Genomic DNA, 224,724 nt, shown 5'->3' with positions numbered 1-224,724 from the left:
GCGGTGGCGTCATAGGTTTGGCGATTGCACTTCGGCTTCGCGCCGACGGACGCGAGGTTGTCGTGATCGAACCGAACGAACCCGGCAGTGGCGCATCTTACGGCAACGCAGGGACCATCGCGGACTATGCGGTAATACCCGTCGGGACGCCGGCGGTTCTGAGGAATTTGCCTTCCCTGCTGCTCAGCGCGCGCAGTCCGTTGTCTATCCGTGCTTCCGCCTTGCCGACCCTGTTCCCTTGGCTGGCGCGGTTCGCATACGAATCCCTGCCGCACCGATTCAGGGAAAACACCTGCCGGATCGCCGAACTCGTATCGGACGCATCGGCGGCTTGGGAGGAGTTCGCAGCGGAAATAGGGGCATCGGACCTGCTCTCCGCGAAGGGTTGTCTCTATCTCTACGAAACGCCCAAGGCCTTCAAGGCAGCCGCTAGCGACATCGATCTGCGCCGCCTCTATGGCGTTGGTCAGGAGCTGCTTTCGGCCGACGAAGTGCATCGGCTCGAACCTCGGCTACCGCCCTTCCAAGGCGGCGGCCTGTTTTTTCCGGACGCGCTCAATCTCAGTGATCCGGGCGAAGCGATGCATCGGCTGACCACAACAGTCCGGCGGGCAGGTGTGCAATTCGTCAAGGCCTCTGCACAAACGATCGCCCGGGAAGCGAATGGGATCCGGATCATCGCAGGCCCCTTCGACATCCGCGCCCGGACCGCTGTCATCTCCGCCGGTGCCCACTCGCAAAGGCTCGCCGCCCAGATCAGTGATCCGGTCAGACTCGACACCGAACGCGGCTATCACATCGAATTTGACATGACCCGCCCGCCGATTGAACGGCCGGTCTGCCCTACAGCGCTCGGCTTCTATCTTTGCCCGATGCGAGGCCGGTTGCGCGTTGCAGGCCTTGTAGAACTCGGCGGATTGGGGGTTCCCGCCAATCAGCGGTTGGTGGCGGCGCTGGTGGAGAATTCGCGTCGGGTTTTTCCAGACCTGGGGGAGCCGAGCCGCACATGGCTAGGCTTCCGGCCTTCGATGCCCAGTTCTGTGCCCGTTATCAGGCCATCGAGAGGCGGGCGGGATGTGATCCTTGCCTTCGGCCATGGACACATAGGGCTGACGCTCGCGCCGCGCACCGCGCGACTGGTAAGCGCGATCCTTGATGCCTAGTCGCAGATCGACCATCTCAGACCTGGCGGTGGCGAACTGTTCGAGTCTCGAACTTAATGCCTGAGAATCTTGCTGAGAAAAGCGCGGCTGCGCTCGGTCTTCGGCTGCGAGAAAAACTCCTCCGGCGTGCCGCTTTCGACGATCGCGCCGGCGTCCATGAACACCACGCGTTGCGCTACCTTGCGGGCAAAGCCCATTTCGTGCGTCACCACCATCATGGTCATGCCTTCCTCGGCCACTGCCACCATGACGTCGAGCACTTCGGAAATCATCTCGGGGTCGAGGGCGGAGGTCGGCTCGTCGAACAGCATGATTTTCGGCCGCATGCCGAGGCAGCGCGCGATGGCCACGCGCTGCTGCTGGCCACCGGAGAGCTGTGAGGGATAGGCGTTGACCTTGTCGGCGAGACCGACCTTGGCCAGCAAGTCGCGCCCGGCCTGCTCGGCCTCGGCTCGCGGGATCTTGCGCACATGGAGCGGCGCCAGCGTCACGTTTTCTAGCGCGGTCTTGTGCGGGTAGAGGTTGAACGACTGGAAGACGAAGCCGATCTCGGTGCGCAGCTGCGTCATGTTGGTGGCGGGGTCGCCGAGGCGCTGGCCATCGACGATGAGGTCGCCATCCTTGATCGCCTCCAGGCCGTTGATACAGCGGATCAGCGTGCTCTTGCCCGAGCCGCTCGGGCCGCAGACGACGACCACTTCGCGCGGTTCGACGCTGAGCGTGATGTCCTTCAGCACATTGAGCGAGCCGAACCATTTGTTGACGCCGCGAAAGTCGATCATGCCCGTTTTGGCCTGGCTTGGCGTGCTCATATTCGTGCGCCCTTTGGGGTTCGATGTCACAGCTGCACCTCGCCATGCGCCGCGCCCATGCGGCGCTCCAGCCGGCGGGCGAGCATGATCAGCGGGTAGCAGACGATGAAATAGCCGACGCCGACCAGGAAGAAGACCAGCAGGCCGTTGGGCACACGCTGCACCACCAGCCAGCCGACGCGGGTGAGGTCGGTCAATCCGATCGCGGAGACGACGGAAGAATCCTTGATCAAGAGCACATATTGCCCGACCAGCGGCGGCAGCACGATGCGCATCGCTTGCGGCAGCACCACCTGGCGCATGCGTTGCCAGCGCGACAGGCCCGATGCCAGCGCTGCCTCGACCTGGCCGGTCGGCACCGAGCGGATACCGGCGGCGACGATCTCGCAGATGAAGCAGGCGGCGAGGTTGGTGAGCGCGATGATGCCGGCGGTGAAGGCATCGAGCTCGATGCCGAACTCCGGCAGGATGAAGAAGATCAGGAAGATCTGAACCAGGAACGGTGTGCCGCGGATCAGGTCGACCCAGGCGCCGATCACGCTCGAGATCAGCCGGTTGCCACCGGTGCGCAAGATGCCGAGGCCGAAGCCGAGAGCCGTGCCCAGCACCAGGCTGATCAGCGACAGCATCACGGTCATGCCGAGGCCGCGCAGCGCCAGGGGATAGCTGCCGGCGAGGCTTTGCAGCTGCTGCCAGATCATGTGCTGCTCCTTGCCGGCTGCAAGCCGAGCCAGCGACTGGACAGCCCCGCCAGTCCTTTGAGGCAATAGTAGAGCAGCAGATAAAAGGCGGCGATGGTGATGAACCCTTCCGCCGGCATGAAGCGGTCGGACGCCAGCAACTGGCCGGCGCGCGTCAGTTCGGAAACCGAGATCAGCGACAGAAGCGCGGAATCCTTGACCAGCACGATCGCCTGGCCGAGCAGCGGCGGGATCGTCACCTTGAAGGCTTGCGGCAGGATGACCAGGCGCATGCGCTGGACATAGGTCATGCCCGAGGCGACGCCGGCTTCGACCTGGCCGCGCGGGATCGACAGGATGCCGGCGCGAATGATCTCGGCGACATAGGCGCCGCTGTTCAGCGACAAAGCGATGATGCCGACGACGAGCTCGGGCAGGACGAAGCCGAGACGCGGCAGGCCGAAATAGAGGAAGTAGAGCTGCGCCAGCAACGGCGTGGCCCGCACGGCATCGATATAGGCCTTGGCCGGAATGCGAAACAGCTGGCCGCGCTGCAGGTTCATGGCGGCGAGCACGATGCCGACGGCGAGCGCGCCGGCAAAGGACAGCGCCGACAGCCACACGGTCGTGATCAGACCCTGCCCGAACAGCGGCAGATATTCGACGATGGTGCGGAAGCTGAAGTTTTCGAGCATGGGCGCACGGGGGTGAAGAGGGAGGGCGATTAGCGAATAGCGAATAGCGAATAGGGAAGTAGGGAGCAGCACAAAGCATAGCCGGAACGGCCATTCCCTATTCGCTACTCCCTATTCGCTACTCGCTAATTCCTCAGTGGTCCTTCTTCCAGGCGTCGGAATTCACCCAGTAGTCGAGGTTCTTCTGCAGGCGGCCGTCGATGGTGACTTGGTTGAGGAACAGGTTCATCCAAATCAACAGGTCCGGCTCGTCATAACGGGTGGCGAAGGCGAGCGGCTCCTTCGACAACAGGTCCGGCATGATGGTAAAGGTGCCGGCGGGATAAGCGGTCGACTGGCCCGTGACCGCCGAGACGTCGTTGACGCCGCAATCGGCCTGGCCGTTGTTGACCGCGTCGAGCAGCAGCGGACCGCCGCCCTTGTAGCTCTTGATGTCGGCATCGGGGAAAGCGTTCTTGGCTTCCTTTTCGCCGGTGGCGCCCAATAGCACTGCGATCTTGGTGCCCTTGGCCTTGCAGTCCTCGGTGGTCTTGAACTTGCTGTCGGCTTTGGTGAAGACGGTGCTGCCCGTGTACATGTAGGGCGTGGTGAAGGCGACCTTCATGCCGCGCGCCAGCGTCGGCGTCATGTCGGCGACCAGCAGATCGGCCTTGCCGGAAAGTAGCGCCGGGATCAGCCCGTCCCAGTCATAGTCGAGGAAGGTGATCTTGACGCCCATTTCCTTGGCCATCAGCTCGGCGAGTTCGACCGAACTGCCCGTGCGTTCGCCATTGGCGCCGACCAGCGAGAAGGGCGGCCCTTGCGTCTGCACCGCGACGCGCAGTTCACCGCGCTTGGTGATCTCGTCGAGCGTTCCGGCACTGGCAGCAGCGGTAAAGCCCGCAAGCGCAAGTCCGGCGATGAAAAGTCTGGCAATCTTCATGTGGCATTCCTCCCTGTTGTATCTGTTGTTTTGCCCGCGGATTCCCGTGGGCTCCTTTTTGAGCGGCAGCGCCGTTTGCCGGCGGCAGCCACCGTTCGAAAATTCTTAGTCCCAGACCACCGTTTCGGTCACCTTGATGCCGCGCCTGGCCAGTTCGTCGAAGAAGGGTTCGTCGGGCACATGCAGCAGCGGGTTCAGAAGGCCAGTCGTGGTGATCTCGCGCCGCGCCAGCATCTGCGCCACGATGCTGGCGGGATAGCCGACGCCAAGGCTCATGCCGAACAGGCCGGAGGCCAGGTCGCGTTCGATGATCAGGTCCGATGTAACCGTCTTTCGGCGACCGCCCTCGAGGCCGGAAAAGACATTGCGCATCACGCAAAGGTCTTTCTCGTCGGCGCCATACTGCAATTGCGGGCCGAGCAGCCGGCCGAGAAACTCGCGCGGGCTGGCGCTTGTGCCGGGCACCTTGTCTTCGGAGAGGAAGCCTAGTTCCTTCAGCGGCGCCCAGAACGCCGACCATCCCGGCCAGCGCAGCGTGTAGCGGCCCGAACGCCACAAGCCCTTGGCAGCAGAAAGCATCTCGACATAGTGCAGCGCGTCGCCATTGGGGAAAGCTTCCAGCCGGCCGAGGCCCGCAACCTCGATCTCGTGGATGAAGCGGTTGTCGTGCTGCTGGCCCGCCGGCACTTCGACGCGCTTGCCATCCTCGATCATCACGCTGTCGCGATTCTGGCTGACCAGAACCATGTCAAAATTCCAGCTCACCTTGTAGCAAAGCGGCTTGGCCATAGCCTTCGGCTCGGGGATGCCGCCGCAATAGGAATCGATCGAGGAGATCGAAGAGAACTGTTTTGCGGCGCGCGCGTAAAGCACGAGGTCGATGCCGGGGTCGAGCCCGCATTCGGTCATGATCGAAACGCCAGCCTGTTCAGCCTCTGGCGCGAGATCGGCAATGGCCTTGCCGTAATTGGTGGTGACCAGCGGCGTGCGTGTTGCGATCGCGGCCTGCACCGCCTCGCGCATCAGCGGCTGCGGCAACAGATCGATGACGGCGTCGACATCGGCCAGCACAGTGGCGAGCGCCGGGCCGACGGCTCCTTCAGGCACGACGAAACGCACGCGAGAAAGGTCGGTCAGGCCGGCAAGCCGGGCAGGGCCGTCAGATGCGGTATCGACGCAGACGATTTCCTCGACACCGGCGCCAGCGACGAGATCGGCGATGGCCGCCCGGCCCTGCAGGCCGAGGCCGCCGAGAACAGCGATCTTCATGCCGGCTCCTTGCGCGTCGGTGTTTCTTCCGACCAGCAGCCTTCGGGCAGGCTGACCCATTTGTTGCAGGAGGCCATGACGACGAAGGTCTCGCTGCGCACCACTTCGCCGGGAATGCCGGCACCAGGGATCAGCTCGCTGGTGATGCGGTAGAGGTCGGCGACATCGCCGGCGACGGTCACGTCGACAATGATGTCGAAGCGCCCGGTGACCACCGAGGCCGAGTTGACGAAAGGCAGTTCGGCAATGCGCTGCGCGAGTTCCCGGGCGCGGCCACGTCCCTGCGCGTTGATGCCGACAATGGCCGAGATCAGCTCCGGACGCTCGGTCAAATTGAGCAGTCCGACGATCTTCAAAAGGTTGCGGTCAAGCAGATTGCGCAGCCTCGTGCGCACCGTCGGCACCGAGATCGCCATCGTCTCGGCGAGCCGGTTGATGCCGGGCTGGGCATCCTGCGACAACAGCTTGACCAGCCGTCGATCGGTTTGATCGAGATGCTCACGCAAAGGGCAAGGCTTTCATAAAGGAGAAAAATAGAAGATAATTTCTTTCTGATATGAAAATAGCCTATGAGAAATTTTTAATAACAGCAAGTGCGAAATTATCGCTCGCTGTTGTGCCAGCTTCGGGAAGATGGCAATCTCCCCCGAGGGCGAGATCACCTATCATCGACGCATGCGTCAGCCGCTACGCCGATCGGCTGGCCCGAAAGATCGCCACAGCAGCCGCCGTCAGCGCCGCATTGCCGGAAGCCACCGTGCCATCCGGCAGCTCCTTGCCGTCCTCCAGCCCGACGCGAGTAGACCAGTTGCGCTCCGCCGCACGGCGCACGAACGGCCAGACCGTGGCGTCGGCGCCATGCAACAGGACGGCGCGCCGGATGCCGGCACGCTTCAGCACCTTTTCGATGCCGTCCGAAACGGCAAAGGCCTCGTCCAGCGTCTGCTCGGAAATCTCGATCAGGATGCGCAGAACGCGCCCGCCATGGTCGAGGCTGACCAGCCGTTCGGCGTCGGCGATCGAAGCCAGGCCCGCCTCGATGCCGATGCCGCGCTGGCGCAGGCTCTCCATCACGATGGGCGCCGCCGCCTCGCTGAGATTGACCGAGGCATAGTCCGGCAATTCGCGCCATCCGGCGATGGCGACCAGCGTGCTGACATCGTCGTTCTCGATCCAGGCGCCGGTGGAAACGCCGATCAGCGTGCCGGGGCATGCGCGGCGCAGCGCTGCGATCGTCGGGTCCATCGCTGCCGGCGAAAGGCTCTCTTGCCTGTCGCTGCCGCGGGCATGGACATGCAGCTCCGCCGCACCGGCTGCGACAGAGGTCGCCCCGTCGCGCGCCATGGCGTTGGCGTCGAGCGGCAGCGTGGTATGAAAATCGGCGGGGCGCGCGCCGTTGATGCAGGCCTGGACGATCATGGTCGTGGTGATCCTGTTGCGGATGGGACGAGCCTAGCAAAGGGCTGCCAAAATCGGTACCGGGGCCGTGAAGGCTCCTGACAGGCGGGGGCCATGCGGCCTGAATCAGATTGGCAGGATGCGCCGCCATCGCCTTGTTCGAAAAGTCTTCCGCAGAGCTTACTCTTCCTCGGTCCAGATCAGCCGCAGCAGGCGCAGCAGCGTTGCGCGCTCTTTTTTTGTTAGCCGCTGCAGGAACCGGTCCTCGTGCCGGCGCACCTTGAGCCGCCATGCCGGCATGGCCGCTTTGGCTGCCTTGGTCAAAGCGAGCACCTGCACACGCCTGTCCTGCGCATGGTCGTCGCGCTCCACCAGCCCGCGCTCCTCGAGTTCGGCAAGCAGCGGCGCCATGTTGGCGCTTTTCATGCCGAGCAGGCGACAGAGCTCGGCGGCGCTGATGCCGGGCCGTTCGTCGATCAGCGCCAGCATGCCGTAGGTTACCGGGCGCAGCGCCGCATCGACAAACTCGACGGCGAAATCATTGAGCGCCAGGGCCGAAGCGCGCCGCAGATTGTAGCCGATCTGCGCGTCGAGCCTGTCTTCGGGCGCGACCCTGGTCATCTTGCGGGAACCGGTGCGATTTGCAGTCTCGATCATGCTGCAATCGATCGCCGCGATCAAAACCCTTGTCAAGCAAAAAAGACTATGCAACATAGCGATCATAAAAGCTATGTAGCATAGCGATTAATGCAAGGAGGAGCACGGCTCTTCGCTTGCCATGCAAGACCGCAAGCCGGAGGAGAGTTTCCATGACCGAAGAGACCGTAGCCTTCGACATCGAGGACGGCATCGCCTGGGTGCGCTTCAACCGGCCTGAAAAGCGCAATTGCATGAACCCGGCGCTCAACCGGCGCATGATGGAAGTGCTCGACCAACTGGAATACCGCGACGATGTCGGCGTGCTGGTGTTGTCGGGCGAGGGCAATGCCTGGTCGGCGGGGATGGACCTCAAGGAGTATTTTCGCGAGACCGAGGCCAAGGGGCTGAGCGCCGTCCGCAAGGCCCAAGGCGAAGCCTATGGCTGGTGGCGGCGGCTGCGCTGGTATCGCAAGCCGACCATCGCGATGGTCAATGGCTGGTGCTTTGGCGGCGGCTACGGCCCGCTGTTTGCCTGCGACCTCGCTTTCGCGGCAGACGAGGCCCAGTTTGCGCTGTCGGAGATCAATTGGGGCATCCTGCCCGGCGGCGGCGCCACCAAGGTGGTGGTCGACCTGCTGTCGATGCGCGACGCCATGTATCATGCGCTGACCGGCGAACTCATCGATGGCAGGAAGGCGGCGGCCTGGAAGCTGGTCAACGAAAGCCTGCCTCTGGAAAAGTTGAAGGCGCGCGTCACCGAAGTGGCGAATATTTTGCTGAAGAAAAACCCGGTCGCGTTGAAGGCGACCAAGGACGCCATCCGCCGCGTTGCCGAGATGACCTACGACAATGCCGAGGACTATCTGGTGCGCGCACAGGAAGCGGCCAATTCCTACGACAATGACGGCCGCAAGGAAGGCATCCGCCAGTTCATCGACGAAAAGAGCTACAAGCCCGGCCTCGGCGCCTACGACAAGGCAAGGTGACCAGCCAACATCCAATCGGGGAGGGAGATGTAGATGCCGGCCTGGACGACGCCCGATCCCGTGGCCTTGCATGCCGCAACGCAGCCCGAGCGCCTCGCTTGCGTCGACCTCGCTTCCGGGCGGCGTTGGACCTATCGCGGTCTCGACGAGGCCATCCAACGTGCCGTCGCCGTGCTCCAGAACGGCTACGGTATCAAGCCGGGTCAGCGCATCGCCACCGTCGCCCGCAACAGCGCCGATCTCCTCATCCTGCAGCAGGCCGCCATGCGCCTCGGCGCCGTCTTCGTGCCGGTCAACTGGCGCCTCACCGCAGCCGAGCAACAGGCGATCCTTGCCGATTGCGATCCCGCACTGCTTTTGCACGATGCCGCGTTTGATACCGCGCCGCTCAAGGGGTGCATGACGGTCGAGGTCGCTGATTTCACGGCGGCGGTGGACGTGCAGGCGCCGGCGCCGCGCCGGCCTTTGCCGCCGGCCGATCAGCCGTCGATCATCCTCTACACCTCGGGCACGTCGGGTCGCCCCAAGGGCGTCATCATCACCGAGGCCAACGCCTTTGCCACCGCGGTCAATTTCGGCGTGCTGGGGCGGGTCGGCAATTCAAGCATCTTCCTTTGCGACGCGCCGATGTTCCATGTCATCGGCCTCATCACCAGCCTGCGCCCGCCCTTGCTGCAAGGCGGCACCGTGCTGATCTCGTCCGGCTTCGAGGCCGGTCTCACCAACCGCCGCCTGGCCGACCCGGACCTCGGCGTCACCCACTATTTCTGCGTCCCGCAGATGGCCAGAATGCTGCGCAACGATGCCGCGTTCGCGCCGGCGAACTGGATCACGCTCACCGCCATCTTCACCGGCGGCGCCCCAAATCCTGCCGCCGACATTCTCTGGTGGCTGGAGCAGGGCGTGCGCATGGTCGACGGCTTCGGCATGACCGAGGCCGGCACGGTGCTCGGCATGCCGGTCGAGGCCGGCCAGATCGCGCGCAAGGCAGGCTCCGCCGGCCTGCCGGCGCCGTCGCTGTCCTTGCGCATCGTCGACGAAGATGGCCACGACGCCGCAGCCGGCGAGGCGGGCGAGATCTGGCTCAGTGGCCCCAACGTCACGCCGGGCTACTGGAACCGGCCGGACGAGACCGCGCAGGCCTTCACATCCGATGGCTGGTTCCGCACCGGCGACATTGCGCGCCGCGACGAAGACGGCTTTGTCACCCTCGTCGACCGCCGCAAGGACATGTTCATTTCGGGTGGCGAGAACGTCTATCCGGCCGAAGTCGAAATGGCGCTGCTCGATCATACCGACATTGCAGAAGCGGCTGTCATTGGCATCGCGGACGAGCGCTGGGGCGAGGTCGGCCGCGCTTTCGTGGTGCTGAAGGCGGGCTGCGTCCTCGATCCGGCGGTACTCGCCACCCACTGCGTGGCCCGCATCGCCCGATACAAGATACCGAAGGAATTTGTGCTCACCGAGGTGCTGCCGCGCACCGCCTCCGGCAAGATCCAGAAACACATTTTGCGCGGCTGGCGGTGAGCTGGAGCATCACCGCCATCCTTCATTGCGCCCGCGCTTTGGCGACGTCGGCCGGCGTGATGGCGGATTGCTTGCCGCCGAAATGCGCCAGCACGTAATTGCCGAGCGCCGCGATCTCGACATCCGAATAGGCGTTGGCGAAGGCCGGCATCGCCTGCTTGCCCAGCGGCGTCGTCATATGCGCGCCCTTCAGGATGACCTGAATGAGGTTGGTGCCATCGGGATCATTGACCGTGCGGCTGCCGCGCAGGGCCGCATAGGGTGTCTGCAGCCCTTCGCCGTTCCATCCGTGACAGCTGGCACAGGCGCCCTGGAACAGCTTGAGGCCGAGCCCGCCTTGCGCCACGGAATCCGCAGAGGGAGCATAGGCGATGGACGTCGTCAGCGTTGCCGGCGGCTCCGCTTCGACGATCGCCTTGTCGCTGCTGACTTGCGGCGGCACGGTTTTTACATAGGCGACGATCGCCTTGACGTCTTCCGGCGTCAAATGGCGCAGGCTATAGTCGACGGCTTCGCCCATGCTGCCGGTGGCTGAGCCGCGCCCTTCCGCATGACCCTTGGACAGGTAGTCGATGAGCTGCTCGTCGCTCCAGCTGCCGATGCCGGTCGTCTTGTCCGGACTGATATTGTAGGCCTTCCAGCCCTGCAGTTCGGCGCCGGCGAATTTCTTGCCGTTGTCGAGCCCATAGAGCAGGTTGCGCGGCGTGTGGCATTCGCCGCAATGCGCCATGGCCTCGACCAGATAGGCACCGCGGTTCCATTCCGCGGTCTGCTTTTCGTCCTGCGGCAGCGGACCGTTGGGGATGAACAGCAGGTTCCAGAACCGCAGGACATAACGCTGGTTGAACGGGAAGCCGAGATCGTTCTTCGGCGCCTCGGCGTGCACCGGCGGCAGGCTGAACAGATAGGCCTTGATCGCCAGCGCATCTTCCGTGGTCATCCGCGCATAAGCGGCATAGGAAAAGGCGGGGTAGAGATTGCGGCCTTGCTTGTCGATGCCTTGATGCAAGGCGCGCACGAACTCCGCGTCGCTCCAGTCGCCGATGCCGGTTTCCTTGTCGGCGGTGATGTTGGGGGAGTAGACGGTGCCGAACGGCAGCTTGAAGGCAAGGCCGCCGGCATAGGGCTGGCCGCCTGATGTCGTGTGACAGGCAATGCAATCGCCGGCCCGCGTCAGATATTCACCGCGGTCGATCAGCGCCTGGCCCGACGGCAGCTTTGCCGCCGCCACCGAGACGTCCGGCAGCGGCGCCGGCTTGAACAGGAAGATCGCAATGCCGACGGCGATGACGGCCACGACAGCGAGGAGGATGCGGACCAATCTTTTCATGGCTTGGTCCTCACAGCACTTCGGCTTCGGTTTCGGCGCCGATCCCGGAACTCTCCTCGCTGTTCGCCAGCACCGCCAGCAACGGCGCTGCCAGCGGCGGCACCATCGATACGCTGGTCTTGTCGGCGCCGTCGCTCTTCAGCTGGTTGCGGTCGATGGGCAGGCTGCGCAGGCGTTTTCCCGTTGCGGCAAAGATCGCGTTGGCAAGGGCAGGGCCGGCCGAAACCGTTGCCGTCTCGCCGATGCCGCCGGGCGATTCCAGGCTCTTGACGTGATAGACCTCGATCTTCGGCGCCTCATTGTTGCGCAGGATGCGGTAGTCGTGGAAATTGCTCTGGTCGACGCGGCCATTGCTGAAGGTGATGCCGCTGTAGAGCGCCGCCGACAGGCCGAAGATCAACCCGCCTTCGATCTGCGCTTCGACCGTGTTGGGATTGATGGCGATGCCGCAATCGACGGCGACCACCGCGCGCTGCAGCGTGATCTCGCCGGCTGGTGAGACCGAGATTTCCAGCACCGCGGCCATGAAGCTGCCGAAGGCATCGTGCAGGGAAATGCCGCGGCCGCTTCCCGCTGGAAGCGGCGAGCCCCAGCCGGATTTCTCGGCCGCAAGCTCGAGCACACCCGCTGCTCGCGGCTGGTTTTTGGTCAGCGCCCGGCGATACTCCACCGGATCCCTGCCCACTGCATGGGCGAGTTCGTCCATAAAACTTTCGACCACGAAGACATTGTGCGTGGCCCCGACCCCGCGCCACCAGGTGATCGGCACCGGCGGATCCTCGCGCACCCAGTCGACCTGGATGACGGGCAGATCATAGGGCGGCTTGGCGGCGCCCTCGACGGCATCGTCGTCAAGCTTGTCCTGCGGCCAGCCTCCCGGAATGTAGTTGCCGAGCACCGAGCCGCCGGCGACATGGTCGATCCACACAGCCGGCAGGCCGTCGGCACCGAGACCGGCCGAGATGCGATCGTAGTAGGTGGGCCGGTAGAGGTCGTGCTGGATGTCTTCTTCACGCGTCCAGATGACCTTGACCGGGTAGCTCACCTGTTTGGCGATCGCCGCCGCCTGGCCGACATATTCAGCGACAAGCCGGCGGCCGAAACCGCCGCCGATCAGATGATTGTGCACAATGACCTTGTCGAGCGGAAAGCCCGTGACCTGTGCCGCCCAGCCTTGCGCCTGGGTGGGCACCTGGGTGCCGAGCCAGATCTCGCATTCATCGGCGCGCACATGCACGACGCAGTTGATCGGCTCCATCGGCGCATGCGCCAGGAACGGCAATTCATAGCTTGCCTCGACCGTGTTGACGGCAGCTTTCAGCGCCCCGGCGATATCGCCTTCCTGGCGCGCCATGATCGGCGTCTTCTGCTGGGACGCAGCCTTCAGCGTGGCCATCATATCGGCGCTTGAAAGCTTGGCGTTGGCGCCTTCGTTCCAGGTGATGCTAAGCGCCTCGAGACCCTTCTTGGCGGCCCAGAAATGATCGCCGATCACCGCGACCGCATTGTCCAGCTTCACGATATCGCGCACGCCGGGAACGGCGCGCGCCGCGGTCTCGTCGACATCGCCGAGCTTGCCGCCAATCACCGGACAGGCGGCGACCGTCGCCACCTTCATGTCGGGCACGCGCACATCGATGCCGTAGATCACTGCGCCATTGACCTTGCCTGCCGTGTCGACCCGGCGCAGCGACTTGCCGATCAGTTCGAAATCCTTGGGATCCTTGAGCTTGACGTCGCTCGGCACCGGTTGCTTGCCGGCTGCGTCGGCGAGCGCGCCATAGGCCAGCTGCCGGCCTGTCGGCTGATGCGTGACCACGCCTAGCTTGGCGCTGCATTCCGAAACCGGAACCGACCATTGCGCGGCGGCTGCCGCAACCAGCATTGTGCGGGCTGCAGCACCTGCCTTGCGCAGCGATTCCCAGGTTGCCCGCATCGAGGTGGAGCCGCCGGTTGCCTGGCCGCCAAGGGCGGCGGTGGTGTAAAGCTTGTCGTTGGGCGGCGCGTCGACAACCTTTACCTGGTCGAGGCCGACTTCGAGTTCCTCGGCAATCAGCGTGGCTTCGCCGGTGTGCGTGCCTTGTCCCATCTCGATGTTGGGCAGGATGAAGGTGATCTTGCCGTCGCTGTCGATGCGGATGAAGGCATCGGGTGAAAAGGCGGCGGTGACGTCGCCCTCGACGGGCTCGGCCGCGGCAAAACCTGGCCTGATGCCGGCGCCCAGCATCGTGAAGCCGAGCAGAAGACCGCTGCCTTGCAGGAAGGCGCGACGCGAGGTGGCCTTTTGGGTGGAGGAGGACGGCTTGCTCATGGCTGGCTATCTCCCTCAGGCCTTCGCGGCCTGTTTTATGGCCGCTCTTATTCGCGTGTAGGTGCCGCACCGGCAAATATTGCCGGACATCGCCGCATCGATATCGCTGTCGCTCGGGTCGGGGTTGCGATCCAGCAACGCCGTGGCCGACATGATCTGGCCGGACTGGCAATAGCCGCACTGGATCACTTCGAGGTCGAGCCAGGCCTGCTGCACTTTCTTGCCCGATTGCGTCGCACCGATCGCCTCCACGGTGGTGACATGGCGCGCGCCGACCGAGGCAACCGGCAACACACAGGATCGCACCGGTTGTCCGTCAAGCTGCACCGTGCAGGCGCCGCACTGGGCTATGCCGCAACCGAACTTCGTGCCGGTCAGGCCGATGACATCGCGCAGCACCCACAACAACGGCATATCGTCCGGCACGTCGACACTGCGATCCTCGCCGTTTACAGTGAGCGCAATCATGGGCAACTCCTCGGTTATCCGCATCCCCGTGGATGATGCAGTAGGCACAAGTTCGCCGGTCGTGTCTAATCAAATGGTAGTTGTTTTCGGCAACGCAATGGGTGTGCGAACCGCACTCGCCTGCGCGCCATGGTGCCCCTGATCTTTGCCGGACTGCCGGCTGAAAGGATTTTGCGATGACTGAGTTGAAGGTCAGGACCCGCGTCACCGGCGCGACGGCAACGTTGCAACCTGGCGGCCTGCCGGCCATCACAACGCCGACCGGCGGCGTGGTCGATGTCGTCACCAGCGTCAGCGCGCCGGGCTTCAATCCGCTCGACCTGCTCTATGCCTCGCTTGCCGCCTGCATGGTGCTGAGCGCCCGCATCGCCGCCAGCCGTCTCGGGGTTGCCGCCGAGCTTGGCGAAGTACGCGCCGAGGTCAGCGGCGAGAAGGCCAAGGACGAACCGTCGCGCGTCGAAAAGATCAACATCAGGCTCGATATTGCAGGCGATCTCGACGCGGCGACGAAGCAGCGGATCGTCGAGGACGCCGAGGCGATCTGCACGGTGTCCAACACGCTGCGCAGCGCGCCGGAACTGCACACGACGCCTGGGTGAGCGCAGAACGCCTCGCGCTGCCACCAACCAAGGACGATCCCATGGCCATGATCCCGCCGATCGACTACGACACGGCTTCGCCCGACATCCGCGCCGAGCACGACAGGGAGCTTGGCCTGCGCGGGCGCATGACCAACATGAAGCGCATATTGCTGCATTCGCCTGCGGCGCACCGCATCTATGCCGAATGGTTCACCCTGCGCGATCTGCTGAAGCCCACACTCGACGACCGCGCCATCTGGCTGTTGTCGCTGGCGATCGCTGAGATATGCCGCGCCGAGATTCCGGTCACCTTCTTCCGCCGCGCGCTGATCGATAGCGGCCTTGATCCCGAGGCGGTCGAGCCCAGCGCCGACGATGCGTTGCTGATCGATTTTGGGAAGGCAGTCGCCGCCGATGCCAATGCCGTTCCCGATGATATCTGGGCAGTGCTGAAGGCCCGCTACAACGACACGCTGCTGGTCAACCTCGTCGCCTTCGCCGGCATCATGGTGGCGACCTGCGTGTTCACCAACGCGGTGAGGGTCGATCTGGACCCGGAGTTGGAGGGCTATCGCCGCAAGGGGTGAAGCTGCCAATCTCCCCCCTCGTGGGGGAGATGCCCGGTAGGGCAGAGGGGGGCGCGAAGGATCGCAAACTTCTGGTGCTTGCCCAAGGTACGATCACTATTGGCTGACAGGTCGGCGGGACAGCGCCCCCCCTCTGGCCTGCCGGCCATGTCCCCCACGAGGGGGGAGATCAGCAGCTTCGCCATCCCCGCAGGAATCGGGTGGCTCACGTCCGCCGTTCGCCCCACTTTGACCGCAGGCAAAGGAGGCATCCATGACCATCCATTCGATAGGCGCCAAACGTGCAACCCACTCGGCCGAAGCGCGCGTCGCAGCGCAAGACTGGAGTGCACTGGTCGGCGAACTAAATAGCCATGGCAGCGCCGTCATGCCGGCACTGCTTTCACCCGAGGAGTGCGCCGAGATCGCCTCGCTCTATCCGCATGAGGAGCATTTCCGCAGCCATGTGGTGATGGCGCGCCATGGCTTCGGCAAGGGCGAGTACCGCTATTTCCGCTACCCGTTGCCCGACCTGATCGGCGCCTTGCGCACCGCGCTCTATCCGCGTCTTGCTGCGGTCGCCAACGACTGGAACGAGCGCATGGGCGCAGCACAGAGCTACCCCGATGACCACGCCGCCTTCCTCGAACGCTGCCATGACCAGGGCCAGACCCGGCCGACGCCGCTTCTCCTCCAGTATGGCCCCGGCGACTTCAACTGCCTGCACCAGGATCTCTATGGCGATCTCGCTTTCCCGCTGCAGGTGGCGATCCTGTTGTCGCAGCCCGGTGAGGATTTCACCGGCGGCGAATTCGTGCTGACTGAACAGCGCCCGCGCATGCAGAGCCGCGCCGAAGTGGTGCCGCTGACCCAGGGCGACGCGGTGATCTTTGCCGTGCACAACCGTCCGGTACAAGGCACCAGGGGCAATTACCGGGTCAATCTACGCCACGGCGTCAGCCGCCTGCGCTCCGGGATGCGGCACACGGTGGGCATCATTTTTCACGATGCGCGTTGAAGAAGACACCTGCCGGCTCGCCAAGTGTCCATCGCTCCGATATGCTCGGCAGCTACGTCCTTGTGTCAGCGTCGTCGTAGGGCCATCACGTAGTCTAGAAATTGCGCCCGATGTTGGCTTGGCGAAGAGCTATCGTCGGCAAAAATTGACTGTAGATGGAGGAGGTCTTCGAGGTCTTCATCGCGGCGCCTCGCCTCTTTCAGCATGATGTTGAGGATTGTCTTCATCTTCGCGGGTGAATAGTCGCTCAATGCAAGCAAGAATAGGTCTCCCACGTTGACCATGCGGGCTAAAACCAGGGCAGATGACGGAAGCTCATCGGTTCCAGCCCGCATAGACACGGCTTGTTTCAGTGCCATTGGTGCAATCGAACTCGCCTGCCTCGCTTTTGAAAGACTCGTACCAAGCCACTCGCGAAACGCACGCTGGCCTGGCGATAGCACGCTCGTACGCGCAAATGCGGGAATAACGAGAAGCTCGACGTCGTTAGGATTGCCCACAGCGATGACCTGCTCGAGGTAGTCGCAAAAGCCGGAGATTTTTGCCTGCTCAAGAGTAGGTTCGTATGACATCCATTCAACGAGGATACGCTGCTCAGTGCTGAGCTTCTCGCGTGGTGCGAAGAACGTGGACACCAAAGGCACAATATCGTTGAGCGAGACCCACGAGTCGTCGGATTTCCAAGAGGTCGCAAGGTCGGAGACAAATGCGGACGCCCAGTCCCGCTGCTTGGCGATAGCCAAAGCGTCGGAAATGTTGGTCAAGCCGGCGCGGATGCCGGCGATGAGCGTTGCCCGGTGGAGCCATGTCGACCCGACGACCCGTTCGAACAAACGCTCCAGCACATCGCGGGAAAACAGGTTGGTCGGCACCGCGGCGAGGTATATTTCCTGCAGTTCGCGCTCATCCAGCCGGTCGAGCAGCCGCAAAAGGCCCTCCCGAATACGTGCACGGATCGTTTCGCCCGCTTCGGCCTTTTGCAGCAGCGTCATCCAGGCCTTGCGCAGAAAGACGGGCGAGATGCCGGACGACCCTTCGTAGGCTTCCTCCAACTGCTCGGCCACCAATACCGGTTCATCCTCGCAAAAGGCTTCCAGGAGAGAGTCACCGCCCTGCCGCTCGGTAAGGATGACCTCCTTGAAGATGCGGTCGACGCCGATGCGTTCGCGGTGAGCGAACACCATGCACAACGCGAAGCTGCCGACGGTTGCTTCGGAAGAGGCTTTGGGCTTGCCGTTATCAGAAAGCGGGGTCGTATCGGCAAGCAAACCTATCAAGAGTCCAACGCCGTCGATCGTGTCCTCTCGGACAAGATCGGCGACGAGGCGCGTCAGCCCGAGTTCGGTTCTGGCAATTCCCTCGGTATTCGAGCGATGCAATTTGCTGTAGACGTCCTTCTCGCGCCAGCCATAGCCATCCTCCTCGAGGATCGCAGCTCTCAAAAGAGTCCGAAGTACAGGCACGGGCAGTGCGCCTGGCAGATCAGTTTCCGCAACAATTGCGTCCTGAACCAAGTCGGCGTTGATAAGTGCTCGCACAGCCAATGCCTTGGCCGGCTCCATCTCCGGCCTTTTTTCCAATCTCAGTACGATGCGGAACGACCGAAGCGGATCGTAAGATCCCTCCTTGCCAGTCGCAATCTGCTCGGCAGCATTCACGGCGGCTGCCGCGTTCCTGTCGAGCAGAAGCTCGATTGCTAGGGTGACGACATTCGGGGGTGCTTCAAGCCATCGCGCCACGTCGCCTGTCGCCAGATTAAGCGCGTGCAGGAAATCGCTCACCTCGTCGAAGATGATGCGATAGCCCGCTTCGACTGTTTCGAGGATGTTTGCGTCGCACAGCGCTTTGACAACCGCTTTTTCCGGAAGCTCATCATGATTGAAGCCCAGAACGCCGGAAGGTTGGTTGGCGGCAGCGGCGGCGAGCTTGATGAGCTGTGCACGAACGCCGTCCGGATGATGGCCCTCAAGATCGCCCATTGCTCTATCGAGGAGCTCCTTGAGATAGCTCGAAAGAACGATGCTGCGGTGTTGCATGTTCGAATCGCGCGTCGCCAAGCGAAACATCAAAGGCTGCCGGCCTATCGAACGGGTCAGGTTGCGCGGCAAGCCATAGGCCACCGCGGCCTGCGTGGCCTCGTCTGTGGTGAACTCGCCTAGGCGGAACCAGCCAGGGCTATCTTGAGGGTTTGCCGGGCTTGCCTTGAACAGCTTCGCTATAACAATTCCCTTGTCCTCGATACGGTCAAAAAGCTCGCGCCGAGTCGTGAAAATCAGTCGCCATCCAGCCCGCTCGATCGAGCCTAGAAGGTCCGGCAGCCATTCGTCCGAAATGCGCCGTGGCTCCAGCGGCACTTCGTTGAGGCCGTCGAGCAGCAAAAGTGGTCTTGGCTCCCCATAGTTGGCCATCGCTTGCAAGCTGCACCCCGTAGGCAACCGGACGCTCCCCGCCAGCATGCCGTCCAGAACCTGCATCGGGAACTGGTCGGTGGGGAAATCAGCGCCGCGAACCAGCCAGGTCGGGCGTTGCGACGGTTGCTCGGCCAGTTTCGCCAAGAGTGTCGTTTTGCCTTGGCCAGCGGCTGAGATGATCGGGAAGGCCAGCGTTTCCGATCGAAGGAAATTGACGAGTGCCTGATCGAACCCTTCGCGCGCGACGACATGGCTCGATGCCACGAAGATGCCGCGGTCGCGAAGCCGTTGCAGCGTCGTTTCCGTGGCCGATCGCAGCAACAGGCTTGCCGCCACCCGATTGGGTGAATCCCCAAACCGACCTATCGTCGCTTCGTTGCGACGCAGCAGACTTCGCAACGCTTCCGATTCGGTTGCTTGCGCCAGTGGACTGACAAAGCCGCCAATATTACCTCTTTCAGTGGAACCGACAGCAAGCAGGCCGACGACCGCGCCGCGGACTGAGTCCCAGACCGGCGACCCGCTCATGCCACTGAGCACCTGGAAGCCCGTCACCAGGCCGCCTGTAATGGCGTAGGTTCGATCGCCGTGCCGGTAGCCGACCATCATGTCGCCGGTCACGGTCCCCGTCAGCGGCGCGCCTTCGTGGAACGCCTGGCCTTCGGCCAATTGGGCACGCGTCTGGAAAGGGCCGCCGGTGGCAGCCGACAGAACCGGAACAGCGGCGGGAAGATATATGCCTTCGCTGAGACGGACCAGCGCCAGGTCGCAGCCGGCAAGCACCTCATCGGCTTGTGTGAGCCATTCAATCTGCGCCCGCAGCCCGCCCCGGCCCACCGCAACGAGTTTGCTGGCCGTCGCCGCGACGTGATGGCAGGTGAGCATGGTGCCGTCGCCGTCAACGAGCACCGCAGTGCCAGCCAGCTTGCCGTCTGCGGTCTCCAGGCGGAACGTCGCCTCCTGAAGAACATCCGCGCTCATGATCGCTTCAGCTTGGCGTCAAGGACAGCTTCAGGCTGAGCGACGCTTCCCCTGATGATCCGACGATGATGAAATCGCCCTTGGCCGTCACCTTGAGGCCGAGCGTTATTTCGGCTGCGCCGACCTTGCGACCCTTGAAGACGTCGGCGAAGGCGTCGGCCAGGGCTCCAATCATGCCGATTGCCGCCTTGAACGGCCTCTGCGCCACATGCGCCACATCCACTGCGCCCGCGGCTTTGAGAGGGCTGCCCGTGTCCGAGACTTCCGCCTGAACGTCAAAGCCATCCAATTGAAAAACGACAGTATCCGCCATTGCAATTCCCCTTCGTGATTGCCCGTGCGGGATGGAGTATTGCCTATAATACTTGAGCAGGCGAGCCATTTCGCAAAATTCGCAATCAACGTTGCTTCCTTTGAGGATGCGTGCGTTTCGCGCGTTGGTGCCTATCGTAACGTCCTTTTGTTATCGTCGGTGCATCTGCGGCGTTTGCGCTCTTCCCACGCGACCCTCATTCGCGTATGGCCCCGGGCAAATCCCTCAATTTCGCATCAGCATCCCGGAAACCGCATGATCCGTCTTGAAAGCATCGGCAAGCAGAACGGCCGCCAAATCGTCTTCATCGAGGCCTCGGCGGCCTTGCAGAAGGGCGAGAAGGTCGGCCTTGTCGGGCCGAACGGCGCCGGCAAGACAACCTTGTTTCGCATGATCAATGGTGAGGAGCAGCCCGATGAGGGCCAGGTCCAGGTCGATCGTGGCGTCACCATCGGCTATTTCAGCCAGGATGTCGGCGACATGGCGGGCCACAGTGCTGTGGCTGAAGTGATGAACGGTGCCGGGCCGGTCAGCGACGTGGCGGCCGAAATGGCCGAACTCGAGGCGGCCATGGCCGATCCCGACCAGGCCGACCGGATGGACGAGATCATCGAACAATATGGCGAGGCGCAGCACCGTTTCGAGGAACTCGACGGCTATGCGCTCGACGGCCGCGCCCGCGAGGTGCTCGACGGCCTCGGCTTTTCGCAGGAGATGATGGACGGCGATGTCGGCAAGCTCTCGGGCGGCTGGAAGATGCGCGTGGCGCTCGCCCGCATCCTGTTGATGCGGCCCGACGTCATGCTGCTCGACGAGCCGTCCAACCATCTCGATCTCGAAAGCCTGATCTGGCTGGAGCAGTTTTTGAAGGGGTATGAGGGCGCGCTGCTGATGACCTCGCACGACCGCGAGTTTATGAACCGCATCGTCAACAAGGTGGTCGAGATCGACGCCGGGTCGCTCACCGCCTATTCCGGCAATTACGAATTCTATCAGCAGCAGCGAGCGATCGCCGACAAGCAGCAGCAGGCGCAGTTCGAGCGCCAGCAGGCGATGCTGGCCAAGGAGATCGCCTTCATCGAGCGCTTCAAGGCCCGCGCTTCCCATGCCGCACAGGTGCAGAGCCGGGTGAAGAAGCTGGACAAGATCGACCGCGTCGAGCCGCCCAAGCGCCGGCAGATCGTGAATTTCGAGTTCCAGCCGGCGCCGCGCTGCGGCGAGGATGTCGTCACGCTGAAGAACGTCCACAAGGGTTATGGCAGCCGCTCGATCTATGAGGGGCTCGACTTCCAGGTCCGCCGCCGCGAGCGTTGGTGCATCATGGGCGTCAACGGCGCCGGCAAGTCGACGCTGCTGAAGCTGGTCGCCGGCGCTTCCGACCCAGATGCCGGCACGGTCGCGCGGGGGCCGAGTGTGAAAATGGGCTATTTCGCCCAGCATGCCATGGAAGTGCTGGAAGGCGAGCGCACCGTGTTCCAGACGCTGGAGGACGCGTTTCCGCAGGCCGGCCAGGCGCCGCTTCGGGCACTCGCCGGCTGCTTCGGCTTTTCCGGCGACGAGATCGAGAAGAAATGCCGCGTGCTGTCGGGCGGCGAAAAGGCGCGGCTGGTGATGGCGCTGATGCTGTTCGATCCGCCCAATCTTTTGGTGCTGGACGAGCCGACCAACCATCTCGACATCGCCACCAAGGAGATGCTGATCACGGCGCTGTCCCAGTACGAAGGCACCATGCTGTTCGTCTCGCACGACCGCCATTTCCTGGCCGCACTCTCCAACCGCGTGCTGGAACTGACGCCCGAAGGCATCCACACCTATGGCGGCGGCTATACCGAATATGTCGAGCGCACGGGGCAGGAAGCGCCGGGGCTGCGCGGGTAACCCACGCGTTCCTCGTCACTTGATCGGATACCTTGGGTCAGCGCGCCTAAAGCAATTTCAGCTCTGGCGAGAAGCTGCATTCCGAGGCCAGGACTGCACCGCCTAGGGTTGCTCCTCACACGCGGCAAGTGCTTTGGCGACGCCGGCAACGAGATGCTCAACATCACTTGCATGTTCATACGCAATCCCGGTTTGCGCAAACTGCATCGGCGAAAAGTCAGGCGCTATCCGCTTGACCTCTGCCATAATGCGCTGAGCTTCCTTCAGTTCGCCGAGTTGCGCGTGGCACCCCGCCAGCCTTGTCAGTCGCCAGGGGGACTTCGAGGGGACCTTGGACATGCTGACAAGCGCGGCCTTGTAATCTCCAGCTGAGTATAGCGCGATGGAGCGATCATAGTGGTACCAATCAGGATGGATCGGGTTGATCCGTATCGCACTGTCAATTGCCGCGAGTGCTTCAAGAGGCCTGCCTCTCATCGAGAGCAGGAACCCCATTTGCACAATCGTATCGGCGTCATAGGGATTGAGGTCGCGCGCGCGCTGAAGGTGATGTTCAGCCGCTTCGAACTGACGGGCAGAGATCAAAGCCTGGGCGAGCACGCGATGGCAGCGCGGCTCTTCCGGCGCCAAGGTCACCGCACACTCCGCGCGATCGATCAGCGAACCAAGCAATGCAGGGGATGCCTCGGCATAGCCACCGATAATGAGATCGGCGAGCGCGATGTAGGAGTGCGCCAAGGCATAGGTCGGGTCCTTTTCGACCGCAGCCTGGAAAAGATCGCGCGCAGCCTCATTGTCATCATCGCTATAACCGCGCAGCCGGGCCAGTCCACGTAGGAGAAGCTCGTATGCGGCCAGGCTGCCCGGAGGCTTCGGGGTTGCCTGCTTGACGCCTGCGTCGTCAAGCCGAGTGACCAGCCGGTTCACCACACGGCTGGCGATTTCTTCCTGCATGTCGAAAATCTCGCCGCCGGACGCGGAAAAGGTATCGCTCCAGAGGACGCCGCCCGTCGAGGCAGTAATGAGACTGACGGTGACCCGCATGCCGTCTGCGCGAGTCGTTGCCCTGCCGCGGATCAGATAGGTTGCGCCAAGGCTGTCGCCAACGGCACGCCAATCGGAAGCGGAATCCGAGACAAATGCAAATCCGGAATTGCGTGCCAGCGCGACGACCCTTCCGAAGCGAGCCAACGCATTGACAATGTCCTCGGCGAAACCGTCGATCAAAGGGGTGTCTTCCGGCGCACCTTCATTGCTGAAACGCAGTACCGCAACGCTCGGTTGTCCGGGGCGCTCTTGCTTTGGCGCATCGAGAAGAGAGAGGACGTAGCCGCGTTTGGCGATCGTACGGATGATGGTTTGGCTTTCGTCCTGCAGCGCCTTTCGCAACTCCCTGACTGCTTGCGTCAGCGAGTCCTCGGTCACGAAGACATCAGGCCACACCGCTGACATCAGTTCCGACTTGGTCGCGACGCGTCCAACATTCCTGCTGAGATAGGTCAACAGATCAAACGCCTTGGAGCGGAGAGCAACAGCTTTCCCGTCGCGGAGAAGCTGCCCGCGCGCAAGATCAAGCTCGCAACTGCCAAGTGCCAGTACGTGCCCTGCGTTTTCCTGCGACATTGAATGCCGATCTGACCAACTTGACCAAACGCTGCCCTATTGGGGTCTTGATCGGCTTAGACGTCAAGGGATCAGGAGAATTTGACCCGCCTTCACCTTGGTTGAAAGTCATGCGCCTCTCCATGGTCATGATCTCCAGCATCTCGAAAATTGTTCCCGGCATGGGCGCACAAGGCGACGCAGCCATGACGGTGGATGCATATTCCAGGAGTTCCTGCCGGGCGGCTTGGCGCGTGTTCTCATTCGGTGACATATTCGACCTCATCCGGTTCGTCCTTGAGAACAGTGAAGCCAAAGGACTGGCGCGTACCGGAAGATTTCTGAAATTCTGCTGAATCTTTCTGTCGATCCATATGTCGAGCGGATCGGCAGGAATCGCCGTGTTTGCGGAGTTGAGGATGCGGTCGCGATAGATGCGCCGCCACCCCTGGTGCTGACCGCCCCGGCCGCGTCGATCAGTCGAGCCCGGCGACGCGCAGCCCCTCGATATAGCGTGCCCGATCCTTTTCGTGGACGATGGGGTGGTATTTCTCGACCCAGTCCACGGACACGGTTGGATGCAGGCGCCGCGCCTGCGACAGAGCATGGGCGGCGGTGGCAAGATCGCCCGCCATGCCGGCCGGGGCTGCGCAGCTGGAGCAATTCCAGGAAACGGTTCTGCGCCCGCAATTGCGTCAAGCAGGGTTTGTCAGCTCGCCGCCAGCCATTTGCGTGACTGGGCGAATGTCTTGAAGGCTTTTGCGTCCATCGGGTAGCCGAACAGGAAGCCTTGCAGGATATCGCAGCCAAGCTCTTTCAGGATCTGCGCGTGCTCCATCGTCTCAACGCCCTCGGCGATCACTTCGATACCGAGCGACTTGCCGATGTCGATGATGGACGACACCAGCTGCCGCTGCGCGGTTGAGCTGGTGATGGGTGTGACCAGTTGGCGATCGATCTTGAGGCGACGCGGCCGCAACTTCAAGAGCGAGACGATCGAGGCATGCCCGGTACCGAAATCGTCGATCTCGATGTCGATGCCGAGCCCCTTGATGTGTTCGATGTTCCAGCTGACCAGTTCGTCGTTTTCGTCGAGGAAAATCGACTCCACCAGTTCGAACGACACGGTTCCTTGCCTGATGGGAAGCTTTCGCAAACCCTTGATCAGGTCCCTGTCTTCCAGGCGCCTGGCGGAAACGTTGACCGACACGCGCGGGATGTTGAGGTGGCTGTGCGACCAATGCTCGAAACTATCAAGCGCCTGCTCCAGGACAGTGCGGTCGATAAGCGCCACGACATTGAGTTCTTCAGCCACCTTGATGTAGGCGTCGGGGGTCAGCATGCCGCGTTGTGGATGATCCCAACGCGACAGCGCCTCGACGCCGACGATCTCCAGCGTCTTGGCGTCGAACTGCGGCTGGTAGTAAACGACGAACTCGTTGCGCTCGAGACCGCCCAGAATTTCGTCGGCGGTTTGCTTGCTCCGCACGATCTCGCTCTGCAGCTCTTCGTTGAAAAACTCGTAACGGTTGCGGCCACGGCCTTTCGCCCGATACAGCGCGAGATCGGCATTGACGAGCAGCTGCTTGGCATCGACGCCGCTGTTGGCCGCAATGCCGATGCTTACGCCGAACCGGCACTGGTGACCCAGATAGTCGATCGGCTGGCGCATCGCATCGATGATGTGGTCGGCAAGCGCGGCAAGCTCCTTGTCGTCGCGTCCATGGCTTAACACGAAAAACTCGTCGCCGCCGATGCGCGCAACGAAATCGGCCGGACCGACGCTGGCCTTGATGACTTTCGAAGCATGCACCAGCAATGCATCGCCCGCCGCATGGCCGAGCGTGTCGTTGATCTCCTTGAAGCGATCAAGGTCGAGATGCAGCAATGCTGCGCGGCCCTCGGCTTCGCGGTTTTCGGCAAGCATCTCGTCCAGATACCGACGGTTGGGCAGACCGGTCAGCGAATCGTGCAGCGCGACATGCTCGATGCGGGCCTTGGCCATGTTCAGTTCGGCATTTTTCGATTCGGAAAGGCGACGTTCGCGCACGAGATTCTCATTGAGCAGCACGTCCCAGGTCACGTCCCATTCAGCGCCGATCATTTTTGATCCGCCGTTGATGTCCTGGAAGAAACTGGCGCGTGTGCGGACATGGCGAATGGTGCCGTCCGGTCGCAGGAGCCGATATTGCGAAGAGTAGGGGCCTTGTGTCGCAGCAGCCGAATCGAAGTCCGCTTTCGCCCGCTCGAAGTCTTCAGGGTGGATCGACAGCGCCCAGTCGTTATAGCCGCGGGTCTTTCCGTCGGCGGGTTTGCCATAGATTTCGTTGATGCGGTCGTCCCATACGAGCTCGTTGCTGACGATGTCGTGCTCCCACACGCCTATCCCTGAGGCTTCCAATGCCAGCTCCAGCCGCCGGGACAGGCGCCTCAACTCGGCGTCATTTTTCTGTCGCTCACCGAAAAGACGTCCTGCCACGAGGATCGGCAGCACCACCAGCGCGCCGGCGAGCGCCATGAGCGTCCGCAGCAGCGACTCATTTTTCGGAGCGGTCGGCCAGCCGCCCTTCGGTATGGCCGAAATTTGCCAGGAGCCAGAAGGCAGTTGCACCTCTGCCGTCACCGGATTGCTGGCCACGACATTGTCGCCGCCGAAGAACAGTTCGCCACCGCCCCCAAGTGCATCCTTGCCGATGAGTGCGACATCGATATCGAGCTCAGGGTCGGTCAGTCCGCTCGCGCTGTAGAGCCGATCGATATCGATCACGGCCGAGACAATCCCCCAAAACCGGTCGCCGCCACCCGCCGTCGGCACGAAGACCGGGATACGGCCGATGAAACCTCGCCCGCCTTGCGCCAATTTGACCGGCCCGGCGAGCACCAGCGCGCGCTGGTCACGGGCTCGAAGCGCAGCCATGCGTTGCGCCTCGGTCTTGCGGTAGTCCAGCCCGATGGCTTTTTCGTTGCCTTCCAGCGGGTATATCAGCGTGATGACGAGGTCGGGCGCGCCGGCAATATCGCGCAGTTGCGATTTTTGCTCGAACAAATTGCGGGCGAGCGCCGCAAATCTCTGCTGGCCCATATAGGGCTCGGTAACGACCGCTGAAACGAGACCCTGAACCAGCTGGAGATTGCCGGTTATGTTGCCTTCGAGCTTGGCGCGTATGATGTTGACCTTGGCCAGGACGTCAGCGCGCGCCAGCTGATCGGAGACCTCCCTGTTCCTCTGGTCGGCAACTAGGGCACAGACGAGAAGCACAACAAAGGCAATCGCCGCCGGCAAGTTGGCGGAAGAAAAAATGGCCCGTTTCAACCGGCCGGGATTGGATGTCTCTCCTGCCAATTCGATCCGAATACCTTTCCAGGGCAGTAGTCCGTCGATCCACCATAGTAGCTAAAGTTTAAATTTGAACTTCAAGACGGCCACCGAGAATAAACGTTGAGATCTTGGTTGTCAGCATAGGGGGCGAAAGCTGAATGCCATGCGACGAAAACAAGGGTCTAGAGCGGTTCCCTGTGCAACTCGGAACCTTCGCATCCGAAATCGCAAAAAGCCGCCTGATCTTGCCGCGCAAGCCCCGTCCGGGAGCCTTACTTTCCAGCCATCTGATCGGCCAGCGCCTGCGCCTGGGCGAGCAGCGCGGGGAACGCCGGGTCTCCAGGCAGATGCTGGCCCATGCAGGCGCGATAGTCGCTATCGCCTTTGTCCCAGGCGGCGTTGGAGGACTCGAACGCTTTTTCGTCCTTGAGGTCCGAAGCCTGGTAGGCCTCCTGGAATTTCTGCGCGGCGGCATCCGCAGCAGCCCAGACGGCGTCGCAGGCGGGGATCTTGGGAACGGCAGGGGCCGCCGGCGCCGCCGTGATCATGACGCTGTTGCCTTTGACGAGCGCAACGATGACTTCCTGCTCGTAGATCGGCCCGACGTCCTGCGTCCAGCCGCCGAGCCGTGCGAAGGCAATGTCGGCGCCTTCAGGCTTCTTCAGCGGGAAGTCGAGCGTCCCCTCAAAGGCGGCGTCGCTGTTTATCGCCTGCGTATAGAAAGCATCGAGCTTCAGCGTCTCATCGATGCTGGCGGGCAGTTTGAAACTCTCGTCGGTCTCGTCGGTTTTGGCCTGGAGCCAGCGCTCCAGCAGCCCTCGCGTCGTTGCCATCAGGCTGGGGCCGTCGTCGCCTTTGGTGTATCGCAAGCCGTCGAGCATGCCGTAGCCGATGTCGGAGTCGCTGAGGCTTTCGATATTGATCGTGCCGGTTGCCGGAAAATCCTTGACCGCCAGCGGGCCGATGATGCCGGCAAGACGTTGTTGCAGGTCGGCCAGCGCCTTCTCGTTCTGGGCGTCGATCGTTTCGGTTGCCGTGTTCGCGTCGTTCAGCGCCGCGATGGCCGCAATCGCCTTGTCACGCGCGGCGATATAGTCATCCTCCGGCGAGGCCGCGAAAGCCACGCTGCTCGCCAGCGCGAACAGAAATGTCCAGACCAGCCGCATGACCCAGTTCCCCCCTCTTTGACGATCGACAGGCTGGAGAACCTCCGGGGACTTCGCGGCTATTGCGTGGCGGAAAGCCACCGAGAAGCGGTTTTCGACGCTTGAAGATCGGGGCTTCAGCCTGCCTTGCGCTTCTCCACCTCCGCCTTCCGCAGCAGGAAGCGCTGGATCTTGCCGCTCGGCGTCTTCGGTAGTTCGGTGACGAACTCGACCTCGCGCGGGTAGGCGTGCGCCGAGAGCCGCTTCTTGACGTGCTGGGCAAGTTCTTCGGCGAGCTCCGGGTCGCCCTTGTAGGCCGGCGCCAGCACCACGAAGGCCTTGACGATCTCGGTGCGCTGCGGATCGGGCACGCCGACCACCGCCGCCTCGTTGACCGCCGGATGCTCGATCAGCGCGCTTTCAACGTCGAACGGGCCGATGCGGTAGCCGGCCGAGGTGATGACGTCGTCGGCGCGGCCGATGAAGGACACCGAGCCGTCCGGTTCGTACTCCACCGTGTCGCCGGTGCGGTAATAGCCGCCCGTGATGGCCGGCGTCTGCGCCTGGTGATAGCCATCGAACCAGCGCAGCGGCGACTTCGCGATGTCGACTGCAAGGATGCCGGGCTGGTTGGGGCCGAGCTCGTTGCCGGCCTCGTCGAGCACCGCCATGCGGTAGCCGGGCATGGCGAAGCCGGCCGAGCCCGCGCGCACGACATGCGCCAGGCCGTGATGGTTGTTGACCATCATGCCGTTCTCGGTCTGGCCGTAATGGTCGTTGATCGGGGCGGCGAGATTTGCGTCGAACCAGCGGATCACTTCCGGATTGAGCGGCTCGCCGGCGCTGCTCACCACGCGCAGTCTGCCCTTTACACGAGCGGCCGCATCAGGCCCTTCCGCCATAAGCAGGCGATAGGCGGTGGGCGAGCCGGCGAGGCTGGTGACGCCGAGCCGCTCTATGATGTCGTAGGTGCTTTTGGCGTTGAAGGCGCCTTCATAGAAGGTGGTGGCGATGCCGAGCTGCAACGGACCGGTGATGGCGTAATAGAGGCCGTAAGCCCAGCCGGGATCGGCGATGTTCCAGAAGATGTCGTCGGCTCGCAATCCGATCGCCTCGCGCATATAGGCGCCGAAGGCGAGCAGGGCGCGGAGCGGCACCGGTACGCCCTTGGGCAGGCCTGTCGTGCCTGACGTCGACATCATCATGAACAGGTCGTCGCCCTTGCGCATCACCGGTTCGCAGCCGGGCGAGGCTGCGGCAAGCGCGGCGCGGAAATCGATGTCGCCTTCCGGCAGCGCCTCGCCGGCGCCAAGAATGGTTGCAATCGGCGCGCGCGTCTCGACCTCGTTGAGCTTGCCGCGATTGGCCGGGTTGGTAACCACGATCTTGGCGCCGCTATAGCCGAGACGGTGCTCGATGGCCTTCGGGCCGAAGGCGGTGAACAGCGGCTGGTAGACCGCGCCGATGCGCCATGTGCCGAGGATCAGCGCCACCAGTTCGGGGATGCGCGGCAGCATCCCGGCGACGACATCGCCGGCACCGACGCCTGCGGCCTTGAGCACATTGGCGGCGCGCCCTGACATGTCGGCGAGATCGTCGAAACTGAATTGGCGAAGGTCGCCGCCGGCCGAGATGGCGCGCAGCGCCAGCCGGTTTTGTCCGGTGTAGCGGCCGCAGCATTCGACATAGGCATTGATGCCGGTCCCGGGGTCGCCGTGCAGCCTGGCGATCTCATCTTCGATGCGGAATTGCGCGAAGGCGTCGTCGTAACGCGGCAGATCGGCCGGCGTCTCGGTCATGGCAGTCCTCCCTTGCCGCCGCTCCATCTCCCCATGGTGCAGCCGGCGGCAGAATGCCTCAAATCGATGCTCTGGTCGATTGCGGCGAAAGTCGATGGGGCGGGAACGCGACGCAGAACAAGTCTGCGACAACCACCGCCCATTGACCTCGCCGGCCATACGCTTGATAGCTCCGCCCAAATTGCTGCCCCGAGACCTCCGATGACCACAGACACCAATCTCAAAGCCGCCAATGCCGACACCGCCTGGCAAGACGACGTCCGCGCCGGCGTCCGCCACGTCCGCGATCTCGCCTCGCTGCCGCTGTCACCCGCCGAGCGAGCGGCCGCGCAGGAAGCAGCCGCGCGGCACAAGGTCCGTGCCCCCAAAGCCTATCTCGACCTGATCGACTGGAACGATCCCGCCGATCCGATCCGCGCTCAAATCGTTCCGTCGCCGGATGAGCTGGTGGAAACGGAAGGCGAGCTTGACGATCCGATCGCCGACCATCATTTCAGCCCCGTGCAGCGACTGACGCACCGCCATGCCGACCGCGTGCTGTTATTCCCGACCTACCAATGCGCGGTCTATTGCCGCTTCTGCTTCCGCAAGGAGTCCCTGACGTCGATCGGCCGCGGCTACACGCGAGAGGCTCTGGAAGAGGCTTTTGCCTACATCGAAGCTCACACCGAAATCCGCGAAGTGATCCTGACCGGCGGCGATCCGCTGTCGCTGCCGGACAAGGCGCTGGCCGAAATCCGCACCCGTATCGAGACGATCGCGCATGTCAGACTGTTGCGCATCCACACGCGCGTGCCTGTCGTACTGCCCTCCCGCATCACGATGGGGCTGGTTAGCGCCTTGCAGGGCCGGCTGATGGTCACAATCGTCACCCATTTCAACCACGCGCGGGAGATCACGTCGGACACCGAACAGGCCTGCCGCACCTTGCGTCAGGCCGGCTTCGTGCTGCTCAACCAGAGCGTCCTGCTCAAGGGCGTCAATGACACGGTCGAGGTGCTGGAGGAACTCTGCCGCGAGCTGATGTACCGGCTCGGCGTCAAACCCTATTACCTGCACCATGGCGACCTCGCGCGCGGCATGGCGCATCGGCGCACCACCATTGCCCAGGGACAGGCACTGGCCGGCGCGCTGCGCGCCCGCCTGTCGGGTATCTGCAATCCGGTCTATGTGCTGGACCTGCCGGAAGGCGGCGGCAAGGTGCCGCTTGGGCCGTGTCATATCGAGGGGCGGGAAGGGGGCAACTGGCGCATTCGCGGGCTGGACGACGAGGTGAGGGCCTATCGCGACGTGGTGGAGTAGGCACGGCGCAGCGCCGGTTTCGCCAATGACCGCTGGCAGCCTACTGTGGGTCATGATGATTGGCGGTCGTGACATGCTTGGAGCATCCGTATATTGACATAAAGATATCCTTATGTGAGGGTTGTCGCCCTAAGGATAAAAAATGTCGCAGAATTCTGCATCGCTGGACGCGTTGTTCGGCCCCGTCGCGGCAAAGCCCGACGGTTCCGAAGTGCTTGCGGCGCTCACCGCGGCGGCGCGCGAGCGCATTCTGATCCTCGACGGCGCCATGGGCACGCAGATCCAGGGCCTGGGTTTCGACGAAGAGCATTTTCGTGGCGAGGCCTTCGCCGGCTGCGCCTGCCACCAGCAAGGCAACAACGACCTCCTGATCCTGACCCAGCCAAAGGCGATCGAGGAAATCCACTATCAATACGCCATAGCCGGCGCCGACATCCTCGAAACCAACACCTTCTCCTCGACCTCCATCGCCCAGGCCGATTACGGCATGGAGGATGCGGTCTATGCGCTGAATCGGGACGGCGCGCGGCTGGTGCGGCGCGCCGCCATTCGCGCCGAACAGGAAGACGGCAAGCGCCGTTTCGTCGCCGGAGCGCTCGGACCGACCAATCGCACCGCCTCGATGTCGCCCGACGTCAACAATCCCGGCTATCGCGCCGTCACCTTCGACGATCTGCGCCTGGCCTACGGCGAGCAGCTGCGCGGCCTGATCGATGGCGGCGCCGACATCATTCTGATCGAAACCATCTTCGACACGCTCAACGCCAAGGCGGCGATCTTCGCCTGCAACGAGATTTTTCTCGAGAAGGGCGTGCATCTGCCGGTGATGATTTCCGGCACCATCACCGATCTCTCCGGCCGCACTTTGTCGGGTCAGACGCCGACCGCCTTCTGGCATTCGGTGCGTCATGCCAGCCCCTTCACCATCGGCCTCAACTGCGCGCTCGGCGCCAACGCCATGCGCGCCCACCTGGCCGAGATATCGGGCGCCGCCGATACCTTCGTCTGCGCCTATCCGAATGCCGGCCTGCCCAATGAATTCGGCCGCTATGACGAGAGCCCCGAATTCATGGCCGCGCAGATCGAGGATTTTGCGCGGGAAGGGCTGGTCAATGTTGTCGGCGGCTGCTGCGGCTCGACGCCGGATCATATCCGGGCCATCGCCGAAGCGGTGAAAAAATATCCGCCGCGCGCCATCCCCGAGATCGAGCGCAAGATGCGCCTGTCCGGGCTGGAGCCGTTCACGCTGACCGACGAGATTCCCTTCGTCAATGTCGGCGAACGCACCAACGTCACCGGCTCCGCCAAGTTCCGAAAACTGATCACGGCGGGCGACTATGTTCCCGCGCTCGACGTGGCGCGCGATCAGGTCGCCAATGGCGCGCAGATCATCGACATCAACATGGATGAAGGCCTGATCGATTCGAAAAAGGCGATGGTCGAGTATCTCAACCTGATCGCCGCCGAGCCGGACATTGCCCGTGTCCCGGTGATGGTCGACTCCTCGAAATGGGAGATCATTGAGGCCGGGCTGAAATGCGTGCAAGGCAAGCCGCTGGTCAACTCCATCTCGATGAAGGAAGGCGAGGAAGCGTTCCTGCATCATGCCAGGCTGGTGCGCGCCTATGGCGCGGCTGTCGTCGTCATGGCCTTCGACGAAGCCGGCCAAGCCGACACGAAGGCGCGCAAGGTGGAGATCTGCACCCGCGCCTACAAACTGCTTACCGAACAGGCCGGCTTCCCGCCCGAAGATATCGTCTTCGACCCCAATGTCTTCGCGGTCGCCACCGGCATCGAGGAGCACGACAATTACGGCGTCGACTTCATCGAAGCCGCCGGCGAGATCACCGGCACCTTGCCGCATGTCCATATCTCGGGCGGCGTGTCGAACCTGTCCTTCTCGTTCAGGGGCAACGAGCCGGTGCGCGAGGCCATGCACGCGGTGTTCCTCTACCACGCCATCCAGCGCGGCATGGACATGGGCATCGTCAATGCCGGCCAGCTCGCCGTCTACGACACGATCGAGCCGGAGCTGCGCGAGGCCTGCGAGGATGTCGTGCTCAACCGCCCGCCCAGGGCCGGCGGCACGGCCACCGAGCGCATGCTGGAGATCGCCGAGCGCTTCAAGGGCACGGCCGGCAAGGAAGGCAAGGAGCGCGATCTCGCCTGGCGCGAGCTGCCGGTTGAGCAGCGGATTTCGCATGCGCTGGTCAACGGCATCACCGAATTCATCGACGCCGATACTGAGGAAGCGCGGCTGGCTGCGGAGCGTCCGCTGCATGTCATCGAAGGCCCATTGATGGCCGGCATGAATGTCGTCGGCGACCTGTTCGGCGCGGGAAAAATGTTCCTGCCGCAAGTGGTGAAATCGGCGCGGGTGATGAAGCAGGCCGTCGCAGGATTGTTGCCACACATGGAGGCCGAAAAACTGGCCAACGCCGCCAATGGCATTGACAACGGCGAGCGCCAGACCGCCGGAAAGATCCTGATGGCGACGGTGAAGGGCGATGTCCACGATATCGGCAAGAACATCGTCGGCGTCGTGCTGGCCTGCAACAATTACGAGATCATCGATCTCGGCGTCATGGTGCCGGCGGCAAAGATCCTGCAGACGGCGCGCGAGCAAAAGGTCGACATCATCGGCCTGTCCGGCCTGATCACGCCGTCGCTCGACGAGATGGTGCACATGGCCGCCGAGATGGAGCGCGAGGGTTTCGACATTCCGCTGCTGATTGGCGGCGCCACCACCAGCCGCGTGCACACGGCGGTGAAAATCCACCCGCGCTACGCCAAGGGGCAGACAATCTATGTCACCGACGCCAGCCGCGCCGTCGGTGTGGTCTCGGCGCTGCTGTCCAACGACGGCAAGGCCGATTATGTCGACACGGTGCGGGCCGAGTACAAGAAGGTCGCCGACGCGCATGCCCGCTCGGAAGCCGACAAGCAGCGGCTGCCGCTGGCCAGAGCGAGGGCCAATGCGCACAAGATCGACTGGTCGACGTACCAGCCACCGAAGCCGTCCTTCACCGGCGTGAAAGTGTTCGAGAACTGGGACCTGACGGAGCTAGCGCGCTACATCGACTGGACGCCGTTCTTCCAGACCTGGGAGCTGAAGGGGCGTTATCCCAAGATCCTCGAGGACGAGGCGCAAGGACCGGCCGCGCGCCAGCTGTTCGAGGATGCGCAGGCGATGCTGAAAAAAATCATCGACGAGAAATGGTTCGCGCCGCGCGGCGTTATCGGCTTCTGGCCGGCCAATGCCGTCGGTGACGACATCAGGCTGTTCACGGATGAGGGGCGTTCACAGGAGCTGGCGACCTTCTTCACGCTGCGCCAGCAACTGACCAAGCGCGACGGCAAGGCCAATGTCGCGCTGTCGGATTTCGTGGCACCGGCCGACATCGGCAAGCCCGATTACATCGGCGGCTTCATCGTCACCGCAGGGATCGAGGAAGTGGCGATCGCCGAGCGCTTCGAGCGCGCCAATGACGACTATTCCTCGATCATGGTCAAGGCGCTGGCCGATCGTTTCGCCGAAGCTTTTGCCGAGCGCATGCACGAGAAGGTGCGCACGGACTTCTGGGGCTATGCCGCCGATGAGAAGCTGGCGCCGGATGAGTTGATCGGCGAACCCTATCGCGGCATCCGCCCCGCACCCGGCTATCCCGCGCAGCCCGACCATACCGAAAAGGCGACTTTGTTCCGGTTGCTTGATGGCGAGGGTAATGCCGGCGTCAGCCTGACGGAGAGCTACGCGATGTGGCCGGGCTCGTCGGTCTCCGGCATCTATCTCGCACATCCCGAAAGCTATTATTTCGGTGTTGCCAAGGTCGAACGCGACCAGGTCGAGGACTATGCGCGCCGCAAGGACATGCCGCTGGCCGACGTCGAGCGCTGGCTCGGCCCGATCCTCAACTATGTCCCTCAGCACTATGCCGAGGCGGCGGAATAGCGCTTACGCTCCGGCGGCTTGACGAAACCAACTGCCGGGACGCACAAGGATGACCACCGGATCGATCCGGAGAAGGTGTGATGGAAAACATTCGACCCATTAAAACCGAGGCCGAGTACGAGTGGGCGATTGCCGAGATCACCAAGTATTTTGAGAACGAGCTCGAGGTGGGCTCTGCCGACGGTGACCGCTTCGACGTTCTCGCAACCCTGATCGAGGCCTATGAGGACAAGCACTATCCAATTGAAGCGCGTAAGCGCGTCTGATCTGGCCCGACGTCTGCTCGACCGCTCCCCCTGATTTCTGCCCTTCCAAAAAAATCTCACCACACCTGGGAATAAAGCGCGGCCCGTCCGGGTCTTGTTATCAGCGGGGCCATTCCGGCCCGCGACCCAAAGAAACGAAACAAGGATCTTCGGACATGACCAAGCTCGCTTTCAGCGTGGCAGCGATGCTGCTTGCCTCGAGCGCTGCCTTTGCCGGCAGCGACCATTTCGGCAACAACACCAACCAGCCTGCCGTCGACACCAATGCGACGGCCTCAATTCCCTACACAGCGCAGCAGGACGGCGTCGACACCAAGGTGACGACCGGGCCGAAGCAGGGCTCGGTGCAGGACATCATTGACCAGCATAACCGCGACGGCATCTGGGGCCGCTGAGTTCACGGGCGCCGGCGCCGGATCCGGCGGCGCCCGCCTCATCAGGACGGAGAGCCAGCGCTCATCGTCATCTCTTCCGCGACTTCAGACACCACTCACAAGAGGAAATCACCATGTTCAGCATGACACGTCGCACACTGCTTGGAACCACGCTCGCCGCGACCGCCTTCGGCCTCGCAGGTAAGCTTGAATTCAGTCGCCCGGCCTTCGCCGAAACGCCGGTCGAGCCATCGGTCGGCTTCTACAAATACAAGGTCGGCGATATCGAGGTCACCGCCATCTATGACGGCATTTGGCGCAAGCCCCACGATCCGGCCTTCATCAAGGATGTCTCGGTCGACGACACCAAGGCGGCGCTCGCCAAGGCTGGGCTGACCACCGAATTCATGCCCATCCCGCTCACCGTCGTCGTGCTCAAGATGAACGGCAAGCTCATCATGATGGATGCCGGCTCGGGCGTCGGCCAGTGGCAGACCAACGCCACACATCTACCGGCCAACATGGCAGCCGCGGGCATCGACTACAAGGCGATCGACACCATCATGATCTCGCATTTCCACCCCGACCATGTCTGGGGCCTGATGGAGAAGGGCACCAACGCGCCGGTGTTCCCCAATGCCGAGCTGATCGTCAACGCCACCGAATACAACTGGTGGACCGACCCGAGCCGGCTGGCCAAGCTGCCCGAGGGCCGCAAGCCGGCGGGCAAGCGCATCGCCGAGAATTTCCCGAAATGGAAGAACTGGAAGCTGGTCAATGACGGCGCCGAGGTCGTGCCCGGCATCCAGATCATTGCCGCGCCCGGCCACACGCCGGGACATTCGGTCTACCTCGCCAACTCCGGCAAGGAACAGCTGATGATCTCGGCCGACACCATGTATGTGCCGGCCCTTCTGGCGCCGCATCCGGAGTGGCAGGGCAGCTACGATCAGGACGGGCCGACGGCGATCGCCACGCGCCACAAGATCATCGACCGGGTGATCGCCGACAACATCCGCATTTCCGGTTCGCACTTCCCGTTCCCAGGCACCGGCGTCTTCGTCAAGGACGGCAATGCCTACGGTTTCACGCCTGTTCAGATTTGAGCGCGAGCTCCCAGCCAAGCGAGAAAGACAATGAAACAATCTTATCTGGGCAAGCATGCCCTGTTCGGCCTGCTCGGCGCCATTGCCGTGCTGACCGTGGTTCCCGTGGCCACCATCATGCCGGCCTATGCTGTCGACGACATCGAAGGCGCTGACGCGCCCGACCTCACCGCCGTCCAGGCCAAGATCGCGGTCAAGGACTACAAGGGCGCGCTGGCCGATTTGCGTGATCTCGCGCAGGATAACCAGCAGGCCGACGTCTACAATCTGCTCGGCTTCACGCTGCGCAAAACCGGCGATTTCACCACCGCGCTGACCTACTACAACAAGGCGCTGGAGCTGAAACCCGACCACAAGGCCGCCCGCGAATATCTGGGCGAGCTCTATGTCGAGACCGGCGACATGGCCAAGGCCAACGAGCAGCTGGCCTCGCTGCAAAAGCTGTGCCCCGCCGGCTGCGAGGAACTCGAAGACCTGCAGAAGGCCATCGACACCAAGGTTACGCAGTAAAGCCAGACGCCATTTTCCTCTCCCTCCGCGGAGCGGGGGGAGAGGTGGCTCGGCGAAGCCGAGACGGAGTGGGGGGCCTCGGCGCCGACCCCAACCCCAACCCAACACACTTTGGGCGCCCGTAGCCGGCGTCCAAAAGCCGGAGTCGGCACGCTTCCCTCAGGCCGGCTCCGGCGCCTCGGACATCACCCACTTCCAGCTCAGTTCCTGCGCGCCCAACCGCGCGCGCGGCGCCTGCCTGCACCCAAAATCCGGAGCCAGACCATGCTACTCACCGACCAAACCGCGAAGCTGCACACGCTCGCCAAGAAATACCACCTCAAGGACACAACCCTGCTGGCCGGCCGCCTGCTCTTATCCGTGCTCTTCCTGCACGAAGGACTGACGCTGGCCACCCATTTCGACGCCGCCGCCAAGGCGATGGCAGCGCAAGGCATCGGCCTGCCGCTGTTCGTCGCCACGCTCGCGCTGCAGCTGGGCGCCGGGCTCTCCATAGCCTCCGGCTTGTTCACCCGCCTCGGCGCCATTGGCCTTGGCCTGTTCTGCCTGGCGACGGCCACTCTGTTCCACACCAACCTCGCCAGCCAGAACGAACTGCTGCATTTCGAAAAGGATCTGGCCATATCAGGCGGTATGTTCGTGTTGGCAATCGCCGGCGCCGGTGCCTTCTCGCTGGACTGGTTGGTGGCTTGCTATCTGCAGCAGCGCCAGCATGACAGGGAGATGGTCAAGGCGCTGCTGGCGGTGGAGAACCAGTTTTCGGTGGATGTGCGGTTGCCGGTTTGAGGCAGTGCCAGCCGAGGCGGAGGGGTGGAACCATCCTCCGCCGTCGCGGCGCCAACCCCTGGTGCCGGCCACGATCTTCGCGACGCCGGCAAAATCACCTACCAGGTGAGCTGCAAGCCTGCATTTCCGCCAACGCTGTGACCAGAGAATGCGACGCCGGCCGTTCCTGTCAGCCGGCCACCGCCGCCCGCAAAAAGACCCTCGCCAAGAACTGCTGCACCCGTGAGGCCCATCGCATTAGACATGCCGGCGTTACCCCAGTTGACGCGCACGCCAAAATGCTCGCCGGCGACCAGGTCAGGGCTGGTCAACGCCGCGGCGATCGAGGAATTTTCGAAGGCGCGGGCGACACGGTTGTCGATGTCTTCGAGGCTCTGCGCCAGCGCGGTCTTGGACGTCACCACGCCGTCCTCGGTTTGCTTCTTGGTCACCCCAGTGTCGGCGTTAATGCAGGTATCCGTACCAGGGCTGTAGTAGTATTGCGCGCCGTATGACGAACAGACTTTCACGTATTCGACTGGCTGTGCTGCGGCGCCGGGCGTTACGGCGCCAACCGTTCCCGACAGTACCGCAAGCAAAATATAATGATTGATCCTGAACATGTAACTTCTCCCCGCTGGCAAGTGTTAGCAAACCCTTAACGCACTGGCGCATGGACAAGCTTTGCCTGTCAACGTGAAGTGATCCGGATTCTGCGCGGTTCTCCGAAATCCGGAGCCTGTTGCTCCCGCGCAACAAAACGAGATGGCTGTAACAAGGCATTCCCCTTAACCAACGGGCGTTTCCGCCGGCCGCTGTCCTGGTAACGCTGTTTCACATGGTGGCCGCATTGCTGGCGGCCGAGAATGACATGCGGGTGACGCTGCCGGTTTGAGGGCTGGGGCGGGTGCTGTCACGCCCTACGGCGCCCCCCTCTGTCCTGCCGGACATCTCCCCCACAAGGAGGGAGATCGGCCGTGGCCGCTGCTTTCGCCAATCTCCAACGTCACAGGATTGGCGAGGCGCCGAAGCCGCTAATCTCCCCACAAGTGGGGGAGATGCCCGGCAGGGCAGAGGGGGGCGCCGTAGAGCGCCAGCCTCGCGCCACTCGCTCCCCCGATCACGCAATTTTTTTGGATCAATCTCATCATCGCGGCGTTCTTCCCTGACACCAAGGAGGAACGACGATGGGTGACGAACGGCACGAGAAGATCCAAAAGCGCGCCTACCAGATCTGGCAGCGCGAAGGCGGCGGCGATCCCGAGCATCACTGGCATCGGGCCGAGGCCGAGATCGACCGCGAGGCGGCGCTGCCGCTGACGGCCGACGACGCGTTGCCGCGCGAGATCGCCAGCGCCGACGTGCTGACGGTCGAGGAACTCGCCGTACGCACCGGCATATCGGGCGACGCGGCGCAGGACCTGATCGACAAGCTTGGCACCGACCGCGCGGCGGTTGAGCAGGCGGCGAGGGGGATCAAGGGGAAGAGGCGGGGAAAGGCCTAATCGGGGGGCTACTACGATCCTTTAGAGAGCCTTGTTGATACTTATCTACTTTGGAAGTCGCGACATAGGCCGTCATTCTCTGACAGCTTTGCGCCGCATGTCGGTCATTGAGCAGACCATCGCCGGATCCCAAAGCGGTCATAGTCGGCGATCACGTTGGAGGTCGTGATTGCCGCCATGTCCGGACATTGAGGTTAGCCAGAGCTGGCCGGCTTTCTCCACCGCGCGGCGCGTGTTATCCGGCGAGTTCAAGCAGCTTCTGATAGCGCGGATGGCTGCGGATTGGGTCGAAATAGGAATCATGCTTGAACCAGATTTTTGCGTCGATGTCGCCTTCCCGAAACAATATCTCCAGTATATCGATGGCTCGGTCTGAATCGCCGAGCACCGAGTAGACAACTGCGGCGTTGTATCGGGCGCTATTGTCCTCCGGATCAATCGCCAAGGCACGCGCCACCCATTCTTTCGCCCGATCGGCTTCGCCAAGCGCCGCAAGTGCGCACGCGCCTAGTTGGATGGGATCGGAACTTTCCGGATGCAGCTGCAACGCTTCCTCCGCTCTTTTCAATCCGAGCCGCGCATAATTTTCCACTTCGTCGTAGCGTCCGAGGGAACGCAAGACAGCAGTGAGAAGCATCGGCGAACGGTAATCGTCCGGCTCGATCTCCAGGGCCCGAACGAAATGCCGCGCGGCAAGGTCAAAAGCGCCTTTGGTATGGCAAAACTCGCCGTAAAAGAGATTTGCCTCATAGCTGTTGGGGTCCAGCGAGAGCGCCTTCTCGAAGGCGGAAATCGCCTCGCCTGAGCGGCCGGCAATGTTCAAAGCCATGCCGCGGGCCGCATGCCCCTCCGCCAGATCGGGATCGATCGACAGCGCCTTGCCGGCGGTTGCGAGAATTGTGTCGACCGAGATCACGACCCCCTGCGTAAATTTCAGGTAGTACTCGCAATAAGCCATGCCGGCGTAAGCGCGCGCATAGAGTGGATCCAGTTCCAACGCCCTGGTGAACAACATGCGCCCCAACGTCAGAGACGACCTTGTCCTCAAGCTGAGTAGCTGACGCCCCCTCAGATAGTCGGTATAGGCGTGGACGTTTGTGGTCGGCGTCCGGGCGATCGCCGTCTTTTCCTCCGGCAGCAATCTGACCTTGAGCTGGTCGACGATCATGTGGGTGATCTCGTCCTGGACGGCGAAGATGTCGGTCAAGTCGCGGTCGTAGCGGGCGGCCCACAAATGGCCGCCGCTGGTGCCGTCAATGAGCTGGCCGGTGATGCGCACCCGCTGGCCCGCCTTGCGTACACTGCCTTCGAGCAGGAACTTCACGCCAAGCTCGATGGCGGCCTGCTGCATCTTCACCGCCTTGCCCTTGTAAACGAACGACGAGTTCCGGCTCACCACGAACAAGCCTGAAATCTGGGACAAGTCGGTAATGATATCTTCGGTGATGCCGTCCGAGAAATATTCCTGCTCCGGATCGCCGCTTATGTTGGCGAAGGGCAGGACAGCGATTGATGGCCTGTCCGAAACGGCGGGCCTTGCCGCAGCCTGCGTCACGATCCCGGGTTGGGGTAGCGGTGAGCGGAGATAAACGTCGAAGACGCGCACAGGCCGCTCGATGTTCTTGAGCGTACGTTCGCCTGTGTCCTCAAAGGTGAGATCGAGCCGGTTGCCGACATTGTCGCGAACCGCCGCTGACACAGAGACGCCGCCTGGCTTGGCGATACCCTCGATGCGCGCTGCGATGTTGACCCCGTCGCCATAGATGTCGTTGTCATCGGCGATGATGTCGCCCAGATTGATCCCGATGCGAAATTCGATCCGACGGTCCTCCGGGACATCGGCGTTGCGCACGCGCATCTCGCGCTGGATTTTTGAGGCGCATTCGACCGCGTTCACCACGCTCGGGAATTCGACCAGCATGCCATCGCCAGTGAGCTTAACGATGCGCCCCTGGTGCTCGGCGATCTTGCTATCGACCAATTCGCTGCGATGCGCTTTCAATGCCGCCAGCGTGCCGACTTCGTTGGCGCCCATAAGGCGGCTGTATCCCACGACGTCTGCCGCCAGAATCGCCGCAAGCCGACGCTCAACCTGCTGCACGCCCATCCCGGATCTCCTGTCTGCGACAGTTCTACTCGCCCTAGCGAATATTATCTAACACCAACGGGGCAGCTTGTTCTCCTCGACACTGAACGGCAGGTTTGGGTCAAACGATGTCGATGCACTCAAAGAGCCTCAAGGGTCCGCTTCCGACACTCCGAGACCGACAGCTGCCCGTCCGCTTCCGGCCCCTATCAAGACGTACAAGGTGTCGCCGGTTGGCGTCCGGAACTGGCGTCTAGCCAGCCATCCAATTTCATACGAGCTGCTAAGCAGTTATTCAGCTCATTAACCTTTCATTAACCATGCCCGGCCTAGCGTTTACCTCTCAGTAAGGAATCGCCCGCCGTGACCTTTGCCGCTCCCCTCGAGGCCAAATCCATTCGCTTTCGCGCCCGCTCCTTCGTCGCTTTCACGCTGACGCCGGAGGCGCCTTTGGATGTGTGGCTGGAGAGCCTGGATCGCTGGGTCGGCAACTCGCCGGGCTATTTTGCCGGGCGCCCGGTGGTGCTCGATCTGAACACGCTGAAGCCCGATGTCGTCGCCATCGAGGCGCTGGTCGGCGTGCTCGGCCAGCGCGGCATTCGCGTCTATGCCATCGAGCTCGATGGCGGCGCCGAGCTTGGCGCGCATCTGCCGCCGGTGCTGGTCGGCGCCAAGGAGGCGACCACCGACGGGCTGCTGCAGCCGAGCCGCAAGACGGGCAGGGCAGAGGATGCTACTGCGTCAGGCGACAAACCTGCCGCTGATCTCAAGGTAGCACGTGATTTGAAGGCCGATTTGAAGCCGGGTGATGTGAAGTCGGCTGGCGATGCCAAGCCGCTGCCTCAGGACGCCAAGTCCGGCGCACCGGACGCCGGAACCTTGATGATCCGCTCGCCGATCCGTTCGGGGCAGCTCATCTTCCATCCGCATGGCGATGTCATCGTTCTGGGCTCCGTCGCCTCCGGCTCCGAGATCGTCGCCACCGGCTCGATCCATGTCTACGGCACCCTGCGCGGCCGCGCTTCGGCAGGTGCGCAGGGCAACACCGCCGCCCGCGTCTTCTGTCGCCGCAACGAGGCCGAACTTCTGTCGGTCGATGGCTGGTATTGCACCGCCGAGGAGATGGACCCGTCAGTTCGGGGCAAGCCTGTGCAGGCATTTCTCGACAACGGCATGCTGCGCATCGCCCCTTTCAGCTAATGCGCCGGGCGCTGCTCGCGCCCGGCCAACGACATAACGAACAACAACGGAGGCTTTATTGATGGGCAAGGTAGTGGTGGTCACCTCGGGCAAGGGGGGCGTCGGCAAGACGACCTCGACCGCGGCTCTGGGGGCGGCGGTCGCCAAGACCGGCAAGAAGGTGGCGCTGGTCGATTTCGACGTTGGCCTGCGCAACCTCGACCTGATCATGGGCGCCGAGCGGCGCGTGGTGTTCGACCTCGTCAACGTCATCCAGGGTTCGGCAAAGCTGTCGCAGGCGCTCATCCGCGACAAGCGGGTCGAGACGCTGTTCCTGCTGCCGGCCTCGCAGACGCGCGACAAGGATGCGCTGACCGAGGAGGGCGTCGCCGAAGTCATCGGCAAGCTGCGCTCGGTGTTCGACTATGTCTTCTGCGACAGCCCGGCCGGCATCGAGCGCGGCGCCCAGCTTGCCATGCGCTTTGCCGATGAGGCGGTCATCGTCACCAATCCGGAAGTGTCGTCGGTGCGCGATTCCGACCGCATCATCGGCCTGCTCGACGCCCGCACTCTGCGCGCCGAACAGGGCGAGCAGATCGCCAAGCATGTGCTGGTCACGCGCTATGATGCGGCGCGCGCCGCACGCGGCGAAATGCTGTCGATCGACGACGTGCTGGAAATCCTGTCGACGCCGCTGCTCGGCATCATTCCGGAAAGCCAGGATGTGCTGCGCGCCTCCAACCTCGGTTCGCCGGTGACGCTGTCGGACCCACTGAACGCCGCCGCCAAGGCTTACATCGACGCCGCACGGCGGCTCGAGGGAGAGCAGCTTCCGGTCATTGTGCCCTTCGAGCGCAAGGGTTTTCTCGACCGTCTGCTGGGAAGGAGGGCGGCATGAGCCTGCTCGACATCTTCAAGCGGCGCTCCAGCGCGCCGGTGGCGCGCGAACGGCTGCAAGTGCTGCTCGCCTATGAGCGCCGCAACCGCAGCCAGCCTGACCTCGTCTCCATCCTGCGCGAGGAGATCATGGCGGTCATCGCCAAGCATGTGCAGATCGACCAGGATTATCTCCAGGTCTCGATGGACCGCGGCGAGACCATGTCGACGCTGGAGATCGACATCCAGATCCCCAACAAGAGCCCGATGCCGCTGGCGATGGCGGGGTGACTTTCACCCTCCCCCTTGTGGGGAGGGTCGATCCGCAAAGCGGATCGGGGTGGGGGTCGGCGCGACCTCCGCTAGTCTTGGGATCCTCTCCCCCATTTCATGGGGCGAGGAAACATCCTGCTTGGCCGGCGCCACGCACCCCCACCCGGACCTGCGGTCCGACCTCCCCACAAGGGGGAGGTAGGGTGTTTGCGCTCTCCCCAAAAAACATTCAACCAAACAGTTGACTATCCAAAAGCGTGCCTCTATATTCAACTACATGGTTGAATTAGAGACACCCCAGATGGACCAGGTTTTTCACGCCCTTAGCGACACCACGCGCCGGCATATGCTTCACAGCCTCGCCGGCGGCGAGCGCACGGTGAGCCAGCTGGCCGAACCCTTTGCCATGTCGCTGGCCGCAGCCTCCAAGCACATCAAGGCGCTGGAGCATGCCGGGCTGATCCGTCGCGAAGTGCGCGGTCGCACCCATGTCTGCCGCCTCGAGGCCCGCCCTCTGGCCACCGCCTATCAGTGGCTCAGCCAATACGCGCGTTTCTGGAACAGCCGCCTCGATGTCCTCGAACAGCTTTTGCGCGAGGAGCGCAAAACGTCGACAACGCAGTCAACGCCGGCACCGGCAAATCCAGCCAAGCCGGAACCGTCCAAGCCATCACCCCAGCCAGAATCACCCAGGCCAACACCATCCGAAGGAGACGACCAATGAACCAGATGACCAGCTTCGACGGCTACGCCCAGCTGATCCAGCCGGCCACCCTGAGGATCGAACGGCTGTTGCCGGGAACCAGGGAGCGCGTCTGGGAATATCTGACGCAAAGCGACCTGCGTCGCCAGTGGCTGGCGGCCGGCGACATGGATCTGGAGGAAGGCTCTTCCTTCGAGCTGGTCTGGCGCAACGACGAACTGACTGACCCGCCCGGTCAGAGGCCGGCCAGCTTCGGTGGCGGCGAGCAGCGGATGCACAACCAGATCGTCGAATGCGATCCACCGAGCAAGCTCACCATCTCCTGGAACGGCAGCGGCAATGTCACATTCGAATTGGCGCAGCGCGGCGACGACGTCCTGCTCACTTTAGTCCACCGCCGTCTAGCCGACCGCTCGAGCCTCATGATGCATGCCGCCGGCTGGCACATGCATCTCGACATCCTGGCCGCCCGCGTGGCGGGCGAAAAGCCGGAACCGTTCTGGGACGGCTGGAGCCGTCTCATGGTGGAATACGACCAGCGCCTGCCAGCCTGACACCACTTAGGCACTTCCACCTGACCTTGCGCCGCATGGCGGCGCGAGGGCCGGAAAAACACGTCCCAACTTTGGAGAGAGACAATGCTTGCATTCAGAAAAATCGCCTTGGCCATGGCCGCCGGTTTTGTCGGCCTGTCGGCAGCCCAGGCGGCGGATACGACCATCGATCAGATGCCGGCCCAGCTTGAAACCCGCTATGCGCTCAGCGCCTTGCCGCCGGCATTGCGCGACAGGGCGTCAGTCTATCTGCTCGATCCCGCGAAGGGCTATCAGCTTGCCCGGCAGGGCACGAGCGCCCTGACCTGTATTGTCGAGCGCACCGCCTGGGAACTGGGCGACTTCCGCAACGACATCTATTTTCCGCTCTGCTACGACGCCGCCGGCACCGGCACCTACCTGAAGGTCATCATGGACGCGGCGAAGCTTCGCGCCGAGGGCATGGACGCTGCCGCGCTGAAGGCCGAAATCCAGAAGCGCTACGACAACAAGACCTACAAGACCCCCGACAGAGCAGGCCTGTCCTACATGGTCGGTCCCGTCATGCGCACGATCGGGCCGCCTGACATGCAGGTCCACACCATGCCGATGCCGCATCTGATGTTCTACGCCGCTGGCATCACCAATGAGGACATTGGAGCGGCTCCAGACCTCGCCAATCCCTCCAGCCTTCTCAATCCGTTCATCGACAGGCAGGGGAACGCCGAGCAGAGCTACATGATCCAGATGGTGGGCGAGACGGAGAAGGCGAAAATACTGGCCGACGAAAAGCCGCTTCTCGATGACCTCTGCGCCTATCGCGATGTCCTTTGCCTGACCGGCCAGATGGATATGGACCACCACTGACCGCCACGTCCCCACGCCACGGGGACAATGCAACGGGATGGTGGCGAACCGGCCATCCCTGAACGACCGCGCAGCCTCCGCCGGCAATCGCCCGGGAGGCTCGCACTCACCACCGATGAAACCAAGCAACGTGCTTGCATCCCGCAAGCCTGAAGGAGGAAGTCATGCGCAAATTGATCACTGGAATGAAGATCTCCATCGACGGCAAGATGGAAGGGCCCGAGGGGTTCGCCGACTGGGTCGACAACTGGTCGGAGGAATACGGCCTGATGCCTGAGATCGATGCCTGCCTGCTCGGCGGCGTCATGTATGCCGGCTACGAGCGCTACTGGAGCGCGATCCAGCAGAACGAGCCGGACCAGCCGCTGCCGATGACCGGCAAGCTGGTCGACCCGGCCGAACTCGAATGGGCGCGCTTTGCCGCCAAGACCCCGCACTATGTGCTGTCGAACACCATGACTTCGGCAGCCTGGGCCTCGACGCGCTTCCTGCGCAGCCTCGACGAGATCGCGGCGCTGAAGCAGGAGCCCGGCAAGGACATCTACCTCATGGGCGGCGCCCTCATCACCGCCAGCCTGATCGAGGCCGGGCTGGTCGATGAAATGAGGCTGATCGTCTATCCGCTGCTCGCCGGCGACGGCAAGGCGCTGTTTGGCACGGTGCACGCCCGGCACAGACTGGAACTGCGCAAGGCCGAGGCGCTTTCGGATGGACGGGTGAGCCTGGTGTATGGGGTCGCGAACTAGCCTCTTTTCCTCTCCCTCCGCAAAGCGGGGGGAGAGGTGGCCGCGAAGCGGCCGGAGTGGGGGGCCTGCGACGCTGGTGGGTTCCTCTGAACTCACAAAAGGCCGCGCCATTCCCCCACTCCGTCTCGGCTTCGCCGAGCCACCTCTCCCCCATTTTCATGGGGGAGAGGAAATGCGTTGTGCAAGCTTCGCCTTGCCCCATCAACAGGCCTGCCCGTGCCACACGACAGCCACGCCCGTTCCACCTATCCGGGGCCTGCGCCACGGTCTGCTGGCCACGGCGGGGAGGGACTGGAATTGACGTCGACGCCAATCGCCGCAGCCGAAGCGACGAGCTTGCCGATTGGCGCACTGCTCGGCGCCATGGTGTCGATCCAGATCGGCGCCACCTTTGCCAAGAGCCTGTTTCCGCTGATCGGCGCCGACGGCACCACGGCGCTCCGGCTGGTCGTCGGCGCGCTGATGCTGGCGGTGGCGCTGAGGCCGTGGCGGGTGCGGCCGTCGCGCGACGTGCTGCCCTGGCTCATCGCCTATGGCGTGAACCTTGCGGCGCTGAATCTGCTTTTTTATGCGGCGCTTGCCAGAATCCCGCTCGGCGTCGCAGTGGCACTCGAATTCTCCGGTCCACTGCTGGTGGCGACGCTGTCGTCGCGGCGCGCCAGCGACTTTTGTCTGGGTGGCGCTGGGCGTCGCCGGCATCGTGCTTCTGTCGCCCTTCATCCATTCCGGCAGTGCGCTCGACCCGATCGGCGTCATGCTCGCGCTTGCAGCCGGCGGCTGCTGGGCGCTCTACATCGTCTTTGCGCAGAAGGCGGGCGCCGAACTCGGCAGCCAGACCACGGCCTATGGAATAACCATCGCCGCCATTATCGCCCTGCCGTTCGGCGTTGCAGAGGCGGGTGCGGGCCTGGTGGCCCCTTCGATCCTGGTCAGCGCGCTGCTGGTCGGCCTGTTTTCCAGTGCCTTGCCGTTCTGGCTGGAGATGGTGGCGCTGACCCGCATGCCGGCCAGGCTCTACGGCACGCTGACCTGCCTGGAGCCGGCGCTGGGCGCGCTGGCCGGCTTCCTGTTCCTGCACGAGATCCTCAGCCCGCTGCAATGCGCGGGGATCGCCGCCGTGGTCGTCGCCGCCTTCGGTGCCGCGCTGACGACGAGGCCGCCGGTGCCGTCACCGGAATAGCTGCCGGTCGGCGTGAACTGTCTTTCGAAATGTTATACCCTGGCACCCGGGCAGGGGAGTGGGCATGTCGATTGCGCGGCGGTGGTTGTTCTACAAATCTTTTCTTGAGACGGAGTTTTCCAGTTCAGCTCCGACCTTCGGTTGGCGGCTTCGCAGCCTGCTCAAGGGGCATCCCTCCAAAGGCCTGGTGATGCTGGAGGACAAGGCTTATCGCGATCATGACTATTTCAACTTCACCTTGGAACGGCGGCGCAAGGCGACCTACAATCTCCGCCTTGAGCAAGCACTGCACAACAAACTGGATCAGAAACTCTGGCTCGATTGCGTCATGCCATCCGTGGCGCCGCCGGCCACCCACTATATTGCAGGCCAAAAGCTCATAAGCCTGGCTGGCGATGGCAAGATACTAGAACTGGATGCGCTGCTTCAGCTGCTCGCCGAAAACGGCGAACTGTTCCTGAAGCCCGCCGGCGAGGGCAAGGGCAAAGGCGCCAAGAGGCTGGCCCAGTTGCCCGACGGCATCCTCCTAAACGGCAACCGCATCGAGGCGCGGCAATTGCTGGATGGCTTTTCCAACGCCTCGTCCACGGGCTACATCGTCTCCGATATCATCCGGCAGGGGCCGTGGAGCGAAGCCTTCTTCCCCGCGACGTTGAACACGTTGCGCGTGCTGACCGGCACGCATTTTTCCGATCACCGGCCGGCCTTTCTTGCGGCGACGATGAAAATGGGCCGGCCTGCAACCTATCCCACCGACAATTGGCAATCGGGCAAAGGCGGCATCGCCGCCAAGGTGGATATCGACACGGGCATCCTGGCCGCCGGGCTGTTCTACAATGCTGAGCTCAAGAGGCGTGAGTTCCGGGAAACGCACCCCGAAAGCGGTGTCCAGATTCGCGGCGCTGCCGTGCCCGACTGGCAGGCCGTCAAATGGGTGATGCTGCATCTTGCGAGCCTGTTGCCCTATCCCGGCCTCGTTGGATGGGACGTCGCCCTGATGCCAACCGGCATCGTCATCGTCGAGGCCAACACCAGCGCCGGGCTGGACATCCACCAATGTCACGGCAGTCTCAAACAGACGCCGGAGCAGCGGTGCTTCTGGGCTGAAATGCGGATGTGAGATCGCACGCAGGGTTCGCCGGCTCCGGTGTCCGGTTGCTCTGGATACTGCGGCATCGGTATATGGCTCATTGCGGAGATCTCGTGGGCGTGGCGAAGGCTGACAGCGGTGCTTGAATCCTCTTTGGTCAAAGCGGCAATCCTCCTGGGGTTTGCCCTTGTCGTTGCGGCGTTCGCCTGGCGGCAGGTCCGGTCTCGCCGCAAGGCTCGGCTGCGGGAAAATCCGGCAAATGACTACGCCGTGCGGCGGGACTGGTCGGACAGCCGCGGCGACCTCAACTATTCGTCCTTTGTCTATTTCGACGCCGACCGCGACGGCCGCTATGGGCTGGGCGACCGGCCGATGGCTGGCATCATGGTCAGGCTGCATGACGGCGAGGGCCGTCTCGTGGCAGCGGCGCGGAGCAATCGTGCTGGCTTTGCCAATTTCAAGACGTCGACGAAACGCCGGTCCGCACCCATCCATGTGCCGGGCAACTACCGGTTCGCGGTTTCGGTGCCGCCCGGCTGGCGTTCGAGCAGCGCCAACGAGGTCCAGTCGCAGCACGTCCGCTCGCTGCCGGGATCGCCAACGGGGCTGGTTACGGAGGCGATGCTGCAGCCGGTCGGCCTGTTTCCTGTCCGATGGCTCAGCGGCCGCGTGGCCGACAATGTCTCGGCGAGCGTCTCGGTGACAAGGAACGGGCAAGAGGTGGCGGTGCATCCGCTTGGCGATGGCGTCGGCTTTCGCGTCGATCTGCCCGACGACGCCGACGCGATCGAAATCACTGGCAGTAGCGTGGCGCGCCGGCTGGCCTTGTCGGCCTACCCGACGGAGGTCGGCCTGCTGTCGCCCGAAAATGGCGCCATCGACGGTGCCGCGTCCTTGCAGACCATCGGTTTCGACGATGTCACCGGGCACGGCTTGCGCAAAGTGCCGTCCGGTTATGCCGGGTTCATCTGGTTCAATTTGAACGCGATGGCGCGCGATCACATCGAAGGCAGCGAAGGCTATGTCAACGGCAACATCTCGGGAGACCATGTCTGCTATACCAGCAGCGGGCATCCGGCCGAATTCTCCAGCGAAAAACCGTTCGGGTTCCACTCCGTGATGCTGACCGCGGCGTGGCTGAAGTCCGAAGGCGAAACCGCCCTGATCGAAAGCTGGCTCGGCGACCGGCTGGTCGCCAGCGACACCGTCACCTTGTCGGCGCTGGCGCCCGTGCACTACGCGCCGATGCTGGCAGCGGTGACGCGCGTGCGTTTTTCCACACGCCATTATTGGCAGCTTGTGCTTGAAGATCTGGTGGTAGCGCTCTGAGTTGGTCCCGAGACCTGCGGTTCGGGAAAAGATCATACCTAGAAACGATCAGGCCGCCCAACTCTGTCAGTATGACCTCGATCAATCGGGGTGAAAAAGCTCAGCGCGGGGTAATGCTGGAAGCACCGTTCGCGGTGACCTGCGACAGCTTGCCCTTCCTGACCAGCACCGGCTTTGAATAGGTCTTCTTCATATGTCCCATCTCCAATTTCTACCCTTAAAACCTGCCCCTCGGCCAAGCGGCATCCGGACGATCCAACTGTTATGTGGTAGGCCCGGAACCGGCGCCGTTGGTGACCGCAGTAACCTGCGAGAGCTTGCCCTTTTTGACCAGCACGGGCTTCAAATAGATTTTCTTCATAGTGCATCCTCCAGGATCACGCGATAATGCCAGACAGATCGACACTGTCAACCTTGGCGGGACCGTCGTCCCATCCCGCTTTTTCTTGGCGCCGAGACGCTAACCCGCAAATCCACCTTCCTCTAGAAAGCGTTGTTCTTGGGCGCGCATGGCGCGGCCGAGGATCGGGTTGCGGTGCGGGAAGCGTTCGAAACGGCGGATGATGTCGCGATGGTGTTCGGCCCGCCTCAGGTCGGACGATCCGATCTCGCGCGCCAGCGACTGCCAGCCATCACAGTCGCCGCGCACCAGGCCTCATGCAGCCGCAGCAAGCGATCGCGAACGTCGCACTCAGTTTCATTCAGTATATTGCTGAAATCATATCACTGGATCCATCAACTCCCAAATGCGATCTCGTGGAGCGTGGGTAGCTCGCCCGACCGAACTGCGGCGGCTTCGCCCACTAAAGACGACGACAGGAGAGGATCTTATGCCAGCTTCACGACGTTCACTGCTCGCCGCAGCGGGCGGCGCCGGCCTTGCATCACTTGCAATCGGCGTTTCTGCCTCGGCGCACGAGGACCCCGCCATCGACCGGACGGTCGCAGAACTCGTCCAGCGATCCAAGGACGCAAACGCGGCGCTCATGCGCGGTGACATCGCCGGCTATCGCGCTTTGGTCCCTCACGCCGATGACTACACGCTGATGTCTCCATTCGGCGGAACGCCCACGCGCGGCTCGAACATGACGCAAGAGAGTTGGGAGGCGGTTGGTCGCTTCTTTAGAAATGGTACGTTCGAGCAAGAGGTGGTCCAGGCTTATGGCTCGGCCGACATCGTGGTTCTTGCGACCCTTGAGCGATGCCACGTCGAAGTCGGCGGTCTGCCGGCGCAGGAGTGGCCGCTGCGTGTCACCCTGGTCTATCGCCGCGATGGATCCGAATGGCGGCTCGCCCATCGCCATGCCGATCCTCTCGGCAAGGGCATCAGCCTGGAACAGGCCGCTGCTATCGCCCGGGGCTGACAACGCGACCTGCAACTGTGGTATCCTGAATCCGGTGACATGGTTTCAGGAATATGCTGAACAAGATCGATCTCGCTCGCGCCGACCTCAACTTGCTGGTCCTGTTCCAGGCCATCATGGAAGAGCGGCATGTCGGCCGCTCGGCGGAGCGGCTCAACCTGTCAGCTTCGGCGGTCAGCCATGGCCTCGGCCGGCTGCGCAAGCTGCTTGGCGATCCGCTGTTCCTGAAGACACCGCGCGGCGTCGTGCCCACCGATCGGGCAACGGAGCTTGCCGAGCCGGTGGCCGAGATTCTGGCGCGGGTGCGCCGGGTGATCGCAAGCGCCGAGCCGTTTGATCCCGCCCGCTCGACGCGCCGCTTCACCATCGGCGCGCCGGATGCCGTGTCATCCGTGCTCCTGCCGCCGCTGCTCGAAGAAGTGCGCCGAACAGCCCCGGCCGTCGACATCTCCATCCGGCAGCTGCTGCCGCGCCAAGGCGAACCGTCGCCAACTACGGCCTGGAGCGACTGCGTCGCCGAGCTCGAAACGCGCGCCATGGATGTCGCCGTGATTCCGTTCGACGGGCTGCCGGTGCGCTTTGCCGTCGACACGCTTTATGAGGAGGATTTCATCGTCGCCATGCGCGCCGGCCATCCTTTCGCGAACGCGCCGGGCCTCGAAAACTACTGCGCCATGCAACATATGGTCGTCTCGAACAGCGGCGATCCAAATGGTTTTGTCGACAGGGTGCTGGCCGAGCGCGGCCTGTCGCGTCGCGTCGCGCTGACGGTCCCCAACTTCATGTTCGGACTGGCGGTGCTTGCGCAAACCGACCTGATCTCGGCCTATCCGCGCCGGTTCCTCGCCATGCATGGCGGCCGTTTCGGCGTCGTCGGCATCAATGCGCCCGTGCGGTTTGGCCACTTCAACATCAACAGCATCGTGCCGAAGGTCGCGCTGATGGATACAGGCCTGGCCTGGCTGGTCGGCCTGCTCAAGCAGACCGGATGCAGCTAGTGGTTGCATAATATCAGACTTAAGTCTGACAATTTTATAAAAAAGGTCTGTATCGGCTGAGACAAGGGTCGTAAGCCGCTTTCGCAGAACGTCGATTTGTGGATGCTGTTCGGGTAACAACGCCATTCCGGTTGTGGACAAATCGGGTCGGTCCTCGCTGACCATCAGAGGAGAGACAGATTACGCGCTTGCGCCAACTCTGCTGGCTTGCCTTGCGGGCGTCGACGACGCTCGCCCTGGTCCTTGTCCCCTACCACCTCAGCTTTGACGGCGCCGCCAAGATTGCCGCCAGCAATGCCTTTGCCAAGGATGGCGGCAATGGCGGCGGCGGCAATGGGGGCGGCGGCGGCGGCAATGGCGGTGGCAACGGAAATGGCGGCGGCAACGGCAACAGCGGTGGAAACGGTAACAGCAACAGCGGCGGTAACGGCAAGGGCAAGGGCAATACCGGCGCCGGCAAGGCCAGCCATGTGAATTCTGCAACCGGCGATCAGGTCGAGGTCGACGCCACCGGCATCACGGTCACTCATCCCAACGGCATGAAGGAAGATATCCACAATGGCCGGTTCACGATGAAGGATGCGCTCGACCGCACCATCGTCGAACGGGCGGCGACCGCCGCCGATGTGGCACGTTTGAAAAGTTTGTGAGGCTAGCTAGCCGCTTTCGGGCGGATGTGTTTTTTCCTCAGTGCCTCGTGCGGACGGGTGTCGTCCGTGCCCTGCGCGTCAACTCGCGCGCTCCCGCGCCTCGCGCATCAGCAGCGCCGCCTCGGTGCGGTTGCGGACATTGAGCTTGGCCAGAACCCGCGTCATGTGATGCTTGACCGTCTTCTCTTGCAGCGAAAGCCGTGCGGCGACTTCCTTGTTGCTCAAGCCTTCCGCCACCAGGCGCAGGATATCGGCCTCGCGGCCGGTGAGCTGCTGAATGGGATCGGCCTTGCGGTTCGCCGGCTGCAACAGGTCCGACAGAAGCCGGGCCGACAGTGTCGGCGAGACATAGCTTTCGCCAGCCGCGACGTTGCTGAGGATTTCGGCCAGCGCCTTCGAACCGACGCCTTTCAGCACATAGCCGCGCGCGCCGGCATTGAGCGCCTGGGCAACGTCGGCGTTGGCTTCCGACACGGTCAGCATGACGACCTTCTGGCCGGGGTGCCCGGCCATGATGTTTGCCGCGGCGGTGAGCCCGCCGCCCGGCATGCTGATGTCGAGCAGCACGATGTCGGGCCGCATGGCCGCGACCAGCCTTTCGGCATCCTCGGCACTGGAGCCTTCGCCGACGATTTCGAAACCGCCGATCTCGCCGAGGCTGCGCGCTACACCCTCGCGAAACAACGGATGGTCGTCGATAATGGCAATGCGGATGGCGTGGGTCACGATTGCTCCTCAATGGTCAATGTTATCACCAGTCGTGTGCCTTGTGGGCCGGATACGGTTTCGAACTGGCCGCCGATGCTCTCGATACGCTCCCTGAGACCGGCAAGCCCAAGGCCCTCGCTTCTTGCCGGGTCGAATCCGGGACCGCCGTCGAGCACCTCGACGAACAGTTTGCCGCCCTTCATTGCCGCTTTCACCGCCTGATCCCTGCCTTTTCCGTGGCGATAGGCGTTGTTCAAGCCTTCCTGGACAAAGCGATAGATGCTGATCTTCTCGGAAGGGCCGGGTTCGCGCAAGCGCTTCGGCAGCGTCAGCAAAACCGAGGTTCCGGTCCGCCGTTGGTGTTCGGCGACCGCCATTCGCAATATGTCGAGCACCGCCGCCGTCTCGATCTGCGGCAAGACGAGACCGTTGCAGATGCCGCGTATCTCGCGGATCGCTTCGTCAAGCGTTTTGTGGATGTCGGCGATCTCGGCTTCGCGCAGCGCGGTGGAGGCGCCGGGATCAAGCAAGATCGGGCTGTCCATCCTGAGTGCCGCCAGCGCCACGAGCTGAGCCGGCCCGTCGTGAAGATCGGCGCCGATGCGCCTGAGATAGCGTTCGTTGAGCGCGGTGGCGCGGCGCGAGGCGTGCTGCACGCGCTCGCGCAGCAATGAATTCTGCGACAGCAGCGCCCGCAATTCGGCGATCTTGGCTTCGAGTGCCGCCCGCTGGGTTTGGATGGTGCGGCTGCCGCGAAAGACGATGCCCGACAAAAGCGCCAATGCCGCCGCCGTGGCGCCGGCCACCACCAGCCAGCTTTGCCACAGAGCGACGTTCAGCGTCGATTCGAAGTCGTCGGCAACCTCGTAGAACTCTGAAACGGCGACGACTTCGCCCGACCAGGGTTCGCGTATCGGATTGTAGATTTCCAGCAGCGGTCCAGCCACCGTCTTTTTCTCGTATGGGCTCTCGGCGTCGTCGTCGAGGTCGTTGTACTCGGCCACGACATTGCCGTCGAAGGCGGTGACCAGGTTGGCGTTCGGCTCGAACACTTTGCCGATCAGCGTCGCATCCTTGGCGTAGAGGATGGTGCCGTCGCGCCGCCACAGCTTGAACGACGCCAGCCGCTTGCCGAGCGCACCCTGATCGAGCGTCTCGTCGAGCGCCCGCTTGACGGTATCGTCGAGCTCACGGCTTTTGCGCATGTCGGGCAACAGAGGCGCTATCACGCTGTCGACGTAGAGCGCCGTGGTCGCGGCGGAATTGCGCATGACGCCTTGCCGGATTTGCGAAGTCACCCACAGGCCAACCACCAGCATCACCACCAGCAGCCCGATACCGCCGGCAATGAGGAACTGCAGGGCCAGCGACAGTCTGCCCCAACGCGGCAAAAACTCTCCCAGGAAAACCCCAAGCAATCGCACGATCCACCCTTCCCACCCGTGCCTGTTATAGAGGCTCCGCAGCGTTTGCGACATTGCCTGTACAAGATTTTGGCCTGTGCAAGATTTTTGGCCTGTGCAAGATTCTGGCCGCCGCGGTTCGGCATCGGCACCGCCGCGCGGGGGATCTTACAGGGCCGGCGAAGCCGGACAGGCAGGCTGTCGCGGGCATCTGCATTGGTTTCATTGCCGTCCCGTCCGGGCGTCGTGCGAGATTTGACCGGCCACCAGCTGAAAAAGCTCGCCACGCGAGGAGACCTGCAATTTGCGGTAGATATTGTTCATGTGGATTTTCAGCGTGCCTTTCGAAATGCCGAGATCGAGCGCGATCTGCCCGTTCGGCCTGTTGGCGGCGGCAAGCCGGGCGATCTCCATCTCGCGGATGGTCAGCAGCGACGAAAGCTTCTGCCATCTGATCCGCCGGGAGGCCTCGCTTTCGACGGCGTCATCGACGATCTCGGCGGGCAACCAGCGTCCGCCCGCGGCCACCTGACGGATACATTTGGCCAGTGTCTCGACCGTGGCTTCCTTGAACACGATACCGACGACGCCCGCCACCACGGCATCATAAAGCTCGGCGTTGGAAGCGGTTGCTGTCAGAAGCACGCAGCGCGTGGCGAGCCCCAGCCTGCCGAGTTCCGCGGCGATTTCGGGCCCGCTCAGCCCCGGCATGCGCACGTCGAGCACCGCGACATCCGGCACCTCCTGCCGGATCATCGCCAGCGCACTCTTGCCGTCGAGCGCCGACCCGACGACCAGGAAGCCGGGATCGCGGGCAATCAGGTCTGCCAGCCCGTGCAGCAGCAGCGGATGGTCATCGGCGATGAATACCGTGGTGACCATGTTCAGGCCCCCTTACGCCTGACTGCCGGGGGCGGCGTGAACGGCGGCGACCGCCGGCCAACAAAGCGCCACGCCGGAGCGACACCATTGTTTTCGTCCGGCTGAAGCGGCAATCGCCTATACTCAATCATCAACAGTACTCCTCCGCTCAAATCAAAGCGCCACGGCCTTGCGCCCAAGGGCGGCCCCGGCGTTGCTGTGCCTATGCCTGCACGCTGGCCGGAGACGGCCTCCGAACCCGGCCTGCTCCTCCTTATATGGGAGCCATCCCGGCATCAGCATCGTGCTTCCGATAAGAATTAGCAAATACGCAATCAACCTCCACGTGCTGCCGGCAGCAAGGTCCCTGGCAGCGGACTGAAGCAGACGCGATACCGCCGCACAAGTGCTGGCCTGTCGCTTGATGAGACCACGGAACTGGTTCCAATAATCTCGTCCAGGAAAGTAAAATTTGAGGAATTTGGAAACAATTCGGTCGTGTCCAAGGAATTCGACTTGAATATGAAGGAGATTTACCGGCGTTGAATTTGCATTCGCGTCTATAACCACGGTTATATGGACGCACCAATTGCAACCTGCGTAATATGGTTAGGGGAATATTAATGCTCAGGCGGTCGACGTAGATCGCGCGAGTTTTGGGGTATGGGGCGTGAGCGTGACAGTCAGTCCGACGACGGGTCGATTCCGTCATCCGGGGGTAGTTGTGTCTGGCGAATGGGCGCAGCCGCCCCGCCAAGGCCTTCCCTGTTCAACGCCGCTTATGTCACGAACGGCTCTTTGCCGGCGATGCCGCGTTCCGCGGGCACGCCCGGCGTTGCAATAGGTCTGGGGTAGTCAGCCGCCTTGTGCGGCCAACAAGGGAACGCGCTTGCAAGCGCAAGGGGAGTTAAGAAAATGGCCGATACCGTAGTCGATATCAGCGGTGCAATCACCTCGGGAACATTGACCGACGGCACCATTTTTACGGCCCAGCCACAAGGCGAAGCCGGTACAGGCAACTACGACACCTTCCTTGTGCTTGGTGCGAACGGCACGGAAAGCGGCTTCAACACCGATGGCACTCCGTTGCCGCTGGATGACAAACAGCAGGAGCACACGAACGCGCTTCTGCTGAGCGATATGCAGGTAGTGACCCTGGACGGCCACGACTATTATGTGTTCAAGCTCGACGCTAACGAGCCGAACAGCACCAAGGGGGAATTGCTGTCCCTTAACTCGTTGCAGATCTATTCGGCCTCGGATCCGAATATCACAGCCCTTCCGACGCTTCAGACCCAGCAACTGCTCTATGATCTCGATGGGAACGCCACCGACGGCGACGTGACCGTTCAGTTGAATGCCGGCAAGGACGCGCCGGCAGGCAGTGGCAAGGGCGACATGTTCGTCTATATCCCCACCAGCTTCTTCGACAACGCAACCGGTAACTATGTCTATCTCTACTCGGCGTTCGGCGATCCCAGCGATTCGGACGGCGGGTTCGAGGAATGGGGTGTAATCACCAAGGCCGGTGTCGACAACGCTCCAGCGGTCGCGATCGAGAAGACGGTCGATCCGACCGAGATCGACGAAGGCTCGGCGACGACCGTCACCTACACCTACAACGTGACAAACACGAGCGCGGACGGAGCCACCGATCCGCTGACGCTGACCTCGCTGATCGACGACAATGCGACGCCAGGCGATGCCACTGACGACATCAACCTGCTCAACGGCTTCGTGGCCAACAGCACGCACGGCACGCACTATGTGTCCGGCGACACCGACAACGACTACCTTGTCGACAGCAACGAGACCTGGATTTTCACGGCCGATGTCAACGTTGCAGCCCACGATGCCGGCAGCAGCATCGTCAACACGGTGGTCGTGCATGCCCATGACGACGACACCACCAACGACGTGACCGACACCGACGACGCGACGGTGACGGTGACGGATGTGGCGCCATCGATCCACGTCGCCAAGACGGCCGACCCGACCTCGATTGACGAGGGCTCCGCCACCGACGTCACCTAYACCTATGAAGTGACGAACACGAGTGCGGCCGGCGCGTTYGACCCGCTGACGCTGACCGGGCTTGTGGACGACAATGCAACGCCAGGCGATGCCACCGACGACATCGATCTGCTCGATGGCTTCGTGGCGGGCAGCGATCACGGCACCCACTACSTGTCCGGCGACRWCGACGACGACTATTTGGTCGACAGCGACGAGACCTGGACGTTCAMCGCGACGGTCGGCATCGACGCCCAAAATACCGGCAGCATCGTCAACACGGTCGTGGTRCATGGCCATGACGACGACAGCGACAACGACGTGACCGACAGCGCCGACGCGACGGTGACGGTGGACGATGTGGCGCCATCRATCCACGTCRCCAAGACGGCCGACCCGACCTCGATTGACGAGGGCTCCGCCACCGACGTCACCTACACCTATGAAGTGACGAACACGAGTGCGGCCGGCGCGTTCGACCCGCTGACGCTGACCGGGCTTGTGGACGACAATGCAACGCCAGGCGATGCCACYGACGACATCGATCTGCTCGATGGYTTCGTGGCGGGCAGCGATCATGGCACCCACTACGTGTCCGGCGACATCGACGACGACTATTTGGTCGACAGCGACGAGACCTGGACGTTCAACGCGACGGTCGGTATCGACGCCCACAATGCCGGCAGCATCGTCAACACGGTCGTGGTACATGGCCATGACGACGACAGCGACAACGACGTGACCGACAGCGCCGACGCAACCGTGACGGTGAAGGATGTCGCACCGTCGATCGCCATCGATAAGACCGTCGATGGCGACCACGACGGCATCTTCCACCCTTCGGAATTGACGCAGTCTGGGCCGCAGAACGTCACCTATCATTATGCAATAACCAATACGAGCCCGGCCGGCGCGCTCGATCCGTTGACGCTGACCTCGCTGGTCGATGACAACGGCACGGCGAATACCGGTGACGACATCAACCTGCTCAGTGGCTTCTCGGTCGCCGGCCATACCTATGGCTCTCACTATGTCAGTGGTGATACGGACGGCGACTTTCTGGTCGACAGCAACGAGACCTGGGCTTTCGAAGCGACCACCGCCATCAACTTGCTGCCGAATGGGGCCAGCAAAACCAATCTGGTGACTGTCGCGGCTCACGACGACGACAGCCTGAATTCGGTCACCGCTCAGGACACCGCCACCGTAACCTCGTTCGAAGGCCCCGGCGTGCGCACGCCCGGGTTCTGGACCAATCTCGGCAAGTCGTTCTGGGATGGCGTTGACGGCGTCGGCAAGACCGGTCCGAACTTTGCTACCCACGAACTGCGTTACATTGTCGACGCCGATCACAATGGAACGCTGGATCCAGGTAAACCGGGCCTTCTGATCGGCGACTACGACAAGGACGGAATTACCGATCCCGGGGAAGACACGTTCTTCATCTCCTATGCCGATGCACTCAAGGTCATCGATGCATCTGCCAAGGACCAGCAGGATACGCGCTTCGTTCTTGCCCGCGATGCGGTAGCCACCTGGCTCAACTACCTCGCCGGGAATCCCATCGGCGACGCTACCGATCCCAACAGCCCCCATAAATATCTCGACCAGGCAATCGACTGGCTGCAGGTGACGAATGGCGGGTCACCTACCTCCCAGTTCGAGGACTGGGGTGGCGGAAGCGCGGTGAAGGCGAACACTGCAGCCTGGAACGTCGGACTGGAAACCGAATCCTCCACCGCCGGATCCGAGCTTGCCGGAAACCTCATTCACCAGGAGCTCGATTTCTACAACAACACCGGAATGACCTTCGAAGGAGCGATACTGCACATCTACGCCAATGATGGCGGCTGATGCCAGGAAGCGTTCCGCATGACACTGCTGCTCAGATTTCCAAAACTCATCCTCGCCACCGGCGTGTTTGTGCTCGCGTTTGGCGAAGTGCGGTTGGCAGTGTCTGAAATCAGCACGCGCTGGGTGGTTCTTGGGGGAACGCTCGGCGCGCTGCTCTTGCTCTACATCTGGAGGTCTTCTGGCCGTGAGTCCGCCGTGAAACCGCCCCCGGTTCACGTAGCCGACAGCAAGCCACAGCCAGGGAGGGGAAAGCGGCAGGCGGCGGGCCCCCCGACGTCCGAGCTCGCGGCTGCACTTGCCGCCTGCCGCTCAGCCTTCGCCGCGGTCGCGCTGTTCAGCGGCGTGCTCAACGTGCTGATGCTCGCCGGCTCGCTCTACATGCTCGAAGTCTACGACCGCGTGCTGCCGAGCCGCAGCATGCCGACGCTGATCGGCCTCAGCGTGCTTGTCGTCATCCTTTACGCCGGGCAGGGCGTGCTCGATCTCGTGCGTGGCCGCATTATGGTGCGCATCGGCGGCGCCCTTGACGAGGCGCTCGGCGCCCGCGTCTATTCCAGCGTCCTCAAGCTGCCGCTCAAGGTCGGGCGCAACGGCGACAGCATGCAGTCGGTGCGAGACCTCGACAGCGTGCGTGCCTTCCTGTCGGGCAGCGGCCCGACCGCTTTGTTCGACCTGCCGTGGCTGCCGCTCTATCTGGCCGTCATCTTCATGTTCCACGTGCTTCTCGGCCTGACTGCCCTGGTCGGCGCGATCGTGCTCGTCTTTTTGACCGTCCTTGCCGAGCGGCTGACGCGCAAGCCGGTTACCTCCGGCACCCAGACCGGCATCATCCGCAACGGCCTGACGTCCACAGGCAACCGCAACGCGGAAGTGATCGCGGCTCTTGGCATGGGCGGCAGGATGGTCAAGAGATGGGAACACGCCAACCGCGATTATCTTGCCGAGCAGCGTCGTGTCAGCGATATCGCCGGCGGCTTCGGCGCCGTGTCCAAGGTGCTGCGCATGCTGCTGCAGTCGGCCATGCTCGGCGTCGGCGCCTGGCTGGTGATCGAGCAACAGGCGACCGCGGGCATCATCATCACCGCTTCGATCCTGAGCGGTCGCGCACTCGCCCCCGTCGACCTGGTCATCGCCAACTGGAAAGGCTTCCTGACGGCGCGGCAGGGCTGGCAGCGGCTGACCAGGATTCTCGCGGCGGTGCCGGCCGACGCCGATCCGATGGTGATGCCGGTCCCAAGCCGCCACGTGTTCATGCAAGGCGTCAGCGTCGCGGCGCCCGGCACGCAGCGCCCGCTGGTGCATGACGCCAGTTTTGCCCTTGAGGCGGGACACGCCGTCGGCGTCATCGGCCAGAGCGGTTCGGGCAAGTCGACGCTGGTCAGGGCGCTCGTCGGGGCCTGGCAGCCCGCCGCCGGCAGGATCCGCCTCGACGGCGCCGACCTCGACCAGTGGTCGGCGGAGGATCGTGGCCGCTTCATCGGTTACCTGCCGCAGGATGTGGAACTGTTTGCCGGCACGGTCGCCGAGAACATCGCGCGTTTCGAGCCCGATGCCGATCCCGCCTCGATCATTGCCGCGGCCAACGCCGCCGGCGCGCATGATCTCATCGTCGGTTTCCGCGACGGCTACGAAACCCAGATCGGCGAGCTCGGCGAGGCCGTGTCGGCCGGCCAGCGCCAGCGCATCGCGCTGGCCCGCGCGCTCTATCGCGATCCTTTCCTTGTCGTGCTCGATGAGCCGAATTCAAACCTCGATGCCGAAGGTGAGCAGGCGCTACTGCAGGCGATCATGGGGGTGCGGAAGCGCGGCGGCATGGTCGTGCTGGTGGCGCACCGGCCGAGCGCGCTCGCCACGGTCGATTTCATCCTCGCCATGAACCAGGGCCGCGTCCAGGCTTTCGGCCTCAAGGACGACGTTTTGGCCAAGCTGTTCCCGCGGCCGCAGCCACCGGTGGTCGCCGTGCCACGTCTCAGGCTCGCCACCGAAGAGCCGACGCCCGGCGCGGTGGCGGCAGGCGAATGAAGGGAGGAACGATGCTGAGCTCCTCCCACCAATCCATTCGACGCTATATGCGTTTCGGTCTCGTCGCGGTCGCGCTGCTGGTTGGCGGTGTCGGCGGCTGGGCATCGCTGACCCGCATTTCCGGAGCGGTCATCGCCCCCGGGGTCCTCGTTGTCGATTCCCACGTCAAGGACGTGCAACATTCGACCGGAGGCATCGTCGGCGAGATCGCCGTGCGCGACGGCGACCGCGTCAAGCACGGTGCGCTGCTCGTGCGCCTCGACCCCACCATGCCGGCAGCCAACCTTGCCGTGGTGACCAAGTCGCTGGACCAGCTGTCGGCGCGCGAGGCGCGCCTCGAGGCCGAGCGCCAGGGCGCCGATACCATTGCCTTCCCTAGGGATGTTCTCGATCGCCGCGACGACCCGGCGATCGCCGAGATCATTGCCGGCGAGGAACAGGTCTTCGAGACAGGGCGGGCGTCCCGGTCCGGCCAGAAGAGCCAGTTGCAGGAGCGCATTCTCCAGCTGCAGAAGGAGATCGTCGGGAACACTGGCCAGGCTGACGCCAAGTCGAAAGAAATCACGCTCGTCGAGGAAGAATTGGCCAGCATACGTCAGCTGTGGAAAAAGCGGCTGATTTCCATCGACCGCCTGACGGCCATGGAGCGCGAGTCGGCGCGGCTCGACGGCGAGCGCAGCCAGCTGATAGCGGCCCAGGCGCAGGCCCAGGGCAAGATTGCCGAGATCAATTTGCAGATTATCCAGATCGACCTCGAACTCAGCACCGACGTCAACAAGGAGTTGCGCGATATCGACGCCAAGGTTGGCGAACTGACGGAGCGCAAGATCGCCGCCGAGGACCAGCTCAAGCGCATTGACATTCGTGCGCCGCAGGACGGCGTCGTGCAACAGTCCATCGTCCATACCATCGGCGGTGTCATCACCCCCGGCCAGACAATCATGCAGATCGTGCCCGACAGCGACAGCCTGACCGTCGAGGCCAAGATCGCGCCGAGCGACATCGACCAGCTATGGGTCGGCCAGCCGGCCGCACTGCGCTTCTCGGCCTTCAACCAGCGCACCACGCCGCAGATCAACGGCACGGTCGAGCGCACCTCGCCGGACACGACCACCGACCAGCGCACCGGCATCAGCTACTACACCGTGCGCATCGCGACCACGAGCGCGGAAGTGGCTCGCCTTGGCGAGATCAAGTTGGTTCCGGGCATGCCGGTCGAATCCTTCATCAAGACCGCCGACCGGACCGTGATTTCCTACCTCGTCAAGCCGCTGCAAGACCAGATCAACCGCGCCTTCAGGGAGTGAGGCCACAGAGCGTGCCAAGAAGGGGGCGTGCCAAGAAGGGGCGTGCCAAGGATGATGCACCTGCCGTTCCTGCGTTGGTCAATGCATCGCCGCCACGGCAGGTCGGGCAGGTTGAGACGGCTGGCCATGCTGGCCCCGTTCATCCTATTGTTCGGCTACATCGTCTACGGCTTTCTGGGCGTCCGGTTCGACTCGCCTTGGGCGGTGCTCAGGCACCTTGCGGCATTTCCGAACTGTAGCGCTGCGCGTGCCGTCGGCCTGGCCCCTGCGCATGTGGGAGAACCGGGCTACTGGCCGACGCACGACGCCGATCGTGACGGCATAGCTTGCGAGCCCTGGCATGGGGCAAGCGGCGTCAAAGTGCATCGCTATTGGCGCACCGGCCGATAGTTCTCACAGCTCCTTTTCCGCTAGTTCGCGGAAGGCGTCGGGAACCGAGCGCCGGGCCTCCAGCGCCACCGCGCCATAGCCGACCGCCTCTCTGCCAAAGCGCTGGCGGATCTTGTCGATGGCGCGGTCGGCGCCAAAGCGCGCCAGGCCCTTTTTGCTTCCCGGCTGCTTTCTCTCGTCGGCAAGCCCGAGCGGCAGTTCCAGCTGCAGCTCGGCACTTTCTTCCAGTTGCGACACCGAGATCGCCAGCAGTGAGATGGTCTTTTCCCGCGGGTTGGCGGCCAGCACGCCGCGCACCAGCTCCTCGGCGATTTCGGCCAGCATCGCGGTCGCCGAAATCGGCTGCTCGAGCGTCAGCGAGCGCGTGACAGCGTGCAGATCGGCGAAACGCACCCGCACCGTCACCGTGCGGCCGGGCCGCGATTTTGCCCTGAGGCGGCTGGCGACCCGGTCTGCCAGATGCAGCAGCACAGGTCCGAAGATACGGGCCTCGGCAGGCCGCTTGCCAAGTGCCGACTGCGCACCGGCGGAATGCGATCGACGGTGGGTTTCGAGTTTTCGCGGGTCGCGGTTCCATGCCAGCGACGCCAGCTTTTCGCCGGCGGCAGGCCCGAGCAACCGGCGCAGTGCGCCGCTGTGGGTCTTGGCCAGCTGGCCGATGGTCTCGACACCGATCTCGGCCAGCCGCGCTTTGGTCGCCGGGCCGACGCCCCACATCAACCCGACCGGCAAATCGTGCAGAAAGGCGAGCTCCGTTGCCGGATCGACCACCACCAGCCCGTCGGGTTTTGCCACTTGCGAGGCGATCTTGGCCAGGTGTTTGGTGCGCGCCACGCCGATCGAGATCGGCAGCCCGAGTTCGGCCCGTACACGCCGCCGCACCCTGGCGGCGATCTCGGCCGGCGACCCGAACAGATGCGTGCAGCCGGCGACATCGGCAAAGGCCTCGTCGATAGAGATGCGCTCGACCAGCGGCGTGAAATCGTCGAGCACTTTTATCGCGGCGTCGCCCAGCCTCTGGTACTCGCCGAAATTTCCGCCGACAAAGATCAACTGCGGGCAAAGCTCCCGCGCGCGTCGTCCCGGCATCCCGCCGCGCACGCCAAAACCCCTGGCCTCGTAGGAAGCGGCAAGCACGACACCGCCGCCGACGGCAATCGGCTTGCCCCTGAGCGACGGGTCGAGCAGCTGCTCGACCGAGGCATAGAAGGCGTCGAGATCCGCATGCAGGATGGTGGGTTCCATCCCGGCCGTTCCTTTGGGCGTTGCAGCATTAGCCGCGTCTGTTGCTAGGGGTGGTTTTGCGAACAAATAGAGAACAAACAGGGTCCGCTGTCAAGCACGGCGCTTACCTCCAGTGAGTTTGCTGGAGACCGGCGGTCGATTGATCTGCCTTGCCGCCGGGCGCAGGGAACATTGTCTCTCGCCACGGCGTTCATTGTCTCGATGGGACACTGTTTCGAGGAGGCCGGTATGGGCCAGTTCGAGATGATCGACCTCGTTAGCGTCGTTGACGCCTGCACGAGCGATCGCGTTGCCGGGCACTGCGTGTCGATGGCCAAGGCGGTGGAAGAGTTGCGGGTGCTGACCGGCGATTTCGTGTCGCCGGACGAGGCGGTGGCCAATGCGCTGTCTGCGGTGGCGCTGAGGCGCGGCTGCGCGGTGCTGTTCGACGAACAGCCGGGCGCTGATATCCTGCTGATGCCATAGGCCCAATGCCGCAAGCGGTTGAGAAGGCCGTCCTTCCCGGGCGACCAATCGACCATCACCGATGCTCCGAACGCCTGCTTTTCTGGTGCTCAATACATCCGCCTCGAAGGCGGCTCTGCCGGCAGCTCGATCACCAAGTTGGTTGCTCGGTCATGTCGAATCCGTATTCGACACCTGTTCGACAAATCACGCGACGACGGTCATGGTTGCGACTTAAGTATCACAGCAATTAGGCCTAAGGTCTGATCAGTATAGGGCGTCAGTCGCGCAAAGGGCCGGTTCGCTCGGCTATTTTAGAATTTGTGTTTATATTTCAATTATTTAAGAGATTTAGTCCAACCTTTTTGCAGGCCGATTATCGCGTATCGCAACCACATTTATCTAAAGTTTACTCCATCGAATTAGCAAATTCTCATATGGCGCTGCTATAGCGAGTCGGCGGAGGTGGCTATCCCCGAGGAGGTATCATGACATCCCGAAAAACTCTTTTGGCGGCGCTTGCCGCGTTTGCGCTCCTGGCCTCTCCGGCCCTGGCTGGTGCTGGTGGTAACGGTGGCGGTAACGGTGGTGGCCACGGCCATGGCGGCGGCAACGGCGGCGGCAATGGCAATGGCGGCGGCAACGGCAATTCCGGCAACAGCGCTTCGCATGGCAAGTCGGCATCGGCTCATGCCGGAAAGAAGGCCTCGACCGATGACCAGGCTGACGTCGATGACGTCGAGGTCGCCGCGACACCCAAGGAAAAGAACATCCACGCCAAGCTTGGCCGGCTGAACTCGCTGCAACGCAACATCAACGCCTATTTGAACTCCAAGAGCAAGAAGTTCGCCGGCGTTCAGGCTTTTGTGACGGCGTCCGCGAACGCCAAGCTCGCCGCAGCCGCGCTTGCCGAGGCAAATGCGGCGGTGACGGCGGCCGAGGACGCGGTGACGGCCCAGCAGGCGCTGTTCGACGCGGCGAATGCCATTACGCCTCCAACACCCGAGGTGACGGCGGCCCAGGCCGCAACGATCGCGGATCTGGAGGCCGCGGTCACGGATGCTGAAACAGCAGCTGCCGCGGCGCAGACGGCTGCCGACACTGCCACTGCCGGCATCCCATCGCTCGATGACGCACTCGCCGATATGGCCAACAAGCCGGTCGACCCTGAGGTCACCGACTGGGCCAACGGCGTGCTTGCCGAGAAGATCGACCAGATGGCCGCCAAGCTTGCTCCTCCGGTAACACCGTAAAGCCGATCGCGGTCGAAACGGCCTGATCGAACGACCAAGCCGCCGGGGTTCGCCCCGGCGGCTTTTTTGACGGCACGACGAAGCTGCCGGTCTTAAGCGGAAAAGCGTTACTAACCCTAAGTACGGTATGGAAAATCTCCGTTCCCGAGTGTAGCCTTCGCAATATCGGGGTAAACGGCATCGGGGGAAAAATCGACATGCCTAGGGTTTCGGAGCTTTTCTTTAAAACCGCCATCGTGTTCCTCATATTGGGGATCGCTGCCGGCCTGCAGATGGCGATCTCAGGCGATCACAGCGCCTTCCCGGCGCACGCGCATATCAACCTGCTGGGCTGGGTGACGAGCGCCATCTTCGGCGGTTACTACGCGCTCAATCCACAAAAGGCGGCGCGCCGCATCGCCATGATCCATTACGGGCTATATACGGTTGGCGTGGTGATCATGCTGCCAGCACTCTATGTGATGCTGCAGGGAAACCCGGCGCTTGAGCCTGTCGTCGCCGGCGGCTCGCTCATCGTCGCCGCTGCCGTTCTGATCTTTGCTTTCGTGGTGTTCTCACCCGAAACGGCGCGTTCGGTCTCTGGCGTGCCTTCGGTCTCTCGCTGACTGTTCAACGCAAGGCGATTGAAATCTGACCCGCGTCGCGAATAGCGACGGGGGTTGGTTCGGCCTGATGGCCGCAGCCGGCGGTTGCGGCGCCAGTCGCCGTTCGGGCTGTCGGCCCTATCCGTATTATTTCGTGACCATTTGGCGCCGGAACCTTCCCTGGCACCGCGCGTTGCCGCGACTGTATTCGTGCTGCCTCATATATAGGCAGCTGTGAGTACGTCTAAGCGGGCAAGGGGCAAAACAGGGTTGGGGGGAGGAGCACGACCACTATGTCGAAAAGAGAAATCGGGGCGTCCGCCTCATTGGGCAGACGCGTCGCCGATCTGAAAGCCAGGATGCGAAACGCCCGGATTACCGAACACGAGATGCAGACCTTCCAGAAGGTCGCGGCCATCATGGGGGACGCCGAAGGGTCCCTACGCATCGATGCCGACGATCTGATCGCGGCGTCCTTCGTCACCGGGGCGCTGGGCGATCCCGCATCGAACTGAAGGCCCGATCGCGCGCCCGTCGGCACTCAAGTGCCGGCGGTTTGCGGCTTGGTACGCCTGCCGTCTGCGATGGGGGAGCGTGCATCCGCACGATCCGCGTCAAGCGGTCGCTTGCCCGCTGGGGTTCAGGTGAGCGATCTCAATGGCGCTTGAAATACTGGACTTCGCGTTCGTGTTTCTCGGCCGCCTCGCGGCTGTCGAAGGTGCCGAGATTGCGTCGCCGTCCGGTCTTTTCATCGACCTTGCGCGAATAGAGCCGATATTTTCCCGATTTGAGTTTTCTGATCATCGGTGTCTCCTTGGCAGCACATGACGGCCTCCTTGAGGCTTCGAGAAGATCTAACTCGCCGCCAGCAGACAGGTTCCCCATCACCTTGTTCCCCATCACCTTCATGGAACCAATTGCCGCCGGGGTGCTTTGCCAAGGGATGATCCCAAGCAAAGGACCGGACGATGAAGATCTTTGTTTTCTTGCCCTGCGCGCTGCTGGCACTTGCCGGCCCCGCGGCCGCGCAAGACAGCGGCGAGGGCGCTCCTCCCGTACCTTGCCAGGCGCAGCCCCAGGATGGCGGCCAGCAGCCGCCTTCCTCCGATGCCGGCAATGGCAATTCGACCGCCAATCTTGGTTCTTGCGGCGGCGTGCTGCAGCCGCCACCCAGCGGTGACCAGGGCATGACGCAGCCGCCGCCGGATCAAGGCAAAACGCCGGTGATCAAGCCCGGCGAGGTGCCTGTGCAGCCGCCGAAGCAATGATCTCGTTTGAGGTCTCTACAGTGTGGGCCGGGGCCAGCCAGTTTTGGCCAGGCGAAGCGCCGTCACCGGATCGATACCGGTCCAGGCAATGCCTGCCGCCTCGGCAAAGGCGGTGAAGGCCCGCCGCGCCTGGTCCTTGGTCAGGTGTCCAGCCCTGGCCATTTCGCAGGCCCTCAGTGCCGTGTCATAAATCTTGCCGCGTCCGGCCTGCGGCCATTCCTTGAGAAAATTCTGCATCTCGGCCAACGTCGCGATGTCGCGTTTGAAGCCGGCGCCGACCGCAATCGCCACCGGAACTTGGAGCCGCATATCGTTCATATTGAAGGTCTCCTGAGGGATCGTCTTCAATGCGAATCATGCCGATGCGGTTCCAGCCTCAATGCCTGATCGGGCCGATCAATTAGTCTCCACTTACGGAACAAGACCGTACCGGAGGCGTTTGCCTCCAGGAGCCCGCCATCTCGATCTGTGCTGTTTTCGCCTCGTGCGGGAGCAAGGCGGCGCTCGCTAACAACGACAGGAGACGAAGATGAAAACCGTCCTTATTCCCGCCGTCGCCGGGCTTGCCATGATCGCTGGTCTCGGTGTTGCCGCTGCCGACGAAGTGATCGTCACGCAGCCGGCGCAGCAGCAGGTGATCGTCACCCCCAAACAGCGCACGGTCGTTCGCGAATATGTGCATAAGCACCCGCTGGCCTCGGTCAATCTTCTCGGCGTCGAACTGAATGTCGGCTCTGCTTTGCCTGACACGGTCGAACTGCAAGAGGTGCCCGATGTTCAGTACAGATACGCCGTCGTCGACAATCATACCGTGTTGGTTGACCCCGGCACGCGCAGGATCATCGAGGTCGTCGAGTAGTTCCGACCGATAGAACCATCATCGATAATCCGGCCCTGCCGTTCTTGCGAACAAGAATGGCAGGGTCGAATCGGGAAAGGAGCATTGCCATGTTGCCGCATGTCGAAACCCCGAATTCCGCCAATGTTGCGGCGTGTTGCGACAAGTTGCTGGCCGAGCGCAGTACGGCGCTGTTGTCGATGCAGGATGCGATCGCGGTCCTGCGCGAGCGCACCGGCACCGATCGTTCGGATGCCGACCTTGCGGGGCTGATTACCAAGAAAGCAGCACTGCTTGGTGTCGCGGTCGTTTCCGATCGGCGCTGAGTCACTCAAGACGCCGGCTGAATTTTCGGCTAATGTTTTCGTGGAATCTGGACCAACCGATCGGACCCAACCACGGAGGCTTAAGTGACGGACGACAGACAGGACCGTATTCGCCAGCGCGCACACGAGATTTGGGAACAGGCAGGCCGCCCCGAAGGCGCACATCAGGAACACTGGGAGCAGGCGACGGCTGAAGTCGATGGCGCAGCCGCCAAGCCGAAGAAGGCGGCGAAGAAGGCTGCTGCGAAGCCCGCCAAGGTAGACGCCAAGCCAAAGGCCGCGAAGCCTGCGGCCGCAAAGTCCGGCAAGGCCAAGTCGAAATAGGGCAACGCTGAATTCGCCCGGGGGGCCATCCTTGGCGCCCGCCGTTCAGGCGCGCCCGAGCCTCTCAACCTGACGAATTGCGGCTGCAATGGGCAGCGCAATTTGTTTGTTTGGCGACAAGGCGAAACAGCGTCTCATGCCTCCCAGGCATAACTCGACAGCGCGAAGCGGATGCCGGCTTCTGTCATGGTGAGTTCGCATTCGGTGATCTGGCGCAGATGGCGAAGATAGCGCGCCACCGTTTGCGGCAGCCAGCCGGCGCAGGCCTCGACATAGGCGCGGCTGTGAACGAGCGTGCCGGTCGACAGCCTCTCGTCCTTCTCGGCAATCACTTTCAGATACTGGCGGATGAAACGGATGTCGTCGGCGATGTCCTGGCTGGCCATCCGCCAAGCTCCGGCAACACGTTCGCGCTGGTCGAGCGACAAGAGCGACAACAGTGGGGGTGACAACAGCGGGCGGGAGAGGTCGGCGAAGGCGGCATGGTTCGCTGTGCTCACGGAAAACCCCTCGGGTGAAAAAGGTATCGTACTTTATGTACGAAATCTCGTCAAGCTTGGCGCGTACAATTTGAACGAATTCAGCACCCGAATGGCGCGGCTTTTTCACAAACGAAGAAAACTGGCCCCAACATACTTCGCGATGACCGCCGAAAAAAATCTCTTCCCCAATCGCTCGAACAGTGCTTTAACCCGCTCATCCACAGGGGTGCTCCGTATGGTCGGGGCTGAGATGAGGGCGGCAAGCCTTCGGACCCTAAAGCTGATCTGGATAATACCAGCGGAGCGAGGCGGGCGATGTTTTCCGGCGCACAGATTTCCCTTTATCCCATGACCGACGATTTCGTCGGCGTCATCCTTGGCGCGCTCGGCGCGCTCGATCCCTGGCGCGACCGGCTGCGGATCGAGACCGACGACATCTCGACGCTTCTGGTCGGGCCGCCCGAGGTGCTCTTTCCAGCCATGCGCGACCTGTTCGTGGCGGCGGCCAAAAGCGGCAAGCACTGCGTGCTTTCGGCAGCGGTTTCGCGTGGCTGTCCGGGCGAGCCCGACGATCCGATCTGCCGCTCCGACGAGACCGGCGGCCCCACCATTCCGCTGGACGAGCGCAAGCTCGCCGCGATCCGCGCCGTACAGGCCACGCCATCGACTAGCCAGCCGGTGGCTGCGCAATTCTCGCTCTATGTCATGGGTACCGGCGACCACATGGACGAGATCTATGGCTGCATCGATTTCCTGAAGCAGTCCGGTGTCTTCGAGCGCTCGAAAAACTTCTGCACCAAATTACGCGGCGATGCCGGTGCGGTGTTTGCAACGCTCGCCGAGGCCTTCTGCCGCTTCGGCCCGGGCGCCGGCCACGTCACCCTCGACATCACGATTTCGGCGAACAGCCCGAGCGCCGTCTGAGCCGCGGCTCAAGCGTCGTTCGTCGAGGATATTGCCGTGGCTGTTTTGCCCAACCCATCGCGTGGCGGAGATGCCTCCGCCTCTGACCTCTCAGCACAGAGAGGAGAGGAGCCATTGGCGATTGGCGAAGACGGCGATGCCGGTGAATCTTCCCCCTTGAGGGGGAGATGGCCGGCAGGCCAGAGGGGGTCCCAGCGCGTGGAGCGCCGACGTCCTTTTCGCGTCGGCAGGGCGTGGGCGCTCTACGGTCGGCGACCCCCTCTGTCGCCTTCGGCGACATCTCCCCCTCGAGGGGGGAGATCAGCTGTGGCCTCTGCCGTCGCCAAGACAGCACCCGCCGCCTTCGCTTTCGCCCTGCTCCTCGTCGCCTGGGAGCTCTACGCCCGCTATGGCGGTGTCGCCCCCACCATGCTGCCGGCGCCGTCGCGCGTATTGCTCCAGGCTTGGGAGAATCGCGCCGCCCTTGCCGAAAACATGCTTCCCACCATCCGCGCCACGTTTGCCGGCTTTGCCTGCTCGTTGGTCGCTGCCTTCGTGCTGTCGGCGCTGGTCGATTTTCTGGCCCCGCTGCGCCGCGCGCTCTTTCCGCTGCTGATCGTCAGCCAGACCTTGCCGCTTGTGGCGATCGCGCCACTCATCGTGCTGTGGTTCGGCTTCGGGTTGATGCCGAAGATCCTGCTTGTGGCGCTCGTCACCTTCTTCCCGATGATGGTGGCGCTGGTCGAGGGTTTTGCCGCCACGAGCACGGAGATTTCGCAGATGCTCGCCGCCATGGGGGCAGGGCGCTGGCGCATCTTCTGGCTGGCGCGGCTGCCTTCGGCGCTGCCCTATTTCTTCGCTGGGCTGCGCATCTCCATCACTTACGCCATCGTCGGCGCAATCTTCGCTGAATATGCGGGGGCGGCGAAGGGGCTTGGCATCTACATGCTCAACGCCAAGAACAATTTCCGCCCCGATTTGGTGCTCGCTGCAGTCGCCGTCAGCGCCGCGCTCACGCTCATCCTGTTCGGCATTGCCGTGCTCGTCCAGCGTCTCGCCATGCCTTGGGAAAATGCGGGGAGCGATAGCGACGACCGTAAGCGTTCGGAAGAGAGCCGCCAATGAAACGGCTCGAGCTCCGGGACATCAGCAAAAGCTTCGGCGCGCTGGAGGTGCTTGCCGGCATTTCGCTTCACGTCGCGGCCGGCGAGTTCGTCTCCATCCTCGGCCCCTCCGGCGCCGGCAAGTCGACGCTGTTCCGGCTGCTGACCGGCGCGCTGAAAGGCGGAGGAGACATGCGCTTCGACGGCGCGCCCTTGGATGGCAGCCCGTTCGCCTTCATGCCGCAGCGCGACGCGCTGATGCCGTGGCGGCGCGTCATCGACAATGTAACGCTGGGGCTGGAAGTCCAGGGCGTGTCGCGACGGGCCGCCCGGGAGCAAGTCGCGCCGATGTTCGCCGAGTTCGGCCTTGCCGGTTTCGAGCGCGCCTGGCCGGCGGAACTTTCCGGCGGCATGCGCCAGCGCGCCGCCCTTCTGCGCACCGTGGTGCAGCAGCGCGACATGCTGTTGCTCGACGAGCCTTTTGGCGCGCTCGATGCACTGACCCGCGCGGCCATGCAGCGCTGGCTGGAAGGCATGTGGCAGCGTCATCGCTGGACGGCGTTGCTGATCACCCATGATGTGCGCGAAGCCGTCTATCTCTCCGACCGCATTTATCTGATGTCGGCGCGGCCGGCCCGCATCATCAGCGAGATTGCCGTGCCGCTGCAGCGTCCGCGCACCACCGGCAGCGACGCCGCGCGCCAAGCCGCCGCACTCGAAGCGGACATCCTCGACACGCTGCTCAATCCCGGGGCTGACCGAGCGTCGTTCCCACAGACCCTCCAAAGGAGATCATCATGACCGAATTCACACGCCGACAAGCCCTGCTTTTGACGCTGGCAGCCGGACTGCCGCTTGCCTCGCGCGCTCAAGCGGCCGCGCAAAAAATCACTGTCGCGCTCGACTGGACCGTCAACACCAACCATATCGGCCTGTTCGTTGCCCGCGACAAAGGTTTTTACGACGAGGCCGGGCTCGACGTCGAAATCCTGCCCTATGGCAATACCGGCGCCGGCACGCTGGTCGCCAACCGCATCGCCGATTTCGGCATTGCCGGCGTCGGCCTGTTCACCCAGCGCGCCGCCGGCGCCGCTCTCAAGGCGGTCTACGCCGTGGTGCAGCAGGAGACCGGCCGGCTGGTCTTCAACGCGGATCGCAGCGAGATCAAGAGTCCCAAAAATCTCGACGGTCTGACCTATGGCGGCTTCGGCAGCGCCTGGGAAAACACGCTGATCTCGACCATCATCCGCCACGATGGCGGCAAGGGCAATTTCGAGACCGTGACGCTCGGCACCTCGGCCTATGAGGCGCTGGCCAACGGCTCCGTCGACTTCACGCTGGAGGTCTCGACCTGGGAAGGCGTCGATGCCGAGCTGAAAGGCATCCGGCAGCGCGGCTTCCGCTATGCCGACTATGGTGTGCCCGACGAGCACACCACTGTCATTGCTTCAAGCGATGCCTATCTCCAGGCAAATCCGAAACCGGCGTCGGCCTTCGTCGAGGCAACGCGGCGCGGCTATCAGTTTGCCGTCGACCACCCTGGGGAAGCCGGCGACCTGCTGATCGTTTCCAACAAGGACGCGCTGACCGATCCGGCGCTGATCCACGCCTCACTGAAGATGCTGGTCGACGGGCATTTCTTGCGCAGCCAGGACGGAGTCATCGGCACGATCGACAAGGCCAAGGTCGAGGCGATCGGAACCTACCTGTTCAACGCCGGCATCCTGCTCGATGCCGACGGCAAGACGCTAAAGGGGCGCCCGGATTTTGGAGCGTATTTCACGAACGAGTTTCTGGCGTAAGGGCTCGAACTGCTGATCTCCCCCCTTGCGGGGGAGATGGCCGGTAGGCCAGAGGGGGGTGCGAAGGAACGCGACCTTCCTTTCTGGCAACCTACTTCCCGCCGAGGCTTGCCGCCGTCTTCCGGTCGGCCTCGGCGCGTTCGCGGTTCCCCTTCGCCTTCCAGGAGGCGCTTCGGGCGTTGTAGAAATCGGCGGATTTCTGATTGAGCGCGATTGCCTGGTCGTAGTCGACGATGGCCTGGTCGTGGTCGCCCTTGTGCGCCCAGGCGAGGCCCAGCGCGTAGTAGGCATCGGCCAACTTCGGGTCGAGGTCCACGGCCTTGTCGTAGTCGGCGATGGCGCGGTCGTCGTCGCCCTTGTTTGACCAGGCTAGACCCCGGCCGTAGTAGGTGTAGGCGCGTTTCGGATCGAGGCCGATAGCCACGTTGAAATCGGCGATGGCGCGGTTGTAGTCGCCTTTGCCGCCCCAACTCAGGCCACGGTTTTCATAGACCCCGATGAGTGTCGGATCGAGGGCAATGGCTCGGTTGTAGTCGGCGATGGCGTGATCGAAGGCGCCCTCCGCCGCCCATGCGCCGCCCCGGTTGAGGTATGCGGATGCGTTCTTGGGATCGGCGATGATCGCCAGGTTGTAATCCGCGATGGCCCGGTCATTGTCGCCCTTGTACGACCAGGCAAGCCCTCGGTTGTTGTAAGCAGCGCTGCTTTTCGGGTCGAAGGCGATCGCCTGACCATAATCGGCAATGGCCCGGTCGTAATCGCCTTTCGTGGCCCAGTCGTATCCTCGGTTGTAGTAAGCGGATGCGTATTCAGGATTGAGGCCTATCGCCTGGTCGCTATCGGCGATGGCGCGGTCGAGATCACCTTCCATGAACCAGGCGTAGGCGCGCTTGAAGTAGGCTGTCGCACGCTTGTCAGGAGCGTCGGCCTGGTTATCGATGATTTGCGTGCAGGCTTCGATCCGCCGGCTGGGGTCGGCCGCATTGCCGATGCAGGCCGCATAGGTGAGATTGGCGGCGATCCCCATCGCGCCGCGGATGTCCACCGCGACGAGGCCGGTCAGCAGCAGCAACAGCGGCAGGCGCCATTTTCGCACCAGCCGTATCAGCCGGCTTTCGCCCACGCCTTCCCGGTTCGTCATTTCGCCGGTTCTCCCCCGAAAACCATTGACCTCGGCCGACACCGACGGCTGCTTGCCATGCAAGCAGAAATTGCGGCGTCGAGAAAGAGCAACGTTCAGATTTCGAGGCCGAAGGCAAAGCGGTGCCGCGGCTGTAGCCCCTCACATATCGATCATCGAGCGCTTCACCCGCCCGATGATAGTGATGGCGCCTTCCAGCGCCGGCGGCGGGATGTCCATGTACGAGGCCGGCTGGAAGGGAGGGTTCTCGTTGGGGCGATAGCGCTTGTAGGTGGCCTGGCCGCTTTCGTCGGAAATGACGTAGCAGCCATTGGTCACCAGCCGCTTGTCGCGCAGGTTGACGAAGATGATCGAATCCGGCGGCGAGATCTTGTTCATCGAGGGGCCGTCGACGCGCAGCGCAATCCATTGGCCCTGCTCGAGATCGGTGGTGGGGATGGTCGGATAGTCGCTGAGATTGGCCACCATGTCCTGGCTGCCGAGTTCGCCGGCGCTGATCCATGAGACGATGGGCACGTCGACGGTGGCCAGCGACGGCATCGGGATCTGCCGGCCCGCCTCGTCGAAGCCGAAATGGCCGCCAGCAAGGCTGCCGCCCTCGCCATTGAACAGCAGCCAGCCGGGATCGACGCCGAACAGGCGGCCATATTTCTCCGCCGCCTTGCGCGACAGCGGCCGGTTGCCGTTCTCGTGGCTGATCAGCGTGTTCTTGTTGATGTCGCGCAATGCCCGGGCGGCATCGCTCGGCGAGGCATAACCCGCCTCCGCCCGTGCCTGTTGCAATCTGTGCTTCGGTTCCTGCATCGTACAAATTGCCTGAAATTTATCGTCCAATACGTACGATTTAGCTTGCGTACGTTTCGTACATATCGTACGCTTAGCGCATGATCGAACAAACCGCAAGCGTTTCCGCAGGCATCGTCAGCTTTCTCCAATCGTCCGGGCTGTCCTCCTCCCCGATCCGGACGCAAGCCGGGGCTTTTGCCCCGGATCCGGTCGACCTCCCCCTGTCGATCGGAACGGCCGGAGCCGTTCCTCTCCCGGCTCCGGCCACCTTTTTGCCCGATGGCGCCAACTGCGCGTCGGGGGCTGCTGCCGTCGGGCAGGGCATCTCCTGCATCCGCACGGAAGATGGCACCGTCATCCTGTTCGACCGGCTGACGGGCAGGGCGGTGTCCGGCCTCACCAGAGTGGCGGCCGAAGCCGCGTTGCGGCGCCTCGCCGCCGACTCCCTGCCGGCCGCCAGCACCGCCTGATCACACCGAACCAGACGCTTTGAACCTTTGTGGCGGCCTTCGTACCGGGCCGCTTGCCTTTGCGCGCAATCAATGGATCCGACATGACTGCCTATACCGACACCGAATTGCAGGAAATCGCCGTCTGGCTCAGGGATGGCCTGTCGGCCACCAGGATTGCCGTCCGCTTTACGGCGCTGCGCGGCAGCCCGGTCTCGCGCAACGCCATCATCGGCATCGTCCATCGCAACGCCGCCCTGAAGACCATCGGCTTTGCCAATCCCAAGGGTGGCAGGTCCGGCGGGAGACCCAGGAAGAACGCGACGGGGAAGACTGCGGCCAACGAGAACACGACCCGGAAGAATCCGCCGGCGCAGCCGAGCAAGCTCGCAAGGCGGCCAGAAGCTTCGAAGCAGGCAGTATCAACCACGCCGGTCGCCAAACCGGCCCGTCAGCCACCGGCCAAGCCATTGTCGCCGCCTCGGCCGGCGCGTTCGATCCCGGGCGAGGGGCGGCTTGTGGTGGATGGCGAAATCTACCGCTTCAAGGTGCCGGCGCCGCGCCCCGCCGCCATCGGACGCCAGCCGCATATCGCGGCCATGCGCTTCATCGACTGCCTGTTCAACCGCTGCCGCGCGCCGCTCGACCTGACGCTGGAGGAAGACCCGGAGAAAGATGCTCCCGGCAGCCGGCCGGGACCCGACATGCTGTGCTGCGGCCTGCGCACAAGGGCACTGAAGAGCTACTGCGAATATCATCAGGAGCGCTTCCACAGGCCGGTGGCCGAGGTGGCGTGAGCGGCTAAGTCCGGTTCCTCGCCTCTGAGGGCGAGGCCACCAATAATGGAGAGGCCGGCAGGACAGCGCCCCCCTCTGTCCTGCCGGACATCTCCCCCACTTGGGGGGAGATCAGATGTCGCCACCGATTTCGCCAATCGCCGACGTTGCAAAAAGGCGCAGCCGCGGAAATTGCCAATCTCCCCCCTCGTGGGGGAGATGCCCGGCAGGGCAGAGGGGGCGTGAAGGATCTCCAACTTCGCCGACCCAATACCTATCCCCACAAGGATCATCCGATGAGCAAAAAAACCGCACAGAAAGCAAAGCCCCCAAAACTCCCCAAGGACGAGGCCGAGCAGGTGCGCATACGCCGCGAGATCGGCCATGACTTTGCGCTGAAGCACGACCGCTTCGGCCGCAAGCGGCTGAGCGTCGGCACCGAGGAGGCGCGGCGCGTCTACGAGGTCTCCAACGGCGGCTACACCACGACCGGCGGCGTCGTGCGGCTGCGCAATGTTGATCCGTTGATCGGCATCACCTCGCTGACCCGCCAGCAGCGCGAGGCCGGCCAGCGCTTTCGCGATGATTTCGAGCGCGCCTCGCGCGACGGGCTGCGGCCGATGCTGTGGGAGGAGCGCGTCGACGCCAGCCGCATCGGTGGCGGCATTCCCGACCGCGTGCTCAACGCCGGCCGCGCCCATACTGGCGCCAGTGCCGCATTGGCCCACTGGCAACTTGCCGACACGGTCCGCAGCATCTGCCTCGAAGGCCAGTCGGTAAAGGCGCTCGCGGAGCGCACCGGCGAGGGGCGCGATGTGGTGGTGAAGCTGCTGAAGGTCGGGCTCGACCTGCTGGCCGTGCACTACGGGATGATGCTGATGCGGAAGCCGCGATAGGCGGGTAGTTCGCGCAGACAAAGCGGCCGGCCGACAGATGCCGGCCGGACCGTTTCACGCTATCGGATCACCACTCGCAAACGCGGATTTCCTCAACGATCCTGTGATGATGGCGCCAGTGCTTGACCAACTCTATGCGGCAGTGGCGATGATGCCTGTGATACCGGTGATACCTGAAGCCGTTATCGTAGGCATCATACTGATAGTACGGGCGAGGAGCGTAGTAGCGATCGCCGTAATAGTCGCGATAGCCGTCATTGTAGTAACCGTCATCGTAGCCGTTACCGATGCCGATCACGATGCGCCCGCCGGCATTCGCTGGGGCGATCATCGCCGCCGCTGCGGCGATAGCGATAATCGAAGCAAGCAGGAGCTTTCTCATGGCTGCCTCCTGTTCAAGGTTGAGCTAATATAACTCGTGGGGCACGACCTCGTTCCATAGTTTTGCAAGATGTGAACAACCTTGCGCGCGGCGCCGCATGAGGCAGGTGTAGGCCGCTGCCTTTCGATTTGGAGTTGTATGAAAACAGGCGCTTGAAGCGGTTCGATGAATCAATATCTGAATCGCTTCACGTGCCTTTCTTGCCAAGCTTCGCCGGCCCAGCCTCACCATCCTCCGGCGCCGGCTCCCAGCCAAAGACGCTGCGCCCGCCAAGCAGATGCGACTGGTCGAACTCACCGGCGACGATCTCCTTCAGGCTCGGCCCGGTGACGTAGCGCTCCAGCCGCCGCGCCTCGCCGTCCAGGCGCTGCAGCGCGCCAAGTTCTTCCTCGCGGCCGAGTTTGGCCTTGCCGACGGCCGATTTCAGCACCGCGATCGTCTCGTCATAGACTTTCAGCGGCACCGGGAAGGGGTGGCGGTCCTTGCCGCCATGGGCGAGCGAGAAGCGCGCCGGATCGGAAAACCGGCAGGGCGCGCCGTGCACGACTTCCGCCACCATGGCCAGTGCCCGCACGGTGCGCGCGCCGACGCCGGGCACCAGCAGCAGTTCGGGAAAATCGGCCGGCCCGCTTTCGATGGCGGCCGAGATGTTGCCGTGCAGCCGGTGCATGACGATGTCGCTCTCGCGCACGTCGTGATGCGCCGGCATCACCAGATTGGGTAGCATCGGCTGCGCGGCTGGTTGCGCAGGTGGTGCTTTCGACGGCGGCTCCAGCACGGCAAGCGCGTCAAGTATCCGCTCCGGGCTCATGGTCTTCAACAGGTCGAGCTGCCCGGTCCGCGAGGGCTCGGCGCGATGATCGGTGAGGTTGACGATCTCGCCCTGGGCCACGCCCTCGATCGCCGCATGCGGCTGGTCGACGAAGCTTGTCAGCCCTTCCGACAGCCAGTGATAGCGGCGCGCCTGGCGGCTGTCGCCATTCATGCCCTGCTGCACCACCACCCAGCGGCTGTCGTCGGTAACAATGAAGCCGTGCAGATAGAGATCAAAACCGTCCTGCACGGCGGCGCTGTCCACCTTGGCGACCAGGCGGCTGGCGTTGGCGAGGGCGGCGCCATCGATGCCGACGCGCTCGCCGATTGCCGTCAGCTCCTGCGGCGTCTTGCGCGAATGCGCGCCGCGGCCGCCGCAGACATGGATGCCGAGCTCGCCGGCAAGCGGGTTCAGCCCGCGCTTCAGCGCGCCGACGACCGAGGTGGTGATGCCCGACGAATGCCAGTCCATGCCCATCACGGCGCCGAAGGACTGGAACCAAAAGGGATGCGCCAGCCGCCGCAACAGCTCGTCGCGGCCATAGTGATGGATGATCGCCTCGCACAGCACAGCGCCCAGCCGCGTCATGCGCTCGCCCAACCATTTCGGAACCCGCCCGCCATGCAGCGGCAGGTCCGCACTGCCGCTTCGCTGCGTCAAGTGAATGCTCCGTGCGATCGGCGCACCGACGGCGCGCCTGTGATCTAGATGGCATTTGGGTTGAGATTTGCAAGCAGGCAGGCGCCTGCGCCTTTTCGCTCGGCTGTCCCCCGCCTGCGCCATCCTTGCGATCCCACCAAAACCGTTTGAATATGCGTGCCGCCGCTTGGGGGAGCACACGTGGCGCACATTGCTGTGGTCACGCATGAATATGACCGGTTTCAGACGCCGTGGCGCCCGCTGCGCCGGCGCGACAGCCCTTACATGCTGTTCGACATCCTGGCCGAACTCGAGCGGCGCGGCCACCGGGTCAGCCTGCTCAGCGGCCTGTCGCAACCGCCCGCAGCCGACCTCGCCATCCTGCATGTCGACGCCACCATCGTGCCGCAAGCCTATCTCGACTATGCCGCCCGCTTTCCGTTCTGCCTGAACGTTGCCGTCTCAGACATTTCCAAGCGCCGCATCAGCCAGGCGCTGCTGCGCGACGGCGATGGTTGGCGCGGGCCGGTGATCGTCAAGAGCAACCTCAACCACCACGGCCTGCCCGAAGCGCGCTTCAATTTGCGCGCCGCACGCCACGGCCGCGAACTGCCCTTTCCCGGCGCACGCGAAATGCCCCGCTACGCGGTTTTCGCGGCTCGCGGCGATGTGCCTTCAGAGCTTCTCGAACGGCCCGATCTGGTGGTGGATAAATTCATGCCGGAAATCGTCGCCGATGGCTTCGGCACCCGCATCTGGGTATTCTGCGGCGAACGAGAGCGCTGCGCCCGCTACGTCTCGCCCAACGCCGTGGTCAAAGCCTCCGAGACGATAAGGCGCGAACCGGTGCCCGTGCCCAACGAGATGCGCCTTCTGCGCCAAAAACTCGGCTTCGATTACGGCAAATTCGATTTCGTCATCCATCAGGGCGAGCCCGTGCTGCTCGACGCCAACCCGACGCCCGGCCGCCCGAAAAGCGTGCGCTCTATGCTGGTGGAAGCGGCGGCGAATTTGGCTGATGGGTTCGAGGGGATAATGGGACTGGCGAATGTATGAGCCACGCGCATAATTACACCTACTCAAAGGCAGGCTGATAGGAGGTTCTCATGCCGTTGCGCTACGCAGTCGAGACTTGCATCGACGACCCGACAGCGTTGCACGTCCTTCTGAACGACGCTGTCGAAAGTAATGGGCGCGCATTAAACGTCATGTGGCTGCCCGGAAGGGAACTCCCGGCTGACGAGAATGGGTTTATCCATCGCCTGTCTGGCGGCTACGTCATAGTTCTTGAATACTTCGAGTAAAGTCTGTCTCGGTTGGCTGTAATTTGTTGGCCAAGCGGACAATTCCCTCAGACTGCCTTCGGAGGGGCATTTTGGCGGACGAAGCAAAAATCGGCACGCCTTGGAGCGACGATGAGCTGGACGCCATCGTCGCGGATTATTTCGCCATGCTCGCTGACGACCTGTCACATCGACCCTACGTGAAATCGCACCATAGCGCGGTGCTCATGGCACAGATCGGGCGTACGCATCGCTCCGTCGAATTCAAGCATCAGAATATCTCTGCGGTTCTAGAGGAGTTGGGCCTTCCATGGATCCCCGGCTACAAGCCAATGCGAAACTATCAAGCCGCAATCTTCGGTGCGATCGATCGTCATCTCTCAGGCCATGGCATTCTCGAATACCAACAACCCCCGCCGAGAATTCTTAGTGCTGCGGAGGAGGGCGAACTGTTCGTGGCGCCTCCACCGGGCCTTGGTGTCGTCGACAACCGTCCACCACTCTTGACGAATTTGCTTCGGAAATTCGACCCGGTCGAACGCGATTTTCGCAACCGGACGCTGGGCGCGGCGGGCGAGGAGTTTGTTATTGGCGTCGAGCGCAAAAGGCTCATAGCCGTCGAGAGGCCGGACCTCGCTCGCAAAGTTCGCTGGGTTTCTGCAGAGGACGGCGATGGCGCAGGATATGACGTGCTGTCTTACGAGCCAAACGGCAAAGAGCGCCTCATTGAAGTGAAGACGACGAACGGTGCTGCGCGGACTCCGTTTTTCCTAACTCGGAATGAGCACGAGGTGGCAGGATCGCGTGCGGACTCGTGGCACCTTTATCGCGTTCATCTCTTTGCCCAATCCCCGCGCGTTTTCACCATACGGCCACCGCTCGAATTGGCGCTTAATCTTCGTGCGGAAACGTGGCGGGCCACACCGGTTTAGTATTCGGGTGGCTGCTTGCCGCCTACCTCCCCACCCTATCGACCACCGCCTTCTCCACCGCCGGCTCCAGCGTCTCCGCGAACGGCGTCGCCAGATGATGCTGGTCGCGGTAGGCGATCTTGCCGTTGATGAAGGCGTGGCAGGTTTTGGCGTCGCAGAACTGGTTGGTCAGGTCGATGTAGCTGGCGCCGGGCACAGTGCGCACGATGTCGCGCTCTATCGCCGCGTTGGCGTCATTGGCGGCGTCGGTGCGCTTCTGGTCGCACAGCGACGGCCTCTGCCCGCGCCACAGCGCGCGCGACACGCAGGTGTCGACATGATCGTCGTTGAACGGCACGTCGCGGATCACGGCAACCTTCAGCCCGGCCTGGCTGAACGCGGTGAGCGTCGCGTGCAGGCCGGCGCGCCCGTCGGCATCCTGGCTTTTGGGCGCCTGCGTGCCGGCCGACATCTTGTCCAGGCTGACCAGCGCGATCTCCGAGATCACCACCAGGTTCGGCCGCGCGGCGATGATCTGCCGGATCGACTGCGCGCGCCATTGATCGCATTCGGTGTAGTTCCGCTTCAGCTTGGTCGCCCATACCGTCAGCCGCGAGGCGCGGCAGCCGGATTTGAGCCAGGTGACGACCTTGGTGTCGTTCTTCTCGGCCGCCTCGATCAGCGGCGTCGACCAGTGGTCGGCATGCGAATCGCCGAACAGCGCAATCGAGCGCCCGGCGTCCTTGTTGCCGAACACGCAGGCCTTTGGCGTCACTGTCTCAAAGGAAAGAATACAGCCGGCCGCGCGTGCGGTGGAAGGCCGCGCGGCGCTAATGGCAATGCTGCGTTGCTCAGGGTCCAGATCGTGGACGGCGAGCCTGGCGTTGGCGTAGGCGGCTGCGACGCCGGTGCCGGTGAGGAGGACAGCCGGCACCAGCGCCCGCGCCGCACTGGCCATCAGCCAGCCATTGCGGCGGATCGGGTTCTCGATGAATTGGTAGGTGAACAGTGAAAGCGCGAACGTCAGCGCCATGCAGCCGAGCCGCTGCAGCGGCGAAAGCTCGGGCACCAGCATCGCGGCATAGACAATCACTGGCCAATGCCAGAGATAGAGCGAGTAGGAGAGCTTGCCGACCCACTGCAGGGGCGGCAGCGCCAGGACGGCACTGGGGCCATTCCTGACGCCGGCCGCTCCCGCCAGCAGCAACAGCACGGTGCCGGCCACCGGCATCAGCGCCATGAAGCCAGGGAAGGGGGCTTCCTCGGTGAAGGAGAGATAGGCGCCGGCAATCAGCGCCAGACCGAGCCAGGCCAGCGGCGCGGCGAGCCGTGGGCGGTGTTGCCAGAAGGTTAGCGGCACCGTGGTCGCCAGCCCGCCGGCAGCGAATTCCCAACCGCGCAGCGGCGAGAAATAGAAGGCCCAGGGCTGCGCCATGGTGGTGAGCCAGGCACAGACAGCGAATGACACTAATCCCGCCAGCCCGATCACCAGAATTGCGCCGCGCTTGCCGGGGCGGAGCCACATGGCGAGCAGCAGCAGCGCCGGCCAGGCGAGATAGAACTGCTCCTCCACCGACAGCGACCAGAAATGGACGAATGGATTGCTGGTCGCATCCGCCGCAAAATAGTCGAACGACCAGCGGATCAGCCACAGATTGATCATGTAGGCCGAGGCGAACATGGCGCCCTTGGAATAGAGCGACTGTTCCTCCGGCGACAGGATGAAGGCGCCTGCCACCAGCGTGGCGAGGATGACGAACAGTGACGCCGGCAACAGCCGCCTGGCCCGCCTGGCGTAGAAGCGCCAGAGGTTCAGCCGCCCGGTCTCGGCGATTTCGGTGAGCAGTTGGCGGGTGATCAGATAGCCCGAGATGACAAAGAAGATGTCGACGCCGGCAAAGCCGCCAGGCAGTCCGCGGAGGCCGAAATGGAAGGCGATCACGCCTGCCACCGCCAGTGCACGCAGCCCTTCGATATCAGGCCGGAACGATGCTGACACGATCGAAACCTCGTGTAGTTCGTTTAAAACCCACCCTGGCAAAGGGTCGACCCCATACGCCGATATCGCAATGCAACAAATCTAACGCAGTGCAACATAAGGGGAGATTCTTCCTTCTCCCCGTTCACGGGGAGAAGGTGCCGCCAGGCGGATGAGGGGCAGCGCCGACGCTGTTCCAGTACGGCCTGCGCCCTATTTATCCCTTGCGGAATTGGCAGAATGACGAGCGTTCGCGCCGCCCCTCATCTGGCTGCCGCCATCTTCTCCCCGTGAACGGGGAGAAGGACGCTCTCATCGCCGCTTTCGCCAAATCTCCGACATTTGCGGTCGGCCATTGCGTTGCTCCTGTCACCTTGATCGGCTATCCAACGGCAGCCAATGCAGTTCAAACGGAGCCCTCCCATGACCAACACCACCATCCTCAAATTCGGCGCTGTCGAACATGCCGATGGCGAAGATCTGCCGGGCTGGATCGTTGTCGAGGGCAGGCCGACCATGCAGACCGCCGTGCAGCACACCACTGCCGACGGCAAGGTGATGTCAGGCACCTGGCGGGCATCGCCCGGCACCTACCACGCCACCTACACCGACTACGAGTTCGTACACATGATCGCCGGCCGCATCATCATCACGCCCGATGGCGGCACGCCGGTCGAGGTCGGCCCTGGCGATGCGTTTGTGGTCGAGGCTGATTTCAAGGGCACCTGGAAGATCATCGAGCCGGTGACCAAGCACTTCGTCGTCAAGCTTGCTTGATCGACGTCGTCAAGCTTGCTTGATCGACCCGTCGTCAGGGTCGCCTGATCGTCGTCGTCATTCCGCTCGCGACGGAACCGATCGCCATCCCCGACTGTTGTGTCGCAGGAAGGCGGCCCCATGCCCCTCACAGTTCGAACCACCCTCTGCGAAATCCGCGACGACCTCCACGCCCTGCGCAGGACGGTGGCTGCGCGCGGCCAGATCGAGACCATCGAGACCATCCAGGCCATCGATGCACTGATCGGCGTCGCCGAAGGCGAGGCGATACGCGCCATCCGGCGCATCGATCTGGGCGCCTGATTTTCAACGCAGCCATTCCAATGCACACAACTATCGACGGGAAGAACAATGGACATCAAGGAGATGACGCAGCAGGAATGCACCGCCATGCTGAAGTCGGCCAGGCTCGGCCGCCTGGCCTGCGTCCGGGACAACAGGCCTTACGTGGTGCCGATCCACTTTGCCTTCGGCGACAATTTCATCTTCAGCTTCTCGCTGCCGGGCAAGAAGGTCGAATGGATGCGAGAGAACCCGCATGTCTGCCTGCAGGTCGACGATGTCGGCAGCGTCCATGGCTGGAAGAGCGTCGTCGTCGACGGCCTGTTTGAGGATCTGCCCAAGGCGCCCGCACTCGACAGCACGATTCCCGCCAGGGATCAGCAGACACCTGCGTCCAATCATGACCGGGAATTCGCTTGGTCGCTGCTGCAGAAGCACGCCAATTGGTGGGAGCCGGGAGCGTTGAAACCCGGCGAGCAGGCCGGTTCGGGCAGCCATCTGTTCTACCAGATCAGGATCGAGACGATGTCGGGGCGGCAGGCGTATCGCTAGGCCACTGCTCGAGAGGATGATGGGGCACCAGTCGCCGGCGAGGCCATCGCAGCAGTTGGAACGTCTTGGCGCTCCACCGCGTTTATGTCCATCAGGGAGTATCAAAAACAAATGGCCATTCACACAGATTACCGAACGAATAGAGCCGACTATGCGATTGCAGCAAAGCCGAAGCTGACGGCTGCAGCTGTTGCGGCTGAGACGAAAAAGAAGGCGGTGCGATTTAAGGATCAGCTTAAGGATCAGCTTAAGGATCAGCTCAACGATCAGCGTTCCGCCAGACTGTTAGCAAATCCATCGGATACGTCGGACAAGCCAAAACCTCGACCGCGCGGTTAGTTCTCGGCGCCAAACGTGCGCCTTGAGGCCGAGACCAGTTCATCACCGAGGACTGTGAGACCGGGCCGAGCGTTGCGTCGTTCCATTTTCGGACAAGACAGGAATTCCTAGGTGGAAGGCGCAAAAAACCCGCGTCCGGAGGGGGCCAGGAGGCGGGTTCTTTAACGACCAAGCGCTTTGGGACGCTCGATGTATCTATCAACATATCAGTGCGGTTTTTGTTCCATTCGATCGCACCGTCGTGGCGCAATCCGATCCGACAGCTTGGCTGAGCCTGGGCTCCCCGCCATGAGATGGATCACGCTAAGCCGCGCGCGGTATCCGCGACATGAACGTCGCCCTGGTTACCGACACGGTGGTGCCGTTGGAGTCACTGATGACATCCACCCGGGCCTCAAGCTGTTTGACCAGCGCTTCGACGATGGCCGTTCCCAGGCCGGTAGTCGGCCCGGCGCTGGCCGGCTTGCCGGTGCCATTGTCCGAGACCGTCAGTTTCCAGTCGCTGCCATTGGTCTCGTAGGAGACGTGGATCAGCGCTGCGGCCTTCTCCCGGGGGAAGGCATATTTGATTGCGTTGAGAACAAGCTCGGTGACGATCAGTCCGAGGCTCACCGCCTTCTGTGAATCGATCCTGCCACCCTGCGCGGTGACCTTGACGGAGATCGGCTGGGCATCGCCGACCATCGACGAGGCGAGACTGCTGCACAGTTTCGGCAAATAGGAGCCGACGTCGATCTCGTCGATGCCGGCCGAGGTGTGGAGATGGCGCTGCACTTCGGCGACCGACAGCACGCGCTGATGGGCGTCCTTCAGGTGCTGGCGGGTTTCCTCGGAGGTGACCGAGCGCGCTTTCAGGAGCAGGATGCTGGCGATGATCTGCAGGCTGTTGGCAACCCGGTGCTCCATCTCGCGCAGCAGCACGTCCTTCTGCCGCAGCAGATCCTCGGTGCGGCCAAGAAGCTCTTCCTTCTCACGCTCGATGACGCGACGCGCCGTTATGTCGTTGAAGGCGAGCAGGATGGTGACGGCCGAACTGTGGTCGTAGAGGACTTTTCGCGCGTTGAGCAGCATGGTGCGCTGGCCGATATTGGGGAAATCATACTCGACCTCGAAGCCGTCCATGGCGGTCTTCTCGGGGATGATCGTCTCCAGCAGCAGGCGCAATGCGGGGATATCCCACTGGCCGTTGCCGAGCGCATAGAGCAGGGCGCCGTGCGTTTCCTCCGGGTCGACCTTGAAGGTCTGATAGAAGGAGCGGCTGGCCGCCAGCACATGAAACTTTTCGTCGAGCACGAGGAATGGCTCGACAATCGTATTGACGATCGCCTGCGCAAGCGTCTGCGCATCCTCGATATTCGCGATGGGATGGAACAAGGCACAAAGCCGATCTGGAGGCGCAGCGCCTCCGCTCAGCTTCATCTTCTACATCATTGCCGGGCTGGAGTCGCGAACTGAATCGATGTGGCCGATCTCCCGCCGCCTTGCGCAGTCGCCGGCGTCCCCCTCATTCCGTCGGGAAGAGGAGGACGCAGCGAAACGAATATCGGTTAAAGGGGGCGTCACCCGTTCGCTTCGAACCGATGCGGATCGAAGAGCTGAGACGATGGCGTCTGCGGTGCCTCGTCGATGAGGTCGCCTGCCAGGATCGCCGCACCGCTGCCGGGCGACCTTGCTGATTGTAAGCCAAGAGCGAGCGGCGCACTCTGCTGAGTGCATGCCGCCCGTCCGGCGCCGGGCCGTCAATGCTGTTGTAACGAAACCCCCCAGCCCCGTCTCAACCGCCACGACCATGGCGTGACCTATGACTTGGTATACGCATGCAACCCCGCGGTCTGTCAACGCCGCCCAAAGGGCACCGGAGCGCCGGTTTTTGCAAATGCAAGAGGCTTTCCGACGCGCCACCGATGCGCTGTTCGCCGTCATAAAAATCGTTGTAAATAGCGGTTTTCCGGGCTTTCTCGCGGCTTCGGAGCGGAGCCGCCGGCGCCATACCGGTCGCGATCTAGGCGCTTGAATCGATTTGCCTTTCCCGGCTGAAACGTTTCAGGAGGCGGGTTTTCAACCTGACTTTTTTTGGGTGTAATTCCCCAACGTCCGTTTTGGGCTTTGCCATCCGGTCTGGCCGGCCCGCCATCCGGCATTGCAATCAGGGATTGCCATCCGCCAATCTCGCCCTTGGCGCCGCGGCGGAGCGCCGAGCCATGCCGCTGACGACATAGGCCGCAGCGCCCAGCGCCGTGATCCAGAAGCTTGTCGGCCAGTCGGTCAGGAAGGCGAGCGACAGGCTGATCCAGGCAATGACGACGGCAAGCGCGATCGAGGTCAGCACGCCGGCGGCGACGCCGCTGGTCAGCCTGAGCGCGGTGGCGGCGGGCGCCACCATCAGTGCGAAGACCAGCAGCACGCCAACGATCTGCACCGCTTCGGATGTGGCGACGGCGACCAGCACCATGAAGAGGGTCGAGACGAGGTTGATCGGCACGCCACGCGCTTCGGCAAGTTCCGGCTGCAGGCTGGCAAACAGCAGCGGCCGCGCGATGAGCACCAGAGCCGCGAGGATCGCCACCGCCAGCACCGCCAGAACGATGACGGTGCGCAGGCTGATTCCCAGCACGTTGCCGAACAGCACGTTGGTCGCCTGCGAGGCGAAGGCGGTGTAAAAATGCAGGAACAGCAAGCCAAGGCCGAGCGACAATGTCAAAACGATGCCGATGGCGACGTCGCGATGCGCACGCTCGCCGAGCAGGCCGATGCCGATGCCGGCGACGATGGTGAACACGGTCAGGCCGAAGAACGGCGACAGCCCGATCAGACCGGCACCGGTGGCGCCGGGGAAGCCGACATGGGCGAGAGCGTGGCCGGCGAAGGTCTGGCCCCTGAGCACGAGGAAATAGCCGACCGCGCCGGAAACGATGCCGACAATGGTGCAGGCATAGAAGGCGTTGCGCATGAATTCGTAGTCAAAGATCGTGGACATGCGCCCCGCTCTCCAGTTCGACATCGTCGGCCATGACGAAGATGCGGCCGGCGACCCGCACCACGTTGATGTGGGTGCCGTAAAGTTTCGACAGCACCGGGCCGCTGATGACCTCGTCGACGGAGCCGATCGCCGCGTTGCCGTTGCCGAGATAGAGCACGCGGTCGACGGCGCGCAGCAGTGGGTTGATCTCGTGCGAGCAGAACAGCACCGCGATGCCCAGCCGCTCGCCGATCTCGTGCACCAGATCGATGATCGCGCGCTGGTGTGCTGCGTCGAGGCTGATCAGTGGTTCGTCGAGCAGAAGCAATTGCGGATCGCCGATCAGCGACTGCGCAATCAGGATGCGCTGGCGCTCGCCGCCGGAAAGCTCGGCCAGCGGCCGGCGCGCGAGGTCGGTGGCGCCGATCGCTTCGAGCGCCTTCCAGGCGGTTTCCTTCTCGGCGGCAGAAGCAACCGGCCAGCCCCAGCGATGCCCGCCGGCGGCACTCAGCACGAAGTCGAGGCCGCTAATGCCGACATCGTTGAGGGCGCGCCGCGCCTGCGGCATGTAGCCGATGTCAGCATTGCCGCGCGTCGGCGGTTTGCCGAGCACCGAGATGGCGCCGCCTGCCGGCTTGATCAGGCCGAGTATGGCGCGCAGCATCGTCGTCTTGCCGGCGCCATTGGCACCGAGCAGGCCGACAAAGGCGCCTTGCGAAATCGAAAAGGAGACGTCGGATAAAACCCGGCGTCCCCCATAGGTCAGTGTGACCTTGTCGAATTCAATTGCGTTCATTCAGTCACGTTCGTTGGCAATCAGTTTCACTGGCAGTCACGTTCATTGTGTGCGGGCGGCGAGCGCCTTCTGGACCGCGTCGATCTGGCCGCCGAACCAGGTCTGGATCGTCTGTCCCGCCGGTTCCGTCTCGGTGACGCCGATGACAGTGACCTTGTTTTGCCTGGCGATGTCGAGCAACCTGGTCGTTGCCTCGTCGGTCACCTGCGAATTGTAGAACAGGATCTTGGCCGAGCCGTCCTTCAAGCTGTTTTCGAATGCCGCCACCTGGGTGGCGCTCGGCTCGGCGTCGTTCATCAAGGCCACCTGGAAATCATAGTTCAGCATCTTGAGGCCGAGCGCTTCCGCCATGTAGCCGAAGACAGGCTCGGTGGCGGTCACTTCGGTGCCGGCATAGGCCTTCTTGACGTCGGCGATTTCCTTGTCAATGGCCTCGAGCGACGTCTGGAATGCCTTCAGGTTCGCCTCGTAGTGCGCGGCGTTGGCCGGATCGCGCTTCGACAAATCGGCGGTTAGTGTCTTGGCGATGGCTGGCAGCGTCGCCGGGTCGTACCACAGATGTGGATTGTCGCCCGACTTCTTGCCGATCAGGTCGGCGGCAATGATGGTCGTGCGATCCTTGCCGGTCGAGGCCGACAAAAGCTTGTCCATCCACGGATCGTAGTCGGCGCCGTTGTAGATGATGATCTTGGCGTCGGCGATGGTGCGCGCCGTCGACGGGCTGGTCTCGAACAGATGCGGATCGTCGTCGGGATTGGCCAGGATGCTGGTGACGGTGACATTGCTGCCGCCGATCTGGCGGGCGAGGTCACCATAGAAATTCTCAGCCGCCACGATGGTGAGCTTGTCTTCGGCGTGGGCGGCCGTGCCGGTCAGCAGTGGCACCGCAACCAGCAGCGCGGCGAGAAAGGGCAGGGAACGCATCCGTGGTCTCCTTGCAGTCTGAAGGGTAAGTCGCCGGAGAGGCGGCGGTGTAATTGTATTACAGTAACAATATAACGTTTGCGTCGAAAATACGGTCGGTGTCAATGGATTTTTTGAGCGGCGAACTTTTTCGCGCGCACAAAAGCGTGAGCGGCCCACGCCGATCTGGCGGGGCCGCTCATGTCTGTCGGCGATGCACGAAGGGGTTGGGGCTCGGCGCACGGTCCCGGCTCGAGATCAACGGCTGGAGTTAGCCTCTCGCCAGCACGAAATCGTGCTCGACCTCCCAGAAGGGGCCGGCGAATTCGAGGTCCTTGGCGCGCGTCGGATCGTCGACGCGCTTGAACTCGGCGAGCAGGCTCTCCTTCACGCCAAACACCGCGTCCGAATTGATGTAGGGATCGTCGGGATCGAAGATGTGGGTGGTCAGCGTCTCGAAACCGTCGGCCTTGAGGATGTAGTGCAGATGCGCCGGGCGGTAGGGGTGACGTCCCAGTGCATCGAGCAATTTGCCGACCGTACCGTCAGCCGGGATTGGGTAGAATTTCGGCTTCACCGCGCGGAACCAGTAGTGGCCGTCGGCGCCGGTGCGGAAGACGCCGCGCAGATTGAAATCGGGCTGGATGCCCTTCTGCTGGACGTCATAGAAACCTTCGTCATTGGCCTGCCAGACATCGAGCACGGCGTCAGCTATCGGTCTGCCTTCGGTGTCGAGGATGCGGCCATGGATGAACATGTCCTCGCCCTTCTGGTCGAGGCAGATGTTGGCGCCCATCGGCAGTTCCGGGGCGTCGGCGATGTGGAACGGCCCGAGCACCGTCGATTCCGACGCGCCTGATGGTTTGCGATTGTTGATGGCGTCGACCAGCATCGAGACCCCCAGCACGTCCGACAGGAGAATAAACTCCTGGCGCCATTCGGTGGAGAGCTGACCGGTCTTCGTCAGGAACATGATGGCCTCGAACCACTCGTCCTGCGTCGGCTCGATTTCCTTCACCGCCTCATGCAGTTTGCGCGTGATGACCTCCATCACTGTCTTCAGCCGTGCGTCCTTGGCGTTCTTGTTGCGGCCGGTGACGACCTCGACGGAATTCGCTTCCGTGAAGAAGCCTTTTTCGTGCGCTTCCATATCTCTCACCTGTCCAGGATTGTCGTCAGGGCTTTGCGCAAATCCGCTGTCGGGTCGCCGCTGATCGCGTCCTTACGCCAGCCGACATGCTGGTCCGGACGAACCAGCAGAACGCCGCTGTCGCGGATCTCGCGGGCGCGCGCCCAGTCGCCGGAAAAGTCCTGCCAGGGCTGGCGTGGGCCGATGAGATGGCACGCAATGTCGATGCCCAGCTCTTTGCCGACCGTCTTGGCGGCATCGAGCCAGCCCTGGCCGCCAATGCCGGTCAGCACGGTGAACTGGCCGTGGCCGGTCAGGTCGAGCGTCGAGGCCTTGTCGCCCCGATGGGCCGGGTCGTCCGAATGCACCCAGACATGCGGCACCCGCGCACCCGGCCATGAGGTCGGTTGGTGGTGCAGCTCGGCATCCTTCTCGAAGGCCGGCTCCTTCTGGCCGTCGCTTACGATGGCGTTCGAGATATAGCGCTGGTTCATCTCGACGCCGTGGGCGTCGAATTCATAGACTTTGGCGGCGATGGTCTCGCGGATCTTTGTCCGTTGCGCCTCCGCCGCCGGCGTGTTGTCGCAGCGCGCATCCATGTTCGACTGCATCTTCACCGGGTCGATGGAATCGAGCAGGCCGAGCGCCTTGAAGATCGGGCCGAATTCCTCGATCGATTTGTTGGCGCGGGTGACGATCTGCTTGGCCACCGGCGCGCGCTCCTGCGAATAGCTGTCGAGCAGTTTTGGGCCGGCCTTGCCCTTGATGACATGGGCAAGTTTCCAGGCAAGGTTGAAGCCATCCTGGATCGAGGTGTTGGAACCCAACCCATTCGATGGCGGATGGCGATGGACCGCATCGCCCATGCAAAACACACGGCCCTTGGAGGTCTGCGTGGCGTACATGTTGTTGACGGTCCAGGTCGACACCGACTGGACCTCGATTTCGAGGTCGGGATCGCCGACCAGGTCGCGCGCCACCTTCTTGGCGAAGGCGTCGTCGACCTTCGGCGCCGGCTGGTTGATGTCGTAACCCCAGACGATCAGCCACTCGTTCCACGGCCGGATCATGCGCACCAGGCCCATGCCGATGCCGCCGACATCGGCGCCCGGCTGCACCACCCAGTAGAGCACTGACGGGCGATGGGCGACGTATTTCGACAGGTCGGCCTTGAACAGGATGTTCATCGAGCCGCCGACGCCCATCTTGCCTTCGAAGGGCAGGCCGGCATGTTCGGCGACCAGCGAATTGCCGCCATCGGCGCCGACCAGATATTTCGAGCGGATGGTGACGTCCTTACCGGTCAGCCGGTCGCGGCAGGTGGTGGTGACGCCGTCGGCGTCCTGCACATGCGAGAGATACTCCATCGACATGCGCGACTGCGTGCCGCGCGAACACGCGGTCTTGAACAGCAGCGGCTCCATGAAGGTCTGCGGCAAATCGTTCATGTGCGCGGGCGAGGACAAGAGGTGCTCGGCGCGGGAAAGCGGATGCTTGCCCCAGCTGCGCATGCGGCCGATCTCTTCGCCGGCCAGCGAGGTACAGAACACGTTCTCGCCCATCAAATCCTGTTCGGTGGCGTGCATGTAGGCTTCGCCTTCCACGTCCTTGCCGAGGTCGCGCAGCACCTCCATGGTGCGTTGGTTGGTGATGTGCGCGCGCGGCGTCGCGGCCAGCCAGCGATAGCGGTTGATGACCATATTCTCGACGCCGTAGGTCGAAAGCAGCGCCGCGGTTGCCGAGCCGGCCGGCCCGGTGCCGATGGTCAGCACGTCGGTAGTGATGTCAGCCATGCGGCCCTCCCTTTTTGCTTGACGGTACAGGTCCGCCGGTCAAACGGCGGCGAACCGGAAAAAGCTGGATGCCGGTGCGCTCGGCGAACAGGCCCCACAGGCCGCGCGGCGCAAACAGCATGATGACGATGCCGATCAATCCGAGGATCAGCAGGTACCAGGAGCCGTAATCGGCGAGCAGGTTTTGCAGGATGTAGAAGACGATGACGCCGACGATCGGTCCCTCGATGGTGCCGATGCCGCCGATGACGACGATGAAGATGACGTAGGCCGTCCAGTCGACGACCGAGAAGGCGGCGTCGGGTGAAATGCGAGCCTTCTGTACATAAATCAATGCGCCGGCAAGCCCGGTGCCAAAGGCGGCAGCGAGGTAGACCAGTGTCTTCATGCGCCGCGCGTCGACGCCGACCGAGCGCGCGGCTTCCTGGTTGTCGCGCACGGCGGCGAGGCCCAGCCCCTGCTTTGAACGCAGCAGGCGGTAGACGAGGCCGATGGTGGCGACGGCAAGCAGCAGCGCCAGCCAGTAGGTCAGGATGTCGCCGGCGCCGGAGGATTTGACGCCGAACAATTCGCCGACGAACTTCAGCGCCGGCATGTCGCGTGTCGCTTCGCGCGGCAACGAGGTGCCGGTGCCGCCGCCCAGCATCTTCCACTGCGCCAGCGCCAGCCGCACCACTTCGGCGATGACCCAGCTGCCGATGGCAAAATAGGCGCCTTGCAGGCGAAACAGGAAGAAGGCGGTGGGGATGGCGAGCAGAGCGCTGGCGATGCCGGCGAGCAGGATAGCGATCAGCGGGTCGAGCCCGGCGAGGATGACCAGCGCGAACATGGCGTAGGCGCCGAAGCCAACAAAGGCTTGCTGGCCCACCGAGACCAGCCCGGCATAGCCGGCCAGCAGAGTCCAGTTCTGCGCCAGCACCAGCATGGTCAGGATGAAGAACAAATCCTGCAACACGCTGCGCGAGGCGAAGAGCGGCGCGGCGAAGGCGAGCAGGGTGATGAGGGCAGCGACGATGGCAAAGGTTGCCGACGCTTTTGTCCGCGTCTCGACTTTCCAGGGTGTTGTTGAGACGTCGGTCATGCGCACGCTCGCATTCCTTCGCGCCCCCCTCTGTCCTGCCGGACATCTCCCCCACGAGGGGGGAGATTGGCCGTCACTGCCGCTTTCGCCAATCGCCGGCGCAATAGAAGAGGGGCCGAGGCAGGCGGCAGCTGATCTCCCCCCTTGTGGGGGAGATGGCCGGCAGGCCAGAGGGGGGCGCCGTAGAGCACAATCATCGCCCGCCTCCTAATCCACCGCTCGCGGGAAGAGCCCGCGCGGCCGGACCAGCAGCACGACGAGGAAAGCAAGATGTCCCGCAAGAATCTGCCATTCCGGATTGATCGCGGCGCCAAAGGTCTGGGCGATGCCGATGACGATGCCGCCGGCGAGCGTCCCCCACAGCGAACCGAGGCCGCCGATGATGACCGCCTCGAAGGCGTAGATCAGCCGCGCCGGTCCGATGGTCGGATCGAAATTGGCGCGCGTGCCGAGATAGAGGGCAGCGATCGTCACCACGACCATGGCGATGCCGGTGGCGGTGGCAAAGATCCGCTTCGGCTGGATGCCCATCAGCCCGGCGGTGATGGGGTCATCCGAAGTGGCGCGAAAGGCACGGCCGAGCGATGTGCGGTAGAACAGCTGGTTGAGGCCGACGATCACCGCAATGGCCGAGGCCAGCGTCAACAGCGGCATCACGCCGACATTGATCGGCCCCAGCGCAACCGAGGCCGATTCCAATCCACCAATGGAGATGCGCCGGCTGTCGGCGGAAAAACCTTCGAGCAGGCCATTCTGGATGACGATCGACAGGCCGAAAGTGACGAGCAGCGGCGGCAGGATGTCGGTGCCAAGCGTTCGGTTGAGCAGGAAGAACTGCAGTGCCCAGCCGATAGCGAACATCAGCGGCATCGCCCCCAGCGCCGCGACAAACGGGTTGAGTCCAAGGGCCGAGACCAGCATCAGGATCAGGAAGGCGGCGAGCACGATGAGGTCGCCATGCGCCAGGTTGACCAGCCGCATGATGCCGAAGACAAGGCTCAAGCCCGCCGCGAAGAGCGCGTAGAGGCCGCCGAGCAGAATGCCCTGGATGATGGTGTCGAGCCACGCCATGTCAGGCCACCCCGAAATAGGCAGCGTGGATTTTTTCACGCGTCAGATTGGACGGCGCACCGGAGAGCGTGATCCGCCCCTCCATCATGCAGTAGACGCGGTCCGCGACCTTCAGCGCCTGGCCGATGTCCTGCTCGACCACGACGATCGAGGCGCCGGCTTCGCGGATGCGCGGGAAGGCGGCGTAGATATCCTTGATCACCACCGGCGCCAGGCCGAGGCTGATCTCGTCGCACAGAAGCACGCGCGGGTTCGACATCAGCGCCCGCCCGATCGCGACCATCTGCTGCTGGCCGCCGGATAGCGCCGTGCCAGGATTGTGGCGCCGCTCTTTCAGGATCGGGAAGAGATCGTAGACGGTGTCGAGGCGCCAATATCCCTGGACTGCGCGGCCGTAGCGGCCGATGAGAAGGTTCTCCTCGACGCTGAGCGAGGGAAACAGTTTGCGCCCCTCCGGCACCATGGCGATGCCGCGCGCAACGATGTCGGGCGCGGGCAGGGCACCGATCTTCTCACCGTCGAAAAGCACAGCGTCCGGCTGGTTCGTCAATATGCCTGATATCGAGCGCATCAGCGTCGTCTTGCCGGCGCCATTAGCGCCGATGATCGCGATGGTCTCGCCCTGATCGAGCCCGATGTCGACGCCGAACAGCGCCTGGAAATCGCCATAGCGCGCGGTGAGGTTTTTGGTCTCGAGCAGCACCATCAGACTTCGATCCCGAGATAGATCTCGCGGACCTCGCGCGACGCCATGACGGCATCCGGCGCGCCCATGCCGATGATCTTGCCGAAGTTCAGAACCAGCAGCCGCTCGACCACCGAGTTCAGCGCATGCAGCACGTGCTCGATCCAGATGATCGACATGCCGCCTTTGTGGATGGCGCGGATGGTGTCGACCAGCATGCCGCATTCGCCCTCGGTCAAGCCGCCGGCGATCTCGTCCAGCAGCAGCAGCCTTGGTTCGGTCGCCAATGCGCGGGCAAGTTCCAGCCGCTTGCGCTGCAAAAGGCTCAAACCACCGGCCAGATGGTTGGCACGGTCGATCAGCCCCGTCTCGACCAGGATCTCGGCACAACGCTCGCTAACCTCGGCTTCGGTCTTGCGCGCGCCAAAGGCGCCAGCGACCAAGAGGTTCTCGAACACGGTCAGTTTCTCGAAAGGCTGCGGAATCTGGAACGAGCGGCCGACGCCGGCAAAGCAGCGCTGCATCGGTGGCAGTCTTGTCACGTCGCGGCCATCGAAAATGATGGTGCCGGCATCGGCCGCGATGTTGCCGGTGATCAGGTTGAACAGCGTCGACTTGCCGGCGCCGTTCGGCCCGATGATGCCCAACGCCTCGCCCTCGCCAAGCTCGAACGAAACCGCGTCGGCGACCGTGAGTGCGCCGAAGCGTTTCGAGACGTTGGCGAGCGCGAGGATAGGCATGGCCTAGGCAATCGCTTCCATCTTGCCGCCGGTCGGGATGTTCGGCGCGGTCTTGTTGTCGGTGATGACGAGATCGTAGCCGCCGCCGTCCTTCAGCCGCCACTGACCGCCGACCAGCGGCGTCTTGGCGATGTTCTTGGCGGCGAAGGGCGGCAAATTGGCGCCGTCCCAGGCGATCGGCCCCACCAGCGTGTCGAGCTTGGTCGCGGCGATTGCCGCCGCCACCTTGTCGCCGTCGTCAGGCTCGCCCGCCCGCTTCATGACATCCACCGCGATCTCGAACAGCGCATGGACAAAGCCGATCGGCTGCGTCCATTGTCGGCCGGTGGTCTTGGTGAAGCCTTCGGCGACTTGTGCCGAGCTTTCGCCGGTCAGCGACGATTTGAACGGATGGTTCGGCGTCCACCAGACTTCGGACGACAGATTGTGGCCGGACTTGCCGAGCGCCTCGACCGATTGCGGGAACAGGATTGCCTTGCCGATCGATGCCACTTTTGGCGTGAAACCTTGCTGCTTGGCCTGGTTCCAGAAAGTGGTGAAATCGGGTGGGATCATCACACCGGTGATGATTTCGCAGGATGCGCCCTTGAAGGCGTTGATCTGCGCCGAGAAATCATCGGTCAGGTTCTGGTAGCGGCCGGTGTCGGTCAGACCGTAGCCGCCCTTGGCCAGCACTGGCGGGAAGCCGACCGTGCCGTCGCCCCAGGCATTGCCGTCGCCGTCATTGGGGAACAGGCCGCCGACCTTTTTGTTGGTCTCGACTTGCGCCCACATGTTGGTGAAGACGGCAATGACGTCTTCCAGCCCCCAGAAGAAATGATAGGCGTAGTTGAACGGTTTCCACGAAGCGGGATCGCCGGGATTGCCTTGCTGGCCGATGAACCAGGGCTGCCATGGCGCCACCGTCGACAGGCACGGTACCTCTTCGGCCTCGCAGGTGGTGGCGACCGGGTTGGTGGTCTCCGGCGTCGAGGCGACAAGCATCAGATTGACCTTGTCGTTGACGATCAATTCCTTGGCGACTTCGGCCGCGCGGTTCGGGTTGGACTGGCTGTCCTTGACGACGACCTCATAGTTGAGGCCGGCGGCCTTGGTGGCGGCGAGGAAGCCGTCGATGATGAATTTGTCGGCCTCGGCGAAGGCTGCCAGCGGGCCGGATTGCGGGCTGACATAGCCGAGCTTGATCGGCGCGTTCTGAGCGATCGCCGGCATGGCGAGGCCCGATGTACCGGCGAGCACGCCGGTCGCGGCGGTGTTGCGGATGAATTCGCGTCTGGTAATCATTTTTGTTCCTCCCTTGTTGCGTCAGTTCTGCGGACGTCTTCCCTCCCACGCGTCCTGCAACAGGGCGCGGATTGCGGCGCGATCGAAAGGCCGCGGATTCCAGTATGGGTTCTTGGTCGCGATCTCGGCGGCGCGGTCGAGATCGCTCTGTTTGAGACCGAGCTCTTTCAGTGTCAGCGGCGCGCTAACGGACTTCGCGAAATCATGGAGACCGCCGCCAGCGCTGCCGCTAAAAATATCGGCTACGGGCTTGAGCAGGTCGGGCACGGCGACGGCGTTGAAGCCGATCGTGTGCGGAAGCATCACCGCATGCGTCTCGGCATGCGGCATGTCGAAGGAGCCGCCGAGCGTGTGGCAGATCTTGTGGTGCAGCGCCATGCCGACCGTGCCGAGCACCGTGCCGCACAGCCAGGCGCCGTAAAGCGCATCACCGCGGGCGTCGAGATTCCTGGGGTCCTTCACCAAAACGGGGAGAGCCGCCTTCAGCGCACGCAGCCCTTCGGTCGCCATCAACGTGGAAATCGGATTGCGATCTTGCGCGTAAAGTGCTTCCGCCGCATGCGCCATGGCGTTGAGGCCAGAGGTGACGGACATCGCCACCGGCAGGCCGATGGTCAGTTCCGGATCGTAGATCACCACTTCCGGCAGGATCTTTGCATCACGCACCGTGGTCTTTTCGCCGTGCTCGGTCTGGCCGAGGATGGGCGTCACTTCCGAACCGGCATACGTCGTCGGGATGACGATTTGCGGCAGGTCGGTGCGATACGCGATCGCCTTTCCGAGCCCCGTGGTCGAGCCGCCGCCAAGCGCGACGACGCAGTCGGCGCCGACGTCTTTGGCCTTGGCCATCGCCGCCTCGGTCACCTCGACCGGCGTATGCATGGCCGCGCCGGAAAAGGTGCCGGCCGCCAGCGATCCAAGCCGCTTCGCCAGCGCCTCGCCATCGGCTGCCTGGTGGGGTGTCGACAGCACCAGCGCGCGCTTGCAGCCGAGCTTTTCGGTCCAGGTGCCGATTTCGGCCGATGCACCATTGCCGAAGACGATATGCGCCGGACTGCCGGAATAGGTGAACGTCCTTGTCATGCCGCCCGGCTCCCTTTGCGCGCCATCGCCAGAACGAAGTTGAAATCGAGTGACCAGCTCTCGCCACCTTTGCTGGCGGTGCACTTGAAATCGCCGACCAGTTCCGGCTTGACGCCGAACAGCGCGTCCTCGTCGAGGCGTGGATCGCCGCGCTCGAACACTTGCGTCGTCAGGGTCTCGAAGTTTTCGGCGCGGATCAGGAAGTGAATGTGCGCCGGCCGGCTGAGCGGATAGTTCAACTGCCTGAGCATCTGTCCGACTGGTCCGTCGTCCGGCACGCCGTAGCCGGCGGGCTTCACAGTGCGATAGTGGAAGCGGCCGTCCTGGTCGGTGGTGAAGACACCGCGCAGGTTGAATTCCGGCTGCAGATCTGGCTGCTGGTTCTCGTAGAAGCCTTGCGTGTTGGCTTGCCACGTTTCGACCGTCGCGCCGGCGATCGGCAGCGCGTCGAGATCAGTCACTCGTCCCGTTACGGTGAGCGGCGCGCCGGCGCCGTCGAGCGAAATGTCGGCGCCGAGCGCCAGCCTTGGCGCGTCGGCGCGATAGAACGGCCCGCGTCCGGTGTTGGGTGTCGCGCCGTTCGGCCGCCGCGAGTTGATCTCCTCGACCAGCGCGGTGACGCCGAGCAGGTCGGAGAGCAAAACCCATTCCTGGCGCTTGTCGTCGCTGGCATGGCCGATCTCGGTGAGGAAGGCGATCGTCTGGCGCCAGTCCGCCGCGGTCGGTCGGGTTTCCCGGACGATCTGGTGGAGGTGATCGACCACGGTCGCGAGAAAACGCGGCAACGGCCCGGCCTTCGCCTTCGACAGGCGCTGGGCGACCATCTCCGCGGAGTTGGTCTCGTTGAACGACGGTATGCCGGACTGCGACATGCTCCTCCCCGTTTCATCTCACGAGGGGACACTAACGCAGGCCAAAGACAAAGATGATGATTTCTCCCCGATTTAATATACCATATCGTTATGAAGCTCGATGAAAGGCATTTGATCCAGCTTGCCGCCGTGGTGCAGGCCGGAGGCGTTACCGAGGGCGCGGCCCTTGTCGGCCTGTCGCAGCCGGCCGTTTCGCGCACTTTGTCGATGCTGGAAAAACGCCTCGGCGAGCCGCTGTTCCTGAAAGGCCGTCGCCCATTGCAGCCGACGCCGCTTGGCCGCGCGCTGGCCGATCATGGCCAGGTCATGCTCGCGGCCTCGCGCAAGGCTTCCGACATCGTCGCCAATTTCAGCCAGGGCCGCTCCGGCGTGGTGCGGGTCGGCGGCACGCCGTTCTTCATGGATGCGCTCATCTCCGGCATGATCGCCGACTTCCAGAATGCCTATCCGGATGTCCGCGTCGACCAGAGCTATGGCTATCTCTCCGACCTGCGCGCCGCCATCAATGCCGACCGCATCGACCTTGCCGTCTGCCCGATCGACATTCTCGAGGAGGGGTCGGGCATGGAGTTCCGCGAGATACTGCCGGGCCGCAATGTCGTCGCCTGCCGCGCCACGCATCCTCTGCTGCTGCGGCGTAAGCTGAGGACCAGCGATCTGCTCGACTATCCCTGGATCGCGCCGCCGCCCGGCAGCCCGTTGCTGGAGGATCTGCGCAGCCTGCTTCTGTCGCTTGGCGCCACTGAGATCAAGATCCGCTATTCCGGCGGTTCGCTGACCAGCGCCATCAACTACATGAAGGAGACCGACGCGCTGACGGTGTTGCCGCACAGCGTGGTCTTTGCCTTTCGCAAGGACAAGTCGATCACGGCCCTGCCGGTGGCCATTCCGCATCCCGAACGCGCGCTCGGCCTGCTCAGGCGCGCCGACACGCCGCGCGCGCCGGCCGTCGATGCTTTTGGCAAGCACATCCGCCAGAGCTTCGACAATTTGAAACACCTGATCAAGCGCCACGAGCAAGCGGTCGTCTGGGGCGCCTGACGGTGAGCCGATGCCTCACCGTTCGCGGCGAAGGCGGCGATCTGCCACTACCTGCGCCAGGACCTCTATCGGGTCGCGGTCGACGGGCAGGGCGAAGGCGTTCTCGATATCGCAGCCGGTGAGGCCGATATCGCGACGCTCGCATTCGCTCATGGCGGCCAGAAATGCGAGCTGGCTACGCGCCTTCCAGAAGCGCGGCAACCACAGCAGCGTACATTTCGCCGCCGCGTAGAGCCGGAAAAACAGGGAGAAGGAAGGGCGCCGCGCGTAGCCGGCTTCGGCACCGAGGAAATGATCGGTCGTCGTCATGGCGTTTGTCTCCGTGCTGGACATGGTTGCCTCCTGATCTTCGGTTTCTTGCCACCTTCATCGTTGAGTGCGAGATTGCGCCTCTTCGAAACGCGTGTCCGGAAAGCGGCCTGAAAGAATGCTGACGTAGTCCTGAAAATTGCGGGGAGCAGACAGTCGCAATGAACGCTGAGCCACAGCCGATCTACCGCTTCGCAGGCTTCAGCCTCGACACGCGCGCCGGCGTGTTGCGCGACGGTTCTGGCGAGATCGCGCTGCGGCCGAAATCGCTCGATCTGTTGATTTTTCTTATCCGCAACGCCGGCCGGATGGTGTCGAAGGACGAGCTTCTGCGTGCGGTGTGGAGCGACGTGATCGTCACCGAAGATTCGCTCACCCAATGCATCAGCGACATCCGGCGCGCGCTGGGCGACAAAGCGCAGACGCTGATCCGCACCATGCCGCGCCGTGGCTACATGTTACCCGGCGAAGTACTGGAGGGACCGCCAGCTGTCGATGCGCGTCCATCGCCTCAGCTCCCCGACAAGCCGTCGATCGTTGTGCTTCCGTTCGAGAACCTGTCGTCGGACCCGGAGCAGTCCTACCTCGCTGATGGCACGGTGGAGGAGATCACGGCGGCGCTGGCGCGCATTCGCGGACTGTTCGTCATGTCGCGCAACGCGGCCTTTGCCTACCGCGGCCAGACGCTCGACCTACCGCGCATCGGCCGCGAGCTCGGCGTGCGCTATGTGCTGGAAGGAAGCGTGCGCCGGCAACTCGATCAGCTCCGCATCTCGGCCAGGCTGGTCGAGGCAGAGACCGGCAGCCTGATCTGGGCGGAAGGCTTCAAGGGTGACATCGCGGAAGCGTTTGCGCTGCAGGACAACGTGACGGCGGGTGTCGCAGGCGCCATTCTGCCGTCGATCCAGATGGCAGAAATCGAGCGCGTGCGCCGCAAGCGGCCGGGCGACCTGCAAACCTACGATCTGGTGATGCGCAGCCTGCCGCATGTCTGGGCGCTCGCCCGCCAGGACAACGCAATCGCCATCGAGACGCTGGAGAAGGCTTTGCAGGGCGATCCCGACTATCCGCTGGCCCTGTCGCTGCTGTCCTGGTGCCATGCACAGCGCAGCGTCTACAATTGGTCGACCTCGCCGGAGGTCGACCGGCGCCATGCGCTGGCGCTGGCGGAGCGATCTGCCGAACTCAACGGTGACGATCCATTTTCCCTGGCCGTGCTCGGTGCTGCCCACACCGTGTCGAGCAATTTCGTCACCGCAGGCGCGCTGCTTGAAAAGGCGTGTTCGATCGATCCCAATTCGGCCTTCGCCTGGAACAGGAGCGGCTGGGTTGCAGCCTACAGAGACGAGGTCGAGCGGGCGGTCGAATGCTTCGAGCGGTCGTTACGGCTGGGGCCGTTCGATCCCATGGTTTATACCTGTCATTTGGGTCTGGCTGTCGTGCATTTCAGCGCCAGGCGGCCTGGTCAGGCGGCGGACCTTTATCTGCGTGTCCTGGCGGAGCATCCGAATGCCTTGTGGATTCTGCGTACCCTGATCCCGGCCCTTGTCGAAGCGGGACGTCTGGACGAGGCCCAGCAGCATATGGCGCGTTGTCACCGCGAATATCCGGAGCTCACCTTGCGGGCGGTTCGCGACTCGATGCCCTTTAGAGTTGAAATTCTCGACCGACACGAAAACGCGCTGAGAAGCCTTGGAATGCCGGAGTAGAGGACCACTTGCCGGGGCACAGGTGCGCCGCAGGAGACGCCGCCCTGTTCGCAATTGCGCCGCCTCGACCGCAAAAATGTCAAAAAAGTATCAGTGAGGTGGACACACCGTGGTGGCGGCGGCAAGGATTGCCGCCTAAGCTTTGATCACTGCAGAGAGCGGCAAACGCGGCCTGCGGGAGAGGGCACTGCAACTGGTCGCAAGACCGGACCGGCGCCGGGAGGAACTGACATGAATCCGGACTTGGAAGTCGTCCAGATCAGACGTGGAGAGTCGTTCAAGGCCTGGGCCCACGGCTATCCCTTTCACACCGTGCGCTGGCACTTCCATCCCGAATACGAAATCCATCATGTCGTGGCGACCACAGGCCATTATTTCGTCGGCGACTTCATCGGCGAGTTCGAGCCCGGCAATCTCGTGCTCACCGGTCCGAACCTGCCGCACAACTGGGTCAGCGACGTGCCGGCCGGCACCAGTGTGCCGCTGCGTGGCCGCGTCGTTCAATTCTCGCAAGAGTTCATCGCCGACGCCACCACGGCGCTGCCAGAACTTGCCGGTTGTGAAAACATTCTCGAGCTCAGCCGCCGCGGCGCGCTGTTCTCCACGGCCACCGCTGGGCTTGCCGCACCGGTGCTGGCCGAACTTGTCGAGGCGCAGGGCGTGCGCCGCATCGCGCTGTTCATGGAGCTCATCGACATTCTGAGCCGTGCCGCCGATGTGCGGACGCTGACCAGCGCCAGCTATCTGCCGGATCCCTCGGGCTTTATGTCGGCCGGCGTTAACAAGGCGCTCGCCTATATCAACGCCAATCTGACCGAGCCGTTCAGCGAAAGCGACCTGGCGGCAATTGCCGGACGCAGCCCGAGCGCGTTTTCGCGCAGCTTCCGCCGCCACACCGGCATGGCGCTGGTGCAGTATGTCAACCGGCTGCGCATCAACCTTGCCTGCCAGTTGCTGATGAGCGAGGCCGACATGCCGATCACCGAGATCTGCTACGCCGCCGGCTACAACAACATCTCGAATTTTAACCGCCAGTTCCTGACGCAGAAAGGCATGTCGCCTTCGCGCTTCAGGGCCTTGCTGGCGGAAAACATCAGTGCGGAGATTGCCGCCTAACAGGGAGGACCGGGAGGAGCTTTAGACATTTTGGGAAGAAAGGACGCGGGGTGCGTTGGAGGCGCCCCGTGCTGGAGATCGCTTGTCCTGAAATCCAGCGATATCAAGAGGATGCGCAGCACGGATCAAGTGCCTCGTCATTCCTCGCAACAGTTCGACTTGCAGTCAAGGCCCGGCGCGCCATGTGGTGGCAGGGCTTCGTGAAATCATTCCTTGAAACGGAGATATCAGAATGACCAGATTTGCTTGGAAATCAGCCGGTGCCGCAGCGCTCACGCTTTCGCTTCTCAGCGGCACCTCCGCCTTTGCCGCCCCTGTCACCGATGCCACGGTCGCCTTCCTGATGCCCGACCAGGCGTCGACGCGCTACGAGCAGCACGACTATCCCGGCTTTGCCGCCGAGATGAAGAAGCTCTGCCCCGGCTGCAAGGTGATCTACCAGAACGCCGATGCCGACGCCTCGCGCCAGCAGCAGCAGTTCAACTCGGTGATCTCGCAAGGCGCCAAGGCGATCGTACTCGACCCAGTCGACTCGACCGCCGCCGCCTCGCTGGTCAAGCTGGCGCAGAGCCAGGGCGTCAAGGTCATCGCCTATGATCGCCCGATCCCGACGGCACCGGCCGACTTCTACGTCTCGTTCAACAATGAAGGCATCGGCAAGGCCATTGCCGACTCGCTGGTCGAACATCTCAAGGCGCTGAAGGTCGACCCGGCCAGCGGCGGCCTGCTGCAGATCAACGGCTCGCCGACCGACGCGGCCGCCGGCCTGATCAAGAAGGGCATTCATTCCAGCCTCGACAACAGCGGCTACAAGATCCTGGCCGAATACGACACGCCGGAATGGGCGCCGCCGAAGGCGCAGCAATGGGCAAGCGGCCAGATCACCCGCTTCTCCACGCAGATCGTCGGCGTCGTTGCGGCCAATGACGGCACTGGCGGCGGTGCCATCGCCGCCTTCAAGGCCGCTGGTGTCGATCCGGTGCCGCCGGTCACCGGCAATGACGCGACCATCGCCGCACTGCAGCTGATCATCGCCGGCGACCAGTACAACACCATCTCCAAACCCAGCGAGATCGTGGCCGCGGCTGCCGCCAACGTCGCTGTCCAGCTTCTGTCGGGCGAGACGCCGAAGGCCGAAATGACCCTCTACGACACCCCCTCGCAGCTGTTCACGCCGGCGGTGGTGACGCAGGAAAACCTCAAGGCCGAGATCATCGACAAGAAGATCAACACCGCCGAAGAGCTTTGCGTCGACCGTTACGCCGAAGGCTGCAAGAAGCTCGGCATCACCAACTGATCGGACTATCCTGATCCTGCCTTCCGGCCGCCCTTGCGGCGGCCGGAAGTCCGCAGTCACTCTTGACCGGTCATCCGGAAAGGTTTGCCACAATGTCTGACATCTCTGACGGACCGGTTTCGGCAGGTGAGCTGGTGCTCAGCCTGCGCGGCATTTCGAAGAATTTCGGCGCCGTTTCGGCGCTCACCGATATCGATCTCGATGTCTATGCCGGCGAGGTGGTGGCGCTGGTCGGCGACAATGGCGCCGGCAAGTCGACGCTGGTCAAGATCCTGGCCGGCGTCCATCAGCCGAGTTCGGGCACCATCAATTTCCGCGGCAAGCAAGTGACCATGCCCGACCCGAGTGCGGCGCTGACGCTCGGCATCGCCACCGTCTTCCAGGATCTGGCGCTGTGCGAAAACCTAGACGTCGTCGCCAACATCTTTCTCGGCAAGGAGCTCAACCCGCTGCGGCTGGACGAGGTGGCGATGGAGATCCGCGCCTGGACGCTGCTCAACGAATTGTCGGCGCGTATTCCAAGCGTCCGCGAAGCGGTCGCCTCGCTGTCCGGCGGCCAGCGCCAGACCGTGGCGATCGCCCGCTCGTTGCTGCTCGACCCCAAGGTCATTCTGCTCGACGAGCCGACCGCTGCCCTTGGCGTCGCCCAGACGGCGGAGGTGCTGAACCTCATCGACCGGGTGCGTGAACGCGGTCTCGGTGTGCTGATGATCAGCCACAATATGGAAGATGTGCGCGCCGTTGCCGATCGCATCGTCGTGCTGAGGCTCGGCCGCAACAACGGCGTCTTCGAACCTGACGCCTCGAACCAGGAACTGGTCAGCGCCATCACCGGCGCCGCCAACAATGCGGTGTCGCGCCGCGCCGAACGGCGCAAGGCAGCACAGGCGCAATCACAGGAGCAGCGGCCATGAGCGCAGAGCCCAAGCAGGACACCTCCGCGTCGACGGCGCTCGACCGCAGCGATGTGCGCGTCAAGCACCAGGCCGGGGTCGGTGGCGCGATCAGCGCTTTCTTCGACCGCGTCCGCTCCGGCGACCTCGGCTCGCTGCCGGTGATCGTCGGCCTGGTCATCATCTGGAGCGTGTTCACTGCTCTCAATCCGGTGTTCGTCTCATCGAGCAACCTCGTCAATCTCCTGTTCGACTGCTCGACCGTCGGCGTCATCGCGCTCGGCATCGTCTGCGTGCTGATGGTCGGCGAGATCGACCTGTCGGTCGGCTCGATCAGTGGCTTTGCCTCGGCCATGGTCGGCACGCTGTGGGTCAACCAGGGCTGGCCGGTGGCGCTCGCTATCCTTGCAGCACTCGCCGTCGGCGGTTTCATCGGCGCGCTCTATGCCTTGCTGTTCAACCGGCTCGGCATGCCGAGCTTCGTCTCGACGCTGGCCGGCCTGCTCGCCGTGCTCGGCCTGCAACTCTACATCCTGGGATCCACCGGCTCGATCAATCTGCCCTATGGCTCGAACCTGGTGAATTTCGGCCAGCTGTTGGTCATGCCCGACTGGCTCTCCTATGCGCTGGCCGCAGTTCCCGGCATCGTCATGCTGATCACCGGCCTGCGCACCGTCAGCCGCCGCCGCGCCGTGAACCTGTCGGCGCCGTCGGTCGGTGGCCTGATCGTGCGCGTCGCCGCCCTGACCATCCTGCTCGAGCTGATCGTCGGCTATCTCAATCAGGCGCGCGGCATACCGTGGATGTTCGGCCTGTTCGTCGGGCTGGTGGTGGCGATGAACTACGCGCTGACCCGCACCCAATGGGGCCGCTCGATGACGGCCGTCGGCGGCAACCGCGAAGCGGCGCGCCGTGCCGGCATCAAGGTTCGTTCCATCTATCTCAGCGCCTTCGTCATGTGTTCGATGTTCGCCGCTCTCGGCGGCGTGCTGTCGGCGGCGCGGCTGGCCTCTGCCAGCCAGCAGGCCGGCACCGGCGACGTCAACCTCAACGCCATAGCCGCGGCGGTCATCGGCGGCACCAGCCTGTTCGGCGGCCGCGGCAGCGCATACTCCGCGCTGCTCGGCATCATCGTCATCCAGTCGATCGCCAGCGGGCTGACCTTGCTCGATCTGTCGTCGTCGCTTCGCTACATGATCACAGGCGCCGTGCTGGCGATCGCGGTCATCGTCGACTCCCTGGCACGCCGCTCGCGGGTTTCCCACGGCCGCGCCTGAACGCAATCATAATTCGAGGATAAAATGGCTCAGGATTTGAGTGGAAAAGTCGCGGCGATCACCGGCGCCGCCTCGGGCATCGGGCTGGAATGCGCCCGGGCCTTGATTGCCGCCGGTGTGCGCGTCGTGCTCGTCGACCGCGCCGAAGACGCATTGAAGAGCGTCTGCGCCGAACTCGGCCCCAATGCCATCCCGCTGGTGATCGATCTGATGAAGCCATCCAGCGTCGCGACGATGATGCCGCAGATCCTCGAAAAAGCCGGCCAGCTCGACATCTTCCACGCCAATGCCGGCGCCTATGTCGGCGGCCCGGTGCTCGACGGCGATCCCGATACATGGGACCGCGTGCTGAATCTCAACATCAACGCGGTGTTCCGCTCCATACACGCCGTGCTGCCGCATATGGTCGAACGCAAGACCGGTGACATCATCGTCACAAGCTCGATCGCCGGGCTGGTGCCGGTGGTCTGGGAGCCGATCTACACCGCCTCCAAGCATGCCGTGCAGGCCTTCGTCCACACGGTGCGCCGGCAGGTCGCCCCATACGGCCTGCGCGTCGGCGCGGTGCAGCCGGGACCCGTGGTGACAGCGCTGATCAGCGACTGGCCGAAGGACAAGCTCGATGATGAACTGGCCAAGGGGGGCCTGATTCAGCCGGTCGAGGTCGCCGAAGCCGTGATGTTCATGCTGACACGGCCGCGGAACGTCACCATTCGCGATCTGGTGATCCTGCCGCAGAGCAATGATTTGTGAGGCAGTAGGAGTTGGGCAGTAGGCAATAGGGGGAAAGACCCTTGCGCCCGACCGCTCATCACTGATCATCTCCTACTGCCTACTGCCTACTGCCTACTGCCTACTGCCTACTGCCTACTGCCTACTGCCTACTGCCTACTGCCTACTGCCTACTGCCTACTGCCTACTGCCTAACTCCTGAGGTCTCCCCCCATGCCTTCCCACTTCCTCGGCATCGACGTCGGCACCGGCAGCGCCAGGGCAGGAGTGTTCGATATCAACGGCACGATGCTCGCCTCGGCCAAGCGCGACATCGCGCTGTTCCTCGAGCCCGGTGAAATCGCCGAGCAGTCGAGCGAGGACATCTGGCGCGCGGTGTGTGCCAGCGTACGCGAGGCGGTGACGAAGTCGGGGCTTGCCGGGCGCGACATTGCCGGCATCGGCTTCGACGCCACCTGTTCGCTGGTCGTCGTCGGGCAGGGCGGGGCGCCTTTGCCGGTCGGCCGTTCCGGCGACGCCCGGCGCAACATCATCGTCTGGATGGACCACCGTGCACTCGACCAGACGCAGCGGATCAATGCCGGCAAGCACGCCGTGCTCGACTATGTCGGCGGCACGATTTCGCCGGAGATGGAAACGCCAAAGCTTCTTTGGTTGCGGGAAAATCTGCCCGATACCTTCGATGCCGCCGAGCATTTCTTTGATCTGACCGACTATCTGACCTGGCGCTCAACCGGCAGCCTGGCGCGCTCGATCTGCACGCTGACCTGCAAATGGACCTATCTCGGCCATGAGCGGCGCTGGGACGACGCCTATTTCCGTGCCATTGGACTCGGCTTGCTGGCCGATGAGGACTTTGCCCGGATCGGTACGGACATCGTCGAAGGCGGCACCGCGCTGGCGCAGGGCCTGACCGAAGCGGCCGCTGCCGATCTCGGCCTGCTGCCGGGAACGCCGGTCGCGGCCGGGCTGATCGACGCGCATGCCGGCGGTGTCGGCACGGTCGGCGGCACTGGTTCGGTCGGCACGCTGCAGTCGCGCATGGCCTATGTCTTCGGCACCTCGGCCTGCACCATGGCCAGCACCAGCGAACCGGCCTTCGTGCCCGGCGTCTGGGGCCCGTACTTCTCCTCGATGGTGCCGGGGCTCTGGCTCAACGAAGGCGGTCAGTCGGCGGCCGGCGCGGCGATCGATCATCTCGTCGCCTTCCACCCCGCCTCGGCTGAAGCATCTGCAAAAGCCAAGGCCGAAGGTCTCGGCCTGACTGCCTGGCTTGGCCGGCAGGCTGCAACGCAGTCGACCGACCTGTCCGTAGTCGCGCGCCTGGCCGAAGGGCTGCATGTCGTGCCGGAATTCCTCGGCAACCGCTCGCCCTTCGCCGACCCCGAAGCCAAGGCGCTCATCGCCGGACTCGGCATGGACACGTCGCTCGACAGTCTCGTCGCGCTCTATGTCGCCGGCCTGCTGGGCATCGGCTATGGCGTGCGCCAGATCCTTGCGGCGATGGCCAACAAGGGCATCGCCATTGACACCATCGTCGTCAGCGGTGGTGCGGCGCAAAGCGAGCTGGTGCGCCAGCTTTTGGCCGACACGACGGGGCTGACCGTCGCCGGGTCGACCTCACCCGAACCAGTGCTGCTCGGCTCGGCCATGTTGGGCGCGGTGGCGGCGCAAAAATATCCCGACGTAACAGCGGCGATGACCGGCATGTCGCGCATCGGCGACATCTATCGCCCGGGCGGCGGCGATCTCGTGCCCTGGCACGACAGACGCTTCGCCGCCTTCGAACTGCTGCAGCAGGCGGGCCGCGCGATCCGCGACTGACCACGGGGCAGGTCGACAATCGAGGCTCAATGGGCCTGCGTCGTGCCCGCCAGCTGGTCGGCATCGGTCAGCGTCTGCAGAAAGGCGACGATGTCGTCGATTTCAGGATCGGTCAACGCCGGCTTGTTGGCGTGCTTTTGATCGAACGGTGGATCCCGGTTGAGATTTGGCCAGTAAACCTTTGGCAGGTCGTCGTATTTCTTGATCGTGCCGTCAGCGTTCTTCGGATACCAACGGCCGGGATCGCTGTCGCGGCTGGCATAAAAGGCGACCGCGTCGCGCAGGGTGTGGAAGTAGCCATTGTGGAAGAAGCTCTTCTTCCGCGCCACGTTGCGCAGCGTCGGCGTGCGGAACAGGCCGCAATACTCCACCCGGCCCTTGAGGTCGGTCCTGAGCGGACCGCACAGGCCGAGGTCGAAATAGGTCGGATCGGTATTGGCCGGGATGGCCGGGTTGCGCGGTACGCCGATGCCGAGGAAGCCGAAATCGGTGAATTGCGGCGGCTCGCCGTCATTGGCCGGCTCGCTGAGATGGCAGCTGGCGCAATTGCCCTTGGTCTCGTCCTCGAACAAGGCGCGCCCGTGCAATTCCTGAGTGGTGAGCGTCGCCTTGCCGGCAAGGAAGGCGTCGTAGCGGCTGGAGTACGGATAGAAATCTGTAGCACTCTGCTCGAACGTGCCGAGCGCCTCGACGGCGGCCTCGAAAGCATCGTCCGGACGGTCGAAGACAGTCTCGCCAAAGACCGCCTTGAACTCGCCGGCATAGGCGGCCTTGCGCAAAGCAGCTGCGACGGCATCGCCATCCTTGTTGGCCATCTCGAACGGCGACAGCAGCGGGATCCGCGCCTGGTCCTTGCCGTGGTCGGCGCGGCCGTCCCAGGTCAGACCGCCGGTCGCGCCATTGTCGACGCTCTCGTCGCCTTCGTCCTCGGAATCGTAGAAATGCTCGCTGAAGGCCGGAACCGCCTGGAGATAGCGCAGCGACGGCACGGCGCGCAGCCCCGGCTGGCCCATATCGGGCCCACCCATCTCTACCGGTCCCGCTGATGCCGGGCCAAAAGCGTGATGCGGATCATGGCAGGACGAGCAAGCCTGCAGGCGCGACGCCGACAGCGATGTATCGAAGAACATCTTGCGGCCGAGCGCGGTCAGCGCCGCCGCCCTGGCATAGGCGTCGGTGCGCGACATCGGCCCGGGATGGACGCCGTCGGCGCCTGCCGTGTGCGCTGGCTTGAGCGACAAGAGACCGAGCAGTGCTGCCGCGCCGATGGCGATCGCCCGACTTTTCCCCCACCTTGGCCAGTGTTGCGCCGTCATCTCGTTCGGTCCGGTTTCGTCCGGACTTAAAACCGCACTGCTACGGATTGATGACCGCACCACCTGCTCACGCAACCGTGTTCGCTGGCTTGGAAAACGTCACAAAGGTGACAAGGCCGTGGCCCTAATTTGGCGTGCCGCGCGAAAAGGTCCGCCTTTGCCGCGCTGCTCCTCCAGCCACTGTTCCAAGCCACGAGGTTTTCCATCATGACGAGGCTCAAGCTCCTCAGTTCCCTGTATCTGGCCGGCTCAGCCCTTGCTTCCTTGGCAGCAGGCGCCGTTCATGCCGCGCCCGCCGGCTACGACAAGATCGATACGGTCGTCGTCATCTATGCCGAGAACCGCAGCTTCGATAACCTCTACGGCGGCTTTCCCGGCGCCAACGGCCTGTCGAATGTGACGGCCGGCCAGGCGCGCCAGCTCGACCGCGACGGCCAACCGCTGACCGAATTGCCGCCGGCCTGGGGTGGACTCACCGGCAAGGGCGTCACGCCGGCGGTGACGGAAGCACAGACAGCGCATCTCGCCAATGCCGTCTTCGCCATCGACGATCCCAAGGGTTTTAACGAGAATACCGGGGTCATCACCCATGATCTTTGGCATCGCTTCTACCAGGAGCAGATGCAGATCGACGGCGGCAAGAACGACAAGTTCGTCGCCTGGGCCGATTCCGGCGGTCTCGTCATGGGCCATTATGACGGCTCGGTGCTGCCGATGTGGGCGGTCGGTAAGAAATACGTGCTGGCCGACAATTTCTTCCAGGGCGCTTTCGGCGGATCCTTCCTCAATCATTTCATGCTCGCCTGCGCCTGCGTGCCGGTCTATCCCAATGCCGACAAGAGCCCGGTCAAGGACCAGATCGCCGTTGTCGACGCGGACGGCAAGACGCTCAAAATCGCCGACAATTCGCCGCCGTCGGCGCTCGGTGGTGTGCCGAAATTCGTCAGTGACGGCGCCATCACCCCCGATTTCTACGCCGTCAACACCATGCAGCCGCCCTACCAGCCGAGCAACAACAAGCCGGTTGCAGGCGGTGACGCAGCACTTGCCGACCCGGCTCAGCCGACCACGCTGCCGCCGCAGCACGACATCACCATCGGCGACCTCTTGTCGCTGAAGGGCGTCGACTGGGCCTGGTATGCCGGCGCCTGGCAGGCCACACTCGACGGCAAGAATGCGACGCCAGTGCCGAACTTCCAGTTCCATCACCAGCCCTTCAACTATTTCGCGGCTTATGCGCCGGGCACGGCCGCGCGCGCCGAGCATCTCAGGGATGGCGGCCTTGGCGGCTCCGAGTTCATCAAGGCGATCGACGACGGCAAGCTGCCCGCCGTCTCCTTCTATAAGCCGCAGGGCAATCTCAACGAGCACAGCGGCTATGCCGACGTCACCTCAGGCGACCAGCATCTGGTCGACCTCGTCGCCCATCTCGAGAAAAGCCCGCAATGGCCGCATATGCTGGTTGTCGTCACCTATGACGAGAATGGCGGCTTCTGGGATCATGTCGCGCCGCCCAAGGCGGATCGCTGGGGCCCGGGCAACCGCATCCCGGCCTTGATCATCTCGCCCTATGCCAGGATGGGCATGGTCGATCACACACAATACGACACCACGTCGATCCTGCGCTTCATCACCGCGCGCTACGATCTGCCGGTGTTGCCCGGCATCGTTGCCCGCGACAAGGCGCTGCGCAACAACGACCAGCCGCCGATGGGCGATCTGAGCGCGGCGCTTGATCTGAGCCGCCAGTGATAGTCGTGGCGCGGGGGCCCTCCGCGCCGCGACCGCCCCCGCCGCGGCTAGAAGTTCAGGTAAAATGCTGGCGGATAGATCGGATTGTTGGCCGACGCCGCTTTTGCATCGGCCGGCGTGATCCCGCTTGTCGACGTGTTGTCGAGCGGCGGCCGGGTTTGCTCGACCTTGGCAGCCTTGTCTTCCGTCACCGGGTTGTTCTTCTTGGCTTCTGCCGCTTGCGACAGGGCAATCACGACGAGAAGCGCGGATAGAACGACTCTCATGACAATTTCCTCCCTTGGCTCTAGGGCCTCACTCCTTGAAGCCGGACTCGTCGAGCATCGCGACCTGCTTGCCGTCGACGTAGAAGCGGATCGCGTGCGCGTCGCCGTCGACCTCGATCCGCGTAGGCTGGATAGCCGCTGTCGCCGCGGGCGTCTGCCGGACGTGCCGCTCCTGGATTGCTCCATCCGGTCCGAATTTGAGCAGCAGCAGCAGTGCGGTGCATCCAACTGCAACCGCGACGAAGGGTGTTATGGGAGAGGCCGTCCAGGACATCGATCGTTCCTTCCTTGTTGAGGTGGCATCCACGGCTGCCACCGGTCTTGCGAACCCGGTTTCGCCGCTGCTCAAAATCCAGCGTGTCGCTGTTCTCAGGAGGAAAGGGTGGTCTGCTTCAGCCCGGATGATATGCGTTTCATTTTGGTTCCCTGCCTACCCGCCCGCGACCATAGCGTCGGTCGCCGGGTCGGAAAGGACGTACGTGTGGAACGCCGGGGAATTCCTTGGATTTCCAAGGATATTAGCTTGTGGAAAAGTACAATGGGAGGATCGGTCGGAGCGTGTTATGCCAAGCCTGGCAGCTGGCATTGAAGGCACCGCATGGCACAGCATATCGCGCAGAAGCTGAGGTTGACATCGGTCCTGCTGGGGGCCACCAGCCGCAAGGATCTGGCGGCGGCGTTCCGGCGCGTCAACCCGAAGACGGCGTTCGATCTCGGCCGCGCCGACAAATGGCTGCAGGGCCGCGCGCAGCCGCGCGAGCACAGCGTCTACGACGACTGGGCGAAGGTTCTCGAACTGGAGCAGCCCGGCGCCTGGATTGCCGAGAGTGACCTGCCGAGCTTCACCGCCGCGATCTCGGCTCGCCACGGCATCGACAAGACCGAGCTGGAGCGCCGCGTCACCGCGCAGTCCGAAGCATCGCCAGCGCACGACGACCGACATCTCGGCGCCGCCCTTGCCGGAACCTACGCATGCTATTCGCGCGCCTGGTCGCCCTACTATCGCGGCCAGTTCATCAAGGGCATCCTATCGATCGAGGTAGGGCTTGGCCTGCATGGCCTGACCGCTACCTATCGCGAGGCTTTGCCGACGGGCCAACTGGTGCTTGGCGGGCCGGTCACGGCGGCCAAGCGCGGCCTTTACGTGCATTTGAAGGAAGTCGGCGGCGATGCCCAGTTCTTCCTCAGCCTGATCCCGCAGTCGCAGCCGGGAAGTGTGCTTGGCGGCTATATGTGCGGCACCGCCATCATCGGCCCGGAGGCGCAGCCGTCACTGACAAGGATCCTCATCGTGCGTCTGCGCGATCTGGCGCCCGGTGCCGCCTCGTGGGGTGGATACCTGCTCCCCGACCAGTCGATATCAGGGGATCTGGCATCGTTCGGCATGTCCATCGAGCAGCCGGAGCAGGTCGACCGGCAGCTCGTGCGGTTCCTGGTTGGGGGCAGCGACGGCGGCGTCCACCAGATCCCGCCGGCCGAGTTCCGCGCCATCCTCGACGTCTTCGACCGCCATTGGCTGCGGCATTCGGGGTAGGGGGCGATGGCCCTTGATGGGCGAGGGCGCGGCGCCGGAGCTGCGATCTCCCCCCTTTTATGGGGGAGATCAGCTCTCACTGCCGCTCCGCAACTCTCCGCCTCAGCCTCTTCACACCGTCCAGAAATAGCGGACGATGTGGAAGAACACCGGCGCGGCGAAGACCAGGCTGTCGGCGCGGTCCATCATGCCGCCATGGCCCTCGATCAGGTGACCCCAGTCCTTGACGCCCTGGTCGCGCTTGATGGCCGACGCGACCAGCCCACCGAGAAATCCCATCAGGCAGGCGATGAAGGCGACGCCGGCCGCCGCCAGTGGCGAGAACGGTGTCAGGAACGACAGCAGCGCGCCGAGCAGGCTCGATGCCACCAGCCCGCCGATCAGCCCTTCCCAGGTCTTCGACGGCGAGACGGAGGGCGACAGAAGATGCCGGCCGAACAGCTTGCCGAAAATGTATTGCAGCACGTCGCTGCCTTGCACGGTGATGATCAGGAAGGCGATGAGCAGGAGATTGCGGCCTTCGAAGCCAGGAACGTTGAGGGTCAGCAGCGCCGGCACATGGCTGACGCAGTAGACGGAGATCATCACCGCCCATTGCTGCGCCGATACGCGCTCGAGGAAGCGTTCGGTGTCGCCGTTGAGCGCGGTGATCGCCGGCATCAGCAGGAAGCCGTAGACCGGGATGAAGATGGTGAACAGCCCGTACCAGGCGGTCCACACCAGCCAGTACTGGAAGGGGATGATGATGCCGAACATGCCGAGCAGCACCCAGTGATCGCTGCGCCGGCTGTGCGTCAGCGTCACGAATTCGCGAAGTGCTGCAAACGAAATCAGCGCAAACAGGATGGTCATGCCGGTGCGGCCGAAGAAGAAGGCGACGGTGATCGCCACCACCATCACCCACCAGGCGTTGATGCGCTGGTTGAGGTTGACGAGCGTCGAGGGCAGCGGCCTTGGAGCCCGCCACGACAGGATGCCGGCAACGATGCTGGCCGTTGTCAGCACGCAGATCAGGCCGACCAGCAGGATGACCGTCTCATGCATTGGCGGCAGTGTCATGCGAAGTCTCTTTGTCTGGTCATGGCTAGTCGTCTCGATCGGGGCGCGGATCGAGCGACAGCAGCGTCTGGCGCGCGCGCTCAAGGAAAGCGCGGCGCTCTTCGCCAGGACCTATCGCCACCGGCGGACCGAAGACGACGCGGCACAGAAGCGGCACCGGCAGGAACTGGCCCTTGGGCAGCACGCGCGACATGTTCTCGATCCAGCACGGGATGAGTTCGACATCGGGCCGCGCCATCGACAGATTGTAGAGGCCGGAGCGGAACGGCAGCAGATCCGCCTCCGTCGTGTTGCGTGTGCCCTCCGGAAACAGGATCAGCGAATGGCCGTCGTCGAGCACCGACAGCATGATCGAGATCGGGTTCTGCGTCTCGTCGGTCCATTGCCGGTGGATAAGCACGGAAGACAGCATATCCTCGGCGATGAAGCGGCGCAGCCGCGACTTGCCCCAATATTCTGCCGCCGCGACGGCATGCGTGCGAGCGCGCACCTTTTCGCTGAGACAGGCCGACAGCAGGATGAAGTCGCCATGGCTGGCATGGTTGGCAAAGTAGATGCGCTGGCGCTCCGACGGCTGGCTGCCGTTCCAGATCGGCCGCACACCGGTCACCACCCAGGCCGCCGCCGAGAGGCCGACCGAGGTCACCGTCTGCAGCAAGGTGAAGGTGTTGGCGCGCAGGTGAAGCTTTGTCATGGCTCAAACAAACGCTGCGAAAAGGGATGCCGCCGCAAACACGGCGAGCGCCATGCGCTGCCTTGTCAGCAGGCGGCGTGTGCCTGCCATGCGATGGTCGAGCGACCGGCCGCCGGCAGGGGTGGGCTTCAGGCGCATGCGCGCCAGAACATCGTCGACCACGGCGCCGCCGGCGGCCTCGCTGGCGTGGCTGGCCATCAATCGGAACAGCAGCGCGTCGAATAAAAGCAAGGCCGAAAGAGCCAGCGTGGTCACGGCACTCGCCGCCGCGACCAGCCAGGCTGCCGCCGACAGCGCGGTCGCCTGCGGCCCGGCCACCAGGCCGATGACCGGCGCCGCCATCACGGCGGCCACCACCAGCAAGATCGGCCACACCGCCTGCACCATCAGCCCTGCGGCGAAAGCCTCTGCCTTGTCGTGATAGGCCTCGTCGCTCATGCCGGTCCACTCATGTCGGTTTCCAGCCCGCTGTGAAGATGCACGGGCCTGCCCGACGCCGCGAGTTTCTTGCGCGCCTGTGCGGCTGTATGCGAGCGCCCGGTCACAATCAGCCAGTCGGCGACGATGGCCGCACTGCGCTGGAAGCCGAGCGCGCAGCAAACCAGCACGGTGCCGCGCCGGCGCGCCAGTTCGATCGCCGCCACCGCCCGCTCCAACCGGTCATGCGGCGGTTCCACGAGGTCGAGCATGGCATAGCTGATCCAACGGCAGGTGACGCCGCTTGGCCGTTCCATTTCCCCGGCAAGGTCGATCACGGTGCCGAAGCGGTTGGCCTCCACTGCGCTCGGAAACCGGCCGAAGAAAACGCCGTCGGTGATCTCCGCTTGCGGCGCCAGCCGGCGGGTCCATACCCAGACATTGACCCGGGCGCCAAGCCGGTAGGGCAGGAGCAGGATCCGGCTGGGCAGTGAGACGCTGCCGTCGGCTGCCTTCTGGAACACTTTGGTGCCGACCCCGGCATAGGCGAAGGCGACGATGGCCAGTGCCAGCGCCGGCCACAACAGGATCAGCGAGACGGCGAAAACGAACGCGCCCGCGGCAGCGGCCGCCAGGGCAAGGGCTGCACCCAGCGCATAATATCCCGCCAGCCGCCGCGCCTTTGGATCGGTGGTCAGCCGGAAGCCCCAGAAAGGCAATTCGCCTTTTGCAGGAAACAGCCACAGGGCAAAGAGGCCGAGCAACGCGCCGGTCGGAATGTCGATGAAATGATGCTGCCAGGTCGTCAGCACCGAAGCGCCGATCAGGAAGCACCAGACGTGCCAGACGGGTCCGAGAATGGCGCCGAGACGGTGGCGCACCAGAACGTGACGCCAGTGATCCCAGATGATCACCAGGAGCGCGATGTGCAGCGATGGCGCCTGGTTGAACGGTTTGTCGAAACCGCCGAGCACCGCAAAGAGAAAACCCGGCAGGCCGGTGGTTGCTGGCCGCACGAAGGTCGCCGTCAGCGGAAACAGGATGAAGCAGGAGATCGCAACGACCTGCGCCGTGAGATAGCGGCCGGCGAGCCGGTCGACGCCGCGCCTGGTCGTGTTGAGCAGCAGCGACAGGCCATAGAACAGATTGATCGACCAGTAGGGCACGATCGTCCAGGCGAGGAATGGAATGGCGTGTTCCCAGGCAAAGACGATGCTGCCGACATGGTCGCGCCGCGATGCCAGCCAGTTGGCAAAGCCATAGGTCGAATAGAAGAACGGCGCCAGCAGGGCCAGCCAAAGGGCGGCCCTCAGCACGATACCGGAATATGGTTCCCGCGCCGGGGCAGGGGCAGGGTCGGTGGCAGCCAGGGCCATGGTTTCAGACGCGCCGTGCGACCGAAACGGTGAAGATGCCCCATTGGTCGATGCGCTGATCGATCTTCTCGAAACCGGCCGCCGTCACCAACTGGTCCATCTCGCCTTGCGTGCGCCGCCGCATCACCCAGGCCTGGCCGCCGCGATGCGAGGTCAGGCTGCGCGCGATCATTTCCAGCTGCGGATGCCATGGCTGGTTGGTGTAGATGAGCAGGCTGCCGGGCTGCATGGTGCTTGCCAGTCCACTGAGCGAGCGCGAAATCATCGCATTGTCGGCGAACAATTCGTAGAGCCCGGAGACGATGGCGAGGTCCGGCGCCGGCTTCAGCCCGGCCAGCATTTTGGCATCGAAGGCGTCGGCGCGGTGGAAGGTCACGCTGGTCGCCAGTTGCCGTTCGGCGATGAGTTTCGAGCCCAGTCCGACATTGAGCTCGGAATAGTCCTGCAGCCGCACGCTTGCCGGCGGTTCGGCGCATTTGGCGACGGCGTCAAGCACATAGCGGCCATGGCCGGCTGCGATGTCGAGCATGTGGACGGGACGGCCGGCGGCCTTCAGGCTGGCGACGGCGTTGCCGATCAGCTCTTCCAGATGCAGCTTGCGCTGGCGGATGCCGCGCCAGCCGATGGCGTCGAGGAAGGTGCGGTCGATCATGCAGCCGATGAAGCCGGTGCCGCGCGCCTCGTTCTCGTAGACATAGTCGAGCGTCGAGCCGGAATCGAAGCCGGTGGCAATGCCTGTCTTCATCCCCGACGACAGCCAGGCGCCCATGCGGATTGAGGCGCGGCTCATCGCCCAGTAGAGGCCTTTGGGCGACAGCAGCGCCAGCGGCGAGGCCAGCTTCTCGGCCTCGTCGCGGGTGTAGCCGACGCGGTCGGCTGAGGTCAGGTCGATCGTCTTCTCCGGCGCTGCGAACTGCTTTTCGAGGAACGGCCGGATCAGGTCGAGCGCCTGCTTGCGATCGCGCTCGCCCAGCGTGTCGTGGAAGAAGCCGGGCAGCACATGCCGCTCCTTGGCGCTGCCGCCGAGATTGACGAAGAATTCGTGCTGAGGCCCATGCCGCACCACCCAGTCGGCGCCGGAGATCAGCAACTGCGTCGGCACGGTGATGGCGCGGGCGTCCGCGACGATGCGTGCGGCGTGGCCGTAAAGTTCGACCAGGATGTTGGAAGCGATCGGCCTTGTGATCAGCGGATCGGCGTCGAAGGAGGCGATGCGCTCGGCATCATGCGTCAGGAACTTCGCCTTGACGTAGGAATTGACGAAGAAGCGGCCCTTGAGCTTCTGCCACAGCGCAATGCCCTCCTTGGCGAAGGGCACGTAAAGCTTGACCGAAAACGCCGGCGAGGCAACCACCAGCGCGCGGATGTCGGGGGCATAGTCATGCACCCAGGCGGCGGCAAGCACGGCGCCGAAGGATTGCGCGATCAGCGCGATGTCGCGCTGGCCAAAACCGTCTTTGCCAATCTCGCGCACTAGGCAGTCGATGTCGCGCACCAGGGCGGCAAAGGAGGGGGCATAGCCGCGCTCGCCGGCCGAGCGGCCATTGCCGCGCGCATCCCAGGCATAGAAGGCATGGTCGGGCATGGCGAGTTCGTCGACCAGATGCGCCATGCGGCCGCCATGCTCGTGACCGCGATGGAAGAGCAGGATCGCGCCCTTTGGCGTCTGCCCGACGGCCGGCCAGTAGCGGTAGAAGATCTCGGTGCCGTCGTGAGTTTTGAAGGTGCGCTCCTGCGCTACGCGCTCGAGGCTTGCCGGTGCTGCTGCGGCGATGGTCTGGTGGATCATGGTTTCCCCCTGGCGGTCGGGCTGCTGACGCTTGGGCATCATGCGCCGCCCGCTCTAAGACCGCCGCGTATCCGGTTGATGGCGGTTGCGACAGACAGTGTAGCCAAGACCGGAAACACAAAGGGTGCGATCGTCTCGACCCACAGGCCGCAGGCAATGAGGAAGGCGATGACGCCGAGCGCCAGCGCCCGGTCGCTCTTGCCGAACGGCCCGGCATAATTGCGCCCGCTGCCGGCGGCGACACCCAGCACGCCGGCGAACTCGACCAGCATGGCCGCGATGGCAAAAGCAACGACGCCCCAGGCCGGGAACAAGGTGGCAAAGGCCAGTATCAGCGCCAGGTCGGAGACGACGTCACAGAGTTCGTTGAGATACATGCCGAGTTTCGACGCCTGGGCATGTTCCCTGGCCAGCATCCCGTCGATGGCGTTGAGCGCCATGCGCACGAACAGCACCACCGGCATCAACAGGAAAACCGCACGATGGCCAGCAAGGACGGCAACCACCAGACCGGTGGCGATGGAGAGCGCGGCGGCGAGAAGCGTGATCTGGTTGGCGGTGACGCCGGCGTCGGCCAGCCGATCGGCCAGCGGCCGCAACCTGGCCTGAAACGCCGGTTTCAGTGCATAGAGCGTAAGCATATGCGATCCCCCCGACCGCGGCTCATGACAGTGTCGACGAGATTGGTCAATCGGCGGGCAAGACGCAAGAGCCGGTTCGGCACCCGCGCCGGCGAAGCGCAGTGTTTCCGCTTTGTCGGGCGTTGACAGTCTGCTCTTCTGCTCTGTTCCATATCGCCATGACCTACGACCGTTCATGGCTCGAAGCAGCCTTCCGCGCAAAATCCCGGGCGAAGCTGCTGTTCTTCTGGGGACACCAGCCGTCGAAGGACGGCAGCATCACCACGTCCTGCCTCAGCCAGTGGTGGCCGGTGCCGTTCGGCGTCGGTGGACTGACCTATCCGACAGCCGAGCACTGGATGATGGCCGGCAAAGCGCGTCTGTTCGGCGATGAGCAGGTGGCAAGTCAGATCCTCAGCGCGGGCAGCCCGAGACAGGCCAAGCAGCTCGGACGGCAAGTCAGCCGTTTCGATGCGGCGAAGTGGGATGCGGAGAAATACCGCCTCGTCACCGAGGGGAGTTTTGAGAAATTCCGCCAGCACAAGGCGCTCGGCGCGTTTCTGCTGTCGACCGGCGATCAGGTGTTGGTCGAGGCGAGCCCCGTCGACCGGATCTGGGGCATTGGCATGGCCGCCGATGACGAGCGCGCCGGCAACCCGCTGTTGTGGCGCGGCGAAAACCTGCTTGGCTTTGCCCTGATGGAGGCGCGCGATCGGCTGCGCAGGTGAGGGGAGGGCTTCAGTCTGCGTCGCCGGCTGAACCTTTGCCGCACTGCGCCAGCACCTTGCCAATGGCGGCACTCGAGCCGGTCAGCGGAAAGCTGTTCTCGCCATATTTGTCGGCCATAACCGTGACGTCGCCCTTGCCGCGCAGCAAAGCGAGCAGGGGGTCGGTCGCGCCTGACAATTCCAGCGTGAAATAATTATACATCGCCTCGAGGTCGAGCTTTTTGGTCACGGTCTTGTCGCCGCCCTTGAAGGTGAAGGAAGCGCTGATGCCGGGCTCCAGCTGCTGGCCGGCGGCGCCGAGATCGTAGCTCAGCATCGGCTTGTCGAAACAGACCAACATCAGATGCGCATCGGCTTTCGGCCCGCCGCACACCGAGGCCGTCAGCACGCTGCCGCCCTCATCTTCTTCCATCTTCGCAGTCCAGCCGCACGGCGCCGCAAACGCCGGCTGCATGGCCTGCAGTGCCGCGACGGCCACGATGAATTTCGTCAATCCGCTTCTCATGACTGCCCCTCCCAGGCCATCGAGGCATCCGCAGCCCGGAACACTGATGCCGTCGCGTTACGCTGATAATTGGCGAAAACAGCTGCGCACGCAATCTCCCCCTCGAGGCCCGCTCAACCGTCTCGCCAATGCCTCCTCATGGACTTCGCCAAAATACAACCCATATTGAATCCATGGAGCTTTGAGCGTGAAACGCGCGCGTGTGGCCATTCTTGCCGCGGCTCTCGTGGCCGCCATGGTCGTTTGTCCCTCTTCCGTAACCGGAGAGGCGAGCGGCCGGGAGAGGGTTGCGTTGAGCGTCGAGATAGACGGCGCCATCGGTCCGGCGAGCGCCAGGCAGCTCAAGGAAGCGCTGGCGGTCGCCGCAGGGCGAAACGCCGAGGTCCTCATCCTGCAGATCGATACGCCCGGCGGGCTGGTCACCTCGATGCGCGAGATGATCGCCGACATCCTCGCCTCGCCGGTTCCCGTCATCGGCTATGTCGCGCCGGCCGGCGGCCATGCGGCCAGCGCCGGCACCTACATCCTTTACGCGACCCATGTGGCGGCGATGGCGCCCGGCACCAATTTGGGGGCGGCAACGCCGATCGAACTCGGCGGGCCGCTGCCATCTCTTCCCGGTTCCGGCGGCGACAAGGACACCGGCAAGGACCAGAAGAACGCCACCGGACCACCACCGGCTGGCGATGCGATGATGGCCAAGGTGACGAATGACGCGGTTGCCTTGATCCGTTCGCTGGCCGAACTGCGCGGGCGCAATGCCGACTGGGGCGAAAAGGCTGTGCGAGAGGCGGCGAGCCTCTCGGCCAATGCGGCGCTGCAGGAACATGTCATCGACTTCGTCGCCCGCGACACGACCGAACTGCTGCAGCTGGCCGACGGGCGGACGGTCGAGGTGTCGGGCAAGAAGCAGGTACTGGCGACGAAAGGGCTGCCGGTCGAGACGCTCGATCCGGGCTGGTTCATCCGGCTTCTCGCCGTCATCACCGATCCCAACATCGCCGTCATCCTGATGCTGGTCGGCGTCTACGGCATCGTCTTCGAGTTCACCAGCCCGGGCGCGGTCGCGCCGGGCGTGATCGGCACGATCTGCCTCGTGCTCGGGCTCTATGCCCTCAATCTGTTGCCGATCAACTATACCGGCCTTGCCTTGATGCTGCTCGGCATCGCCTTCCTCATCGTCGAGGCCTTCAACCCCACTGTGGTGCTCGGGCTGGGAGGCGTGAGCGCCTTTCTGCTGGGGGCAGCCATGCTGCTCAAGGTCGAGGGCCCCGGCTTCGCGATGTCGTGGGCCGTCATCGGTGCCGCCGCTGCCTTGACGCTTGGCCTGGCGCTGTTGACCGGCAGCTATCTGTGGACGGCGCGCAGGAGCCTTCCGCGCGTCGGCGCGCAGGCCATGCACGGACTGCCGGCCGAAATCCTCGACTGGTCGCAAGGCGAGGGCCATGTGCTGGCCCAGGGCGAGCGCTGGCGGGCGAAAGCCGACGAACCCCTTGCGCCGGGCGACAGCGTCGAGGTGGCCGAGGTCAAGGACCTCGTGCTGACGGTACGGCGCCGGAGGTGAGTCTTTGTTTTGAGCATGTCCCAAACCGCTGCGCATTTTTGGGCGACATGCTCTGATGATGGAGCAAGGCAATGAGCATCGGTTATGTGGCCTATCTCGTTCTGGCGCTTGTCGTGGTCATGTTCCTGTCCGCGGCCATTCGCATCCTGAGGGAATACCAGCGCGGCGTGGTCTTCACGCTCGGCCGCTTCACCGGGGTCAAGGGGCCCGGCCTCATCATCCTGGTCCCCTTCGTGCAGCAGATGGTGAAGGTCGATCTGCGGGTGGTGGTCCAGGACGTGCCGCCGCAGGACGTGATCTCGCGCGACAACGTCTCGGTCAAGGTGAACGCGGTGCTCTATTTTCGCATCGTCGACGCCGAGCGGGCGATCATCCAGGTCGAGGACTTCATGGCCGCGACCAACCAGCTGGCGCAGACCACACTGCGCTCGGTACTCGGCAAGCACGAACTTGATGAAATGCTGGCCGAACGTGACAAGCTCAACAGCGATATCCAGGAGATCCTCGATCAGCGGACCGATGCCTGGGGCATCAAGGTCTCCAATGTCGAGATCAAGCATGTCGATCTCAACGAGAGCATGATCCGCGCCATCGCCAAGCAGGCCGAGGCCGAACGGCTGCGGCGCGCGAAGGTGATTAACGCCGATGGCGAGCAACAGGCGGCAGCGAAACTGGTCGAGGCGGGCCGGATGCTGGCGGCGGAGCCGCAGGCCATGCAACTCCGCTATTTCGAGGCCCTGCACGATATCGCCGGCGAGCGCTCGTCCACGGTGGTGTTCCCGCTGCCGGTGGACCTGCTGAGCCAGTTCATGAAGGGGCAGGGGAAGTAGGGGAGAAGGGGGGAGCGTTGCGGCAACTTCACGCCCTCCACGGCGGCTCCGGCGAAAAGCGCTTGCCGATCCAGTCGGCGAACGCGCGGGTCTTGGTGGCTTGTCCCTTTGCTGACGGCATGACGACATACACCGCGCCTTCGTCGGCCAGCGTCCAGTCCTCAAGGATCGGCACCAGCCGCCCGTCGGCGAGCTCTCGCCCGACCAGCCAGTCGGTGCTCATCATCAGGCCGACGCCTTGCACGGCGGCCTCGACCAGCACCTCGGCATCGTCGGTGACGAGCGGCCCCGACACCTCGACGCGCACACGGCGGCCCTCGCGGTCAGTCATCTCCAAGGCCGGAAAGCTCTGGAACCCGCTGAAGCCCAGGCAGGAATGTTCGAGCAATGCTTGGGGGGTTTCCGGCCTGCCATGGCGAGCGAGATAGGCGGGCGCGGCGCAGAGCAGCCGGCGCCGCGTCGCTACCTTGCGCGCCACCAGGCGCGAATCCTCCAGCGCGCCGAGCCGCACGGCGACGTCGAAATTCTCGGTGACGAGATCGGCGAAGCGGTTGGAGAACTCGGCCTCGATGCGCACATCGGGAAATTCGGCGAGGAATTGCGGCAACAGCGGCCCGATCCACATGCGCCCGAACGTACCGGGCAGCGCCAGCCTGAGCAGGCCGCGCGGCCCGCCGCCGGCATGCGCGGAAGCGGCCGCCTCCGCCTCGTCGACCGAGGCGAGGATGGCGCGCACGCGCACCAGGAACTCCGCGCCCGCCTCGGTCAGCGACACGCTGCGCGTCGTGCGGTGAAGCAGCCTGACACCGAGCCGCTCCTCCAGCGATTGCAGGCGGCGCGACAGGATGGTGGCGTCGCGCCCAACCCATGCCGCCGCCCTGGTGAAGGAGCGCGCCTCGGCGATGGCCGCGAAGGCCGCCATTTCGGCAAGCGCGGCCGGCTCATAGGATTGCGGCATAATACGCAATACTCAAATGTAAAAACCAAGGATTATCGAGGAATAGCGCAGCAGTTAGCTTCACTCAACCCATCAATCGTCTCACCGGAGTGAAACCATGAAAGCCATCGAACTCAGCCAGCCCAGGCTGGACGCCTTCCGCGCCGCCTCTGTCGCCACCCCCGAGCCGCAGCGCGGCGAGGTGCTGATCCGCCAGCGCGCGGCGAGCCTGAACTTCGTCGATGTCGCGGTGGCGAGCGGCAATTATCCCGGCCCGAGCTTCCCGCTCATTCCCATCGCCGACGGCGCCGGCGAGATCGTCGCGCTCGGCGAGGGCGTCACCAAATACGCCGTCGGCGATCGCGTCGTCGCCCATGCCAAGCCGCGCTGGATCGGCGGCCGGCCGCGTCCTTACGAGATGAGAGAGATGCGCGGCGTCTCGCTGCCCGGATCGCTCGCCGAATATGTCGCGTTGCCGGCCAATTCGATCGTGCCGATCCCGGCGTATCTCTCCTTCGAGGCAGCCTCGACGCTGCCGATCGCCGGCACCACCGCATGGAACGCCATCCGCGCCGCCGATATCGGGCCGGGCTCGGTGGTCGTGCTGCTCGGCACCGGCGGTGTCTCGATCGTCACCCTGCAGCTTGCCAAGGCGGCCGGCGCCACCGTCATCATCACCTCCTCGTCGGACGAGAAGCTGGAGCGCGCCAAGGCGCTCGGCGCCGATCACCTGATCAACTACCGCGCGACCCCGGATTGGGACGGCAAGGTGCTGGAACTGACCGACGGCCTCGGCGCCGACCTCGTCGTCGAGACCGGCGGCACCGCCACCTTCGCCCGCGCCGTCAACGCCACGGCGCCTGGCGGCACGCTGTTCACCATCGGCTTCGTCACCGGCGCGGAGGCGACCGTCAACCTGCTGCCGATCATCATCAAGGCGCTGAAGGTGATCGGCAACAACACCGGATCGGTGTCGGACCTCAAGGACGCCACCCGCGCCATCGGCGCCGCCGGGATCGAACCGGTCGTCGACAAGGTGTTTTCACAGCACGAAGCGTCCGAAGCCTACACCCACATGGCCGCCGGCGGCCTGCATTTCGGCAAGCTGGTGTTTGGCTTGGAGTGGTGAGGGAAGGGTCAGGTTTGCGCCTGGCCGCCCCCTGCCAGCAGGCCGAGGCGGAGCGGCTGCGGCGCGCCAAGGAGGAGCCGAGGGTGGCGTTTTTGTGAGGGAAATTGGCAGTCCTACCCCATCCCAAGCGCGGTCCACCGCGCTGGTTCCCACCGGTATTTTCGAGTATTTTGGAAATTCTGCTGGGCATACCGATAAAGTTCGGGCGAATTATTGTCTAGAACAGCAGTGAAATTGCCGCACGCGGCATAAATATTGCTCGCTCTGGACAAGCGGTGGACTGGTAAAATACATAGAACTGCCAAGTGAAGACGCGCGCGCAAAAAAGGCCCAGTTGCCCTTGAAAAAGAACGTCTTCTCGTCGGTCGACCTGCCTCCGCAGCTCGGCCACCAGGCACGGTTCGCGCTCTGGCAGGACATCCATGTCGCGGAGATATGGTCGGTGGAATATGCCATTTCCGGCAATCTGCCGTTCGAAGCGGCAATCGAAGCCACGCCCGTCGGGCCGCTGGTGCTCGGCCAGATGGCCGGGACGATCAAGCATGCCAGCCGCAGGGCGAGCAACATCGCCGCTGACGGCCGTGACGGCTATCTGCTGCTGGTCAACAATGGCGATACGATACTGAGTGGCACCCAGGTCGGTCGCGACTATCATGTCGGCAAGGGCGAAGCAGCGCTGGTCTCGGCTTCGGAAGCGCTGCAAATGACCGGCGGCGATAAGAATATCTGGGCGAATGTGGTGGTCCCCCGCGACGTGCTGGAGAAAGCCTTCGCCCATGTCGACGACCGGCTGGCGTTGACCATCGGAGCCGACAATGAGGCGCTCGATATGCTCAAGCGCTATTGCCGCTTTCTGGAAGCAGGCCCCGCCTTGGTCTCGCCCGATCTTGTCACCCATGCCACCGAAACGGTCGTCGATCTGATCGGCCTTGCGACCGGCGCAAAAGGCGAAAGCGCCGAGTTGGCTGGGTTGCGCGGCCTACGCGCTGCGAGGCTCCAGGCCATCCTGCAAAAAATGCGGGACAATTTCGCCGATCCCGCCATTTCGGCCCAGAGCGTTGCCCAGCAACTGCGGCTCTCCGTGCGCTATGTCCATGATCTCCTGCAGGAAACCGGGATGAGTTTTGCCGAGCGCATTCTCGAATCGCGCTTGCAGAGAGCCCATCGAATGCTCTCCGACAGGCGCAATGACCGGATGCGGATCAGTGAGATCGCGCTGCTCAGCGGCTTCTCCGATGTCTCCTATTTCAATCGCTGCTTCCGCCGCCGCTTCGGCTCGACGCCGAGCGCCGCCAGGTAGTCTCACCGGCCACGAATCCCGGCAAACGCATGGCGTGCCGACCGACTGCGGCTGAATGGCCACACCGGCCGGGAAAGTGCTGCGGCGCGCTCCACGACAATTCGGGTGCGGCTCAGCCCAAGACGCGGCCGACGGACAATGCAACACCGGGGCGTCGACAACGGCTGGATCTCCGCGAAGCATTTCCGCGGCGGGGGACGCAACATTTCTGGGGCAGCAAATTGACAATGAAAACAATTCTTCTCGCGACAGCTATCATTCTCGCGCCTGCCGGCGTTGCATCCGCGGCCGACATCAGTGAGGGCTCGCCTGTCGCCGCCTACGACTGGACCGGCCTCTATGCTGGCGTTCACATCGGTTACGTAGCCGGAAGATCCGATTTCTTCATCGCCGGCGGCGGCATCGGCGGGGCCACCGACCTCAACCTTCCCCTCGGTCCAGACGGTTTTATTGGCGGTATCCATATCGGTACCAATTACCAAATGGCGAACCGCTTCGTCATCGGCGCCGAGGCTGACCTTACGTATAATAAGGCAGATGCAGTGATGCCCCTCGATGCTGGCGGCGGTGGTTTCAGCACATTGCTTAAGAGCGAACTCAAGTGGTCGGGTGCGGCGCGGCTGCGAGCGGGCTACGCTTTCGATCGGACTTTGCCCTACATCGCTGCCGGCGTGGCCGCGGCAAAGTATGAAGTGACTGCGATCGGCGTCGGTGGCGGCGGCGGCGCCATTGAAATACCATTCCACGATGAGACCCATATCGGCTGGACGGTTGGAGCCGGCGTCGAGCACGCCTTCACCGACAGGTGGATCGCGCGGGTCGAATATCGCTACTCCGACTTCGGCAGCCAGGCTCTCTCGATAGCAGCCGGTCTTCCCTCGGCGACGAGCGTCGATCTGCAGACGCACGATGTCCGGGCTGGCCTCAGCTACAAGTTCTGATCTGCCGGACTGAATAACCCCGGGTGCGCCCCGGGGTTTTGGTTGCTTGAAGCGCATCTGCTCCACAATGCGGACGAAATACCTCAACCTAGATCAGCTTCTCCAGCGTGATCGGCAGGTCGCGAACTCTTTTGCCAGTAGCATGGAACACCGCATTGGCGATCGCCGGCGCCACGCCGACGATGGCGAGTTCGCCCACGCCCTTGCCGCCGAGCACCGAGGAATGCAGGTCGGGAATGCCGACCGAGATGACGTCTATGTCGGGGATGTCGGCATTGGTCGGCACCAGATAGTCGCCGAGATTGTTGTTGACGATGCGGCCATAGCGGCGGTCGACGATGCCTTCTCGAGCAGCGCCTGGCCGATGCCCATGATGATGCCGCCCTTCCACTGGCTTTCTGCGAGCTTGGGATTGTAGAGCCGGCCGGAATCGAGCGCCGACACGACGCGCGACACGCGCACGGTGCCGAAATCCTCGTCGACGCGCACTTCGATGAAATGCGCGCACCAGGAGTGACGCGAATAGTCACCCTTGGTGTGCGGCACCGACGTGGCGATGGTGGTGTAGTTCTTGTAGCGATCCTCTGCGGTCGAGTTCGCCGGCATGGTGTCGCCAGTGGCTTCGATGCGGTCGCGGCCGACGCTCGCCAGCAACTCGGCGATCGAGACATCGGGACCGTCGCCGCGCGGCGACTTGATGCGGCGTGGGCGCTCTGCCAGCACTTTCACGTGGGATGGGCACGAATGCGATCAACGGCTTCACGAGCCAGCAGATATGGAATTCGAGGACGGCCGCTACCGGCTGGCGAGCGCGCCGCCGGCCGCCGAAATCTCGCCGCCGTCGGCGACCGTAGGAATTCTTCACTTGTGTGAATTGCTTCACAGTCGCATTCTTCTAATTGGAGCAGGGGATCTAAAGACCGAAGAGGGAACCGGTCTATTTTTTGGGGAATACTACCTTTGTCATTCTAGGGTCATGCTGGCAACATGCCGGTTGCCCGGCTGAATTGATATGAATCCACGTGCCTCCGTATAACACGGTTAAGGCATGCGTATCCGCGCCTATATTTCCTGAACTATAAGCACAAACTAAAATAGTTCTCGCAAACTATTGAAAATTGGTCGTACGGTATGTTACAAGAATTGTATCCGTGGTTTTGGAGAGTGTTATGCGCTCGATCCGAAATATTGTATTTTATCGCTACATGCTGACGACTCTCGTTGCATTTCTACTATGCGCGCGAGCAATGGCTGCGCAACCGGATTTCGACATTTCTGAATACTGGAAAGATTATCGAGCCAAGTATCCGTTCCTGCATCAAGAATTGGTTATTTCCTCGGATCTCGGAGACGGCATCCGTTATCTTGTTGTCAGCGAGCCGCCGCCGCATGAGCTGCTGGAGGATCAGGACAAACTGTTCGGGCAGATATTCGGACCGAGTTATGTCCGCTATGAAAAATTTCATCACCCCGTCGGCGTTGACGGCTGGGTCACGGACATTGGGGTTGTGCTCGATGTCTCAGGACGCGTCGATCAGCTCGATTCCCAACTGCTGGCGCTGAACCGCACGCTCTTCAAGACCGACTACAAGGCGTATGTGCGCGATTTCGATCGCATGCCCTGGGTGCGCACCATGCCGGTCCGCGGGGTTTTAGGCCCTCCCGACCTCAAGGTCAGCGCCGCGTCATTGAACAAGTGGCTTTTCCAGGACGCGCTCGTCTTCAATGGAGCGGACAAGGACTACAGCGGCAATCTCAAGCAGATTTTGGACAGCAAGCAGGTTGGGCTTTTTCACAGCCAGCCGTCAGGACTTGTCGTTGCAACCCTGCCGCGAAATGACGATCTCGGCAAGGACGGCTACTACGCGCTCCTGCGTCAGTTCGCACTGGACACGGACTCTGTTCTCGGCGGGGTGATTGTCGGGTCAGCGACGGATCGGACCGGCGTGTTGGCATTGGTCGGGCGCGAGCGTAGCACATCGCTTGAGGTCCTTCCGCCACTGCGGGTGGAAACGATACTGACTTTGGCGGCGACGCGGGAGTCTGAGCTCGCTCAAAGCTACGAACGCATGGCCGTATACGCCGGCAAAGGCTCCGATCTCAAGGATTGGGCCCCGATCTATCTCAGCCATGATCTTACCGATACCGAATTCGGCCAGCTTCTCAACATAACGGACCAGTTGCTGAAGGGTTGGTCGGAGTCTGGGTTGATGACCTATGAGAATTTTCATTACCCCGAGCCGGCACAGTTTCCCTACCAAGCCGGCCTGCTGAGAACACTAAATACCGGACAGGTAACGTACAATTGGAATACTTCGGGTTTCGGATACATGGTGCCCTTTGGCGGCATCGAGATTCTGGCGGTGCAGCGCACAGGCGCATTGCCGATATCCTACATCCCCGGCGGCGTCGACGAAACGACAAGCGATCCAAGTGCCGCAGCCGCGCGCGAGGCCGAGGAGATCTATTGGGATTTCTTTGCCCAAACTCGCGATCCGAACCTGCATCGGGCAGCCGAGTACACAGCCCTGTATCAGATTTTTCGACGCTTCCCGGTCGAGGCAAAACGCACGGAGCCCCTGTCTCCGGGATATGCAGACAGGAATAAAAGTCTTGAGAATATTGTCGGCAATACCCTCGCGGCTCTCCAAAGAAACGACGCAATCGAGAAATTAAGAGCGTCCAATGCACAAGTGTGCAAGTCGGAGGTGCTGATAGGTGAAGCAGAGTCGGAAACATTATCTGAAGAGAATATTTTAAAACTGAGAGAATACGTCAATTTTCTAAAAGAGTTGGACTCGAAATTTTTAATTAGGTTAGAAAAGGCTCTGGTCGACCGTCAATCACTGTTTCCGCCCGACGACAAGATTACAGCGGAAGTCCAGAGTCACATACGGCGGATTTTTTCCTCCAGCTCCGAAGAGGAGATTATGACGGGCTTGATTAGTCTCAAGCCTGACATGCGGGAGCATGTCTTGAATTTTCACGCTTTGCTGATCTCGGCCGAGTTCAGCAAGTTTGTCGAGTACGGCGCCGACTGCGATCAGGTGCGCGCCAGCCTTGTAGAAAGCCGAAATGCATTCGATGGGCGGTATATGAAAACGCCCACGATCGTTCTGTCGTCGAGGGATGGTATCTATGGGCAGTTTATCACCGGCGGCCACAATCTCTGGAGCGCCACGACCGAGGTGCTGCCGGATGCTGCGGTCGCCAAGGGCAAGGTCGTTTTAGAAGACGGCGTCGTCAAGCTCAATCCAGACGATATCGGCAACGCCGGCGCGATCAGCCGTTTCTTCGCCCGCGACGGCAAGAAGTTCGACCTGGAGCTGCCGTCCAGCCGGGCCGAATTCATCACCGCGATGGAAGCCCTGCTCAAGACGGTGCCGCAGGACATAAGGGCGATGGTGCCTGCGATAGAGCTGAAGTCGCTTGAGACAGGTGCTGCCCGGGGGCTGACGGCGGTTGATTTGCCGCCTCAGGCGCGTTTCGTAGGCTGGGGCAGCAAGGGACTGACGACCGCCGAAATGGACCTGCTTCGCAATGAAGCGAAGCGGACCGGAGCGGATATCTACCTCAGCAAGGGCTCCGACGGCTACATAGTTTTCCATGCCTCAGGCAAGCCTCCCATGGCGTTCAATGTGCCGCTGGCGGCGGATGCCCAGTTGAAGCTCGAGGGGCTGGTCATCAGAACTGCCGCCTCGAAGGGCGAGGATGCCGGCATGGTCGTGATCGGCGCCAGTGACAAGCTGTCGGCGGGCGAGCTCGAGGGCATGCGTGCCAGCGCGGCTCTCAGGTCGGCTGGCGGCAGCGGCGAAGGAGGAGGCGGTGGCGGCGGGGGATTCTTCAAATTCTTCGAGGACGGAAAGGAACCGCGAAAGCCATTCTGGTTCAGCTCGGCGCGCCGTGAAGCGGCGCGAGACCCCGACCTTCAGATATTTGACCTGGCCAAGGACACGCCTCGAACCCTGAAACTCCTTCGCCGGACAGATGTCGACTGGAGCGCTGCGAAGGTTATCGATTTTGCCGAGAGGAACTTGATGCCGCATGGCCAGACCATCTCGTTCAAGATCGAATTGCCCTTCGTCGTCAAAGCCGAACCCCGTCTCGGGGTGAAGGTCAGGGCTTTTTTCAAGCGCCTGCTTTCCAAAGACGAAAAGGAAAAGCTGCTCGATAGGGCAAAGGTGATCGCTTCGGGACCGGGAACTGACAGCATCGCCGATCGCATAACAGTGCTGCGCAACGGGCTGCGTGACGATCTCGGCGCCGACATCAGGCTGAATTTCCGCATCGAACTGACCGGGGGCGACCTCTTCATTGTACAGGACGATCGCGGTGACAAATCACGGACCTGAGGACGGTCGGACGCCGACGACACCGAAAGAGTGTTCCGTTGTCATGGGCCTGCCTGCCTCGCGCGAAGAATTTCTGGGCGATCTCACGGATTTTCCGCGCCGGGGCCACTATGCCTGGCTGATCCGTCAGGGTTCCGCTACAGCCGAGGCAGCCTGGGAGACCGTCGGCGTGAAGATCGCCAGGCTGGCGAACGACCTTCTGGCGGCCGCGTCCGAGGCAGGGGCCTGTATCTTTCCCGCCGCAGGCCTTGATGCCCTCAAGGTCGCGGCCAAGGCGCCCGGGGTGGTGGTGATCGTCGGCCACTGGCGCGGTCCCAATTTTCACAGCTCCGATTTGCGGATCGATGCCGATCGGTTCTTTGGGCTGGTCGAGACCTCTCAGTCCGATTTCTCGGCCTGGGTGAAGACGGCGCTTGGGGCCGACGCTGAGGGCAGGGTGCTGCGACCCACGGCCCCACGCGACCGTAAGGCTGAGCTGGCCAGCCTGCTCAACGAGCGGGTGTTGAAAAAGTTTGGCGCTGAGATCGATCGCCCCGTGGAAACTAGTTCAGACAACGACACTTTCATTTGCAGGACGCTGGCGCGCGAGATGCTGGAAAAGACGTTCCCCTCGGTGTTCGAGCCAGGCAACGCGCTGGAGCTGCGGGACGGATTTCACAAGGCCGAAGCTGTGCGCGATGCCTTTGCCGCGAACTGGAGCGGAATAGCGGAGCTGGCCGTCTGCAATTCGGAATATCTGGCCCTGACGATCAAATCGGAACGAGCCGACCGGCGCGTCATCTTCAGCCGGCTGGAGCAATATCCATCGAAGTCGATTCGAATTCTGACCGAGGCGTTTTTCAGGATGCCGGTCGAACCGGTCAATTACGGCGTGCTGCGCGCGCTGCTGCAAAAATCCTATCGTGACGGCAAAGGCAATATCGGGGGGCAATAATGGCATCGGACACATTTCAGCAAGCTCTTTCCAAATCCATGACCGTCGCGGAAAGCGCGCTGGGAGACGGCGCCGCCGTCGACCGCGAGCAGCTGACTGCGCGGATGGACGCCGTCGGGAAGAATGCGTCGCGTATGTACCAGTTCGCCGGGGCAATGACGCTCATCGTCTTCATCGTGCTTGTCGGCGCGATCCTGATATTCCGGGAAAATTGGGGGGCAGTGACTGCGCTCTCGGGGGTGATGGGCCTCACCGTCGCGGCCGCGATCGATCGCATGGCCAAATTGGCCAAGGATGTCGCCAACACCGGTCTCGTGGTGCAGCTCTCAGCGCAACTGAGCAGTGAGGACATGGGGAAAGTCGTTCAGGCATTGATTGCGAAGGCCTGATCAAAACAAGTCATTTTCGGGCAAGGAGACAACAATGGAAACGTCAGGCGTACGCCGGCTCTGGCTGGTCGGCATAGCTCTTATCCTTACACAAGCCGTTCTCGGCTACTATGTGTCGAAGTTATATACCGACAAGCAGGCTTTGTCGGAGCAAGTCGCCGGGCTCAACACGCAGGTGAGTGATCTCACCGGTCAGCTCACCGCAGTCGGCGGCCGCGTGACCAGCGCGGAGCAGAAGCTCGTCGCCTTGCCACAACCGCCGACCGCCGATGAGGTAGCCAAGGCTGTCGTCGCGGACGTCAAGGTTGCAGTTGCCGAGGACATTGCCGGCGCGGTGGCAAAAACCCTGGTCGACACGCCGAGATTCAAGAACCGATTGAAGGGCGAAAAAGGCGAGGCCGGCCAGAATGGACCGACGCTCGACGAGGTTGCCCAGAAAGTCTACGAGACCTATCATGACGAACTGCGCGGGAAGGATGGCGCGAACGGCGTCTCACCCGATCCGGCCGAAGTGGCCAAGATCATGGCTGCCGATCTGCAGTTCGCGGACATTGTCGGCCAGCTCAAGGATCACTGACGGACGCCTGCATTGAGCCACCGCGATGGCGGTAAGAGAATGGCGGGTACATGCCCGTCATTCTACGCCGTGTTCCTGGCCGTTCCAGTGGAACATCGAACCGCTCTAGATCAGTTTCTCCAGCGTGATCGGCAGGTCCCGCACGCGCTTGCCAGTAGCATGGAACACCGCGTTGGCGATCGCCGGCGCGACGCCGACGATGGCCAGTTCGCCCACGCCCTTGCCGCCGAGCACCGAGGAATGCAGGTCGGGAATGCCGACCGAGATGACGTCTATGTCGGGGATGTCGGCATTGGTCGGCACCAGATAGTCGCCGAGATTGTTGTTGACGATGCGGCCATAGCGGCGGTCGACGATGCCTTCTTCGAGCAGCGCCTGGCCGATGCCCATGATGATGCCGCCCTTCCACTGGCTTTCGGCGAGTTTCGGGTTGTAGAGCCGGCCTGAGTCCAGCGCCGACACCACGCGCGACACGCGCACCGTGCCGAAATCCTCGTCGACCCGCACCTCGATGAAATGCGCGCACCAGGAGTGGCGCGAATAGTCGCCCTCGGTGTGCGGCACCGACGTGGCGATGGTGGTGTAGTTCTTGTAGCGATCCTCGGCACTCGAATTGGCGGGCATGGTGTCGCCCTTGGCCACGATCTGCTCGCGGCCCACGCTGGCGAGCAGTTCGGCGATCGAGACGTCCGGACCCTCGCCGCGCGGCGAGGCGATGCGGCCGCCATTGACCACCAGCGTGTTCGCCTGCAGCGCATGGAAGGGCGAGCGCGGATCGGAGATCGCGAGCCCGACCAATTCGTCGAGCGCCGCGCCCGCCGCCTTGTAGACCGCACCTGTCATGACGCCGGCGAGCCGTGAACCGCCGGCGACGCCCGCGCGGGCAAAGCGCGAGTCACCAAGCTTGACGACGACATGCTCGGCCGGCACGCCGAGCGTCTCGGCAGCGGTCTGCGCCAGGATCGTATAGGTGCCCTGACCCATGTCGATCGAGGAGCTTTCGACCTCGACGGAACCGTCGGCGAGGATGCGCACAACAGCCTCGCCATAGGCGCGCCGCACCGGGTAGGTGCCGGCGGCGACACCCCAGCCGATCAGCTGGTTGCCGTCGCGCATCGAGCGCGGTTTGGGCGTGCGCCTGGCCCAGCCGAAGCGCTCGGCGCCGGCTGCAAAAGCCTCGCGCAACTGGCGGGTCGACCAGGCTTTCTTCGCCTCCGGATCCTGCTCGGCATAGTTCCTGAGCCGGATCTCCAGCGGATCGATGCCGACCTCGTAGGCGAGCTCGTCAATGGCGCTTTCAATGCCGAAGGCGCTGGGGTTTTCGCCCGGCGCCCGCTTGGCGCCCGGCACCACCGTGTTCACCCGCACGACATTCTGCTTCGAGGAGAAGTTCGGCGTGGCGTACATGATCGAGGTGACCGAGGCGAGCGGCTCGACCCACATGCCGTCGATCGAGGTCTCGTTGACGCCGCGGTGGACGATCGACAGGATCTTGCCGTCGCTGTCGGCGCCGATCGTCACCGTCTGGCGGGTGGCGGCGCGGCCACCATAGGAGGTGAAGTTCTGCGGCCGGGTGAGCACCAGCTTCACCGGCCGTCCCAGCATTTTCGCCGCCGCCGCCGCCACCGCGCTGTGCGCCAGCGCCAGCGCCTTGGAGCCGAAGCCGCCGCCGATATAGGGCGAGACCAGTCGCACCTTCTCGAAAGGTATGCCGAACCATTCGGCATAGGTGCGTGCCATGCCGTCGAGCCACTGGCTGGGCTCCCAGATGGTGAGCTCGTCGCCTTGCCAGCGCGCGATCAGCCCATGCGGCTCCATTGCCGCCTGGAATTCGCGCGGCATGTTGTAGGCGGCGCAGACGCGCACCGGAGCGGCGGCGAACGCACCTTGAGCGTCGCCCCATTCCTTGGTCATGGCGTCGATGGGGATGCCATCGCCGGCCTTGGCGTCGCTGAGGTCGACGATGGCCGGCGTCTCGTCATAGCTGACCTCGACCAGGGCCGCGGCGGCGACCGCCTGCTCGAAGGTCTCGGCCACGACGGCAGCTATATGCTGGCCGGAATACGTGACCGTGCGGGCGAGCGGTGAGTATGTCTTCTGCGTTGGCGGATTGCCCAGCCAGTCCGACGCGCCCTTGATCTCCATGATGGTGTCGGGCGTCAGCACCAGAAGCACGCCCGGCGCGGTCTCCGCGGCCCGTGTGTCGATCGCGCTCACCGTGCCGGCGGCGATGGTGGCCTCGACCATCACCGCATGCGCCAGCCCGTCGAGCTGCTGCTCGAAGGCGTATTTGGCAGCACCGGTGATCTTGGCCGGGCCGTCGACGCGCGACAGCCGTCCGCCGACCGCGCCGTCGGAGGCGTCGCCGTGCCGGGTTCTGGGGTCGTGAATGGTCATGCCATGGCTCCTGTCTTGAGGATGGCGCGGGCGATGACGCGCGGCGCCAGTTCGATCTTGTAGTGGTTGGCGCCATGGTCGACGGCGCCCTCTACGGCGAGCAGGCTGGCGGCCCGCACCGTGTCTTCGCTGAGCACCTTGCCCTTCAGCGCCGCTTCCACGGCATGCGCCCGCCATGGCTTTGTCGCGACGCCGCCGAGCGCGACGCGCAGGTCGCGAATGGTGCGGCCATCGGCTTCGAAGTCGATGCCGACCGCGGCACTTGCCGCGGCGAACTCATAGGATTGCCGGTCGCGGATTTTCAGATAGGTCGAACGCCGCGCAGCGGCCGAAGCCGGGATTTCCACGGCGGTGATCATCTCGCCCGGCTCGATGGCATGTTCCCTGTCAGGCGTGGCGCCGGGCAAGAGGAAGAAATCGTCGACCGCGACCTGGCGTTCGCCGAGATGCACGATGGCGTCGAAGGCGACCAGCGCGGTGGCGAGGTCACCGGGATACATGGCGATGCAGGAGTCGCTGATGCCGAGCACTGCGTGGCCGCGGGTAACGCCGCCGATCGCCGAGCAGCCGCTGCCGGGCGAATGCTTGTTGCAGGCGGGAAAATTGGCGGGATCGCGGAAATAGGGGCAGCGCGTGCGCTGCATCAGATTGCCGCCGATTGTCGCCATGTTGCGGAGCTGCGCCGAAGCCGCCTGCCACAGCGCTTCGGAGACCGCGGGGAAGCGGCTCTTGATCTCGGCATGGTCGGCAATGCGGCTCATTTTCGCCAGCGCGCCGATGGTGGCGCCGCGCTCATCGACGGTGATCGTGTCGAGCCCTTTGAGATGGGTGATGTCGACCAGAGTGTCAGGTTCGGCGACGCCGCATTTGGCAAGATCGACCAGCGTCGTGCCGCCGGCCAGCAGCATGGCGCCGGGCAGGGCGGCCGCCTGGCGTGCGGCGTCGAGTGTATCAGCACGAACATACGAAAAATTCCTCATGACGCGACCTCCAGTGCCGCCTGGCGCACGGCGGCGACAATGTGCGGATAGGCGCCGCAGCGGCAGAGATTGCCGGCCATGTATTCGCGGATCTCATCGTCCGAACCGGCATGGCCCTCGCGGATGCAGGCCACCGCCGACATGATCTGTCCGGGGGTGCAGTAGCCGCACTGGAAGGCGTCCTGTTCGAGGAATGCGGCCTGCACCGCGTTGAGCGTGCCGTCTTCGCCGGCCAACCCTTCGATGGTGGTGATTTCGCGGCCTTCGACTTGTGCGGCAAGTGTCAGGCAGGCGAGCACACGCTGGCCGTCGACATGCACCGTGCAGGCGCCGCATTGGCCCTGGTCGCAGCCTTTCTTTGTGCCGGTCAGGTCGAGGCGATCACGCAAGGCGTCGAGCAGGGTGACACGCGGCTCGACCTCGAGCTCGTGACGGTGTCCGTTGATAGTGAGATGGATGGAAGTTTTCGTCATAGGCGTCTGGCTCCAGTTGCTTGACGCGAGGGGAATGAAATGGCGTCCGGACGGGGCAAGGCAAGAGGAGGCGTAATCTCCCCCCTAGAGGGGGAGATGGCCGCGAAGCGGCCAGAGGGGGTCGCCTCGCGTGGAGCGCTAGCCTCCATCTGCCGCAGGAGGTCGTGTCCAGTCGAACCGACCCCCTCTGTCGCCTTCGGCGACATCTCCCCCTCAAGGGGGGAGATTACGCTCGCTTCGGCTTTCGCCACTCTCCAGCGGACAGGGGATGCTTCAGTCCTCACAATCTCAGCACGTGACATACCGGCTTCCCTGATTATATGATAAGGCTGCTCCACTAAAGCGGAGGCGCCTCCGTTTATTTACGTGGGGGCTTACCCCTCTGGGTTCAAGCCCCCATATGCCGACAGTGGAGAAAAAATTGGACGACCAGCAGACAGCAACCGCCCAAGGTGCACGCGAAGCCGCAGCGCCAAAGCCGCTGCGCGCCGACGCGCAGCGCAACCGCGACCGGCTGGTCGAGGTGGCGGCGACGGCGTTTGCCGAGCAGGGCGTCGATGCCTCGCTGGAGGAGATCGCGCGCCAGGCAGGCGTCGGCATCGGCACGCTCTACCGGCATTTTCCGACCCGCGAGCATCTGGTCGAAGTGGTCTATCGGCGTGAAGTCGAGGCGCTCTGCGCGGCCGCCGACGACCTCGCCAGCCACCACCCCGCCGACGTGGCGCTGGAACAGTGGATGCAGCGCTTCGTCGATTACATCGCCACCAAGCGCGGCTTGGCCGCCAGCCTGCGCATCCTGTTCAATACCAATTCCGCTGTGTTTTCCGACATGTCGGGCCGGGTGTCGCTGGCCTTGCGGCAACTGGTCGAGGCTGCAGTGGCCGAAGGCTCGATCCGCAGCGACGTCGACGCCTCCGATGTGCTGCATGCGCTCGGCGGCATCTATTCGGCGCCCGACACCAAGGACTGGCGCGACCGCTCGCGCCGGCTGGTCAAGCTGCTGATGGACGGCTTGCGGTTCGGGGCGAAGGCAAAATGATCAGGCGAACCGTCACGCTCCGTTGACCGAAAAGAACTGAAGCGCGCCGGGCAGGCCGCTGGCTTGCATTTCGCCACGCTCCTCGAATGTCAGGCCGGAGCCGACCACCAGATCGCGTACCGTGCGCGACACGATGATCTCGCCTGGCCGCGCGTGGTCGAGCAGCCGCCAGGACAGTTCGACCGCGATGCCGGAAAAGTCATCGCCGCGCTGCTCGCATTCGCCGATATGCACCGCCGAGCGGACTTCGACACCGGATCGCCGCAAGCGATCGCGAATGGCGATCGCGCATTGGATCAATCGCGTCGGCCGCTGGAACACGGCGACCAGCCTGCCGCCCGATCGCGTGATTTCCCTGCCTCCGGCAGCAAGCAATTGCCCGCGGATTTCCTCTTCATGCCGTTCAACCCGATCCTTGGCTGAGGTTGGTCGATCGAACGCCATGGACAGCACCGACACCAGCACACGTTCGGTCGGGGCCGTCGGCAAGGCGCCGGTGACGAACGCCTGGATCTCGTCGACGAGGCGGTCGGAATTCTCGCCCCAGATGACGTGGTCGCGGCCGGCGAACTCGACGTATCTGGCGCCTTCGATATGTGTCGCCAGGTAGCGTCCTTCTTCCCGCTTTACCCAGCGGTCGCCGGTCGCCTGCGCGATCAGCGTCGGAACATGGATGGCAGGCAGAATGTCGCGAACATCGATTTCGGTTCCCCAGCGCCACAGCGCGATCGCGTCGGCGGGCGAGGCGGAATTCCTGAGATAGGCGGCGAACCATTCTGTCTCGAACGTGTCGCTCATCAGACTGGGCGCCGCGTTGCTCATATCCGCCGCCGCCCCCCATTCTCTCTCGACGATCGCCAGATCTTCTTCCACCTGCTCGCTTGTCTTCGCCCAGGGATAGTCTTTCGACCATCTGCCGCGGGCGTAGGCCCCATTGAGCACGAGTGCCGCAGTGCGCTCGGGATAGGTCGCCGCGAACAGCATGCACATCGGGCCGCCCTCGGAAGTGCCCAACAGCACCGTGCGCTTCGAGCCGACCGCATCCAGCACTGCCCGCACATCTTCCATCCGCTCTTCCAGCGTCGGCAGACCGACATTGCGGTCCGAGAGCCCGGTGCCGCGCTTGTCCATGCGGATCAGGCGCGAGAAAGTGCCGAGCCGCCGGTGCACGTGCGAAAGCCGCGGCGAGGCCCAGGCATGGTCGAGGTTGGAGACCCATCCCGGCACATGGATCAGGTCGACCGGCCCGTCGCCGGTCACCTGATAAGCGATGTTGATCCCGGCCGATTTGACGTAGTGGGTCTGCGGCCGTACGGGCTGATGACTGAAGCCGTCATCCGCATCAGCCGTGTCTGGCCGTGCCGGCGCTATCGTCCGGCGCGTCCTCAGCGTCTCGAACAATTGCCGCGTCTCCGGCTCCGGCTGCAGCTTGAGATCGCGTTGAAGCGCTGTGCGGCAGTGCTCATATTGCTTCAGCGCGAGATTGGTCCTGCCTTGCGCCGCATAGGCGCGCATTAGGGCGCGGTGGACGTCCTCCCTCAACGGCTCCATGGCCAGCAGGCGCGTCGCTGCGCGCACGCATGCGGCGGGATCGTTCGTCGCGGCATAATGCGCGACGAGCCTGTCGAGAGCGGCCACGGCCAAAGCCCGCAGCCGCTCGCGTTCGATCCTCAGCCAGTCCTCGAACGGCTCCTCCTTCAGGCCGAAGCCGTCGAGCAGGTCGCCGCGGTAGACAATGAGCGCCAGTTCGAGGTCTTCGGGTGCCGGGCTGGCGACCAGCGCCTCGAACCTCGCGACATCGAAATCAAAGTCGTCGAGATGCAGCGCGACGTTGTTGCCGTCGGTGAGGAAGCGCCCGCCACCGGACGCTCGCATGACCTTTTTGACCGCCGACACCGCTTGCCGCAGGCTCATTCGCGCCTGGGTCTCGCCGTTGAGCCCCCACAGCAGCGTCGCGAGCTTCTCGCGCGACTGCGAATGCCCCGACTGGAGTGCGAGATAGGCGACCATCGCACGCGCCTTGCGGCTGATGGCCGGAACCGCGGCCCCGACGCCGGCAAAGTCGAAACCACCCAAAAGGCGAAGATAAGGTCCGGTCATCGGATCCGCCACAGTCACAGCGTGACGACGATCCGCTCAAGCTTACTCCATTTCAACACTTATTCCGCCGCCGAGGCGCTTTTCACGATTCCATCACGCAGGTTCCCACGCGTTTCTCACGACGCTTGAGGAGATTGTCGGCACTGGCTCTCTTTTCGCAGGAGGACACCGTGCATCGCCCTGGCTCGACCGAATGGCCCATCTGGCATGACGACCCCACTCACGATCAGCAAGGGCAAGGCGCGCCACAGCGTCATGATATTGCACTGGCCGGCTATCTCGAAAAGCAACAGGCCTGGCGGGCATCTGCCGTTCGCAGGTTCGACCTGTCGGCCGCCGTGGACCGTGCCCATGTGCTCGCCGCTCGTGCAGCGAAAAATGCGGTTCTGCTGATCGACGGCATCGGCTTGACGCTGTCGAAGGCTCATTCGCAATTTAGCAAGACGCTCTGGGGTCGTTGAACGCGGCGCTCGAAGCGCAGGGCGTTCTCCGCCTACCCCTTCGTCTCCACAAGGATCACCAGCGATTCCGGTACCACGCCATCGTGAGCCATCGCATCGGCGGCCGCCTTGCTTTGCATCATTGCCGCGAGCTTATCCATGTCTGGAACGTCCATCATGATCGCGACCCGTTTCGGGTTCTGCGGATCGACGAAGGTGCGGACGTTGGTGATCCCGAGTGAACCGAAAAGCTCCTGGCGCTTCGGTGAATTGAGCCAATGCTTGGTGTCTTTCGAGATGTTGTGATGGCCAATTACAGTCGGCATGGCATCCTCCCGAGGTGACGCCGCGGGTCGCAATTGCCCGCTTGCTGCGGTCTACCTGCGCGAGCCAGTGAGCGCCGTTTCTCCTGGGCTGTCAATTAGCCGCTTCTGATGTGCGGTCTCCGGCTCTGGCTTTGCCTTCGCTCCGGCCCTCATCCCCATCCGCCGCCGCCACCACCACCACCTCCTCCGCCACCGCCAAGGGCAGGAATCACGGGCGGCTTTTGCGGGGTCTCCTCGGCCGGCTTGACCACTTTGCCGGTGGTCGCCTTCTTGTATCGGACCACCTTTGGCTGCGGCGCCACGCGAACCACCTTGCGATGTTTCACCGGCGGCGCCGGCTCAAACATGGGCGACACCGAGGTGCAGCCCATGAGCCCGGCCAGAACGCCGGATAGAATTGTCCCGATGAATACCTGCTTCAATGCCTTGCCCACCATGTCCTCCATTGTTCAGAACAAGTCCCGACGCGGATTGGCTTCTTCCCAGACTCCCCGGGCCGCATTGATCAGTTGCGTGTCCAGCGAACCGGACGGGGGGATCTTCGACTTGAGCTCTTGACGCAGCGCGTCCAGAGCTGCCGTTTTCGGCTTCGAGCCGAACTGCGCCAGGCCTTTCTTGGCGTCCGGCAGCTCCTTGCGCAGATCCAGCGCGACGGCGAATGCCAGGAAACGCACCGCGACAGCCTGATCGGCCGTGTCGCCTTTCGCCATTTCGAGCGCCGCGCGATCATAGGCGCTGGACGGATCGCCGCGCGCGGTCGCCAGTTCGAACAGTCTTTGTGCTTCCGCCGCGTCCTGGCGCACGCCGACGCCATCCCTGTACATGCGGGCGAGACTGCCCGGAGCGTAGGGCTGGCCAAGATCGGTGGCCTGCTGGAACAGTGCCTGAGCCGTCTTCGGATCCTTGTCGATGCCCTGGCCGGCGAGGTAATTGCGACCGAGCAGGTTCATCGAATACATGTCCTGGCGCTGCACACCCGCCTGCAGGAAGGCGACGGCGCGGGCCGGATCGGCAGGCACGCCATTGCGGCCCTCGGTGAAGATCGCGGCAAGGTCGTTCATGGCATAGGTGTGCCCCATGGCCGCCGCCTTGAGCAGCAGGTCGAGGCCCTTGGCCGTATCGCGATTGACGCCATAGCCATTGAACAGAGCGCGGCCCCACGAGGTCATTCCGTAAGGATCGCCCTTGTCGGCGGCAGCCTTGTAGAGAGCGTTGGCCTGGGTGCGGTCAATGGCCGTTCCGGTCCCCGTTGCGTTGAGATAGCCGAGTTCGAAGACGGCGCGCACATGGCCTTTCTTGGCGGCGTCCTCGATGGCTGCCTTAGCCTCGCCGACCCTGCCGGCCGCAAGCAGCGCGCGGCCGAGTTCGTAGCGGAAGCGGGGGACATCGGGATAGGTTTTCACCGCGGCCTCGCAGGCTGCCACCGCACCGGCGCCGATCTCGTTCGGCAGCAGGCCGGGCACCACCCCTTGCAGGTCGAGAGGCTCGCCGGCGGCGGTATCGCAGGCATCGACCGTAGGCGACAGCTTCATCGTCGCGGGCTTGGCCGAGCTGCTGTCGGCGCGGATTTCGAAACCGACCTCGACCGGCGCGCCGGCGCCGATCTGCGGCTCGTAGCGAAGATGGTCGACTTCACCGGCCAGAAGGCTGGATTGCGGCGAAAGCGTCCGATCTGGCAGCGACAGCGTTCCCGTTGCCGGATAGCCCGAAACCTTCAGGCTGACGGCAGGATCGTCGGTTGGGAAATCCAGATTGAGCGCGACCGGGCCGACGCCGACGGGAATATCGATCTTGCGGTTCTCGATCGCTTCGGCAGCACCGGTGATGTGGATGCCGCGATCCAGCACCAGCTGCTTCTGCTCGGCCTCGAGCGAAGCCATGATCTGTTGGCCGGCGGCACCTTCGCCGCTCTTGACGCGGAACACCAATATGCCCTGGCTTCCGCCGCCCCAATTGTCATGCGTGGCATAGGCCAGCATATCCACCTCGTCCTGCGTGGCGGCGCCTTTGGGGACTTCCATCTGCAGGCGCGGCAGATCCTTGCCCGCGATCGGTTCACCCACCGCGACGTCCTTGCCGTCCAGCATCAGCCGGCCCATTGCGGGCGGCCTTTCGATGCTGACACTGATAGCGCCGCCATCGACATCGACCGGCTCCGGCAGGCCAAGCGCCACGGGACCGACACCCGACAGCACCACCTTCTCCAGCACAGGCGGCAGCGAAGGCCGGTTGCTGCGGCGCACCAGCACCACGTCATCGATCAGCGAGGAATTTTCCCAAGGCACCTGCATGCCGTTGGTGGCTTGCACGACATCGCGGCGCACCGCCGACATGACCGTGCGGATCTCCTGGTTCGGCGCCAGCGCGCGCCGCGAAAATGCCGATGAAAACGGGCTGAGGTCGCCGCTGCCGTCATAGGCGACGGCGCCCGGTTCGGTGGCGAACGCAATCAGCGTGTTGAGCGAGCTGCGCACCTGCGCCAGCCCGGTATTGCCGGCGGTGACAAGCTGGTCACGCAGCCAGTAATTGTTACGCGGGAAGGGGTTGTTGCGGCAGGCATCGAGGATGATCACCTGGATCTTCGACTTCGAGCGCAACTGCTCCAGCACATCGTTGAGCTTGATGGCCTGGACCTCGATATCGGCCGCTTTCTTCAGCGAGGCGTCGACCGGTATCAGGAAATTCTCGCCGCCGATCTGAAAGCCGTGCCCGGAATAGTAGACGACGGCGAGATCAGCGCCGTCGGCGGCGGCCAGATAGTCCCGGAACTGGCCTTCGAACTGCTGCTTGGTGAGATTCTCTGCGACGAAAACCTCGAAGCCGGCCAGCCGGAACGTGGCCGAGACATCCTTGGCATCCTTGGCCGGGTTCTTTAGCGCCGGGATGTCACGGTATTCGGAATTGCCGATGACGAGGGCGACCCTTCGATCAGCGCAGGCCTCAAAGGTCGTGAGGCTAACGAGGATGAAGGCCGCGATGAATCCGCAAAGTCGGAGCATGGCAAAACCCCTGGCCGCTGCCTGACGCCGACGAGAACACCGCTTGCGGCATCAAGGTCTGTTGACGGGTATGCAACCTGCAACAGGATAAAGTGAAAGGCCCGTCACCGCCAGACCATAGCAGGTGATTCTTTTCCGCGCCGACTGACCGCAGGGTGCAAGTAGCACGCGCTTCAAGGTCGGGTATGTGACAAGTCTCACAGTTCGAAGCGACGTGCTGAATGCGCCGGGTTGTGTCAACCGGGTGTTCGAACCTTCAGCGCGCGTGAGGGAACTCAAAGCTCCAGGCAAACCTTGCCGAAATGCTCCTGCGCTTCGTAGTGCCTGAAGGCGGCGGCGATGTCCTGCAGCGGAAAGCTGCTGTCGATGACGGGCTTCAGGCGGTTGACCTCAATGGCACGGATCATGTCTTCCTGGTCGGCCCGGCTGCCGATCGAAATTCCGCTGATGCGGATCTGGTTCGAGAACAGTGCCGGGATCGAAACCTCGGCCGCAAAGCCGGTGAGGACGCCGATGAGCGCGATGTGCCCGCCTGCCCGGCAGGCCGCTATCGACTGCGCCAGCGTGGCGGGTCCGCCGACCTCGATCACATGGTCGACGCCGCGTCCGCCCGTCAAATCCTTGACCTTGCCGCCCCAGTCCGGCACCGCCTTGTAGTTGATGACGCTGTCGGCGCCGAGGCGTCTCAGCTTCTCCAGCTTTTCTTCGTCGGACGACGTGGCGATGACCCGGGCGCCGGCGGCCTTGGCAAATTGCAGCGCAAACAGCGACACGCTGCCGGTGCCGAGGATCAGCACCGTGTCGCCAAGCTTCACCTTGCCGCACGTCACCAGGCCTCGCCAGGCGGTGACGCCGGTGCAGGTGAGCGTTGCCGCCTCGAGATGCGTATAGCCCGCCGGTGCCTTGGTGAAGGCCTGCGCCGGCATGCACACATACTCGCTGGCAAAGCCGTCGAAACTGTCTCCCGGAATGTCGCGCCTTGTGTCTGACGTCATGTCGCCGCCCATCCAACCGGGATAGAATGTGCTGACGACGTTATCTCCTGACTTGAACGCATAGACGCCGTCGCCGACGGCAATCACCTCGCCGGCGCCGTCCGACAACGGCACGCGGCCATCGGCGAGCGGCACCTTGCCTTGCACGGCGAAATCGTCGCGCATGTTGAGGGAGCAGGCACGAATCCTCACCAGCACCTCGCCCGGTCCAGGTCGGGGCTGATCCTCCTCGACCAGGTCGAGCTTGTCCAACCCGCCCGGCGCTCTCAGCCTGACCAGCTTCATTGTCTCTCTCCGACATGCGGGGTGTTGGAATGGCGAGCCGGCCTATTGCCGGACCGGCCGGCCGGAAATCACGCGCAGCCAGGGCGCCAGATGGAAGGCGCTCATCAGCAGATACATCACCGGCATGCTGGTGAGCAGGGAGCCATCGGCGCCCAGGCACGACATGACGCCGTCGCCAGCGTGAATGCAGGTGAGCAGCGCCATCACAGCAAAAGTCGGCGCTGCGGCGAGGCACAGCCAGTCGGCGATGCCGAGAGCGGCCGCACCAGTGGTTTGAGGAATCTCGCTGCCAGCGCCAGTGCCGATGTCGCTCATGGTTCTCATCCCTTGATGGTCAATGCCTGGGACTTGGTTCCTTGCCCTGCGGGGGCGAGGAACCAAGCTGGGTAGCCCTTACTTGCCGTCCTTGTCGCGGAACGCGGCTTCGCCGGCGGCGGACACTTTTTCCCATGTCTTGTCGGGAGCGGCGTCGTAATTGTCGTGCCAGTTCCACCAGCTGTAGAGCTCGGTCTGCGGATAGCCTTCGGGCGAATCCTCCCAGGCTTCCTGGCGGCCGAGCGGCGTGGCGTCGAGATAACTCCAGACCGTGCCCATCTGCTCGTCGCCGCGGCTGTTGATGAAGTAGGTGCGGAACACCTTCTTGCCGTCCTGGATGAAGACGTTGTGGCCGTGCCATTCGTCGACGCCAAAGTCTTTGTCGAAGCTGTCGGTAAGCGTGTACCAGGGCATCTCCCAGCCCATCCGCTTCTTCAGCGTGACAATATCGGCCTGCGGCGCGCGGGAGGCATAGGCCAGCGTGGTGTTGCGGGCGTTGAGATGGGCGAGATGGCCGACCTGGTCGGCGCCGAGCGAACAGCCGCGGCAGGCATGTTCGGGCCAGCCATAGACGCCGGGTTCGTAGAAGGCACGGTAGACGATCAGCTGGCGTCGGCCCTCGAACAGGTCGAGGAGGCTCACCTTGCCGTTGGGGCCTTCGAACACATAGGTCTTGTCCACTTCCATCCACGGCATGCGCCGGCGCTCGGCCGACAGCGCGTCCCTGGCGCGCATCGTCGCCTTCTCCTTCACCAGCATCTTTTCGCGCTCGGCTTCCCATTCCTGCCTTGAAACGATTGGCGGGGTCTTCATTGCCACGTGCTTGGTCATTGCTCGTCTCCTTTGCCAGTCATTACGCCGCTGCGGCGCGTCGTTGTCTGCTGATCGTGAGGTAGGGTAGGGCCGCGAGGCGGCGAGAGCGGAGTTACAAATGTGACGGGATTTGACGGAGGCCCACCGCAGCAGGGGTGGCGGGGCCGCGCAATTTGCTCAAGATCTTCGGAAGCAGGCATTGTCAGTTTTCCCTTATGAGAAGCTTAAAAATACCATCTGAGATGCTCAGGCTAGTGAATGCCGATATTGGCGTCAACGGCAACCCGAGTGTCTCCTGCCAGCCCAGATGGCTAGGTTGCCGTCCCCGGCTTGCTGCTTGGCGGCAGTGACTTAAGTTAGGGCCATGACCGGCGGGGGTGGGAGTTACAAGTGTGACAGGATTTGAATGGACTCGCTGATCGCCGCTGCAGGGCTGGCGCTGGCCGCGGGTGATCCGCTCGCCGCACTCGACCGCGTCGCCTTGCGCGAGGATGCGCCGGCGCTGGCGCTGCGCGGCATCGCCATGGCGCAGCTCGGCGATCTCGACCGCGCCAAGCTGTTGCTGCGGCGGGCCGGCCGCGCCTTCGGCCCGAAAGAGCCGGTGGCGCGCGCCAGATGCGTCGTTGCCGAGGCCGAGATCGCGCTGGTCTCGCGTGACCTCGGCTGGCCGGCCAAGGCGCTCGATGCGGCGCGAGCGACACTGGAGAAGCATGGTGACCGGCTGAACGCCGCGCATGCCGGGCATCTCAAGGTGCGCCGCCTGTTGCTGATCGGCCGCCTCGACGAGGCTGAGGACGTGCTGGCCGGGCTCGACCCGGCGCCGCTTCCGCCGGCCTCACGCGCCGCGCATGAACTGGCGATTGCCGGCATAGCCATCCGGCGTCTCAAGACGAAGGCCGCGCGCCAGGCATTGGAATGGGCGCGCCATGCCGCCCGCCGAGCCGGCATTCCGGGCCTCATGGCGGAGGTCGACAGCGCCTTCCTGTCACTCAACACGCCGGCGGCGCGACTGATCGCGGCTGGCGCGGAACGCGCGCTGCTGCTCGAGGAGGTCGAGGCGCTGGTGGCGTCACCGGCGCTGGTCATCGATACGTTCCGTTATGTCGTGCGCAAGCAGGAAATCGCTGTCTCTCTGGCCACGCGGCCGGTGCTGTTTGCACTCGCACGTGCGCTCGCCGAAGCCTGGCCGGCGGATGTGTCGCGGGCGACGCTGATTGCAAGCGCCTTTGGTGGCAGGCACGCCGATGAATCGCATCGTGCCAGGCTGCGGGTCGAGATCGGCCGGCTGCGCGCCGAGTTGCGGCCGCTCGCCGGCATCGAGGCGACGAGCCAAGGTTTTGCGCTGGCGCCGCGTCAGGCCGGCACGGTGGCTGTACTGGCGCGGCCGATCGAGGAGCGGCACGCGGCGGTGCTGGCCTTCCTCGCCGATGGCGAAGCCTGGGCAAGCTCGGCACTGGCATTAGCGCTCGGCGCCGGCCAGCGCAGCGTACAGCGGACGCTCGAACAGCTTGCCGAGACCGGCAAGGTGCAGTCGTTCGGTCACGGCCGCGCGCGCCGCTGGATGACACCGCCGGTCGCTGGTTTCACGACCACCTTGTTACTCCCGGCGCCGCTGCCGAACGGCTAGGGAAGGTTCCGTGACCATGATCGAGGACCAGGACATGAAACATTCAGCCGCCGAAATCCTGCGCGAATACGGGCCCTTTCCTGATGTCGATACCGTGCATGGCGTGAGCTTCGACGGACAAAATGTCTGGTTTGCCACGGGTGAGCGGCTGATCGCCTTCGATCCGGCAAGCGGTGAGACGCTGCGCTCGATCGATGTCGCCGCCCATGCCGGCACCGCCTATGACGGCCGGCACCTGTACCAGCTGGCCGGGGATCGCATCCAGAAGATCGACCCGGATACAGGCCAGGTGCTGGCCACCATTCCGGCGCCCGGCGGCGGCCGCGATTCCGGCATGACCTGGGCCGAAGGCACCCTCTGGGTGGGGCAGAACCGGGCGCGCCAGATCCACCAGATCGATCCCGAGACTGGAAAAATCCTGCGCACCATCGAATCCAATCGCTTCGTCACAGGGGTCACCTGGGTGGATGGCGAGCTGTGGCACGGCACCTGGGAAGGCGACCAGAGCGACGTGCGCCGTGTGGACCCGCAAACCGGAAAGGTGCTGGAGCGGCTCGACATGCCGGCGGGGAAGGGCGTGTCTGGGCTCGAATCCGACGGCGGCGACCGCTTCTTTTGCGGCGGTGGCCCCGGCGGCATGGTGCGAACGGTGCGACGGCCGAGATAGGCCGGGCCGGCGGCGTTCACCTTATGGTGCGGAACGTTCCGCCGAGATCATATCCCGGAGCCGTCGAGCTGCTGGGCGTCTTCGCCTGCCCAGGGCGCCGGCATGGAAGCCCGGCTCAGATTGGCCGTCGGCAGCGGCATCCAGCATTTCAGTTCCGGTTCGGGGTATTCGATCACACGCCCGGGAGACGAATCGGAGGAGCGCCAACCTTCGGTACCGAATTGGTCGGCGCGCGACCAATAGGCTAGGTCGACCTCGGCCGGCCCCTGTTCCGACGGCCTCACAGTGACCAGGATGCGGCTGCCGTCCTTCGGCGCACTCGCCATGTGCCGCCAGCGATCGGGTTCGTCCATCTCATGTCCTCCTGCACGTTGCAGGGATAGTCGCCGCGCGCCCCACGGCGGTCAACCCGAACTTTGCGCAAGGGACAGATATCGTTGGCACACGCATGTCGGACAGGCACCCGACGCCGTCACTTTGTACGCCATGCCGCGAGACTGATACCTTGGGAGCGTGACCGTCTTGCGCGGATGATGATGACGTGTTCACGATGGCGCGGCGAGGTGCGCAACAAGCATCGCAGCCGATGAGGGAGTGGCGTTGCCGAGCGAGCCGGAAGTCCGTAGCAACCGGTTGCCGGCCGATGTGGTGGCAGCCATTCGGCGGCTGGTTTCCGATGGCGTCGTTGTCGAAGGCGGCGATCTCGACATCGCCGACAAGGACTTGTCGGTCGCCGAAGAGCAATCCCTGGGCAACATCGTGCCGGCGCGGCGCCGCGAGTTTCGCGCCGGGCGCATCTACGCAAGGCAGGCTTTACAAGCTTTGGGCATTTCCGCCCGCATCATCCCGGTGGGGCCTGATCGGGTCCCGGTCTGGCCGACAGCTATTGTCGGCTCGATCTCCCATACAAATAGCCTGTGCGCTGTCGCCCTCGGGCTTTCCGCCGACTGGACTGGGATCGGCATCGACATCGAGGACGATTCTCCGCTGTCGGACGAGTTGACGACGCTGGTGTCGCAAGCCTCGGAGTTGGAACAGCGGCAAGCAATTGAAAAGCAGCTGGGCTACGACCTGCCAAAGCTTCTGTTCGTGATCAAGGAAGCCTTCTACAAAATGCACTTTCCACTCCATCGGCAATTTTTGACGTTTCAGGACGTTTGTGTCGAACTGGATGTGGACAATCGCACTGCCCAAGCCAGGATCGTTCCCTCAGGCCGCCTTGCGGTGGCCGGCAACATTTGTTTCGAAGGCCGCTTCGACAGTGTTCACGGGACGTTGTTCTCATGTTTCAAGGTCGCCGCGCATTGACAGCCATTCTGTCAGCAAGCACTTAGGGAACCGGCATGGGTCTTTGGGCTGAAGGGGTGGCTCTATTTCTGATCAAAATCGATCCCGGGGCCGGGATCTGATGGACACGATACGTGGCCATGTGAGCCGGCATGCGCGATCGCAGCAGGTGGCGCTGGTGGCCGCGGGCTGTGCGCCTCTCACCTATGAAGGGTTGGGGCGCCAGATCCGCTATGTCGGCGAAAGGCTGGCGCTCGAAGGCGTCGGGCCGTCGGACCGCGTCGCCCTGCTGCTGCCCGAGGGCGCGCAAGCCGCGGTAGCGATCGTGGCGGTCGTCGCCAATGCGGCATGCGTTCCTCTGAACCCCGGATGGCCCGTTTATGAGCTTGAAGCGCAGCTGGCCGCGCTGCGCGCCAAGGTGCTGATCGTGCCGCATGGCTGGCAATCGCCGCTGCTTGACGTCGCGGCGTCGCTGAACATGCGCGTCCTGCACCTGCTTGCCGAGCCCGGCTTGGTGGCCGGGCTTTTCTCGCTGAAGGGCGAGGGTGGGGCGCATGGCGACGATCAGCCCGCAGCGCCGGACGATGCCGCGCTGATGCTATTCACGTCGGGCACGTCGGCGCGCCCCAAGCTGGTGCCGCTGAGCCAGCGAAACCTCTGCGTTTCGGCACGGGACATCGCCGCGGCGCTGGGCCTTGGGCATGCCGACCGCTGCCTGGGCGTGATGCCGCTGTTTCACATTCACGGCATCAGTTGCCTTTTGGCGTCGTTGGTTTCAGGCGGCTGCTACATCAGCATGGCCGGCTTTTCCGTCGACAGCTTCTTCGGTTGTCTCGGCGAGTTCAGGCCAAGCTGGTATTCGGCGTCTCCAACCATTCATCGCGCGGTCCTCGATCAGATCCATCTGTGTCGCACCGACCCGCGCCAAAGCGGCTTGCGCTTCATTCGCTCGGCTTCGGCGCCAATGCCACGGCCGTTGATCGCGGATATCGAAGCCGTGTTCGACGTACCGTTCGTCGAGGCCTATGGGATGACCGAGGCGGCGCCGCAGATTGCGAGCAATCGCCTTCCACCTTTCGAACGCAAGCCTGGCTCCGTCGGCAAGGCCGCGGGTCCCGAAATCGCCATCATGGATGAGGCCGGGCATCTCCTGCTGCCCGGCGTCACCGGCGAGGTGGTCATTCGCGGCGCCAATGTCATGCACGGCTACGATGGCGACCTTGCCGCCAACGAAGCCGCCTTCGTCGATGGCTGGCTGCGGACAGGCGATATGGGCCATATCGATGCCGAAGCCTATCTGTTCGTCACCGGCCGGCTGAAGGACATCATCAATCGCGGCGGCGAAAAGATATCGCCGGCGCTGGTGGAGCAGGTCTTGCTCGACCATCCGGCGATCGAACAGGCGGTTGTTTTCGGCGTCACGCATCCGGTGCTCGGCGAGACCATAGAAGCGGCTATCGTGCTCAAACCCGGGCAGGAGGCGTCTGCTCAGCAGATCCGTGGCTTTGTCGCCAAGCGGCTGGCGGGCTCGAAGGTGCCGCAGCGCATCGTTCTGGTGAGTGAACTGCCTGTCGATGCCAATGGAAAGCTCAATCGCCGGTATCTGGCCCTGGCGCTCGCTCCGCAACACCAGAACGGTCAATCCGATCGGTTGCAAGCCGGCGAGCGAGTTGCTCCCCGCACTGCCACCGAGCGCCGGGTGGCGGCGGTTCTGGCCGAAGTGCTGGGAAGCGAACCGCCTGGCATCCATGCCGACTTCTTCGATCTCGGCGGCCATTCGTTGACCGCGATGCAGGTTCTCGCCCGGCTGCGGTCGATCTTCCAGGTCGAATTGCCGGTCGATTGCATGTTTGACAGCCCGACGGTCGCGCGGCTGTCGCAGCGCATCGGCGAAGAGATGGCCAATCTCGTCGCGGACGGCGCGGCGCGGCTGGAGCAAGGATCGGCGTCTGCATCCGACGCGCGCATTCCCCACCGTCCGGATGGGGCGTCCGCACCGCTCTCGTCCGCACAGCAACGCGTCTATTTTCTCGACCGGATGGGCGCCGGCGGCGCCTACAACATGTCGGTCTCACTGTGGCTGACAGGTGCGCTCGACCAGCGCGCACTGGTGTTGGCGCTCGATGAAGTTCGCCGACGGCACGACATCTTGCGCACCACCTTTCACATGCGCGACGGCGAGCCCGTGCAACTGGTTTCCGAATTTCGGCAAACCAGCATGGCGACGATCGACCTGGCCGGCCTCGGGGTGGATGCAGCCACCGCCGAGGCAACGCGCCTTGCCGGCGAGGATAGCGCCGAACCATTCGATCTGGCGCAAGGTCCATTGTTTCGCGCCAGCCTGATCCGGCTGGCACCTGAAGAACATGCGCTGCTTCTGACGATGCATCACATCATCTTCGACGGCTGGTCGACCGGCGTCTTGCATGCCGAACTGAAGCAGCTCTACGAAGCATTTCGTGACCAGCGGGCATCGCCGCTGGAGGCGCTGCCGCTTCAATACGGCGACTTCGCCTCCTGGCAGCAACGCGGCGTCGAGACAGTCGAGATCGAGCGTCAGACCGGTTACTGGACCCGTCGGCTCGAGGGGCTGCCACCGGCCTGCACGCTGCCAAGCGACCGGTCTCGCCCGGCGACCCAATCCTATCGCGGCGGCACACTGCAAACGAAGATCGACCGCCAAACAACGGATCGATTGAAGGCCCTCGGCCGTAGCCATGATGCGACCCCCTTCATGATTTTTCTGGCGGCGTTCAAGACATTGCTCTTTCGCCACAACGACCAGGACGATTGCATCATCGGCGTGCCGATCGCAAATCGTCCGAGGAGGGAACTGGAACAGCTGATCGGGTTTTTCGCCAACACGCTGGTGTTGCGCACGACGCTTGCCGGCGACCCCTCTTTTGTTGAATTGCTTGGCCGCATCCGATCGACGGCGCTCGACGCCTATGCGCACCAGGACGTCGCGCTCGAACGCATCGTCGAGCAGCTGAAAATCCGGCGCGATCCTAGCCACACGCCGGTGTTCCAGATCATGTTCGCATTTCAGAATGTTCCGGATGCGCCAGGCCCGCCACCTGACTCAGCGGGAAACTTGGCGGGATTTGCCTTCGATCTCGCGCCGGGCCTCGTGGCGCGGCCGCTGCGCATCGATAAGGTGACGGCAAAATTCGACCTCACGCTGTACCTGTCGGAAATCCCGCAGGGGATGGCCGCGACCTGGCAATTCAACGCCGATCTGTACGAGCCGGCCACGATCGAGCGGCTGTCCCGTCAGTTCCAGGCTTTGCTCGAAGGCATAGCAAGCGATCCCGGGCAAAGACTGTCGCAACTGCCGCTGTTGCCCGAGATCGACCGTCGCCAGATCGTGATCGAGTGGAACCGCACCGATGCAGGCGAGCTGCTGGGGCAGGATTATATCAGGCTGTTCGAGGCGCAGGTTGAACTTACACCCGGCTCCGTCGCCGTGCTCGATCAGGACCGGCAGTTTACCTACCGCGAGCTCAACGAGCGGTCCAACCGCTTCGCCCATTATTTTCGCAGCTGTGGTGTAGTCAGCGAAACGTTGACCGCGATCTGCCTGCCGAGGTCTGCCGAGAAGCTGGCCGTGCTGCTGGGTGTATGGAAGGCCGGCGGTGCATTTCTGCCGCTCGACCCCGACCATCCGCCGGAACGCATTGCCTTTATGCTGCGCGATGCAGGGGCGGCGCTGCTCATTACGGAAACTGCGTTTTTGCCGACATTCAGCGCGGCCACGGTGCAGACCATCTGCATCGACGCCTGCCAACCATCTGTCGCCGTGCAGGACCCTGGCAATCCCGGTATCGCCCCGGTGGCGGATGCACTGGCTTACGTGATCTATACGTCGGGCTCTACCGGTAAACCAAAGGGCGTGATGATCACGCAGGCCAATGTCGGTCACTATGCTCAGGCGATGGTTCGCGCTGTCGCCATTCGTCCGGACGACATCTATCTGCACACTGCCTCTTTTTCGTTTTCCTCGTCGATACGGCAGTTTGCCGTCCCGCTGTCATGCGGCGCGGCAGTGTCCATCGCCTCGGCCCAGGACATAGCTGACCCGCATTTGCTGTTCGAGACGGTGCGCCGCCAGCGCGTGACGGTGCTGGATCTTGTCCCATCCTTCTCGGCTGGTTGCCTGCAGGTCTTGATGTCGCTCGACCAATTCGTGCGGGCAAGACTGCTCGACAATCGGCTGCGGCTGATGCTGTCGGCCAGCGAGCCTTTGTCCAGCGCGCTGGTCGAAAAATGGCGGCGCCTCTGCAAGGCGGGGACGGAATTCATCAACATGTTCGGCCAGACCGAAACGACGGGGATCGTGACCGTCCATCCCATTCCGGTCGAAGGCGAGGCGGCGGCGATGGTGGCGATCGGCCGGCCGATCGCCAACACGCAGGCCTATGTGCTGGACGCGTCCCTCAGCCCGGTTCCGGTTGGCATCAGCGGCGAGCTGTATGTCGGCGGCGCCAGCATAGGCCGCGGCTACATCAATCATCTCGAGGCCAGTAATTTTGTGCCGAACCCGTTCAGCGCGGACGACGGCGAGCGGCTGCAGCGAACCGGCGATCTGGCGCGTTATCGGCCGGACGGGACAATCGAAATAGCCGGACGCGCCGACGAACAGGTCAAAATTCGCGGCTTCCGCATCGAACCAGGGGAGATCGAGGCCGCGATCCATGCGCATCCGGAGGTGCGCGAGTGTCTCGTCGGTGTTGTCGAGGAAGACGATGATCTGGGCGATGGCAAACGCCTGGTCGCTTTCGTTGCGGCCAACGAGCCTGATGATGCGCAAACGCCCGCTTTGTCCCGGCGGCTGCGCGAATTTCTGCGCCAGCAGCTGCCGCACTACATGCTGCCTCAACGCATTGTCGTTGTGGACCGCTTGCCACGCCTGCCGAACGGCAAGATCGACCGGCGGGTGGCGATCGCCAGGCAAATGGAGGCGCTGGCCCGGTCGAGTGCAGGCATGCTCCCCACGAGCCAGACCGAACCACGCGGGGTGGGGCAGGCCGGTGCCGAGACAATACTGGCGCAGGTCTGGAAAAAAGTCCTGCGGCTGGACGAGGTTGGGCTGCACGACAACTTCTTCGACCTCGGCGGCAATTCCATCCTCAGTATCAACATTGTTGTCGAAGCGGGCAAAGCCGGACTGGGCGTCGAGTTGCGTCAGCTCTACCAGCACCAGACGATCGCCGATCTGGCGCGCGCCATTGCTCGGGCGAGCCTGGGAAAGACAGCCGCGACGGTCCCGGCAACAGCCACAAATCCAGCGAAAATCCTGGTGACGATCGAAAGCCTTCGCGCCTACGGCCGCGAAGCGCTGACACGGGCCGGATTGACCCCTAGGGGTGCGGAGATCGTCACCGAAGTGCAGCTCGAGGCAAGCCTGCGCGGACAGCCGACGCACGACATGGTCAGCATCCCGCGCTATGCCTCGCGGATTGCTGCGGGCAAGATCAACCCGCGGCCGCAAATCCGCATGGAGCATGAGAGCGCCACCATCGCGCGCCTCGATGGCGACAACGGTCCGGGCCAGTGGGTCAGCACGGTGGCAATGGACCTCGCCATCGAAAAGGCAAGCAGGGACGGCGTCGGCATCGTCAGTGTGCGCCGCTCCAACCATTTCGGCGCCGCCGGCCACTATGTCTGGCAAGCGGCCAGGAAAGGCCTGATCGGTCTGTGCACAACCAATGGACCGCTGATCCTGGCGCCGACGGGCGGCGTCACGCCGACATTCGGCAACAATCCGCTCGGCGTCGGCATTCCGGCAGGGCGGCATTTCCCGATCCTTCTCGATGTCGCCATGAGCGTTGCGCCGCGCGGCAAGATCGGCCTGTCGGTTGCCGAAGGCAGTCCGTTGCCCGCCGGCTGGATTCTCGACCGTTTCGGGCGTCCTTCGACGGACCTCGGCGATCTCGCCGCCGGGCTCGGCGTGCCGATCGGCGGCCACAAGGGGTATGGCCTGGCCTTGGTCATGGAGGTGCTTGCCGGCGTGCTCAGCGGTGCCGGTTTTGGCGCCGACCACCATCAGGACAGGTTGCGTGAGGGCGGTCCCGACTACGGCCATTTCTTCATGGCGCTCGATCCGGAGCGGTTCATGCCGGCATCGGATTTCACCCGGCGTGTCGATCGGCTGATCGAGCAGACCAGGAACGGCGAACGCGCCGAAGACGCCAGCGAAATCCTTGTTCCCGGCGAGACGGAATTGCGCACCCGCCAGCAGAGCCTGAGCGAAGGTGTGCGATTGCGCCCATCGACCTACAGGGCGCTCGTCGCCTACGCCCGCAGGGCCGGGCTCGACGCCGAACTGGACGTCGTCAGCGAAAACCAGCTCGCCGAGAGTCATGGCTGAGCCGGCGATGGCGTTCGACAGGGCCGAGCTGGATCAGAGCATCCCGGCACGCTTCGACAAAGTGGTGCGCGAACATGCCACGCACGTGGCGATCGGCGGCGTCCGGCCGTGGACATATGGCGATGTTGAACAGCGCGCCAATCAGTTGGCCCGGGCGATCCTCGACCGCACGCAGCCCGGGCGCGGATGTGTCGCCTATCTCGTCGACCATTCGCCTGAGATGGTGATCTGCGCGCTGGCGGCGCTGAAGGCGGCAAAGGCGTTCCTTTGCATCCACCCCGCGATGCCGCCAAACGCCCAGCGTGACATCGTCAGCGACGCAGCGCCGGATCTGCTGCTTGCCGATGCGGCGCACGCAACCGCTGCGCGCGAGCTGGTCGATGACGACAGCCGGCTTCTCCTGCTCGATGACATCGACGCGCGTTATTCCGCGGATGCACCGCATGTTGCGGTCGCCCCTGGCGACCCCGCCGGGATCTTTTACACCTCGGGAAGCACCGGGCGGCCAAAGGGTGTCGTGAAGAGCCATCGCGCGGTGCTGCATCGGGCCTGGCTTTGTGCCCGATATGACGGGGTGAATGCGACGGACCGGCAGTCGCTTCTGACCTATTGCAGTTTCGCCTCATCGGAGGCCGACGTCTTCGGAGCACTGCTCAACGGCGCCACGCTGGAACTCTACGATGCCGCATCGCGTGGCCTCGGCGACCTCGGAGCGTGGATCGACGCACGTGGCATCACGCTGCTTCATCCGCCCGTCATGCTGTTTCGCAAATATCTTGAGATGATCGAGGGCAGCGGCCTGCACCCCTCGGTCCGGCTGGTGGCGCTGGCCGGTCAAACCGTCATTGCCTCCGACATCGAACAATGGCGCCTTCGCTTCGCCAGGTCCTGCGCCTTGCGCCATCGCTTCTCCTCCACCGAAGCCGGCCATATCGCCGTGGCGTCGGTGGCGCCGGGCGAGACACTTGCGCCGGGCACCGTACCGCCGCCGCGCGCGGTCGCCGACAAGTCTCTCCTGATCGTCGATGAACAAGGCCGGCCGGTCGAACAGGGAAGCGTTGGCGAACTCGTCGTTCGCAGCGCGTTTCTGGCCGACGGCTATTGGCGGCAAGCGTCCGAAACCGCGAGATATTTCCGCAACGATCCCGGCTTTCCCGACCACCATCTGTTCCACACCGGTGACATCGGGCGTTTGTCGGGCGATGGCAGTTTCGAATTCATCGGGCGCCGAGACGACCAGGTGAAGGTGCGCGGCTACCGCGTCGAAACGCGGGAAGTCGAGCAGGCCTTCATGCTGCTTCCAACTGTCAGGGAAGCCGCTGTCGTCACCGAGCTTCGCCAGGATGCACACCAGCTTGCTGCTTTCGTGGTCATGAAGCAGGGCGCATTGTTTCAAGCCGAAGTCCTCAGGGCCGGGTTGCGGCCGATCCTGCCGCAATGGAAGATTCCAGGTCGTATCCACGCTATCGAAACATTGCCGTTGACGCCGACCGGCAAGATAGACCGGCCGCTGCTCCAGCAGTATTTGCAAGCGCGCAGACCTGCCGAAACCAGCGAGGAGGCGACTGGTGCGGACAGGTTGACTGCAAGACTGATCAGGATATGGCAAGGGCTTTTCGGTCGCCCCGGTAACTGGTGACATCGGGGCTCCCGGCAGGCCCGCCGATCTCGAGGGAAAACTGCATACGGGTCGTGGCCGTGGACAACTGACCGACCTCAGCCGTTTCGAACCAGGGAGGACAAAAATGTCGATCAAGGTGATCGGAGCGGGCTTTGGCCGCACCGGAACGGAATCGATGCGCGAAGCGCTGACCATCCTCGGTTTTGGCCCCTGTCATCACATGTCCGAAGTCATCGCCAACGAGGAGCAGAAGCGGGTCTGGCGCGCGCTGGTGAAGGGGGCTGCGCCTGATTGGGGCGAGCTGTTTGCCGGCTATGCCTCCTGCATGGACTGGCCGTCGGCGCATTACTGGCGCGAGCTGATCGAGGTCTATCCCGACGCCCCGGTCATCCTCACCTGGCGCTCGGCTGAAAGCTGGTGGCAGAGTTTCGAGAAGACCATCCTGGCCGGCATCAGCCAGCTCCAGGATCAGGAGGCGCTCGGCATTTCCTTGATCGCCAAGCAGGTCTTCGGCGGCAAGGCGCAGGATCGCGCGACCGCGATTGCCATCTACGAAGCCAACATCGCCGCGGTCATGGTGACGGTGCCGCCGCAGCGGCTGCTGGTCCACAAACTGGGCGACGGCTGGGACACGCTGTGCGCGCATCTGCGCGTTCCAGTGCCGGACCAGCCTTATCCCAACCGCAACGACGCCAGGGCATTTCAGGCGCAATTTGGGCTGAACCAGCAGCGCTGAGGACAGGTCGGCGGCTCTAATACTCCTGCGCCGTCGGCCGGAACAGGATCTCGTTGATGTCGACGTCGTCGGGCTGACTCATGGCGAACACCACCGTTCGGGCGAAAGAATCCGCCGGGATCGCCACCCGATCGTAGAGCGCGCGCACGCCTTGGGCGACATCGGCTTCGGTGACGCTGTCCGGCAATTCCGTCGCCACCGCACCTGGCGAAATGATGGTGGTGCGGATGTTGTAGGGCTTGACCTCCTGGCGCAGCCCCTCCGAGATGACGCGCACCGCATGCTTGGTGGCGGCATAGACCGCGCCGCCCGGTCCGACCTTATGGCCGGCGACCGATGAGACGTTGATGATGTGGCCGCTCTTCTGCGTCTTCATCTGTGGTAGGGCGGCGGCGATGCCATAGAGCACGCCCTTGATGTTGACGTCGATCATCCGGTCCCAGTCCTCGACCTTGCCGCGCTCCAGCGGCGAGTGCGGCATCAGGCCGGCATTGTTGATGATGGCGTCGATGCGGCCGTGCGTCTTGATCGCGTGGTCGACCAGACGACGGACCTGAGCCACGTCGGTGACATCGGTCTGCAGGATGGCGTCCTTGCCGAGCGAAAGCTCACTCGCCAGCGCCTGCAAGCGGTCGAGGCGTCGCGCGCCCAGCACCAGCTTCGCGCCCTCTTTGGCCAGCAACCGCGCGGCGGCTTCGCCAAGCCCGCTGCTGGCGCCAGTGATGACGACGACCTTGCCCTTGATGTTCTCAGTCATGATGATTTCCTTCTTATTCTTGGCTTCACTGCCCACGGCAGCTCGACCTGTTCGCGTTGGCTCAACTGGGCACCTCGACCGTGCCGAGCCAGCGCGTGACTTGCTCGAGCGTCTCTCGCTCCTGGTCGCACTGCTTGGAAAAACCGTCGATGAGCCGCGCCCGTGGTGCGTGATCGGCGAGGACTTTCAGGCTCTCCCCGATGCCATAGCCGCCATGGGTGATGAACGGCACCAAGGTCTTGCCGGACAGATCGTGTTGCGACAGGAAGGAGCGGATCACCGAAGGGGCGGTCATTCCCCAGATCGGAAATCCGAGAAAGACCGTTTCATAGGGTTTGACGTCCGCAACCGTGGCGGCGAGCGGCGGTTTGAAACCGGAGTCCCGCTGCTGTTGCGCCACCGCGACCTGCTGCTCATAGTCCTGCGGGTAGGGATCGGCAGTCTGGATCTCGAAAGTATCAGCACCGAGGGCCTGGCCGATCTGGTGCGCTATGACGCGCGTGTTGCCGGTGCGTGTGTAGTAGGCCACCAGGACCTTGGCGCTGCCCGGCAGCCGGGCGTTCGATGCGCCGGCCGGCAGGACAAGTCCAGCACTCAATCCCGCCCCAAGGGGCAATGCCAGTGCCGTCATGAGTGCACCCCGTCTTGAGAGCGGCAGGCTCATCTCGCTCTCCTTCGTTACCGTCCGACCCGCGCCTGCAGATGCGCCGGGTAGCGATCGCCCTGCACAGTGATGGCGGAGAGAGCAGACTCGATGTCGTCAAGATCTTCCGTGGTCAGCACCACGCCGGCTGCGCCGATATTCTCCTTCAGCCGGCTGAGCTTGGTGGTGCCTGGGATCGGCACGATCCAAGGCTTCTGCGCCAGCAGCCAGGCCAGCGCGATCTGCGCCGATGTCGCCTGCTTGGCCATTGCAATGGTGCCGAGCACATCGACCAGCGCCTGGTTGGCCCTGCGCGCCTCGGCCGAGAAACGCGGCACGATGTTGCGGAAATCATCGCTGGCAAAGGTGGTGGTCTCGCTTATCGCGCCGGTCAGAAAACCCTTGCCCAGCGGGCTGAACGGGACGAAACCGATGCCGAGTTCTTCAAGCGTCGGAATGATCTCTTTCTCGGGCTCGCGCCACCACAGCGAATACTCGCTCTGCAGTGCGGCGACCGGCTGTACGGCATGCGCCCGGCGGATGGTGTGGCTGCCTGCCTCCGACAGGCCGAAATGGCCGACCTTGCCCTCGGCGATCAGCTCTTTCACCGCGCCGGCAACATCCTCGATCGGCACATTCGGATCGACACGGTGCTGATAGAGGAGATCGATATGGTCGGTCCGGAGCCGCTTGAGTGCGGCCTCGGCAACCGCGCGGATATTTTCGGGGCGGCTGTCCATGCCACGCGACACCTCGCCGCCGGCAAAGCCGAACTTTGTCGCGATGACGACTTTGTTGCGAACGGGCGCCAGCGCCTCGCCCAGCAGTTCTTCATTGACGAAGGGACCATAAGCCTCCGCCGTATCGAAGAAGGTGACGCCGCTCTCCACAGCCGAGCGGATGAGCTCTAATGCCTGGCTTTTGTCCGTTGCCGGACCGTAGCCATAGCTCAGCCCCATGCAGCCCAGCCCGATGGCAGAGACTTCGAGACCGCTTGTTCCAAGTGTGCGCTTTTGCATTGTCATTGTCCTTGTTTCTCGGTGTCGGCCTGCTCGAAAACCTTCCGGGCGATTCCAATCGCCGTGGCTGCCGTTGGCCATCCGGCGTAGAAGGCGAGATGGGTGATGGCTTCGATCAACTCGTCGCGGCTGACGCCGTTGTCGAGCGCCCGCTTCATGTGCCCCGGCATTTCATTGATCCGGTAACCTGAGATCAGGCTGGCGACGGTGATGAGGCTGCGGTCGCGCGCCGGCAGGCCGGGGCGCTTCCAGACGTCACCGAACAGTACCTCGTCGGTGTATCTGCCGAGCGCGGGCGCGATGTCGGAGAACGGATTCTTGGGAGATGCGCCGGTCATGATGGCATGACCTCGTATTGCTCGTCGCTGACCTTCTCCAGCCAGTCGACGACCTTGCCGTCCAGCGCTTCGGCAATGGCGATGTGGCTCATCGCCGTGCCTGGCGCCGCTCCATGCCAGTGCTTCTCGCCGGGCGCGAACCAGACGATGTCGCCGGGGCGGATCGGCTCGACCGGTCCGCCCTCGCGCTGCACCAGTCCGGCGCCCGACAGCACGATCAATGTCTGGCCGAGTGGATGCGTATGCCAGGAGGTGCGCGCACCGGGCTCGAAGGTGACCGTGGCACCGCCGACCCGGGCCGGCTCGTTGCCCTTGAACGGTGCGTCGATGCGCACCGATCCGGTGAAATAATCGGCCGGGCCTTTCGCCGAGGGCTGCGAGCCGCTTCGCTTGATGTCCATGGATTTGCTCCTTCTCGATGCGTGCCGGAGATGGCCGCCGTCTTTGCCACCGCCTGAGACTGCCCGAATTGTGCTGGAGCCTATTTAGGGCCTACGATTATCCACGATTAGGTGCTATATCTGGCATGTACCTATGAGGAGAGCTCATCAATGCCGCGCGATAATCTGAATGAGCTCACCGCCTTCCTTGCCGTCGCGCGCGAGAGGAGTTTCACCAAGGCTGCGGCCAAGCTTGGCGTCTCGCAATCGGCGCTCAGCCACACATTGCGCGCGCTGGAGGAGCGGCTCGGTGTGCGGCTTCTGACCCGAACCACGCGCAGTGTGTCGCCGACCGAGGCCGGTGAGCGCCTGGCGCGCACGATAGGTCCGAGGCTGGACGAAATCGAAACCGAACTCGCGGCGCTCAGCGAACTGCGTGAAAAACCCGCCGGCACCATCCGCATCACCGCCGGCGAGCATTCGGCCGATGCGATCCTGTGGCCGGTCCTGGAAAAATTCCTGCCCGACTATCCCGACATCAGGGTCGAGATCATCGTCGACTACGGCCTGACCGACATCGTTGCCGAGCGCTATGATGCTGGCGTGCGGCTTGGCGAACAGGTGGCGCGCGACATGATCGCCGTGCGCATCGGCCCCGACATGCGCATGGCTGTGGTCGGTTCGCCAGCCTACTTCGCCACGCGGCCAAAGCCGCGCATGCCGCAGGACCTGACGACCCACAATTGCATCAATCTGCGCCTGCCGACCTATGGCGGACTCTATGCCTGGGAATTCGAAAAGGCCGGACGCGAGCTGAAGGTGCGCGTCGAGGGCCAGTTGGTCTTCAACACGGCGGCACTGCGCCTGAATGCCGTGCTGGCGGGGCTCGGCCTTGCCTATTTGCCTGAGGATCAGGTGACGGCTCAACTGGCCGACGGTCGGCTGATGCGGGTATTGGCCGACTGGTGCCCGCCTTTTCCCGGCTACCATCTCTATTATCCCAGCCGCCGCCAGGCGACGCCTGCCTTCTCGCTGCTGGTCGATGCGCTGCGCCATCGCGGCTGAGCCCAACTTTTGTCCGCATGCCTTCGGCGAAATAATCGCACCTGCAGCGGATGCAGCAGCCGGGCCAGGGCGTTAGCGCGGGGTGCCGATTGCGATTTCGGAGCCATGCTCAGACATGCACGGTGCCATGCGAAAGCTCGCCCTCGTCGCTTGAAATGAGGAAAGCGGCTGCGAGCAGGCCGACATAGAACAGTCCGACCATGCAAACCACATAGATGCCCGGAACCGGGCCGAGCTGCGCCACGCGCGCGGCGTCGAGGAACGACGCACCGAAGCCGATCGGCGATCCTTCGCGCTGCAGGCTGGGCGTCGTGATCTTCAGCACCCAGGCCAGCATCAGGATCGTGTACATAAAAATGTACGTGCGGCGCAGTCGGCGCACCAGAGCCGCGCGCTGCGAGATCAGAAAGCGCGGCGATCGCAGGCCTTCACCGACGATTGCCAACCAGTTGGAGGCGTAGTCAGGCTGCGGCGAGAAGATTTGGGCGAAATAGTAGCGCTCGAACTGGCGTACCCTGGCGCGGTAGACGTCGAAGAAGCGGTAGCGCCGCGCTTCGATCCACAGAAGCAGCGTGATCAAGAGCATGGCAAACAGCAGCACGCCGTGATGGGCGCTGGGCGTCGACAGCGAGACAGACAGCATGGCGGCGACGACAGTGATTGCCCAGTTGCTGGTGCGGTCCAGCCGGTCGCGCCAGCCGGCCATGCGGGCTATCTCGGCGCGGTGGAAATGAGACATGGTGGTCGCGAGTTCGGATGAGGTGAGCTTCATCGCGAACGCATCCGACGCCCGCGGCGCTGCTGCCGCTTCGGCTGGCTTCACAGTCTGGACCTGTGACATTCCCCGCCACGCGCCTCCCTAACGCCATGGCCGGCCGAAACAAGCCGGCCTTCACCCCTATAGACGCAACGCGCGGCGGGCCGAAACGTTCCAGCCTCTTTCCTTGGAGGGTTTATGCGCTCAGCCAGGCCCGCTCGGCTACGCGATCGAATGCGGTGCGCTAAGGGTCGCTTCCCGCGACCTTTTGCCGACGAGACCTGACCGCTTCCAGCAGTTCGCGCTCGCTGGTGCGAGCATTTCGAAAAATGGCCACAACCATCACCGCCAGGATTTCGGCGTCCGGGTCCAAGGGGTTAAGATGTTCATCCGCGCAGACCTGATCGAACACATGTTCGCAAATAGCCAGATCGTGGGGGCTGAGGCAGGTGCGGTTGAAGCGCGTACGCGGCATTTGTGCGAACCTTTCAGGGCCCGCTGCTCGACCAGCCGCTGAGGCGATGGAATGCTCCAGCGACAATATCGTCGACAGTGTATTGCGGTGAGTTTACTCGTTTCTTGACGATTGGACGGTCAGCAGTCCCAAAATTTGCGCGCACTCACGAGCTTTATACTGACCAATGTTCATCAACTGGTAGTAATCATGTCGCTTGTTTTCCGGGATATGAAAGCCGCGCCTAAAATCGGCCGCCTCCTGCGGAGTTCGAGTGCAGCCGATTTTACTGGCTGTAACTTTCAAACTTGCCAGTGAGCATCCGATCCTGGCCGCAATATCCTTCAACGGCTCGTTGTTAATGTATCCGTCAAGAATTATCTTGCGACGAGCTTCGCTGTTGAGCTTTGCGTTCATTTCGACGGTCTCCCCGACTACGCTTCCACAATACTCAATTGTATATGCAGCGGCCTGAAGAGTGTCCTTAGCGTCGCATCCAGAAACTTATCTCGGAATGCATTTCTTGCTACAACTCAGCGTGATCGCCTGCTCTGTCGACGCGAGTTCCGCTGACGGTTGGCAGTCGTTTCGGCTGTGGTCACCGAACGGCTTGATCTGGCTGGTTTGTCGATATCGGCCTCAAAGCCTTGCCAGATACCCGAGATAGACCACATGATTGCGAGGGGCATGGGCATAGCCGATTCGGATATGGCACCACGCGATGGACGCAAAAAGGCAAGGCAAGACCCCTGCGAAGCAGCCGCCGGAGCGTGATCGACGTCGTTGGCCGCGCGAAGCTCAACCTCATAACGAGTCAGCGTCGCCACTCGGGCCGGCGCTCCAGCCTCTGTCCTTTTCAACGCTCGAACTGGCACCAGAGGATCAATTCGCCACCTGGCAAGCGCACATGGCTCCGCTTGTCGAGGTCAAGTTGCCGGATGACAAGTCGCCGGACGATGGCTTTCCTGCCGACCACACGGCTTGGAACCTCGGTGGCATGCTGATCGTCCAACAGCACGCTCCGGCACATAGTTACATCCGTTCTGCCGCCAAGCTTCGGTCCAGTTCGATCGATCACTGGTATGTCGCCTTGCCACGTACTGGCCGGTCGTGGACGGAGGTCGATCGCCGCGTTGCAGAAGGCCAGCCGGGCAAATTGGAGATCAGGTCGCTTGGCTATCCGTTTCGCGGGAGGACAACGGACTCCGAAAGTCTCTTTCTCTATCTGCCGCGTGATTTGTTCTCTGATGTGGCCGCAACCCTCGACGCGAAGAACAATTCAATTCTGATCGGCAACTTTGCCAGCCTCTTGGTTGACTACGTCAACAGCATCGAAGCAAGACTGCGCAGTCTCACGGCCGAAGATCTGCCCCGCATCGTGCATGCAACACGCAGCATGATCATTGCCTGCCTCGCGCCGCCGGCGGAACATGCCGCCGCCGCCGAACAATTGGCGGGTGTCGCGCTGATGGAGCGAGCGCGCCGATACGTCCAAAACAATCTGGATACGCCTCATCTGACACCGGATTCAATGTGCCGGGCGCTCGGCGTATCGCGCTCTCGTCTCTATCAGTTGTTCGAACCAAGCGGTGGTGTTCTCCATTACATACAAAGCCGCCGGCTTCTGGCAGCCCATATTGCGCTTAGCGATTCGGCGGACAGCCGGCGCATCGTTGAAATTGCCGAAGCCTTCGGGTTCAGTTCAGCCGCTAATTTCAGCCGGGCATTCAGCAAGGAATTCGGTTACAGCCCCCGCGAAGGCCGCACTGTGGTGTTGCCGCGCCCCGCCAACTCGGTTTCGCCTGCTGGACACGAGAAGGCCTCTTCCTTTGAAGGTTGGCTCAAATCGCTTGGAAGCTGAGTACGGGATCGGCGATGTTGAGATGGGCAGGTTCAAGCAGGCTTGCAGGCTTGTCGGGGGCGGCCAAGGCCACGCTGCCTCATGAACCAGAATATTTCGTGTCGCGTCGACCGCGCCATCAATCATACAGCCAATTTCCGCCAATTGCCGATTTATTAAGGAACTGTGACTGTTCATCATTGTCGACAATTTGCCGCCAATCACGGCGGCGCATACATTGCAACTACGCAGCATGCGGAACTTGTTAAGACTGCAAGTTGAAAAGTTTGCCAAGCTTGGCAGTTATGCTATTTCTGGACTGGGGGACGCGAATTTGCACCGCCTATGGAGGTGGCTCTTGCGCCCAGAGGCATCAGGCGTCGGCACGGAGAGTGAGGGGCCTTCCTCAAGCGATGTTCCACGCGCCGGCGAAGCGCTTCTCGCTGACCTTTTGGCAAACACGACCGAACTTTTGTCGTTCTATGACCGCGACTTCTGCCTGACGCACTACGCAACCAAGCTCAAAGGCGTGTACGGAGGCGCGGTAGCGCCGGGTGCCGCCGTTTGGGAGATCTACCCGAGCTTCCTCGATGCAAGGTATCGCGACGAATTTCTTCGTGTGTTCCACGGCGGCACTCCGGCAAGCATCGACTTGCCGCGATCATCGGGCGAAGCGCCCCGTTCCGTTTTCGTCTTCGCCGCCGCGAATGGTGTGGGAATCATCGAGACAACGGGGCACGGCGAGCGGAGCGCGGCGGAGGAGCAGGAGCATGTAATTCTGCTCCATCATGCGACGCACGACGTGCTGACCGGACTGCAGAATCGGCGGCGATTCGGCGAGCGGCTGCAGCAGGCGCTGGCGGCCATCGGCGGAGCAAAGCCGAAAGCCGCCCTGCTGCAAATCGACCTCGACGATTTCAAAGCGGTCAACGACACGCTCGGTCATGGAGCCGGCGACACGCTTCTTCAGCTCGCGGCGGGTCGAATCCGCGACGCGCTGCAGGACGGCGAATCCGCATACCGGTATGCCGGCGATGAGTTCGCCGTCATCCAATTGGGAAAGGATCAACCTGCGGAAGCCGAGCGCCTCGCAGGATCGCTGGTCGACGCGTTCAAGGAGCCGTTCGTCATCAACGGCATTCCCGTCTTCGTCGGATCGAGTATCGGAATTGCTTTCGGGCCGGAGCACGGGACCGATGGCGAGCAGTTGATGAAAGCCGCGGATATTGCTCTTTACGCGGCCAAGACGGATGGACGCGGTTGCGCTCGAACGTTCAACCGTTCGATGCTGCTCTTGCTCGAGCAACGCGAGAATCTGAGGCGCAACCTTCGAACCGCGCTGGAGCGGGGCGAGCTTTATCTGGAGTATCAGCCGCTCATTCGGTCTCCCGCGTCGGTGATCGGTTTCGAAGCGCTACTGCGGTGGCGGCACCCCGAGATCGGAATCATTCCACCCGGCGTGTTCATACCGATCGCCGAGGCGGACGGTCTGATGGACGAGATTGGACGATGGGTGCTCGAGGAAGCCTGTCGCCAGGCATTGACGTGGCCCTCCTCGCTGACGGTCGCAGTGAACCTGTCGCCGGCTCAGTTCTTTAGCGGTTCGCTGACGGATACCGTCGCTCAGGTCATCGATGCAGTTGGAATCCGGGCCGACCGACTTGAACTCGAGATTACCGAGACGGTTCTTCTCGAGAAGACGATCGACAATATCGACACATTAAACACTCTGAACGTCTTGGGAATACGAATATCGCTCGACGATTTTGGAACATACTACTCATCGTTGAGCTACCTTAAGAACTTTCCCTTCGACACGTTGAAGATAGATCGGTACTTCATTGCGGACCTGGAGACCGATCTCAAAAGCCAGACCATCGTGCGATCGATCATAAATATGGCGCACGGCCTGGGAATAAGCGTCACCGCCGAGGGGGTCGAGACGTCGGCACAGGCGCGGTGGCTGATCAAGGAGAATTGCGATTGCCTGCAAGGCAATTTCCTTGGGCGCCCGCTCGGAGCCGAGGCAACCAGCAATTTCATCAAACGGTCCCCGCTGAGGGTGGTGCGAGCAATGGAGGAATCAAATCGGGCGGTTTAGAGCGGTTCAGCTTTTGATAGTGCCGCCGACCCGCTTTAAGTATTTGTTTTTACGCAATTCCGGACGGAAAACCCCTGCGCACCTTTCCTGGAATTGCTTTGCACCTTGCACCCTTTGTTAACGGTGAAGTGGAGATTTGTAGAAACGATCGAGGCAGATACCGCTCAATTCTTCGAGTCGGTGCAAGAGTGGCTCATCACGGCGCGCGGTGAAATTTTTCGTCGCGGAGACCATCGCCCTACCAGGGCTCAATGCTGATGGAACAAGGGAGGTTGCCTATGGGACCTGTTCATCATGAGCTGGCTGGCGAGCCGACTTTTGCGCCCATGATCCAGATCGACATGGAAATCAAAGCTTTCGTCTCCGCCTGGAGACACTGCGATTATGTCTCGACATACATGGCCCGGATGATCAGTCAAAACAGATCAGACTCGGTCCGGCATTCAAATCTCTTTTCCTCTGCCCTCAATGAATTGCTGGAAGTCGCCTTTCGTACGCGCCATGCCGGTGGTGAACTGGCATGCAGGGTGTCCCGCCACGGCGCGACGGACAGGATCGAGCTGACGTTCCCATGCGTGCCAGAGGAGCGCCAATTCTACGAAGAAGCCGTGTCACACGTCGCAGGAACAGAGGCCAGGGAGCGATACCTCAATTCGGTGTCTGGGGATCTCGCGCCCAGCCGGGAGGTCGTGCTCCTGGAACTGGCTGTCGACTACAACGCGACACTCAGGGTCGAGGAAGCCGATGGTGATGCAATCAAGCTTGTCGTGGATCTTCCGCTTGAGGGCCTGCAACATTGAGCCCTTACGACCTCCTCCCGCGCTTCAAGGCGCAATATGACGCCAACAACCAGGAGTTCTCCATATCCGGGGTGGTCCGGCCTCAGGCGATCGATGAGCTTGGGCCTAGCATAGCGTTGCTCCGCGATGCGATCGGCCGTGTGCGCGGCGTTCTCTACGTCAATGTCAGACGCCTGACGCAGATGAACAACGCCGCGTTTCACGCGTTTTCGAGGATCATCATCGACGCCTGCCGCGCTCGGCCCGATCTCAAATTCGTCGTCATCACGTCAAGCGTCGTCGGATGGACCTCGCGAAAATTCGGCCGCTTGAGCGGAATCGAGCCGAACATCACGGTCGAGGAGTACGACAGCGAATTCTATCCGGGACAGGGCTTCCTCGAGGAAGGCGGGTTCGTTCCGATCCTGCGTTCACAGACGAAGATGACCTGGCGCCACGAGCGCGCAATCTTGCCGCGACACGGCATGAGGCAGGGGATCGTCATGGCCGACATCTGTTGCGGGATCGGCGATTTCGCCGTGCTCGTGCAGAAGGAGTTCCAGCCATCGCGGATCGTCGCCCTCGACCACTCCATATCGAGCCTGAACTATGCCCGACAGGTGATGCGGGAGTTCGATATCCGGGGCATCGAATATACCTATGGCGATGCGTCGGAGATGCTGCTCGATGAAGCGCAGTTCGACCTGGTGACCTGCCGGCATTCCCTTCAGATATTCAATCGGCCTGAACTCATCCTCAAGGAGCTCTACCGCATATGCAAGCCGGGCGGGCGGGTCTACATCACCAACGAGAAGAATTCGCATTGCCTCGGCGAGCCGCGCGCCGAAAGCATCCGCTGGACCTACAACGAGGTGGCGAAGCTGTTCGGGCATTTCGAGATGGACGTCGAGCTTGGGCCCAAGAGCCGGCGATATCTGATGGAAGCAGGATTCGAAGACATCCGTGTGGAGACCTTCATGGTCACTAACCTGGACGGCGATCCGCAGGATTTCGCTGATGTCATTGCGGCCTGGGCGGATGTCTATGCGGGCGAGATGGCGACCAGGCGCGGCGATGGACCGGAGTTCGTCGCACAGTTCCGGCAGGGCTTCGAGGACCACATTTTCGCTGCGCTCCACCCCAAGGGTTATGCGGGGTGGCCGATCTGGGTCGCATCCGGGCGACGGCCGCAATGAAAGCCGACAATGAGCCTACGCCGCGCTTCGGCCTGCGCTCCTTTCGAGCGAAATTCGTGTTGGTCGTTGGCGGCGCCGTCCTGTTCGACCTCCTGCTGAGCGGTGGCTTGGCGCTTTGGAACGTTCAGAAGCTGTCGCGCGACGCAACATCGGAAGTCGGTGAGGGCCTGACGACCGCAAACCAGGAATACATTCGTTCCTATGCCGAATCGACAGCGTTGAGCGTTGATCTGCTGCTCGATCGGGTTCACGGCGACGTCAAGGCGCTGGCTGGCATACTGCAGGCCCAGATCAACGAACCGTCGAGGCAGCAAGAGGTCGGAGCGACGCTTTCGCATGAAGCGCCCGGCTCCGTGAAGGTCGTCTACGACGCGCAGGGCGATTGGGCGCAGAACCTGCCGGGCGCGCCTTCCGTGGTCAGTGTCTGGGGCTACCTGCTGGGCGCCGACCACGCTCCGCTGCCGGGAGTTCAGAAGGAAATAGAAGACAGTACCGTGATCGATCTCGTCGCGCCGACTCTCATGGCCAGCGGATCGTCCAAACTGCAAATGTACTATATTGGTCCAAAAGAACGGCCGATCTTCAGGACGGTGCCGTATACGAACCAGGCGCAGACCTTCGACAAGCTCTATCCCGGCCACAACAAGGCGGAGTTCTGGGAGTTCTTCTTTCCGGGAATCTATGGCTCATGGCAGCAATGGGCCAGGGATCCGGCCTCGCGTCCGGTCCCTGACGATATCACCCAGACAGCGCCCTACACCGATGCAATCACGGGAAAGCTGATCGTCAGCTTTTTCCACCCGCTGTGGACGCGCGATCGCACCGGTATCGCAGGTACGGCCGGGGCCGACATCACGCTCGATCAGCTCGCGGAAGTCGTCGAAAGGGTGAAGATCGCTGAAACCGGGTTCGGCTTCCTCACCATGTCGACTGGCAATGTGGTGGCGATCAATCCGTCGGGCCAGGCGATCATCGGCCTGACTTCGTCGAGCGACGCGGGCACGCAGGGCGTCACCGGCCTGGAGCGGTCCCTGCGGGGAAGTACGCAGCCGGCTATCGCGTCGCTGCCTCTCGGCCAGAACAATGATGGTGTCATTCAGCATATCATGCTCGACAACAAGGGCGAACGCGTACCCTACATTGTTGTCCTCAAGCGACTGAAGCCGACCAATCTGTGGAGTTCGGGACCGATCAAGTCCGAAACGATGTCAGTCGGGATCGTCGTTCCCGAACGGGAGATTTACGCGTCCCTGTTTGCCGCGCAGAAGAGTATTTCGCGCGCAACCAATCGTATCCTGCTCTTTCAGATCGGTGCGATCATCGTTTCGCTTCTGATTGTTTTCGCGGCCGTGCTCGGAATTTCGAAGCGGATCACCGCGGGCCTCAGGGCGCTTGCCAGTGCCGCCCAGCGGCTCCAGACCAAGGACTATTCAGTCCGCGTCAGCATTCCGACGCGCGACGAGGTTGGAGCCGCTGGCATCGCTTTCAATCGCATGGCCGAGCAGATCAGCTTCCACACGGAAAACCTTGAGCAACTCGTTGACGAACGAACCAGGGAGCTCGGCGACGCCAATCAGGAGATTTCCGCTCTCAACGAAAAGCTGCAGGACGAGAACGTCCGCCTCGGCGCCGAGCTCGCGGTTGCAAGGCAGATCCAGTTGATGGTCCTGCCGAAAGCATTCGAACTCGAAGCGATTCCGGGGCTGGAGATCGCAGCCTACATGCGACCGGCCGACGAGGTCGGCGGTGACTATTACGACGTCCTGCAGAACGGATCACGGATCAAGATCGGCATCGGCGACGTGACTGGTCATGGTCTCGAGAGCGGCGTGCTGATGCTGATGGTCCAATCCGTTGCACGCGCGCTGCAGGAGACCGACGAAGCGGATCCGCATCAGTTTCTGGACCGGCTCAACAGAGCAATCTACAAGAACATCGAGCGGACGAACACCGGCAAGCATCTCTCGCTGGCCTTTCTTGACTTCGAGGATGAGCGGGTAACGCTATCCGGCCAGCATGAGGACGTTCTCGTCGTGCGTGCGGACGGGGAAGTCGAACGCATCGATACGCTTGATCTGGGTATGCCGGTTGGCCTGGAGAATGACATCTCGAAGTTCATCGACACGCGTGACATCCTGTTCGAGAGTGGCGACGTGATCGTGCTGCACACCGACGGTGTGACCGAGGCGGAGGATCAGGACAAAAGGCTATTCGGGTTCGAGCGCCTCTGCCAGAGCGCAAAAAAACGTCAAGGCGGGAGCGCAGAGGACATCAAGATCGGGATCATCGAGGATCTGATGGCCCATATCGGAGTCCAGAAGATCCACGACGACATCACCCTCGTGATCATAAGGCACACATAGCAATGACTACGCTGTTCGGGACCCCTGACATTGCAATCGGGATGAAGGAGAGCGTCAGTCGCGTTCGGCTGTTCGACGGACCTCTCGACTTGAGTTGGCGTCATTGTGCCACGACCTCGGACTTCATCGCCGATCTTTTCGCGTTGCGCTTCCGGTCGTCCCGCAATGACTACATCGAAGTGCGGCACAGCATCGGATATCTGGTCAACGAGCTCATCGAAAACGCCGTCAAGTTTCGCGCACCGGGCGAGATCGTGATCGAGGCGTCGATGGATTCGGAGTGCTTCAAGCTCAAGGTGTCGAATGATGTCGATGGTAAAAACGCCTCCGAGTTCAAAAACCTCCTGGCGGACATCACGGTTGGCGACCCCAGAGACCTGCTGATACAGCGAATTGAAGCGAATGCCGCGAGCCCCGACGTGTCACGCTCCGGACTCGGATTGCTGACGTTGATGAGCGACTATGGCGCACGCCTGGCCTGGATATTCAGCTCCGCCGACGAAAGCGATCGGATTTGCCTGGAAACCTACGCCTCCATTCCGATCTCGCAAACGCACAACTAGAAGAAACGAAGCCAGGTCATGGAAATCAAGACAGACGACTACCGCGTGTGGAACGAAGGAAGCGATATTTTCTTCGACGGCGCAATGCGGCTTGCCAGTTCCGAGGCCGGTGCGCCCGTCACGGCTTTGGCGACCAGTGTTCTTGCCTCAAATCCCGCTTCCATTACACTCAATCTGAAGGACCTTCACTTTCTCAACTCTTCCGGCATCAACCTGCTGGCGAAATTTACCATCGAGGTACGCAAGCATCCCGATGTTCGGCTCGTCGTGCGCGGAACGCCCGACATACCCTGGCAATCGAAATCATTGCCGAACCTGAAGAAGCTGCACCCCGCCCTGGTGCTTTTGATGGACTAAGGCCTGTTGGTCTTCAGGCCTGAAGACCCAACAGACCTTAACTGGGTCGCCCGAAATTGGCCAAGGGACTGCGTGAGTCAGCGGCAATCCTGGCCAGCATCGGCCAGTCGGTGCAAGAGCGCCGCATCGAGTGAGATATGTACGCAAGGATAAGTATCTGGATGCGAAGCTAACGACATTCCGGCTTCGTCCGTAGATGTTCGCAATGGGTCTGGCGGGGGCTCGGCACAGGCGGCAGGCGTCCAGAAAGCTGGGGTGTCGCTGCCTGTGCCGGCAACGCCTCCCGCTACGCGGTCAAAGGTGTCCGTCATTGAGTAAGCGTAGCAAGGTCAGCGGCGGCCGGCTGGAGTTCATTCCGCCGCAGGTTCCGACTCTGGTCGAGCAACCGCCTGAAGATGAGGGATGGGTTCACGAGGTCAAGTTCGACGGCTATCGGACGCAGCTCATCATCGATCAAGGCGGCGTGCGTCTTTTCAGCAAGAACGGCCATGACTGGACGACAAAATACTGGCCCATCGCGCTGGCAGTCGAGCTGCCATGCAGGGCTGCCATTCTCGACGGCGAGGTCATTGTAGCCGGCGAGCAGGGCGCCCCCGATTGCCCTGCGCTGGAAACCGCGATCTGGAATGAGCCGAGCCGGCTGGTGTTCGTGGCGTTCGACATCCTCCATCTCGATGGCCGCAATCTTGCTCCCTTGCCCCTGTTGCAGCGCAAGCAGGCGCTGTGGCAACTGGTCGAGCCTGGCGCCGGCAAGATCCGATACAGCGAGCATTTCGACGGCGATGCACTGGCGATCCTCCGCGCCATCGACAAGATCGGGCTTGAGGGTATCATCTCGAAGCGCGCCGACAGCCGCTACCGGAGCGGACCGTCGACCGCATGGCTGAAGGCCGGATATTTCGAGGAAGGCGATTTCCGAATTGCCGAGCGTCATTCGCGAGCCTGGCACGGCTCCAATGGCCCTGATGGCCACGCGTGACGGCGAGAGACGGTACATCGGCTGCGCTGTCATCGCAATGAAACCAGTCAATTCGCCTCGCGTGATCAAAATATATTAGCACAGACGCAAATAGGCCGCAGAGGATTCCGGAAGCGCGAGCCAGTACCGTGACAGCGGTCCGCCTCGCTTTTCAGATCGCCGCCAATTCCGTCTGCTAGGGGTGGTCTTCCGAGTTACATCCCTCCGCCGCAGCCGTCGGAAAGGTCCCACACATCCACGATCTGCTTGCCGGTGAAGCCGTGCTCGTGGATCAGGTATTTCGCCAGTCCGCCATACACCTTCCAGCGCCAGCATGGACAGCAGCACGGGCCCTTCTCCTCTGAATTGGCCATTGCGTAGTCGTAGGCCATCTGCTCGTCGCCGCTGAGGTTTAGGTCGTAGTAAGGCATCATCTTCTGTGCGATGCCCGCCGGAATGTCATAGGGATCGCTCGGGATCATCGCGATGTCGCGGTATTTGGCCAGGCCGTTCACCTGGTCGGCATATCGTTTCATTTCCATCGGGCTGCAACATGAGCCTGTAATCCGTGACATCGCAGGCAGGGTCGCGATCGACTCTGTAAACTTGGCCGAACAGGTGCTGTTGCCGTTCTGGCTGAGATCCTTGAAACGGGCCGCCAGGTCGTCCGTAGCCATAGCCTCGTCCTCGAATAGGCCAAGGGCCGTGGCGGCGCCGATTGCGCCGAGAACGACCGTTCGTCGGTTTGGGTTCGCCGTCATTTGCCGCTCCTTGCCTGCCGGATCAGTTTCTTCATCGTCTCAAGATCGGTAGCACCCGGAAAAATCTGATCGCCGACGACGAAGCCCGGCGTTCCGGTGATCCTCAGCGCCTGGGCCAACTCCGTGTTGCGGTCGATCAATGTTTGGATGTCGGGCTGCTGCATGTCGGTCTTCATGCGCTCGACGTCGAGCCCGACCTCGCCGGCGATCCTGAGTACGGCCGCCTCGGTCACCCTGGTCCGCGCACCGATTAGCGCCTTGTGAAAAGCGCCATATTTGCCTTGAAGTCGCGCCGCCAGCGCCGCCTTGGCCGCGAACAGGGAATCCGGACCCAGAATGGGAAATTCCTTGTAGACGATTTTGAGCTGCGGATCGTCGGCTGCGGCCTGTTCCATGATCGGCGCCATCTGCCGGCAATAGGGGCAATTGTAGTCGAAGAATTCGACCAGGGTGACGTCGCCCTGCGCGTTGCCGCCGACGGGGCTTTGCTTGTCGCGGAAGATGTCGTCGGCGCGCGACGCCAGCACCTGCTTTGCCTGGGCCGCCTCCGCTTCACGCTGACGCTGGTCCAGGCTTTGCAGTGCCTGCATGAGAACCTCAGGATGCGCCAGGATGTAGTCATGGATCCGCTGATCGAGCTGGTCCTGGGACATCTCGCCGGCCGCACGCGCCGATATGCCTTGAAAACCCGGATTGAGCAGGAGCCAACCTGTCAGCGCGGCAATAAGGACCGTGCAGAGCATGCCTCCACGGGAAGGTCTTGCCTGTCTTGGCCTGGTGAACATGTGCCTTTCTCCTTTTCTCGCAGTTGCCCTGTGCTCTCGCCTCAAAACAGGTCCCTCAACTTCGCCAGCCAGCCTTCGTCCGGCTCGGCGTGCGGGCGCTCGACATTGTTGGTCAGCGCGTTGACGAAGGTAACGAGATTGACGGGCGCGAAGTTCAGGCCGTGGAAGTTCGCCCGCCAGCGCCCTTCCTTGTCGATCACATGGGTGACGATGCCGTGCATCTGGTAGCCGTCATCGGACAGGCTGAACTTGTGACCGAAGGCTTCCGCCAGCCTGCGAGTCGCATCCTCCGGCTGATCGGGGGTCGTGGTCAGGAACAACCAGTTGGCCGGGTCGAGCCCATGCGCCGGTCCGTACGCATTGAGCACATCTGGCGTATCCTTTGTAGGGTCGGTGGTGATGGTCACGAAGGTAACCTGATCCTTCATCGGCGTGCCATTCACCATCTTCTGGATCTCGGCGATCTTCTCGGTATGGAGCGGGCACACGTCCGGGCAGGATGTGTAGATGAAATGAAGCACGACGACATTGCCGAGGAGATCAGCCGGCCGCACGGTGCGACCGTCGGCGGTACGCAGCGTGAAATCGGGCGCAGGCTTGTCGATCGGCTGGAAATATTTCTCGTCGTTCTGCAGCATGGCGTCGACATCGTCGAGCGAGTGCGCCCGAGCGCCGTGAGCGAAGCCGGCGACCAGCGCCGCGAGCGCGACCAGCAGCACACGCGTCCATTCGTTCCAACTCGATTGGATGTGCATCGCTCATTTCCTTTCCGGGTTGGCGGCGATGCGGCCGCGGATGAAGTCGACCATATCGGGCGCATCCCATTCGGCCGGCCCGATCAGCCGGCCGATTTCCTTGCCGTCACGGTCGATCAGCAAAGTCATCGGCAGGCCCACCGCGCCGAGCGTGAACATGGCCTTGGCCGAAGTGTCGATGTTGACTTCAAGGTGCTCTATGCCGATCTCGGTGAAGAATTTCTTGACCGCGTTGGGGCCCTTCCTGTCCATCGACAGCGCGACGACCTCGAAGCCCGGTCCGCCGAGTTTTGCCTGCAGCCCGTCGAGCGTCGGCATTTCCTTGCGGCAAGGCGCGCACCATGTCGCCCAGATGTTGAGCAGCACCACCCTGCCGGAATAATCGGCCAGCGTTCTCGGCTGGCCGGCGGCGTCCGTGAAGCCGATCTCAGGCACTGCAGCGGGCGTGTCGACAACCGCAAAGTTCTGCGGCGCCTCCGCCGCAGAAGCGGGCAGCGCCGCGGCGAGCAACGCGCCGAATATCGCCATCGTTACTCTGCTTATGACCACCGGGCTCTCACTCCGTCGCGTAGACGGTTGGCGCCTTGCCGTCCTTGGTGAAGGCGTAGATCGTCCAGGTGCCATCCTTTTCGCCGCCCATGCCGGGGGCGCCTGTCGGCATGCCGGCCAGCGTGATGCCGGTGATGGCGGGCCGTTCGGTCAACAGCTTCTTGACGATGTCGACCGGCACCAAACCATCGACGACGTAGCCGTCAACCATCAGCGTGTGGCAGCCCTCAAGGTCGGCGGGCACACCTGCATCGCTGCTGATCTGCGACAGATTGTTGACCGGCTTGATGTCCACTTTGAATCCGTTGTGCTCCAGGTAGTTGGCGTAGGATTCACAGCAACTGCATTGCGGATTCTTGTACATGACCGCCTGGATCGTCGCCGCGACTGCGGGCAGGGGCGTTGCGACAAGGGCGGCGAGGGCGGCTAGGCGATAGATCAATTTCATTTCAGTCTCCTTTGGGTAAGCGGTTCAACTTCATTTGACGCGGAATACGGTCATCAGGCCGGCCATCTGGTGGTCGGCGACATGGCAGTGCAGCATCCAGTCGCCGGGATTGTCGGCGACGAAGGCGCATTCGATCGTGTCCTTGGGGGCGAGCAGCACCGTGTCCTGCCATTGCCGGTGTGGCACGGGCGCGCCGTTGCGCGACAGCACCAGCATGCTGAAGCCGTGGATGTGCATGGGATGCCACCACGCGGTCTCGTTGCGGATCGTGAGGTGGCAGGTGGCGCTCCGTTCGAGCGTGAACTGCGGCGCCATGCCGGCGTGGCCGTCGCCGGTCATCGACATGCCGTTGATCGCCCAGGCGGCCCCCCCGTTCATGCCGGGCATTCCCATGCCCATCATGCCGCCGACGCCCTTCAGCTTGCCGCCGCCCATCATGCCGCCCTGCAGCATGATCTCCTGGTGCACGGCGTTCGCGAGGTCCGGCGCGGGTAGCGGATTGCGCGGCAGGCCGACAGGCGCGTCGAGAGGATGGGCGCGCAACGGCGCCGCTTTGTCATAGGCGAGATTGGTCAGCGTATAAGCAAGGCCGTCATAGAAGTCGTCTATGACCGCGTGGCTGCTGCCGGGGTCACCCAGCATGTCGAGCACGATGTCGATGCGCATGGCCGGCGCCAGCACCAGGCGGCCGTCCTCCGGCTCATGCGGGTCGCAGGGCTGGCCGTCGACCGCGACGACGACCGGGCGGTGGCCTTCGAAGCGAAGCCCCATCATGCGGGCCAGCGAGGCATTGGCGAGCCGCAGCCTGACGCGCTCGCCCGCCCTCACATTCTGATCGCCCGGCGCGGTGCCGTTGATGGTGATGAGGTTGCCGACGCGGCCGGACATCGACGCATCCATGGCGCTGCCGAAGCCGCCGGCGATCTGGCCGTCGGCGGCGAGTCGCCAATCTTGCAGCAGCCAGAGCAGGTCGCGGTCGACGGCGACGGGCTCGGCCTCCTCGACGATGAGCGGGCCGGCAAGACCGCGGCCGAGTTGCACCAGGCTGTCGGCGTGAGGGTGGTACCAGAAGGTGCCCGCGTCTGGCGGCGTGAACTCGTAGATGAAGCTCGTTTCCGGCTTGATGGGCGATTGGGTCAGGCCGGGTACGCCGTCCATGGCGTTAGGCAAGCGGATGCCGTGCCAGTGGACCGTTGTGTCCTCATCCAACCCGTTCTCGATGGTGATGCGGACGGGCTCGCCCTGCCGCAGCCGCAGCGCCGGCCCGGGGACGGTGCCGTTGTAGGTCCAGACAGCGGTAGATTGGCCGTCGACGCCGTTCAACGGCGCCTGGCCCGGCGCAACCTTGATCTGGCGTTGGTCCACGGCCGAGGCGCGCGCGGGACGCAGCGAAGCGGACACGGCAGCGCCCGCCACTGCCGCGAGAAACCCGCGGCGCGACAGAATGTAATGGAAATCGTGATTCACCCTTCAACCCTTTGCCATCTCGATCGATGGCGGGCATGCCGACATCGAACTGGATTGCCGCGTGCGCCCGCGGCGCGGCGATGCGCGACGCAGGCGATCAGGCGCCGGGAATCAGCCGTGCGGCGGCTGAAACGGCGTCAGGCGCTGGGTCTGGGAGGGTACGGGTCAGGCAGGGAACTTCGCCCGTACGGGAACGGTGTGGGCAGCGATGACGGCTGCTGCGAGCGGGGAGCTGTCGTCATCGCAAGACCCTGCGGCAGCACCGCAAGCACGGGCGCAATGCAGGTCGGCGAACAGTGCATCGGATTGCCATTGTCACCGGCATCCTTGAGGCAGGCCTTGCAGTCGCCCTTCATGCCGACATCGGCCATCTTGCCCATGCCTGCACCGGCGGGCATCGCCATGCTGTCGTCGGCTGTCATTGTCATCGTTGCGGACATGGCGCTGGCTTGAGCGGCGGACAGGCTGAACCCGGCGGTCAGAAAGACCGCGAGCAGCATGACGAGCAGATGTTTTGGCGAAAGCCGGGCCACCATCCCTTTAGGCTGACCGCAAAGCGCGGCTTTTGCAAGTCCCAAGCCCGTGATCGCCAGCTGCTGCGACATCACGGCCGCTCGGCTTCGCTTGGCGCGAACTCGTCAACCCTGACAATCCTTGCCGCCGCACGACGCCGGCGGTCTTCCGGCACGCGCCTCCTGGACCGGCGGACACTGCACATCTCCGTACGAGCAGAAAACGCAACAGTATCCCGCCTTCGGCCGGAGCAACGTCCCGCAGCCTCTGCATTCGTAAAAGAACTGGCAAGCATCGACCGGCATCGTCTCGCTGGCCTGATGCCCGCAATGCGGACAGGTGAGGGTGGATGTGAGTTGCGTCATGCGGATCGCACCGGTTCAGCAATCAGTGTGGCAACGCTCGCACCGACCATGACCGCGCCGACACAGGCGCGAGTGCATCGGCCTCCAGTGAGGTTATGCGTACATCACCATCTCACATGCTTTCCGCTAAGCACATAGCTGATCGGGCGAAAGCCTAGCCCTTGATGTCTACACTCGCTTTCGCGGCCGATACCAGCTGGATCGCGGGCCGTTCGCCGGGCGCGCCGCTCTTGGCGACGACGACGCGGTCGCGTCCTTCGCCCTTGGCTTCGTAGAGCGCATGATCGGCGGCATTGGTGATTTCAGCCCAGCCCGCGCCCTGCTCGGGGTAGGCGGCGACCCCGAACGAGACCGTCACCGTGCCCAGTGTGCGGCCGCGATGCGTCAGATGAAGCTGCCTGATAGCGTGGCGCAGAGCTTCGGCCCGCTCGGCACCTTCCTCGAGCGAGCATCCCGGCATGACGATGGCGAATTCCTCGCCGCCGTAGCGCGACACGACATCGCTGTCCCTGGCGTGCTCGATCAATGTCGCGGCGACCTGCTTCAAGACGAGGTCGCCTGCTTCGTGCCCGAACGTGTCGTTGAACTGCTTGAAGTGATCGACGTCGAGCATGAGGATCGTCAGCGGCTGGGCCGAGCGTTCCATCCGACGCAGTTCGCGGCTGCTCGTTTCCTCGAGATAGCGCCGGTTGAACAGGCCGGTGTTCGGATCGCGGATCGATTGCTGCCTGAGTGTTTCGCGCAGGCGCAGATTGGCCAGCGCCAATGCCAGCGTGTCGACGACGCCGCGCAGGATCTGTTGCCGCTCAGCCAGCCATTGCGGTCTCTCGGCCGCATTCGGTTCGCACAGATGCAGGATACCCAGCGTCTCGCCTTGCGCTGCCAGCGGCATGCAGACATAGCCCTTCTTGCCGTTCTCGGTGATATGGGCGCAGCGCGGCGTCAGCATGCCAGGGCCGGCGACATGCTCCTGGCCGCGTCTCAGGGCCCAGCAGTCTTCCGGCGCAAATTGCCCGACGCTCGACCGAATATCGCCCCAATGCGCCATTTCCTCGACCAGGTTGCGCGAGGCGCTGGTCAGGTGGACGGTTCCACTCAAGCCACCAAGGAACTCGGCCATGGCGGTGCCGACCACTGAAAACGCTTCGGGGAAAGTCACGCAGGCCTGCAGCAGCTCCCCGAGCTTGACCAGACGGGTTGTGGTCTCCGACTTTTCGTGCAGCTCGCGGTTGAGTACCGCAAGCTGATCGGCACGCTCGTTGACCACCCCCTCGGCGCGGCGCAGCTCGCTGATGTCGCTCAGCGTCAGCACGAGACCGCCGTCGGACCTGCTGAGCGGACTGCAGCTCGCGATCACCGGCACATGCGAGCCATCCGACTTGGCCAGGCGCACTTCGCTTTGGTGCTGGCGGCCGGTGGTCAAGGCCTGCTCGACAGGCGACGCGCCGCCGGCGAACTCACCGCCTCTGGGATCACGCATTGTCATCACCGAGGCCCAGTCCTGCCCGACGATCTTGTCGGCGCGCCGTCCGATCATCGCCGCCGCCGCGGGATTGACGCTGGCGACGCGGCCATCGGCGTCCAGCACGGCAATACCTTCGGCCGCCGTCTCGACGATGTCCTCGGTGTGAGCTTTTGCGGAGGCAAGCTGGTCGGCCATCATGTTGAAGCCGTGCGCCAATTGCCCGAACTCGTCCTTGCGGGTGTGATCTATGCGCGTCATGGCATCGCCTTTTGCCAGCGATTGCATGCCTCGCATCATGTCGGAAAGGCCGGCGCCGAAACGGTTGAGCAGCAGCCATGCGAATGCCGTCGCTACCAGCATTGCGGCCGCCGCGCTGAGGCCAACCAGCCAGAGCATGTCGTTGGTGCGCTGTTCGGCGGCGCGCAGCAGGGGATCGTATTCCAGCAGCACGGCGCCGGCGATCGCACCCTCGGCATTCTGTATCGGAACGGCAAGTATCTCGTTTGCCTCATGGGCATCGGAAAACTTGCGCGGGACGCCGTCCGCCAGGGTCTGGCCGACTTCGTTATTGGGGTCGTGATCGAACTTCTCGCCGATCGTGTGTTCCTCGTCGGCGGCATGGGCGAGGAGGACCTTGTTGCGGTCGACGACCAGGAAATCCCTGAGCGAGCGATGGTGCTGCAACTCCAGGAATTCGCGCAGCGCGTCAGGCCGCTCGAGCAGCGAAGGCGAACCGTCGGATGATTTGAAGACGATGGTGTCGGCCAGTTCGCGCGCGACGTTGGTCGCTTCGGTCAATCCCAGCGAGTTGGTCGCTGCTTTCTGCGTAAAAATGGCAACGCCGCCAACCAGCCCGATCAAGGCCGCGGCGCTCACCATGCTGAGGATGATCTGGCTTCTAATGCGCATGACACGAATCCGCCGAGGATACCGGCATCCTATACGCTGGATCGAGCCTGTATTTCATTGTCTGTCTTTTATTACCAAATGCTTATCAACGTGCTAACGGCGAGCCCGAACCTTGTCCCGTCGAACGCGATCAAAGACAGGCGATTGCCGGCTCGTCAGCCGATGGCATGCCGAGGCCGCTCCTACCCGAAGCGGCCTCTTGGTGGGACTACCGCAGCCTTGCCGACCGTGGAAAATCCACCACCTCCGCCGCCGGCCGTGTGTACTGGGCCGCAACGATCGCCTCGATCAACAGGTCGAGCGCCGCAAGGGCCTCGCTGCTCGTTTCGTCGTCACCGCGCAGATAGTGGCAGGCCCGCTCCAGATGCAGCCGGGCGGCGGCAAAGTCGCTTTTCATTAGCTTCTCCTTATTGCCCGCCGTGCGCCGAACATGTGCGACTCGCTTTACCCGAAAGCAAACATCCACAGCCGCATTTGAATCGAATTGTCCTGACCTCGCCGGATGTCCTGGATGGGGAGAAACCTGTACAACCAAGTCGGCTGCAGCCGTTGTTCCGGCAGGAAGAGATCGCAGCTTCCGACGCCTTGCTTCAAAGTTTTTCCAGATCGGTTATTCTTCATCGCTCACGAGGTCACGATGAGCTTCAGCGCAAAACCCCTCGACGAAAGCACCTGGCCGCAGTTCGCCACGCTGGTCGAGCGGCACAATGGCGTCTGGGGCGGCTGCTGGTGCATGGCCTTCCACGCCAAAGGCGTCGGCGCTGTCGGGAACCGCGCCGAGAAGGAGGCCCGGGTCGGCGAGGGCCATGCACATGCGGCCCTCGTTTTCGACGGCGCGGCCTGCATCGGCTGGTGCCAGTTCGGCCCGACGCAGGAGCTGCCGCGCATAAAGCACCGGCGCGCCTATGAGGAAGGGCTGACGAGCCTACCGGACTGGCGCATCACCTGCTTTTTCTCCGACAAGGCCTATCGCGGCAAAGGCGTGGCGGCGGCAGCACTTGCCGGCGCGCTCGCCGAGATCGCCCGGCTCGGCGGCGGCACTGTGGAAAGCTATCCCGAGGACGCAGAGGGGCGCTCGGTCGCCGGCGCCTTCCTGCACAATGGCACGCTGGCGATGTTTGAACGCCAAGGTTTTCAGCGCGCCCGCAAGATCGGCAAGCACCGCTGGGTGGTCGCAAGGACGGTGGAGGCCGGCGGCGTCTGATAGCTTGGTCACCAAGCTGTCTCCTCGGATTTGCTTAATATGATTTGATACTAATATGATTGCCGCATCAGCGGATTTTGACGACTTCGGCGGGCGCCGATGCGTTGCTGATGATGTGCAAGGCAATTTGAGAAGGGACGATTGGCAACAGGGAGGACACACGGGATGGCGGCCTATCTTATCGCCGATGTCGATATCACCGACGCGGCCGTATTCGATCAATACAGGCGTGAGGTTCCGGCCACCGAGGAGCGCTATGGCGGCCGCTATCTCGCGCGCGGCGGCGCGACCAAGGTGTTCGAAGGCGACTGGCATCCGCACCGCCTCGTCATCATCGAATTTCCCGACATGGCATCGCTTTCGGCCTGGTATGACTCGCCGGAATACGAGCGTTTGAAGGAGATCCGCTTTCGCAGCGCCAGGACACGCATCCTGGCTGTCGAAGGGATCGCTTTGTCGCCGACCTAGGCCGTGATCTGTCGCGCTGGGAGAAATGTGCCGGAGCGATCTGACGCGCTTACTTGCCTTCGAAGAAAGCGTGGATCGCGGCTTCCAGCTTCTCGATAAGCTCGGCATTGCGGGTGCTGCCGGCCCAGATCAAGGCATTGAGCCGCATGTCCTTGTTGAGGAAGTTCACCTTCCTCGTTTCCAGCAGATATTGCGCCACGTCATAGTGCCGCCCCTTGATCGCCTCGATGAGCGCACTGTTGCGGCCGGTCTTGTCAGCCGCATTGACGTCGGCGCCGTGTTCGACGAGCAGCTTGACAATATCCAGATGCCCGGTCCTTGCCGCCTCGATCAGCGCCGTCCGGCCATAGTAGTCGGCGCGCGCGTCGATATCGATGCCAGGATGCTTGACCAGCGCCGTTACGGCGGCGTGGTGTCCCTTGGCCGCGGCGAGGCTGAGCGGCGTGCTCTTCCACTTGTTCCTGGAATTCACGTCGATCTGCGGATGCGAAATCAGCGCTTCGAGCACCGGGCCGCGGGCGTTGTGGGCCGCCAGATGCAACGCCGACCAGCCGCCCTCATCCGTCTGGTTGATGTCAGCCCCTGCCGCCAACTCGGTGCGGAGGGTCTCGATGTCGCCTTTCTCCGCCGCGCCCAACAGGGTCGACCAGCCTCTGGCGTCTTCGGCTTCCAGGCCCATCGCAACTGCCTCCGTGAACGGACTTGGCTAGGATCGCACGCCGGCAGGCCGGCGTGCGATATCTTCGGCCAGAAGCCTTTCACAATCGCATGCATGGGGCAAACAGATTTCCGCGTCGCCAGGGCAGGAACCAGGGATTTCAGGCCGCTTGTAGCTGCTCCCGACCTGGCTGCGGCGGGAAGGCGATAGCGATGCCGGCAGCACCCAGGCCAATCAGCGCCGAGCCGATGAACAGCCATGAATAGCTGGCATAGGCGTCGAAGATCATGCCGCCGGCGAGCGGCCCGAACGACATGCCGAGGCTGGACAGCAGCGTGGCGGCGCCAAGCACCGTGCCGATGATGCGCGGTCCGAAATAGTCGCGCGCCAGCACGGCGTAGAGCGGCATGACGCCGCCATAGGTGGCGCCAAAGATGATGGCCAGCAGATAAAACTGCTCGAGATTGCCGACGGCGAGATAGGCGGCGATCACCACCGCCTGGATGGCGAGGCCGACGATCAGCACCGGCTTGGCGCCCAGCCTGTCGCCGAGCACGCCGTAGAGCACGCGCCCGCCAAGGCCGGCCAGGCCTTCGACGCTGTAGATCGACACCGCCGCCATCGGCGCCACGCCGCACGACATGGCGTAGCTCACCATGTGGAAGATCGGCCCGGAATGCGCCGCGCAGCAGGCGAAGAAGGTCATCCCCAGCACCAGGAATTGCGGCGAGCGCAGCGCCTGGCCAACGCTCATTCCGGGATCGGCGGTAGGTGCGGGCGCGCTGCCATCCGATGCCGCGACCGCCGCCGACGGCTGGCGTACCAGGAAGACGGCGGGCAGCAACAGCACCCAGGCCATCACGCCGATGTCGAACATCGCCGTACGCCAGTCATAGGCCGTGATCAGCCAGCGCGCGAAAGGCGAGATGGTCATTGGCGCCACGCCCATGCCGGCCGAGACCAGCGACACGGCAAGGCTGCGATGGGTGTCGAACCAGGCGGTGGTGAGCGCGATCATCGGCGCGAAGAAGGCGCTGGCCGCGAGACCGACGATGACGCCATAGCTCAGCTGGAAGACCAGCAGCGATTGGGCACGGCTTGCAACCACCAGCGACAGGCCAAGCAGCACCGCGCCGGCAAGGACGACGGGCCGGGCGCCGACGCGGTCATAGATGGCGCCCCAGGCGAAACCGCCGGCGCCCATCACCAGAAAGTTCAGGGTCATGGCGCTGGAAATGCCGGTGCGCGACCAGTTGGTGTCGAGCGCCATCGGCTCGAGAAAGATCGCCAGCGAAAACATCGCGCCGAGCGCCACACAGGTCATCAACGCGCCAGCCGCGACGATGACCCAACGGTAGGAATTGTTCATGGTCTTCTCCCGAAATCGGTTCGATGCGGCGCGCTAGCTCCGTTGCGCCGCTTGCGTCCGAAGGACGTTGGCGGGATTTCGAATCCGACAATCCGGTTGCATTTTTTATCCGGTTTGCATGGAAGTCCATCCGGAGGCCGCAAAAGCAGGCGGCGCAAGGGCTGCGACGCGCCGACAAAATACACAGCCGAATTGACGAGCCATTCTGCGGCACTAGGTTTGTGATCTCGTAAACGGGAGAGATCGCTCATGGAGCTGCATCGCGGCCGCCTCATCGACCACGTCCAGCTGGTGGTCAGGGACCTCAAGGCCAGCCGGCGCTTCTACGAAGCCGTTTTCAAGGTGCTCGGCATTCCGATCGGTGGCGAGGCCGAGGACTATTTCTGGGCGGACGAGCTGTTCATCTCCAGCCTCGATAGCCGGGCGGCGAGGGGGCAACTGACCGGGCGCCATCATCTGGCCTTCCAGGCCAGGGACAACGCCATGGTCGATGCCTTTTACACGGCCGGCCTTGATGCCGGCGGCACCGACAACGGCGCGCCGGGCGAGCGGCCCTACCATCCCGGCTACTATGCGGCCTTCCTGCTTGACCCCGACGGCAACAACATCGAGGCGGTGTTTCACGGGCCGGCAAAGCGCAGTGCCGCTTCGGTCGAGATCAATTTCTAGGCCAGCCGTTTTCGCCCCACAATCCTCGTAAAAACAAAGCGTTGCAGCGGTTCGCCGATTCAATCATTGAACCGCTCCAGATCAAGCCGGGGCGTAGCGGTTCACCACCATGCCGCAGGCATAGGCTTTCGAGCCCAGCAGGCGCAGTTGCCGGAAACCGCCCTGGTCGAAAATCCGCTCGCCGTCGCCGAGCGCCGCCGGATTGATGAACAGCTGGAATTCATCGACCAACCCCGCCGCAATCAACGCCGAGGCAAAGCCGGCGCCGCCGAACACCGCCATGTCGCCGCCGCCTTCAGCTTTCAACGCCTTGACCTCGCGCGGCAGGTCGCCGCTGGCGAGCAAGGTGCGCTCCCACCGCGAAGCCGCGAGCTTGTCGGTCAGCACCACCTTACGCGCGTCGACGATGCGCTGCGCAAAGGCATAGAAGGGATCGCGCGGATAGTTTTTCGCCGCATTGCCCCAATGGCTGAGGTAACCTTCCTCGGCCATCTTGCGGCTGAGCAGGATGGTGTCGATGCCGGCGAACACCGCGTTGAAATCCTGCTTCAATTCGTCGTCCCACGGGCAATTGCCGCCCCATTCCCAGAGCTGCCAGTGCTCGTCGCCGGCCGCGCCGGCAAACCCGTCGACCGACATCTGCATTTGCAGGATCAGCTTTTTCATCGTCGTTCTCCTCGCTCGATCTGAGTGGCTTGAAAATGCTTTACTTTTGAAACCATTGACGCAAGGAGAAAATGATGTCAATAGTAAAGTGATTTAAAAATGGAACCATAGAAATGTCGACCAGGGAAAGATCTGGCTGCCCCATCAGCCTGTCGCTCGAATTGCTGGGTGATCGCTGGACGCTGCTGATCATCCGCGACATGATTTTCGCGGGAAAAAAGCACTTCAGGGAGTTCCTGCTGTCAGGCGAAGGCATCTCGTCGCGCACGCTGGCCGAGCGGCTGCAGACTTTGCAGGATGAGGGCATCGTCACCAGAAGCGACGACCCCACACACAAGCTCAAGGCGATCTACCGGCTGACCGAGGCCGGCATCGACCTGTTGCCAGTGCTGGCAACGCTCGGCACCTGGGGCAGCAAATACCGCAAAGCCGATGACGAATTGGCCAGGATCGCCGACGAACTGGCAGCCGGCGGCGAGGCGACGCTGCAACAGATGAAGAAGAAGCTGCGTGCCGAGCATATCGGCTAGCGCGCGACGCTTGCTTCCTCTCGCGATGGACTACATCGACACGACGTCGCCCAGACTTATTCTTCCCATCCCGCAAATCGCTGTGGCCTGAGCCATGTCTGCCGCGGATTGCCGTCGCCCGAAAGCACAGCGTCGGCCAGCCAGCGCGCGGTGGCGGGGGCGGCATGCATGCCGATCGAGCCCATGCCACCATGGACGTACAGCCCCTCGATCGCGGTGCGGCCGGCGACGGGCAACCCGTCCGACAGCATCGGGCGGTTGCCGGGATAGACATTGGTCACCCTGGGCGAGCCGAGGCCGGGCAGCATGCGCAGCGTGCGCGCCGCGATGCGGGCTGCCATGTCGGTGTTTCGCACCAGATCGCGAAAGGCCGGCTGCAGCGAGGCGCCGAGCCTGGCGTCGCCGCCGCGCATCGGGTTGAGGCAGATCGCCTCCACCGCTGGCTGATCGTCGCGCTGCGCCGCGACATCGGCGAGGCCCGACAGGCTCATGCGCCGCCCCAGTTCCTCCTGGTCCGGCCATGTCAGTTCCTCGACGATCCACGGCAACTCGAAATCGAGCTTGCCGAGCTGGATCAGCCAGCCGCGGCCGGCGGTGAAGGGCAGGCTGGGCAACGGTCCATCGCTGACGGTCCGCCTGAGCAGGTCGGACATCCACAGGCCATTGGCGATGAAGACGAGATCGGCGGGGATGATGCCCTGGTCGGTCAGCACGCCCTCGACCTTGCCGCTGCGCGAAACGATCTGCGCGACGCGCAGGCCGGTGCGGATTTTGGCGCCCGCCTCGCGCGCGGCGTGTGCGAAGGCATGCGTCGCGCCCATCGGCTCCAGCGTCCAGGCGCGGCCGACATGGTAGCCGCCGGCGACGTTGAAGCCGATGCGCTTGTGGTCGCGCGCAAGTTCCGCGCCGCTGATCCTGTCCATCGTGACCCCGGCGGCGCGGTAGCGCCCGGCGATCTCGGCCGCCGCCTCGAAGCTCTGCTCGTCTTCCGAAATCAAGAGATGGCCGATCCTGGCGAACTCGAACGGCACCGGGCCGGCGGCAAGCTCCTCATAGATCGCGGCGCAGGCATCGAGCATTTCGACCACCTCCGGCTGCGGCCCGCTGAGCAGCGTGCCGGTGTTGCGCCCCGAGGATTCGGCGGCGATCAGGGTCTGCTCCAGGATAACCGTCTTGACGCCTTTGGACGCCAGTTCCCAGGCCAGCGTGCATCCGGCGATGCCGCCGCCGATGACGATCGCGTCGACCCCGGTGGCGGAAGCGGTTTGCGCCACGATCTCCTCCCTATGCATCTCGTATACCAGTATACGAGACGCATATATTCGCGCAAGCTCATGTTTGTTGTGTAAAGTGGGCCGTTGTCGTCGGCGCTGCCGTTTACCTTTCCCGTGAAGAACTGGGGAGCGAGCGCCGGGGCAGGAGCTTTGGCCTTCTCTCCGTCACAATCTGGGAGTGTACGCGTACGGATGAAGAGCCAATCGCCTGGCTTTCGAACGTCTAGCGCCGGCAGGCGGAGGAAGGGCAGCGCCCATGACGTTGGCGGCAGGAGCCGCTGAAGCAGCTGGCAGGAGGGGGATCGTATGAGTGGATTTGCCGAAATGCAGCGGCCGCAGACGGTGGCCGAACAGGTCGCCAATGTGCTGCGCGAGGCGATCGCCGACGGCAGCCTGGCGGACGGCACGGCGCTGCGTCAGGACGAGCTTGCGCTGCGCTTCGGCTTCAGCCGCATGCCGATCCGCGATGCGCTGCGCCAGCTCGAGGCCGAAGGCATCGTCCAGATCCACCCGACCAAAGGCGCGCATGTCGCCCGTATGGACGCCACCGAGATCAGGGAGATCTTTGCGTTGCGCGACCTGCTCGAAAGCCAGGCGCTCAACCTGTCTATCCCAACGCTTGGCAGTGAAAAGCTCGACGAGGCAGCGCAGGTGCTCGCCCGCATCGACGCCGAGCCCGATGTCGCCCGTTGGGGTGTGCTGAACCGGACCTTCCACTTGGCGCTCTACAGCGCCTGCGGCAACGCCCGGCTGCTCGGCCTGATCGAAGCGCACCACAATGCCGCCGACCGTTATGTCCGCATGCTCCTGTCCAGCCTCGACTATCGCGGCGTCTCGCAGGCCGAACACCGCGAACTGCTCGCCGCCTGCCGCAAGCGCGACGCGGCGGAAGCCGTGCGTGTGCTGAAGAAACATCTCTGTGATGGCATGGAGACGCTGGCCAAGGCCGGGATGCTGCGCAACGGGTGACTTGTCCCGCCTGTGCCTCCGCGCATAGCTCAGTCAGCCCGGCGGGAGGAGAATCGCTTGGACACGACTGTTGTCATTGTCGGTGCCGGCCCCGCCGGCCTAGCGGTCGGCGCCTGCTTGAAGCGGGCAGGGTGGATTTTGTCATCCTCGAAAAAACCCGGGAGGTGGCGCCCGCCTGGCGGCGGCACTATCGGCGGCTGCATCTGCATACGGTCAAGTCGTTCTCCTCGCTGCCGTTCCAGCCATTTCCTCGGGACTATCCGCGCTACGTGCCGCGCGAACTGGTGGTTCGTTACCTCGACGATTACGCGCAAAAATTCGATCTGCGCCCGCGCTTCGGCGTGACGGTGAAAGCCATTCGCCGTGACGACGGCGGGTTTCTGGTCGAGACCGGATCGGAGAACCTCAAGGCACGCCATGTCGTCATCGCCAGCGGCAACAATGCCGAGCCGATCGTTCCCAGGCTCGCCGCCATCGAGGACTTCAAGGGCGAGGTCCTGCACAGCGCCGACTATACGCAAGCCGCGCCCTTTGTCGGCCGCTCGGTGCTGATCGTCGGCATGGGCAACACCGGCGCCGAGATCGCGCTCGACCTCGCCGAAAGCGGCGCCAAGCCTACCATTTCGGTGCGCAAGGGCGTCCATATCGTGCCGCGCCAGCTGTTCGGCGTGCCGATCCAGATGGTCGGCATCGCCAGCCGGCCAATGCCGCAGGCGCTGAACGACTGGATGTTCCCGATCATTCTCGATTTCGCCCTGGGCAAGCTCGACAAATACGGCATCGTGCGACCGAAACAGGGCATCCTGCAGCAGATCGACGAGATCGGCCGCATCCCGGTCATCGATGTCGGCACGGTGGACGCGATCACCAAAGGCGCCATCCAGATCGCGCCCGATATAGCGCGCTTCACCGAGCACGGCGCCACGTTCACCGACGGCAGGCAACAAGCGTTCGAGGCCGTGATCCTCGCCACCGGCTACCGACCGGGCTACGAGAAATTCGTTCCGGCGGAGCTGCAACCGGAGCGTAGCGGCGTCAATGCTCGCGCCTCGCAACTCGGCCTCTATCTCGTCGGCTTCTACAACCCGGTGACCGGACTGCTCAGAGAAATTGGTCGAGAGGCGAAGGCGGTGGCGGCTGATATTGCACGGCGGGGTTGATGAAGCGTTGTTGGCGAAACTGCCAATCTCCCCCCTTGCGGGGGAGATGCCCGGCAGGGCAGAGGGGGGTGCTGTCCCTCCGACCTGTCAAACTATCGGTCACGCTGAGGCTGGGGCGGTAAGCTAGAACGCCGGCGTTCCTTCACACCCCCCTCTGTCCTGCCGGACATTTCCCCCGCAAGGGGGGAGATCAACTATCCTTCTCCGCCCCTTCATCCAGCAGCCATTGCCGCACCGCTTGCGTCGGCTCGGGATGGCGCTGCTTGCGGGGCACCACGACATAGAAATCCTGCGTGCCGCGCATCTCTGCACGCAGCGGCTGCACCAGCCGGCCGGCAGCGATGTCGGCGGCGACGAGAAAGCGGCTGGCCAGCGCGATGCCCTGGCCGGCAATGGCGGCGTCGATGGCCAGGCTGGTCTGGTTGAAGCGCATGCGTTTGGCCTCGGTGGCCATCCTCACGCCGAGCGCCTTCTCCATGAATTCCGGCCACAGATTGTGCGCGTCGTGCAGCAAGACATGATGCCGGATATCCGTCGGCGCGATCTCGTTCGCGGCAGTCGGCAGCAGGGATGGGCTGCAGACGGCGACGATCTGCTGCGGGAACAGCAAGTCCACCATCAGGCCGGGGCCGAAGGGCGGGCGGCCTTGCCTGACCGCAATGTCGACGCCATCGGCCTGAAAACTCGACAGGCTTTCGCTGGCCAGGATGCGCAGGTCGACCAGCGGGTTGTGCGCGACGAACTCCGGCAGTTTCGGGATCAGCCATTTGGTGGCAAAGCTCGGCGTGACGCTGATCGTCAGCCGTGCCGGTTCGGGGCGCAGCAGCAAGGTGGCCTCCGAGATCAGGTCGAAGGCGCGGCGGATGTTCGGCGCATAGGCGCGGCCCTCATCGGTCAGCGCCAGTCCGCGCGGTAGCCGGTCGAACAGTTTTGCGCCGAGATCGGCTTCCAGACCGCGTATGTGCTGCGCTACCGCCCCTTGCGTCACGTTCAGCTCCTGCGCGGCGATGCGGAAGTTGAGGTGGCGCGCGGCGGCTTCGAAGGCGCGCAGCGCATTCAACGGCGGCAGGCTCAGGAAGGCTTCGGGCATACAGGAGTTTTTCTACAGCTTGATTTCAGGCTTTCTGGTTCGAACCAGCGGCGAAAACCAGCTATATCATCCTTTGAAAGCGCAAGACATGTGCCGCAAAACCCTCGAGGAGAGAAAAGATGAGTGTAGAAAAAGTAGCAGTCGTCGTTGCCGGCGGCAGCGGCATGGGGGCGGCGGCGGCAAAGCGCCTGGCGACGGACGGCTTCAAGGTTGCGATCCTGTCGTCCTCCGGCAAGGGCGAGGCGCTGGCCAAGGAGCTTGGCGGCCTCGGCGTCACCGGCTCCAACCAGTCGAATGACGATCTGCAGCGGCTTGTCGACCTCACGCTCGAGCGCTACGGCCGCATCGACGTGCTGGTCAACAGCGGCGGCCATGGGCCGCGTGCGCCGATCCTCGAGATATCGGACGAGCAATGGCACACCGGGCTCGACGTCTATCTGATGAACGTCATACGGCCGGTGCGCATCGTGGCGCCGCAGATGGTCAAGCAGAAAGCCGGCGCCATCATCAACATCTCGACGGCATGGGTGGTCGAGCCGAGCCCGATGTTCCCGACCTCGGCCGTGTTCCGCGCCGGCCTCGCCGCCTACACCAAGATCTTCGCCAACACTTATGCCGCCGACAATGTGCGCATGAACAATGTGCTGCCCGGCTGGATCGACAGCCTGCCGGCCACCGAGGAGCGCCGTGACAGCGTGCCGATGCAGCGTTACGGCACTTCGGAGGAGGTCGCCGCGACCATCGCCTTCCTGGCTTCCGAAGGCGCCGGCTACATCACCGGCCAGAACATCCGCATCGACGGCGGAATCATCCGCGCGATCTGATCAAAGCAGGTCAAGGCGTGATCGCCAGATCGCGAAAGATCGTGGTCAAACAGAGAGATAGAGCGCCATCCTGAATCGGTTCGCGATCGGGCTCTATTTCCCGGTCATCAGATTGAAGACCAGCTGCCGCAGATTGCCGCCGGGACCGAATTCGACCTTGTCGAAGTCGCGGCTGGCCTGCCGCTGCGCCAGCGAGATTTCGGCGAGCTGCCGGGTCAGCTCGGTCCTGATCTTGCTGCAGGCGGGGTCGTCGGCGACGGTCAGGCCCACGCTTATCGCTTCGATCTTGTGCACCATCTCGACGATGGCTGCCCCATGCACCTTTTCATGGGCGGCAAGCCCGGCAGCGAAAATCTCCCAGCTCTTCTGCACCGCGGGCGGCAGCGCCGCGGCCGGCTTGGGCAAGGTGTAGGTGATGATGAGTTTCGGCCGCGCCGATTTGAGCACGCAGGCACCACCTTGCGGCTTGTAGTCCCGGGTCCAAGTCAGCTTGAAATTGGTATGCGCAATGACACGGCCTTTGCCCAGCAACGGGCCCGCTTCGCCGATCGAGGCGTAGAGTTCGGGGCCGCTCTGCCCTGATATGGCATAGGTTTCGACTTTCTCGACCGGCTTCCAGTCAGCACGTGCGGGCGAGGCGGGCAGCGAAGCCGCCAGCAGGACGAACAAAACGACTGGTTTCATGCTGATGTCAAAGGGCTGCCAAGGGTTATGCCCTTCGCTCTAGCATTGGGCGCGGCGGCTGACAAAGCCGTTGCAGGATTCACCCGCCACGGCAGGCTGCATCGTAGTCCGCCAGCGCCTGGCAGACCGCCGCGCGAAAAATCGCTTCGGGATTGCCTGCCGGTCCGAGCCCGGCCGGCAGCGTCGGCAGAAACTGCCGCATCATTGTTTCAGGAATGGCGACGCCGTCCAGTGCCCTGCGCAACCGGTCGACGGCGGCAACAGCAATGGGGTTGCTCCAATAGTAGCGGATGCGGTCGCTGTAGCTGTAGTGCCGCTGCAGATAGAGGTCCGCTTCTCTGCCGTGGTAGTGACTGTGCCAGTGCCCAGGAGCGGCCAGCATCACGCGCTCCATCGTCCGGGCAAGCGATCTGTCGCCATAGTCGGCAACCATTTCGGAGGCGATCAGGTCGAGGCCGTAAAGTGCCTCGCGCAAGGCGAATGTCAGGCCTGGGCCGACCTTGAGGATGGGAAAGCCGTTGGCGACAAGTGCTGTCAGTGCCGCGCGACTCTGGTAATCGGTCGAATGCGCCTCGTAGACCAGCGAGGGTTGCTCATCGAGCAGCCCGGTCAGGCCTTTCGATTTTTCGGGATTGTAGGTGACCACGTTCTGGCTGCCGAATTCCACGCCGGGCTGCACCACGACGGCGAGGACACGCGCAAAGGCATCCGTCAGGCCTTCGCGGGCAAAGATGCCGCGATGAATCTCGATCGTGCGCCGCGCCGCCGCCGCTTCGGTTGGCTTCAGATCATTGATCGCGTGATCGACGCCTCCGGGGGCGGGAACTTCTGTGCCGATGATGTAGACCGGCAACGCGCTACCGATTGCTCTCGCCGCCGTTTCGGCCGCTTGGGCCAGCCGCGCCGCGCGTGTGGCAATGATCTCGTCATCGAGCGCCGCCGGCTCGCCGGCGCATCCCATCGAGGCGTCGAGATGGATCTTGCTGAAGCCGGCTTTGACATAGGCGCTGACCATGGTTTCGGCCTTGTCCATCGCCTGCGTCGCCGGCTCGGCGCGCCACGGGTTCGGTCCCAGATGATCGCCGCCGAAGAGGATGCGCGAGGCGTCCAGCCCTTCCTTGCCGGCGATCTCCAGCACGAAGGCCACGAACATTTCCGGCGTCATGCCGGTATAGCCGCCGAACTGGTTGACCTGGTTGCAGGTCGCCTCGATCAGCAGGTTTTTCTCCCGGTCGGCGGCGGCGCGCCGTATTGCGGTCTGGATCACCAGCGGATGCGCCGAGCAGATCGAGGTGATGCCGTAGGGCGTTCCGTTTCGGCGGGCAGCGGCGAGGCCGGCAAGCGGGTTCATGTCCGCCTCGCCGTGCCGGCGATGAATTGGTCAAGCACGTCGAAGCCTGCAACGCCTTCCATCGGTCCACGCCGGGTGACGTTGCGGGCGCCGGCGGCATTGGCATAGAGCAGCGCCGTGCCAGGCTCCATGCCCTTGCGCCGGCAGGTCAGATAGGTCGCGCTAAAGCAGTCGCCGGCGCCGGTCGGGTCGACTTCTTCGACCAGGAAGCCGGGACAGTCGATCCTGTTGCCGTCGCTGCCGAAATAAGAGGAGCCGGCAGCGCCGCGCTTGAGAACGATCTCGCCGACGCCCCGGGCGATCAGCGCCTTCACCGCCTGGCATTCGTCATCGACGCCTGCCGCGGCAAGCAATTCGTCGCCGGAGGGTAGCAGCAGATCGGCATCGTCAACCAGAGCTGCGAATTGCTCGCCGTCGGCACCGTCGATCAGTTCCTTGCGCATGTTCGGGTCGAACGAAGTCGAGCCGCCGCGGGTGTGCACTGCTTGCACGGCATAAGTGACGATCTCCCTCAGTCCGGCCACCGACAGCGTTGATCCCATGACATGCAGATGGCCGGCTTTGTCCGCCAGCAGACGTGCAGCGGCGGTGAGGCGGATTTGCCCGGCGGCGGATTCGGCAATGTTGTAGACGAAGTCCCGGCCGCCATCGGGCCGGTAGCGCACGAAGGCGCATCCGGTCGGGAAGCGGTCGCTTACATCGACGGCAGAGACGTCGACGCAGTCGCGCTTCAGCCTCTCCAGATTGAGCGTGCCGAAATCGTCACGCCCGATGCAGCCGATAATGCCGGCGCCGCCGCCCAGTTGTGCGACCTGATCGATGAAGATTGCTGGCGCACCGCTCGGGTAAGGCCCGATCAGCGTTTGCGGTTCGAGGAAGCCAAGACCCCGCTCGGTGGCCATGATCTCGACCAGGATTTCGCCGGCGGCAATCGTCGGACCCGCGGATTCGGCGGCGATCTCCCTTCGGCGGGACAGGCTCATGCTTGTAATTCCTTCTCCCCAGCGGGACCGGACGTCGATCGTGGCGGCGTGCGACGATAGCGCCCTGTTATAGCCGAGGTAAATCGCGCCGAGAGCGAAGTCAACAAAAACTACACGTGCGTTCACTTTGTTTGCAACGCGCGGGGTTTTCCAAAAGCGCAATATGGCGATCCGCTATCCGCCGAGCTTTGGCGAGGTGCCAAATATCAGGCCTTGTGCAGCTTGACTCGGCTGTCTTCAAGCGCAATAAAATATACACGCATGTTCACTTACACATGCGCATTCGTAAAGGAGGAGACGAAATGCCAATTGGTAAGCGTATGGGAATTCTTGGCTTGTCGGTCGCTACTTCGGCAATGGCGGCGGGTGCCGCCCTGTCCGACGAGATTACGGTTGCGACGGTCAACAATGGCGACATGATCATCATGCAGAAGCTGTCGCCCGAATGGGAGAAGGCGACCGGCAACAAGGTCAACTGGGTGGTGCTCGAAGAAAACGTGCTGCGCGAACGGGTCACCACCGACATCGCCACCAAGGGCGGACAGTTCGACGTGCTGACCATCGGCGGCTATGAGACGCCGATCTGGGGCAAGAGCGGCTGGCTCACGCCGCTCAACGATCTCGGTGACGACTACGACTATGACGATCTGATCGCGCCGGTCCGCAGTGGCCTGACGGTCGACGGCAACCTCTACGCCGTGCCGTTCTATGCCGAAAGCTCGTTCACGCTCTACCGCAAGGATCTGTTCGACGCCGCCGGCCTGAAGATGCCGGAGCAGCCGACCTATGACCAGATCACGGAATTCGCCGACAAGCTCACCGACAAGTCGAAGGAACAGTATGGTCTGTGCTTGCGCGGCAAGCCGGGCTGGGGCGAGAACATGGCCTTCCTCGGCACGCTGGTGAACACGTTCGGCGGCCGCTGGTTCGACATGGACTGGAAGCCGCAGCTCAATTCACCTGAGTGGAAGAAGGCGATCGGCTGGTATGTCGACACCATGAAGAAGGATGGACCTCCGGGCATCAGCTCCAACGGTTTCAACGAGAACCAGACCTTGTTCGCCTCCGGCCATTGCGCCATGTGGATCGACGCCACGTCCGCGGCGGGTCGCGTCTATGATCCGAAGCAAAGCCAGGTTGCCGACAAGGTCGCTTTCGCCAAGGCGCCGGTGGCGGTGACGCCGAACGGCTCGGCCTGGGGCTGGGCATGGAGCCTCGCCATCCCGACCTCGACCAAGAAGGCGGATACAGCAAAGTCCTTCGTCAAATGGGCGACTTCGAAAGCCTATGTCCAGCGCGTCGGTGAGACGGAAGGCTGGGTTGCGGCACCTCCTGGAACGCGCAAGTCCACCTATGCCAGTGCCGACTACCAGAAGGCCGCGCCCTTCGCCGCGACGGTGCTTTCGGCGATCGAATCCGCCGATCCGACCAAACAGACCAAGGACCCGGTTCCCTATACCGGCATCCAGTTCGTCGCCATTCCTGAGTTCCAGGGCATCGGAACCGAGGTCGGTCAGGCGATTGCCGCAGCGGTCACCGGCCAGCAGTCGGTCGATGATGTGCTGAGCGGCGCCCAGGCCTCGGTGGAGAAGACGATGACCGAGGCGGGCTACATCAAATAGGCGCGTTCAAGCCAGGGACCGTGCGTGTGCCGTCCCTGGTGATCCGGGCCTAAAAAACCTCCCGTTGCAGCAGGCCCGGAGGATGCACGGACCCGTCCACAGCGGGTCCGTGCTTTCCTTGCAGGCGACGAAAGCCGCCATTTGGCGGTACATCTTTTCGAGAAACGCGGAAAAAATTGAAATGAGATTGAAGAACAAGATTGCCCTGATAACCGGCGGTGCGCGCGGCATTGGCCTCGGTTTTGCGCAAGCCTATGCGCGCGAAGGCGCCACCGTGGTGATTGCCGATATCGACATCGAGCGTGCGACGCGGGCGGCCGCCGCGATCGGTGCTTCGGCCAGCGCCATCAAGCTTGACGTCACTGACCTCGCAGCGATCGACAGGATCGTCGCCGAGGTCGATCACGATTTCGGCGGTATCGACATCCTGGTCAACAATGCAGCCATCTTCGACATGGCGCCGATCACCGAGATCACCGAAGCGAGCTACGACCGGGTGTTCGCCATCAATCTCAAGGGGCCGCTGTTCATGATGAAGGCGGTGGCCAATGTGATGATCGCGCGCGGCCGCGGCGGCAAGATCGTCAACATGGCGAGCCAGGCCGGCCGCCGCGGCGAGGCGCTGGTGACGCTTTACTGCGCCTCCAAGGCAGCGATCATCTCGGCGACGCAGTCGGCGGCATTGGCGCTGGTCAAGCACGGCATCAACGTCAACGCCATCGCGCCCGGCGTCGTCGACGGCGAGCATTGGGATGTCGTCGACGCCCACTTCGCCCGCTGGGAAGGCCTGAAACCCGGCGAGAAGAAGGCCGCTGTCGCAAAGTCGGTCCCGATTGGCCGCTTTGCGCAGCCCGAGGATATTGCCGGGCTCGCCGTCTTCCTGGCCTCGTCCGACAGCGACTACATTCTGGCGCAGACCTACAACGTCGATGGCGGCAACTGGATGAGCTGAAGCGCTCTCCGAGCCGCATCGCCAAGGGGGACTGAAATGAAGGCCATCCGATTTACCGCCGCGGGCGTTGCCGGCATGGCGGAGCTGGACCTGCCAAAGATCAAGCCGGGGCACGTTCTGGTACGGGTCCGCGCGGCCGGGCTTTGCCACACCGACATCGAGGTCCTGCATGGCCGCTACGGGGAGGGGGCGTTTCCGCTGGTTCCCGGTCATGAATATGCCGGCACGGTGGAAGTGGTCGCCGACGATGTCACCACCGTCAGGCCCGGCGACCGGGTCGCCGTCGATCCAAACATTCCGTGCGGGCATTGTCCCGCCTGCAGCAAAGGCCTCACCAATCTGTGCGTCAGCCTGAAAGCCTATGGTGTCACCGCCGATGGCGGCTTTGCCGAATTCAGCCTGGTTGCCGTCGACCATCTGCATGGGATCGGCGATCTCGGTTTCGCCACGGCAGCCCTTGCCGAACCGCTCGCCTGTGTTCTCAACGGTCTCGGTGCCGCTGGGCTCGAGGCCGGCAAGAACGCGCCCAACAACGCGCTGGTCTTCGGCGCCGGGCCGATCGGCTTGTTGCTTGCCCTCTCGCTCAGGGTCAAGGGTGTCAACAGCGTGGCCGTCGCCGACATTAGCGAACAACGCCTCGCTTTCGCTGAAGCGCTCGGGCTGGAACCGTTGGTGTCGGGATCGCAGGCTCTCTCGGCACGGGCGCGGGGCTTCGATTTCGTCGCCGACGCCACCGGCGTCGCCAAGGTGGTCGAGGGCATGATCGGCTTCACCGCCGATGGCGGCACCGCGCTCATCTTCGGCGTCTGCGCCCCCGATGCCAGGATATCGGTCGCCCCGTTCGAGATATTCCGCCGCCAGATCAGATTGGCGGGGTCGCATTCGCTCAACCGCAACATTCCGCAGGCGCTCGATATTCTCAAACACGACGATGGCACGATGGCGCGGCTTGTCAGCCACCAACTGCCGCTTGCCGAACTGCTGCCGTTTTTCGCCAAGGGCGGCGGCGACCCAACGACGATGAAAGTACAGTTTTCCGCGGAGTCATAAATCAAGGCGGTGCGGCCACGCCCATGGAGCAGCAAGCTTGCTCATGCGCCCGGAAAGAACGGTCCTCCTCCTTTCCGCGAAAAGGTGACTCAAGTAGACAGTGGCGACGGCAGTTCGAACAGGGAGCCCATGGATGGCAAAGACGATAAGGACGATGGAGGACTTCTCGGCCTTTGTCGGCTTGTCTCGCACCACGGTTTCCAAATATTTCAACGACCCTAGCTCGGTGCGGAAAAACACGCGCGGCACAATCGAGGCGGCGCTGAAGAAATCCGACTTCCGGCCGAGCATGTTCGCCGTCAATCTCAACCGCCGCCGCAGCAACATTTTGGGCGTCATCATTCCGAATTCGACCGATCCGTTCTACATGGCACTGACGCGCCGCATCGAGCGGATCGCCAACGAAGCCGGCTTCTTGGCGTTTGTGCTGTCGTCCGACGGACGTGCCGAAATGGAAGACCAGGCGATCCAGACCTTCAAGTCGATGAACATTGCCGGCGCCATCATCGCGCCGCTCGGCGTGCAGTCGCACCACCGGATCCTGGCCGAACTCGGATCGAGCATCCCGCTGATCTATGTCGACTCGCCGCTTGACGAGACCTCGTCATTCGTCGGCACCGACAACAGGCAGAGCTTCAGGCTGATCGTCGACTATCTCTGCAGATCCGGCGAGCCGCCCTGCTACTTCGCCATGCCGTTGGTCAACAACAACGCCTCGGCGCGGCAGGATGCTTATGTCGAGGCCATGCACCAATTGAAGATGACGCCGAGCATCGCGCCTGTCGCCGACGCGCAGTCGTGGGATTTCGAGAAATTCGGTTACGATGAAGCTTTGCGCATCCTGAAGGGGCAAGGCTTGCCGACGAAGACCGTGCTTTGCGCCAACGACCGTGTTGCCTTCGGCGTGCTTGCCGCCGCCTATCAGCTCGGTCTGAAGGTTGGTCATGGCGCGGATTGCGACCTCAGGGTCGCCGGGCACGACGACCATCCGCTGTCGCGCTATGCCTGCCCGCCGATCACGACGGTGGCGCAGAACTACAACGAGATCGGCCGGCTGGCGATCGAACTTCTGCTGGAGCGGCTGGGTGAAAAATCGCAGGCCCCGAAACCCAACAGCGGCCGCATTCTACTCAATGCCGAGCTGATGCTGCGCAGTTCCGCCTGAGGCGGGGCAACAGGAATCGGGTGGCGGCCGCCACGGCGGCATGCAAATTCGGCCCCGTCGCACGAGAGGGACAGCCATGCTTACGCTTCATGATTATTTGCCATCGCAAAACGGCTGGAAGGCAAGAGTGGCCCTGGGGCTGCTCGACATTCCCTATGAGAGCCGCATGGTGTCGATCTTCGAGGGCGAAAGCCACACCGACGCCTTTTTGAAGCTCAACCCGGCCGGCGCCGTCCCGGTGCTTGAGTTGGAGGATGGCCGCGCGATCGCCGAATCGAATGCGATCCTCATCTATCTGGCCGAAGGCACGCCGTTGCTGCCGGCCGACCGCTATGTCAACGCGAAGATCATGCAATGGCTGTTCTTCGAACAGTACCATGTCGAGCCGGTCATCGGCTCGCTGCGTTTCTGGACATTGACGGGAAGGCTGGAGCGCAACCAGGCGATGGTCCAGGCCAAGCGCGAAGCCGGCGCCCGCACGCTGGCCGCGCTGGAGCGCAGCCTGGCCGACACGCCGTTCCTTGTCGGCGACGCCCTCACCATCGCCGACATCGCCGTCTATGCCTACAGCCACCTGGCCGAAGATTGCGGGTTCTCACTGGCGGATTTTCCGGCAGTCCTTGCCTGGATGGACCGGGTGCGCAACGCCGTCGGTCCCGGCTATCCCGTTCATGTCTACGGCATCGATCCGCATTCGGGTGCCTGACGGCAAAACGTGCGCGTTCACCTTGTCTGGTCGAAAACAAGACCCAGATTCTGCTCTGTCGGCGGTTTTCGAGCTCGCAATCCGCCGGCTGGATGCCGGATCCCGGCGTCATCTCGACGACAGGCCGGCACCTTCATGGAGGTGACCATGACACGCGACGACATCATTTCGGTGTTGGGGCCGGTAGACGAGGCGGTCATTGCCGACATCGCGCTGACCGGCGCCAGCCTTGAAGAACTGCGCGAGGCCTTCGCCTGGCTCAGTGCCGACGAGGCGTTGGTCAACGAGGGCCGCCCCTTGCCGGGAACGAAGGTAGCCCGGCTGATCGAAATTCTCGATATGCCGGAGGATGAGGATGGGCGGGCGTTGGCGGCGCAGGGGTTAGGGCAGTAGGGTCCAGACACCTTACTTTTTCCTATTCACTTCTAAGCCCTCGACAGCAGCCTGCGCATGATCACTGAGGCGTGGCCGGCGACGCCGTGCGCGGCAGGGCGGCGCTCGACCAGCTCGAAACCATGCTTGCGGTAGAAGGAGATCGCCCGGTCGTTGCCTTCGATCACTTCCAGCGCGATGCTGGGGATGCCGGCATGGGCGGCAAGCACGGCGTGCAGTAGGTCGGTGGCGAGACCGCTGCCGAACTCGGTCTTGTCGATATGCAACCGGTCGAGCAGGACGTCACCCCGATCGTCCATCGCCGCCATCGCATAGCCTGCGATCAAACCGTCCGGCCGCTCGGCCACGAACGACATCTTGTTGTCATCCAGCAATTCGGCCGCCAGCCGCTCGGGCGCATGCTTGTCGTCGGAGAGCCGCGCGGTGGTCTCGGGTCCCATGATCGGTGAATAGGTGCGCCGCCAGGATTCACCCAACAGCCGCGACACCGACGGCACGTCCATTGAGGTCATGGCTCTGATCTGGATCATTGCGACGATCATGCCAAGATCGCGCCGGCAATCAAGAGCCGCGCAGGTGCGAAAGAAGGGAAGACCGCTCTACCTGTCGATCGTCGTCATCACCCGCTCATTATAGCGCGGGCCTGAGACTTTTCCCGGTGCAAGAGCCGCGTCGAGTGCCTGCATCTCGGCGGGGTTGAGCTTGATCGCCGCCGCCGCGACGTTCTCCTCCAGATACTTGCGCCGCTTGGTGCCGGGGATCGGCACGATGTCGACGCCGAAGCCATCGCTCTTGCCGAGCACCCAGGCCAGCGCGATCTGTGCGGGCTTTACCCCTTTGGTCGCGGCCACCTCTTGTACCGCGGTCGCTGCCGCGACATTGGCGTCGAAATTGGCGCCCTGGTAACGCGGGTCGCCGCGCCGGAAATCGCCTTCGGGATACGCCTCGGCGCGTTTGACGTCGCCGGTGAGGAAACCGCGGCCGAGCGGCGCGAACGGCACCAGGCCGATGCCGAGCTGTTTGAGCAGCGGGATGATCTCCGGCTCCAGATTGCGCTCCCACAGCGAATATTCGCTCTGCAGCGCCGACACCGGATGCACGGCGTGCGCGCGGCCGATGTTGGCAGCACCTGCCTCCGACAGGCCGAAGAAGCGCACCTTGCCCTCAGTGACCAGCCGGCCGATCGTGCCGGCGACATCTTCCATCGGCACCGCCGGATCGACGCGATGCTGGTAGTAGAGGTCGACATGATCGGTGCCGAGCCGCTTCAGCGAGCCTTCGAGCGCCTCGCGAATATGCTCGGGCCGGCTGTCGCGCTCGGTGCCGACCTGTCTGCCGTTTTCGATGCGGAAGCCGAATTTGGTTGCCAGCGTCACCGCGTCGCGCCGGCCCTTCAACGCCCGCCCGAGCAGTTCCTCATTGGCATAGGCGCCGTAGACTTCGGCCGTGTCGAGGAAGGTGCAGCCGAGTTCGATGGCTCGGTGCAAGGTGGCGATCGATTCCGCCTCATCGGCCGGCCCGTAGGACTGGCTCATGCCCATGCAGCCGAGGCCGATCGCCGACACTTGCAGCCCTTGGCTGCCGAGTTTGCGTGTGCTGAGGGTCATTGCTGTTCTCCTTTGGGACCAGAAGGAAACTATAGGAGCCGCTCGCTCAACTTCCATAGACGCTCGGCGGTTTCCGCGTCGATCGCATAGGGCATGACGCCCAGCGTGCCAGTCAGCCGGACCCCGGCCTGCATCGGCAGCAAGCCGCCATCTTCATGGCGCACCGGCGCGATGTCGACGTTTTCGCAATAGACGCCGCCCTTGCCGTCCAGGTGCGGACTGGTCGCGCACCAGACGCTGGTGGCGGCACCTTGCGCCACAGTCTTCAGGTTGCGCGAGGGATCGAGCACCGGATTGCCCTCGGCGTCGAGGACGCCGGCATCGACCAGTGCGGCGCGCGGCACATGCTTTTCCAGCCCGGTGCCGACAATGCTTCCCGGATGCAGCGAAAAGGCGCGTATGCCTTCGCCCTTGCCGCGCTCGTCCAGCGCCAGCGCAAACAGGATGTTGGCGGTCTTTGATTGGCCGTAGGCCTGCCAGGGATCGTAGGCACGGCGCTCGAACTGGATGTCATCGAAGACGACGGGCGAATAGCGGTGACCCCAGGACGACACCGACACGACGCGCGCGCCTTTGGCGCGGGCGAGGGCGGGCCTCAGCCGCGCCACCAGTTGGAAATGGCCGAGATGGTTGGTGGCGAATTGTGATTCATAGCCGCGTGCATCGCGCGTCAGCGGATTGGCCATGATGCCGGCGCTGTTGACCAGAATGTGCAGCGGCTGGTTCCGGTCGAGGAAGCTTTTCGCGAAGGCATCGATCGAGGCCGGTTCGAGCAGGTCCATCGCCTGTACCTCGACGCCGTCGAGCCCGCTGAGCGCGGCTGCAGCTCTGGCCGAATCCCGCGCCGGCACGATCACATGAGCGCCGGCGCCTGCCAGCACACGCGCGGTTTCGCGGCCCAGGCCGGAATAGCCGCCGGTGACAATGGCGGTCTTGCCGGACAGGTCGATGCCGGCAATCACCTCCTGCGCCGTCGAGGCAGCGCTGAAGCCGGAGTTGATGGGAGCTTGGGGCGTGGACATCGGAAATCTCCTTGTGGAGCAGGGAGATGCCTCCGCTGCTTGAATCTGTGCATCATCGCCGCCAGCAGAGGCCAGTTGACGCTGTGCAGCAGAGATAGGTCGCCCTTTCCGGATTTAGAATGCTTGTAAATCCGTGTTCCATGCGCGATCGTTCAGAATGTCCGACGATCCTTTCTCCGATATCCTGCGCTTCACTGACGCCCAGCCGGTGCTCTCCGGCGGCTTCACCGCCGGCGGCCGGTGGGCAATCCGCTTTCCCGGGCCCGACAAGCTCAAATTCTTCGCTCTGGTCAAGGGCGATTGCTGGCTGCTGCTCGACGGCGCGGAGGCGCCGGTGCGGGTGGGCGAGGGCGATGTGTTCCTGCTCTGCGCGCCGCTTTCCTTCGTGCTGGCAGGCGATCTCGACGCCGAGCCGGTCGATGCCGTTGCCTTGTTTGCCGAAGCCGCCGCCAAGGCCGCGCCGCCGAGCATCGGCGGGGGCAAGTTCGCAACGCTGGGAGAGGGTGAGGACTGCATCCAGATCGGCGGCCATATCAGGCTGGACCCGATCAATGGCGGCTTGCTTGCCGATGTGTTGCCGCCGCTGATCCATGTCCGCGCCCCGCAGGCCGGCACGCTGCGCTGGCTACTCGACCAGCTGGTGCGCGAGCGGGTGGCGGACCTGCCGGGCGCCGGCCTGGCCTCGGCGCAACTGGCACAGTTGATGTTCCTGCAGATCCTGCGCGCGCACCTGACTTCTTCCGAGCCGCTAGCCGCCGGCTGGCTGCGCGCCGTCAGCGACCGGCGGCTGGCGCCGGCGCTCACGCTGATGCATGCCGAGCCCGGCCGCGCCTGGCAGCTCAGCGAACTGGCTGCCGCCGCCGCCATGTCGCGCACCAGCTTTGCGCTGCATTTCAAGGCGGTGGCCGGTGTGGCGCCGCTCGCCTATCTCACGCAGTGGCGTATGCGGCTGGCCGAACGGGCGTTGCGCGAGGACAACATCGCCGTCTCCAGCATCGCCCGCCGGCTCGGCTATTCCTCCGACAGCGCTTTTTCCAATGCCTTCAAACGCGTCACTGGCAGCGCGCCGAAGATCTATCGCAGCACGGTGAGAGCGCGGCGCGAGTTGGCGGCGGAATAAAGGTAGTGTCTCAGTTTGAAATTAGAGCAAACGCCCTAATTCCTTGGTCGAATTGTACAAAAGCCCTATATGCTTAGCTGAGAGTATAGGAGACGACATGATCGCCAATCGCACAACCGCCGAAGATATGGCTCGAACTGTAGGTGTTGACCCGGACACATTCCGCGCAGCGTTGCGGGGCGTGAAGCACCCTCGGAAACCCAACACAGATTGGGAAGTGAAAATTGGCGGCCCATCGTATTCGGGAATGCGCACCGTTCTGGCCAGTCTGATACAGCGGAAGGCTGCCTGACGCCGGCAAGCAGTCAAAATTGACAGAGCACCTGATCTCCAGCATCCTTAGGTAGCCGTTATGTCCTGCTGCTGTTGTGTATGAGCGTCGCATGGTCAGTCCTACTTCCAGCCAGAATTCCAAGCGCGCCGCGGTGCGCAAGGCGCTCGACCGCCACAAGGTCTACGTCACCGCGCAAAGCTTTTCCGGCGGCGTCTACTCGGCCCGCGTGCTGGTCGACGGCGAGGCCTATTGGGTCGATGAATTCCGGCTGAGTCAGCTTCAGGGAGGCCTTTCCCCGGCCGAGCTCGACCTGACGCCGGCCACCGACGATTGAGCTGCCATCGATTGAGCAGCTGCCGCATCCCGCCTAGCATGCGGACATGACCATCCCGCCCAAGCTCAAAGCCTATCGCGCCAAGCGCGAATTTTCGAAGACGCCGGAACCGGCGGGCGGGCTTGTCGCTGATGAGGGCAACCGCTTCGTCGTCCACAAGCATCACGCAACCGCTGACCACTACGATCTGCGCCTGCAGGTCGGCGGCGTGCTGAAAAGCTGGGCGGTGCCGCGCGGCCCCTCGCTGAACCCGGCCGACAAGCGCCTCGCCGTCGAGACCGAGGATCATCCGCTCGAATATATCGACTTCGAAGGCGTCATCCCCGAAGGCGAATATGGCGGTGGTCCGATGATCGTCTGGGACACCGGAACCTGGGCGCCGATGGACGATGTCGACAAGAGTTTGCGGACCGGCGCCTTCAAGTTCCGGCTGGCCGGCGAAAAGCTCAATGGCGGCTGGATGCTGACGCGTCTGAAGCCAAAGCCCGGCGAGGACGAGAACAAGAAAAACTGGCTCTTGTTCAAGGAGCGCGACCTCGCTTCCGACACCGGCCTCGACATTCTGGAAGCTCGGCCGGAAAGCGTGAAATCCGGCAAGCGCATCGAAGAGCTGGTGGCGCCGCCGAAGAAGCCGGCGCGCCTGCCGCCCCAACCCGGCACCCTGAAACCCGGCGCGCTGCCCGGTGCTGTCAGGGGCGATCCGCCGTCGCGCATCGAGCCGCAACTCGCAACCCAGGTGCCGAAACCGCCGGGCGGGCCGGTGGAGGATACCGGCAAACTCTGGCTGCACGAAATCAAGTTCGACGGCTATCGCACCATGGCGCATATCGTCGACGGCGACGTCCGGCTGATCACCCGCGGCGGCATCGACTGGACGAAGCGCTATGGCGACCTGCCGCAAGCCTTCTCGCGCCTGCCGCTCAGCCAGGCGATCATCGACGGCGAGATCATGGTGCTGGACGAAAAGGGCATTTCGCGCTTCGCGCTGCTGCAGGATGCGCTGTCGGCGGGCGCCGGCAGCAAGTTGCATTTCTACGCCTTCGATCTCCTGCATCTCGACGGCTGGGACCTGCGTAAGGCACCGCTCGCAAAGCGCAAAGCCTTGCTCGCCGAGCTTCTCGTCGGGATGGGCGCCAACTCCGCCATCCAGCTGAGCGACCATGTCGAGGGCGACGGGCAGGGGCTTTACGACCAGGCGACCGAACACGGGCTGGAAGGCATCGTCTCCAAGCGCGCCAACGCCATTTACCAGAGCGGCCGGACCAAGAGCTGGACCAAGGTCAAGGCCCTGCAGAAGGGCGATTTCGTCATCGCCGGCTACACCGTCTCCGCCGCCGCCGAAGGGCTGGCCGCACTCGGCATGGCGGAATTCGCGGATGGCGAACTGCACTATCGCGGCAAGGTCGGCACCGGCTTCGACGCAGCGACGGCGGCCGAATTGCTGGCGCGGCTAGAGCCGCTGCGCGATGGCGCGACGGCGCCCGAGGGCGTGCCGCGCGAGATCATGCGCGAGATGAAATGGGTGCGGCCGCTGCTGTCAGCCCGCATCCACTATGCCAACCGCACGGCGGACAATTCGCTCCGCCACGGTGTGTTCCGCGGTCTGCGCGATGTCGGTCTGTCGACGCCGGTGTCACCCAAGCGCAAGCGGCTGATTGCCGAGGCCGATCTCGCCACCATCTGGGTGACCAATCCGGAGCGGCGGCTGTTCGGCAAGACCGGACCGACCAAGCTCGACATCGCCGTCTACTACGCGCTGGTCGGCGATTACATGCTGCCGCACATTATGGGCCGCCCGGTATCGCTGGTGCGCTGCCCGACTGGCCTGCCGAAGGACTGTTTCTTCCAGCGTCACGCCTTCACCGGCATGCCGCCCTCGGTGGTGACGTTCGATAGCGTCAATTCCGAGGGCGAGACCAAATCCTTCCTGTCGGTCGAAGGCGCAAAAGGCTATCTCGCACTGGCCCAGTTCGGCGTCGTCGAGTTCCACACCTGGGGCACGCACCGCACCAGTCTCGACAAGCCCGATCTGATCGTCTTCGACCTCGATCCGGGCGAGGGCATCACCTGGCGCGAAGTGGTGGAGGCCGCCGTCCACATCAAGGGCGAGCTGGAGCGGATCGGCCTGGTGCCGTTCGCCAAGACATCAGGCGGCAGCGGCATCCACATCACGGTGCCGGTGACGCAAAAGCAGAACTGGAAGAAGCTGCACCAGGCGACCAGCGCCATCTCCACCCATCTGGCGGCCAGCGCGCCCGACACTTTCACCACCACCATGGGCAAGGAGAACCGCAAGCGCCGCATCTTCATCGACTATCATCGCAACGCCCGTGGCCACACCTCCGCCGCGCCCTATTCGCTGCGCGCCCGCACCAATCTCCCCGCCTCGACGCCGGTAAGCTGGAGCGACCTGGAGACCATCGATGCGCCGCAGGATCTGAACTATTCCTCGCTGCCGGGCCTGTTGGCGACGTCGGGCGATCCCTGGGCGGACATAGAGGATTTCGCAAGGGATTTGCCTGCTTTCAAGACCTAGGTTCCTCTCCCCGCTCGGCAGGGGCGAGAACCCAAGTCTTGCTGGGCCGATTCCAATTTCATCGACCATGCGAACAATTTGAACTATTCTCTCGCAATAGCCCCTCCGACCTGCCTGGAAGGTTTCGTCAGGAATTTGCCGGTATGTTTGGGGCCAGTGTAGGATTTTCGCAGCGCCATTCGTCCTCCGGACGAAGCGCTGCAGAGAGCATGATCCCGAAAAGTGGGAACCGGTTTTCGGATTGGATCATGCTCAATCTGAAATGTCAGTGCATGGCCGCGTAGGAGAGAGTTCATGGCGCCCAGGGCAAGTTGGAAAGGTTACCTCAAGCTCAGCCTCGTCAGCTGTCCGGTCCGGCTTTATCCGGCAACGACGACCAGCGAGCGCATCTCGTTCAATCAACTGCACAAGAAGACCCACAACCGCATCAACATGAAGCCGGTCGACCCTGAGCTCGGCTTGGTCGAGCGCTCGGATCTGGTCAAGGGGTACGAGTACGAGGACAAGCAGTACATCATCATCGATGATGCCGACCTCGACGCTGTCAGGATCGAATCCAACCACACGATGAACATCGAGGCATTCGTCGACGAAGACGAGGTCGACGTCATCTATCAGGACGCGCCGTACTACATGGCGCCGGACGGTGCCATGGCCGAGGAAACCTTCGCCGTGCTGCGCGAGGCCATGCGCAAGTCCGGCAAGCTCGCGATCGCCCGCCTTGTCCTGTCCAGCCGCGAGCGCGTGGTGACGATCGGATCGCGCGAGAACGGCATGTTCGTGTGCACTTTGAGGAACCCGAACGAAGTGCGCGGCACGGCTGAATATTTCGGCAACATCCCGGCCGGAAAACCTGACGCCGAAATGCTGCAGCTCGCCGAAGCGCTGATCAAGCAGAAGGAAACCACCTTCGATCCGAAGAACTATGAGGACCGCTACGAGATCGCGCTGATGACGATGATCCGCGAGAAGCTCAAAGGGCACAAGCCGATCATCGCGGCCGCCCCCGAACGCGGCAATGTCATCAACCTGATGGATGCGCTGAAGGCGAGCCTCTCGCAATCGGCAAAGCCGCCGGCCAAGTCGAAGAGCAAGGCCGATGAGGCTGAGAAGCCCGCCGCCAAAGCTAGTGCTGCCAAGGCTGGGGCGGGTGCTGCCAAGGAAAATCCGTTGAAGGCCAATTTGCTCAAGGCCGTCGGCAAGAGCAAGGGGTGACGGCGCCGACCGGTATAATTCCGGGCGCCGTCTTCGGCACCATCGGCGCGCTGGCGGCGTTTCCGCTGCGGCTGGCCGCGCGCGAGGTCGAGCGCCGGCACGGCCAGTTGCGTCGCGGCGTCACCAGGCGCACCAGCCATGTCGTGTTCGGGCGAACGCTGCTTGCCAAGGCCGGCATGGCGAAGACCGGCGATACCGAGATCGAGCGCCGTGTCTCAGCCGAGCGCGCCGCCGGCCGCACACTTCTCAGCGAAAATGGCTTCCTGCGCCTGCTCGGCCTGATAAAGGCGCCCGAGACGTCTTCGCTGTCCAGGCAATCGCTCATCGACCAGTCGAAACTGTCCGGCGCCGATCTCGATTTGCTCAGCCTGTTTGACGCCTTCGAGCATGATGACGAACCGTACTCCTTCCGCGACCTGATCCTGGCCCGCAAATATGCCGGGCTGGTGGCCGGCGGCGCGTCATGGGGCGCCATCGCGCGCTCCGTGCACCGCTCCGGTCCGGTTGCCTCACTCACCGCCAAGTCGCTCAATGTCGGCTCGCAGCACGGCCGGCCCGATGCGATCTATCTCGAAGGCGGCCAGAGCGAGCTTGACGGCCAGCTTCTGTTCGATCTCGGCAGCGCAAGTGCAGCCGGCGACGACACGCTGGAGGACTTGTTCGCCGAGGCCGAAAGCGCGGAAGAAGAGGGCGATCACGAGCAGGCCGCGGCCCTTTACCAGCGCTGCCTCACCATCGATCCGAGCGACGCCATCGCCGCCTTCAACCGCGCCAACTGCCTGCGCGGCGCTGGGCGCGTGGCTGATGCAGCACATGACTATGCCCGCGCAATCAAACTCGATCCGGCCTTCGTCGAGGCATGGTTCAATCTCGCCGGACTGATGAGCGATCAGGGCAAGGTGGCTTCGGCGCGCCGGCATCTGCAAAAGGCGATCGCGCTCGACAAGACTTACGCCGATCCGGTGTTCAACCTTGCCCGTCTGGAGTTCGATGCCGGCAATCTGGCTGAAGCGCGCCGCAACTGGGTGCGCTATCTCGAACTCGACGCTGACTCCGAATGGGCGCGGATGGCGGCCAAGGGGATACAGTTCGTGGATTTGCAGACGGCGCGGACGGCTGGGTGACGATGATTGGCGAAGGCCGGAATGACAGCCAATCTCCCCCCTTGTGGGGGAGATGTCCGGCAGGACAGAGGGGGGCGCTGTCCCGCCGGCCGATCAGCCCGTCTCAACGCGTCTTGTTTCGGGGAAGTTTGACCGAAGGCCGGCGTTCCTTCGCGCCCCCCTCTGCCCTGCCGGGCATCTCCCCCACGAGGGGGGTGATCGGCAGCGTCGCCGTCGCGCGAAAGGCCACCCCATGACCACCTTCCTCTTCGATGGCTTCGACACCGCTCCCGTCACCATCCTGCTGGCCCATGGCGCCGGCGCGTCGATGGATTCGCCCTCGATGACCGCTACGGCCAAGGCGCTGGCGGCTGCCGGCTTCCAGGTTGCACGCTTTGAATTCCACTATATGGCGGCGCGCCGTTACGGTCACCGCAAGCCGCCACCGCGCGCCGAGACGGTCAACCCTGAATACATCAAGGCGATCGCCGACCTCAGGGCGAGGGGCGTCACCGGAAAGCTCATCATCGGCGGCAGGTCGATGGGCGGGCGTGTCGCCTCGATGGTCGCCGACGAGATGTTTGCCAAGGGTGAGATTTCGGGCCTCGTCTGCCTCGGCTATCCCTTCCATCCGCCAGCCAAGCCGGAGCAGCTCAGGACAAAACATCTCGCCGACCTCAAGACACCGACACTGATCTTCCAGGGCACGCGCGACGAGTTCGGCACCAGCGAAGAGGTCGCCACCTACAGCCTGTCCGACGCCATCGAAGTGATCTGGCTGGAGGATGGTGACCACGATCTGAAGCCGCGCAAGGCGCTCTCCGGGTTTTCGACGGCGGATCATCTGAGGACGCTGGCCGAGACGGTGAAGGCGTGGACGGCGAAGATCGCTCCCTGATCTCCGACCTCAAATGAAACTGGCCTCCTTCAACATCAACAACATCAACAGCCGGCTGCAAAACCTGCTGACATGGCTGGCCATCGCCAAGCCCGATGTCGTCTGCCTGCAGGAGCTGAAGGCGCGCGACATGCAGTTTCCGCGCACAGCGCTTGCCGACGCCGGCTATGGCGCGGTGTGGAAGGGCGAGCCGACGTGGAACGGCGTCGCTATACTCGCGCGAGGATCCGAGCCGGTGCTGACCGCGGACACGCTGCCCGGCGATGACGCCGACAGGCAGAGCCGCTACATCGAGGCGGCGGTGTCGGGCATCGTCATCGCTTGCCTTTACGCGCCCAACGGCAATCCGCAGCCGGGGCCGAAATTCCAGTACAAGCTGGCGTGGCATGAAAGGCTGGAGGCGCATGCCGAACAGCTGTTCGAGACCGGCCTGCCGGTGGCGCTGGTCGGCGACTACAACATCGTGCCCGAGCCGCGCGACATCTACGCCACCCGCTCCTATGACGACAACGCGCTGGTGCAGCCGGCAAGCCGCGCCTCGTTCCAGCGTCTGCTCGACCAAGGTTGGACGGATGCGCTACGCAAGAAGCATCCGAAGGAAACGCTCTACACATTCTGGGATTACCGCCGCAACCGCTGGCCGCGCGACGCCGGCCTGCGGCTCGACCACATTTTGCTGTCGAAGAAGCTGGCACGCCGCCTCACTGCCGCCGGCATCGATCGTGATGTTCGCGGCGAGGACGGCGCCAGCGACCACGCGCCGGTATGGGTGGAGTTGAAGTAGCTGCGTGATGTCAGCCACTTTCATGCATGACATTTTGCGTTACGCGTTTCATTGCTAGTTTCGTGAATGGGCGGCCGCAAAGCTTGCAGCCCGGGGGAAGAGTCGATGAACAGGGGTGCTGACAGGCTGCTTGGGCTGCTCTCGCTGGCTATCGGCGTGGTCTGCTTCGCCATGCAGCGTCTGGCGCAGGGCGATGCAAGCATCGCGGCGTCCTTCGCATCCATGCGCTCTGTGGCCCTTTTCGTGGCGGGCGCGGTCTGCGTGATCGGCTCGCTGTTGTTCTTTGCCGGCCTATTGCCGCGCGGCCCGAACCACCTATCCGGAACCCCATTGTTTGGTCGGGCGGCCGAGGTGCAAAACCCCGGCAGGCCACAGCTGCGGCGAACCTTCCTGGTCCTACCAGCAATTGTCGTTCTGGCGCTGCTGGCCGACCAGTTCGGCCCGTGGCGCGCATCCGGCCCGGGCGCTGAGGTAGCCGCCCCGAACGAACCCAAAGTCGAGCCGAAGAGCGAGGATGTCGCCGGCCTGCCGCCGGACGTGGCGACGCCGCCGGCTCCGCCGAGTTCGCCGCCGGTCGCTATGCCGTCTGAGCCAACTCCGCCGGTGCAGGCAGCCAAACCGCCGGAGCCGGCACAGCCAGCGCCGCCGGCTACTCCCCCTCAGCCGCCACAAGTCGCACTCGCTCCGGCGACACCGCCACCGGAGGCTGTTCCACCGCCGGCTCCGGCCATGCCGCCGCAGGCAGCTCTTCCATCGCCACCGGAGCCTTCGCCGCCACAGACCGTGGCCCCTTTGCCGCCACCTCCGCCAGCATTGCCTACCGAGCCCGACGGCCACCGCGATGCCGTCGTCTGGCTCGCTGTGTCTGCCGATGGCCGCGACATCATGAGCGCCAGCACCGACCACATGATCAAGCTCTGGGATATCGTCGGCAAGCGGCTGATCCGCAACCTCGGTGAGCACAAGGACATGGCACGCACGGCGCTGTTCATGCCCGACGGCGCCACCGCGCTGACCGCCGGCGACGACGGCGAGATCGTGCTGCGAAAGCTTGCCGACGGCACGGTGTTGCATGTGTTCTCATCGGGCGCGAATGGCGGCGTCCGAAAACTGGCGATCAGCCAGGACGGCACGCGCGCCGTCAGCGGCCACGACACCGGCAACGTCATTGTCTGGGACCTTGTCAACAAATCCGCGCTGCATGTGATGACCGGACATGACTGGCCGATCAGCACGGTCGCCATCTCGCCCGACGGCACGCGTGCGCTCAGCGGCTCCATCGACGGCACGCTGAAATTTTGGGACGTCGAAAGCGGCAAGCAATTGCGCAGCTGGCACGGCCACGAACAGGGCACTTACGGCGCCGTTTTCACCGCCGACGGCCATCACGTCATCACCGGCAGTGGCGACTACACGATCAAGCTCTGGGACCTCGACACGTTCAAGGAGGTGCGGCGCTTCGAAGGCCACGAAGGCACCGTCTACACGCTGGCGCTGTCGGCAGACGGCAAGCGTCTGGCTTCCGGCTCGCTCGACGGCACCGCGCGGCTGTGGGACGTCGACACCGGCAACCAGACCGCCATGTTCGACAGCCGCACCGGCCCGATCTACGCCGTCGCCTTCGCTCCAGACGGCACGCTGCTCACCGGCGGCGACGACCGCACCATCCGGGACTGGCCGGCGACGGGCGGCGATAGCGAGATACTGTTTGCCGGCGCGCCGCAATGAATGGGTTGCACAGCAGCTGATCTCCCACACGAGGGGAAATGGCCGGCAGCCAGCCGCATGTCGCGTCGGCAGCTTCGTTCAATCCAGAGTCTCGACAGGCTCCGGATTGCGCAGAAATGTGAGCGGTTCGGGCAAGGTTCTGTCATACAACAGACATCGGCAACGGATACCAAAACCTGTCTTTTATCAGTCAATTTTGGAGGTCACTTATGCTTCGCCCCCTCATCGCGCTTGCCGTTACGACAAGTCTTGCCAGCGCTGCTGGTGCAGCCACGATCTATCCTCTCGACCGCGCCACGATCCTCGCTCAGTCTCCTTTCGACCTGAAGGTCGAATTCGACAAGGTCGTCACGCCCGACCAGGTCACTGTGACGATCAACGGCAAGCCGGCCGAAGAGGTCCTCGGCAAGAAGGTCGAGTTCGTGGAGAAGGAAGAGGGGGTCGATGCCTCCGCCATTTTAATCCGCGCCGCCAGCATCGCCCAGCCCGGCACCTATGAGATCGAAGCCAAGGCTGGCGACGAGACCAAGTCCGTCAAATGGGAGGTGTTCGGAACCTCTGCGACGCCTCGCGCCAAGAACGTCATCTTCCTGCTTGGCGACGGCATGTCGGTTGCGCACCGCACCGGCGCGCGGATCATGTCCAAGGGCATGACCGAAGGCAAGGCGAACGGCCGGCTCAACATGGACGACCTCGATCATATGGCCTTTATCGGCACGTCGTCGACCAACGCCATCGCCACCGACAGCGCCAACACCATGTCGGCCTACATGACCGGTCACAAGACGGCGGTGAACGCGCTTGGCGTCTATGCCGATCGCACCAAGCCCAGCCAGGATGACCCGAAGGTCGAGACCATCGCCGAGGCGCTGCGGCGCACCGGCAAGAAGTCGATCGGCGTCGTTTCCACGGCCGAGGTCGAGGACGCCACCCCGGCAGCCGTTGTCTCTCATACCCGCAGCCGCGGCGACAAGGCCGACATCGTCGGCATGTTCTACCAGACCCAGCCCGACGTTATTCTCGGTGGCGGCTCCGCCTATTTCCTGCCGCAGAGCACGGCCGGCTCCAAGCGCAAGGACGACACCGACTACATCGCCAAATTCCGCGATGCCGGCTACGCCCTTGCCACCGACAAGACTGAACTCGAGGCCGCGTCCAAGACCAACACCGGCAAGATCCTCGGCCTGTTCCACACCGGCAACATGGATGTCACGCTCGACCGCGATTTCCTCAAGAAGGGCACCGTGGAAACCTTCCCCAATCAGCCGGGCCTGGTCGAAATGACCAATGTTGCGCTGGGCGAACTGTCGAAGAACCCGGAAGGCTTCTTCCTGATGGTCGAAGGCGCCTCGATCGACAAGATGTCGCATCCGATGGACTGGGAGCGCTCCATGGTCGAGGTCATCGAATTCGACAAGGCCATTGGCGTGGCCATGGAATTTGCCAAGACCCATCCCGACACGATGATCGTCGTGACCGGTGACCACACTCACAGCGTCTCCATCGTCGGCACCATCGACGACAACAAGCCGGGTCCCGAGATGCGCGACAAGGTCGGTACCTATGCAGACGCCGGCTTCCCGAACTACGAGGACAAGAACGGCGACGGCTATCCCGACAGCGTCGATGTCTCGCGCCGTCTGGCGATCTTCGGCGCCAACTTCCCCGACTATTACGAGACGTTCCGTCCGAAGCTCGACGGCCCGTTCGTGCCGGCGGTGCAGAACGAGAGCAAGCAGTATGTCGCCAACGAGAAGTACAAGGACGTCCCCGGCGCCGTGCTGCGCATTGGCAATCTGCCGAAGTCGGCCGATAGCGCGGTCCATGCCGTCGATGACGTCGTGCTGCAGGCCACCGGCCCAGGCGCGGAAGGGTTCAAGGGCTACATGGAGGAGAGCGACGTCTACAAGGTCCTTGCCGATGCGCTCGGACTGGCGCCGGCGACGAACTGAGCCGCGCAGGCTATGATGATCCCGGCCGCTCCATCCGGTGCTTGCGGATGGAGCGGGTCGGGACGATGGCTCGGGCTTTCTCTTTGTTGGACGCAATTCCGGACGGAAAACCGTTCACACTTTTCTTGGAATTGCTTTAGCGGCGCCCGCGCCGGTCGATAAGGGAATAGCAATTATGGAGTGCAGACCGATCACCCGTCGCGGCATGCTGCTCGGCTCGGCCACGGTCTGTCTTTCCCAGGCTATGCGCGGCGCGTCGGCAGCGCCAGCACCGCTCACCTTCGATGACCTCTACGCCAAGATCGGCGTGCTCGGCATGAGCTTCTCCGACAAGGTCAAGACGCTTGCCGGCCAGAACGTCACCATGCAGGGGTTCATGGCGCCGCCGCTCAAGGCCGAGGCGAAATTCTTCGTCCTGACCGAGATTCCGATGGCGCTGTGTCCGTTCTGCTCATCCGACGCCGACTGGCCGGACAACATCGTCGTCATCTATCTCGACCAGGCGCAAACCTTCGAGCAAGCAAACGCCCTCATCGAAGTGGCCGGCCGGCTGGAAGTCGGCTCCTGGACCGACCCGGAAACCGGCTTCGTCAGCCTGCTGCGCATCGTCGACGCGCATTTCCAGCGGGCGTAGCGATCATGCTCGGCCTGTCCGTTCGGGATTTGCGGGTGTCTTTCCGTGACCTTGAGAAGCCCGCGCTGGCCGTGCCTGCGCTGGAAATCGGGCCTGGCGAAAAAGTCGCCGTCACCGGGCCCTCGGGATCGGGCAAGACAACGTTCATCAACATCGTGACCGGGTTGGAAAGGACACGCCACGGTTCGGTCCGCTGGAGTGATACCGACCTTGCCAGCCTTTCCGAAGCCAGGCGCGACCGCTGGCGTTCCGCCCATGTCGGCCTGGTGATGCAGGAGTTTTATCTCTGCCCCGGCCTGTCAGCGCTGGAAAACGTGCTGCTGCCCGGCAGATTGTCGAGGGTCCGCCCGGTGGCCGAGCTGAAGGCGGAAGGGCTGCGGCTGCTCGAACGGGTCGAAATCTCGCGTCCCGGCCAGCCGGTCGAAACCATGTCGCGCGGACAGATGCAGCGGGTCGCCGTTGCCAGGGCGCTGGTGACAAGACCGGCCATTGTCGTCGCCGACGAACCGACCGCCAGCCTCGATGCCGATTCCGGCATCGCGGTGGCGAACCTGTTGCTGCAATTGGCCGGCGAGGCTGGAACCACCCTCATCGTCGCCAGTCACGAGAAACGGCTGATCGAAAGGCTGGACCGGATCATCCGCCTGGAGGCCGGTCAGGTCACCCGCGACACCGGCGCGTTGCAGGAGATGGCCGAGCGCGATGAAGCTTTCTGAAAAAAGGAATAGCCGATGCTCCGCTTCATCGCCGCGGATCTGAGGCGCCACTGGATCGGCGTGGCTGCCGTGGCGCTGCTGATCGCGCTTGCGACTGCCCTCGGCGTCGCGGTGACGCTCAGTGAGCGGGCGCTGCGGCTGGGCAGCGCGCAGGCCGCCGACGCCTTCGACCTTGTGATCGGCGCGCCGGGCAGCGAAACCCAGCTGGTGCTGTCCTCGGTGTTTCTGCAGGCGGCACCGCTGTCGCTGATGCCGGGCGATGTGCTCGCCGGCCTCGTCAGGGACAAGCGGGTGGCCTGGGCAGCGCCTGTCGGTTTCGGCGATTTTGTCGAGAACTTTCCGATCGTCGGAACCACGCAAGCGCTGGTCGACGGACTGGGCGGCGTCTCCGAAGGCCGCACCTTCGCGGTGCTTGGCGATGCGCTGGTCGGCGCCGCCGTGCCCAAAAGCGTCGGCGCCCGCTTTCATCCCGCGCACGGACAACTGCATGCGGCGACCGAAATCCACAATGATTTCACCTATACGATTGTCGGGCGCCTCAGCCCCACCGGCACGGCCTGGGACAGGGCGATCATCGTGCCGATCGAGGCGGTCTGGCATGTCCATAAACACGAGAATGGCCGCGCCGGAATAGCAGCACTTGTCGAGCAGGTTGACGCACAAGACGGTGCTGAGCCGCACGGTTTCGATGCGCCGATCAACCCCGATGCCGTTCTCGATCCTTCGGCACTCGGCCTGCCGGCCGTCCTGGTGAAACCGCACACCATCGCCGACGCCTACAAGCTGCGCCAGCAATATCGCAGCGACCGCACGCTGGCGGTCTTTCCCGGCGAACTGCTGACCCGGCTCTACGGAACCCTCGGCGATGCGCGGCGCATCCTGTCCGTCGTGGCGGCCGGCGCGCAGTTCCTCGTCGCGGCGGCAATCCTTCTGGTCGTCATCGCCCATGTTCTGCAGAGGCGGCACCAGATCGGCGCCTTGCGCGCCTTTGGCGCGCCGCGCCAGGTGGTGTTCGGGATCGTCTGGGTGGAAACCTTCGTCATCGTCGGCGCCGGTGTCCTGCTCGGCTTCCTCTTCGGCTATCTGGCCGCCCGAACCATCGCGCATACGATGGGCGAGGTCAGCGGTTTTTCCATGCCGGTGACGTTCCGCATCGAGGATATGCGCTCAGCGCTGATCCTGCTCGTGGTGGCGGGTCTGGCCGCGGTGGTGCCGTCGATCCTCGCCTATCGGCAGTCGCCCGCGCAGGCGCTGAGGAACTGAAGCGGGGTGGCGCTTGAACACCCCCCTCTGGCCTGCCGGCCATCTCCCCCGCAAGGGGGGAGATTAGCAGTTTCGGCCTCAACGCCATTCTCTCGAACGACGGTGGATTAGCGAAAGCTTGCGTGACAGCCGATCTCCCCCCTTGCGGGGGAGATGCCCGGCAGGGCAGAGGGGGGTGTGACGGAACGTCAACTGAGCCGCCCATGCCCAACCTCCACCTCGTCGAAGCCTCGATCGCCGACCTGCGCCGCGCGTTGGAGGAGGGCACCGTCACCAGCGTCGAGCTGGTCGGCGCCTACCTCCGGCGCATTGCCCACTACGACCGCCATGGCATCGCGCTCAACGCCGTGCCCGTGCTCAACCCGAAAATGTTCGAGGAAGCGGCGGAGTCCGACCGCCGCCGCCACAGCGGCACCACGCTCGGGCCGCTCGACGGCATCCCTTACACCGCCAAGGACAGCTACAAGGTCAAAGGCCTGACGGTGGCCGCGGGCTCGCCGGCCTTCGAGCATCTCGTTGCCAATGAGGACGCCTTTACCATCGCACGGCTGCGGGCCGCAGGTGCTGTGCTGATCGGGCTGACCAACATGCCGCCAATGGCCAATGGCGGCATGCAGCGCGGCGTCTATGGCCGCGCCGAGAGCCCCTACAATGCCGATTACCTGACCGCCGCCTTCGCTTCGGGATCGTCCAACGGTTCGGGCACGGCGACGGCTGCCAGCTTCGCCGCCTTCGGGCTCGGCGAAGAGACGTGGTCGTCGGGGCGGGCGCCGGCCTCGAACAACGCGCTGGTCGCCTACACGCCGTCGCGCGGCGTCATTTCGGTCCGGGGCAACTGGCCGCTGGTGCCGACCATGGACGTGGTGGTGCCGCATACGCGCGGCATGGCCGACATGCTCGAACTGCTTGATGTGATCGTCGCCGACGACGCCGAGACACGGGGCGATTTCTGGCGTGCGCAGCCCTGGGTGCCGATCCCGAAAAGCTCGGAGCTCCGTCCGCCAAGTTACGCTGCGCTCAGGCTGGAAGGTTCGCTGAGGGGCAAGCGCCTTGGTGTGCCGAAAATGTATATCGGCCGCGATGGTGGCGCCGCGCGCCCTATCGAGACCCGCGCTTCGGTGCTCGACGTCTGGCGGCAGGCGGCGCGTGATCTCGAGCGGCTCGGTGCTGAAGTGGTCGAGGTCGATTTCCCCGTCGTCTCCAACTACGAACGCGACCGTCCGGGTGCGCAAACCATGGTCGAGCGCGGGCTGGTGCCGGAAGCCTTCGCCGAGCGCGAAATCTGGTATCTCTGCATCTGGGGCTGGGACGATTTTCTGCGCGCCAATGCCGATCCCGCCATCCCTGATCTGGCCGCGGTCGACGGCCCCAAGATTTTCCCGCAGCCGCCGGGCACGCTGCCCGACCGCTATGGCGATGACGGTTTCGATCTCGCCGACTATGTCACCCGTGCGAAACAGGGCGTGACGCCCTTTCGCGATATTCCCACCCTGGCGGAAGGGCTTAAGGGGCTGGAGGCGACGCGACGTCTCGATTTCGAAGACTGGCTGGATGCGAACCGGCTCGATGCCGTGGTGCTGCCGGCGGTCGCCGATGTCGGGCCGGCCGATGCCGATGTCAATGAGGCCTCGGCAGCCCTTGCCTGGCGCAACGGCACCTGGGTCGCCAACGGCAATCTGGTCTGGCGCCATCTCGGCATCCCGACCGTCACCGTGCCGATGGGCACAATGGCCGATATCGGCATGCCGGTCGGGCTGACGTTTGCCGGCAAGGCTTATGACGATGTGGACCTGCTGCGCATCGCCGGCGATTACGAGCGCGCCACCCGGCGCCGCGCCAGCCCGCCGCGAACGCCGGCGCTGGCGGGCGATGTGTTTGCGGGGCGCGGTGGATTAAGGGTCAGCGATGAGCCGCCGCCGGCGCTGACGGTTGCCGCCGAGACGAGGCTTCGGGGAGACCAGGCCGAGATCGTCGTAACGGTCGAACTCGATGCTGCGATCGACCCGGAAACGGTTGGCGTCAAGGTCCACGTCAATGGCGACTCCGTTGCCATACAGCAACGCGGCGGCCGCTTTTACGGCAGCATCCTGGTGCCAGCCGTCGAACATGAAAGATCCCACAGCGTCTGGCGCGGCGCCTACGGCTCGATCGTCACTGCTATCGTGCGCCTGGAGGACGGACGCGCCGCTGGCGCGTATGCGGTGACCGGCGGGATCGCGTGAGGCTTATCTCCCCCCTTGAGGGCAGGGCTATCGCATATGAGTTAGAGCGCTGATGAGGTAGTCGTCATTCCATGCGCATTTCTTGATGCGATGGCTGATGGGGACTTTGTCGGTATCGGCGAGTTGGAGGATGTTCCTGGCGAGGCGGTTGATGAGCGCGGTGTTGGCGGGAGCGTTGTCCTTGCGGGCACGGCTGAGGTCTTCGTCCAGATGAACATCGAGCATCCAATGCAGGCCGTTCTCGATCTGCCAATGGGCTCTGGTGAG

At 63.4% G+C, this 224,724-nt stretch carries 216 protein-coding genes, 4 pseudogenes and 1 riboswitch (1 of these 221 only partly in view); of the genes and pseudogenes, 118 read left to right on the top strand and 102 right to left on the bottom strand.

Going from position 1 to position 224,724, the window contains the following annotated elements; genetic code table 11:
• Positions 1 to 1,163, top strand: the 3' portion of a protein-coding gene (locus AC1D1B_RS07935; protein ID WP_477330931.1) for an NAD(P)/FAD-dependent oxidoreductase. It extends 34 nt beyond the left edge of the window; the window shows 1,163 of its 1,197 coding nt (coding positions 35-1,197); its start codon lies beyond the left edge, outside the window; its stop codon occupies positions 1,161 to 1,163.
• 53 nt (positions 1,164 to 1,216) lie between these two features.
• Here AC1D1B_RS07935 and AC1D1B_RS07930 read toward each other — a convergent pair whose 3' ends face one another.
• From AC1D1B_RS07930 to AC1D1B_RS07895, 8 genes are all read right to left on the bottom strand, one after another.
• Positions 1,217 to 1,945 carry an amino acid ABC transporter ATP-binding protein gene (locus tag AC1D1B_RS07930; RefSeq protein ID WP_477332095.1) on the bottom strand — a complete coding sequence of 243 codons (729 nt, stop codon included), beginning with the start codon at positions 1,943 to 1,945 and terminating at the stop codon, positions 1,217 to 1,219.
• Positions 1,946 to 2,001: 56 nt separating this feature from the next.
• Complete coding sequence (locus AC1D1B_RS07925) at positions 2,002 to 2,676, bottom strand: amino acid ABC transporter permease (RefSeq protein ID WP_142869840.1); 675 nt, start codon at positions 2,674 to 2,676, stop codon at positions 2,002 to 2,004.
• Positions 2,673 to 3,350 carry an amino acid ABC transporter permease gene (locus AC1D1B_RS07920; protein WP_477330929.1) on the bottom strand — a complete coding sequence of 226 codons (678 nt, stop codon included), beginning with the start codon at positions 3,348 to 3,350 and terminating at the stop codon, positions 2,673 to 2,675. Before AC1D1B_RS07920 ends, AC1D1B_RS07925 begins: the two co-directional genes overlap by 4 nt.
• A 133-nt stretch (positions 3,351 to 3,483) precedes the next feature.
• A complete protein-coding gene (locus tag AC1D1B_RS07915) occupies positions 3,484 to 4,272 on the bottom strand; it encodes an ABC transporter substrate-binding protein (protein ID WP_477330927.1) in 789 nt (262 codons plus the stop codon).
• A gap of 105 nt (positions 4,273 to 4,377) precedes the next feature.
• Positions 4,378 to 5,541: a saccharopine dehydrogenase family protein gene (locus AC1D1B_RS07910; RefSeq protein WP_477330925.1), complete on the bottom strand. Its 1,164-nt coding sequence runs from the start codon at positions 5,539 to 5,541 to the stop codon at positions 4,378 to 4,380.
• Positions 5,538 to 6,047: an Lrp/AsnC family transcriptional regulator gene (locus AC1D1B_RS07905; protein ID WP_477330923.1), complete on the bottom strand. Its 510-nt coding sequence runs from the start codon at positions 6,045 to 6,047 to the stop codon at positions 5,538 to 5,540. The genes AC1D1B_RS07910 and AC1D1B_RS07905 overlap by 4 nt, the downstream gene beginning before the upstream one ends.
• Before the next feature lie 181 nt (positions 6,048 to 6,228).
• Positions 6,229 to 6,960: a 3-keto-5-aminohexanoate cleavage protein gene (locus tag AC1D1B_RS07900; protein ID WP_477330921.1), complete on the bottom strand. Its 732-nt coding sequence runs from the start codon at positions 6,958 to 6,960 to the stop codon at positions 6,229 to 6,231.
• Between the two features lie 159 nt (positions 6,961 to 7,119).
• Positions 7,120 to 7,596, bottom strand: a complete 477-nt coding sequence (locus AC1D1B_RS07895; protein ID WP_477330919.1) for a MarR family winged helix-turn-helix transcriptional regulator — start codon at positions 7,594 to 7,596, stop codon at positions 7,120 to 7,122.
• 152 nt (positions 7,597 to 7,748) lie between these two features.
• Between AC1D1B_RS07895 and AC1D1B_RS07890 the strand changes: the two genes are divergently transcribed.
• A complete protein-coding gene (locus tag AC1D1B_RS07890) occupies positions 7,749 to 8,564 on the top strand; it encodes a p-hydroxycinnamoyl CoA hydratase/lyase (RefSeq protein WP_477330917.1) in 816 nt (271 codons plus the stop codon).
• Positions 8,565 to 8,597: 33 nt separating this feature from the next.
• Complete coding sequence (locus AC1D1B_RS07885) at positions 8,598 to 10,091, top strand: AMP-binding protein (protein WP_477330915.1); 1,494 nt, start codon at positions 8,598 to 8,600, stop codon at positions 10,089 to 10,091.
• A gap of 22 nt (positions 10,092 to 10,113) precedes the next feature.
• Here the strand turns inward: AC1D1B_RS07885 and AC1D1B_RS07880 are convergent, their stop codons facing one another.
• The 3 genes from AC1D1B_RS07880 to AC1D1B_RS07870 are packed head-to-tail and all read right to left on the bottom strand — an operon-like array spanning position 10,114 to position 14,200.
• Complete coding sequence (locus AC1D1B_RS07880; RefSeq protein ID WP_477330913.1) at positions 10,114 to 11,421, bottom strand: c-type cytochrome; 1,308 nt, start codon at positions 11,419 to 11,421, stop codon at positions 10,114 to 10,116.
• A 10-nt stretch (positions 11,422 to 11,431) separates the two neighbouring features.
• Positions 11,432 to 13,732: a xanthine dehydrogenase family protein molybdopterin-binding subunit gene (locus AC1D1B_RS07875; RefSeq protein WP_477330911.1), complete on the bottom strand. Its 2,301-nt coding sequence runs from the start codon at positions 13,730 to 13,732 to the stop codon at positions 11,432 to 11,434.
• Between the two features lie 15 nt (positions 13,733 to 13,747).
• Entirely contained in the window at positions 13,748 to 14,200 is a 453-nt protein-coding gene (locus tag AC1D1B_RS07870; protein ID WP_477330909.1) for a (2Fe-2S)-binding protein, read from the bottom strand.
• Between the two features lie 176 nt (positions 14,201 to 14,376).
• On the opposite strand from AC1D1B_RS07870, the gene AC1D1B_RS07865 reads away from it, so the two are divergent.
• The 3 genes from AC1D1B_RS07865 (at position 14,377) to AC1D1B_RS07855 (ending at position 16,365) form a co-directional block, all read left to right on the top strand.
• Positions 14,377 to 14,799, top strand: a complete 423-nt coding sequence (locus AC1D1B_RS07865) for an OsmC family protein (RefSeq protein WP_477330907.1) — start codon at positions 14,377 to 14,379, stop codon at positions 14,797 to 14,799.
• A gap of 41 nt (positions 14,800 to 14,840) precedes the next feature.
• Positions 14,841 to 15,368: a hypothetical protein gene (locus AC1D1B_RS07860; RefSeq protein WP_477332093.1), complete on the top strand. Its 528-nt coding sequence runs from the start codon at positions 14,841 to 14,843 to the stop codon at positions 15,366 to 15,368.
• 253 nt (positions 15,369 to 15,621) lie between these two features.
• Entirely contained in the window at positions 15,622 to 16,365 is a 744-nt protein-coding gene (locus AC1D1B_RS07855; RefSeq protein ID WP_477330905.1) for a 2OG-Fe(II) oxygenase, read from the top strand.
• 65 nt (positions 16,366 to 16,430) lie between these two features.
• On the opposite strand, the gene AC1D1B_RS07850 is transcribed toward AC1D1B_RS07855, so the two are convergent.
• Together AC1D1B_RS07850 and AC1D1B_RS07845 are read right to left on the bottom strand one after the other, a co-directional pair.
• On the bottom strand, positions 16,431 to 19,757 hold the full coding sequence (locus tag AC1D1B_RS07850) for a S1 family peptidase (RefSeq protein WP_477330904.1): 3,327 nt from the start codon (positions 19,755 to 19,757) through the stop codon (positions 16,431 to 16,433).
• Positions 19,758 to 19,764: 7 nt separating this feature from the next.
• Positions 19,765 to 20,139, bottom strand: a complete 375-nt coding sequence (locus tag AC1D1B_RS07845; protein ID WP_477330902.1) for a CU044_2847 family protein — start codon at positions 20,137 to 20,139, stop codon at positions 19,765 to 19,767.
• A gap of 186 nt (positions 20,140 to 20,325) precedes the next feature.
• Between AC1D1B_RS07845 and AC1D1B_RS07840 the strand changes: the two genes are divergently transcribed.
• On the top strand, positions 20,326 to 21,948 hold the full coding sequence (locus tag AC1D1B_RS07840) for an ABC-F family ATP-binding cassette domain-containing protein (RefSeq protein ID WP_477330900.1): 1,623 nt from the start codon (positions 20,326 to 20,328) through the stop codon (positions 21,946 to 21,948).
• A gap of 102 nt (positions 21,949 to 22,050) precedes the next feature.
• Here the strand turns inward: AC1D1B_RS07840 and AC1D1B_RS07835 are convergent, their stop codons facing one another.
• On the bottom strand, positions 22,051 to 23,571 hold the full coding sequence (locus AC1D1B_RS07835; protein WP_477330898.1) for a winged helix-turn-helix domain-containing protein: 1,521 nt from the start codon (positions 23,569 to 23,571) through the stop codon (positions 22,051 to 22,053).
• Between AC1D1B_RS07835 and AC1D1B_RS07830 the strand changes: the two genes are divergently transcribed.
• The gene (locus tag AC1D1B_RS07830) at positions 23,538 to 23,906 is read left to right on the top strand and encodes a hypothetical protein (RefSeq protein ID WP_477330896.1); all 369 of its coding nucleotides are present in this window, start codon (positions 23,538 to 23,540) and stop codon (positions 23,904 to 23,906) included. The two genes, AC1D1B_RS07835 and AC1D1B_RS07830, sit on opposite strands and share 34 nt — an antisense overlap.
• A 120-nt stretch (positions 23,907 to 24,026) precedes the next feature.
• Here AC1D1B_RS07830 and AC1D1B_RS07825 read toward each other — a convergent pair whose 3' ends face one another.
• The 4 genes from AC1D1B_RS07825 to AC1D1B_RS07810 form a co-directional block, all read right to left on the bottom strand.
• Positions 24,027 to 24,185 (bottom strand): hypothetical protein, encoded by a 159-nt coding sequence (locus AC1D1B_RS07825; RefSeq protein WP_477330894.1) that lies wholly within the window; start codon positions 24,183 to 24,185, stop codon positions 24,027 to 24,029.
• A gap of 74 nt (positions 24,186 to 24,259) precedes the next feature.
• Positions 24,260 to 26,863, bottom strand: coding sequence for a bifunctional diguanylate cyclase/phosphodiesterase (locus tag AC1D1B_RS07820; RefSeq protein ID WP_477332091.1), 2,604 nt, complete (start codon positions 26,861 to 26,863; stop codon positions 24,260 to 24,262).
• Positions 26,864 to 27,141: 278 nt separating this feature from the next.
• Positions 27,142 to 28,035: a hypothetical protein gene (locus tag AC1D1B_RS07815; RefSeq protein ID WP_477330892.1), complete on the bottom strand. Its 894-nt coding sequence runs from the start codon at positions 28,033 to 28,035 to the stop codon at positions 27,142 to 27,144.
• Positions 28,036 to 28,151: 116 nt separating this feature from the next.
• A complete protein-coding gene (locus AC1D1B_RS07810) occupies positions 28,152 to 29,813 on the bottom strand; it encodes an acyl-CoA synthetase (RefSeq protein ID WP_477330890.1) in 1,662 nt (553 codons plus the stop codon).
• Positions 29,814 to 30,014: 201 nt separating this feature from the next.
• Here AC1D1B_RS07810 and AC1D1B_RS07805 point away from each other — a divergent pair, with 201 nt between their 5' ends.
• From AC1D1B_RS07805 to AC1D1B_RS07775, 7 genes are all read left to right on the top strand, one after another.
• Positions 30,015 to 31,115 (top strand): KamA family radical SAM protein, encoded by a 1,101-nt coding sequence (locus tag AC1D1B_RS07805; RefSeq protein ID WP_477330888.1) that lies wholly within the window; start codon positions 30,015 to 30,017, stop codon positions 31,113 to 31,115.
• Positions 31,116 to 31,257: 142 nt separating this feature from the next.
• Entirely contained in the window at positions 31,258 to 35,067 is a 3,810-nt protein-coding gene (metH, locus tag AC1D1B_RS07800) for a methionine synthase (protein WP_477330886.1), read from the top strand.
• A gap of 80 nt (positions 35,068 to 35,147) precedes the next feature.
• Positions 35,148 to 35,333, top strand: coding sequence for a helix-turn-helix domain-containing protein (locus AC1D1B_RS07795; protein WP_477330884.1), 186 nt, complete (start codon positions 35,148 to 35,150; stop codon positions 35,331 to 35,333).
• 155 nt (positions 35,334 to 35,488) lie between these two features.
• Complete coding sequence (locus AC1D1B_RS07790) at positions 35,489 to 35,728, top strand: DUF680 domain-containing protein (RefSeq protein ID WP_477330882.1); 240 nt, start codon at positions 35,489 to 35,491, stop codon at positions 35,726 to 35,728.
• Between the two features lie 113 nt (positions 35,729 to 35,841).
• On the top strand, positions 35,842 to 36,813 hold the full coding sequence (locus tag AC1D1B_RS07785; RefSeq protein ID WP_477330881.1) for an MBL fold metallo-hydrolase: 972 nt from the start codon (positions 35,842 to 35,844) through the stop codon (positions 36,811 to 36,813).
• A gap of 30 nt (positions 36,814 to 36,843) precedes the next feature.
• Positions 36,844 to 37,323 carry a tetratricopeptide repeat protein gene (locus AC1D1B_RS07780; RefSeq protein ID WP_477330879.1) on the top strand — a complete coding sequence of 160 codons (480 nt, stop codon included), beginning with the start codon at positions 36,844 to 36,846 and terminating at the stop codon, positions 37,321 to 37,323.
• 264 nt (positions 37,324 to 37,587) lie between these two features.
• On the top strand, positions 37,588 to 38,109 hold the full coding sequence (locus AC1D1B_RS07775; RefSeq protein ID WP_477330877.1) for a DoxX family protein: 522 nt from the start codon (positions 37,588 to 37,590) through the stop codon (positions 38,107 to 38,109).
• Positions 38,110 to 38,207: 98 nt separating this feature from the next.
• Here AC1D1B_RS07775 and AC1D1B_RS07770 read toward each other — a convergent pair whose 3' ends face one another.
• Positions 38,208 to 38,711: a porin gene (locus AC1D1B_RS07770; protein ID WP_477264329.1), complete on the bottom strand. Its 504-nt coding sequence runs from the start codon at positions 38,709 to 38,711 to the stop codon at positions 38,208 to 38,210.
• A gap of 564 nt (positions 38,712 to 39,275) precedes the next feature.
• Between AC1D1B_RS07770 and AC1D1B_RS07765 the strand changes: the two genes are divergently transcribed.
• Positions 39,276 to 39,593 (top strand): DUF2934 domain-containing protein, encoded by a 318-nt coding sequence (locus tag AC1D1B_RS07765; protein WP_477330875.1) that lies wholly within the window; start codon positions 39,276 to 39,278, stop codon positions 39,591 to 39,593.
• 235 nt (positions 39,594 to 39,828) lie between these two features.
• Here AC1D1B_RS07765 and AC1D1B_RS07760 read toward each other — a convergent pair whose 3' ends face one another.
• A complete protein-coding gene (locus tag AC1D1B_RS07760) occupies positions 39,829 to 41,700 on the bottom strand; it encodes a TPR end-of-group domain-containing protein (RefSeq protein WP_477330873.1) in 1,872 nt (623 codons plus the stop codon).
• Between the two features lie 342 nt (positions 41,701 to 42,042).
• On the opposite strand from AC1D1B_RS07760, the gene minC reads away from it, so the two are divergent.
• From minC to AC1D1B_RS07710, 10 genes and pseudogenes are all read left to right on the top strand, one after another.
• A complete protein-coding gene (minC, locus tag AC1D1B_RS07755; RefSeq protein WP_477330871.1) occupies positions 42,043 to 42,879 on the top strand; it encodes a septum site-determining protein MinC in 837 nt (278 codons plus the stop codon).
• Positions 42,880 to 42,940: 61 nt separating this feature from the next.
• On the top strand, positions 42,941 to 43,756 hold the full coding sequence (minD, locus tag AC1D1B_RS07750; RefSeq protein WP_477330869.1) for a septum site-determining protein MinD: 816 nt from the start codon (positions 42,941 to 42,943) through the stop codon (positions 43,754 to 43,756).
• Positions 43,753 to 44,025, top strand: a complete 273-nt coding sequence (gene minE / locus AC1D1B_RS07745; protein WP_477330867.1) for a cell division topological specificity factor MinE — start codon at positions 43,753 to 43,755, stop codon at positions 44,023 to 44,025. The genes minD and minE overlap by 4 nt, the downstream gene beginning before the upstream one ends.
• 259 nt (positions 44,026 to 44,284) lie before the next feature.
• The gene (locus AC1D1B_RS07740; protein ID WP_477332089.1) at positions 44,285 to 44,731 is read left to right on the top strand and encodes an ArsR/SmtB family transcription factor; all 447 of its coding nucleotides are present in this window, start codon (positions 44,285 to 44,287) and stop codon (positions 44,729 to 44,731) included.
• The gene (locus AC1D1B_RS07735; RefSeq protein ID WP_477330865.1) at positions 44,728 to 45,264 is read left to right on the top strand and encodes an SRPBCC family protein; all 537 of its coding nucleotides are present in this window, start codon (positions 44,728 to 44,730) and stop codon (positions 45,262 to 45,264) included. The genes AC1D1B_RS07740 and AC1D1B_RS07735 overlap by 4 nt, the downstream gene beginning before the upstream one ends.
• Before the next feature lie 84 nt (positions 45,265 to 45,348).
• Positions 45,349 to 46,110 carry a hypothetical protein gene (locus AC1D1B_RS07730; protein ID WP_477330863.1) on the top strand — a complete coding sequence of 254 codons (762 nt, stop codon included), beginning with the start codon at positions 45,349 to 45,351 and terminating at the stop codon, positions 46,108 to 46,110.
• A 164-nt stretch (positions 46,111 to 46,274) separates the two neighbouring features.
• A complete protein-coding gene (locus AC1D1B_RS07725) occupies positions 46,275 to 46,856 on the top strand; it encodes a dihydrofolate reductase family protein (protein WP_477330862.1) in 582 nt (193 codons plus the stop codon).
• A 297-nt stretch (positions 46,857 to 47,153) separates the two neighbouring features.
• Positions 47,154 to 48,036: pseudogene (locus tag AC1D1B_RS07720) on the top strand (EamA family transporter).
• Positions 48,037 to 48,100: 64 nt separating this feature from the next.
• Complete coding sequence (locus tag AC1D1B_RS07715) at positions 48,101 to 49,156, top strand: sugar-transfer associated ATP-grasp domain-containing protein (RefSeq protein ID WP_477330860.1); 1,056 nt, start codon at positions 48,101 to 48,103, stop codon at positions 49,154 to 49,156.
• Between the two features lie 108 nt (positions 49,157 to 49,264).
• Entirely contained in the window at positions 49,265 to 50,455 is a 1,191-nt protein-coding gene (locus AC1D1B_RS07710) for a hypothetical protein (RefSeq protein ID WP_477330858.1), read from the top strand.
• 100 nt (positions 50,456 to 50,555) lie between these two features.
• On the opposite strand, the gene AC1D1B_RS07705 is transcribed toward AC1D1B_RS07710, so the two are convergent.
• The 3 genes and pseudogenes from AC1D1B_RS07705 to AC1D1B_RS07695 all read right to left on the bottom strand — a co-directional run.
• Positions 50,556 to 50,648 (bottom strand): putative RiPP precursor, encoded by a 93-nt coding sequence (locus AC1D1B_RS07705; RefSeq protein ID WP_477330856.1) that lies wholly within the window; start codon positions 50,646 to 50,648, stop codon positions 50,556 to 50,558.
• 69 nt (positions 50,649 to 50,717) lie between these two features.
• Complete coding sequence (locus AC1D1B_RS07700; protein WP_477330854.1) at positions 50,718 to 50,816, bottom strand: putative RiPP precursor; 99 nt, start codon at positions 50,814 to 50,816, stop codon at positions 50,718 to 50,720.
• Between the two features lie 99 nt (positions 50,817 to 50,915).
• Positions 50,916 to 51,074: pseudogene (locus AC1D1B_RS07695) on the bottom strand (DUF924 family protein); the annotation flags it as partial.
• Positions 51,075 to 51,285: 211 nt separating this feature from the next.
• Here AC1D1B_RS07695 and AC1D1B_RS07690 point away from each other — a divergent pair.
• The 3 genes from AC1D1B_RS07690 (at position 51,286) to AC1D1B_RS07680 (ending at position 53,467) form a co-directional block, all read left to right on the top strand.
• Entirely contained in the window at positions 51,286 to 51,819 is a 534-nt protein-coding gene (locus tag AC1D1B_RS07690) for a YybH family protein (protein WP_477330852.1), read from the top strand.
• A 53-nt stretch (positions 51,820 to 51,872) separates the two neighbouring features.
• Complete coding sequence (locus AC1D1B_RS07685; protein ID WP_477330850.1) at positions 51,873 to 52,817, top strand: LysR family transcriptional regulator; 945 nt, start codon at positions 51,873 to 51,875, stop codon at positions 52,815 to 52,817.
• A gap of 188 nt (positions 52,818 to 53,005) precedes the next feature.
• A complete protein-coding gene (locus tag AC1D1B_RS07680) occupies positions 53,006 to 53,467 on the top strand; it encodes a hypothetical protein (protein ID WP_477330848.1) in 462 nt (153 codons plus the stop codon).
• 78 nt (positions 53,468 to 53,545) lie between these two features.
• Here AC1D1B_RS07680 and AC1D1B_RS07675 read toward each other — a convergent pair whose 3' ends face one another.
• From AC1D1B_RS07675 to AC1D1B_RS07665, 3 genes are all read right to left on the bottom strand, one after another.
• Positions 53,546 to 54,193, bottom strand: a complete 648-nt coding sequence (locus AC1D1B_RS07675) for a response regulator (RefSeq protein WP_477330846.1) — start codon at positions 54,191 to 54,193, stop codon at positions 53,546 to 53,548.
• Positions 54,190 to 55,566 (bottom strand): sensor histidine kinase, encoded by a 1,377-nt coding sequence (locus tag AC1D1B_RS07670; RefSeq protein WP_477330844.1) that lies wholly within the window; start codon positions 55,564 to 55,566, stop codon positions 54,190 to 54,192. Before AC1D1B_RS07670 ends, AC1D1B_RS07675 begins: the two co-directional genes overlap by 4 nt.
• A gap of 234 nt (positions 55,567 to 55,800) precedes the next feature.
• Positions 55,801 to 56,460 carry a response regulator gene (locus AC1D1B_RS07665; protein ID WP_477330842.1) on the bottom strand — a complete coding sequence of 220 codons (660 nt, stop codon included), beginning with the start codon at positions 56,458 to 56,460 and terminating at the stop codon, positions 55,801 to 55,803.
• 942 nt (positions 56,461 to 57,402) lie between these two features.
• Here AC1D1B_RS07665 and AC1D1B_RS07660 point away from each other — a divergent pair.
• The 4 genes from AC1D1B_RS07660 to AC1D1B_RS07645 all read left to right on the top strand — a co-directional run bounded on the left by AC1D1B_RS07660 (position 57,403) and on the right by AC1D1B_RS07645 (position 64,025).
• On the top strand, positions 57,403 to 60,306 hold the full coding sequence (locus AC1D1B_RS07660; RefSeq protein ID WP_477330840.1) for a hypothetical protein: 2,904 nt from the start codon (positions 57,403 to 57,405) through the stop codon (positions 60,304 to 60,306).
• An 18-nt stretch (positions 60,307 to 60,324) separates the two neighbouring features.
• Positions 60,325 to 62,328: a type I secretion system permease/ATPase gene (locus AC1D1B_RS07655; RefSeq protein WP_477330838.1), complete on the top strand. Its 2,004-nt coding sequence runs from the start codon at positions 60,325 to 60,327 to the stop codon at positions 62,326 to 62,328.
• 11 nt (positions 62,329 to 62,339) lie between these two features.
• Entirely contained in the window at positions 62,340 to 63,635 is a 1,296-nt protein-coding gene (locus tag AC1D1B_RS07650; RefSeq protein WP_477330836.1) for an HlyD family type I secretion periplasmic adaptor subunit, read from the top strand.
• A 126-nt stretch (positions 63,636 to 63,761) separates the two neighbouring features.
• Positions 63,762 to 64,025, top strand: coding sequence for an excalibur calcium-binding domain-containing protein (locus tag AC1D1B_RS07645; protein ID WP_477330834.1), 264 nt, complete (start codon positions 63,762 to 63,764; stop codon positions 64,023 to 64,025).
• Between the two features lie 3 nt (positions 64,026 to 64,028).
• On the opposite strand, the gene dinB is transcribed toward AC1D1B_RS07645, so the two are convergent.
• On the bottom strand, positions 64,029 to 65,270 hold the full coding sequence (dinB, locus tag AC1D1B_RS07640) for a DNA polymerase IV (RefSeq protein WP_477330832.1): 1,242 nt from the start codon (positions 65,268 to 65,270) through the stop codon (positions 64,029 to 64,031).
• A gap of 228 nt (positions 65,271 to 65,498) precedes the next feature.
• Here dinB and AC1D1B_RS07635 point away from each other — a divergent pair, with 228 nt between their 5' ends.
• The 4 genes from AC1D1B_RS07635 (at position 65,499) to AC1D1B_RS07620 (ending at position 68,066) form a co-directional block, all read left to right on the top strand.
• Positions 65,499 to 65,735, top strand: coding sequence for a hypothetical protein (locus AC1D1B_RS07635; protein WP_112566764.1), 237 nt, complete (start codon positions 65,499 to 65,501; stop codon positions 65,733 to 65,735).
• Between the two features lie 467 nt (positions 65,736 to 66,202).
• Positions 66,203 to 66,967 carry a hypothetical protein gene (locus AC1D1B_RS07630; RefSeq protein ID WP_477330830.1) on the top strand — a complete coding sequence of 255 codons (765 nt, stop codon included), beginning with the start codon at positions 66,203 to 66,205 and terminating at the stop codon, positions 66,965 to 66,967.
• Positions 66,968 to 67,164: 197 nt separating this feature from the next.
• Positions 67,165 to 67,572: a hypothetical protein gene (locus tag AC1D1B_RS07625; RefSeq protein ID WP_477330828.1), complete on the top strand. Its 408-nt coding sequence runs from the start codon at positions 67,165 to 67,167 to the stop codon at positions 67,570 to 67,572.
• A 272-nt stretch (positions 67,573 to 67,844) separates the two neighbouring features.
• On the top strand, positions 67,845 to 68,066 hold the full coding sequence (locus AC1D1B_RS07620; protein WP_477330826.1) for a hypothetical protein: 222 nt from the start codon (positions 67,845 to 67,847) through the stop codon (positions 68,064 to 68,066).
• A gap of 139 nt (positions 68,067 to 68,205) precedes the next feature.
• Here AC1D1B_RS07620 and AC1D1B_RS07615 read toward each other — a convergent pair whose 3' ends face one another.
• Positions 68,206 to 68,355: a hypothetical protein gene (locus AC1D1B_RS07615; RefSeq protein WP_142870100.1), complete on the bottom strand. Its 150-nt coding sequence runs from the start codon at positions 68,353 to 68,355 to the stop codon at positions 68,206 to 68,208.
• Positions 68,356 to 68,519: 164 nt separating this feature from the next.
• On the opposite strand from AC1D1B_RS07615, the gene AC1D1B_RS07610 reads away from it, so the two are divergent.
• The gene (locus AC1D1B_RS07610) at positions 68,520 to 68,819 is read left to right on the top strand and encodes a hypothetical protein (protein ID WP_477330824.1); all 300 of its coding nucleotides are present in this window, start codon (positions 68,520 to 68,522) and stop codon (positions 68,817 to 68,819) included.
• Between the two features lie 15 nt (positions 68,820 to 68,834).
• On the opposite strand, the gene AC1D1B_RS07605 is transcribed toward AC1D1B_RS07610, so the two are convergent.
• The gene (locus AC1D1B_RS07605; RefSeq protein ID WP_477330823.1) at positions 68,835 to 69,137 is read right to left on the bottom strand and encodes a DUF982 domain-containing protein; all 303 of its coding nucleotides are present in this window, start codon (positions 69,135 to 69,137) and stop codon (positions 68,835 to 68,837) included.
• Between the two features lie 211 nt (positions 69,138 to 69,348).
• Between AC1D1B_RS07605 and AC1D1B_RS07600 the strand changes: the two genes are divergently transcribed.
• The 3 genes from AC1D1B_RS07600 to AC1D1B_RS07590 all read left to right on the top strand — a co-directional run bounded on the left by AC1D1B_RS07600 (position 69,349) and on the right by AC1D1B_RS07590 (position 70,307).
• On the top strand, positions 69,349 to 69,678 hold the full coding sequence (locus AC1D1B_RS07600; protein ID WP_477330821.1) for a DUF1236 domain-containing protein: 330 nt from the start codon (positions 69,349 to 69,351) through the stop codon (positions 69,676 to 69,678).
• An 89-nt stretch (positions 69,679 to 69,767) separates the two neighbouring features.
• Positions 69,768 to 69,983 carry a hypothetical protein gene (locus AC1D1B_RS07595; RefSeq protein ID WP_477330819.1) on the top strand — a complete coding sequence of 72 codons (216 nt, stop codon included), beginning with the start codon at positions 69,768 to 69,770 and terminating at the stop codon, positions 69,981 to 69,983.
• Positions 69,984 to 70,067: 84 nt separating this feature from the next.
• Positions 70,068 to 70,307, top strand: coding sequence for a DUF2934 domain-containing protein (locus tag AC1D1B_RS07590; RefSeq protein WP_477330817.1), 240 nt, complete (start codon positions 70,068 to 70,070; stop codon positions 70,305 to 70,307).
• Positions 70,308 to 70,441: 134 nt separating this feature from the next.
• Here the strand turns inward: AC1D1B_RS07590 and AC1D1B_RS07585 are convergent, their stop codons facing one another.
• Positions 70,442 to 70,807: a hypothetical protein gene (locus tag AC1D1B_RS07585; protein ID WP_477330815.1), complete on the bottom strand. Its 366-nt coding sequence runs from the start codon at positions 70,805 to 70,807 to the stop codon at positions 70,442 to 70,444.
• Positions 70,808 to 71,001: 194 nt separating this feature from the next.
• A riboswitch (TPP riboswitch) is annotated at positions 71,002 to 71,114 on the top strand.
• On the opposite strand from AC1D1B_RS07585, the gene AC1D1B_RS07580 reads away from it, so the two are divergent.
• The 4 genes from AC1D1B_RS07580 (at position 71,105) to AC1D1B_RS07565 (ending at position 74,597) form a co-directional block, all read left to right on the top strand.
• Positions 71,105 to 71,713, top strand: coding sequence for a YkoF family thiamine/hydroxymethylpyrimidine-binding protein (locus AC1D1B_RS07580; RefSeq protein ID WP_477330813.1), 609 nt, complete (start codon positions 71,105 to 71,107; stop codon positions 71,711 to 71,713). Its footprint overlaps the riboswitch before it by 10 nt.
• Positions 71,714 to 72,019: 306 nt before the next feature.
• A complete protein-coding gene (locus AC1D1B_RS07575) occupies positions 72,020 to 72,817 on the top strand; it encodes an ABC transporter permease (RefSeq protein ID WP_477330811.1) in 798 nt (265 codons plus the stop codon).
• A complete protein-coding gene (locus AC1D1B_RS07570) occupies positions 72,814 to 73,596 on the top strand; it encodes an ABC transporter ATP-binding protein (RefSeq protein WP_477330809.1) in 783 nt (260 codons plus the stop codon). The genes AC1D1B_RS07575 and AC1D1B_RS07570 overlap by 4 nt, the downstream gene beginning before the upstream one ends.
• Positions 73,593 to 74,597, top strand: coding sequence for an ABC transporter substrate-binding protein (locus tag AC1D1B_RS07565; protein WP_477330807.1), 1,005 nt, complete (start codon positions 73,593 to 73,595; stop codon positions 74,595 to 74,597). Before AC1D1B_RS07570 ends, AC1D1B_RS07565 begins: the two co-directional genes overlap by 4 nt.
• Before the next feature lie 91 nt (positions 74,598 to 74,688).
• Here the strand turns inward: AC1D1B_RS07565 and AC1D1B_RS07560 are convergent, their stop codons facing one another.
• Together AC1D1B_RS07560 and AC1D1B_RS07555 are read right to left on the bottom strand one after the other, a co-directional pair.
• The gene (locus tag AC1D1B_RS07560; RefSeq protein ID WP_477330805.1) at positions 74,689 to 75,738 is read right to left on the bottom strand and encodes a tetratricopeptide repeat protein; all 1,050 of its coding nucleotides are present in this window, start codon (positions 75,736 to 75,738) and stop codon (positions 74,689 to 74,691) included.
• Between the two features lie 141 nt (positions 75,739 to 75,879).
• Positions 75,880 to 76,542 (bottom strand): LexA family transcriptional regulator, encoded by a 663-nt coding sequence (locus AC1D1B_RS07555; RefSeq protein ID WP_477330803.1) that lies wholly within the window; start codon positions 76,540 to 76,542, stop codon positions 75,880 to 75,882.
• An 80-nt stretch (positions 76,543 to 76,622) separates the two neighbouring features.
• Between AC1D1B_RS07555 and AC1D1B_RS07550 the strand changes: the two genes are divergently transcribed.
• From AC1D1B_RS07550 to AC1D1B_RS07540, 3 genes are all read left to right on the top strand, one after another.
• Complete coding sequence (locus AC1D1B_RS07550) at positions 76,623 to 76,994, top strand: hypothetical protein (RefSeq protein ID WP_477330801.1); 372 nt, start codon at positions 76,623 to 76,625, stop codon at positions 76,992 to 76,994.
• A gap of 83 nt (positions 76,995 to 77,077) precedes the next feature.
• The gene (locus tag AC1D1B_RS07545) at positions 77,078 to 77,770 is read left to right on the top strand and encodes a GcrA cell cycle regulator (protein WP_477330799.1); all 693 of its coding nucleotides are present in this window, start codon (positions 77,078 to 77,080) and stop codon (positions 77,768 to 77,770) included.
• A gap of 275 nt (positions 77,771 to 78,045) precedes the next feature.
• Positions 78,046 to 78,645, top strand: a complete 600-nt coding sequence (locus AC1D1B_RS07540; protein ID WP_477330797.1) for a DUF6456 domain-containing protein — start codon at positions 78,046 to 78,048, stop codon at positions 78,643 to 78,645.
• A 67-nt stretch (positions 78,646 to 78,712) separates the two neighbouring features.
• Here AC1D1B_RS07540 and AC1D1B_RS07535 read toward each other — a convergent pair whose 3' ends face one another.
• Positions 78,713 to 79,027 carry a hypothetical protein gene (locus tag AC1D1B_RS07535; protein WP_477330795.1) on the bottom strand — a complete coding sequence of 105 codons (315 nt, stop codon included), beginning with the start codon at positions 79,025 to 79,027 and terminating at the stop codon, positions 78,713 to 78,715.
• Between the two features lie 187 nt (positions 79,028 to 79,214).
• Positions 79,215 to 80,501 carry a DUF763 domain-containing protein gene (locus AC1D1B_RS07530; protein ID WP_477330793.1) on the bottom strand — a complete coding sequence of 429 codons (1,287 nt, stop codon included), beginning with the start codon at positions 80,499 to 80,501 and terminating at the stop codon, positions 79,215 to 79,217.
• Between the two features lie 180 nt (positions 80,502 to 80,681).
• Between AC1D1B_RS07530 and AC1D1B_RS07525 the strand changes: the two genes are divergently transcribed.
• On the top strand, positions 80,682 to 81,536 hold the full coding sequence (locus AC1D1B_RS07525; protein ID WP_477330791.1) for an ATP-grasp domain-containing protein: 855 nt from the start codon (positions 80,682 to 80,684) through the stop codon (positions 81,534 to 81,536).
• 319 nt (positions 81,537 to 81,855) lie between these two features.
• Positions 81,856 to 82,695: a protein NO VEIN domain-containing protein gene (locus tag AC1D1B_RS07520; protein WP_477330789.1), complete on the top strand. Its 840-nt coding sequence runs from the start codon at positions 81,856 to 81,858 to the stop codon at positions 82,693 to 82,695.
• A gap of 22 nt (positions 82,696 to 82,717) precedes the next feature.
• Here the strand turns inward: AC1D1B_RS07520 and AC1D1B_RS07515 are convergent, their stop codons facing one another.
• Complete coding sequence (locus AC1D1B_RS07515) at positions 82,718 to 84,673, bottom strand: acyltransferase family protein (protein ID WP_477330787.1); 1,956 nt, start codon at positions 84,671 to 84,673, stop codon at positions 82,718 to 82,720.
• A gap of 402 nt (positions 84,674 to 85,075) precedes the next feature.
• Here AC1D1B_RS07515 and AC1D1B_RS07510 point away from each other — a divergent pair, with 402 nt between their 5' ends.
• From AC1D1B_RS07510 to AC1D1B_RS07495, 4 genes are all read left to right on the top strand, one after another.
• The gene (locus AC1D1B_RS07510; protein ID WP_477330785.1) at positions 85,076 to 85,429 is read left to right on the top strand and encodes a cupin domain-containing protein; all 354 of its coding nucleotides are present in this window, start codon (positions 85,076 to 85,078) and stop codon (positions 85,427 to 85,429) included.
• Positions 85,430 to 85,549: 120 nt separating this feature from the next.
• Complete coding sequence (locus AC1D1B_RS07505) at positions 85,550 to 85,732, top strand: hypothetical protein (RefSeq protein WP_477330783.1); 183 nt, start codon at positions 85,550 to 85,552, stop codon at positions 85,730 to 85,732.
• A gap of 48 nt (positions 85,733 to 85,780) precedes the next feature.
• The gene (locus AC1D1B_RS07500) at positions 85,781 to 86,263 is read left to right on the top strand and encodes a pyridoxamine 5'-phosphate oxidase family protein (RefSeq protein WP_477330782.1); all 483 of its coding nucleotides are present in this window, start codon (positions 85,781 to 85,783) and stop codon (positions 86,261 to 86,263) included.
• A gap of 111 nt (positions 86,264 to 86,374) precedes the next feature.
• Positions 86,375 to 86,602: a hypothetical protein gene (locus AC1D1B_RS07495; protein WP_477330780.1), complete on the top strand. Its 228-nt coding sequence runs from the start codon at positions 86,375 to 86,377 to the stop codon at positions 86,600 to 86,602.
• Positions 86,603 to 86,905: 303 nt separating this feature from the next.
• Here AC1D1B_RS07495 and AC1D1B_RS07490 read toward each other — a convergent pair whose 3' ends face one another.
• From AC1D1B_RS07490 to AC1D1B_RS07430, 13 genes are all read right to left on the bottom strand, one after another.
• Positions 86,906 to 87,976: a sensor histidine kinase gene (locus AC1D1B_RS07490; RefSeq protein ID WP_477330778.1), complete on the bottom strand. Its 1,071-nt coding sequence runs from the start codon at positions 87,974 to 87,976 to the stop codon at positions 86,906 to 86,908.
• Positions 87,977 to 88,748: 772 nt separating this feature from the next.
• Positions 88,749 to 89,579 (bottom strand): metal ABC transporter permease, encoded by an 831-nt coding sequence (locus AC1D1B_RS07485; protein ID WP_181060355.1) that lies wholly within the window; start codon positions 89,577 to 89,579, stop codon positions 88,749 to 88,751.
• Positions 89,563 to 90,357, bottom strand: coding sequence for a metal ABC transporter ATP-binding protein (locus tag AC1D1B_RS07480; RefSeq protein WP_477330776.1), 795 nt, complete (start codon positions 90,355 to 90,357; stop codon positions 89,563 to 89,565). Before AC1D1B_RS07480 ends, AC1D1B_RS07485 begins: the two co-directional genes overlap by 17 nt.
• Before the next feature lie 42 nt (positions 90,358 to 90,399).
• Positions 90,400 to 91,281 carry a metal ABC transporter solute-binding protein, Zn/Mn family gene (locus tag AC1D1B_RS07475; protein WP_477330774.1) on the bottom strand — a complete coding sequence of 294 codons (882 nt, stop codon included), beginning with the start codon at positions 91,279 to 91,281 and terminating at the stop codon, positions 90,400 to 90,402.
• Positions 91,282 to 91,531: 250 nt separating this feature from the next.
• Positions 91,532 to 92,410, bottom strand: a complete 879-nt coding sequence (locus tag AC1D1B_RS07470) for an intradiol ring-cleavage dioxygenase (protein ID WP_477330772.1) — start codon at positions 92,408 to 92,410, stop codon at positions 91,532 to 91,534.
• Positions 92,411 to 92,415: 5 nt separating this feature from the next.
• Entirely contained in the window at positions 92,416 to 94,182 is a 1,767-nt protein-coding gene (locus AC1D1B_RS07465; protein WP_477330770.1) for an FAD-dependent oxidoreductase, read from the bottom strand.
• Positions 94,175 to 95,263, bottom strand: a complete 1,089-nt coding sequence (locus AC1D1B_RS07460) for a branched-chain amino acid ABC transporter permease (protein ID WP_477330768.1) — start codon at positions 95,261 to 95,263, stop codon at positions 94,175 to 94,177. The genes AC1D1B_RS07465 and AC1D1B_RS07460 overlap by 8 nt, the downstream gene beginning before the upstream one ends.
• A gap of 207 nt (positions 95,264 to 95,470) precedes the next feature.
• Complete coding sequence (locus tag AC1D1B_RS07455) at positions 95,471 to 96,334, bottom strand: branched-chain amino acid ABC transporter permease (protein ID WP_477330766.1); 864 nt, start codon at positions 96,332 to 96,334, stop codon at positions 95,471 to 95,473.
• Position 96,335: 1 nt separating this feature from the next.
• Complete coding sequence (locus AC1D1B_RS07450; protein ID WP_477330764.1) at positions 96,336 to 97,040, bottom strand: ABC transporter ATP-binding protein; 705 nt, start codon at positions 97,038 to 97,040, stop codon at positions 96,336 to 96,338.
• Complete coding sequence (locus tag AC1D1B_RS07445) at positions 97,040 to 97,759, bottom strand: ABC transporter ATP-binding protein (protein ID WP_477330762.1); 720 nt, start codon at positions 97,757 to 97,759, stop codon at positions 97,040 to 97,042. Before AC1D1B_RS07445 ends, AC1D1B_RS07450 begins: the two co-directional genes overlap by 1 nt.
• 3 nt (positions 97,760 to 97,762) lie before the next feature.
• Positions 97,763 to 99,043 (bottom strand): ABC transporter substrate-binding protein, encoded by a 1,281-nt coding sequence (locus tag AC1D1B_RS07440; RefSeq protein ID WP_477330760.1) that lies wholly within the window; start codon positions 99,041 to 99,043, stop codon positions 97,763 to 97,765.
• A gap of 21 nt (positions 99,044 to 99,064) precedes the next feature.
• On the bottom strand, positions 99,065 to 100,126 hold the full coding sequence (locus AC1D1B_RS07435; protein WP_477330758.1) for a maleylacetate reductase: 1,062 nt from the start codon (positions 100,124 to 100,126) through the stop codon (positions 99,065 to 99,067).
• A complete protein-coding gene (locus AC1D1B_RS07430; RefSeq protein ID WP_477330757.1) occupies positions 100,123 to 100,998 on the bottom strand; it encodes a dioxygenase family protein in 876 nt (291 codons plus the stop codon). Before AC1D1B_RS07430 ends, AC1D1B_RS07435 begins: the two co-directional genes overlap by 4 nt.
• A 90-nt stretch (positions 100,999 to 101,088) precedes the next feature.
• Between AC1D1B_RS07430 and AC1D1B_RS07425 the strand changes: the two genes are divergently transcribed.
• A complete protein-coding gene (locus AC1D1B_RS07425) occupies positions 101,089 to 102,039 on the top strand; it encodes a LysR family transcriptional regulator (RefSeq protein WP_477330755.1) in 951 nt (316 codons plus the stop codon).
• Between the two features lie 15 nt (positions 102,040 to 102,054).
• Here the strand turns inward: AC1D1B_RS07425 and AC1D1B_RS07420 are convergent, their stop codons facing one another.
• Positions 102,055 to 102,348 (bottom strand): hypothetical protein, encoded by a 294-nt coding sequence (locus tag AC1D1B_RS07420; protein WP_477330753.1) that lies wholly within the window; start codon positions 102,346 to 102,348, stop codon positions 102,055 to 102,057.
• Positions 102,349 to 102,509: 161 nt separating this feature from the next.
• Here AC1D1B_RS07420 and AC1D1B_RS07415 point away from each other — a divergent pair, with 161 nt between their 5' ends.
• The 8 genes from AC1D1B_RS07415 to AC1D1B_RS07380 all read left to right on the top strand — a co-directional run bounded on the left by AC1D1B_RS07415 (position 102,510) and on the right by AC1D1B_RS07380 (position 111,196).
• Entirely contained in the window at positions 102,510 to 104,057 is a 1,548-nt protein-coding gene (locus AC1D1B_RS07415; protein WP_477330751.1) for a winged helix-turn-helix domain-containing tetratricopeptide repeat protein, read from the top strand.
• 231 nt (positions 104,058 to 104,288) lie between these two features.
• On the top strand, positions 104,289 to 105,173 hold the full coding sequence (locus AC1D1B_RS07410; RefSeq protein WP_477330749.1) for an AraC family transcriptional regulator: 885 nt from the start codon (positions 104,289 to 104,291) through the stop codon (positions 105,171 to 105,173).
• 68 nt (positions 105,174 to 105,241) lie between these two features.
• Positions 105,242 to 105,409, top strand: a complete 168-nt coding sequence (locus AC1D1B_RS07405; RefSeq protein ID WP_477330747.1) for a hypothetical protein — start codon at positions 105,242 to 105,244, stop codon at positions 105,407 to 105,409.
• Complete coding sequence (locus AC1D1B_RS07400) at positions 105,406 to 106,470, top strand: ABC transporter substrate-binding protein (RefSeq protein ID WP_477330745.1); 1,065 nt, start codon at positions 105,406 to 105,408, stop codon at positions 106,468 to 106,470. Before AC1D1B_RS07405 ends, AC1D1B_RS07400 begins: the two co-directional genes overlap by 4 nt.
• A 92-nt stretch (positions 106,471 to 106,562) precedes the next feature.
• The gene (locus AC1D1B_RS07395) at positions 106,563 to 107,384 is read left to right on the top strand and encodes an ATP-binding cassette domain-containing protein (RefSeq protein ID WP_477330744.1); all 822 of its coding nucleotides are present in this window, start codon (positions 106,563 to 106,565) and stop codon (positions 107,382 to 107,384) included.
• Positions 107,381 to 108,640 (top strand): sugar ABC transporter permease, encoded by a 1,260-nt coding sequence (locus AC1D1B_RS07390; protein ID WP_454577348.1) that lies wholly within the window; start codon positions 107,381 to 107,383, stop codon positions 108,638 to 108,640. Before AC1D1B_RS07395 ends, AC1D1B_RS07390 begins: the two co-directional genes overlap by 4 nt.
• Before the next feature lie 24 nt (positions 108,641 to 108,664).
• The gene (locus AC1D1B_RS07385) at positions 108,665 to 109,393 is read left to right on the top strand and encodes an SDR family oxidoreductase (protein ID WP_477330741.1); all 729 of its coding nucleotides are present in this window, start codon (positions 108,665 to 108,667) and stop codon (positions 109,391 to 109,393) included.
• A 192-nt stretch (positions 109,394 to 109,585) separates the two neighbouring features.
• On the top strand, positions 109,586 to 111,196 hold the full coding sequence (locus tag AC1D1B_RS07380) for an FGGY-family carbohydrate kinase (protein WP_477330740.1): 1,611 nt from the start codon (positions 109,586 to 109,588) through the stop codon (positions 111,194 to 111,196).
• A gap of 26 nt (positions 111,197 to 111,222) precedes the next feature.
• Here the strand turns inward: AC1D1B_RS07380 and AC1D1B_RS07375 are convergent, their stop codons facing one another.
• Entirely contained in the window at positions 111,223 to 112,512 is a 1,290-nt protein-coding gene (locus AC1D1B_RS07375) for a cytochrome-c peroxidase (protein ID WP_477330738.1), read from the bottom strand.
• A 207-nt stretch (positions 112,513 to 112,719) separates the two neighbouring features.
• Here AC1D1B_RS07375 and AC1D1B_RS07370 point away from each other — a divergent pair, with 207 nt between their 5' ends.
• The gene (locus AC1D1B_RS07370; RefSeq protein ID WP_477330736.1) at positions 112,720 to 114,264 is read left to right on the top strand and encodes an acid phosphatase; all 1,545 of its coding nucleotides are present in this window, start codon (positions 112,720 to 112,722) and stop codon (positions 114,262 to 114,264) included.
• 47 nt (positions 114,265 to 114,311) lie between these two features.
• Here AC1D1B_RS07370 and AC1D1B_RS07365 read toward each other — a convergent pair whose 3' ends face one another.
• Positions 114,312 to 114,530 (bottom strand): hypothetical protein, encoded by a 219-nt coding sequence (locus tag AC1D1B_RS07365; RefSeq protein WP_477330734.1) that lies wholly within the window; start codon positions 114,528 to 114,530, stop codon positions 114,312 to 114,314.
• A gap of 28 nt (positions 114,531 to 114,558) precedes the next feature.
• Positions 114,559 to 114,804 carry a hypothetical protein gene (locus AC1D1B_RS07360; RefSeq protein WP_477330732.1) on the bottom strand — a complete coding sequence of 82 codons (246 nt, stop codon included), beginning with the start codon at positions 114,802 to 114,804 and terminating at the stop codon, positions 114,559 to 114,561.
• Positions 114,805 to 115,128: 324 nt separating this feature from the next.
• Between AC1D1B_RS07360 and AC1D1B_RS07355 the strand changes: the two genes are divergently transcribed.
• Positions 115,129 to 116,064, top strand: a complete 936-nt coding sequence (locus tag AC1D1B_RS07355; protein WP_477330730.1) for a hypothetical protein — start codon at positions 115,129 to 115,131, stop codon at positions 116,062 to 116,064.
• Between the two features lie 111 nt (positions 116,065 to 116,175).
• On the opposite strand, the gene AC1D1B_RS07350 is transcribed toward AC1D1B_RS07355, so the two are convergent.
• The 6 genes from AC1D1B_RS07350 to AC1D1B_RS07325 are packed head-to-tail and all read right to left on the bottom strand — an operon-like array spanning position 116,176 to position 122,040.
• Entirely contained in the window at positions 116,176 to 117,108 is a 933-nt protein-coding gene (locus AC1D1B_RS07350) for a phosphatidate cytidylyltransferase (RefSeq protein WP_477332087.1), read from the bottom strand.
• 40 nt (positions 117,109 to 117,148) lie between these two features.
• On the bottom strand, positions 117,149 to 117,817 hold the full coding sequence (locus AC1D1B_RS07345) for a lysophospholipid acyltransferase family protein (RefSeq protein ID WP_477330728.1): 669 nt from the start codon (positions 117,815 to 117,817) through the stop codon (positions 117,149 to 117,151).
• Positions 117,818 to 117,820: 3 nt separating this feature from the next.
• Positions 117,821 to 118,255 (bottom strand): hypothetical protein, encoded by a 435-nt coding sequence (locus tag AC1D1B_RS07340; RefSeq protein ID WP_477330726.1) that lies wholly within the window; start codon positions 118,253 to 118,255, stop codon positions 117,821 to 117,823.
• Positions 118,252 to 119,610: a phosphatase PAP2/dual specificity phosphatase family protein gene (locus AC1D1B_RS07335; RefSeq protein ID WP_477330724.1), complete on the bottom strand. Its 1,359-nt coding sequence runs from the start codon at positions 119,608 to 119,610 to the stop codon at positions 118,252 to 118,254. The genes AC1D1B_RS07340 and AC1D1B_RS07335 overlap by 4 nt, the downstream gene beginning before the upstream one ends.
• Before the next feature lie 4 nt (positions 119,611 to 119,614).
• Positions 119,615 to 121,396 carry a bifunctional alpha/beta hydrolase/class I SAM-dependent methyltransferase gene (locus AC1D1B_RS07330; RefSeq protein WP_477332085.1) on the bottom strand — a complete coding sequence of 594 codons (1,782 nt, stop codon included), beginning with the start codon at positions 121,394 to 121,396 and terminating at the stop codon, positions 119,615 to 119,617.
• 41 nt (positions 121,397 to 121,437) lie between these two features.
• A complete protein-coding gene (locus tag AC1D1B_RS07325; protein WP_477330722.1) occupies positions 121,438 to 122,040 on the bottom strand; it encodes a CDP-alcohol phosphatidyltransferase family protein in 603 nt (200 codons plus the stop codon).
• A 158-nt stretch (positions 122,041 to 122,198) separates the two neighbouring features.
• Between AC1D1B_RS07325 and AC1D1B_RS07320 the strand changes: the two genes are divergently transcribed.
• Positions 122,199 to 122,747: an NADAR family protein gene (locus AC1D1B_RS07320; protein ID WP_477330720.1), complete on the top strand. Its 549-nt coding sequence runs from the start codon at positions 122,199 to 122,201 to the stop codon at positions 122,745 to 122,747.
• A gap of 10 nt (positions 122,748 to 122,757) precedes the next feature.
• On the opposite strand, the gene AC1D1B_RS07315 is transcribed toward AC1D1B_RS07320, so the two are convergent.
• On the bottom strand, positions 122,758 to 123,252 hold the full coding sequence (locus tag AC1D1B_RS07315; RefSeq protein ID WP_477330718.1) for a hypothetical protein: 495 nt from the start codon (positions 123,250 to 123,252) through the stop codon (positions 122,758 to 122,760).
• A gap of 187 nt (positions 123,253 to 123,439) precedes the next feature.
• Between AC1D1B_RS07315 and AC1D1B_RS07310 the strand changes: the two genes are divergently transcribed.
• Both AC1D1B_RS07310 and AC1D1B_RS07305 read left to right on the top strand, forming a co-directional pair.
• The gene (locus AC1D1B_RS07310; protein ID WP_477330716.1) at positions 123,440 to 124,816 is read left to right on the top strand and encodes an NfeD family protein; all 1,377 of its coding nucleotides are present in this window, start codon (positions 123,440 to 123,442) and stop codon (positions 124,814 to 124,816) included.
• A gap of 71 nt (positions 124,817 to 124,887) precedes the next feature.
• On the top strand, positions 124,888 to 125,646 hold the full coding sequence (locus AC1D1B_RS07305; protein ID WP_181060383.1) for a slipin family protein: 759 nt from the start codon (positions 124,888 to 124,890) through the stop codon (positions 125,644 to 125,646).
• A 28-nt stretch (positions 125,647 to 125,674) separates the two neighbouring features.
• Here the strand turns inward: AC1D1B_RS07305 and AC1D1B_RS07300 are convergent, their stop codons facing one another.
• The gene (locus AC1D1B_RS07300) at positions 125,675 to 126,604 is read right to left on the bottom strand and encodes a LysR family transcriptional regulator (protein ID WP_477330714.1); all 930 of its coding nucleotides are present in this window, start codon (positions 126,602 to 126,604) and stop codon (positions 125,675 to 125,677) included.
• A gap of 97 nt (positions 126,605 to 126,701) precedes the next feature.
• Here AC1D1B_RS07300 and AC1D1B_RS07295 point away from each other — a divergent pair, with 97 nt between their 5' ends.
• The 3 genes from AC1D1B_RS07295 to AC1D1B_RS07285 all read left to right on the top strand — a co-directional run bounded on the left by AC1D1B_RS07295 (position 126,702) and on the right by AC1D1B_RS07285 (position 129,953).
• Entirely contained in the window at positions 126,702 to 127,712 is a 1,011-nt protein-coding gene (locus AC1D1B_RS07295; RefSeq protein WP_477330712.1) for a zinc-dependent alcohol dehydrogenase family protein, read from the top strand.
• A gap of 340 nt (positions 127,713 to 128,052) precedes the next feature.
• Positions 128,053 to 129,012 carry an AraC family transcriptional regulator gene (locus tag AC1D1B_RS07290; protein WP_477330710.1) on the top strand — a complete coding sequence of 320 codons (960 nt, stop codon included), beginning with the start codon at positions 128,053 to 128,055 and terminating at the stop codon, positions 129,010 to 129,012.
• A 227-nt stretch (positions 129,013 to 129,239) separates the two neighbouring features.
• The gene (locus tag AC1D1B_RS07285) at positions 129,240 to 129,953 is read left to right on the top strand and encodes an outer membrane protein (RefSeq protein WP_477330708.1); all 714 of its coding nucleotides are present in this window, start codon (positions 129,240 to 129,242) and stop codon (positions 129,951 to 129,953) included.
• 88 nt (positions 129,954 to 130,041) lie between these two features.
• Here AC1D1B_RS07285 and AC1D1B_RS07280 read toward each other — a convergent pair.
• Positions 130,042 to 130,655, bottom strand: a pseudogene (locus tag AC1D1B_RS07280) (xanthine dehydrogenase family protein molybdopterin-binding subunit); the annotation flags it as partial.
• Positions 130,656 to 131,122: 467 nt separating this feature from the next.
• Here AC1D1B_RS07280 and AC1D1B_RS07275 point away from each other — a divergent pair.
• The 4 genes from AC1D1B_RS07275 to AC1D1B_RS07260 are packed head-to-tail and all read left to right on the top strand — an operon-like array spanning position 131,123 to position 136,205.
• Positions 131,123 to 134,305 (top strand): hypothetical protein, encoded by a 3,183-nt coding sequence (locus AC1D1B_RS07275; RefSeq protein WP_477330706.1) that lies wholly within the window; start codon positions 131,123 to 131,125, stop codon positions 134,303 to 134,305.
• A 43-nt stretch (positions 134,306 to 134,348) separates the two neighbouring features.
• Positions 134,349 to 135,239, top strand: a complete 891-nt coding sequence (locus tag AC1D1B_RS07270; RefSeq protein ID WP_477330704.1) for a hypothetical protein — start codon at positions 134,349 to 134,351, stop codon at positions 135,237 to 135,239.
• Entirely contained in the window at positions 135,239 to 135,628 is a 390-nt protein-coding gene (locus AC1D1B_RS07265) for a hypothetical protein (RefSeq protein WP_477330702.1), read from the top strand. Before AC1D1B_RS07270 ends, AC1D1B_RS07265 begins: the two co-directional genes overlap by 1 nt.
• A 34-nt stretch (positions 135,629 to 135,662) precedes the next feature.
• Positions 135,663 to 136,205: a hypothetical protein gene (locus AC1D1B_RS07260; protein WP_477330700.1), complete on the top strand. Its 543-nt coding sequence runs from the start codon at positions 135,663 to 135,665 to the stop codon at positions 136,203 to 136,205.
• 105 nt (positions 136,206 to 136,310) lie between these two features.
• Here AC1D1B_RS07260 and AC1D1B_RS07255 read toward each other — a convergent pair whose 3' ends face one another.
• The 3 genes from AC1D1B_RS07255 to AC1D1B_RS07245 are packed head-to-tail and all read right to left on the bottom strand — an operon-like array spanning position 136,311 to position 140,055.
• Positions 136,311 to 138,602, bottom strand: a complete 2,292-nt coding sequence (locus tag AC1D1B_RS07255) for a xanthine dehydrogenase family protein molybdopterin-binding subunit (RefSeq protein ID WP_477330698.1) — start codon at positions 138,600 to 138,602, stop codon at positions 136,311 to 136,313.
• The gene (locus AC1D1B_RS07250; protein WP_477330696.1) at positions 138,599 to 139,582 is read right to left on the bottom strand and encodes an FAD binding domain-containing protein; all 984 of its coding nucleotides are present in this window, start codon (positions 139,580 to 139,582) and stop codon (positions 138,599 to 138,601) included. The genes AC1D1B_RS07255 and AC1D1B_RS07250 overlap by 4 nt, the downstream gene beginning before the upstream one ends.
• Complete coding sequence (locus tag AC1D1B_RS07245; protein ID WP_477267782.1) at positions 139,579 to 140,055, bottom strand: (2Fe-2S)-binding protein; 477 nt, start codon at positions 140,053 to 140,055, stop codon at positions 139,579 to 139,581. The genes AC1D1B_RS07250 and AC1D1B_RS07245 overlap by 4 nt, the downstream gene beginning before the upstream one ends.
• 400 nt (positions 140,056 to 140,455) lie before the next feature.
• On the opposite strand from AC1D1B_RS07245, the gene AC1D1B_RS07240 reads away from it, so the two are divergent.
• Entirely contained in the window at positions 140,456 to 141,094 is a 639-nt protein-coding gene (locus AC1D1B_RS07240) for a TetR/AcrR family transcriptional regulator (protein ID WP_477267781.1), read from the top strand.
• A gap of 12 nt (positions 141,095 to 141,106) precedes the next feature.
• Here the strand turns inward: AC1D1B_RS07240 and AC1D1B_RS07235 are convergent, their stop codons facing one another.
• A complete protein-coding gene (locus AC1D1B_RS07235; RefSeq protein ID WP_477267780.1) occupies positions 141,107 to 143,194 on the bottom strand; it encodes an alpha/beta fold hydrolase in 2,088 nt (695 codons plus the stop codon).
• 170 nt (positions 143,195 to 143,364) lie between these two features.
• Here AC1D1B_RS07235 and AC1D1B_RS07230 point away from each other — a divergent pair, with 170 nt between their 5' ends.
• On the top strand, positions 143,365 to 143,655 hold the full coding sequence (locus tag AC1D1B_RS07230) for a hypothetical protein (RefSeq protein WP_477330694.1): 291 nt from the start codon (positions 143,365 to 143,367) through the stop codon (positions 143,653 to 143,655).
• A 32-nt stretch (positions 143,656 to 143,687) separates the two neighbouring features.
• On the opposite strand, the gene AC1D1B_RS07225 is transcribed toward AC1D1B_RS07230, so the two are convergent.
• From AC1D1B_RS07225 to AC1D1B_RS07200, 6 genes are all read right to left on the bottom strand, one after another.
• Positions 143,688 to 143,960, bottom strand: coding sequence for a hypothetical protein (locus AC1D1B_RS07225; RefSeq protein WP_181060395.1), 273 nt, complete (start codon positions 143,958 to 143,960; stop codon positions 143,688 to 143,690).
• 149 nt (positions 143,961 to 144,109) lie between these two features.
• Positions 144,110 to 144,397: a hypothetical protein gene (locus AC1D1B_RS07220; protein ID WP_477330693.1), complete on the bottom strand. Its 288-nt coding sequence runs from the start codon at positions 144,395 to 144,397 to the stop codon at positions 144,110 to 144,112.
• Between the two features lie 12 nt (positions 144,398 to 144,409).
• Entirely contained in the window at positions 144,410 to 146,959 is a 2,550-nt protein-coding gene (locus tag AC1D1B_RS07215) for a caspase family protein (protein ID WP_477330691.1), read from the bottom strand.
• Positions 146,960 to 147,234: 275 nt separating this feature from the next.
• On the bottom strand, positions 147,235 to 148,239 hold the full coding sequence (locus AC1D1B_RS07210) for a zinc-dependent alcohol dehydrogenase family protein (protein WP_477330690.1): 1,005 nt from the start codon (positions 148,237 to 148,239) through the stop codon (positions 147,235 to 147,237).
• A gap of 42 nt (positions 148,240 to 148,281) precedes the next feature.
• A complete protein-coding gene (locus AC1D1B_RS07205; protein WP_477330689.1) occupies positions 148,282 to 148,554 on the bottom strand; it encodes a hypothetical protein in 273 nt (90 codons plus the stop codon).
• A gap of 78 nt (positions 148,555 to 148,632) precedes the next feature.
• Positions 148,633 to 149,385, bottom strand: a complete 753-nt coding sequence (locus AC1D1B_RS07200; RefSeq protein ID WP_477330687.1) for a DUF899 domain-containing protein — start codon at positions 149,383 to 149,385, stop codon at positions 148,633 to 148,635.
• 388 nt (positions 149,386 to 149,773) lie between these two features.
• Here AC1D1B_RS07200 and AC1D1B_RS07195 point away from each other — a divergent pair, with 388 nt between their 5' ends.
• Positions 149,774 to 150,994 carry a helix-turn-helix domain-containing protein gene (locus AC1D1B_RS07195; RefSeq protein ID WP_477330685.1) on the top strand — a complete coding sequence of 407 codons (1,221 nt, stop codon included), beginning with the start codon at positions 149,774 to 149,776 and terminating at the stop codon, positions 150,992 to 150,994.
• 34 nt (positions 150,995 to 151,028) lie between these two features.
• On the top strand, positions 151,029 to 151,661 hold the full coding sequence (locus tag AC1D1B_RS07190) for a Vgb family protein (RefSeq protein WP_477330683.1): 633 nt from the start codon (positions 151,029 to 151,031) through the stop codon (positions 151,659 to 151,661).
• Between the two features lie 47 nt (positions 151,662 to 151,708).
• Here the strand turns inward: AC1D1B_RS07190 and AC1D1B_RS07185 are convergent, their stop codons facing one another.
• Entirely contained in the window at positions 151,709 to 152,014 is a 306-nt protein-coding gene (locus AC1D1B_RS07185; protein ID WP_454577323.1) for a hypothetical protein, read from the bottom strand.
• Positions 152,015 to 152,261: 247 nt separating this feature from the next.
• Between AC1D1B_RS07185 and AC1D1B_RS07180 the strand changes: the two genes are divergently transcribed.
• From AC1D1B_RS07180 to AC1D1B_RS07165, 4 genes are all read left to right on the top strand, one after another.
• Positions 152,262 to 152,969: a 4'-phosphopantetheinyl transferase family protein gene (locus AC1D1B_RS07180; RefSeq protein WP_477330681.1), complete on the top strand. Its 708-nt coding sequence runs from the start codon at positions 152,262 to 152,264 to the stop codon at positions 152,967 to 152,969.
• A 100-nt stretch (positions 152,970 to 153,069) separates the two neighbouring features.
• Complete coding sequence (locus tag AC1D1B_RS07175; RefSeq protein WP_477330679.1) at positions 153,070 to 159,318, top strand: amino acid adenylation domain-containing protein; 6,249 nt, start codon at positions 153,070 to 153,072, stop codon at positions 159,316 to 159,318.
• Between the two features lie 7 nt (positions 159,319 to 159,325).
• Positions 159,326 to 160,957, top strand: coding sequence for an AMP-binding protein (locus AC1D1B_RS07170; RefSeq protein ID WP_477330677.1), 1,632 nt, complete (start codon positions 159,326 to 159,328; stop codon positions 160,955 to 160,957).
• Between the two features lie 106 nt (positions 160,958 to 161,063).
• Positions 161,064 to 161,675, top strand: a complete 612-nt coding sequence (locus AC1D1B_RS07165; protein WP_477330675.1) for a sulfotransferase family protein — start codon at positions 161,064 to 161,066, stop codon at positions 161,673 to 161,675.
• Between the two features lie 16 nt (positions 161,676 to 161,691).
• Here AC1D1B_RS07165 and AC1D1B_RS07160 read toward each other — a convergent pair whose 3' ends face one another.
• From AC1D1B_RS07160 to AC1D1B_RS07140, 5 genes are all read right to left on the bottom strand, one after another.
• A complete protein-coding gene (locus tag AC1D1B_RS07160) occupies positions 161,692 to 162,432 on the bottom strand; it encodes an SDR family oxidoreductase (RefSeq protein WP_477330673.1) in 741 nt (246 codons plus the stop codon).
• A gap of 61 nt (positions 162,433 to 162,493) precedes the next feature.
• The gene (locus tag AC1D1B_RS07155) at positions 162,494 to 163,096 is read right to left on the bottom strand and encodes a flavodoxin (protein WP_477330671.1); all 603 of its coding nucleotides are present in this window, start codon (positions 163,094 to 163,096) and stop codon (positions 162,494 to 162,496) included.
• A 14-nt stretch (positions 163,097 to 163,110) separates the two neighbouring features.
• The gene (locus tag AC1D1B_RS07150; RefSeq protein ID WP_477330669.1) at positions 163,111 to 164,094 is read right to left on the bottom strand and encodes an aldo/keto reductase; all 984 of its coding nucleotides are present in this window, start codon (positions 164,092 to 164,094) and stop codon (positions 163,111 to 163,113) included.
• 2 nt (positions 164,095 to 164,096) lie between these two features.
• Positions 164,097 to 164,432 (bottom strand): carboxymuconolactone decarboxylase family protein, encoded by a 336-nt coding sequence (locus tag AC1D1B_RS07145; RefSeq protein WP_477330667.1) that lies wholly within the window; start codon positions 164,430 to 164,432, stop codon positions 164,097 to 164,099.
• Positions 164,429 to 164,833 (bottom strand): (R)-mandelonitrile lyase, encoded by a 405-nt coding sequence (locus AC1D1B_RS07140; protein ID WP_477330665.1) that lies wholly within the window; start codon positions 164,831 to 164,833, stop codon positions 164,429 to 164,431. Before AC1D1B_RS07140 ends, AC1D1B_RS07145 begins: the two co-directional genes overlap by 4 nt.
• Positions 164,834 to 164,983: 150 nt before the next feature.
• Between AC1D1B_RS07140 and AC1D1B_RS07135 the strand changes: the two genes are divergently transcribed.
• Positions 164,984 to 165,877 (top strand): LysR family transcriptional regulator, encoded by an 894-nt coding sequence (locus tag AC1D1B_RS07135; RefSeq protein ID WP_477330663.1) that lies wholly within the window; start codon positions 164,984 to 164,986, stop codon positions 165,875 to 165,877.
• A gap of 109 nt (positions 165,878 to 165,986) precedes the next feature.
• Here AC1D1B_RS07135 and AC1D1B_RS07130 read toward each other — a convergent pair whose 3' ends face one another.
• The 3 genes from AC1D1B_RS07130 to AC1D1B_RS07120 form a co-directional block, all read right to left on the bottom strand.
• Positions 165,987 to 166,718: a DUF2270 domain-containing protein gene (locus AC1D1B_RS07130; protein WP_477330661.1), complete on the bottom strand. Its 732-nt coding sequence runs from the start codon at positions 166,716 to 166,718 to the stop codon at positions 165,987 to 165,989.
• Between the two features lie 160 nt (positions 166,719 to 166,878).
• Positions 166,879 to 167,109 (bottom strand): hypothetical protein, encoded by a 231-nt coding sequence (locus tag AC1D1B_RS07125; protein ID WP_477330659.1) that lies wholly within the window; start codon positions 167,107 to 167,109, stop codon positions 166,879 to 166,881.
• Positions 167,110 to 167,202: 93 nt separating this feature from the next.
• Positions 167,203 to 167,505, bottom strand: a complete 303-nt coding sequence (locus AC1D1B_RS07120) for a hypothetical protein (protein ID WP_477330657.1) — start codon at positions 167,503 to 167,505, stop codon at positions 167,203 to 167,205.
• A gap of 304 nt (positions 167,506 to 167,809) precedes the next feature.
• On the opposite strand from AC1D1B_RS07120, the gene AC1D1B_RS07115 reads away from it, so the two are divergent.
• The 8 genes from AC1D1B_RS07115 to AC1D1B_RS07080 all read left to right on the top strand — a co-directional run bounded on the left by AC1D1B_RS07115 (position 167,810) and on the right by AC1D1B_RS07080 (position 177,266).
• Positions 167,810 to 168,949 (top strand): helix-turn-helix domain-containing protein, encoded by a 1,140-nt coding sequence (locus AC1D1B_RS07115; protein WP_477330655.1) that lies wholly within the window; start codon positions 167,810 to 167,812, stop codon positions 168,947 to 168,949.
• 430 nt (positions 168,950 to 169,379) lie between these two features.
• Complete coding sequence (locus tag AC1D1B_RS07110; protein WP_477332083.1) at positions 169,380 to 171,029, top strand: putative bifunctional diguanylate cyclase/phosphodiesterase; 1,650 nt, start codon at positions 169,380 to 169,382, stop codon at positions 171,027 to 171,029.
• 278 nt (positions 171,030 to 171,307) lie between these two features.
• Positions 171,308 to 171,829, top strand: coding sequence for a ubiquinone biosynthesis methyltransferase UbiE (locus AC1D1B_RS07105; protein ID WP_477267762.1), 522 nt, complete (start codon positions 171,308 to 171,310; stop codon positions 171,827 to 171,829).
• A complete protein-coding gene (locus AC1D1B_RS07100) occupies positions 171,826 to 173,004 on the top strand; it encodes a methyltransferase domain-containing protein (protein WP_477267761.1) in 1,179 nt (392 codons plus the stop codon). The genes AC1D1B_RS07105 and AC1D1B_RS07100 overlap by 4 nt, the downstream gene beginning before the upstream one ends.
• Positions 173,001 to 175,367 carry a SpoIIE family protein phosphatase gene (locus AC1D1B_RS07095; RefSeq protein ID WP_477330653.1) on the top strand — a complete coding sequence of 789 codons (2,367 nt, stop codon included), beginning with the start codon at positions 173,001 to 173,003 and terminating at the stop codon, positions 175,365 to 175,367. The genes AC1D1B_RS07100 and AC1D1B_RS07095 overlap by 4 nt, the downstream gene beginning before the upstream one ends.
• Positions 175,368 to 175,369: 2 nt before the next feature.
• Positions 175,370 to 175,930, top strand: a complete 561-nt coding sequence (locus AC1D1B_RS07090; RefSeq protein WP_162712409.1) for a slr1658 superfamily regulator — start codon at positions 175,370 to 175,372, stop codon at positions 175,928 to 175,930.
• 18 nt (positions 175,931 to 175,948) lie between these two features.
• Complete coding sequence (locus AC1D1B_RS07085) at positions 175,949 to 176,287, top strand: slr1659 superfamily regulator (RefSeq protein WP_477242300.1); 339 nt, start codon at positions 175,949 to 175,951, stop codon at positions 176,285 to 176,287.
• A 310-nt stretch (positions 176,288 to 176,597) separates the two neighbouring features.
• Positions 176,598 to 177,266, top strand: coding sequence for an ATP-dependent DNA ligase (locus AC1D1B_RS07080; protein WP_477330651.1), 669 nt, complete (start codon positions 176,598 to 176,600; stop codon positions 177,264 to 177,266).
• Between the two features lie 194 nt (positions 177,267 to 177,460).
• Here the strand turns inward: AC1D1B_RS07080 and AC1D1B_RS07075 are convergent, their stop codons facing one another.
• The 10 genes from AC1D1B_RS07075 to AC1D1B_RS07030 all read right to left on the bottom strand — a co-directional run bounded on the left by AC1D1B_RS07075 (position 177,461) and on the right by AC1D1B_RS07030 (position 185,659).
• Complete coding sequence (locus AC1D1B_RS07075; RefSeq protein WP_477267757.1) at positions 177,461 to 178,006, bottom strand: hypothetical protein; 546 nt, start codon at positions 178,004 to 178,006, stop codon at positions 177,461 to 177,463.
• Positions 178,003 to 178,749 carry a DsbA family protein gene (locus AC1D1B_RS07070; protein WP_477330649.1) on the bottom strand — a complete coding sequence of 249 codons (747 nt, stop codon included), beginning with the start codon at positions 178,747 to 178,749 and terminating at the stop codon, positions 178,003 to 178,005. Before AC1D1B_RS07070 ends, AC1D1B_RS07075 begins: the two co-directional genes overlap by 4 nt.
• 83 nt (positions 178,750 to 178,832) lie before the next feature.
• Positions 178,833 to 179,546, bottom strand: coding sequence for an SCO family protein (locus AC1D1B_RS07065; RefSeq protein ID WP_477330647.1), 714 nt, complete (start codon positions 179,544 to 179,546; stop codon positions 178,833 to 178,835).
• A gap of 3 nt (positions 179,547 to 179,549) precedes the next feature.
• Positions 179,550 to 180,074, bottom strand: a complete 525-nt coding sequence (locus AC1D1B_RS07060; RefSeq protein ID WP_477330646.1) for a TlpA family protein disulfide reductase — start codon at positions 180,072 to 180,074, stop codon at positions 179,550 to 179,552.
• Positions 180,075 to 180,102: 28 nt separating this feature from the next.
• Positions 180,103 to 180,543: a DUF411 domain-containing protein gene (locus tag AC1D1B_RS07055; RefSeq protein WP_477330644.1), complete on the bottom strand. Its 441-nt coding sequence runs from the start codon at positions 180,541 to 180,543 to the stop codon at positions 180,103 to 180,105.
• Positions 180,544 to 180,573: 30 nt separating this feature from the next.
• Positions 180,574 to 182,010, bottom strand: coding sequence for a multicopper oxidase family protein (locus AC1D1B_RS07050; protein WP_477330642.1), 1,437 nt, complete (start codon positions 182,008 to 182,010; stop codon positions 180,574 to 180,576).
• A gap of 137 nt (positions 182,011 to 182,147) precedes the next feature.
• Positions 182,148 to 182,615 carry a hypothetical protein gene (locus AC1D1B_RS07045; protein ID WP_477330641.1) on the bottom strand — a complete coding sequence of 156 codons (468 nt, stop codon included), beginning with the start codon at positions 182,613 to 182,615 and terminating at the stop codon, positions 182,148 to 182,150.
• A 33-nt stretch (positions 182,616 to 182,648) separates the two neighbouring features.
• Positions 182,649 to 182,888 (bottom strand): GDCCVxC domain-containing (seleno)protein, encoded by a 240-nt coding sequence (locus tag AC1D1B_RS07040; RefSeq protein ID WP_477330639.1) that lies wholly within the window; start codon positions 182,886 to 182,888, stop codon positions 182,649 to 182,651.
• 154 nt (positions 182,889 to 183,042) lie between these two features.
• Entirely contained in the window at positions 183,043 to 185,262 is a 2,220-nt protein-coding gene (locus tag AC1D1B_RS07035) for a sensor domain-containing diguanylate cyclase (RefSeq protein WP_477330637.1), read from the bottom strand.
• Positions 185,263 to 185,470: 208 nt separating this feature from the next.
• Positions 185,471 to 185,659 carry a hypothetical protein gene (locus AC1D1B_RS07030; protein ID WP_477330635.1) on the bottom strand — a complete coding sequence of 63 codons (189 nt, stop codon included), beginning with the start codon at positions 185,657 to 185,659 and terminating at the stop codon, positions 185,471 to 185,473.
• Positions 185,660 to 185,899: 240 nt separating this feature from the next.
• Here AC1D1B_RS07030 and AC1D1B_RS07025 point away from each other — a divergent pair, with 240 nt between their 5' ends.
• Both AC1D1B_RS07025 and AC1D1B_RS07020 read left to right on the top strand, forming a co-directional pair.
• Positions 185,900 to 186,466 carry a hypothetical protein gene (locus AC1D1B_RS07025; protein ID WP_477330633.1) on the top strand — a complete coding sequence of 189 codons (567 nt, stop codon included), beginning with the start codon at positions 185,900 to 185,902 and terminating at the stop codon, positions 186,464 to 186,466.
• Positions 186,467 to 186,631: 165 nt separating this feature from the next.
• Positions 186,632 to 186,934, top strand: coding sequence for a DUF1330 domain-containing protein (locus AC1D1B_RS07020; RefSeq protein WP_142868601.1), 303 nt, complete (start codon positions 186,632 to 186,634; stop codon positions 186,932 to 186,934).
• A 49-nt stretch (positions 186,935 to 186,983) separates the two neighbouring features.
• Here the strand turns inward: AC1D1B_RS07020 and AC1D1B_RS07015 are convergent, their stop codons facing one another.
• Both AC1D1B_RS07015 and AC1D1B_RS07010 read right to left on the bottom strand, forming a co-directional pair.
• Positions 186,984 to 187,613: an ankyrin repeat domain-containing protein gene (locus AC1D1B_RS07015; protein WP_477330630.1), complete on the bottom strand. Its 630-nt coding sequence runs from the start codon at positions 187,611 to 187,613 to the stop codon at positions 186,984 to 186,986.
• A 139-nt stretch (positions 187,614 to 187,752) separates the two neighbouring features.
• Positions 187,753 to 188,961 (bottom strand): MFS transporter, encoded by a 1,209-nt coding sequence (locus AC1D1B_RS07010; protein WP_477330628.1) that lies wholly within the window; start codon positions 188,959 to 188,961, stop codon positions 187,753 to 187,755.
• Between the two features lie 249 nt (positions 188,962 to 189,210).
• On the opposite strand from AC1D1B_RS07010, the gene AC1D1B_RS07005 reads away from it, so the two are divergent.
• Complete coding sequence (locus AC1D1B_RS07005; RefSeq protein WP_477330626.1) at positions 189,211 to 189,630, top strand: VOC family protein; 420 nt, start codon at positions 189,211 to 189,213, stop codon at positions 189,628 to 189,630.
• Between the two features lie 81 nt (positions 189,631 to 189,711).
• Here the strand turns inward: AC1D1B_RS07005 and AC1D1B_RS07000 are convergent, their stop codons facing one another.
• Positions 189,712 to 190,296: a dihydrofolate reductase family protein gene (locus AC1D1B_RS07000; RefSeq protein ID WP_477330624.1), complete on the bottom strand. Its 585-nt coding sequence runs from the start codon at positions 190,294 to 190,296 to the stop codon at positions 189,712 to 189,714.
• Positions 190,297 to 190,409: 113 nt separating this feature from the next.
• On the opposite strand from AC1D1B_RS07000, the gene AC1D1B_RS06995 reads away from it, so the two are divergent.
• Complete coding sequence (locus AC1D1B_RS06995) at positions 190,410 to 190,826, top strand: winged helix-turn-helix transcriptional regulator (protein ID WP_477330622.1); 417 nt, start codon at positions 190,410 to 190,412, stop codon at positions 190,824 to 190,826.
• A gap of 56 nt (positions 190,827 to 190,882) precedes the next feature.
• Here the strand turns inward: AC1D1B_RS06995 and AC1D1B_RS06990 are convergent, their stop codons facing one another.
• Complete coding sequence (locus tag AC1D1B_RS06990; RefSeq protein WP_477330620.1) at positions 190,883 to 192,100, bottom strand: NAD(P)/FAD-dependent oxidoreductase; 1,218 nt, start codon at positions 192,098 to 192,100, stop codon at positions 190,883 to 190,885.
• Positions 192,101 to 192,406: 306 nt separating this feature from the next.
• On the opposite strand from AC1D1B_RS06990, the gene AC1D1B_RS06985 reads away from it, so the two are divergent.
• Together AC1D1B_RS06985 and AC1D1B_RS06980 are read left to right on the top strand one after the other, a co-directional pair.
• The gene (locus tag AC1D1B_RS06985) at positions 192,407 to 193,069 is read left to right on the top strand and encodes a GntR family transcriptional regulator (RefSeq protein WP_477330618.1); all 663 of its coding nucleotides are present in this window, start codon (positions 192,407 to 192,409) and stop codon (positions 193,067 to 193,069) included.
• A gap of 131 nt (positions 193,070 to 193,200) precedes the next feature.
• Positions 193,201 to 194,229, top strand: coding sequence for a flavin-containing monooxygenase (locus AC1D1B_RS06980; RefSeq protein WP_477330616.1), 1,029 nt, complete (start codon positions 193,201 to 193,203; stop codon positions 194,227 to 194,229).
• Positions 194,230 to 194,419: 190 nt separating this feature from the next.
• Here AC1D1B_RS06980 and gcvA read toward each other — a convergent pair whose 3' ends face one another.
• The gene (gene gcvA, locus AC1D1B_RS06975) at positions 194,420 to 195,319 is read right to left on the bottom strand and encodes a transcriptional regulator GcvA (RefSeq protein ID WP_477330614.1); all 900 of its coding nucleotides are present in this window, start codon (positions 195,317 to 195,319) and stop codon (positions 194,420 to 194,422) included.
• A gap of 119 nt (positions 195,320 to 195,438) precedes the next feature.
• On the opposite strand from gcvA, the gene AC1D1B_RS06970 reads away from it, so the two are divergent.
• The gene (locus AC1D1B_RS06970) at positions 195,439 to 196,143 is read left to right on the top strand and encodes an SDR family oxidoreductase (protein ID WP_477330612.1); all 705 of its coding nucleotides are present in this window, start codon (positions 195,439 to 195,441) and stop codon (positions 196,141 to 196,143) included.
• A 93-nt stretch (positions 196,144 to 196,236) separates the two neighbouring features.
• On the opposite strand, the gene AC1D1B_RS06965 is transcribed toward AC1D1B_RS06970, so the two are convergent.
• The 3 genes from AC1D1B_RS06965 to AC1D1B_RS06955 all read right to left on the bottom strand — a co-directional run bounded on the left by AC1D1B_RS06965 (position 196,237) and on the right by AC1D1B_RS06955 (position 199,161).
• A complete protein-coding gene (locus AC1D1B_RS06965) occupies positions 196,237 to 196,827 on the bottom strand; it encodes a DUF922 domain-containing Zn-dependent protease (protein WP_477330610.1) in 591 nt (196 codons plus the stop codon).
• Between the two features lie 79 nt (positions 196,828 to 196,906).
• Positions 196,907 to 198,178 (bottom strand): D-tagatose-bisphosphate aldolase, class II, non-catalytic subunit, encoded by a 1,272-nt coding sequence (locus AC1D1B_RS06960; RefSeq protein WP_477330608.1) that lies wholly within the window; start codon positions 198,176 to 198,178, stop codon positions 196,907 to 196,909.
• On the bottom strand, positions 198,175 to 199,161 hold the full coding sequence (locus tag AC1D1B_RS06955; protein WP_477330606.1) for a tagatose kinase: 987 nt from the start codon (positions 199,159 to 199,161) through the stop codon (positions 198,175 to 198,177). Before AC1D1B_RS06955 ends, AC1D1B_RS06960 begins: the two co-directional genes overlap by 4 nt.
• 302 nt (positions 199,162 to 199,463) lie before the next feature.
• On the opposite strand from AC1D1B_RS06955, the gene AC1D1B_RS06950 reads away from it, so the two are divergent.
• The 6 genes from AC1D1B_RS06950 (at position 199,464) to AC1D1B_RS06925 (ending at position 205,049) form a co-directional block, all read left to right on the top strand.
• Positions 199,464 to 200,783, top strand: coding sequence for an ABC transporter substrate-binding protein (locus tag AC1D1B_RS06950; RefSeq protein WP_477330604.1), 1,320 nt, complete (start codon positions 199,464 to 199,466; stop codon positions 200,781 to 200,783).
• 181 nt (positions 200,784 to 200,964) lie between these two features.
• The gene (locus AC1D1B_RS06945) at positions 200,965 to 201,735 is read left to right on the top strand and encodes an L-iditol 2-dehydrogenase (protein ID WP_477330602.1); all 771 of its coding nucleotides are present in this window, start codon (positions 200,965 to 200,967) and stop codon (positions 201,733 to 201,735) included.
• A gap of 36 nt (positions 201,736 to 201,771) precedes the next feature.
• A complete protein-coding gene (locus tag AC1D1B_RS06940) occupies positions 201,772 to 202,785 on the top strand; it encodes a zinc-dependent alcohol dehydrogenase family protein (RefSeq protein WP_477330601.1) in 1,014 nt (337 codons plus the stop codon).
• A gap of 154 nt (positions 202,786 to 202,939) precedes the next feature.
• Complete coding sequence (locus AC1D1B_RS06935) at positions 202,940 to 203,950, top strand: LacI family DNA-binding transcriptional regulator (RefSeq protein ID WP_477332081.1); 1,011 nt, start codon at positions 202,940 to 202,942, stop codon at positions 203,948 to 203,950.
• A 76-nt stretch (positions 203,951 to 204,026) separates the two neighbouring features.
• Positions 204,027 to 204,656, top strand: coding sequence for a glutathione S-transferase family protein (locus AC1D1B_RS06930; protein WP_477330599.1), 630 nt, complete (start codon positions 204,027 to 204,029; stop codon positions 204,654 to 204,656).
• 147 nt (positions 204,657 to 204,803) lie between these two features.
• The gene (locus tag AC1D1B_RS06925; RefSeq protein ID WP_477330597.1) at positions 204,804 to 205,049 is read left to right on the top strand and encodes a hypothetical protein; all 246 of its coding nucleotides are present in this window, start codon (positions 204,804 to 204,806) and stop codon (positions 205,047 to 205,049) included.
• A gap of 32 nt (positions 205,050 to 205,081) precedes the next feature.
• On the opposite strand, the gene AC1D1B_RS06920 is transcribed toward AC1D1B_RS06925, so the two are convergent.
• The 3 genes from AC1D1B_RS06920 to AC1D1B_RS06910 form a co-directional block, all read right to left on the bottom strand.
• The gene (locus tag AC1D1B_RS06920; RefSeq protein WP_477330596.1) at positions 205,082 to 205,579 is read right to left on the bottom strand and encodes an N-acetyltransferase family protein; all 498 of its coding nucleotides are present in this window, start codon (positions 205,577 to 205,579) and stop codon (positions 205,082 to 205,084) included.
• Positions 205,580 to 205,648: 69 nt separating this feature from the next.
• Positions 205,649 to 206,656, bottom strand: coding sequence for an aldo/keto reductase (locus AC1D1B_RS06915; protein ID WP_477330595.1), 1,008 nt, complete (start codon positions 206,654 to 206,656; stop codon positions 205,649 to 205,651).
• A gap of 29 nt (positions 206,657 to 206,685) precedes the next feature.
• Positions 206,686 to 207,678 carry an oxidoreductase gene (locus AC1D1B_RS06910; RefSeq protein ID WP_477330593.1) on the bottom strand — a complete coding sequence of 331 codons (993 nt, stop codon included), beginning with the start codon at positions 207,676 to 207,678 and terminating at the stop codon, positions 206,686 to 206,688.
• Positions 207,679 to 207,835: 157 nt separating this feature from the next.
• Here AC1D1B_RS06910 and AC1D1B_RS06905 point away from each other — a divergent pair, with 157 nt between their 5' ends.
• From AC1D1B_RS06905 to AC1D1B_RS06845, 13 genes are all read left to right on the top strand, one after another.
• Positions 207,836 to 208,798: an AraC family transcriptional regulator gene (locus tag AC1D1B_RS06905; protein WP_477330591.1), complete on the top strand. Its 963-nt coding sequence runs from the start codon at positions 207,836 to 207,838 to the stop codon at positions 208,796 to 208,798.
• A 383-nt stretch (positions 208,799 to 209,181) separates the two neighbouring features.
• Positions 209,182 to 209,406 carry a hypothetical protein gene (locus AC1D1B_RS06900; RefSeq protein WP_112566525.1) on the top strand — a complete coding sequence of 75 codons (225 nt, stop codon included), beginning with the start codon at positions 209,182 to 209,184 and terminating at the stop codon, positions 209,404 to 209,406.
• Positions 209,407 to 209,452: 46 nt separating this feature from the next.
• Positions 209,453 to 211,942, top strand: coding sequence for a DNA ligase D (gene ligD, locus AC1D1B_RS06895; RefSeq protein WP_477330589.1), 2,490 nt, complete (start codon positions 209,453 to 209,455; stop codon positions 211,940 to 211,942).
• A 294-nt stretch (positions 211,943 to 212,236) separates the two neighbouring features.
• Positions 212,237 to 213,157 carry a non-homologous end joining protein Ku gene (gene ku / locus AC1D1B_RS06890; RefSeq protein WP_477330587.1) on the top strand — a complete coding sequence of 307 codons (921 nt, stop codon included), beginning with the start codon at positions 212,237 to 212,239 and terminating at the stop codon, positions 213,155 to 213,157.
• Complete coding sequence (locus tag AC1D1B_RS06885; protein WP_477330585.1) at positions 213,154 to 214,281, top strand: tetratricopeptide repeat protein; 1,128 nt, start codon at positions 213,154 to 213,156, stop codon at positions 214,279 to 214,281. Before ku ends, AC1D1B_RS06885 begins: the two co-directional genes overlap by 4 nt.
• Before the next feature lie 232 nt (positions 214,282 to 214,513).
• Positions 214,514 to 215,158 (top strand): alpha/beta hydrolase family protein, encoded by a 645-nt coding sequence (locus AC1D1B_RS06880; RefSeq protein ID WP_477330583.1) that lies wholly within the window; start codon positions 214,514 to 214,516, stop codon positions 215,156 to 215,158.
• Positions 215,159 to 215,171: 13 nt separating this feature from the next.
• A complete protein-coding gene (locus AC1D1B_RS06875) occupies positions 215,172 to 215,942 on the top strand; it encodes an exodeoxyribonuclease III (RefSeq protein WP_477330581.1) in 771 nt (256 codons plus the stop codon).
• A 105-nt stretch (positions 215,943 to 216,047) separates the two neighbouring features.
• Positions 216,048 to 217,670 (top strand): WD40 repeat domain-containing protein, encoded by a 1,623-nt coding sequence (locus AC1D1B_RS06870; protein WP_477330579.1) that lies wholly within the window; start codon positions 216,048 to 216,050, stop codon positions 217,668 to 217,670.
• A 209-nt stretch (positions 217,671 to 217,879) separates the two neighbouring features.
• On the top strand, positions 217,880 to 219,622 hold the full coding sequence (locus AC1D1B_RS06865; RefSeq protein WP_477330577.1) for an alkaline phosphatase: 1,743 nt from the start codon (positions 217,880 to 217,882) through the stop codon (positions 219,620 to 219,622).
• A gap of 175 nt (positions 219,623 to 219,797) precedes the next feature.
• Positions 219,798 to 220,256 carry a hypothetical protein gene (locus tag AC1D1B_RS06860; protein ID WP_477330575.1) on the top strand — a complete coding sequence of 153 codons (459 nt, stop codon included), beginning with the start codon at positions 219,798 to 219,800 and terminating at the stop codon, positions 220,254 to 220,256.
• Positions 220,257 to 220,261: 5 nt separating this feature from the next.
• On the top strand, positions 220,262 to 220,972 hold the full coding sequence (locus AC1D1B_RS06855; RefSeq protein ID WP_477330573.1) for an ABC transporter ATP-binding protein: 711 nt from the start codon (positions 220,262 to 220,264) through the stop codon (positions 220,970 to 220,972).
• 15 nt (positions 220,973 to 220,987) lie between these two features.
• Positions 220,988 to 222,235 (top strand): ABC transporter permease, encoded by a 1,248-nt coding sequence (locus tag AC1D1B_RS06850; RefSeq protein ID WP_477330571.1) that lies wholly within the window; start codon positions 220,988 to 220,990, stop codon positions 222,233 to 222,235.
• 203 nt (positions 222,236 to 222,438) lie between these two features.
• A complete protein-coding gene (locus AC1D1B_RS06845; RefSeq protein ID WP_477330569.1) occupies positions 222,439 to 224,457 on the top strand; it encodes an amidase in 2,019 nt (672 codons plus the stop codon).
• A gap of 27 nt (positions 224,458 to 224,484) precedes the next feature.
• On the opposite strand, the pseudogene AC1D1B_RS06840 reads toward AC1D1B_RS06845, so the two are convergent.
• Positions 224,485 to 224,724 (bottom strand): annotated as a pseudogene (locus tag AC1D1B_RS06840) (ISAs1 family transposase); the annotation flags it as partial.

Source organism: Mesorhizobium sp. P2_C5_2, assembly GCF_056404535.1.
The sequence above is the reverse complement of the archived record's forward strand: the minus strand, read 5'-3'. Positions and strand labels throughout refer to the sequence as shown.

Coding starts and splice junctions, on each gene's coding strand:
- AC1D1B_RS07930 (WP_477332095.1), bottom strand. CDS start 1,945: ATGATCGACTTTCGCGGCGTCAACAAATGGTTCGGCTCGCTCAATGTG.
- AC1D1B_RS07925 (WP_142869840.1), bottom strand. CDS start 2,676: ATGATCTGGCAGCAGCTGCAAAGCCTCGCCGGCAGCTATCCCCTGGCG.
- AC1D1B_RS07920 (WP_477330929.1), bottom strand. CDS start 3,350: ATGCTCGAAAACTTCAGCTTCCGCACCATCGTCGAATATCTGCCGCTG.
- AC1D1B_RS07915 (WP_477330927.1), bottom strand. CDS start 4,272: ATGAAGATTGCCAGACTTTTCATCGCCGGACTTGCGCTTGCGGGCTTT.
- AC1D1B_RS07910 (WP_477330925.1), bottom strand. CDS start 5,541: ATGAAGATCGCTGTTCTCGGCGGCCTCGGCCTGCAGGGCCGGGCGGCC.
- AC1D1B_RS07900 (WP_477330921.1), bottom strand. CDS start 6,960: ATGATCGTCCAGGCCTGCATCAACGGCGCGCGCCCCGCCGATTTTCAT.
- AC1D1B_RS07895 (WP_477330919.1), bottom strand. CDS start 7,596: ATGATCGAGACTGCAAATCGCACCGGTTCCCGCAAGATGACCAGGGTC.
- AC1D1B_RS07890 (WP_477330917.1), top strand. CDS start 7,749: ATGACCGAAGAGACCGTAGCCTTCGACATCGAGGACGGCATCGCCTGG.
- AC1D1B_RS07885 (WP_477330915.1), top strand. CDS start 8,598: ATGCCGGCCTGGACGACGCCCGATCCCGTGGCCTTGCATGCCGCAACG.
- AC1D1B_RS07880 (WP_477330913.1), bottom strand. CDS start 11,421: ATGAAAAGATTGGTCCGCATCCTCCTCGCTGTCGTGGCCGTCATCGCC.
- AC1D1B_RS07875 (WP_477330911.1), bottom strand. CDS start 13,732: ATGAGCAAGCCGTCCTCCTCCACCCAAAAGGCCACCTCGCGTCGCGCC.
- AC1D1B_RS07870 (WP_477330909.1), bottom strand. CDS start 14,200: ATGATTGCGCTCACTGTAAACGGCGAGGATCGCAGTGTCGACGTGCCG.
- AC1D1B_RS07865 (WP_477330907.1), top strand. CDS start 14,377: ATGACTGAGTTGAAGGTCAGGACCCGCGTCACCGGCGCGACGGCAACG.
- AC1D1B_RS07860 (WP_477332093.1), top strand. CDS start 14,841: ATGGCCATGATCCCGCCGATCGACTACGACACGGCTTCGCCCGACATC.
- AC1D1B_RS07855 (WP_477330905.1), top strand. CDS start 15,622: ATGACCATCCATTCGATAGGCGCCAAACGTGCAACCCACTCGGCCGAA.
- AC1D1B_RS07850 (WP_477330904.1), bottom strand. CDS start 19,757: ATGAGCGCGGATGTTCTTCAGGAGGCGACGTTCCGCCTGGAGACCGCA.
- AC1D1B_RS07845 (WP_477330902.1), bottom strand. CDS start 20,139: ATGGCTCGCCTGCTCAAGTATTATAGGCAATACTCCATCCCGCACGGG.
- AC1D1B_RS07840 (WP_477330900.1), top strand. CDS start 20,326: ATGATCCGTCTTGAAAGCATCGGCAAGCAGAACGGCCGCCAAATCGTC.
- AC1D1B_RS07835 (WP_477330898.1), bottom strand. CDS start 23,571: ATGTCGCAGGAAAACGCAGGGCACGTACTGGCACTTGGCAGTTGCGAG.
- AC1D1B_RS07825 (WP_477330894.1), bottom strand. CDS start 24,185: ATGGCGGGCGATCTTGCCACCGCCGCCCATGCTCTGTCGCAGGCGCGG.
- AC1D1B_RS07815 (WP_477330892.1), bottom strand. CDS start 28,035: ATGCGGCTGGTCTGGACATTTCTGTTCGCGCTGGCGAGCAGCGTGGCT.
- AC1D1B_RS07810 (WP_477330890.1), bottom strand. CDS start 29,813: ATGACCGAGACGCCGGCCGATCTGCCGCGTTACGACGACGCCTTCGCG.
- AC1D1B_RS07805 (WP_477330888.1), top strand. CDS start 30,015: ATGACCACAGACACCAATCTCAAAGCCGCCAATGCCGACACCGCCTGG.
- metH (WP_477330886.1), top strand. CDS start 31,258: ATGTCGCAGAATTCTGCATCGCTGGACGCGTTGTTCGGCCCCGTCGCG.
- AC1D1B_RS07795 (WP_477330884.1), top strand. CDS start 35,148: ATGGAAAACATTCGACCCATTAAAACCGAGGCCGAGTACGAGTGGGCG.
- AC1D1B_RS07790 (WP_477330882.1), top strand. CDS start 35,489: ATGACCAAGCTCGCTTTCAGCGTGGCAGCGATGCTGCTTGCCTCGAGC.
- AC1D1B_RS07785 (WP_477330881.1), top strand. CDS start 35,842: ATGTTCAGCATGACACGTCGCACACTGCTTGGAACCACGCTCGCCGCG.
- AC1D1B_RS07780 (WP_477330879.1), top strand. CDS start 36,844: ATGAAACAATCTTATCTGGGCAAGCATGCCCTGTTCGGCCTGCTCGGC.
- AC1D1B_RS07775 (WP_477330877.1), top strand. CDS start 37,588: ATGCTACTCACCGACCAAACCGCGAAGCTGCACACGCTCGCCAAGAAA.
- AC1D1B_RS07770 (WP_477264329.1), bottom strand. CDS start 38,711: ATGTTCAGGATCAATCATTATATTTTGCTTGCGGTACTGTCGGGAACG.
- AC1D1B_RS07765 (WP_477330875.1), top strand. CDS start 39,276: ATGGGTGACGAACGGCACGAGAAGATCCAAAAGCGCGCCTACCAGATC.
- AC1D1B_RS07760 (WP_477330873.1), bottom strand. CDS start 41,700: ATGGGCGTGCAGCAGGTTGAGCGTCGGCTTGCGGCGATTCTGGCGGCA.
- minD (WP_477330869.1), top strand. CDS start 42,941: ATGGGCAAGGTAGTGGTGGTCACCTCGGGCAAGGGGGGCGTCGGCAAG.
- minE (WP_477330867.1), top strand. CDS start 43,753: ATGAGCCTGCTCGACATCTTCAAGCGGCGCTCCAGCGCGCCGGTGGCG.
- AC1D1B_RS07740 (WP_477332089.1), top strand. CDS start 44,285: ATGGTTGAATTAGAGACACCCCAGATGGACCAGGTTTTTCACGCCCTT.
- AC1D1B_RS07735 (WP_477330865.1), top strand. CDS start 44,728: ATGAACCAGATGACCAGCTTCGACGGCTACGCCCAGCTGATCCAGCCG.
- AC1D1B_RS07730 (WP_477330863.1), top strand. CDS start 45,349: ATGCTTGCATTCAGAAAAATCGCCTTGGCCATGGCCGCCGGTTTTGTC.
- AC1D1B_RS07725 (WP_477330862.1), top strand. CDS start 46,275: ATGCGCAAATTGATCACTGGAATGAAGATCTCCATCGACGGCAAGATG.
- AC1D1B_RS07715 (WP_477330860.1), top strand. CDS start 48,101: ATGTCGATTGCGCGGCGGTGGTTGTTCTACAAATCTTTTCTTGAGACG.
- AC1D1B_RS07705 (WP_477330856.1), bottom strand. CDS start 50,648: ATGAAGAAGACCTATTCAAAGCCGGTGCTGGTCAGGAAGGGCAAGCTG.
- AC1D1B_RS07700 (WP_477330854.1), bottom strand. CDS start 50,816: ATGAAGAAAATCTATTTGAAGCCCGTGCTGGTCAAAAAGGGCAAGCTC.
- AC1D1B_RS07690 (WP_477330852.1), top strand. CDS start 51,286: ATGCCAGCTTCACGACGTTCACTGCTCGCCGCAGCGGGCGGCGCCGGC.
- AC1D1B_RS07685 (WP_477330850.1), top strand. CDS start 51,873: ATGCTGAACAAGATCGATCTCGCTCGCGCCGACCTCAACTTGCTGGTC.
- AC1D1B_RS07665 (WP_477330842.1), bottom strand. CDS start 56,460: ATGGTCACCACGGTATTCATCGCCGATGACCATCCGCTGCTGCTGCAC.
- AC1D1B_RS07655 (WP_477330838.1), top strand. CDS start 60,325: ATGACACTGCTGCTCAGATTTCCAAAACTCATCCTCGCCACCGGCGTG.
- AC1D1B_RS07650 (WP_477330836.1), top strand. CDS start 62,340: ATGCTGAGCTCCTCCCACCAATCCATTCGACGCTATATGCGTTTCGGT.
- AC1D1B_RS07645 (WP_477330834.1), top strand. CDS start 63,762: ATGCTGGCCCCGTTCATCCTATTGTTCGGCTACATCGTCTACGGCTTT.
- dinB (WP_477330832.1), bottom strand. CDS start 65,270: ATGGAACCCACCATCCTGCATGCGGATCTCGACGCCTTCTATGCCTCG.
- AC1D1B_RS07635 (WP_112566764.1), top strand. CDS start 65,499: ATGGGCCAGTTCGAGATGATCGACCTCGTTAGCGTCGTTGACGCCTGC.
- AC1D1B_RS07630 (WP_477330830.1), top strand. CDS start 66,203: ATGACATCCCGAAAAACTCTTTTGGCGGCGCTTGCCGCGTTTGCGCTC.
- AC1D1B_RS07625 (WP_477330828.1), top strand. CDS start 67,165: ATGCCTAGGGTTTCGGAGCTTTTCTTTAAAACCGCCATCGTGTTCCTC.
- AC1D1B_RS07620 (WP_477330826.1), top strand. CDS start 67,845: ATGTCGAAAAGAGAAATCGGGGCGTCCGCCTCATTGGGCAGACGCGTC.
- AC1D1B_RS07615 (WP_142870100.1), bottom strand. CDS start 68,355: ATGATCAGAAAACTCAAATCGGGAAAATATCGGCTCTATTCGCGCAAG.
- AC1D1B_RS07610 (WP_477330824.1), top strand. CDS start 68,520: ATGAAGATCTTTGTTTTCTTGCCCTGCGCGCTGCTGGCACTTGCCGGC.
- AC1D1B_RS07605 (WP_477330823.1), bottom strand. CDS start 69,137: ATGAACGATATGCGGCTCCAAGTTCCGGTGGCGATTGCGGTCGGCGCC.
- AC1D1B_RS07600 (WP_477330821.1), top strand. CDS start 69,349: ATGAAAACCGTCCTTATTCCCGCCGTCGCCGGGCTTGCCATGATCGCT.
- AC1D1B_RS07595 (WP_477330819.1), top strand. CDS start 69,768: ATGTTGCCGCATGTCGAAACCCCGAATTCCGCCAATGTTGCGGCGTGT.
- AC1D1B_RS07580 (WP_477330813.1), top strand. CDS start 71,105: ATGTTTTCCGGCGCACAGATTTCCCTTTATCCCATGACCGACGATTTC.
- AC1D1B_RS07570 (WP_477330809.1), top strand. CDS start 72,814: ATGAAACGGCTCGAGCTCCGGGACATCAGCAAAAGCTTCGGCGCGCTG.
- AC1D1B_RS07565 (WP_477330807.1), top strand. CDS start 73,593: ATGACCGAATTCACACGCCGACAAGCCCTGCTTTTGACGCTGGCAGCC.
- AC1D1B_RS07560 (WP_477330805.1), bottom strand. CDS start 75,738: ATGACGAACCGGGAAGGCGTGGGCGAAAGCCGGCTGATACGGCTGGTG.
- AC1D1B_RS07555 (WP_477330803.1), bottom strand. CDS start 76,542: ATGCAGGAACCGAAGCACAGATTGCAACAGGCACGGGCGGAGGCGGGT.
- AC1D1B_RS07550 (WP_477330801.1), top strand. CDS start 76,623: ATGATCGAACAAACCGCAAGCGTTTCCGCAGGCATCGTCAGCTTTCTC.
- AC1D1B_RS07545 (WP_477330799.1), top strand. CDS start 77,078: ATGACTGCCTATACCGACACCGAATTGCAGGAAATCGCCGTCTGGCTC.
- AC1D1B_RS07540 (WP_477330797.1), top strand. CDS start 78,046: ATGAGCAAAAAAACCGCACAGAAAGCAAAGCCCCCAAAACTCCCCAAG.
- AC1D1B_RS07535 (WP_477330795.1), bottom strand. CDS start 79,027: ATGAGAAAGCTCCTGCTTGCTTCGATTATCGCTATCGCCGCAGCGGCG.
- AC1D1B_RS07510 (WP_477330785.1), top strand. CDS start 85,076: ATGACCAACACCACCATCCTCAAATTCGGCGCTGTCGAACATGCCGAT.
- AC1D1B_RS07505 (WP_477330783.1), top strand. CDS start 85,550: ATGCCCCTCACAGTTCGAACCACCCTCTGCGAAATCCGCGACGACCTC.
- AC1D1B_RS07500 (WP_477330782.1), top strand. CDS start 85,781: ATGGACATCAAGGAGATGACGCAGCAGGAATGCACCGCCATGCTGAAG.
- AC1D1B_RS07495 (WP_477330780.1), top strand. CDS start 86,375: ATGGCCATTCACACAGATTACCGAACGAATAGAGCCGACTATGCGATT.
- AC1D1B_RS07485 (WP_181060355.1), bottom strand. CDS start 89,579: ATGTCCACGATCTTTGACTACGAATTCATGCGCAACGCCTTCTATGCC.
- AC1D1B_RS07480 (WP_477330776.1), bottom strand. CDS start 90,357: ATGAACGCAATTGAATTCGACAAGGTCACACTGACCTATGGGGGACGC.
- AC1D1B_RS07475 (WP_477330774.1), bottom strand. CDS start 91,281: ATGCGTTCCCTGCCCTTTCTCGCCGCGCTGCTGGTTGCGGTGCCACTG.
- AC1D1B_RS07470 (WP_477330772.1), bottom strand. CDS start 92,410: ATGGAAGCGCACGAAAAAGGCTTCTTCACGGAAGCGAATTCCGTCGAG.
- AC1D1B_RS07465 (WP_477330770.1), bottom strand. CDS start 94,182: ATGGCTGACATCACTACCGACGTGCTGACCATCGGCACCGGGCCGGCC.
- AC1D1B_RS07460 (WP_477330768.1), bottom strand. CDS start 95,263: ATGACCGACGTCTCAACAACACCCTGGAAAGTCGAGACGCGGACAAAA.
- AC1D1B_RS07455 (WP_477330766.1), bottom strand. CDS start 96,334: ATGGCGTGGCTCGACACCATCATCCAGGGCATTCTGCTCGGCGGCCTC.
- AC1D1B_RS07450 (WP_477330764.1), bottom strand. CDS start 97,040: ATGGTGCTGCTCGAGACCAAAAACCTCACCGCGCGCTATGGCGATTTC.
- AC1D1B_RS07445 (WP_477330762.1), bottom strand. CDS start 97,759: ATGCCTATCCTCGCGCTCGCCAACGTCTCGAAACGCTTCGGCGCACTC.
- AC1D1B_RS07440 (WP_477330760.1), bottom strand. CDS start 99,043: ATGATTACCAGACGCGAATTCATCCGCAACACCGCCGCGACCGGCGTG.
- AC1D1B_RS07435 (WP_477330758.1), bottom strand. CDS start 100,126: ATGACAAGGACGTTCACCTATTCCGGCAGTCCGGCGCATATCGTCTTC.
- AC1D1B_RS07430 (WP_477330757.1), bottom strand. CDS start 100,998: ATGTCGCAGTCCGGCATACCGTCGTTCAACGAGACCAACTCCGCGGAG.
- AC1D1B_RS07425 (WP_477330755.1), top strand. CDS start 101,089: ATGAAGCTCGATGAAAGGCATTTGATCCAGCTTGCCGCCGTGGTGCAG.
- AC1D1B_RS07420 (WP_477330753.1), bottom strand. CDS start 102,348: ATGACGACGACCGATCATTTCCTCGGTGCCGAAGCCGGCTACGCGCGG.
- AC1D1B_RS07415 (WP_477330751.1), top strand. CDS start 102,510: ATGAACGCTGAGCCACAGCCGATCTACCGCTTCGCAGGCTTCAGCCTC.
- AC1D1B_RS07410 (WP_477330749.1), top strand. CDS start 104,289: ATGAATCCGGACTTGGAAGTCGTCCAGATCAGACGTGGAGAGTCGTTC.
- AC1D1B_RS07400 (WP_477330745.1), top strand. CDS start 105,406: ATGACCAGATTTGCTTGGAAATCAGCCGGTGCCGCAGCGCTCACGCTT.
- AC1D1B_RS07395 (WP_477330744.1), top strand. CDS start 106,563: ATGTCTGACATCTCTGACGGACCGGTTTCGGCAGGTGAGCTGGTGCTC.
- AC1D1B_RS07390 (WP_454577348.1), top strand. CDS start 107,381: ATGAGCGCAGAGCCCAAGCAGGACACCTCCGCGTCGACGGCGCTCGAC.
- AC1D1B_RS07385 (WP_477330741.1), top strand. CDS start 108,665: ATGGCTCAGGATTTGAGTGGAAAAGTCGCGGCGATCACCGGCGCCGCC.
- AC1D1B_RS07380 (WP_477330740.1), top strand. CDS start 109,586: ATGCCTTCCCACTTCCTCGGCATCGACGTCGGCACCGGCAGCGCCAGG.
- AC1D1B_RS07375 (WP_477330738.1), bottom strand. CDS start 112,512: ATGACGGCGCAACACTGGCCAAGGTGGGGGAAAAGTCGGGCGATCGCC.
- AC1D1B_RS07370 (WP_477330736.1), top strand. CDS start 112,720: ATGACGAGGCTCAAGCTCCTCAGTTCCCTGTATCTGGCCGGCTCAGCC.
- AC1D1B_RS07365 (WP_477330734.1), bottom strand. CDS start 114,530: ATGAGAGTCGTTCTATCCGCGCTTCTCGTCGTGATTGCCCTGTCGCAA.
- AC1D1B_RS07360 (WP_477330732.1), bottom strand. CDS start 114,804: ATGTCCTGGACGGCCTCTCCCATAACACCCTTCGTCGCGGTTGCAGTT.
- AC1D1B_RS07355 (WP_477330730.1), top strand. CDS start 115,129: ATGGCACAGCATATCGCGCAGAAGCTGAGGTTGACATCGGTCCTGCTG.
- AC1D1B_RS07350 (WP_477332087.1), bottom strand. CDS start 117,108: ATGCATGAGACGGTCATCCTGCTGGTCGGCCTGATCTGCGTGCTGACA.
- AC1D1B_RS07345 (WP_477330728.1), bottom strand. CDS start 117,817: ATGACAAAGCTTCACCTGCGCGCCAACACCTTCACCTTGCTGCAGACG.
- AC1D1B_RS07340 (WP_477330726.1), bottom strand. CDS start 118,255: ATGAGCGACGAGGCCTATCACGACAAGGCAGAGGCTTTCGCCGCAGGG.
- AC1D1B_RS07335 (WP_477330724.1), bottom strand. CDS start 119,610: ATGGCCCTGGCTGCCACCGACCCTGCCCCTGCCCCGGCGCGGGAACCA.
- AC1D1B_RS07325 (WP_477330722.1), bottom strand. CDS start 122,040: ATGCTTACGCTCTATGCACTGAAACCGGCGTTTCAGGCCAGGTTGCGG.
- AC1D1B_RS07320 (WP_477330720.1), top strand. CDS start 122,199: ATGACCTACGACCGTTCATGGCTCGAAGCAGCCTTCCGCGCAAAATCC.
- AC1D1B_RS07315 (WP_477330718.1), bottom strand. CDS start 123,252: ATGAGAAGCGGATTGACGAAATTCATCGTGGCCGTCGCGGCACTGCAG.
- AC1D1B_RS07305 (WP_181060383.1), top strand. CDS start 124,888: ATGAGCATCGGTTATGTGGCCTATCTCGTTCTGGCGCTTGTCGTGGTC.
- AC1D1B_RS07300 (WP_477330714.1), bottom strand. CDS start 126,604: ATGCCGCAATCCTATGAGCCGGCCGCGCTTGCCGAAATGGCGGCCTTC.
- AC1D1B_RS07295 (WP_477330712.1), top strand. CDS start 126,702: ATGAAAGCCATCGAACTCAGCCAGCCCAGGCTGGACGCCTTCCGCGCC.
- AC1D1B_RS07285 (WP_477330708.1), top strand. CDS start 129,240: ATGAAAACAATTCTTCTCGCGACAGCTATCATTCTCGCGCCTGCCGGC.
- AC1D1B_RS07275 (WP_477330706.1), top strand. CDS start 131,123: ATGCGCTCGATCCGAAATATTGTATTTTATCGCTACATGCTGACGACT.
- AC1D1B_RS07270 (WP_477330704.1), top strand. CDS start 134,349: ATGGGCCTGCCTGCCTCGCGCGAAGAATTTCTGGGCGATCTCACGGAT.
- AC1D1B_RS07265 (WP_477330702.1), top strand. CDS start 135,239: ATGGCATCGGACACATTTCAGCAAGCTCTTTCCAAATCCATGACCGTC.
- AC1D1B_RS07260 (WP_477330700.1), top strand. CDS start 135,663: ATGGAAACGTCAGGCGTACGCCGGCTCTGGCTGGTCGGCATAGCTCTT.
- AC1D1B_RS07255 (WP_477330698.1), bottom strand. CDS start 138,602: ATGACCATTCACGACCCCAGAACCCGGCACGGCGACGCCTCCGACGGC.
- AC1D1B_RS07250 (WP_477330696.1), bottom strand. CDS start 139,582: ATGAGGAATTTTTCGTATGTTCGTGCTGATACACTCGACGCCGCACGC.
- AC1D1B_RS07245 (WP_477267782.1), bottom strand. CDS start 140,055: ATGACGAAAACTTCCATCCATCTCACTATCAACGGACACCGTCACGAG.
- AC1D1B_RS07240 (WP_477267781.1), top strand. CDS start 140,456: ATGCCGACAGTGGAGAAAAAATTGGACGACCAGCAGACAGCAACCGCC.
- AC1D1B_RS07235 (WP_477267780.1), bottom strand. CDS start 143,194: ATGACCGGACCTTATCTTCGCCTTTTGGGTGGTTTCGACTTTGCCGGC.
- AC1D1B_RS07225 (WP_181060395.1), bottom strand. CDS start 143,960: ATGCCGACTGTAATTGGCCATCACAACATCTCGAAAGACACCAAGCAT.
- AC1D1B_RS07220 (WP_477330693.1), bottom strand. CDS start 144,397: ATGGTGGGCAAGGCATTGAAGCAGGTATTCATCGGGACAATTCTATCC.
- AC1D1B_RS07215 (WP_477330691.1), bottom strand. CDS start 146,959: ATGCTCCGACTTTGCGGATTCATCGCGGCCTTCATCCTCGTTAGCCTC.
- AC1D1B_RS07210 (WP_477330690.1), bottom strand. CDS start 148,239: ATGAAGCTGGTCAGGCTGAGAGCGCCGGGCGGGTTGGACAAGCTCGAC.
- AC1D1B_RS07205 (WP_477330689.1), bottom strand. CDS start 148,554: ATGAGCGACATCGGCACTGGCGCTGGCAGCGAGATTCCTCAAACCACT.
- AC1D1B_RS07200 (WP_477330687.1), bottom strand. CDS start 149,385: ATGACCAAGCACGTGGCAATGAAGACCCCGCCAATCGTTTCAAGGCAG.
- AC1D1B_RS07195 (WP_477330685.1), top strand. CDS start 149,774: ATGGACTCGCTGATCGCCGCTGCAGGGCTGGCGCTGGCCGCGGGTGAT.
- AC1D1B_RS07190 (WP_477330683.1), top strand. CDS start 151,029: ATGAAACATTCAGCCGCCGAAATCCTGCGCGAATACGGGCCCTTTCCT.
- AC1D1B_RS07185 (WP_454577323.1), bottom strand. CDS start 152,014: ATGGACGAACCCGATCGCTGGCGGCACATGGCGAGTGCGCCGAAGGAC.
- AC1D1B_RS07175 (WP_477330679.1), top strand. CDS start 153,070: ATGGACACGATACGTGGCCATGTGAGCCGGCATGCGCGATCGCAGCAG.
- AC1D1B_RS07170 (WP_477330677.1), top strand. CDS start 159,326: ATGGCGTTCGACAGGGCCGAGCTGGATCAGAGCATCCCGGCACGCTTC.
- AC1D1B_RS07165 (WP_477330675.1), top strand. CDS start 161,064: ATGTCGATCAAGGTGATCGGAGCGGGCTTTGGCCGCACCGGAACGGAA.
- AC1D1B_RS07160 (WP_477330673.1), bottom strand. CDS start 162,432: ATGACTGAGAACATCAAGGGCAAGGTCGTCGTCATCACTGGCGCCAGC.
- AC1D1B_RS07155 (WP_477330671.1), bottom strand. CDS start 163,096: ATGAGCCTGCCGCTCTCAAGACGGGGTGCACTCATGACGGCACTGGCA.
- AC1D1B_RS07150 (WP_477330669.1), bottom strand. CDS start 164,094: ATGCAAAAGCGCACACTTGGAACAAGCGGTCTCGAAGTCTCTGCCATC.
- AC1D1B_RS07145 (WP_477330667.1), bottom strand. CDS start 164,432: ATGACCGGCGCATCTCCCAAGAATCCGTTCTCCGACATCGCGCCCGCG.
- AC1D1B_RS07140 (WP_477330665.1), bottom strand. CDS start 164,833: ATGGACATCAAGCGAAGCGGCTCGCAGCCCTCGGCGAAAGGCCCGGCC.
- AC1D1B_RS07135 (WP_477330663.1), top strand. CDS start 164,984: ATGCCGCGCGATAATCTGAATGAGCTCACCGCCTTCCTTGCCGTCGCG.
- AC1D1B_RS07130 (WP_477330661.1), bottom strand. CDS start 166,718: ATGTCACAGGTCCAGACTGTGAAGCCAGCCGAAGCGGCAGCAGCGCCG.
- AC1D1B_RS07125 (WP_477330659.1), bottom strand. CDS start 167,109: ATGCCGCGTACGCGCTTCAACCGCACCTGCCTCAGCCCCCACGATCTG.
- AC1D1B_RS07120 (WP_477330657.1), bottom strand. CDS start 167,505: ATGAACGCAAAGCTCAACAGCGAAGCTCGTCGCAAGATAATTCTTGAC.
- AC1D1B_RS07115 (WP_477330655.1), top strand. CDS start 167,810: ATGGACGCAAAAAGGCAAGGCAAGACCCCTGCGAAGCAGCCGCCGGAG.
- AC1D1B_RS07105 (WP_477267762.1), top strand. CDS start 171,308: ATGGGACCTGTTCATCATGAGCTGGCTGGCGAGCCGACTTTTGCGCCC.
- AC1D1B_RS07095 (WP_477330653.1), top strand. CDS start 173,001: ATGAAAGCCGACAATGAGCCTACGCCGCGCTTCGGCCTGCGCTCCTTT.
- AC1D1B_RS07090 (WP_162712409.1), top strand. CDS start 175,370: ATGACTACGCTGTTCGGGACCCCTGACATTGCAATCGGGATGAAGGAG.
- AC1D1B_RS07085 (WP_477242300.1), top strand. CDS start 175,949: ATGGAAATCAAGACAGACGACTACCGCGTGTGGAACGAAGGAAGCGAT.
- AC1D1B_RS07075 (WP_477267757.1), bottom strand. CDS start 178,006: ATGACGGCGAACCCAAACCGACGAACGGTCGTTCTCGGCGCAATCGGC.
- AC1D1B_RS07070 (WP_477330649.1), bottom strand. CDS start 178,749: ATGCTCTGCACGGTCCTTATTGCCGCGCTGACAGGTTGGCTCCTGCTC.
- AC1D1B_RS07065 (WP_477330647.1), bottom strand. CDS start 179,546: ATGCACATCCAATCGAGTTGGAACGAATGGACGCGTGTGCTGCTGGTC.
- AC1D1B_RS07060 (WP_477330646.1), bottom strand. CDS start 180,074: ATGGCGATATTCGGCGCGTTGCTCGCCGCGGCGCTGCCCGCTTCTGCG.
- AC1D1B_RS07055 (WP_477330644.1), bottom strand. CDS start 180,543: ATGAAATTGATCTATCGCCTAGCCGCCCTCGCCGCCCTTGTCGCAACG.
- AC1D1B_RS07045 (WP_477330641.1), bottom strand. CDS start 182,615: ATGTCGCAGCAGCTGGCGATCACGGGCTTGGGACTTGCAAAAGCCGCG.
- AC1D1B_RS07040 (WP_477330639.1), bottom strand. CDS start 182,888: ATGACGCAACTCACATCCACCCTCACCTGTCCGCATTGCGGGCATCAG.
- AC1D1B_RS07035 (WP_477330637.1), bottom strand. CDS start 185,262: ATGCGCATTAGAAGCCAGATCATCCTCAGCATGGTGAGCGCCGCGGCC.
- AC1D1B_RS07030 (WP_477330635.1), bottom strand. CDS start 185,659: ATGAAAAGCGACTTTGCCGCCGCCCGGCTGCATCTGGAGCGGGCCTGC.
- AC1D1B_RS07025 (WP_477330633.1), top strand. CDS start 185,900: ATGAGCTTCAGCGCAAAACCCCTCGACGAAAGCACCTGGCCGCAGTTC.
- AC1D1B_RS07020 (WP_142868601.1), top strand. CDS start 186,632: ATGGCGGCCTATCTTATCGCCGATGTCGATATCACCGACGCGGCCGTA.
- AC1D1B_RS07015 (WP_477330630.1), bottom strand. CDS start 187,613: ATGGGCCTGGAAGCCGAAGACGCCAGAGGCTGGTCGACCCTGTTGGGC.
- AC1D1B_RS07010 (WP_477330628.1), bottom strand. CDS start 188,961: ATGAACAATTCCTACCGTTGGGTCATCGTCGCGGCTGGCGCGTTGATG.
- AC1D1B_RS07005 (WP_477330626.1), top strand. CDS start 189,211: ATGGAGCTGCATCGCGGCCGCCTCATCGACCACGTCCAGCTGGTGGTC.
- AC1D1B_RS07000 (WP_477330624.1), bottom strand. CDS start 190,296: ATGAAAAAGCTGATCCTGCAAATGCAGATGTCGGTCGACGGGTTTGCC.
- AC1D1B_RS06995 (WP_477330622.1), top strand. CDS start 190,410: ATGTCGACCAGGGAAAGATCTGGCTGCCCCATCAGCCTGTCGCTCGAA.
- AC1D1B_RS06985 (WP_477330618.1), top strand. CDS start 192,407: ATGAGTGGATTTGCCGAAATGCAGCGGCCGCAGACGGTGGCCGAACAG.
- gcvA (WP_477330614.1), bottom strand. CDS start 195,319: ATGCCCGAAGCCTTCCTGAGCCTGCCGCCGTTGAATGCGCTGCGCGCC.
- AC1D1B_RS06970 (WP_477330612.1), top strand. CDS start 195,439: ATGAGTGTAGAAAAAGTAGCAGTCGTCGTTGCCGGCGGCAGCGGCATG.
- AC1D1B_RS06965 (WP_477330610.1), bottom strand. CDS start 196,827: ATGAAACCAGTCGTTTTGTTCGTCCTGCTGGCGGCTTCGCTGCCCGCC.
- AC1D1B_RS06960 (WP_477330608.1), bottom strand. CDS start 198,178: ATGAACCCGCTTGCCGGCCTCGCCGCTGCCCGCCGAAACGGAACGCCC.
- AC1D1B_RS06955 (WP_477330606.1), bottom strand. CDS start 199,161: ATGAGCCTGTCCCGCCGAAGGGAGATCGCCGCCGAATCCGCGGGTCCG.
- AC1D1B_RS06950 (WP_477330604.1), top strand. CDS start 199,464: ATGCCAATTGGTAAGCGTATGGGAATTCTTGGCTTGTCGGTCGCTACT.
- AC1D1B_RS06945 (WP_477330602.1), top strand. CDS start 200,965: ATGAGATTGAAGAACAAGATTGCCCTGATAACCGGCGGTGCGCGCGGC.
- AC1D1B_RS06940 (WP_477330601.1), top strand. CDS start 201,772: ATGAAGGCCATCCGATTTACCGCCGCGGGCGTTGCCGGCATGGCGGAG.
- AC1D1B_RS06935 (WP_477332081.1), top strand. CDS start 202,940: ATGGAGGACTTCTCGGCCTTTGTCGGCTTGTCTCGCACCACGGTTTCC.
- AC1D1B_RS06930 (WP_477330599.1), top strand. CDS start 204,027: ATGCTTACGCTTCATGATTATTTGCCATCGCAAAACGGCTGGAAGGCA.
- AC1D1B_RS06925 (WP_477330597.1), top strand. CDS start 204,804: ATGACACGCGACGACATCATTTCGGTGTTGGGGCCGGTAGACGAGGCG.
- AC1D1B_RS06920 (WP_477330596.1), bottom strand. CDS start 205,579: ATGATCCAGATCAGAGCCATGACCTCAATGGACGTGCCGTCGGTGTCG.
- AC1D1B_RS06915 (WP_477330595.1), bottom strand. CDS start 206,656: ATGACCCTCAGCACACGCAAACTCGGCAGCCAAGGGCTGCAAGTGTCG.
- AC1D1B_RS06910 (WP_477330593.1), bottom strand. CDS start 207,678: ATGTCCACGCCCCAAGCTCCCATCAACTCCGGCTTCAGCGCTGCCTCG.
- AC1D1B_RS06905 (WP_477330591.1), top strand. CDS start 207,836: ATGTCCGACGATCCTTTCTCCGATATCCTGCGCTTCACTGACGCCCAG.
- AC1D1B_RS06900 (WP_112566525.1), top strand. CDS start 209,182: ATGGTCAGTCCTACTTCCAGCCAGAATTCCAAGCGCGCCGCGGTGCGC.
- ligD (WP_477330589.1), top strand. CDS start 209,453: ATGACCATCCCGCCCAAGCTCAAAGCCTATCGCGCCAAGCGCGAATTT.
- ku (WP_477330587.1), top strand. CDS start 212,237: ATGGCGCCCAGGGCAAGTTGGAAAGGTTACCTCAAGCTCAGCCTCGTC.
- AC1D1B_RS06880 (WP_477330583.1), top strand. CDS start 214,514: ATGACCACCTTCCTCTTCGATGGCTTCGACACCGCTCCCGTCACCATC.
- AC1D1B_RS06875 (WP_477330581.1), top strand. CDS start 215,172: ATGAAACTGGCCTCCTTCAACATCAACAACATCAACAGCCGGCTGCAA.
- AC1D1B_RS06870 (WP_477330579.1), top strand. CDS start 216,048: ATGAACAGGGGTGCTGACAGGCTGCTTGGGCTGCTCTCGCTGGCTATC.
- AC1D1B_RS06865 (WP_477330577.1), top strand. CDS start 217,880: ATGCTTCGCCCCCTCATCGCGCTTGCCGTTACGACAAGTCTTGCCAGC.
- AC1D1B_RS06860 (WP_477330575.1), top strand. CDS start 219,798: ATGGAGTGCAGACCGATCACCCGTCGCGGCATGCTGCTCGGCTCGGCC.
- AC1D1B_RS06855 (WP_477330573.1), top strand. CDS start 220,262: ATGCTCGGCCTGTCCGTTCGGGATTTGCGGGTGTCTTTCCGTGACCTT.
- AC1D1B_RS06850 (WP_477330571.1), top strand. CDS start 220,988: ATGCTCCGCTTCATCGCCGCGGATCTGAGGCGCCACTGGATCGGCGTG.
- AC1D1B_RS06845 (WP_477330569.1), top strand. CDS start 222,439: ATGCCCAACCTCCACCTCGTCGAAGCCTCGATCGCCGACCTGCGCCGC.